Below are 223,225 nucleotides of genomic sequence, written 5' to 3'. Positions count from 1 at the left end.
GCGACAACACGCTCGTGCTCGATGCCCACCCCTCGAGGGCGGTGGCAGCCGTGGCATCCACCGAATACGACTTGCGCCCGCCGACGGCCAGGGCGCGCAGCTGCGGGCTGATGTCGAAGGTGCCGAGCAGCAGTGTGTCGTGATTGCCGTACACCGCATACCAGGGGGCTGGCAGGCCCACCGACTCGACCTTCGCGGCGATCGCCTGCGCGAGCAGGTCGGGCAGTCGGGGAAAGCCGTAGTCGCCGAAAGCGCCGCCGCGCGGATCGCCCGGACGATACGCCCAGGTCGCCTCGCTCCAGGCCTGCACCCCCTGCCATTCCGGTCCGCCGGTGGCGGGGTCGACGGCCAGGCCGTCCATCAGGTCGATGTACCAGCGCAGCTCGAGGTGGGAGTGCATGTCGGCGCTGTCGCCTGTGACGATCGCCGCGCTCATCGGGGCTCCGGTGAGCGGGCTGTACCGCGCGTCCGAGAACCCCTGCACCATCGCCGCGGTCGCGTGCGGACTGAGCGGGTCCTGCGGGTGGAAGGCCGAGCCCCACGCCGAATGGTCCTGCACGATCATGGGTTCGATGCGCGCCGGCGACTGCGCCTCGATCACGTGCAGGTCGGAGAGGTGGCCGAGGTACAGCAGCGACCGCCGGGCTGCGGTGCGGGCGGCCGACGGTGCCCGCCGCAGCACGTCGGTGCGGGGCAGGTACGGCTCGCCCGGTCCGGTCGTCAGCGCGCGGTAGCGCCCTGAGACGAGGCTCCCCTGACGGATGGTCTGCTGCAGGGTGGTGGGGATGCCGGCGGCGAGGGCTCCGGGCGCGGTGGCGGCGCGCGCGGATGCGGCCGCGAGCGTGTCGAGTCCGATCCCCGTCGCGGCGGCGGCGGCAGCGGCGACGTGGAGGAACTGACGACGGGACAGTCCGGTCACGAGGTCTTCCGTTCGGGCGGAGGAGGGACTCGAATCTAGCGCCTCGGCGCCTCGGCCGTCGAGCGTGCCGCTCAGTAGGTCGGGGCCGCCGGAAGGCCGAAGAACTCCTCGAGGGTCGTGTAGCCGCCCTCGTGATACGCGCGCGCCAGTTCGGGACCGATGTAGCGCTGATGCCAGGCCTCGGGTTCGTAGCCGCTGACGCTCTCGCGCCCCTCGGCGTACCGCGTGATGAAGCCGAACTCCCACGCGTGCTCGCGCACCCACGCTCCCTGGGGCGAAGCCGCGACGTCGTCAAGAGTTCCGCAGGAGCCGTCGCAGGGCACGATGTCGACGGCCAGACCCGACTGGTGCTCGCTGAACCCCGGGCGGGCGCTCTCGCGGTCGGCCTCGGCGACTCCACCGACCGCGACGCGGCCGGCGTACGTGGACTGTTGCGTGGTGTAGGAGCGGAACGCACTGAGGTAGCCGATCTCACCCGCCCCCGCGTCGGACGCCGCCTTCACCATCGCGGTCAGAGCGTTCGCCGCCGCCGCGCGCAGGGCCGAGTCTTCGAGAGCGCGGACGTTCTGCGGCATGACCAGGTCGCCCGCACGGTAGTCGAGCGGGTCGAGCGGGCGCTGCTTGTTCACCACGACCCACTCGCGGTTCGGGTCGCTCAACGAGACGCACGGGGCGATTCCGGATGCCACCGCCGCACGGAACGCGCTCCCCCCGCCTGCGGCCGCGAGGGCCGCCGCGTCGTCCCCGGCCGCGAGGGCCGCGGCGAACGCGGGGTCGTCGCACGGGGTCGCGGTGGCGGCGACGGCCGACACCTCGGGCACGGGCAGCCCCGCGTCGGGGACGGCGGGGGGCCCTGCGGCGACGGCGGCGGTCAGGGCGGAATCGTCGACGGTGGCGGATGCCGTGGCATCCGCCCCGGATCCGGCCACCGTGCCGATGACGAGAGCGGAACCGATGAGGATCGCGGTCGCGGACCCGGCGGCGATCGCGAGCCGGCGACGACGACGCGCGGGCAGGGACGCCAGGGTCGCGCCGGCGGCGCGCAGGCGTTCGAGGACGCCGGGGCGAGGGTCACCGGATGCCGGCAGCGGCGCTCGTCCGACGCCGGGCGACACGGCGATCGCGCCCGTCGCGGCTTCGCGCAGCTGTCGGCGCGTCGTGGGTTCGGCGGGTGCCGGCGGTGCGACCGGCAGAGAGAGCGCCGCCGTCGCGAGACGCTCGGCCTCGGCGCGCGCGGCGCGGCGGGGCGAGAGCTCGGGATCGGGGGACGTCACTCGACCCATTCTCTCCCGCGCGCCCGCCCGGGTCGACCCCCGCCGGGTGAATCTGCCCCCGGCGACCGGGTGAACGGCCGGCCTTCGAAGGTGAGGCCAACGCGCTTGCATCCGAGTAGAACATGTGTTCGACTATCGGCATGAGATGGCAGGGACAGCAGTTGGGCGTCGACGACGCGGCGGCGCTGCCCGGCCTGGAACGCATGGACGGCCTGGTGCGGTCAGTGACCACGCCCGAGTTCGCCGACATGACGTTCCACGAGGTGCTGTGCAAGAGCGCGCTGAACCGCGTGCCCGGTGCATCGGCCATGCCGTTCGACTGGACGGTGAATCCATATCGGGGCTGCGGTCATCAATGTGTCTATTGCTTCGCCCGCAAGACCCACGAGTATCTCGATCTCGACTACGGGGCGGACTTCGACTCGCAGATCGTGGTCAAGATCAATGTCGCCGACGTGCTGCGCACCGAACTCCGACGCGGTTCATGGGCACGCGAACCCGTCATGCTCGGCACGAACACCGACCCCTACCAGCGGGCCGAGGGCCGCTACCGGCTCATGCCCGACATCATCGGCGCCCTCACCGAGAACGCGACGCCCTTCTCGATCCTCACCAAAGGGACGCTCCTTCGTCGCGATCTCCCCCTGCTGACCGAAGCGGCCCAGCACGTCAGGGTGTCGCTGGCGATGTCCATCGCGGTTTTCGACGACGCGCTGCAGCACGCCATCGAGCCGGGCACACCGAGCGCCGAGGCACGACTCGAGACGGTGCGCGCCGCGACGGCGGCCGGATTCCGGGTGACGGTGTTCCTCATGCCGATCCTCCCCCACCTCACCGACTCCATCCCCGCGCTGGACGACGCCCTCGCGCGCATCCGCGCCGCGGGTGCCGCACGCGTCGTCTACGGGGCGCTGCACCTGCGGCCGGGGGCGAAGCAGTGGTTCCTGCAGTGGCTCGAACGCGAGCACCCGCACCTGGTGTCGTCGTACCGGGGGCTTTACCCGGGCGTTGCGTCTCAGGCGCCCAAGGCGTACCGCACGTGGCTCGGGCGGCGGATGCAACCACTGCTGCGGATGCACAGACTCGACGGGTGGGACGAGGACGACCACCCCCGGGGCCGCCCGCAACCGGGCCTCGCCGCCCGCTCGGCTGGGCAGGTCGTCGCCCCGCGCGGCCAGGGACCCGTGCGGACCACCGGGGGAACGGCATCCACTCGCCCGCGCGTGGCACCCGCGAGCGAGCCGACGCTCTTCTGACACCGCACGCGCCACCGTTCATCGGCGCCATTTCGCACGACTCAACGCACGCCGCAACACATCAGCGCCACCGACCCGCCGCCACCGCCGCCTCCCTTCTCTCTCCCTCTCCCGCGCTTCATCGGCGCCAAATGGCACCACCCAACGCGTCGCACAACACTTTGACGCCACCGAATGCCCCCTCCCCCGCCGCCGCCTCGCTCGACGCGCCATCCCTTCTCCCTCCCCCCGCGCTTCATCGGCGCCAAATAGCACCACCCAACGCGTCTCACGACACTTTGACGCCGTTGAAAATCACGCGGGGGGCGACGAGCGACGAGCGACGAGCGATGAGTGACCGGCGGAAGCATCGTCGGGAAGCGCGCGAAAGCCCCCGCCCGCGGTGACGCGGACGGGGGCTTTCTCGGGTGGGATTACGCCGTGACGTTCGAGAGCTGTCGACCCGACAGCTCCTCGAGCACGTCGTCGCCCAGCTGGGTCTCTTCGAAAGGTGCCTCGATCTCAGCGCGATCGAGCAGCTCGGTCATGCGACGGCGACGCTGACGCGTGATCAGCGTGACGACGGTGCCCGCGCGACCCGCGCGACCGGTACGGCCCGAGCGGTGCAGGTACGTCTTGTATTCGTCGGGAGCATCGGCCTGGATGACCAGGTCGATGTCGTCGACGTGGATGCCACGGGCGGCGACGTCGGTGGCCACGAGCACGTTCACGCGACCCGAGGTGAGCTTCTCGAGGTTGCGCGTGCGCTTCTGCTGGTTGAGATCACCGTGTAGCGCGACCGCAGCGATGCCCGCGTCGTCGAACTGCTCGGCGAGCATCTCGGCGTACGCGCGGGTGCGGGCGAAGACGAGCGTCTTGCCCTCGCGATCGACCAGCGAATCGAGGATCTGCGCCTTGTCGCGGTGCTCGATCACGAGCACGCGGTGCTCGATGGTGCTCGAGTCCTGATCCTCACCGGCGACCTCGTAGACGGCGGGCTCGACGAGGAACTCGTCGACGAGTGCGGCGACCTCGCGGTCGAGCGTCGCCGAGAACAGCAGCTTCTGGCTGCCCTTCTTGGTCGCGCGCAGGATGCGCTGCACCGGCTCGAGGAAGCCGAGCTCGCACATGTGGTCGGCCTCGTCGAGCACGGCCACCTGCACCTGGGAGAGGTCGAGCTTGCCCTGGTTGAGCAGGTCTTCGATGCGTCCGGGAGTGCCGATGATGATGTCGACGCCCTTCTTCAGCGCGCCCACCTGGCGCGCCTGGGGCACGCCGCCGTAGATCTGCGTGGTGAAGAGGCCGACGCTGCGCGCGATGGCCTGAACCGTCCGGTCGATCTGCAGAGCGAGCTCGCGCGTGGGGGCGAGGATCAGCGCCTTGGGGGCACGGGCGAACTCGCGGCGCTGACCGGCCTGGGAGCGCAGGATGCTCTCGACGAGCGGGGCGCCGAAGGCGATGGTCTTGCCCGAGCCGGTGCGACCGCGGGCGAGGACGTCGCGGCCCTCGAGGATCGGGGCGACGGTGGCCGCCTGGATCGGGAAGGGCTTGTCGGCACCCAGGCCGGCGAGCGCACGGACGATGTTGTCGCCCAGGCCCAGCTCGGCGAAGCCGGCGCCGGTCACGGTCGCGGCATCCACCGCTTCGGCCTGCAGACGCTCGTGCACGACGTCTACGCGCTGCTCGTGCTCGGCGGAGCGCTGGGGGGCGTTCCAGTCACTGCGGTTGGGGGCGTCTGAACGGCGCGGGCGGTCGTCGAACGAGCGCGCGGGGCGCTCACCGGCGTCACGACGGGGACGCTCGTCACGGTCGAACGAACGCGCGGGACGATCGTTGCGGTCGAACGAACGGGCGGGACGGTCACCGGCGTCACGACGGGGACGCTCGTCACGGTCGAACGAACGCGCGGGGCGATCGTTGCGATCGAACGAACGGGCGGGACGCTCGTTGCGATCGAACGAACGGGCGGGGCGATCGTTGCGGTCGAACGAACGCGCGGGACGCTCACCGGCGTCACGACGGGGACGCTCGTCACGATCGAACGAACGCGCGGGACGCTCGCTCCGGTCGAACGAACGAGCGGGGCGATCGTCGCGATCGAACGAACGCGCGGGACGCTCGCTCCGGTCGAACGAACGGGCGGGACGCTCGCTCCGGTCGAACGAACGCGCGGGACGGTCGCTCCGGTCGAACGAACGAGCCGGGCGATCGTTGCGGTCGAACGAACGCGCGGGACGCTCACCGGCGTCACGACGGGGACGCTCGTCACGATCGAACGAACGAGCCGGACGGTCGCTGCGGTCGAACGAACGCGCGGGACGCTGACCAGCGTCACGACGGGGACGCTCGTCACGATCGAACGAACGGGCCGGACGGTCCTCGAAGGAGCGGGCCGGACGGTCGTCGCGGGCCGAGGTGCGGATGGTGCGGGCCTCGTCGCGACCGGCACGCTCCGACGGGCTCCAGCGACGCTTGTCGGGCGCGGCGTCGGCCTCGGGGCGATAGCCGCGGTGGCCGGGGCTCTTGCTGCCGGGCTTGCCGGCGGTGTCCGCGCCGGGGCGACGCTTGCGGTCCTGGAAAGAGGTCTGAGCGCCGTAGCGGGGCTCGAAGTTCTTGGCGGCGCGCCCGCCGGCGGGCTTCTTGTTCTTGGGCATGGGGGACTTCCTGGGTTCTGTTCGCGCGAAACAGCGACACCGCTCGTGGCGGTGAGAACCCGGACATCCGTCGGCCGGGGGCCATTTCAGTGATGGTCGAGGCCGCGATCGCGTCCTGTCCATCGGCCCCTTGGACTCACAAACCCATCCGCGCATCACGCACGGTGTCCAGAGCCGACCGCCCTACGTTACCGGTCACGCCTGGGAATGGCATCCACGCCCCTCCCCCAGTCACGAGAACAGGAGACCACCTCCGGAACAGGCCGATACGCCCTCGAACGGCCTGTTCCCGTGACATCCCCTGTTCTCATCGCCACGACATGCCGGCCCCCACACCGTCCGCACGCTCCACCGTCGACCCGCAGCGCCCCACGCAGCAGTAACCAGAACAGGAAGGTGCGACCAGAACAGGCCGGTACATTCCCGAACGGCCTGTTCTCGTGGCATCCCCTGTTCTCATCCCCCGAGGACGGGATGCCGCCCGACCCGGCACGTCGACGAAAATGGAACCATGGCAGACACCGACGCCCACCCCATCACGGTGGCGATCGAGCGGCGCATCGACCCGACGCGCACCGCCGAAGCGACCTCCTGGATGCAGGCCGGCACCGACCTCGCGACCGCCTTCCCGGGCTTCCTCGGCTCGGGGTGGGTGCGCGCGGGCGAGGACAGCGACCTCTGGTACATGCTGTATCGCTTCCGCGACATCACCACGCTCGAGGAGTGGGAGAGCTCCTCGCAACGCCGCTGGTGGCTGGACTCGGGGCGCCCGTTCGCCCGCGAAGAGCGCAGCGAGCGCCGCACCGGCATCGAGGGATGGTTCGACGCCCCGCACGGGTCGGTTCTGGAGGCGGCGACGACGGATGCCGGGACTCAGCCGATCCAGCAACCCGTGCCCCCCGCACCCCCGCGGTGGAAGCAGGCGGTCACGATCTGGGTGGGCTTCTTCCCGACGAATCTGCTCGCGTCGTGGCTGCTCGGTTTCGTGCCGGGCTTCGCGGAGGTCCCGCTGGTCCTGCGCGTGCTCGCGACGACCCTTCTGCTCACCCCCGTCATGACCTACGCGGTCCTGCCGTGGGTCACCCGCCTGCTGCGGCCGTGGCTGCAGCGCCCGCCCCGCATTCGAAAGGCCCGCTCATGACCGCCGACCCCACCGGCATCCGCTTCACCCTGTCCGGGGCGCACTCGTCCGCCCAGATCGCCCAGGTGGGCGCGGCCCTGCGCGCGCTCACGGTGGGCGGGGTCGATCTGGTGCCGCGCTATCGCGACGACGTGCCCACACCCGCGGCATCCGGTGTCGTTCTGGTCCCGTGGCCCAACCGCATCCGCGACGGGCGGTACTCCTTCGCCGGAGAGGACCTCCAGCTCGCGATCAGCGAGCCGAAGTTCGGCAACGCCAGCCACGGCCTGTTGCGCTTCGGCACCTACCAGCCGGTGGAGCAGTCCGACGAGCACCTCGTGCTCACCGCCGACGTCGTCCCGCAGACCGGGTATCCGTTCCATCTGCGGACGCGCGTGACCTACACCCTCGCGGACGACGGCATCGGGGTGACCCATGAGATCGAGAACGTCGGCGCGCGGACGGCGCCCGTGGCCCTCGGGGTGCACCCCTACGTGCAGATCGGCGGCGTCGACACCGCCGACCTCATCGTGCGTTCGACGGGCACGACGACCCTGACGATGGACGAGCGCAACATCCCCGTCGACGAGGTCCCCGTCGGACCGGGCACCGACCTGCGCGCGGGCGTGCGCCTGGGCGACACCTCGCTCGACAACGGGTATCGGGGCCTGGAACGGGATGCCGCGGGCCGCGCGGTGCACACCCTCACCGCCCCCGATGGCCGGCGTCTGGAGCTGTGGCAGGACGAGGGTTTCCGCTGGGCGCAGGTGTTCACGACGGACCGCTACCCCGGACACCCGCTCGCGGTGGCGATCGAGCCGATGACGGCGCCCGCGAACGCCTTCGCGTCGGGAATCGACCTGGACACGCTGGAATGCGGCGAGATCCTTCGACGGGAATGGGGAATCCGTCTGGTCGAGTGAAGCGGCCTTGTCCCCCAAATGGGGGACAAAGAATTGCGCATATGATCTGGGAAATTGCCGGACAAGCCCTTTCCTTTGAAGGCGGCGCGAACGATACCATGTGGCCTGACGGTTTCCGTCAAGGCCGGGGGCGGCAAAGGACCAACGTTTCCCTCGGTTTTTACCCGAACGAGCCGACGGGGGCCGAGGGTCCCGCGATGAGGGGGGATCCCCGTTCCGTCTGAAGGAAAGATCCCCCATCATGAGCAGCGCGCTCCGCTCCGCCGTCCCCGCCTTCCCCGTGATGCCGAATCTCACCGGAGTCGCGCGTCGACTGCGGACGCTCCCGTCACTGCACGTGGGCGCGGCGGCGCTGATCGTGCTGGTCGGCGGGCTGCTGCTTTCGATCGCGACGACGAGCGACCCGTTGTGGTGGCACCTGCACTTCAGCCAGCTCGGGATCTTCGGTGACCTGTCGAGCGCATTCTTCAACAGCACGCTCAAGGTCAGCGGAATGATCGTCGTGGTCTTCGCCTTCTGCGTGCGCCGGGACGTCGCACGATTGGGCCGCGGTCCGGTCCGCCGCGGCGCGGCGACCGTCGCATGCATCTGCCTGAATGTGGTCGGAGTGAACCTCGCCCTCGTCGGATGCATTCCTCTGAATACCGACAAAGACCTCCACGACCGCGTGGCCGGATCCATGGTCCTCGGATTCCTCGCTCTGCTGATCAGCGCCCCGATCATGTTCAACCGCCTCGGCAAGCGCATGGCCGTCAGCACCGGTATCGCGACCGTGTGGCTGGTCATCTCGATCGTGCTGTTCGTCACGGCGACGATCAACCTCGCTCTGTTCGAGACGATCTCGTGCACCGCGATGTTCGCGTGGTCGGGCATGTTCACGCACGTGCTCGCCTCGAGCGCCGCGAAGGCGACCGTCCGCGATGGGAGCGTGCCCGCCAACCACCTCGCGCCGCGCCGCACTCGTCGCCCCCTGTCGACCCGCCGCCCGCGCACGCCCGTCCGCCCCTCGGCATCCCGTCCCACTGCCGCTCGCCCCTCGGCTGCCCGCCCCGCGGCATCCCGCCCCATCGCCGCTCGCCTCGTGACGTCTCGCCCGAGCGCGGCTCGCCCCACGGGCGCCGGTCTCGCGGCCGCAGGGCGAGGGGTCATCGCACCACGAGTCGCCCCGCATCTCTCCACCGCGGGGACGACGACGTCCGCACGGCCCCGGATCGCCGCCGCTCCGCCCCGCACCGCCATCGCGGGGAGCGTGTCAGCGCGGCCGGCGGCCCCGGCATCCGCTTTCTCGTCCGCGCCGGTGCGAACCCAACCTGCCCGGGACCGGAGCGACCGCGCCGACACCCGCCGGCACATGCCCACCGCGCACGGCCCGCATCGCGCGCCCGTTCGCAGCCTCGCACCTCACCGGAACGCCACCCACCCGCGTCCCGTCACCGGCTCACGCCGCGTCAGTGCTTCTCGCGCAGCTCTCGTCGGCTCAACGGGTGACCGTCCTCGGCGATCGGTTCGACCGGCTCGACGTCCTGCGACGCCCTCCGTTCCCGCCGTCGCTCAGTGGCCCCTTCGATGAGGTTGTAGAGCGTCGGCAGCACCAGCAGCGTCAGGAAGGTCGACGACACCAGGCCGCCGATCACGACGACCGCGAGGGGCTGCGAGATGAAGCCGCCGTGGCCGGTGATCCCCAGCGCCATCGGGACGAGCGCGAAGATGGCCGCGAGAGCCGTCATCAGGATCGGGCGCAGTCGTCGCGCACCACCCACGATGGTCGCGTCGCGGACGCTCAGTCCGCGCGCCCGGTACTGGTTGACCAGGTCGATCAGCACGATGGCGTTGGTCACGACGATGCCGACGAGCATCAGTGCGCCGATCATGCCCGCGACCCCCAGGGGAACACCGGTGATCAGCAGCATCAGGATCGCCCCGGTCGCCGCGAACGGCACCGAGACCAGCAGTTCCAGCGGCTGACGCAACGACTTGAACGTCGCCACCATCACGACGTAGACGATGAGGATCGCCACCAGCAGGGCCAGGCCGAGCTGTCCGAAGGCGTCCTGCTGATCGGTGACGACACCGCCGACCTCCGCCGTGGCACCCTCGGGCAGCTGCACGTCGGTGAGCGCCGCGGCGACCGACGCCGATGAGCTGCCGAGGTCGTCCGAGGTGGGGGTGACGGTGATGGATGCCGTGCGCAGCCCGCGCGACGTGGTGATGGACGGCGGGGTCTGACTCTGCTCGACCGTGGCGATCTCGTCCAGTCGCAGGGTGCCGGCGGCACTGGGGATCTCCAGGGCGCGCAGGTCGTCGATGGTCGCGGGCGGGTTGGCCGATGCCAGGTAGACCGTGACGCCCCGTCCGTCGATCTCGACCGTCCCGGCCTGGCGCGGCTGCTGCGCAGCCGTGACGAGCGCACCCACGGCGCGTTCGGACAGTCCGCGCTCGGCCGCGGCGTCGCGGTCCACCCGGACCGAGACGAACGGCAGCGAGGACGAGAGGCTGCTGGTGACCTGTCCGATGCCCTCGCGTCCGTCGAGGCCGGCGACGACCGCGTCGCTCGCCTGCTGCAGCGCCTGACCGTCGGGCGCGGTGACGTCGACGGTGATGTCGGTGGAGCCGAAGCCGCCGCCGGATGCGGCCACCTCGATCTCTCCGGCATCCGTCAGCGCGTCGAGCGCGGTGCGCACGCGCTCGCGCAGCTCGACCTGGTCGGCTCCCGACTCCGAGGTGATCGAGTAGGTGATGCCCGTTCCGCCGCCCGAGAAGGCATCGCGCAGCGCCGAGCCGCTCGAGCCGATCGAGGTCTGGATGGTCTGCACGCCCTCGGTGTCCAGCAGCACGGCTTCGACCTTCTGGGCGGCGGCGTCCTCGGCATCCAGGCTGGGGGCCGAGCCGATGTTCTGCGTCACGGTGAAGGTGTTCTGACCGGAGTCGCCGAGGAAGTCGGTCTTCAGCAGCGGCACCGCCGCGAGCGTGCCGCCGAGCACGAGCACGGCGAGGCCGAGGGTGACCCACGAGTGCTTCAGCGTCCAACGGAGCACCGGAACGTAGGCCTTCTGCAGGCGCGTGGGGGGCGCGTCGGGCGCTTCGGGGTCGACCGCGTTGCCCTCGGCGTCGCGAACGACCGTGCCGGGCCTGAGGAACCACGACGCGAGCACGGGGACGATCGTCAGCGACACCAGCAGCGACGCGGTCATGGCGATGGTCACCGTGAGCGAGAACGGCCGGAACAGCTCGCCCGTCACGTCGCCGACGAAGGCGATCGGCAGGAACACCGCTACCGAGGTGATCGTGGATGCCGTGATCGCGGCCGCGACCTCGCGCACCGCGCGGATGATCGTCGGGATCTTCTCGGCGTCGCCGACGTAGTGACGCTTGATGTTCTCGATCACGACGATGGAGTCGTCGACGACGCGGCCGATCGCGATCGTGAGGGCGCCGAGGGTCAGGATGTTCAGCGAGTAGCCGAAGGCCTGCAGGCCCACGAAGGTGATGAGCACGCTCGTGGGGATGGAGATGGCCGTGACCAGGGTCGAACGCACCGAGAGCAGGAACACCAGGATGACGATGACCGCGAAGACGAGGCCCAGAAGGCCCTCCTGCGCGAGGGCCTCGATGGACTGCGTCACGAACGGCGCCTGATCGAAGACGACGGTGAAGGTCGCCCCCTCGCCGAGCTGCGACTCGAGGGCGGGGAGGGCGGCCAGCACACCGCGCGACACATCGACCGTGTTGGCCGCGGGCAGCTTGGTGACGGCGATGGTGAGGGCCGGCTGGCCGTCGACCCGCGAGAGGGTCGTGACGGGATCGCTCTGCAGCTGCACCGACGCGACGTCGGCGATCGTGGTGGCCCCCGCCTGCTGCTGCGCGGCGTCGGTGGGCACGAGCGGGAGTGCGGAGATCTCGTCGACGCTGGTGAGTTTCGCACCCGTCTGCACGGTGAGGGTCTGATCGCCCTCGGTGAGCGAGCCACCGGGGAACAGGACGCCGTTGGCGTCGAGGGCGTCGGTGATCGCCTGCTGGCTGAACCCGCGCTCGGCGAGCTGCGCCGTGTCGGGCGTGATAGTCACGCGCTGGCCGGTGCCGCCGACGATCTGGGCGCCGTTGACGCCGTCCACGTCCTCGAGCTCGGGGATGACGCTGTTCTGCAGCACGGACTGGGTGGCCTGGGCATCGCTGAATCCGGTGACGGCGAGCTGGATGACGGGGAAGTCGTCGATGCTGGCCGAGGCGACCGTGGTGTCGGCGGACTCGGGCAGCTGGTCGTCGATGCGCGCGATCGCGGCGAGGATCTTCTGCTGGGCCGCGGCGAGATCCGTGCCGTACGTGAACGACGCCGAGACGATCGAGGAGTTGGTCGTGCTGGTCGCCGTGGTCGACTCGAGGCCTTCCACGCCGCGGATCGCGCTCTCGATCGGGGTCGACACGTCGGCCTCGACGACCTCGGGAGAGGCGCCCGGGTAGGTCGTGATCACGGCGAGCTGGGGGAACTCGATCGACGGGATGAGCTCCTGCTTGAGGCTGGTCAGCGCGAGCCCGCCGAAGATCGCGGCGACGATCGTCACCAGGGCGATCAGGGCGCGGTTCTTCAGACTCAGAACGGCCAGATACGACACGGAGCACCCTTCGGGGATCGAGATTTCGATACAGAGATGTATCGGAGCAAGTATCCCACGCACGTCGGACTCCGGGCCGGGCGCACCGCAACGCCTCCCGGAAATTCCAGTGTCCAGGACCGAGGTCCCTCAGCTTGTCAAAGGGACCGGAACCAGCCTCCTCCGCGCGGACGCCTCAGAACAGAGACCCGAGCCCCAGCCCCGCCGCCGCTGCGACCACCGACCCCGCGAACGAGACCACCGCGTACGCTGTCGCCGCGCGGGTCCGCCCCTCCTCGGCCAGCAACACCGTCGTCACCGCGACCGCGCTGAACGTCGTGTACCCGCCCAGCAGGCCGGTCCCGATGATCCAGCGCCACGCTTCGTCGGCCGGGAGCATGCTCAGGATGCCGAGCACGAGGGCCCCGGTGAGGTTGACGAGGAGGATCCCCCACGGGAATCGCTCGCCTGTCACGCGTCGCACCCCCGTGTCGATCACGTACCGCAGGGCCGCTCCAATACCGCCCGCGACGGCCACGGCCACGAAGACGAGGGGCGTCATCGCTGCCTCCGCCCGCCGCGGCCGAGCAGCAGCCCGCCCCAGGCGGCCCCGGTACCGAGCACCACGGACCCGATGCCCCACCACAACAGGCCCGGTCCCGCCGCCTCGACGGCGAGCGCGCTGTAGGTGGTGAAACCGCCGAGCACGCCGGTGCCGAGGAACAACTGCACGCGCTGCGCGCGCGAGGATCCCGGCATCCGGGATCGCCACCCGAACAGGATGCCGATCAGGAACGCTCCGAGCACGTTGATGAGGGGCACGAGCGCGGGGCCGAGTCCATCGCCGACGCCAAGGGTGAGGCCCGCGCGCACGGCTGTACCGATCGCGCCGCCCACGGCGACAAGGATGACGTCGCGCCACATGCTCACCGCGCCACCCTACGCCGGGTTTTCGCGGTGTGGCGGACGCGTCGAGGTACCCCGGTCGTCATGCGCCGTTCCATGATGATGCGAGCTCTCCGCGGCGAAGTGGCCCTGGGACGTGGTGCGAAAGGGGTGCCCAAACTTGCGACCCCGGCGTTGCTTCGCGAGCGAGTTCTTTACTCGAGACCAGGCGAGGTTGTGGCTCAGACGGTTGTGGCCTGCGTGAGCGGCTGTGCGGTGGGGGTGCTCTTCGCGCTCGGAGGGGCTCGCTTCCCCGTCCTGTGGGCGACGCTGCTGATCGCGATCAGCACCGTCGGCTCCTCCCTCTGGTACGCCGTGCTCTTCCGCCAAATGCGTCGCCGGATGGAGGCGAGCTCGAGGCAGGATTCGCGCCCGGAGATCCTTAGCGGTGTGCGAACCCGGTCGGTTTTGCACACACGATTCCCGCGCGCAGCAAAGGCGGCACCGGCTTGTCGCAGCTAGGTTGACGTGATGGAGCTGAAGGCCGCCACTGTGGGAATACCTGTCCGCGATTTAGACGCTGCCACGTCCTGGTACCGGTCTGCGCTGAGTCTGGGAGATGTCGACCTCGCGCCCTTGGAGGGCCTTGTCGAATTCAACCTCGGACCCATTTGGCTTCAACTGGCCGCCGACTCAGAGCACGCTGGCGGAGAAGGTATCTCGCTCAACTTCAGCGTGCCGGATGCGTCCGCCGAGCACGCGCGCTTCAAAGACCTCGGCCTCGACGTGTCCGCGATGCAGTTCTTCGAGGGCGTCGTGGAGTTCTTCACCCTGACCGATCCCGACGGCAACAAACTGGGGTTCGTCACCGAACTGGCTTAACGCAACCGACGTGCGGCCGCCGCGGGCGGACACCTGCGGACTCCGGTGCAGAACCGGTCGGTTTGGCATCACCTTCCCGCGCCGCCGCGGCTCGGGTGCTGCTGGGCTTGTCCGTGGTGGCGACGGGCGTTCCGTGGACGCAAGGGGGGTTGGAGTGTTCGTGCTTCGTTTGTCTGGTTGACGCTGCGCCCGCGTATCGTCACATGCAAATTGGGAGGTGCGTGGAACCTTGTCAATCGACATGATCACCATGATGATCTTTGGGCCCGGCCTGTTTCTGGTAACCGTTGCGATGGGCCTGATCGCCGCTCGCAGTAACCGTGACTGAGCGACCGCCTCGGCTTTCCACCCGCGGTTTGAGGCGGATGTCGGCGCCCGCCTTCTTCGCCGGGGCGCACACTGAGTGGGTGAGCGTGACGGACCCGGCGGACGAGTATGAGGCGCTCTTCCACGTCCTCGTCCGGGTGTCACATCGGTTTCCGTCTGTACCGGAGGAGACGCTCGTCGAGCTCATCGCGGGTGAGGTCAGCCGGTTCGGCCAGGTGCGGCTCCGTGCGTACGTACCGGTTCTCGTCGAGGGCAATGTCGTCAGGACGTTGCGGGCGACACCGCGCCCGCAGACGTAGGCGCAGAACGCCACCTTCGCTGACGGTTCGGCCGTCGCCTCGCCACGTCGTGCGGCGGAATAGCGAAGGAGGGCCGCCTTTTGGCGGCCCTCCCCGTAGTCCGCGGCGGCGTGTCAGCGGTGCGGATCTTGCCGATCAGGTCGCGGGCGCTGGCTGCTCCGCCGCCGAGGGTGAGATCAGCGCGGGTGTCAAGGATCTGCTCGCTGATGGAGCCGAGTCCGCGGACTCCCCCTCAGCAGACTCCTTTCCCGGCACAGCACGGACAAACATCCCTTACCAGAAGGCTGAACGTCTGGTGCCGCTGCACCACTGTTCCCCCGCGCACCCTCCTGCCTCGGCACAGACGTCGAACGCAACCACCGCAGAACATGATCCCCATCTGCATTCCGCTGCCGATTTCCTCGCCCCCCCACGCGCGCCAATACGATTGCCCGGTGACCACCGAGCCTGCCGATGAAGAGTCCGCAATCAGCGAGATTGTCGAACGTCTCGAGGAACGGTTCCCTCAGAGCTCCCCGGAGACGGTCCGCGCAGCGGTGGAGGACGCGCGTCAACACTTTTCACGCGCCAAGGTCAAGGACTTCGTGCCGCTGTTCATCGAGCGCGAAGCCCGCGCTCGCTTAGAACGGCCTTTGCCTCCCTCATAAGCCCTTGTACCCGTAGTCACAGCCTGCGGCCCATCGTGGGCAAGTAGCGCGACCAACGGCCGCCAGTATCGAACTAGCGCTGAGCGGTCGTCTCTCGTTGCGCGGGATGTAAGGAAGCGGCTCGCGCGTCGCCCGCCGACGACGCAGCATCCGTACGGCTTCCACCGCTCGGTCGCGGTCGGCCACCTCGTCGCCGCGGTCGCCCTGACCGGCATGGGCACGTTCCTCCTGGTCGACTCCTCGATCAACCTCCTGCGCGGCGAGCACCCGACGATCGGCACCGTCAACCTGTTCGGCGTCACGATCTGGCTCGGGTGGCTGATGATCGCGGTCATGGCGGTCACCGGCATCCCTCCCGTGATCCTCGGCCGGATCAAGCTCGGCCTCGCACGCCAACTGCACAACAAGGTGCTTTACACCGACGCCGACATGAACATGGCTGACTGGCAGACCTCGCTCGGCACGATCGTCGGGGTGCTCGGGATCGGCGTGGGCCTGTGGTGGATGGATGCCGCGGCAGCCATCTTCATCTCGGGCAGCATCCTGCACGACGGCGTCAGCAACTTGCGGGCGGCGGTCGTCGACCTGATGGACGCCCGCGCGACCACGTTCGACGACAACCACCCGCACCCTCTCGCGGGCCGGGTCGATCAGTACCTCGCCGACCTTCCCTGGGTCGCCCGCGCCGGCAGCCGGGTGCGTGACGAGGGACACGTCTTCCACATCGAGGCGTTCGTGGTGCCGCGAGGCAAGCGCGTCGCCCTCGCCGACATCGAGCGCGAACGCCAGGACTGCGTCGCGCTCGACTGGAAGGTGCAGGACATCGTCATCGTGCCGGTACCCGAACTGCCCGACGTCGTCGACGCGGTCACTCCCCCAGGATCAGGCGCCTGATCGCGGCATCCTTCGATCCGCCCACGTCCATCGTGCGCCCCTTGCGGTAGAGCGAGAAGACGCGGGGATCGATGTAGCTCGCGCGAGCGACGGCCGGGGTGTTGCCCAGGGCCTCGGCCGCACAGCGGACGGCGGCCAGCTCGGCCTTCTTGCGTTCGTTCTTGCCCCCGACCGCTCCGGCGCGGGCGAGCGACTCGGCCGCCAGGATCGTGCCACGCAGCGTCCGGAAGTCCTTGGCGCTGAACGGACCGCCCGTCAGCGACCGCACGTACGCGTTGACGTCTCCGGGGGTCAGCGGCACGCGCCGGCGTCCTCGCTTGTAGCTGAGCAGCGCGGCCCGCGATCGTCCGAGGGCGAGTTCTTCGACGATGGATGCCAGCTCCGCATCGCGCAGCGACAGCTCGGCCCGCTTTCCGCTCTTCGCCGGGAACGACAGGCGGATCAGGTCCCCCTCGACGACGGCGTCACGTCGCTGCAGGGTGGTCAGACCGCGACTGCCGTTGGTGACGAAGTAGCGGGCGTTGCCCACGCGCGGCGCGACGAGGTCGAGGAAGCGGAACGACACCGCCAGAACGCGCTCGCGGTCGATCTCGGCGCGGCGCAGCGACTGCGTGACCCTCGCCCGGGCGCGCGGGAGCGACCCGGCCAGGTGCAGCGCGCGGGCGAACTTGCCCTTGTCCTGCCGCTTCGACCAGTCGGCGTGATAGGTGTACTGACGCCGACCGGCCTCGTCCGTGCCGACCGCCTGGATGTGCGCGTTGGGCTCCCGGGCGATCCAGACCTCGCGCCAGGCCGGAGGGATGACCAGACCCCGCGCGCGCTCCGCCTCGTGTTCGGGGACAGCGGCGCCGGTGTGGTCGACGAAGCGGAAGCCCGAGCCCGTCCGGACCCGGCGGTACCCCGGATCCTCGTACGGGCGCACCCGGATCAGTCGCGCCATCGCGGTCAGTGCGAACGGAGCATGTCGATGAGCTCCGCTTTCTTCTTGCGCGAGTACCCGGTGAGGCCGAGCTCTTTGGCACGCTTCTTCAACTCGACGACGGTGCGATCCTCGTAGTCCTCGGCGTGGCCGCCCTTCTCACCGACGGCGCTGCGGCCCTGGGCGGCGGCCGCGTTCGAGATCCGCGCGGCTTTCTGCTTCGAGTCGCCCTCCGCCCGGAGCTTCTCGTAGAGCTCGGGGTCCTTGAGGCTGTTCGAGCCGCGTCCGTCGGGCATGGTCGGTCCTTCCGTCGATGCCTCGACCGTAGAACCGCGCCGTCCGCGGCGCCGGGAGGGTTGACACCGCCGCACCCCCGCTCGCCGATCCCCCGCCCGCCGCCATCCGCTCCCCCGCAACAAAACGTCGCCGCGCCCCGCCCCGGCGGCGAATTCGCGCGGGGGAACAGCGACGGCGACGAGGGTGGCGGGAGGGGGTTGACGAAAACGCGATATATCTCGATACTCGACACAACGCGATATATCGCGAGTGAGGAGTGGGAGACATGGAGAAATGGATCGTCCACCCGGGCGAGACGCGCGTCATCGACGTCGACGGACTGCGAGAGCTCAAGATCGGCCTGGTCGGCGGCCAGGTCGACGTCATCGCGCACGATGAACCCGACGCCCGTATCGAGGTGCACGGCGTCACCGTCAAGGACCTGCGCATCGAGATGGTCGACGGCCGGCTCGAGATCGACCATCCGCAGCTGCGGTGGGACAACTTCCTCGAGGTGTTCCGCAACTTCGGCGCCGGCGGCCCCAGAGCCGAGGTGAGCGTCGCCGTTCCGCGCACCGTCGCCCTGACGCTCGGCGTCGTCAGCGCGAGCGCCCTCGTCTCGGGCCTGCGCACCGACGTGCGGCTGAACACCGTCTCGGGCGACATCATGGTCGACGGCCTCGTCGGCGACGTCGACCTCAACGCGGTCTCGGGCGACGTGCAGGTGCGCGAGCTCGACGGGGCCCTCAGCGCCAACAGCGTCTCAGGCGACGTCGCAGCGACCGGACGCATCACGAAGGCCTCGATCGATACAGTCTCGGGCGCCATGCTCGTCGACTCGACGGGACCGACGCAGTCGATCTCGCTCAACTCCGTCAGCGGCACGGCAACCGTGCGGCTCGACCGGTCGCTTCCCGCCAACTACGTCTCGCGCTCGGTGAGCGGTCGCGTGCAGATCGACGGCCAGGTGCGCTCCGGAAAGGGACCGACGAACTACACCGGCTCGAGCGGCACACTCGCGGGACAATTCGTCGACGTACGCGCGAACACCGTCTCGGGCGAGATCACCGTCCTGCGTCGCGGCATCTCGGGCCTTCGCCCCGAGGAGCTCGCCGGAGAGGAGGAGTGGTGATGAGCCCGGTCTTCTCGCACGGCGACCTCCGCCTGTACATCCTGAGCCTGCTCGACGAGGCGCCGCGCCACGGGTACGACCTGATGCAGGCGCTCACCGAACGCACCGGGGGCACCTACTCGCCGTCGGCCGGCACGATCTATCCGCGCCTCGCCAAGCTCGAGGAAGAGGGCCTGGTCACCAAGACCGTCGACGGCCGCAAGACCGTCTATGAGATCACGGATGCCGGTCGCACCGAGGTCGCGGCACGCTCCGGCGACCTGCAGGGTATTCAGGCGGGGTTGGCCGACAGCGTCCGACTGATCGCCGACGAGGTGCGCGGCAGCGTCCGCGACGCGATGCGGAGCCTGCGCGCCGACCTGGCCGCGGCTTCCCGCGAGGAGCGGGAGCAGGCGCAGCCCTCGCTCGTCGACGACGCCCGGTCGCGCAGCCGCGAGCAGCTGTCGCGCGCGGACGCCGCCCTCACCGAGTTCCGCGGTCGCGTGCGCTCGGAGCTGCGCGCGCACGTCGCGCGCGGCGGCGAGCTGCGCGAGGCCGGCGTCGACGAGATCGAGGCGGCGCTGCGTCAGGCGTCCGACGCGGTCGCGCGCGCGATGCGGGTGTGAGGCCTCACTCCCAGGGCAGCTGATCGTCGGCGCCGACCGGGTCTTCCTGCGGGACGACGAGCACCGGTCGGCGCTGGCGGTGGCTCAGGCGCGCGGCGACCGACCCGGTGAGGAACTCGCGCACCGACTCGCCGATGCCGCGCTTGCGGGTTCCCACGACCAGAAGGGACGCGCCGGTCTCGTCGGCCAGACGGATCAGGGCGAGCGCGGGGTCGCCGATCTCCTGCCGCACGCTCCAGTCCAGGCCGTGACCAGCCAGCACCTCCTCGGCGGCCGTCCGCACGTCGTCGAGGGCGGCCTTGGCCGCCGCGCCCGCGATGTCCGCCGTGGTCGAGTGCACGTAGCCGTCGGGGTCTTCGAAGGCCACGAAACGCGTCGTGTCGACGTGGACGACCAGCAGCTCCGCGTGCGCCAGCGCTGCGTAGCGGGCTGCTTCTCGCACCACCCGCGAGGACTGGCCGGGTACGACGCCCGCGATGACGGGCCCGGCGGCCGGGCGGGGCTGATCGCTCATGACGGCTCCTCTCACGGGTCGGCGACGCCCGACGGCTCGGCCGGAATGCGCCGTGATATCCTGAGTGCTACTCTTACCGGCTCGGTCCGGAACCGCAATACGCAGGGCCCGCAGTGCGGCCCTCGACGTCGATCGTGAGGGGGTCTCGCATGGGGCGTGGCCGTCAGAAGGCGAAGAACACCAAGATCGCCCGTGAGCTGAAGTACGACACCTATTCGGTGAACTACTCGGCTCTCGAGCGCGAACTGGGCGCACCCGCAGCGGGTGAAGACGCCTACGTCGACAAGTGGGCCGACCAGTACAGCGACGAGTACGAGGACGAGAAGGCCTGACGCCTTCACCCTGCGTTCCCGCCCGCTGCTGATGCGGTGCGTTCGTCGTACCCGATGAAACACTCACCGAAGGGCGCCGACATTCCGTCGGCGCCCTTCGTGCGTGTCGGCACGCGGGCCGTCCCGGTCGTGCCCCTCGCGCACCAGCCCCCTCGCGTGCCGACATCCGTCGCGTCGACCCGGCAGGCGCCGCGTCACCACACCCGTCCCGTGCGCCTCTCCCACGCGTCCTCGATGCTCTCGCGCCGCGCCATGACCACCGCCGCGGGCGCGGCCGCGCAGATGACCACGCCCAGGATCACCAGCCCCGCCGTCCAGCCGCCGGTCAGCTCACGGGTCAGCCCGAGCGTCAGCGGCATCAGCGCGGCCAGCCCGTAGCCCACGCTCTGCACGAACCCGCTGAGCGCGACCGTCGTCTCGTGCGAGCGCGTCCGCAGACCGAACAGCGTCAACGCCAGGGGGAAGAGCAGAGGTGGGATGCCGATCAACACCACCCACAGCACGGTCGCCGCCGCGGGGGCGACGAGCAGGCCGCCGATCCCGGCCAGTCCGCCGACCACCGCGATGACGTAGAACGGCGTCGTCCGCCCCAGACGCGCGACGAGGACGGGGACCACCAACGACACCGGCAGCCCCATGAACGAGAAGATCGCGAGCAGTCCGCCGGCCTCGGCGGCATCCACCCCGGCGACGTCGATGAGCAGCAGTGGCATCCAGGCGAACATCGAATACGCCACCGACGAATTGACCGCGAACGTGGCGACCAGTGCCCACGTCTGCGGCACGCGCACGACGCGGGACAGCACCGACGCGCGGGGTTCTTCGACGACGTCGGCGCGCGACGCCCGGGCGCGCAGGCTGAGCAGCAGCCACGGCACCACCGCGGCGACGGCCACCCCCGCCCACGTCGTGAACGACCCGCGCCACCCGATGGCGTCGGACAGCGGGACCGCGACGAGCGGGGGGACGAACGTCGCGACGGCCATCGTCGTGGAGTAGACGGTCGTCATCAGTCCGATCCGGGCGGGGAAGTACTTCTTCACCACCGTCGGCAGCAGCACGTTGGCGACCCCCACCGCCGCGAAGATCCCCGCCGTCGCCGCCAGCAGCGACCCGGCGTCGACCGCGGCGGCGCGCAGCGCGAGCATCGCCGCACCGAGGATCGCGGCGATCAGCACCGTGCGCTCCAGGCCCAGGCGCCGCTCGATCGCGGGCGTGACCATGCCCGACACCGCGAACGCGACGGGGGGAGCCATGCCGATCAGTCCGACGATCGCCGCGGGCACGGCGAAATCGCGCTCGATCACGGTGAGCAACGGCGACAGCGAGGCCACGGCGAGCCGCAGCGTCAGCGCGAGCAGGACGACGGCCGCCGCGGCGAGCACGACCCGACCCGCCGGCGCGCGGGTCAAGACTCCTGGCTGCCCTCGACCCAGGCGAGATACTCGTCCGAGACGCTTCCCGTGACGTAACGACCGTCGAAGCAGCTCATGTCGAGGTCGACCAGGTCGGTGCCCTCCATGATCGCCGCCTTGAGATCTTCGACCTCCTGGTACACCAGGTAGTCGCATCCGAGCTCCGCGGCGATCTCGGGGATCGTGCGTCCATGCGCCACCAGCTCGTGACGGGAGGGCATGTTGATGCCGTACACGTGGGGGTAGCGCACGGGTGGGGCGGCCGAGGCGAACGTGACGCTCAGCGCACCGGCATCCCGCGCCATCTGGATGATCTCGCGGCTCGTGGTGCCGCGCACGATCGAGTCGTCGACGAGCAGCACGTTCTTGCCCTGGAACTCGGTCGACATCGCGTTGAGCTTCTGGCGCACGCTCTTCTTGCGTACCGCCTGCCCGGGCATGATGAAGGTGCGGCCGACGTAGCGGTTCTTGTAGAAGCCCTCGCGGTACTCGATCCCGAGCTTGCGGGCGACCTGCATCGCGGCCGGACGCGCCGAGTCGGGGATCGGCATGACCACATCGATGGCGCCGGCGGGCGTGTACTTGGCCACCGTGTCGGCCAGTCGCTCGCCCATGCGCAGGCGCGTCTCGTACACCGAGACGCCGTTCATGACCGAGTCGGGGCGGGCGAGGTAGACGTACTCGAACGAGCACGGCGCGAGCATCGTCTCATCGGCGCACTGCTGTGCGTGCAGGGTGCCGTCGAGCGAGACGAACACCGCCTCGCCGGGTTCGACGTCGCGGACGACTTCGAAACCGGCGTTCTCGAGCACGAGCGACTCGGACGCCACGATGTACTCGTCGCGCGGCTCGCCGCCGGGCACGTGCGCGGCGGGACGCTTGCCCAGGATGAGGGGACGGATGCCGAAGGGGTCGCGGAACGCGAGCAGTCCGTAGCCCGCGATCAGCGCGATCGAGGCGTACGAGCCCTCGACGCGCTCGTGCACGCGCGCGACGGCGCGGAACACCTGGGCGGGGTCCAGGTCGGGACCGGTGATCTCGGACTGCAGCTCGGAGCCGAGGATGTTCACCAGCAGCTCGGTGTCGCTGCTGGTGTTCAGGTGCCGACGGTCCTTCGAGAACAGCTCGCTCGTCAGCTCGCGCGTATTGGTGAGGTTGCCGTTGTGCACGAGCACGATGCCGTAGGGCGCGTTGACGTAGAAGGGCTGGGCCTCTTCTTCGTTGGATGCCGTGCCCTTGGTCGCGTAGCGCACGTGCCCGAGTCCGATGTCGCCGAGCAGCGCCCGCATGTCGCGCGTACGGAACGCCTCGCGGACCTGACCGCGCGCCTTGTGGATGTGGAACACCCCGCTGGACTCGGCCGTCGCCATGCCCGTGGAGTCCTGTCCCCGGTGCTGGAGAAGCAGGAGCGCGTCGTAGATCTCCTGGTTGACCGGACCCTGCCCGGCCATGCCGACGATGCCGCACATGGGGTGTTAGCTCGCTCCGTTCGCCGGGTGTCCGGCATCCGCGTAGGTTCCGACCAGCCGCACGGCTCCGCCGTCGACGCCCTTGGCGCCCTGCTCGTACTCGCCCTCGGGACGCGCATCGTCGCGGACGACGCCGACCTGCCAGGTCGCGATGCCGTCGGCCGTCAGCGCCGCGGTGACCGCATCGGCCACCTCGGGAGCGACCACCGCGAGGAAGCCGATGCCGAGGTTCCACGTGCCCTCGGTGGCGGTGAGGTCGAGTCCGCCCATGTCGGCCAGCACCTGGAAGACCGGCGACGGGCTCCACGTCGAGCGGTCGACGTCGACCCACGTCTGCCGCGGAAGCACGCGGGCCAGGTTGGCGGCGATACCGCCTCCGGTCACGTGGCTGAGGGAGTGGATGCCGCCGCCCACCGCGCCGTCGTCGAGCAGACGAAGCAGCGGCGAGGTGTACAGGCGCGTGGGTTCGAGCAGCGCCTCGCCCCAGGTCGCGCCGAGATCGGCCGACGCGGCACCGTAGGCGATGCCCGCGCCGGTGATGATGTGACGCACGAGCGAGTAGCCGTTGGAATGCAGCCCGCTCGAGGCGAGGGCCAGCACGACGTCGCCCCCGCGGACGCGGTCCGCGCCCCGCACGCGGTCGGCCTCGACCACTCCGGTCGCGGCCCCCGCGACGTCGTAGTCGTCGATGCCCAGAAGGCCGGGGTGCTCGGCGGTCTCGCCGCCGACCAGCGCGGTACCCGTCATGGCGCATCCGCGCGCGATGCCGGCGACGATGTCGGCGATGCGCTGCGGCACGACCTTTCCGCAGGCGATGTAGTCGGTCATGAACAGCGGACGCGCGCCGACCACGACGATGTCGTCGACGACCATGCCGACGAGGTCTTCGCCGATCGTGTCGTGCTTGTCGATCGCCTGCGCGATCGCGACCTTGGTGCCGACGCCGTCGGTACTGGTCGCGAGCAGGGGCTTGGCGTAGTCGCGCAGGGCCGAGGCGTCGAACAGACCGGCGAAGCCGCCCACGCCACCGAGCACTTCGGGCCCGTGCGTGCGGCGCACGGCCGACTTCATCAGTTCGACGGCGAGGTCTCCGGCGGCGGTGTCGACGCCGGCAGCGGAATAGGGGTTCTCGTGGGGAGCGGAAGCCACCGGAACAGACTACCCGTGGCGGACACGCGCGACTGTCGCGCAATCGGGGCAAGACCCGCCCCGCACCCCTGCGGGCGTCCCTACAATGGCGCCATGACGGGCGGTCAGCCGGAGTGGGTGATCCGCGAAGACGCGGCGCAACCGGTGCTCGTCGCGCTGTATCTGCGGCAGCTGATCGGCATCCGCTCCCCCGAGGAGCTGCCGTCGCTCCGGCGCGTGCCGACCCCGCTGACACAGCGGAGATCGGATGCCGCGCACGCGCAGCTCGAGAGGCAGTGGCGCGAGTACTGGGCGATGACCGTCGAGCCGCAGGCGCATCCCTCGCCCGTGCCGCTCGAGCTGCTCGAAGGCTTCGACACCCTCGTGGCCCTGCCCATCGGCGGGGCCGATGCCCTGCGCGAGGCCGCAGCGCCTCACGCCGACGACGCGGTGGACTACGCCCGTCTCGCGCACGACCGGTACGCGCGGGAATCCGCGGCGCGCCCCGGGGTGTCGTATCGCGCCTACGCCAGCGCGATCGCCGCGCACGAGCGCGCGGTGGGCCGCCGCGCCCATTCGTTCGAGCTCAACGTGCAGGTGCTGCCGCTGGCGCAGCGGGGGGTGTGGTGGATCGGCTCTCTCACCGTGGCGGTGACCGACGGGCTCCGGGGGGACGTCGCGGCGTTCGACGCCGCCATCCACCCGATCATCGCCGAGTTGGCGTGAGGCTCAGACCTCGTACTGCTCGTGGTCGACGGTGACCAGGCGCGTACGTGCGCCGAGGACGCGCTCGAAGATGAGCGCGGCGACCGCGGCCAGGGAGATCCCCACCACGACGCAGATCAGTGCCGTGAAGCCGAACACCTGCAGCTGCGAGTACACGACCTGCGTGTAGGGGCTGACGTTGGCTCCGTCGATCGCGACGGTGAGGATGAGGGCGGCGAGGATGCCGAGGAAGGCACCCGCCAGCATGAAGACGCCGTACTTCGGTGCGCGGCGCACCGTGACGGTCTCGATGTCGTCGCGGACGTACACCGGACGCTCGGGGACGGGCTGGTCGGACATACGCATATTGTCCCACCGTCGGGCGTCGAATGGGGCGGGTTCTTCGTCGTCGAGCGACCTGTCACGGCCGCAGCGGCAGCAGGGCGCTGAGGTCGGCGCGGACGCCGGAGGCGACGATGCGGCCGGCGGTGACGGCATCCGCCCACACCTCTCGACCGGTGGCGACGGCGATCCAGGTCGCGGCATCGGTCTCGACCACGTTGGGCGGGGTGCCGCGGGTGTGGCGGGGGCCCTCGATCACCTGCACGGCGCCGAAGGGCGGAACACGCATCTCGACCGAGTTGCCCGGGGCCTTCTCGGCCAGCAGCTGCAGCAGGTAGCGCACGGCCGTGGCCAGCGCCGGGCGGGGGGCGTCACCCGCGGCGACCGCAGCGAGCGCGGCACGACCGTCTGCGGTCTCGATGCGGCGGGGAGGCATGGCCCCCACGCTACTCGCGGCGGGGACGGCCCGGGCGGGTCCGGGCGGGTCGCGGCCGGCGCGCACATCCTCCGCGATGGGCATAAACTCCGGCCCCCCGACGCCCCCGCCGACGGAGGTTGTGCACATCGTGGAGTCTGCGGACGCATCCGGGCCGGGAACGCCGATCCCGCGAACCCGCGCTCGATAGGCTGACCGCGTGAGAATCCTGGTCCTCGGTTCGGGCGCGCGCGAGCACGCCATCATCCTCGCGCTGCGCTCCGAGGAGGCCTCGCACGCCATCTTCGCGGCGCCCGGCAACGCGGGCATCGCGCGCGAGGCGCACCTGATCGACCTCGACCCGCTGGACCCGGTCGCGGTGCTGACCTTCGCCACGGCCGAGGCGATCGACCTCGTCGTCGTCGGACCCGAGGCGCCGCTGGTCGCCGGAGTGGCCGATCCGCTGCGAGCGCACGGCATCCCGGTGTTCGGTCCCGGCAAGGCCGCCGCCCAGCTCGAGGGCTCGAAGACGTACGCGAAGCGGATCATGGATGCCGCGGGCGTCCCCACCGGACGCTCCGTCCGCGCGCACGACTCCGCCACGGTCGCCGCGGCCCTCGACGAGTTCGGCGCCCCCTATGTCGTCAAGGCCGACGGTCTGGCCGCGGGCAAGGGCGTGATCGTCACGAGCGACCGCGACGCCGCCCTGGCCCACGCCGAGAGCTACCTGCCGAGCGGCGCCGTGCTTGTCGAGGAGTTCCTCTCGGGACCCGAGGTCTCGCTGTTCTTCCTCAGCGACGGCGACCATGTCGCCCCTCTCAGCCCCGCCCAGGACTTCAAGCGCCTGCGCGACGGCGACGAGGGCCCCAACACGGGCGGCATGGGCGCCTACTCGCCGCTGCCGTGGCTGAGCGAGCGCTTCGGCGGCGAGGACGAATTCGTCGCGCACGTCACGCGCGAGATCGCCGAGCCCGTCATCCGGCAGATGGATGCCGAGGGCACGCCGTTCATCGGACTGCTCTACGCGGGACTCATCCTCACCGAGCAGGGCGTCAAGGTCATCGAGTTCAACGCCCGGTTCGGAGACCCCGAGACGCAGGTCGTGCTGCCGCGCCTGGTCGATCCGCTGTCGCGTCTGCTGCTCGCCGCGGCATCCGGGACGCTCGAAGACGAGCCGCGACCCGCCTTCGCCGACGCCACCGCCGTCACCGTGGTGCTCGCGAGCGAGGGGTACCCCGAGGCCCCGCTCACCGGGCGTGTGCTCGAGGGTGTCGATGAGGCCGAAGAGGTCGACGGCGTGCACGTCGCGCACGCGGCGACCGCGCTGCGCGACGGCGAACTGGTCGCGACGGGCGGGCGCGTGCTCAGCGTGGTCGCGACCGGAACGACCTTCCGCGAGGCGCGAGAGGCGGCGTACGCGGGGCTGTCGCGCATCGGTCTCGAGGGGGGCCAGTTCCGCACCGACATCGCCGCGAAGGTCGCTCGGGGCTGACGCGGCTGCGGTACTCGTCGGCGACGCCTACGCCCGGACGAGGAGGATCTGAAAGCCGTCCGGATCGAGGAACGCCGATGCGTTCGCTTGCCAGTACGGGTTCGTCGGTACGGTCTCACGCCCCGCCAATCGCGCCGAGATGCGCTGCAGCTCGCGCTCGTCGTCCAGATACAGGACCAGCAGAGACTCCGGGTCCGGCGTCGGAGCGCCCTGACCTCCTCCCGTCGTGAACTCGAGATGCGCGCCGGTTCCGGGCAGATCGAAGAACACCCCGTCGTATCCCGCGTGGTCGCGGAACTCCCCGCGCACCGGCAGCCCCAGGTCATCCCGGTAGAAGCGCACGATCTCGGGCAGGCGGTCCGTGTGGCGCGATACGGATCTTCATGCCCCCATTCTCAGCGCGTACGCTCGTGCGATGACCTCGACGACCTCTGCTTACGAGGCGCGCGCGCAGGAATACATCGACGCGCTCGGGTCGATGGATGCCGTGCACCCCGTCGACCGCGCGATCGTCGACGCGTGGGCGGACGAGGTCAGCGGTCCCGTGCTCGACGCCGGGTGCGGTCCCGGTCACTGGACGGCTCATCTCGCCGGTCGCGGCCTCGACGTCCGCGGGATCGACATCGCGTCGCGATTCCTCGAGCACGCGCGGGCGGCGCATCCCGGCATCCGGTTCGAGCGGGACACCATCGACGACCTCGACGCGGAGGGCGGCGAGTTCGGCGGCATCCTGTCGTGGTTCTCGACGATCCATCACGCGCCCGCTCGCGTCGATGTCCCGCTGCGGGAGTTCGCCCGGACCCTCCGCCCGGGCGGGCGGCTGGTGCTCGGTTTTTTCGTCGGCGTCGAGGTCGAGGCGTTCGACCACGCCGTCATGCGCGCCTATCGCTGGCCCACGGCGGAATGGGAGCGGACAGTGGATGCCGCGGGCTTCGACGTCCTCGAAACGCACACCCGCGAGACCCGGGGTCAGCGGCCGGTCGGGACACTCGTGTGCGAGCGTCGGGCGTGAGCAGCGCCCGCTTCGCGACGGCCCGCGACGAAGGGGCATCCGCCGTCGCGGCCGCCAAGCCCGGGCGTGGCGGCAGAGGTATCGCGGGGTGATCGAGGACGCACTGCTGGACGCACCGGTCGCTGAACGCGTCGATCGCTGGGCGGAGCGGATCCGTACCGGCTCTCGGACCGTGGCGATCGCATCGGTGGGCGTGCGCGCATTCGACGGCTGAACCCGCGCCGATGCGGCGGATGCCGCCGCCCGCGCGGGGCGACGGCATCCGTGCTCGTGCGCTACTCGCCCGCGGTCGCGGGAGCGGCCTGGGCCGCCTGCTGCGCGGCGGCGGGGTCGCGGGGCGCGCCGTGCGGGCGGATCATCGAGGGCCGCTTCATGAAGAGCACCACGATGAGACCCACGCCGATCACGATGATCGGCAGCACGAGCGACTGCCCCATCGCCTCGGAGAACCCGCCGACCACCTGCGGCGGAAGCGCTCCCCCGCCGAAGCTGGCCCCGGCATCCGCGGCGCCCGGGAGGTTCGCCTCGAGGCGGGCCTGCATGAACGCAGCGATGGATGCCGAACCGATCACCGATCCGACGGTGCGCGTCGTGTTGTAGATGCCGGCGCCGGCGCCCGCCTGACGCGGCGGGAGGTTGCGCGTCGCGGTGGTGGCGAGCGGACCCCACATGCCGGCGTTGCCGACGCCCATGAGGGCCGAGGGGATGAGGAACATCCAGATCGGGGCGTCATTCAGGATCAGCGCGACGTAGATGCCGAGCGATCCGCCGACGAGCAGCAGCCCGGGCACCAACAGGAAACGCGGATCGGTGCGGTCGAGCAGTTTGCCGGCGAAGGGGGCGAGGACGCCGGAGAGGATCGCAAGCGGCACGAGCAGCAGCGCCGATTCGGTGGGCGTGAGGCCTCGAGCAAGCTGCAGGTAGAACATCTGCGGCAGGGCCATGCTCGTCACCGTGAAGCCCACGGCGGCGATGGCGAAGTTGGCCACCGAGAAGTTGCGGTCCTTGAACAGATCCAGCGGCACGAGGGGCTCGCCCTTGCTGCGCCCCTGCGTCCAGATGAACACGCCCATGACGGCCACGCCGGCGATGACCATCGCCCAGATCCAGGCCGCCCACGAGTAGTGCTCGCCCTCTTGCAGGCCGAACACGATGAGGAACAGACCGACCGCGCTCAGCACCACCCCGAGGATGTCGAACTTGTGCGCCGTGCGGGGCAACTGCGGCACCAGGATGACGGCGGCGATGAAGCCGATGATGCCGACGGGGATGTTGATGAAGAAGATCCACTCCCACCCGAGGCCGTCGACGAGAAGGCCGCCGGCGAGCGGGCCGACGAGGGTCGCGACGCCGGCCGTGGCACCCCACAGGCCCATGGCCGCGCCGCGGTTCTGCGGCGGGAAGGTGCGGGTGATGACCGCCATGGTCTGCGGGGTCATGAGGGCCGCGCCCAGACCCTGGACGGCGCGGGCGGCGATGAGCATCTCGAGGCTGGGCGCGAGACCGCACGCCAGAGAGGCGATCGTGAAGATGGCGAGGCCCGTGAGGTAGATGTTCTTCGGGCCGAAGCGGTCGCCGAGGCGGCCGGTGATCAGCAGCGGGACGGCGTAAGTCAGCAGGTACGCGCTGGTGACCCACACGACGTTGTCGAGGTTGTTGGTGTCCGGGTCGAGCGCGGCCTTGATGGCGGGGTTCGCCACCGAGACGATGGTCGTGTCGACCAGGATCATGAAGAACCCGATGACCAGGGCCCACAGGGCCGGCCAGGGACTCTTCGCGGGGGTCTTGAAAGACCCCGTCGAGGGGGATGCCGCAGACGCGGCGCGGGAATCGGTCATGGGGTGGTCTCCTTCGAGACGCGTTTCTTGGCGAAATGTTCGGAGATCTCGTCGGGACCCCAGGCGAGGGAGCCGTCGACGAGGCGCGCGCGCAGGGCGTCCTGCCACGCGAGTTCGGCGTCGAGGAGTGCGGCTTGCCGCTGCACCTCGACCATGAACTGATCGGGGACGCCGCGATGGGCGGCCCCGTCCAGACCCGTGCGGTGCTCGTCGGCCGAGGCGACGAGCAGGGCACGGCGTCGGTCGAGCAGGGCGACCACTTCGTCGCGCTCGAGATTGTGGGCTTCGGCGAGCGCCACGCGGAAATCCGTCGCGCGCTCGATCTGCGGCAGTTCTGCGCGTACCCACTCCTCGACCGCACGACGCCCGGCGTCGAGCAGCGTGTAGGTGGTGCGTTCGGGGCGGTTGCCGTGGCGGTCGACGCCGACCTCGGCGAGCAGGCCGTCGCGTTCGAGGCGAGCGACCGTGTGGTACATCGTGCCCTTCTGCAGGGGCACGAGACGGTCGTCCTTGCGCTCTCGCAACAAGCGGACGAGCTCGTAGGTGTGCATATCGCCCTCGCGCAGGGTCGCGAGGATCATGACGGCGACCGGGGTGAGGCGGCTGGGGTCCGGCATCCACCCCTCCTTGTGGTCCGTGCTGACTAGTCCATGTGGACTATACGCTCTCCCGAGCCGCGCGTCGAGTCGGCGGGGCACCCGATGAGCGTCCAGAACACTCCGTCCACCGTGCGCCGACAGCGGCGTGTCGCGGACAGTCAACGAGGGTGGCGGCGCGCCGACGGGGGGGGGGCTTGCGTGCGGCCGACGAGGCGAATCGGCGAGCGAGACCCCGGTGCGGCGCACCTCGGCCCCCGAGCGCACGAGGTGCACGGGGGCCGAGGAGAGAACGGTCAGGGCGCGGTCGGGGGTACCGCCACTTCATCGCCCGCCGGGTCGACGTCTCGCGCCGCGGTGCGAGCCGGCGCTCCCCGCCGCTGGCGCCATCGCGCCGGCAGACCGAAGATGCCGCGCTGGTTCGCCTCTTCGACCTCGAGTCCGTAGTGCTCGCCGATCGCATCGCGCAGCTGCGCGCGCTCGGCCTTGTCGTACGCCTTCATCTCGCGACGGAAAGCGGTGACGGTCGCCCAGCAGATCGCCAGGAGCACGACGCTGAACGGCAACGCGATGCTGATCGCCGCGGTCTGCAGCGCGGTGAGCCCGCCCGCGATGAGCAGGGCGAAGGCGATCACCGCGGTGGCGAGGGCGAAGAAGACGCGCACCCACTTCTTGGGCTCCTCTTCGCCACCGGTCGCGATCATGCTCATCACCAACGCGCCGGAGTCGGCCGAGGTGACGAAGAACACCGAGATCAGGATGAGGAACCCGACGATCAGCACCGCCGACCCCGGGACGCCCTCGAGCATCTGAAACAGCGCCGTAGAGACGTCGACCGACCCGTCGGGCCCCGCCAGAGACGCCGTACCGGTCAGCTCTCCATAGATCGCCGTGCCCCCGAGGACCGTGAACCACAGGATGCCGACGAGCGTGGGCACCAGGATCACACCGACGACGAACTCGCGCACCGTCCGGCCGCGCGAGATGCGCGCGATGAAGATGCCGACGAACGGCGCCCACGAGATCCACCAGCCCCAGTAGAACGCGGTCCACGCGCTCTGCCACGCCACACCGTCGTCGCCGGCGTACGCGCTGACCGTGAACGACAGGCCCACGAAGCTCTGGATGTAGTTGCCGATCGACTGCACGACATCGCGCAGCAGGAATTCGGTCGGACCGGCGAAGAGCAGGAACAGCATCAACAGCCCCGCGAGGACGAGGTTGATGTTCGACAGCCACTTCATGCCCTTGCCCACGCCCGACAGCAGCGAGAACAGGACGAACCCGGTGATGATGCCGATGATGATCGCCTGGCTGATGATCGACGGCGGCACGACACCGAGAAAGTCGAGCCCGGCGCTGATCTGGATGACGCCGAGTCCGAGCGAGGTCGCCACGCCGAACAGCGTGCCCACGAGCGCGGCGACATCGACGGCATTGCCCCACCCGCTCTGCACGAGTCGCGCGCCGAGGATCGGCTCGAGCGCCCAGCGGATCGTGCGCGGACGCTTACGACGGTGGAAGGCGTAGGCGAGGGCGAGGCCCAGCACGACGTAGATCGACCACGCGTGGACGCCCCAGTGCAGGAACGTCTGCGACATCGCCTGCTGCGCGAGCTCGGCCGGGGTTCCCGTCACCCCGGGACGTGGCGAGACGAAGTGGCTGAGCGGCTCGCTGACACCGTAGAAGACCAGGCCGATGCCCATTCCGGCCGCGAACAGGAGCGCGAACCACGACATGGTCGAGAACTCCGGCTCGTCGTCGTCCTGACCGAGCTTGATGTTGCCGAAGCGACTGAAGCCCATCGCGAGCGCGAACACGACGAAGAACGCCGCGATCAGCACGTAGTACCAGTTGAAGGTCGCCACGATCGCGGTCTGCACCGTGTCGAACGCCGCTTCCGCCGCGGCCGGGAAGAACAGCGCGAAGGCGATGAACACCAGCGCAATGATCGCGGCGGGCCAGAAGACCCAGCCGCGGATGGTCGAATGGCGGCTCCCCGCAGGGGAATCGGTGGATGCCGCGGTGTCGGGTGCTGCCTCGGTCATGCTCCCCAGGCTACCCAGGGGCCCCCGCCCGCCCCCGGGGCAGGCGTCGAGCGGGCGTCTATGACACAATCCGCGCTGACGCGGTCTGCCCGCACCCGCGATAATGAGCGGGTGACCTCCGCTCCCCCGCTCGAGCTCTTCGGATGGCGACACGTCTACTCCGGCAAGGTTCGCGACCTCTACGTCCCCGTCGACACCGCGGACGGCGCCGCCCCCGCGCGCCTGCTGGTCGTCGCCAGCGACCGCGTCAGCGCCTTCGACCACGTGCTGACCCCCGGCATCCCGGACAAAGGCGAACTGCTGACCACGCTGAGCCTGTGGTGGTTCGACCAGCTCGCGGGAGCCGACGGCGGCCCGCGCACCGCCAACCACCTCGCGCCCGACCACGTGCTCGCCGATGACGAGGTGGTGGCCGTGATCCCGGATGCCGTGCAGGGCCGCGCCATGCTCGTGCGCTCGCTCGACATGCAGCCCATCGAGTGCGTCGTGCGCGGATACCTCACCGGTTCGGGCTGGGCCGAGTACCGTGCGTCGGGCACGGTGTGCGGCATCCCCCTCCCCGAGGGCCTGAACGACGGAGACCGCCTGCCCGAGCCCCTGTACACGCCGGCGTTCAAGGCGCCGATGGGCGAGCACGACGAGAACATCACCTTCGACCGCTCGGTCGAACTGGTCGGCGCCGAGACCGCCACCGCCCTGCGGGACCTCTCGCTCGCGATCTACCGCCGCGCCGCCGCGACCGCCGAGGCACGCGGGCTGATCCTGGCCGACACCAAATTCGAGTTCGGCTTCGATGACGCGGGCGTGCTGACACTCGCCGACGAGGTGCTGACCTCGGACTCCTCCCGATATTGGGATGCCGAGTCCTGGCGCACCGGCACCACCCCGGCCGAGCGCATGGCGAGCTTCGACAAGCAGATCGTCCGCGACTGGCTCGCCGCCCACTGGGACAAGACGGGCGAGCCGCCGGAGCTCCCCGCTGAGATCATCGAGCGTACGCGCGAGCGTTACGCGACCCTGCTGCAGCGGTTGACCGCCGGCTGAGCCGGGCCCACGGGGGCGTCGACAGGCTCAGCCCCCGCCGCAGCCCCACCGCACGAGGTTCCTCGGCCTGCCGAAGGGACCGCCCCACCGCACGAGGAGACACATGTTCCGCTGGAAGCTGCACGGCGACGGCCGCACCGTCGCACCCGGGGCCGTGGTCGCACCGGGCGAACGACTGAACTGGGGCGCGACGGTCGCCATCGGACTGCAGCACGTCATCGCGATGTTCGGCGCGACGTTCCTGGTACCCGTGCTCACCGGGTTCCCCGTGTCCACGACACTGCTGTTCTCGGGTGTGGGCACGCTGCTGTTCCTGCTGGTGACGAAGAACCGCCTGCCCAGCTACCTGGGGTCGTCGTTCGCGTTCATCGCCCCGATCACGGCGGCCACCGCGACCGCCGGCACGGGTTCGGCGCTCGCGGGCATCGTCGCCGTCGGCGTGCTGCTCATGGCGATCGGGTTCGTCGTGCAGTTCGCCGGTCTCGGCTGGGTCGACAAGGTCATGCCGCCCGTGGTCGCGGGCGCGATCGTGGCGCTGATCGGTTTCAACCTGGCCCCCGTGGCGTGGTCGAACTTCCAGCTCCAGCCACTGCCGGGCACGATCACGCTGGTCGCCGTCATCCTCTTCAGCGTTCTGTTCCGCGGTTTCCTGGGGCGGATCTCGATCTTCCTCGGGGTGATCGTCGGCTACGTCGCGACGGTGCTGATCCAGCTCTCGACGGGTGAGACGCTCATCGACTTCGCGGCGGTCGAGGCCGCGCCCTGGGTCGGTCTGCCGACGTTCGAGATCGCCGACTTCACCCAGCCGCAGACCTGGTCGGTGATCGCGATGTTCCTCCCCGTCGTCCTTGTGCTCGTCGCCGAGAACGTCGGCCACGTGCGCGGTGTCGCGGCGATGACGGATGCCACGGCCAACCGCTCCACCGGACGAGCCCTCATCGCCGACGGCGCCGCCACGACGCTCGCGGGAGCCTTCGGCGGCTCGGGCACGACCACCTACGGCGAGAACATCGGCGTCATGGCGGCGACCCGCGTCTACTCGACGGCGGTGTACTGGGTCGCCGGCCTCACGGCGATCGTGCTGAGCCTGTCGCCCAAGGTCGGCGCGGTGTTCAACACCATCCCTCCCGGCGTCCTGGGCGGGGTGACGACGGCGCTGTACGGCCTGATCGGCATCATCGGCATCAAGATCTGGGTCGACAACCGCGTCGACTTCTCGCGCCCGGTCAACCAGTACACCGGCGCCGTCGCCCTGGTGCTCGCGATCGCCGGGTTCACCATGCAGTGGGGCGACTTCCAGCTCGGCGCGATCGTGCTCGGCTCGGTCGCCGCCCTGGTGATCTACCACCTGGGCAACGCCATCGCCCGCGCCCGCAAGACCGGTGCCGACGACGGCGGCCCGATCCCGGCGGTCGGCCCGCTCGGCGGCGACCCGGCCTGACACCGGCTCAGAGGGTGCCGCCCGATCCCGCTCGGCGGCACCCTACCCTCGGGACTCCCCCAGGTCCCTCCCGGTAGACTGGCGGAGGCGTGTCGGGAAGTCTGGTCGACGATCTGTCGATCGACCCCGGAGGTTCCCTCGTGACCGAGACCCACACACGCGCACCGAGCTGGCCCGGTTATCGCGAAGTCCACCGCGTCACGACGCTGCTGCGGCGCGAGTCCGTCGGAGGCCTGCTGCTGGTGGTCGCCGCGATCGCGGCCATCGCCTGGGCGAACTCCCCCGCGTCGGACGCGTACTTCGCGCTGCGCGACTTCCGCTTCGGCTACGAGCCGTGGCATCTCGACCTGAGCGTCGGTTCCTGGGCCGCGGACGGCCTGCTGGCGATCTTCTTCTTCATGGTCGGCCTTGAGCTCAAGCGCGAGATCGTGGTCGGCAGCCTGCGCCGGTTCCAGACCGCGATCGTGCCCGTCACCGCGGCCATCGCCGGCGTCGTCGTGCCCGCCCTCATCTACGTCGCCATCGTGCACACGCAGCCCAGCCTGCTCGCCGGATGGGCGATCCCCACGGCGACCGACATCGCGTTCGCCGTCGCCGTGCTCGCCCTGGTCGGCTCGCACCTTCCCGGGCCGCTGCGCATCTTCCTGCTCACCCTCGCCGTGGTCGACGACCTGATCGCCATCGCGATCATCGCGGTCTTCTACACCAGCGACATCTCGCTCGTGCCTCTCGCCGTCTTCGCGGTGCTGGTCGTCGTCTACGGCGTCATCGCGCATCGCGGCCGGGCGTGGTTCTCGCGCAACGCGTGGGGCGCGTGGGTCGTGCTGCTGCCGATCGGGTTCGCCGCGTGGGCTTTCCTGCACGCGTCGGGCGTGCACGCCACGATCGCCGGCGTCGCGCTGGCGTTCACGATCCCGGTCGCCGCCTCGCGACGCAAGCCCGAGCACCACGGCATGGATCTCGCCGAGCAGTTCGAGCACCGCTTCCGCCCGCTCTCCAGCGGCATCGCCGTTCCGATCTTCGCGTTCTTCGCGGCGGGTGTCTCGGTCGGCGGCGCCGAGGGCATCATGAGCGCCCTCACCGACCCCGTGACCATCGGCGTGGTCGCCGGCTTGGTGCTCGGCAAGCCGGTCGGCATCCTGCTCGGGGTCCGCCTGCTCACCCTGGTGACCAAGGTGCGCCTCGATCCCGCGCTGAAGTGGGTCGACCTCGCCGGCGTCGGACTGCTCGCCGGAATCGGCTTCACCGTGTCGCTGCTGATCGCCGAGCTCAGCTTCCCCGCGGGCTCTCCCCACACCGACGACGCGAAGATCGCGATCATGGCGGCCTCGCTCCTGGCATCCGTCCTCGCCGCCAGCGTGCTGCTCGTGCGCAACCGTCGCTACAAGCAGCTCGCCCTCGACGAAGAGGTGGATGCCGACGGCGACGACGTCCCGGACGTGTACCAGCAGCCGCTTCCCGACGCCCGCTGACCGGCATGGCAACGCCGGCGGCGTCGTCGGTGCGGTGGTCGTCGTGGTCGACGTGGTCGTCGTGGTCGACGTGGTCGACGTGGTCGACGTGGTCGACGCCGGGAGCAGGCGACGTCACGAGAACAGGCGATGCGTCGGGAACAGGACGATCCGCGCCGCGGCGGCCTGTTCTCGTGACATCCCCTGTTCTCAGGACGGGACCGCGGCCGCGGTGACCGGTCGCGGCCGCGGCGACCTGCCGTGACGGGAAGTGCCGGCGTGGGCCTCACGTGACGGGGCGCGGCGGCGGCCTGCCGTGACGGGAAGTGCCGGCGTGGGCCTCACGGGGCGCGGCGGCGCCAGCCCGACGTGACGGGCCGCGGCAGCGGCCATCGCGGTGCGGTCAGGCGGACGCGCGCTCGATCACCTCGGTCGGCAGGATCGTGGCGTGTGCCGCGGGGCGTCCGGCGAGGATGTCGAGGAGGACGGATGCCATGTGCCGTCCCTGCGTGAGCGAGGGCTGGCGCACGGTGGTGAGCGCCGGGGTCAGAGCGGTGGCGACCGCGGAGTCGTCGAAACCCATCACGGCGATGTCGCGGCCGGGCTCGATGCCGTGCTCGCGCAGCACCGCGTACGCGCCACGGGCCATCAGATCGCTCGCGACGAAGAGGGCGTCCGGCCGCTCGCCGGCGGCGAGCACCCGGGTCATCGCGAGCGCGCCTCCCATCTCGGTGAAGTCGGCGTATTCGACCACGGCGGGTTGGAGTCCCGCATCGGCCATCGCGTCGCGGAAGCCCTGGAGGCGGTCGATGCCCGCGGGCATGTCGGCGGGCCCCGAGATCGTGCCGATGCGGCGGTGCCCGCGAGCCGCCAGGTACGCAGTGGCGAGGCGGCCGCCCTCGACGTTGTCGACGTCGACGTAGTAGTCGTCGGCGCGGACGCGGTTCGGGCGTCCGCCGTAGACGACCGGCACGACGTCGGCGACGCGGTCCAGGAACGTGTCGCTCGTGTGGTGCGAGGCCACGATCGCTCCGTCGACGCTGCCGCCGCGCAGGTAGCCGAGGGCCTTCGCGCTCGCGTCGTCGCTGGCGATCATCATGTTCATGATGTAGTCGGACTCGCTGATCACTTCGCTGATGCCGGCCACGATGGACGCGAAGAACGGATCGCCGAAGAACCGGTCGGTCTGCTCGGGGATCACGAGCGCGATCGCCCTGGTCTGGCGGCTCGCGAGGGAGCGCGCCGCGCGATTGGGGACGTACTGCAGATCGTCGATCGCGCGGCGCACCGCCTCGAGGGCGGACGGGGAGACGGCGGTGGAACCGTTGACCACCCGCGACACCGTCGATCGCGAGACACCGGCTCGCGCGGCGACCTCTTCGATCGTGGCGGCCCCGCGTACGGGTGCGAGTTCCATAGCTGCCTCCCTGAGGCCCGACGTCGAGCGCCTAGACCGCGGGCGCGGTGGCCAGAGCGCGTTCGGCGATGATGCGAGCGTACTGCCGACCCGAGTCCTTTAGGGTCCGCTCCTGGGTGTCGTAGTCGACGTAGACGATGCCGAAGCGCTTGGCGTATCCCCAGGCCCACTCGAAGTTGTCCATGAGCGACCAGTAGAAGTAGCCCCGCACGTCGACGCCGTTGTCGACGGCATCCAGGACCGCACCCAGGTGCGCCTCGACGAAGACCACGCGATCCGCGTCGTGCACGCGGGTCTCGCCGTCCTCGACGCTGACCTCGTCGTCGTACGAGGCACCGTTCTCGGTGACATAGAGGGCCACGCCCGCCTCGGCGGAGTAGTCATCGCTGACGCGCTGGAGCAGGCGGGTGAGTCCCTCGGGCTGGACCTCCCAGCCCATGTTGGTGCGCGAGAGGCCGCGGTCGTGCCAGTAGAGGTTCTCGTGCGCCGGGAAGGGCTTGCCGATCGGACGCGTGGTCGGTGCATCGCCGGCGGGCGGGTCGACCTCGGGTGCCGTGCCCCCGACGAGTTCGCCGTGGTAGTAGTTCACACCCAGCGAGTCGATCGCCGTCGAGATGACGTCGAGGTCGCCCGGACGCACGGCCTGTTCCCAGCGCTCCACGGCCGCGGCGTCGGTGACGCGGAAGTCCTCGACGATGTCGGCCGGGTACGACCCGCGGAACACCGGGTCCAGGAACCAGCGGTTGAACTGGCCGTCGATGCGCCGCGCGGCGTCGAGGTCGGCGGGGTCGGCCGGGTCGACGGCGTCCGCCACCGTGAGGTTCAGCGTCAGTCCGAGGTTGAGCGAGCTGTCGCGGGCGCGGAGCTCGCGCACGGTCTGGCCGTGACCGAGGAGCAGGTGGTGGGCGGCGAGCATGCCCTCGGCCTGCGAGTAGTGGCCGGGGGCGTGAGCACCGGCGGTGTAGCTGAGGAACGACGAGCACCACGGCTCGTTCAGCGTGGTCCACACGTCGACACGGTCGCCGAGGGCGTCGTGCATGTCGAGCGCGTACTCGGTGAACAGGTCGCTCGTCTCGCGCACCGTCCACCCGCCGCGGTCCTGCAGCGCCTGCGGGAGATCCCAGTGGTACAGGGTGAGCCACGGCAGGATGCCGGCATCCAGCAGCTCATCGACGAGGCGCTTGTAGAAGTCCACGCCCTTCGGATTGAGGGCCCCGCCGTCGGGGCGCACGCGCGACCACGACGTCGAGAAGCGGTAGGTCTGCAGGCCCAGGCGCTTCATCAGCTGCACGTCGCCGGCGTACCGGTGGTAGTGATCGCACGCGACATCGCCGTTGTCGGCGTTGATGACGGCGTCGGGGACGCGGCTGAAGGCGTCCCAGATCGAGGCGGTGCGACCGTCTTCGAAGGCCGCGCCCTCGATCTGATACGCGGCGGTTGCCGCACCGAACAGGAAGCCTTCGGGGAACGAACGGGTGGTGGACATGGATCGGGTTCCTTCCGTGGGCGCGAGGGTCATCCCTTGACCGCCCCTTGCATGATGCCACTGACCAGCTGCTTGCCCGCGAAGACGAACAGCAGCAGCAGAGGGATCGTCGACAGCAGCACGCCCGCGAGGACGATGGAGTAGTCGACGAAGTAGTTGGACTGCAGCAACGACAGCGCCACCGGCAGTGTCGGATTCTGGCGGTCGAGCACGATGAACGGCCAGAAGAAGTTGTTCCAGGCACTGACGAAGGTGAACAGCCCGAGCATCGCCGCCGCCGGCCGCGCGGCCGGGACGGCGACGGTCAAGAACGTGCGGAACGAGCTCGCGCCGTCCACGCGCGCGGCCTCGATCAGCTCGTCGGGAACGGACTGGCGCAGGTACTGCGTCATCCAGAAGACCCCGAAGGCGCTCGTCAGAGCGGGGATGATGATCGCGCCGAGCTGTCCGGTCCACCCCAGCTCGCTGAACAGGATGTACAGCGGTACGACGCCCAGCTGCATCGGCACGGCCATCGTCCCGACGACGAAGACGAGCAGCCACGGACCGCCGCGGAACTTCAGCTTCGCGAACGCCCATCCCGCGAGGGTCGAGAAGAAGACGACGGATGCCGCGATCAGGCCGGAGCTGATGATCGAGTTCAACAGCGCGGGCCAGAAGTTGACCGCGGGGTCGCCGATCACGGCGGCGGCGTTGGCGAAGAAGTTGCCGCCGGGGATCCATGAGCGGTTCGCGTCGCGGATGGTCGAGGAGTCGCCCGAGCCGATCAGCAGCGACCAGTAGAAGGGGAAGACGCTGGCCAGCAGCACGGCGCCGAGGCTGGCGTACACGATCCAGCCGGGGCGCGATCCGCGCACGGGACGCGGGCGGCGACGGCGCGCGGGGGCCGGGATGCCGGCATCCGCGATGGGGACGGGTGCGGCGTTGACGGCGGTCATCGCGTCGTCTCCTTTCCGGGTGCGGTGGTCATGGCATCCCGCTCCATGCGCTCCTTCGCGGCGCGGGCCTGCGCCCGACGTTCGCGCCGACTGCGCGGGTCGCGGGTGCCGTCGTCGCGGACGAGCGAACGGGTGACGAACATGTTGATCGCACCGATGGCGAGGATGATGAGGAAGAGGATCCAGGCGAGGGCGGCGGCTCGGCCGAAGTTCCACTCGCCCCATCCGATGTTGTAGAGCCACAGCGTGACGGTGAGCCACTGGTTGTCGGCGCCGCCGGTGCCGTACTGGTCGTACATGCGCGGCTCATCGAAGATCTGCAGACCGCCGATGGTGGCGGTGATGATCACGAAGATCAGCGTCGGCTTCAGGCTCGGCAGCGTTATCGAGAAGAACTGCCGGATCTTGCCGGCGCCGTCGACGGTGGCTGCCTCGTAGTATTCGCGCGGGATGGCCTGCATGGCCGCCAGGAGGATCAGGGTGTTGTAACCCGTCCAGCGGAAGTTGACCATCGTGGCGATCGCGATGTGGCTGGCGAAGGCGTCGGAGTGCCAGGGCACCGCGGGCAGCCCCAGGCTCTGCAGCGTGGTGTTCACGACGCCGTACTGGTCGCCGAACATGTTGCTGAAGATCAGGGCGACGGCGACGGGGGCCATGACGTAGGGGATGAGCACGCTCATGCGCCAGAAGGTCTTGGCGCGGATGTTCTGGTCCAGCATCGCGGCGACGAAGATCGCCAGCAGCAGCTGCGGGACGCTGGAGAGCAGGAAGATGCTGAAGGTGTTGCGCAGGGCGATCCAGAACTTGGGCTGCGAGAGCACCCAGGCGTACTGGTCGAAGCCGATGAACTCCCCCGAGTTGCGGACGAGGTCCCAGTCCATGAACGAGATCACCGCGGTGTACGCGATGGGGAACAGACCCGTGATCGCGAACAGGATGAAGAACGGCGAGATGTAGAGGTACGGCGAGAGCTTGAGATCCCACGCGCTGCGGCGGCTCCGGCCGACGCCGAGGCGGCGCGGTTCGCGGGCGCGGGCCGCCGGCGCCGCTCCCCCCGTGGGTCTTTCGAGTGTGCTGGTCACGGTCTGTGCTCCGTTTCTGACGCGTGAGAGGTCAGGATCTGTCGCCTCCGCCGGGGCAGAGGCGACACTTCTCGACCCCTCATGCGCGAAGGGGAAGGGCGATGGATGCCAGGGGCGCGCGGCCACGACCCCTGGCATCCGTTCTCTGGGTCAGGACAGGGCGTCGACCTCGGTCGCCCACTGCTGCCACGAGTCGGCCGCGCTCTGCGTGCCGTCCTCGACACGGGTCAGCGCCTTCTGCATGGCGTCGTTGATCTGGAAGTAGAACTGGCCCTTGTAGGGCGAGACCTCCACGGCCTGCGCGCGCTCGGACAGCATCTCGCCGACGGGGGCGTCGTTGAAGTACGCGTTCGTGCTGCTGGTGAGCGCCTCGGCGCTGAGAGCGTCGACCTGGCTCGGGAAGGTGCCCGCGTTCTCGAACGCCTTGACCTGGGTCTCGGGGTCGGTCAACCAGTCGGCGAGCTCCTGCGCGGCCTCGACGTTCTCACCGTTGGCGGGGACGGTCAGGTACGAGCCGCCCCAGTTGCCGGCTCCACCGGGGAAGACGTTGGCGATGTCCCAGCCGGTGACCTCGGGGGCGTTGCCCTCGATCACGCCGAGCATCCACCCGGGGCAGAGCATGGTGGCGAAGGCGCCGTTGGACAGTCCCGCGAACCAGTCGTCGGACCACTGTCCGAGGTGGGCGGACTGCGTGGCGCTGGCCTCGAGCACCTCGTCGTAGATGTCCCGGACCTCCGGGTTGCCGGTCGCGGTGATCGAACCGTCGTCGGGGTTCTCGTAGGCGGCCTCGACCTGGTTGATCGCACCCTGGTAGGTGCCACCGGCGGAGTCGAAGAACGCCTTGCCGGTCGCGGCGACGTACTGGTCGCCGACGGCGAAGTAGGTGGACCAGTCGCCCTCGAGCAGCTTCGCGACCTCGGCGCGGTCGGTGGGCAGGCCCGCGGCGGCGAATAGGTCGGACCGGTAGCAGACGCCCTCGGGTCCGATGTCGGTGCCGTAGCCGACGAGCTGTCCCTCGGGGCTGGTCGCGGCCTCGACCTTGTAGTCGAGCCAGCGGCTCTTGAGGTCGTCGGGCACGGGGGCCAGCAGGTCTGCGTACTCCATGACCTCCGGCATCCAGTCGACCTCGATCGCCTCGATGTCGGCGAGGCCGGTCTTGCCGAGCTTCTGGAAGTAGTTCTCGCGGGCCTCGTTGCTGGTCGCGGCCTTGTTGTGCACGATCGTCACGTTCGGGTTCGCGTCCATGTACTCCTGCAGGAGCGCGTCGGTGTAGCCGAAGTCGTTGAAGGTGGCGATGGTGAGGGTGACCTCGCCGTCGCCTGAGGCGGAGCCCCCGGCGCCGGAGCATCCGGCGAGCACGAGGGCGGAGGTGGACGCGACGGCGGCGATGAGCGCGGTCCGGCGCAGGGCACGGGTATTCACAGATCACTCCTTTGTGGTGGGTGCGTGGCTGTGTGATGCGCTCTTTCGACCTGCTCGTGGGAGCGCTCTCACTGCCGACCACGAGGATATGGGATCGCTCCCACAGCGTCAAGAGAGCGCTCCCACATCACTCTCTCCCCCGCGACGGAGCGCGCTCGCGTCCGCCGGGCGCCTCGAGGACGACCGAGAGGTCGAGCGCCTCGAAGCCGAGTACAACGACGGCAAGCCGTTCCCGCCCGTTAAGGCCCGCGAACTGCCCCAGAGGCACCCAATGGGGGCGTGACGTGAGCGCTCGAGCGCGGCGCGGCTGGGCGCTGGCCGGGATCATCCTCGCAAGCGGAGGCATCGGATACGGCTTTCGCAGCGCGTTCCCGCCGTACCCCGCGCTGACCACACCAGTTCTCATCGACGAAGCTCTCTGGCGCGCGATTCTGAGCGGGCCCCCGATGGCCGACGTCTTCGCTGTCATCGTCGCCGTAATTGTGACCCGTCACTCCAGGTCGCGGTCTTCTGTTCAGCGGCATGGCGGGGGTGTCTTCTTATCGACCTGACGGCGGGTTCAGACCCGATGGCGCCACCGGTGGATGGTGAGCCCGGTGAGCGCCGAGCCGACTGACGCTAGAAGAAGGGGCGATTGGAATGTAAGCACCGCGGATGCGCCCGCCAGCGCAGTGAGAAGCAAGCCATCCAGCGCCCAGGTGAGCCGCACGACAGCACCCAGGTCGCCCAAGGGTGTGGGGATTGGTGTGAGGAGTGCGGGCGGGAGTGGTCCCTTCAGTGCGCTTCCGATGCGGGCCGCTATCGCGAGGATTCCGAGTGTCAGAGAACCCAGAACCCCGGGGATGGCGTGTCCGGTCAGGAGTGAGCAAATCACGGTTGTGAGGACGAGCATTGTGATCGTTGTCAGGGCGGGAAAGAGCACGTGGTGGGCGAGGAGCTGTTCGTCGCTGATGCCGTAGAGAGGAAGGTCGGACGCGACGCTTGCGGCGTGTCGAATTCCGTCGGTGAGTGGCCCGAGCCCGGCGAAGAGAATCACACCCGCGACGGCGCCCAGCGCCCAGTTGGGTGACTCCGCGGAAAGGGAGAGCATGAGCAGCGTTGCTGATGCGACGAGGGCGAGAATGGCCGCAACAAGTCTGATCGGTGTGCGCGCGGCGCCCACGGCGTCTCGCAGAAGGAATGTGAATGGTCTACGAAGGGCGGGTCGTACGGCGCACAGGTGGCGACCGACCGTGGGCGCGGACTGATAGACGCTAGTGGCTGCAGCCAACTCCAGGCCGGCCGCGTAGGACGTAGCGGACTCCCAACGCAATGCCTGTGAAGTCAGCTGCGTGAGGGTGATCCTGTTCATGAGAGCTGGTGCGACGGCGACAGCAACAGCGGTCAGCGCAAGGAGGGGTGTCAACGATCCCGTGGCTGAGGCGACCGGGTGTGCCAGGCCGACCCATCCCCACGGGGTGAAGGGCTGTAGCGCTGGGATAGCACTGGCGATGACGCCCAGCGCGAAGACGGTAGGGGCGAGAACGGCCGCGGTGCGAGGCATAGCCTGACCCACCAGCCAAGCGATGGCGGAGATGAATCCGACGCAGATGCTCGCGAGAACGAAGATCAGCGCGTCGCTAGGTGTGCTGCGCGTTGCTGATACAAGGCTTGCGCTGATGAGGCCACCGACCATGGTGGTGAGCGCGACCGCCGTTGCTCCCGAGGTGAGGAGCGGCCCACGGAAGGAGACGGCTCGTGGAAGCTTGCTTGAAGCCAGCGCGTGTGTCAGGAACGGAGGTCTCAGCGCTGGGCCGCGCACTCGGCCCAACAACAATGAAAATGCCCAGAACCCTGCGGTCGCAAGCGTGGTCACGTTCTGGGCCGTCGGCGCCGTGAGGAGCGCGACTGCCTCCGCGCTGGTGATGCCCACTGAAACCGCGCGCACGAGGGGAACGATGGCCACCAGCGCGACCATCAGGGTCATGTAAGCGAGATAGATGCTATCGCCGCGGCTTCGGGCATGGCGTGTGCGCCAAATTCGAACTGGGGCTGAGACGCGACTTGTCATGCCGCCTCACCCAACCAGAGCGTGTGATCCGCGAGTTGCTCCGCCAGTAGCGAGTTGTGGGTCGCTATCACGAGGGTTGCACCCCTGTCACGTCGGGCACGCAGAGCGCTGATCACCACCTCGACGTGTTCCGGGTCCAGCCGCTGCTCCGGCTCGTCGACGATGAGCACCTCGAACGGCCGACTCAGGAGAAGCCCAAGCCCGAACAGTTGCATCTGCCCCGACGACAGCTCGTGAGGGAAGCGATTCGCCAAGGGTGTGAGGCCGAATTCTTCGAGCACTTCGCCGGCAAGTCGTGTCGCCGCCTGCGAATCATCCAGCCAGGTCGACGCGACCAGGAGTGTGTGATCCTCGACGGTGAGATCTGGCGCGATCGGCGGGAGCCCGATCATGGCCGCAACGCGGCGCCGGAAGCGGCGATCGCGTTCGGTCACGATGTTGTCCCCAATACGAACCGTTCCGCTCGTGGGTGCCCGGACGCCCGCCATCGCCCGCAGCAGCGTCGACTTCCCAGTCCCGTTGCGCCCACGGATAACAAGGACCTCGCCTGAGCCGACCGTGGCCGACACCGGTGCAAGCAGCGTCACATGACCCAGGGAGACGCTGACCTCGTCCAGATCGATCATGCGACCAATTCTCCCAGCACTCACCAGCTAGCGAATTGCGGTCCGTCATTCCGCGTCGGACTGCGAATCAGTCTTGAGGAGGGTGAATGTCTTGAAAATTGAAGCTTGGTGAGACACCCGTTCGCACTCCGCGACTGGGGCGACACCGCACGCGCGCTGGCGTAGCGGGAGCTTCATCCCGCGGATGCCCGCCCACGCAGAAGACCTCGACGCGCTGCTGCTGACCGCCACCGCCACCAAACGCGTGCAGCGCGACGGCATCCGATTTGCGTCGACCCGATACGTCTCGCCGGTCCTCGCCGCCTACGTCGGTGAAGACGTCACCGTCCGCTACGACCCCCGTGACCTCGGCGAGGTCCGCTTGTTCCACGACAACGCATTACTGTGCCGCGCGATCGCCCCCGAACGCTCCCCCGAAACGATCACGTTCGCCGACCTGCAGAGCGCAAGGAACAGCCGGCGTCGGGCGCTGAAGCAGCAACTCCGATCCCCCACCAACATTGCTAGCTCTCTGCACTCGCCCACACCGCCGCCCTCGCCGCAATCGTGCGCGCCACGAACGGGAACTCCCGTCTTGCCGATCGCCTCGTCACGCAAATCAGACGGTCCTTGAGATCAACGGCCACACCCACCTCACCCCCGAGGCCGTCGCTGCCGCCCAAGAAGCTCTACTGATCGGACGCTAAACGACGCGACAAGCGCGACATCTATCGCCGCGATTCGCAGCTCAGGGTGAGTTGCCGCTGGAGGCAGCTACCGAGCTGCTCATCCGAACGGGGACGGCGCTGGACGCCCATGGTCGCGGCGCGACGACCCGCACGGCGCCGCGTAGGCCGCTCGCGTAGACTGGCCGCACAACGCCACCCGACATCTGGAGCTGAAGTGCCCACCATCGTCGTCGACGTCATGCCCAAGGCCGAGCTTCTCGACCCGCAGGGAAAGGCCGTGGCCGGCGCCCTGTCGCGGCTCGGTGAGCACCGCTTCTCCGACGTGCGCATCGGCAAGCGCTTCGAGCTGACCGTCGAGGGCGAGGTCGACGAGGCCACTCTCGCCCGGGCCCGCGAGCTCGCCGACGAGATGCTGTCGAACGCGGTCATCGAAGACGTCGTCAACGTCGAGGTCGTGGCGTGACCGCACGCATCGGGGTCATCACCTTCCCCGGGTCGCTCGACGACCGCGACGCGCAGCGCGCCATCCGCCTCGCCGGCGGCGAGCCTGTCGCCCTGTGGCACGGCGAGCACGACCTGCGGGGGGTCGACGCCCTCGTCCTCCCCGGTGGTTTCAGCTACGGCGACTACCTGCGCGCGGGCGCGATCGCGGCGTTCGCGCCGATCATGTCCGAGGTCAAGGACGCCGCGGCCAAGGGCATGCCCGTCCTGGGCATCTGCAACGGTTTCCAGATGCTCGTCGAGGCGCACCTGCTCCCCGGCGGCCTGATCCGCAACGCCCATCAGCAGTTCATCCGCCGCGACCAGCGCCTGCGCGTCGAGAACGCCTCCACCGCGTGGACGAGCGACTTCGCCGAGGGTGAAGAGATCGTCATCCCCCTCAAGAACGCCGACGGCGGATACATCGCGGATGCCGAGACCCTGGCGCGCGTAGAGGGTGAGGGCCTCGTGGCCTTCCGCTACCTCGGGGTAAACCCGAACGGGTCGCTGGGCGACATCGCGGGTCTGACCAACCCGCGCGGAAACGTCGTCGGCCTGATGCCCCACCCCGAGCACGCGGTGGAGGCGGGCTTCGGCCCCGGCACCCCGGCCGCGATGCGTTCGGGTGTCGACGGCCTGTCGTTCTTCACGTCCGCCGTCTCGGCGGTCGTGGGCGCCGCCGCCTGAGGTCGCCCGCGGGTCTTCCACCCGACCGTCCGGGCCACGCGGGCCCCGCTGGCCGCGGGCCGGAGTGAAGGTCGCCCCCCTTTCGGCGGCGACACCCGCGGCACGGAATCGGGAATGATGAGGCTGTGCGCGTTCCGGAGCAGGACCCTGTCATCAACCGCCTCCTCGCCCTGTGGAGCGAGAGCGATCGGGCCCTGCCGTCCGAGCCGCGACTGGCCGAGATGACCGGGGCGAGCCGCGCATCGGTGCGCGAGGCGTTGATCCGCCTCGAGGAGCGCGGGTACGTCCATCGCACGCAGGGAGCGCGCACGACGCCCAACCGGCGCTTGCCCGCCGTCGGCCGGCGCATCGACGAGCAGTTCGACCATTCGCTGTCGATCACGGGGGCGGGCTATACGCCGCATCTCGCGCTGGTCTCGTCGGAACGGATCGTGCTGGCCCCGTCCGCCGCGCGCTTCGACGATCTCGCCGACGGGACGACGGTGCTGCGCACGGTCAAGGTGTGGAGCGTCGACGGCGGGGCCTACGCCCTCGCCGAGGATCTCGTCCCGGTGTCGTCCGACGCCGAGCTGGACCCCCGCTCCCCCGTGTTCGATCTGGCCGAGGCGGCGAACGGCGTCCAGGTGGCGTGGGAGACGCTCTGGGTGGATGCCGTCGCCCTCGACCAGACGCGCGCCGAGGCCTTGGGGGCGTCGTCGGGGACGCCGGTGATCGAGATGACGTACTGCGGCTACGGCGCCGACGACCGTGTGGGCTACTGGTCACGGGAGGTGCAGCTGGACGCGCCCGCCGGGTTGCGCAACGCGCTCATCCGCCGCGTCCATCGCGGGTGACGCGGTCGGGCGTCGGCGCACGTTTCGGCCGCGTAACCTCCGAGTGAACATGTCGGACAAGCAGTACCCCACACTTGTCAGACAAGCATAGGCTCGCCTCGTACCCGACGAGAGCGAGCCCCCATGACCGACACCCTCGACCTCCACCGCCTGTCCGCGCAGACGGTCACACCCCAGAACTTCGCCCCGTTCGGGGTGGTCCTCACACCCATGGAGGACGGCACCCCCTTCACCGCAGAGGAGGCGGTGCTCGACGTGTCGGGCGGCATCCCGCGCTTCTATCTCATGCACCTCGACGACAAGGCGCCCGAGTTCACCCGCGTCACCCGTCACCTCGAGACGACCCAGACGCTCATGGCCGTGGGCGACGTGTCGTGGTCGATCGCCGTGGCCGCCCCCGGCATCGACGCCCCGACGCCCGACGACCTGCACGCGTTCGTCATCCCGCCGCGCACCGCCATCACGATGCGCAAGGGCACGTGGCACGCGGGCCCCTTCTTCGCCGAGCCGGGCATGGACTTCGTCAACCTCGAGCTCGACGACACCAACGTCACCGATCACCACAACCACCGACTCGACGACGCCCACGGCGTCCGCGTCGTCATCGTGGGAGGGTGAGCGTGCTCGAGCCCCTGCCCGACGCCGCGTCGCGCCTTGCGGCACTCGAGCGCGAGGCCGCCCACCAGGGCGCGCTGAGCGCCGGGGACGCCCGCCCGTGGCTCGCCGCGCGCGACGGCGTACGGCCGGTCGTCATCGTGGGCGCGGGGCAGGCCGGGCTCGTCCTCGCCCGGGGCCTGCGCCGACGCGGCATCGACGACGTCGTCGTGGTCGATGCCTCCCCCACCCCTGCGGCGGGCCCGTGGACCACCTATGCCCGGATGCACACGCTGCGCACCCCGAAGGACATCGCCTGGCCCACGTGGGGCACCCCGGCGGTGAGCCCCCGCGCGTGGTTCGAGGCCGTCTACGGCGCACCGGCGTGGGACGGCATCCGCTTCTTCCCGACCGTCGCCTGGCAGGGGTTCCTGCAGTGGTATCGCGCCGTGTCGGGCATCGCGGTGGTGGCCTCGACGCGCGTGCGCGAACTGGTCGCCGCGGGCGACGACGATCCGATCGCGGTGCACCTCGAGGGTCCGGACGGCGAGTGGATGCTGCCCGCCCGGCACGTCGTGCTCGCCACCGGCATCGAGGGGGCGGGCGGACGCCACATCCCGGCGATCCTCGACCCTCTGCCGGCGGAGCGGGTGCACCACACCCACGACGACATCGACTTCTCCGCCTTCGCGGGGCTGCGCATCGGCATCCTGGGCGCCGGCACCGGCGCCTTCGACAACGCCGCCACCGCCCTCGAGCACGGGGCGGCGTCCGTCGACGTGCACATGCGCCGGGCCGCGATGCCGCAGGTCAGCCCCTACCGGTGGATGGAGTTCGCCGGACTGATCGAGAACTACGGGTCCTTCAGCGACGCGCAGAAGTGGGCGTTCAACGTCCACCTCTCGGCCGTCGACCAACCCGCCACGCAGAACGCGCTCTGGCGTGCGCACGCCTTCGACTCCTTCCGCTTCGTCACCTCGTCGCCGTGGGAACGCGTGGAATGGACCGGCCGCGACATCGCCGTGACGACGCCGCACGGCATCCGTCACTATGACGTCGTCCTGGCTGCCACGGGGATCGTCGCCGATCTCGCGCGGCGCCCTGAGCTGTCCGGGGTGGCGGCGGAGGCCACCCTGTGGAGGGACCGCCTGTCGCCCGAAGATGCGGCGCAGAATCCCGGGCTGGCGGCGTTCCCCTACCTCGACGACGACTTCGGACTGGTCTGCCGCCGGCCCGGGCCGTCGGCGCTGTCGCGCATCCACCTGTTCAACCACGGTGCGCGCATCAGCCAGGGCATGCTCAGCCACCAGATCCCCGGGCTGGTCGGAGGGGCCACGAAACTGGCCGTGGCCCTCTCACGCCGGCTCTTCGTCGGGGATTCCGACCGCCTGCTCGCGGAGTACCTGGCGTACGACGTGCCGGTGGGGGTGCACATCGGGCGACGGGCGCAAGCTCCGCGGCCCACGGAGTCCGCGGGGGTAGCGTCGGCTCCATGACGTCCCCCTCCCTCACCGTCTCCGTGCCCACGACTGAGCTGCGCGACGACCTCGGGACCCTCCCCGACGGCGTCGAGGTGGTGGTGTGGGACATGACGGATGCCGCTCCCCGCGACCGCTTCGACCTGGTGGTGCCGCCGTACATGTCGATGGACGGCGTGATCGAGCGGCTGTCCGAGGTCGAGGTCGGCCTCGTCCAGGGCCAGTCGATCGGGTACGACAACGTCCAGGGACGACTGCCCGAGGGTCTCGTCTTCGCCAACGCATCGAGCGTGCACGAGACCGCGACGGCCGAGCTCGCGGTGGCGCTGGCGCTGGCCGCCCAGCGTCGCCTGCCGGACTTCGTGCGAGCGCAGGACCGGGGCGAGTGGCTCGGCGGCACGGCCACGGGACTGGCCGATCAGCGCGTGACCCTGCTGGGCTTCGGCGGCGTCGGGCGGGCGATCGCGGCCCGCCTGAAGCCCTTCGAGGTGCAGCTGCGCGCGGTCGCCTCGCACGGCCGCCTGCAGGACGACGTCGAGGTCTTTCCCCTCGGGAAGCTCGACGAGGTGCTCGCCGACACGGACGTGCTCATCGCCTCGCTGCCCGGCGGCGAGGCGACGCAGCACGTCATCGACGACCACGCGCTGTCGACCCTTCCCGACGGCGCCCTCGTCGTGAACGTCGGCCGCGGCCCGCTCGTCGACACCGACGCTCTGGTCGACCACGTGCGGCGCGGCCGCATCCGTGCGGCGCTCGACGTGACCGACCCCGAGCCGCTGCCCGCCGACCACCCGCTGTGGGCGCTTGAGGGCGTGCTCATCGCCCCGCACGTCGGAGGGGCGACGGATGCCATGCGCCCGCGCATCGCGCGCCTGGTGCGGCGTCAGATCGAGCGCCTCGCCGCCGGCGAGGAACCGCTCAACGTCGTGATCGGCGGCTGAGCCGCGCGGGCGCGGTGCCCTCAGCCCGCGGCGCGCGCCGCGTAGACGTTCGCGGTCGCCGCGACGTCGTCGACGTAGCTGTCGAGGTGGTTGTACGAGAACACCGCGCGACGCCAGCCCGCGGGGCTCGTCATCTCGCCCGCCGCGCACAGGTAGCGCGCGGCGCCCAGAGCGGCGTCGTCGATCTGGTTCGGGTCGGCCTCGCCGTCGCCGTTCGCGTCGGCACGCCACCGCTGCCACGTCGCCGGGATGAACTGCAGCGGACCGACCGCACGGTCCCACACGGCATCCCCGTCTAAGACTCCCCCGTCGGTGTCGGCGATGGCCGCGCTCGCCGAACCGTCCAGGGCGATGCCCCGGATCGGCGGGTCGGGGTACCCGTCGGCGCCCAGGGACCCGCCGGAGTGCGTGCCGTGGGCGGACTCGATCGCGCCGAGCCCGGCGAGCGTGTTCCAGCCGATCCCGCAGCCCGGTTGCTCGCGCTGCACGGTGAGTGCGGCCGTGGCATACGCGCGGAGGGCGCGATCCGGGATGCCGGTGCGCCCCGCGACCGTCGAGGTCCACGTCGGGTCGGCGGCGACGACGTCCGCCGGAGCGACGGCGCGCGACGCCGGGGCGGGAACGGCATTCGCCACAGGGGTCTGATCGGACGCCCGGACGACGTCGCCGGCTGCCGCGGCGACGGACGGCACGTCCCACGTCTCAGCGCGGGCGGCGCCGGACCGATCGGCCGCGCTGCGCTCGCTCTCGCGCGCAGCCGTCTGCGCGACCACGAGCAGGCCGCCCGCGGCCACGATCACGCCCGCGAGCGCGATCACCCACGGCCAGAACGGCCGGCGCGCCGTGTCATCGAGGTCCACGGTCCCTCCCGCCGCGCCCGTCGGGTCGGGCGCACCCGGGCAGGCTAGACGCCGACGGCGACACTCGCGTGAACGGCCGGGATACGACATGCGTCCCGCCCATCGCCCCGCTCGCGCGAAGGTCAGCAACGACCTCTCACGGGGACCGACCACCGTGAACCGCGCGGTGGCGTGCCGGGCTCAGCCGCGGAAGCCCGCCGGGTTCGACAGCAGATCGGCGAACGCCAGCTCGGCCGGGCCAACCAGCATCAGACGCGAGCGCAGGTGCGCGCGCTCGAGGCGGATCGTGCGTCCCTCGGCGCCCAGCGGGTGCACCCGGACCGCGTCGGCCAGGCGCTCGCGGCTCACCGACAGCAGGGCGCCGAGATATCCCGACAGCACGACGGTCTCGGGCGCGAACGCATTGACGAAGTTCGTCAGTGCGAGCGAGAGCATCTCGACCTGGCGGGTGACCTCGGTCATCACGCGCGGGTTGCGGGCCACACCCAGCTCGACGTCGAGCTCGTCCTCGTCGAGCTTGCGGCGTCCCAGCAGCGGCTCGAGGATGTCGAGGCTCACCTCGGCCTCGAGGCAGCCGCGCCGGCCGCACACGCACGCCCGGCCGCGCGGGTCGACGACGGTGTGGCCGAGTTCTCCGGCGTAACCCGAGGTCCCCCGCAGCAGCGTCCCGTCGATGATCAGGCCGCCGCCGATGCTGCGCATCGCCCCGCCCAGGTAGAGCAGGTTGCCCACCCCCACCCCCACGCCGAATCGCGATTCGGCCAGGGCGCCGATGCTGGCGTCGTTGCCGGCGGTCACCGGCATCCCGAGCTCATCGCTCAGTCGCGCCGACACGGGGTCGCGCTTCCACCCGAGGGTCGGCGACACCAGCACCGACCCGTTGGCGTTGACCAGCCCCGGCACGGCCAGACCGGCGCCGACCACGCGGTAGTGGCGGTCGATGTCGGCGCGCATGGCTTCGACCGACGACGCCACGATCTGCACGAAGCGACGGGGCGACGGGGCGCTCGCGGTGTCGTGCCGCAGCCGCGCGTGGACCACGCCGCCCAGGCCCACCAGGGCGACGGTCACCGCGTGCGGCTCGGCGCGCACGCTCAACGCGGAGACGTGGTCCTCGGGTTCGAGATCCAGAGTGGGACGCCCGACCTTGCCGGTGCGTTCGCCGCTCGGGGCCTCGCGGACGAGCCCGAGCTCGGTGAGCTCCATGATCAGGCCCGTGACCGTCGAGCGGTTCAGGCCCGTCGTCGCTCCGAGCTGCGCGCGTGACAGCGCTCCCCGGGAGTGGAGAAGCGACAAGACGGACGCGAGATTCTGCTGACGGATCAGATCGTTCGTCGTCCGGCCGGCCGGCGGCGCGAGCGGGGTTGCGGGCTCGAACACGGCAGGGGTCATGAGGGAGGCACCTCCCCTATCTTCGCATCCTGGCGCGCATGGGCGAACCTCCGCGGGCGCGGATGGGGAGCGGGCCCCGGCGGCGCGCTCCCCATCCGGTCAGACACCGCCGTTGCGCCGCTTGTTGAAGATGTCGAACGCGACGGCCAACAGCAGCACGATGCCCTTGATCGCCATCTGCCACGCGGCGTCGACGCTGAGGATCGACAGACCCATGTTCAGCACGCCCATGACCAGTCCGCCCACGACCGCGCCGACGACCGTGCCGATGCCGCCCTGCACGGCGGCGCCGCCGATGAACACCGCCGCGATGGCATCCAATTCGTAATTCTGACCGGCGGATGCCACGGCGCCGCCGGCGCGGGCGGTGCTGACCACCGCGGCCAGGCCCGCGAGCACGCCCATGTTGACGAAGATGAAGAAGTTGACCCACTTCGTCTTCACACCGCTCATCACGGCGGCGAACAGGTTGCCGCCCATCGCGTAGATGTGCCGGCCGAAGGTCGTGCGGTTCAGCACGAAGGTGTACGCCAGCACGAGCACCGCGAGGATGATCAGCACGATCGGAGTGCCGTTGTAGGCGGCGATCGTGAACGACACCGCCATGATCGCGACCACGGCGACGGCGTTCTTCAGCCAGAACGACCAGGCGAGCTCGCGCGGCAGCTCCAGGCGGCGCAGCGTCGCGCGGGTGCGGAGCTGCTGGACGACCAGCAGCACGCAGGCGATCGCACCGAGGACGAGGGTGAGGGAATCCCAGTTGCCGACGTAGCCGAGGAAGGGCGGCAGCCAGCCCGCGCCGATCGCGGTGAAGCCGTCGGGCAGCCCGCTGATCGTGCCGCCGGTGAGGAGCACGAGGGTCAGTCCACGGAACAGGAGCATCCCCGCGAGGGTCACGATGAACGCCGGGATGCCGACGAAGGCGACCCAGAAGCCCTGCCAGGCGCCCACGACCGCGCCGACGACGAGCGAGAGGAGCACGGCCACGAACCAGGGCAGGCCCCATTGGTTCATGGCGATCGCCGCGATCGCGCCGACCATCGCCACCACCGAGCCGACCGACAGATCGATGTGGCCGGCGATGATGACCATGACCATGCCGATCGCGAGGATCAGCACGTAGGCGTTCTGCTGGATGAGGTTGTTGACGTTTCCCGGCATGAGCAGACGGCCGCCGGTGAGCGCCTGGAACAGCACGATGATGATGACCAGGGCGGCGAGGATGCCGAACTGGCGGAAGTTGATCCGCGCGAGCAGGCCGCGGCGGCGCGGACCCGGCTGTGACGGCGCGTCGACCGTCTGGGTGGATGCGGTGGCCATGTGAGTCAGTTCCTTCCGGCGGTCATGTGCCGCATGAGGGTCTCCTGCGTCGCGTCGTCGCGGCTGACCTCGGCCGTGATGCGTCCCTCGGAGATGGTGTAGATGCGGTCGGAGAGGCCGATGACCTCGGGCAGCTCCGACGAGATGACGATGACGGCCTTGCCCTGGGCCGCGAGTTCGTTGATGATGCCGTAGATCTCGTACTTGGCCCCGACGTCGATGCCGCGCGTGGGCTCGTCGAGGATCAGCACGTCGGGTCCGGTGAACATCCACTTCGACAGGACCACTTTCTGCTGGTTCCCGCCCGAGAGGCGACCGGTGATCGCGGCGACGCTGGGCGCCTTGATGTTCATCTTGTAGCGGTAGGAATCGGCCACCTTGTACTCGCGGTAGCGGTCGACCACGCCGAGGCGGGCGAGACGCGCGAGGGCGGATGCCGAGACGTTGACCTGGATGTCGCCGATGAGGTTGAGGCCGTACTTCTTGCGGTCCTCGGTGGCGTAGGCGATGCCGTGCTTGATCGCGGCGTCGACCGTGCGGACGTCGATCTGCTGACCGTTCTTGTAGACCTCGCCCGAGATGCCCGTGCCGTACATGCGCCCGAAGATGCTCATCGCGAGCTCGGTGCGCCCGGCGCCCATGAGTCCCGCGAATCCGACGATCTCACCCGCGCGCACCATGAAGGACGCGTCCTGGATGACGACGCGTTCGGTGTCGACGGGGTGGTGGACGGTCCAGTTCTCGACCCGGAACAGCTCATCGCCGATGTCGGGTTCGCGCGGAGGGAAGAGGCTGTTCAGGTCGCGACCGACCATGGCGCGGATGATGCGCCCCTCGTCGGTCTCGGGGTCGTCGCGGCGCATCGTCTCGATCGTGCGACCGTCGCGGATGATCGTGATGCGATCCGAGATGCGCAGCACCTCTTTGAGCTTGTGGCTGATGATGATGCAGGTGATCCCCTGCGTGCGCAGCTGGTCGATCAGGTCGAGCAGGTGCGCGGAGTCGTCGTCGTTGAGGGCTGCGGTGGGCTCGTCGAGGATGAGCAGCTTCACCTCTTTGGCGAGGGCCTTGGCGATCTCGACGAGCTGCTGCTTGCCCACGCCGAGCTCGTAGATCTTGGTCGCGGGATTCTCTCGCAGGCCGACGCGCTTGAGCAGGTCGGCTGCGGCGGTGTTCGTCGCGTTCCAGTCGATGACACCGCGCCTGGACTTCTCGTTGCCGAGGAAGATGTTCTCGGCGATCGACAGGTAGGGGCTCAGCGCCAGCTCCTGGTGGATGATGACGATGCCGGCGGCCTCGCTGTCGTTGATCGAGCGGAACGCCATCTGCTCGCCCTCGAGGGTGATGGTGCCCTCGAACGCGCCCGTCGGATAGACGCCGCTGAGCACTTTCATCAGTGTCGACTTGCCGGCGCCGTTCTCGCCGCAGATCGCGTGGACCTCACCGCGGTACACGTCGATCGACACGTCGGCGAGGGCCGGCACGCCGTTGAACGACTTCGAGATCCCCGCCATGCGCAGGATCGGTTCGGTCATGGTTGTACTTCCTCCGTCGGGGTGGCGAGGATCGAGCGGCGAGGCGGGTGGGCCCGCTGCGCCGCGGGAAGAGGCCGGGGCGGGCGCACCCGCCCCGGCCGGTGAGGCTCAGAGCCCGACGTCGGAGGCCTTCAGGAAGCCCGAGTCGATGAGCTTGGACTGCACGTCGTCCTTGACGACGACCTCGGGGGTCAGCAGGTACGAGGGCACGACCTTCTTGCCGTTGTCGTAGGTCTCGGTGTCGTTGACCTCGACCTCCTGGCCGTCCTTGATCTGCTGGATCATCGTGAAGACGCGGTCGCCGAGGGCGCGGGTGTCCTTCCAGACCGTCATGGCCTGCGCGCCGTCGAGGATCGCCTTGACGTTGGCCTTGTCGGCATCCTGTCCCGTGATCAGCGGGTACTCGGCGCCGGGGGTGTATCCGGCCGACTTCAGCGACGCCTCGATACCGATGGCGAGGCTGTCGTTGGGCGAGAGCACGACGTTGACCTTCTTGCCGTCGCCGTAGAACGACGAGAGGCGGTTGTCCATCTCGGCCTGAGCCTTGTCGGACGCCCAGCCCTGGATGCCGATCGACGCCCACGCGTCGTCGTTGGCGGGCGACTTGCCGCTGGGGACGACGAGCTTCCCGCTCTCGACGTAGGGCTGGAGCACGTCCCAGGCACCGGCGAAGAAGAACTTGGCGTTGTTGTCGTCGGGGCTGCCGGCGAAGGGCTCGAGGTTGAAGGGGCCCGCGCCGTCCTTGAGGCCGAGCTGCTCCTCGATGTACTGGCCCTGCAGCGTGCCGACCTTGTAGTTGTCGAAGGTGGCGTAGTAGTCGACGTTCTCGCTGCCGTTGATGAGGCGGTCGTAGGCGATGACCGTGGCGTTCTGCGCCTTGGCCTCCTGCAGCACCGGGCCCAGGGTCGATCCGTCGATCGCGGCGATCACGAGGATCTTCGCGCCGCCCGAGATCTGGTTCTGGATCTGGCTGATCTGCTGGTCGGTCTTGTTGTCGGCGTACTGCAGGTCGACGGTGCAGCCCGCGTCGGTGAGCTTCTGCTGCAGCTGCTCGCCGTCGTTGATCCAGCGCTCGAGGCTGCGGGTGGGCATGGCGATGCCGACGTTGCAGTCCCCGCTCGCCCCTCCGGCGGCACCGCCGTCGGCCGGGCGCGTGGAGCTGCAGGCCCCCAGGCCCACGGCCAGTGCCGCGATGGCCGCACCGGTCAGGATTTTCTTCAGCATGTGATCTGCGTTCCTCTCTGAACTGCAGGGACCCCCGTTGGTCGCACCCGCGCCCTCCCCGGCGTCGGATCGGGTACGTCGTCGTCCCGGCTCTGTGGTCCGTCGAATTATGACGGCTCCGAAAAAATATCCACCGAAGGGGGTTTTGTCTAGAGGCACGACAAAATTGCGCAAGCGCGTGAGGACCGGCGCGCCGCCACGAGTGAGACAAGAGCGGGTGCCATTCAGCGGCGCCATCGGACACCGGTGAGCGCACCACGCAGCCCCTCGGCGCCACCGGAGCTCCCGGTGCGCGGCGAAGCGGGCGGGACGCCGTAGCACCCCGCCCGCTCGCGGGCCTGCGTCACGCGACCTCGACGGGCTCCTTCGCGCGCGCGGCGGCCGCCCGACGGCGGGCAAGGAGGCGGTTGCGTCCTGCGGCCAGCAGCACCACGAGCAGCACCGCGTAGATGGTGAGCACGATCGGGCCCTGCAGCAGCGTCGTCAGATCGCCGTTCGCGCTCATCGCGGCATCCCTCAGGCTCGTCTCGGCCAACGGGCCGAGCACCATGCCGATGATGAGCGGCGCGAGCGGATAGTCGTGCGCCCGCATGACGAAGCCGAGCAGGCCGATGGCCAGCAGCAGCAGCAGGTCGAAGGTCGCCCCCGACGTCGCGTAGATGCCGAGTCCGCAGAACACCGCGATCGCGGCGTACAGGTACGGGCGGGGGATCAGCAGCAGCTTGGCCCACAGCATCGCGAACGGCAGGTTGAGCACCAGAAGCACGATCATGGCGAGGAAGAAGCTCGCGATCAGCGCCCACACCAGGTCGGGCGAACGCTCGAACAGCAGCGGCCCGGGCTGGAGCCCGTACTGGCGGAACGCGGCGAGCATGATCGCCGCGGTCGCCGACACCGGCAGGCCGAGCGCGAGCAGCGATCCCATCGCCATGCCGGTGGTCGAGTTGCCGGCGGCCTCGGGAGCGGCGAGACCGCGGATCGCCCCCGTGCCGAACATCGGCTTCTTGCGACGCCCGTCGAGGCGCTTCTCGAGCCCGTACGCCAGGAACGTCGGGATCTCGGAGCCACCCGCCGGCACGACGCCGAAGGGCAGGCCGATCGCCGCGCCGCGCAGCCAGGCGGGCGCCGCCTCGCGGAACTCGCGGCGCGTCAGCCAGGGCCGCCCCGAGGGCCGGACCATCGCGCCGCCCCGCACGTGGCGCTCCAGCGCCGCGACGTGGATCACTTCGCCCAGGGCCAGGATGCCGACGGTCACCGTCACGAGCGAGATGCCGTCGAACAGGTTCGGCGAGTCCAGCGTGAAGCGCGGGGTCCCGGTGACGCCGTCGACGCCGACCACCGCGATGCCCAGCCCCAGGAACAGCGAGGCCAGCCCCTTGGCGGCGCTGTCGGTCACGACGGACGAGGTCGCGGCGAACGCGAAGATCGCGAGGGCGAAGAACTCCGCGGGGCCGAAGCTGCTGGACAGCCCCGCCAGCAGGGGCGCGAAAAAGACGAGCAGCGATGCCGCGACCATGCCGCCGATGAAGGCGCCGATCGCCGCGGTGGCCAACGCCTGCGCGGCCCGACCGTTCAGGGCCATCTTGTGGCCCTCGAACGTGGACGCGATCGCCGAGGCCTGTCCGGGGGTGTTCATCAGGATGCCGGTCGTGGAATCGCCGAACAGGCCGCCGAAGTACACCCCCGAGAACATGATGAACGCCGCGGTGGGATCGAGCGAGAACGTCACCGGCAGCAGCAGCGCCACCGCCATCGACGACCCGAGTCCCGGCATGACGCCGACCGCCGTGCCGAGCACGCAGCCCACGACGACCCAGATGAGGTTCTGCCACGTCAGCGCCCCGGCGAACCCCTCGCCGAGAAGGATCAGTGCGTCCATGTCAGAAGCTCCAACCGAGGATTCCGGAGGGCAGGGACAAGCCCAGCCCCATGTCGAAGGCGATGTAGCTGAGCGAGCTGATCGTGAGGCCGACCAGCGCCGCGAACAGCAGCCGGCGCTGCCCGAACCCGCGAGCGATCCCGGTGAACAGCAGCGCCGCGGCGATGATCCAGCCCAGGATGCCGAGCAGGAACGCGAACGCCAGGAACGACCCCGCGACCCAGGCGAACGAGCGCCAGTCGACGCGCACCGCCCGTTCCCCGACCTCTTCCTCATCGATCGTGGGGGTGACCAGGGCGGCACGGACCGCGCCCACGGCGAGGACGCCCGCGAGGACGAACAGCCCCGCGGCGATGATGCCGGGGAAGAACTGGGGTCCCGGGAAGGCGGCGTTGGCGGGCACCCGCATCGTGACGATGCCCACGAGCAGGTACACCGCGAAAGCCGCGAGAACCCCCGGCATGATGAGCGCCTTGGCGATCCCGCGCAGGCCGCTGCCGCGTTGGAAACGCAGGCGGTCGCCGACGGTCGCCGACACGGACGTGGGGTTGTTCGACGGCATCACAGGCCCATCTCCTCGTACAGCAGCTCGATGCGCTCACGTTCGTCGACGAGGAAGGCGTCGAGGTCGTCGCCGGTGATCAGGCGCTCGGTCCAGTGGTACCGGGCGCGGGCGTCGGCCCACTCGGGCGTGGCGACCGACTCGAGCACCAGCTCGGTGAGCCCGTCCACCTGCTCGTCGCTGAGCCCGCTGGGCGCGGCGAGCATGCGCCAGTTGGTGAGGCCGACCTGGTAGCCCTGGTCGACGGCGGTGGGGATGTCGATGCCCTCGATCGGCTCGGCCGCCACCAGTGCGAGCGCGCGCAGACGTCCCGATTCGATCTGGTCGATGTTGTCGGGGTATCCCCCCGCGGCGGCCTGGGCGGTGCCGTTCAACAGAGCCTGGATCGCCTCGCCGCCGCCGTCGGACGAGATGTAGGTCATGTCGACGGGCGCGATGTCGGCGGCGAGCGCGAGCTCGGCGACGACCAGCTGATCGAACGACCCTCCCCCGGTCCACGGCAGGGCGCGGGGGTCCTGCCTCCAGGCCGCGACGAGGTCGTCGAGGGTCTGGAACGGCGAATCCGCCGGAACGACGATCACGTCGTACTCCTCGACCATCACGGCCAGCGGGGTGACGTCGTCCAGGGTGGCGGCCGAGCCGAACTGGACGGTGGCGGCCAGAAGTCCGGTGCCGCCGACGAGCAGGTTGCCGGGCTGACCCGAAAGCACCGAGACGTTGCCGAGGGCGATCGTTCCGCCCGCGCCCGGCATGTTGACCACCTGGACGTTGTTGACCAGTCCGTTGGCTTTCTGGGCCTGCTGCAGCTCGCGCGCGACGCCGTCCCATCCGCCGCCCGCCGCGGCGGGGGCGATGATCGTCATCGACGCGTGGATGTCGTCACCGGCGGATGCCGACGTGACCGAGCCGTAGGCGGCGACGGCGATGGCCGTCGCCGCGACCGCTCCGCCCGCGATGCGGCCGATCCATCGGCGGCGCGGCCGGTCGGCCGGTGGGTGGTCAGGGACAGGTGAGAGCGTAGGCTCCGTCATCACAGCTCCTCCTCGCGAACGTCGTCGTCACGCAGAATGCGACGACGTTCTCAGCCGGAGCGGGCGCAGCGCACCCCTCCTGCGCTTTGTGCTCATATTGCGTGCGAAAGAGAGCCCCATGCGCGAGTCCCCGTCCCCGGCCACCGCCCGGGCCGTGCGGCGTGCGCTGGTGGTGCTGCCGAGCCTCATCGTGCTCGCCGCGGTGGGCCTGACGACGGTGATCGCCGCATCGGTGCAGGAGCGCCGTATCCGCGACGACACCGCCGACCGCGTCTTCGACGTGGCGACGGGGCTCGCCGAGCTCGACGACGTGCGGGCCGCCGCGGCATCCGTCTCGGACTCCGGTGCACCCGACGATCTCGCCGACGCGATCGACCTCGCCCCGGCGACCACGGTGCTGCAGCCTCTGGCCGATCTCGTCGAGCAGACGACGGGGGTGTTCTACGTGGTGGTGACCGACGACGAGGGGGTCCGCATCACCCACCCCGACACGGCGCAGCGCGGCCGCCAGGTCGAGACGGCCAACGCCAGTGTGCTCGCGGGGACGCCGTTCCTGGGCACCGAGACCGGACCGTCCGGGAGTTCGCTGCGCGCCAAGGTGCCGATCCGCGACGGGGACGCCGTCGTCGGCATGGTCGCGGTCGGGGTACTCGAGTCGCGGATCCTGTCCGAGCGCGACGAGGCGCTCGGCGCACTGCTGCCGTGGAGTCTGGGGGCGCTCGTGGCCGGGACCCTGGCCTCGTCACTGCTCGCGGCGGCGATCGAGAGGCGCTTCCGCCGCGCCGACGCGCTCGCGGCCGAGCAGGAGCAGACCGCCCGTACCGTGACGGCACTGCGCGAGCAGGCGCACGAGTTCGGTACCCGCCTGCACGTGCTGCACGGTCTGGTGTCGCACGGCGACACCCGCGACGCGCTCGCCTACATCTCGGATGCCGTTCCGACGCTGACCCCCCGCGAGCCGTCGGACACGCGACTGGGTCCCTCGGTCGTGGGGGCGAGCCTCGAAGCGCTGCGCACCGAGGTGTCGGTGCTGGGCGCGCACCTCGAGGTGCAGGTCGATCGCGACCTGCCCGTCGACGAGACCGTCCTGATGGTGCTGGCGAACCTGTGCCGCAACGCCGCCGAGGCGGGCGCCTCCCGCGTGCGCTGCACGCTGTCGCAGGTGGGCGACAACCTGCACGGCGCGGTCGACGACGACGGACCGGGCCTCGACGCCCGCGACATCGACCGGGCGTTCGCGGCGGGGTTCTCGTCGAAGCGGGATGCCCGGGGCACCGGCCGCGGGATCGGCCTGGCGCTCGTGCGTCGCGCGATCGGCGACCGCGGCGGCGAGATCCTGGTGAGCCGCTCGGCGTTCGGCGGCGCCCGTTTCTCGTTCGAGATGGCGGTGCCGCGATGACGGCGCCGGCGATCCGGGTGCTCGTCGTCGACGACGACGCCGCCGCCCGCGCCCTGCACGGACGCTCCATCGACGAGGTGCCGGGGTTTCGCCTGGTCGGGTCGGCCGCGACCGGGGTGGCGGCGGTCGCACGCGCCCGTGAGGGGGTCGACCTGGTGCTGCTCGACATGCGCCTGCCCGACATCAGCGGGGTCGAGGTGCTGCACCGCCTGCGTACCCTCGGCGCGGAGGGACTGGACGTGCTGGTCATCAGCTCGTCGCAGGACCAGGTGACGGTGCGCCAGGCTCTCGCCGCCCACGTCGTGGGCTACCTCGTGAAGCCCTTCACGCAGGACGTGCTGCGACGCCGCCTCGACACGTATCGCGAGGAGCGCCGCGCCCGCACCGCGGCCGATCGCGAACGGGCGCTGTCGCAGAGCGACATCGACCGTCTGATGGGAACGGGCAGCGTGCGCGTGCCCGCGCGGACCTCACCCGCGGCGCTGCCGAAGGGCCTCGCCGAGGTCACCCTCGAGCGGGTGCGCGCGAGCCTCGACCCGGTGTCGTTCGCGTCGGCCTCCGAGGTCGCCACGGCGTGCGGCCTCTCGCGCGCGACCGCCCAGCGCTACCTCGAGCACCTCGTCGCGACGGGAGTGCTGGACCTGGCGCACCGCTACGGGGCACGCGGACGTCCGCGGATCCTCTACCGACTGGCTCCCTCGCCGCCGGGCTGAGCGGTTCCGCCGCGGGTGGTCTCGGCCCGGCCGCCGCGCGCGCGGCCTCGGGGGCCGGCTGCCGCGGGTGCGATGCGACCCGCGGCGCACACCGCGCGCACGCCGGGGCGGTCAGGGACGTTCGTCGTGGTCGGCGCCCGACCACAGGTCGCCGCACTCGATCAGCTCCGCATCCCGCGCGATGAGATACGGGCGCGCGCCGAGATCGCCGCGCACCGCGGCCGACAGCGGCGCCCAGTGCGCGCGCCCGAGCAGCACGGGATGCCCCGGCGCCCCGCCGTACGTCGCCTGCCCGAGGGCGTCGGGCGCGGCCCTGCGGCGCAGCCGCGCGACGGCGGCGGGAACGATGTCGGGGGTGTCGACCGGCAGCACGAGCGCGGCGACCGCGTCGCCCTCGGCGATCGCGCACAGTCCCGCGCGCAGCGACGCCGCGACCCCCGTGGCCCAGTCGTCGGCCCGCACGACCGACGCCCCGACCGGCACGAGCGGCGCGGCCTCGTCGATGCCCGCGCCGAGCACGACGGTGACGTCCCTGCATCCGCCCTGCTGCAGCGCCCGCACGGCCAACGCCAGCCACGGTGTCCCCGCCGCCGTGCGCGCGAGGGCCTTGGGGCCCCCGAAACGCCGACCCGCGCCCGCGGCCAGCACCAGTCCCGCGACGGCGGCAACGGGCTCGGGCGGCATGGTCACGACAGCGTAGCGTGCGCGAAACACGCCCCGACTACCGTCGCGTCCATGCTCGAACTGGCCGCCGATCTGGTGCCGCTGCTGGATGCCGGCGTCCCCGTCGCGGCCGTCACGGTCACCGCGGTGGTGCGCAGTGCTCCGCGCGGCGTCGGCGCGAGTCTCGCCGTGACGCGCGACGCGCGCGTGGTCGGATCGATTTCGGGGGGCTGCGTCGAGAGCGACGCCGTCATGCTGGGCCTGGACGCCCTGCGCACCGGGACCATCCGGCGCGCGCGATTCGGTTTCACCGCCGAGGGGACCGTCACCCCGATCGCCGCGGGGCTCGCGTGCGGCGGTGCGGTCGACGTCGTCGCCTACCCGATCGACGCGGACGCCCGACCCGCCCTCGACGCGGCACGCGCCGGACGAGCAACCACTCTGCGACTCGAGCTCGACGGAGAGCCCCTCGTCCTGCACCGCCCCGCGGCACCGCGCCTGATCATCCTGGGCGCCGGCGAGCACGCGGCCGCCCTCTGCCGCGTCGGCGCGGCCGCCGGATTCGCGGTCACCGTGTGCGACGACTGGGCTCTGCTCGCGACGCCCGCGCGTTTTCCCGAGGCCCGCGAGGTGGTGGTCGCCGCCCCGCACGAGTACCTCGCCACCCTCGACGACCCCGACGAGCGCACCGCCGTATGCGTGCTGACGCACGACGAACGCCTCGACGTCCCCGCGTTGCGGGCGGCCCTGCGCCTGCCGGTGGGATTCGTCGGCGCGATGGGCGCGCGCGCGACCGTGGCCCGCCGCGCCCAGCTGCTGCGGACCGCCGGGGTGACGGATGCCGAGCTCTCGCGCCTGCACTCCCCCCTGGGCCTCGACCTGGGCGGGTCGTCGCCCGAAGAGACGGCGCTGTCGGTGGTCGCCGAGATCGTGGCATCCCGTCACCGCGCCGACGCCCGGCCCCTGCGCGAGGGCGCCGGCCTCCGCCTCCACGGCGGAGAGGCGCTCCCCGGTCACGGAGCGATCGCATGCGGTGCGAGGAGCGCATGAGCGTCCTGGTCGTGCGCGGGGCGGTCGCCGTCGTCGAAGACGCCGGCCGCGTACGCACCGGCGAGGTCGTGATCGCCGACGGGGTCGTGGTCGACAAGGCCGACACGACGGATGCCGAGATCCTCGACGCGAGCGGATGCGTGGTCACCGCCGGCCTGGTCAACGCCCACCACCACCTTCTGCAGACGGCGTTCCGCACGCTCCCGGGCACCCGCGGCATCCCGATGCGGGAATGGCTGCCGGCCATGGCCACCGCGTACACCGCCGCGGGGATCGACCCCGAGCTCACCGGTCTCGCCGCCCGCGCGGGGGTGGCCGAATCCCTGCTCAGCGGGGTGACGACCGTCGCCGACCACCACCTCACCTGGCCGTCCGGCGCCGACACCGTCGGCATGGCGAGGGCGGCGGCGGACGCCGCGACCGCCCTCGGAGCGCGCCTCGTCTTCGTCCGCGGGGCGGCCCGCGACGACCCGCACGAGGCCGCGGCGTCGGCCGAGGCGATCGTCGACGCCCTCGTCGCCGACCGTCCCGGCGGTGTCAGCGCCGACGGCATGCTCCAGGTCGCCGTCGGCCCCGCGGGCGTGCACAGCGACCCGCGCGAGACCTTCGAGCTGCTCGGCGAGGTCGCCCGCCGTCACGGGCTGCGCCGACGCACCCAGGCCAACGAGGTCGTCGACGTCGAGATCGCCCTCGACCGCTACGGACGCCGGCCCCTCGACCTCCTCGAGGACTGGGGCTGGCTCGCCCCCGACGTGACCCTCGCCCACCTGTGCGACGTGACACCCGACGAGATCGAGCGGGTCGCGGCATCCGGGGCATCGGCCACCCACGCCCCGGGGTGCGACGTGCCGATGGGGTGGGGGATCGCCCCGGTGCGGGCGCTACGCGACGCCGGGATCACCGTCGGGCTGGGAACGAGCGGCGGCGGCAGCAACGACGCCGGACATCTGCTCGCCGACGCCCGTCTGGCGATGCAGGTCTCCGCCCTCGTCGGGCCGCAGCTGCCGGCATCCGAAGTGCTGGCGATGGCGACCTCGGGGTCGGCCGACGGGCTCGGGCGGACCGAGCTCGGCCGCCTCACGCCGGGCTCGGCTGGGGACCTGTGCCTGTGGGACGTCTCGGGCGTCGCCGACGCGGGGGTCGCCGACCCGGTCGCGGGACTGCTGTGGGCCTCGCCCGGGCGGCGCCCCCGCACCGTCGTGGTCGGCGGGCGCGTCCTCGTCGACGCGGGGCGACTGACGACCGCCGACGAGGGCGAGATCGTCGCCCGCCTGTTCGAGAGGGTGACACGATGACCTTCATGGCACCACCGGCACCGCTTCCACCGACCCGATCCAGCGATGAACGCCTCGGTGCGCACCTGCGATCCCTGCGCAAGGCGAGGGGCCTCACGCTGACGCAACTCGCCGAGGCGGCCGACCTCTCGCACCCCTTCCTCAGCCAGCTGGAGCGCGGTCTCGCGCGACCCAGCATGGCCAGCCTCGAGCGACTCGCCCGGGCGCTCGGCACCAGCCGCGTCGAGCTGATCGCCGGCTCCGAACCCCCGCGTGCCGGACAGGACTCCCGGCCCTCGTTCGTCGCGGCGGGCGAGGGCGTCGTCGGACCCTACGCCGAAGGGACCGCCCGTCTTCTGGCCGAGGGCCCGCGCCGCTTCGAACCACTCGAGTTCACGGGATCCAACGACGCCCCCGGCGACCACTATGTCCACGCCGAGGACGAGTTCGTCACGGTTCTCGAGGGCAGCGTCGTCATCTCGTTCGGACCGTTCGGAGAGCGCACCCTCACGGTGGGTGACTCGGTGTACTGCCGATCGGGCACGCCGCACCGGTGGCACTCGCCCGACGGCTCGACCTACCGCCTGCTCATCGTGAAAGAAGTGGTCCACGGCGACGGCGCCGACGACCCCGCCGACGTCTGAGCGAGAAGGAGAACGCATGAGCGCAGGAGTGACCTTCGAGGCCGTCGTGACCGGGCGTCACCACGCCGCGGACGGCGTCGTCGTGCTCGATCTCGAGCGTGCGACGGGCACGCTCCCGCACTGGTCGCCGGGGGCGCACATCGACGTCGTGCTGCCGAGCGGCTTGGAGCGGCAGTACTCGCTCTGCGGTTCGCCGGCCGCGCGCGGCACCTGGCGCATCGGCGTCCTGCGCGAGCGCGAAGGCTCGGCATGGCTGCACGACAACGCCCACGTCGGGGCGACGCTGCCGGTGCGGGGGCCGGCGAACCACTTCCTCTTCGCGCCCACCGCCGGGCGATCGTACGTCTTCGTCGCGGGGGGCATCGGGATCACCCCGATCATGCCGATGGTCGAGGCGGCCGAGGCCGCGGGAGCCGACTGGACGCTGCTCTACGCCGGGCGCTCGCGCGCCGCCATGGCCTTCGTCGGCGACCTCGCGTCCCGCTACGGCGAGCGCGTCGAGGTCTTCGCCGCCGATGAGGGGCGCCGCCTCGACCTGTCGGACCGCTTCGCCACCCCGGTCGCCCGCACCGTCGTCTATTCGTGCGGTCCCGCGCGGCTGCTCGAAGGGCTCGAGGATGCCATGGCGGGCTGGCCCCGCGGCAGCCTGCATGTCGAGCGGTTCGAGGCGAAGGTGCTCGGCGACCCCGTGTGGGCGGAGCCCTTCGAGGTCGACCTGATGATGTCGGGCCTGACCCTCACCGTGCCACCCGGGCGCAGCATCCTCGACGTGGCCGAGGAGCACGACGTCGTCGTGCCCTCGAGCTGCCGCGTCGGCACGTGCGGCACGTGCGAGGTGGCCGTCGTCGACGGCGACGTCGAGCACCGCGACTCGGTGCTGTCGCCGGAAGAGCAGGATGCCAATCGCACGATGATGCCGTGCGTCTCGCGGGCCGCCTGCGCGCGCATCATGCTCGAGCTCTGACGCCGACGGGGCGCGATGGGGTCGCTCGCGGCTCCGACGAGCTCAGCCGCCCCGCACGCGGGTCCATAGACCCGTCGGAGGGGCCGGAGCCCCTCCCGCCGCCGGCGCCGGAGCCCTGGGCGGGCGGGACCCCGTCACCAGAACAGGGGATGCCACCGCAACAGGACGATCCGAACGGAATCGGCCTGTTTTCGCGGCATCCCCTGTTCTCGGCGCACGCGCGGGCCGGCCGCTCCAGCCTGTCCGACAACTTTGTCGAGAGGGTCACGCGGGGGAAATACAGCGGAAACGCGCCATTCCTAGCATCGGAACAACGCCGGATGTTGGTCACACCAACACTGACGCAGCCGCCCCGGCGGCTCGCCCCGCTGTGGTGGCTCTCGTCTCGTCACTCGCCCGAACGCTCCCGGAGGCCCTCGTGTCCGCCGCTCCACCCGCTCCCCTCGCCGCTCTGCGCGGCGTGCGCCTCACCTCGGGCGCCGTCGTCGACATCGCCCTCGACGGCGACGAGGTGCTCGCGGTGGTGCCGGCCGGCAGCCCCCTGCCCGACACCGACGGTCTGATCCTCGACCTGCCCGGGTACCTCGTCACCGCCGCGGGGGCAGAACCGCACGCGCACCTCGACAAGGCGCAGTCCTGGGATGCCATCCACCCGCCATTCGGCGACCTGGAGCGTGCGATCGAGAGCTGGCACGCCTTCGCCCTGACCCTCGACGAGGACGACACCGTGCGCCGGGCCCGCTCGACGGCGCTGCGGATGCTGGCATCCGGGATCACCGCCGTCCGCACGCACGTCGACCTGCTCCGCGGCGACGACGCCCTGACCGGGGTGCGTGCTCTCGTGCGACTGCGCGACGAGCTCGCCGGCCTGATGGACATCGAGCTCGTCGCCCTCGGCGGCCCGACCGTGCCCGATGCGGTCTTCGACGCGGCGCTCGATCTCGGTGTCGACCTGGTCGGCGGCGCCCCGCACCTCGCCGACGACCCGATCGCCGACCTGCACCGTCTCGTCGCGATCGCCCGGCGTCGCGGCGTCGGCCTCGACCTGCACACCGACGAGAGCCTCGCCGGCGCCGACACCCTGGCCGCCTACGCCCGTGCGGTCACGGGCTCGCCCCACCCCCGCACGGCCGGCCACTGCGTGCGCCTGAGCATGATGGCCGCCACCGACCTCGCCGCGCTCGCCGATCAGGTGCGCGCGGCCGACATCGGCGTCATCGCCCTGCCGATCACCAACCTGTACCTGCAGGGATGGGATGCCGACCACGCCGTGCCCCGCGCGATCGCGCCGATCGGTCGCCTCAAGGCGGCCGGCGTGCGCGTCGCGGCGGGAGCCGACAACGTGCGCGACCCCTTCAACCCCGTCGGCCGGTGCGACCACCTCGAGACCGCGTCCCTGCTCGTCAGCGCCGGGCACCTCGCCCCCGAGGACGCCCTCGACGCCGTCACCGCCGGTGCGCGCGACGTGATGGGCCTGCCCGCAGCCGGCCCCGTCCCCGGCGCGCGCGCCGATCTGGTGGCCGTGCGTGCGGATTCCCTCGGCGACGCCGTCGCCTTCGCCAGCGCCGACCGTGTCGTGATCCATCGCGGCCGGCTCGTCAGCCGCACCACCGTCTCGACCGAGACCGCGGCATCCGTCCCCACCCGCTCCGCCGCACCCGCGACGGCGTCGTAACCCGCCCCCAACGGAAAGTGAGCGCCCCCGTGACCTTGGCCTCTCCCGCCCCGGCATCCGTCGCGGATCCCACCGCGCCCCTGCTGGACTTCCGCAACGTCGCCATGACGTTCCCCAATGGCACCACCGCGCTCTCGGGCGTCGACCTCACCGTCGGCCGCGGCGAGTTCGTCAGCGTCGTCGGCCCCTCCGGCTGCGGCAAATCGACCCTGCTGCGCATCGCCTCCGGCCTCGAGTCGGCGAGCGAGGGAACGGCGTCGGTCAACACCGACCGCATCGGCTACGTCTTCCAGGACGCGACCCTGCTGCCCTGGCGCGACGTGCGCTCGAATGTCGAACTGCTCGCCGAGCTCAACTGGCAGCCCAAGCGCGTCCGCGCGCCGAAGGCGCAATGGGCGATCGACCTGGTCGGGCTGAGCGGTTTCGAGAAGCACCTGCCCAAGCAGATGTCGGGCGGCATGAAGATGCGCACCTCGCTCGCACGCTCGCTGACCCTCGACCCCGAGCTGTTCCTGTTCGACGAGCCGTTCGGCGCGCTCGACGAGATCACCCGCGAACGCCTGAACGACGAGCTCATCAAGATCTTCGTCGCCCAGCGCTTCGGGGGTCTGTTCATCACCCACTCGGTCTCCGAGGCCGTCTACCTCTCCACCAAGGTCGTCGTGATGTCGGGCCGCCCCGGACACCTCGTCGACACCTTCGAGGTCCCCTTCGACCTGCCGCGCGACCCCGAGATCCGCTACACGGGAGAATTCGCGAAGCTCGTCGGCGAGGTCTCCCACGCCCTCCGGGAAGGACACTCATGAGCACCACCTCCGCAGAGCCGGTCGTCGTCGAGTCGGCCGCGTCCACGGCATCCACCCCTCCGCCGATCGAACCGCCGCGCCCGCGCGGCAGGGCCCGTCGCCGTGGCTTCGGCGCCAACGCCGCCCTCGTCGGGCCGCCGCTCGGGGTGCTCGTCGTCCTCGTCGGCGCCTGGTACGGCGTCTCGATCGCGCTCAGCGCCTCGGGCAAGGGGTTCCTCCTGCCCATGCCGCACGAGATGTTCACCCTCGGGTTCTTCGACCCGCAGGTCGGCGCCGACATCTGGGTCGCCCTGTTCCGCACGACCGGCGTCGCCCTCACCGGGCTCGCGGTCGCGATGGTCATCGGCATCGGCTGGGCCATCGCGATGTCGATGGCCCGCTGGGTCGAGCGCTCCACCTACGCCTACGCGGTGGTGCTGCAGTGCATCCCGATCCTCGCCCTGGTGCCGCTGGTGGGGTTCTGGTTCGGTTACGAGTTCCTCGCCCGCGTGATCGTGTGCGTGCTGATCGCGCTGTTCCCGATGGTGTCCAACACCCTGTTCGGTCTGCAGTCGGTCGACAAGTCGCAGCGCGAACTCTTCCGCCTGCAGAAGGCCGATCGATGGACGGTGCTCACCAAGCTCACCCTGCCCGCGGCCCTGCCCTCGATCTTCGTCGGCATGCGCACGTCCGCCGGGCTCTCGGTCATCGGCGCGATCGTCGGGGACTACTTCTTCCGCCGCGGCGAACCGGGGATCGGCTCGCTGATCGCCAACTACCAGTCGCGCCTGCAAAGCGCCGAGCTCTTCGCCGCGATCCTCGCGGCCTGCCTGCTCGGCGTGGCGATCTTCGCCCTGTTCGGCTGGTTGTCGAAAGCGGCCGTCGGCCGCTGGTACGACAGCACCCTCTGACCCCGATCCCGGATGCCATGCCTGCCCCGCACGCGATGTGCGGGGGGCGGTGTCCGGCGTCCCCGAAAACCCCGTCCCCGACCCACGCACCGTCCTGCACCCGACAGTCCCACCGTCACAGAAAGCGAACCAGCATGCAGCGCTCCACCCTCCTCCGCGGCACCGCCGTCACCGGCGCCGTCGCGATCGCCCTCACCCTGACCTCGTGCGCCGGTAGCGCCGCCGAGAGCGCGCCCGCGCCCGACAGGGAGATCGGCTCCGTCGATCTCTCGGCCGACTGCCCCTCGACCGTCGTCGTCCAGACCGACTGGAACCCCGAGGCCGAGCACGGTCACCTCTACGAGATGATCAAGGACGACTACACGATCGACGCCAACACCAAGGCGGTGACCGGCCCCCTCATGTCGGACGGCGAGTACACCGGCGTCGACCTCGAGATCCGCGCCGGCGGCCCCGCGATCGGGTTCCAGACGGTGTCGGCGCAGATGTACCAGGACGACGCGATCACCCTTGGCTACATCAGCACCGACGAGGCGGTCCAGCTGTCGGACACCACTGCGACCAAGGCCGTGTTCGCCCCCCTGGAGATCAGCCCGACCATGGTGATGTGGGACCCCGCGACCTACCCGGACGTCAAGACGGTGGATGACGTCAAGGACGCCCTCGCGTCCAACGGCGGCGTGTGGCGCTACTTCGACGGATCGGCGTACATCGAGTACCTCAAGAGCGCCGGCCTGGCGGAGGCGGCCATCCTGGACGGGTCGTACGACGGCACGCCCTCGAACTTCGTCGCCGCCGGCGGCAAGGACATGCAGCAGGGCTTCGCCTCGGCCGAGCCGTACGTGTACCAGAACGAGGTCTCGGCGTGGGGCAAGCCCGTCGACTTCGCGCTCATCCACGACGCCGGATGGCAGACCTATCAGTCCGCGGTCTCGGTCAAGGCCGGTGACTTCGACGAGCTGAGCCCCTGCCTCGAGAAGCTGGTCCCCGTGCTGCAGAAGGCGGGTGTGGCCTACTACGAGGACCCGTCCGCGGCGAACGCGCTCATCCTCACGCTCGTCGACCAGTACGCCACCGGTTGGACGTACACGCAGGGCGTCGCCGACTACTCGGTCCAGACGCAGATCGACCTGGGCCTGGTCGGCAACGGCCCCGACTCGACCTACGGCAACTTCGACGAGGCCCGCTTCGACGACTTCTTCACCAAGGCGAGCACGATCTACACCGACCTCGGCACCCCGCCCGCGGCGGGCTACACCTCGGCCGACCTCTACACGAACGAATTCATCGACTCGAGCATCTCGTTCTGATCCCGACCGGCCCGGTCCGCCTCGCGCGGGCCGGGCCGTGCCCCGGGTCGCCTTCCCCGCGAGACTGCATCTCGCTGACGACTCGGTGACAACCTGCCGCAGAGATGTCAGCGAGATGCAGTCTCGACGCCTTCGGCGCCCGATCCCCCACCGCGCGGACGAGCCGTCGCCGACCGGCCCGCGCCACCGCACCGCAAGACCCGCCGCGCCGCGGCCAGTCCCACCCCCGGCCTCCGCCCCACCGTTCCCTACCGGAGACACCCCATGAGCGACACCGCCACCCGCGTCCTCTCCCTCGAGGACGAACTGCTCGACCTGCTCGGGCCCGCCGCCGTCAGCACCGAACCGCGCGTCCGCGAACGCGCCAGCGTCGACGGCTCCCCCATGTCGCCGATCATCGCGGCCCAGCTGCCCCTGGGCCTCGCCGACCTCGTCGTCTTCGCCGCGGATGCCGAACAGATCGCCACGGCCGTGGCCGCGGCATCCCGCCACGGGGTCCCCGTCACCGTCCGCGGCAAGGGCACGGGCAACTACGGCCAGGGCATCCCGATGCGGGGCGGCCTGGTGATCGACACCACCCGCGCCAAGGCCATCGTCGAGGTCGGCGACGGCTACGTCACCGCCGAGGCCGGTGCCCCGATGGTGCTGCTGGAGCAGGCCGCGTGGGCGGCCGGCCAGGCGCTGTGGATGTATCCCTCGACCGCGCAGTCCACCCTGGGCGGCTTCCTCTCGGGCGGCTCGGGCGGCACCGGGTCGATCGAGCACGGCTCGAACGACCGCGGCTTCGTCGCCGCCCTCGACGTCGTGCACGCCGACGGCAGCGCCGACATCATCCACGTCGAGGGCGACGAGGCCCAGAAGTACGTGCACAACTACGGCACCGCGGGCGTGATCGTCCGCGCGACAGTGCGCCTCGAGCCGCTCCGCGAGTGGCGCGGGCTGTGGGCGAGCTTCCCCGATTTCGCCGGGACCCTGTCGGTGCTGCAGACGATCGGAAATCTCGAACCCTCCCCCCGCCTGGTCTCGGGCGACGGCCCCGAGATCTCGGCATCCCTCCCCTCCGACGACGCCATCCCGGCGGGCCGGTCGAGCCTGCGCGTGATCCTGGATGCCGCGCAGATCGACGCCGTGACCGCGATCATCGAGGGCGCGGGCGGGCGCGTCGAGGCGGTGCGCGAGGGGCCGCAGGCGAGCATCCGCCTGTCGATGCTCAGCTACAACCACCCGATCGAGTGGTTCCAGAAGAGCCAGCCGCACGAGGTGTTCCACCTCGAGGTGGCCGGGGCCCCGCTCGCCGAGGACATCGCGGCGGTCGAGGCCGTCTTCGCGGGGTCGCACCTGCACATCGAGTCGACGAGGCAGCACCCCATCGGCATGCTCGCCGCCCCCTACGTCAGTGAGGACGACGTGTACCGCGGTATCGCGGAGCTCAACGCGATCGGCGTGGGCGTGCACAACCCGCACCAGTGGAACGTCGACTTCAACATCGAGCAGACCGTCGAGACCGCGCGCGTGACCGACCCGCACGGCCTGCTCAACCCCGGCAAGCTGAACCCCTCGTACGCCGGCGCCCGCAAGGGGGCCATCCGATGACGCGTCTGCTCGCCGAGCTCAGCGGTCCCGCCGCGGCCGAGGCCCTGACCGAGCGATCCATCGTCGTGCTGCCCACCGGTGCGATCGAGCATCACGGTCCGCATCTGCCCTTGGCGACGGATGCCATCGTCGCCGAGGCCTCCGCCACGGCCGCCGTCGCGCGGGCTGCGGCCCGGGGGCTCGACGTCTGGCAGCTGCCGACGCTGTCGATCACCAAGTCGGACGAGCACTCGTGGGCGCCGGGGACCCTGTGGCTGACGCCCGAGACGATGATGCAGACGGTCGTCGACATCGGTCGTTCGCTGCTGACGACCCGCGCCCGCACGCTCGTGTTCCTCAACGGCCACGGCGGCAACGTGGCGCTGCTGAACGTCGCGAACCGCGAGCTGCGTCGTCGATTCGGGCTGCGCACGTTCTTCATGCCCGCCGCCCGCGTGCCCTCGTTCGACGGCACCGACGGGGGCCCCGACGAGCACGGAACCGGCATCCACGCCGGACACGGCGAGACGAGCATGATCATGCACCTGCGTCCCGAGCTCGTGGATGCCACGAAGTTCGAGGCCACGGTGCCGGCGCACATCGGGGACTTCCGCCACATCGGCTTCAACGGCAAGCCGGTCACGTTCGGGTGGCTGTCGAACGACTTCGGCCCCACCGGTGTCCTGGGCGACCCGACCGGCGCGAGCGCCGCGCACGGCGCCGCACTGTTCGAGGACAGCGTGTCGTTCGTCGTCGAGGCGCTCGAAGAGATCAGCCGATTCGACTACGTCGCGTGAACCGCTCGGAGCGCGCACGACTCCTGCAGATCCGTGGTGTAGGCGCCGCACGCCCGTCCGTCAGCAGTCGTGCGGCCAGCGGCGGCGACAGGATCGCGCACGCCGCCACCTGGACGGTGCCCGCGTGAGCGTCGCCGCCGCCCCGGCCGCCGGCGTCCGCGCGTACGGCGCGGTACTGCGGCTGCCCGGCGCCCGGAGCTTCGTCGCGGCCGGCATTCTCGCGCGATTCCCCCGCGCGACGCTGTCGCTCGGGATCATCCTCCTCGTGTCGGCGGCGACGGGCAGCTTCGCCTCCGCGGGGCTCGTCGTCGCTCCCCTCGTGGGCGGGATGGCGATCGCGGCCCCGCTGTGGTCGTCGCGCATGGACCGGTTCGGTCAGGCGCGCGTCATCCTGGTGTCGCTCGGATGCCTCGTGCTCGCGGCATCCGCGTTCCTCGCCCTGGTGCTGACGGGCGCGCCGCTGTGGACCTGGCTCATCGCGGCGTTCGTGACCGGGGCGGCGACGCCAGACCTGACCTCGGCCGTCCGCGCGCGGTGGACGGTGCTCGCCCCGCCCTCGCAGCGCACCGCCGCTCTCGCCCTCGAGACGATCGCCGACCAGATGGTGTTCATCGCCGGGCCGCCCGCGATCACCGCCGTCGCGGCCGCCCTCGATCCGGCGGTGGCGATGCTCGGTTCGCTGGGGCTCGGGGTGATCGGCGGCGTGTGGCTCGCCGCGCAGCGGGGCACGCAGCCCCCGCCGACCCCGCGAGGCCCCCGACGCCGGGCCATGGTGCTGCCGCCGGCGGGCGTGATCCCGATCGCCCTGGCGTGCGTCGCCCTGGGCGGGGTGTTCGGCGCGTTCGATGTGGGCCTGGTCGGTTGGGCCGAGCTCGGCGAGCGGCCGTGGCTCGCCGGCCCCGCGTTCAGCGCCCTGGCGGTGGCCATCGCGGTCGGTTCGGTCATCACCGGGGCGCGGGCGTGGAAACTCTCGCCCGCCGCGCGCTACATCGGATTCGCCGCGCTCGCGGCGGCCGTCGCGGTCGCCCTGCCGTTCGCGCAGGGGTCGGCTCCGGCGCTGTTCGCGGTGATCCTGCTGCTCGGTCTCGCGGTGTCTCCGGTGATGGTGTCGGGGATCCTCGTGGCATCCGCCCGCGCCCCCGAGGGGCGCGTGACCGAGACCCTCGCGTACCCGACCGCCGCGATGTCGTTGGGCGTTCCGGTCGGCGGCGTGATCGCGGGAGCGGCACTGGATGCCACCGGCCCCGCCACCGCGCTCGCCACCATCGCGGTGGCCCTGGCCCTGGCCGCCGTCGTCGCCGCGGTCGGCGAGGCGCTGCTGCGCGCGGCGGGCCGGGCTGCGCCGGGCGGCGCCGCCCCGGGCCGCGCCGCCCCGGGCCGCGCCGCCCCGGGCCGCGAGACTGCATCCCGCTGACGAGACGGCGTCAGGATGTCGCCGAGTCGTCAGCCGCGTGCAGTCTCGCGGCCGAGAGGCCCCCATCCGTACACTTCGACGTATGGGGGCGACACGCGCGACGACGGTGATCGGGATCGGCGTCCTGACGGTGATGCTGAGCGCGTGCGCGCCGCCGGCGCCGCTGGTCGAGAGGGTCGATCCGCGTCCGAGCAGCACCGCTCCGGCCGCGGTCGCGACCCCGGGGACGTCGGCACCGCGGGTCTCGGACTCGGGGCCGTGCAGCGAGGTCTCCCCCTCCTACCCGGTGCTCGACGCGACGGATCCGGAACAGTTGGGCGGGCGGACGCTCACCATCCCCCATGATCGCGGTCTCTTCGACACGGCCACGGGCGAAGCGACGGTCGACGCGTCAGGAGTGCCGGTGGCGTACGTCGCCGCCCCGGGCGATGTGTTCTCGACCATCGCGGCGCGTTTCTGCCTCAGCGAGGATCTGCTGCAGATCCTCAACCACGCCCGTCGCGACAACAACGCCCTCTACGCCGGCGACACCCTGAACCTCGACCCGCACACGATCTTCACCGTCGGCGACCAGAACGGTGTGGTGTCCGACAACGAGTTCCCCGACTGGTTCACCCTGCCGCCGCAGCGCTGAGCGGATCTCACACCCGCGCCAGCGCCGCCCCCAGGTGGCGCAGCACCGAGACGTGCCCGTCGTCGGGGTGCAGTGCGAGCGTCGCGTGCGGCAGCACGGCGGCGAGCGCCCGCCCGTGGGAGGGCGGGATCACCCGGTCGCGTTCCCCCTGCACGAGCAGAACGGATGCCGTCACCTCCTCCGGCGCGAACCCCCACGGCCGGGTGAAGGCGAGGTCGTCGTCGATGAGACCGTCCGGTCCGTCGGCGCCGGCCGCTCCGGCGTCGGCTCCGAGCGACGCCCATTCGCCCTGCAGCGCGGCGTAGTCGGCATCCACGAACTGCACCGGATCGAACTCGTCGGTCTCGGCGAAGCGCCGCCTCTCGTCCTCGCCGGCCGCGGCGGCGAGGAGTCCGCCGGGCGCCTGCATGCCGCAGAACCACCACGGCTCGTCGACGAAGGGGGCGGGAGACGCGAACATCACCACCGCGCGAACGAGCTGCGGCATGACCGCGGCGCACGCGAGCGCGTGCGGCCCCCCGCCCGAGGCTCCCACCGAGACGACGGATGCCACCCCCAGCCTCTGAAGCACCGGCTGCAGCCCTCGCGCGACGTCGACGACACGGCGCCCGGCCACCCGCGGCGATCCGGCGTACGCGGGTCGCGCCACCGAGACGACCGCGAGCCCGCGCGCCTCGGCCGCCGCACGGACGGGCTCGAGGATGGCCCCGGTCTGCGGCGATCCGTGATGCCACAGCAGCACGTCCCGCCCGGCGACGGCGCCGTGCGAGGTGTGGACGTCGAGGCCGGCGATGGTCGTGCGCATACCGCCAGGCTGACATAGCGGGGGCGGCGGGGCGAGGGCGCTGATCGAGCCGGGGGACGGCTGGCTCGTCGTCCCGAGACCACATGTATGCATTTGTCGGAATCCACGAATCGCGCCGGATCGAACTCGTCGGTCTCGGCGAAGCGCCGCCTCTCGTGCTCGCCGGCCGCGGCGGCGAGGAGCCCTCCGGAAGCCTGCACGCCGGCGAACCACCAGGCACGCGGGCAGGTGGCGCACGAGGAGCGCGAGGGGCGGGCGCGAGAACGCACCACTCACCCCATTGAGATCGAGAGCAACGATTCGCAGCTCGCGCCTGCCGCGCGCGGTCGCAGACTCACCACGCGAGACGGCGACGAATCGCGTCGGCCGCGCGGTCGGGGAACTCGTCCCAGCCGGGTCGCAGGATGCGGACGGCCAGGTCGAAGAGGGAGCGAGCGGCGTCGGCGACCGGTCGATCCAGGGCGTCGGCGATCTCGGCCGCCCATTCCGGATAATCCTGCTCGAACCGTCGCGTCGGATCGATTCGATCGCGCGACCCCGGTTCGGCACCGGGGTGGAGGGCCCGGATCGCGCGCACGAGGTGAGTGACGGCGTGGAACCGGACGAACTGACCGCCGTTCACTACCTCTCCGCGTCGGGTCCTCCCCATGCCGAGGAAGATCTTGACCAGCAGGAGGTTCGTGTCGTTGACGGGGTCGAACGCGTCACGGGCGGCAGCTTCCTGCTGACCGGCGGCGACGAGCCGTGCGGTCACATCCGCGGAGTCGACCACGACGCTGGCGTCTCCGGCCACCGCCCCGGCGAGTTCCGGCGGCTCGGCCAGGGCGAACTCGAAGACGTGGCCGTCGTCGTACATCGCGACGAACCCGATCGCGCCTTCGCGGGCGATGAGCACCACGCGATGCCGATCGGGCAGCCAACCCAGATCCGCCCGCGCCTCTTCGCCTCGCCCCGCGTGCGTCAAGACGAAGAAGTCGTGATCCGACCATTCGTCGCGACGGTACTCACCCGCATCCGAGGCTGAGCCCAAGAGGACGAGCCCGGCCAGGTCGTCGCGCGAGCGCACACCCTCGATCAACCCGGACGTGAGAGCGTCGAATCGCTCATCCGGGGGGAGGACTTCCGCCTCGTCGGCGCGAATGGGGCCGGCGTCAGGGCCGGTGGACTTCGGATGCATGTGTCCACGTTGGCACGGGCGGATGCCCGCGCGACGATCAACGCGCGTCCGTTCCAACGTCGAGTGTCCGAAACACCCGGACGCCGCCGCCCCTCCCCCCGCGTGTTCTGGACACTCGAGAGCCGGGCGGGGCGGGAGCGCCGAGCGCCCTACAGGATGACGCCGAACTCCTCCGCCAGCGCCGGCAACTGCGCGTGCAGCACCGCCGACGCCTCGACGGCGAGCGGGTTGGTCGAGACGCCGCGGTCGTTCACGAGCTCGCCGCCGACGTAGACCTGCTGCAGGTTGCGCAGGCCGCAGGCCAGTACGTAGCTGCGTACGGGGTTCCACAGCGGCCCGACGTCGGGGAACCGCGGGTCGACGACCACGAAGTCGGCGAACTTGCCCACCTCGAGGCTGCCGACGCGGTCGTCGACACCCATGATCTCGGCTCCGCCGAGGGTGTGCAGGCGCAGCACGCGCTCCGGCATCATCGACAACGGGTCGTGGGTGCGGGCGCGCTGCATGAACATCCCCGTGCGCATGTTCTGCCACGGGTCGGCGACGTCGGTGCAGGCCTGGTCGTCCAGACCCATCCCGACCTTCATGCCGAGCTCGAGCATTTCGGGCACGTGGGCGATACCCGACGCGAGTCGCCCATTGGATGCCGGCTGCCACGACATCGCGGCGCCTCCGGCCGCGGCATCCTGAATGATCTGGGGCGTGGTCTGGATGAAGTGGCCGAACATCATGCCGGGGCGCAGGGCGCCGGCGTTCTTGTAGAGCTGGAACTTGGTCTGCTGGTGGTCGATCGCCTCGTACGTCTCGAGGAAGTGCGCCTGGTTCGTGACGCCGAAACGGTCCATCACGGCGACCTCGATCTCCGCGGCATCGGGCCGGGTCGACCACTGCACCTGCCCCATGATCGACGCGCCGAGCGCGATGTCGGGGTCCATCGCGAGCACGTGGTCGAGCGAGGCCTCGAACCTTGCGAAGATCTCGTCGTCGGTACCGACGGTGGCGTCCAGCGCGATGGAGTCGACGAAGCGCAGGCCGGCGTCGTGGCATCCATCGGCCTGTCGCGTGTGCCAGGCGTGGTCGCGCAGCTGTCCGCCGCCGTCGGCGCGCTTGCCCTCGACCATGGGCTCCCACGGCAGCAGCGGGTCGGTGAAGTTGTAGGCCGTGGTCACGCCGTTGGCGAGGAAGTCGAGCGAGCCGTGCAGCGTCGCCCAGTAGATCTGGTCGGGCGAGGCGTTGTTCAGCACGCTGAACATCGACGTGCACCAGCCGTAGAGCGTCTGGTCGACGCCGAGGCCGCGCGAGCCGCTGGTGAAGAGGTGGCTGTGCGACGACACGAACCCGGGGGCGACGAACTTGCCGTCGACGTCGAGGATCTCATCGGCCGTGACACCCGGATCGGGGTCGCCGGCGCCGATCGCGGCGATGCGGCCACCCTGCACGAGCATGTATCCGCGCGCGATGTAGCCGGGGTCGTCGGTGCCCGCGGGGACCGTGATGAGACGTGCGTTGATGACCAGGAGCGACATGTTGATGACGGTAACAATCGCGTGTTTCCGCGGTGTTCCGGGCGGTTTGCGGGTCGGTGGCGAGGCTCGTCCGACTCGGGTCGGCGGGTCGGCGGGTCGGCGGGTCGGCGGGGCGGCGGGCGGCGGGCGGCGGGCGGCGGGTGGCGGGTCGGCGGGTGGCGAGACTGCATCTCGCTGACAACACCGGCGCAGAATGTCGCCGAGATGTCAGCGGCGTGCAGTCTCGCGCGCTGACGGGCGCGCGAGCGCCGCCTCAGGCGAACGCCGCGCGCACGGCCGGCGCGATCCGCGCCAGCACCTCGTCGCGCGCGGGGGTCGACGGGAACACCAGGAACAGGTGCGGCACCCCCTCGCGTCGCACGAACGTGACGGGGACCCCGGATGCCGTGAGCCGACCGGCGTAGTCCCCCGCCTCGTCGGCGAGCGGGTCGACGGCGGCCGCGACGATCACCGCAGGCGCGGAGCCGGTGAGGTCGTGAGCACGCAGCGGCGCGGCCTCGACCGGGACGACGGCCAGGGCGCCACCGCGCGCCGCAGCCGCACCCGCGCCCGCGCCGCCCGCGCCGGTGCCGCCCGCGCCGTCCCCGGCGCGGCCCACGCCATCCACGGCGCCGTCGCCCGCGGCATCCCGCACGTACTGCCCCCAGTACCACCGCATCCCCTTCGCCGTTAGCGGCAAGTTCTCGGCGTGGGCGCGGTAGCTCGGGCGGCTCGGATCGGGCGCATCGAGCACCGGGCACAGCAGCACCTGCACACGGATGCCGGGCACCCGGCCGTCCCGCGCGCGCAACGCCAGCGCGGCGGCCAGGTTGCCGCCCGCGCTGTGCCCCGCCACACCCAGCAGCGTCGGGTCGACGAGCCCGCCCGCGCCCGACGCGGCGAAGCGCAACGCGCGGTCGAGATCGTCGAGCCCGGCGGGGAAGGGATGCTCCGGCGCCAGCCGGTAGTCGACGCTCAGCACCTGCGTCCCGGTCGCCACGGCGAGCGCGCGACACAGCGCGTCGTTGTTGTCGAGGTCGCCCGCGACCCAGCCCCCGCCGTGGGCGAAGACGAGCGTCCCCCGATGCCCCGCTCGCGGCCGATACAGGCGCAGTGCCAGGGCGTCGGCATCCAGGTCGATCGTCTCGAGGGTCTCGTCGTCGGGCATCCGCACCCACGACGGGTTCGAGCGCAGTTCGGCGAGGCGCGTCGCGTCGTCCGCGTCGGCGTCGGTGGCCCCCGAGGGGATCGTCCCCGCCTGCGCGGCCAGTCGAGCGAGGTGCGCGCGCACGGCGGGATCGGTGATGGCGGGGTGGACGGTATCGGTCACGGGCGTCCTTGAGGAGGAGGTGTTGCGGCGCTTCGAGCGTAGGGTCGCGGATGCCGACACCCCACCCCCCGCGCGCACACTTCACGCCGCCGAAACACCCACGTCGCCGAGCGCGGCGACGCCGGGCGTACCGTGACGGCCGAGCGCGCGCCCGATGCCCGCGAAGGGGATGCCATGTCTCAGCGCGTCATCATCACGGGAGGGTCGGGCGGCATCGGCGCCGCGATCGTCGAGAGGTTCGTCGGCGACGGCGCCCGGGTCGCGGTGCTCGATCGCCGTGCACCGGTCGGGGACACGGCATCCCTCTTCTTCGCCGTCGACCTGCGCGACCCCCTCGACACCCGCCGTGCGGTGGGCGAGGCGATCGCCGCCCTGGGCCGCGTCGACGTGCTGGTGAACTGCGCGGGGGTGTTCCAGCACGCCTCGCTGCTCGACATCACGGTCGACGACTGGGACCTCGTGCTCGAGGTCAACGCGCGCGCGACGCTGGTGACGATGCAGGCCGTCGCCCCCGCCATGCTCGAGGCCCGCGGCGGCGCGATCGTCAACATCGCGAGCATGGCTGCCAAGCACGGCGGCGGCGGTGAGGGCCATTACGCCGCCTCGAAGGCCGCGGTCGTCGCCCTGACGCGCGCCGGAGCGCAGGAGTGGGGATGCCACGGCATCACCGTCAACGCGATCTGCCCCGGGTACGTCCTGACCGACATGGGCGCCGACACCCGCTCCGAGGCCGACATCGCCGCGTGGAGCGCGCGCTCGCCCCTGGGAAGACTCGGGATGCCGCAGGACGTGGCCGGCGTGACCCACTTCCTCGCCTCACCCGCCGGCGGGTACCTGACGGGTCAGGCGATCAACGTCACCGGCGGCATGATCATGCACTGACGGTCGCGGCAGGGTGAAGCCCGGAGAGAAGAGCGGGTGAAGTGTCGCCCGCGTACGTGGGGGCACGGCCGCAGCGACATAGCGTGTGGGGAGGGAGGAAGTCGCATGTCTACGTTCTCCGTTCGGCCCGACAGTTTGCGCGAATCAGCCGCCTGGTTGCAGCGCGTCAGCGACGATGCCGGGGTCTTCACCGACACCTGCGCGACCGACGTCGGCCACCCTGGCCTCGCTCTTTCGCTGTCCCTCTTCGCTGCGCAGTCCGCCCGCGACTGGCAAAGCGCCGCAGGGACGGTCGCGCAACTCGCCCAGCGCCTGCGCCAGAGCGCCGATCTCTATGAGAGCGCCGACGAAGGCCTCGCGGCCATCGGCCTGGACGGCGACTGATGGAACTCGGGCAGACCACTGATCCGCTCGATCTCGTTCCCGGCTCCGTCGCCGATCTCGACGGAAGTGTTCGGGCATGGCGAGGACGAGCAGAGACGGCTCAAGAGATCGCCGGCCGCCTGCGAGCGATGGCACCCCCCGACGGATGGGAGGGAGTCAGCGCCGAAGCCTTCGCCGCGAAAGTGCCCGAGGCCGCGGGCCAGTGGGAACAGGTCGCGGCGAATCTGCAGAACGCCGCTGATGCGCTCGACCGGTACGCGACCGTCCTGGGATGGGCGCAGCAGAAAGCGGCCGACGCCATCGCCATGTGGGATGCGGCCCGCGCGCAGACGATGGCCGGGATCGAGAGCTACCGCGCGGCCGAGCGAAAGGCCGCGGGGACCGGCATCGTACCCATGTACGTGGATGCGGGTGCGAGCGAGCGAGCGGACGCGCGCGGCCTCTTGGAGTACGCGCGCGCCGAGGCGCGAGACGCGGGCGACTCCGCGGCCCGCACCACGGAATCCCTCGTTCCCGCGCGAGCAGTGACGTGGAACGAGGTCGGCGCCGTCTTCCTCGCGACCCTCGCGGTTCAGGGGCAGATCCAGTGGGACGCTCTCGCCGACCTCGTCAACGGCGCCGCCTCGGTCGGCAATGCGATCACCCAGAATCCCGATGCCCTATTCGCTCTTCTGGGCGGCGGGGCGCTCGCCCTCGGCGGCGGGGCGGCGGCGGTCGGCGGAGGAGGACTCGCTGCCACAGGGGTGGGGGCGGTCCCCGGAGGGGCGGCAGTCGCGGGCGGCGTCGCCGCAGCGGGGACGGGTGGGGCGCTCGCTGCGCTGGGCGCATCGCGCCTGGCCGGGGAAGCGGCGGGAAGCGCCGGTGCCATGCTGATGGAGAAGCAGCATGGTGTCGATCGGGGTGATAGCCGTGACGACTTCGGCCAATTTGCCCACGGCCAGGAGGTCAAGCCGTGGGTGGACAAGGAATTGAAGGGGCTGGACGAGATCGAGGAGCAACTCGGTACACCAGTTACACGAGATAGTGTCGCCGCCTCGATATTGGGCAGCTCCCAGAAGAGGTTCTTCGACGGCCTTTTCCGGAATCCGGACGGCACGTGGACAGCGGTCGAGGTCAAAAGCGGATCAGCTTTCGCAAGATGCGTGAGAGGCGAAGGGGGACAACGCGCCTTCGACGACAGCATCTCGCTTGACTCTCCCGCGGTAGCCCGATTAAACGGCGAGCGAATTGAAATTGTCAGAGTGATATTGAAGGAGATGCCATGAATCAGCGCCACTACTACACGATGGACGGGAGCTCCACGGAGTTCGGGAGCGGCTTGCGCTCACCGAGAGAAGAATTCGCGCATCTCCTTCGCCTGTTGCGCGAAGGTAAGCGCTCGACGTTCATCGTCGGCCCCATCCCGGACGGCGTGCATTTCGTCGACCACATCCAATATGGCGACCGATCGACCTATCTCCAATGCGCCGGAACCTTTGAGGCGATGACGATCGAGTGGCACCGCGTCGACGACGACGGCCAGGACCGTCACTACATCGTCGGCCGTGGAGGCGACCACTCCGGCGAACCGAGCGTCGACATCCCCTTTTTCGATGGCACGCGGAAAGCCACGGTCTACCCCGACGAGGTCTTCGCACTCGACGAGGCGACCGACATCTTCTTCCACTACTACGAGACCGGATCCGTTCCCCCCTCTTACGTCACCCGGTGGTTCGATCTCACGTGGCCGAAACCGCAACCATGACGATCCGGTTCGACGGCGCGCGGCACACGGAACTCGTGGAACGTCTGCGCGGGGCGGTCCTCGCCATCTCGCAACACCTCGACGATCTCGACAAAGCCGTTTCGGCGGGCCGCACCCAGTGGACCGGCGAGGCGCGCGATGCGTACGACGTGGCGCACGGCGAGTGGTCCAGGTCGCTCGAACGCCTGACGGCCGCGCTCACCTCGGCCACGCACTCCCTCGAACAGACCGGACGAGCGTTCGATGCGGTCGAATCGACGGTCGCGCGACTCTGGGCGTGACGTCGGGGGCAGCGGCATCCCTCCCCCGTGTGTCAGCGTGTGACGCGCGCCGGACGGCACCGGCAGCCCCGCGTGGCAGCGTGGATCGGGTATTGCCCCCCACACACCGCCCGGGAGAGATGATGTTCACCCGGCTCGTCGTCATCGGCGCGGGCCCCCGCGCGGTGATGCTGATCGAGCGACTGCTCGCCCGGCGCACCCGCGCCGATGCTGCGCTGCAGATCACGCTGGTCGATCCGTTCCCGCCCGGCGCGGGGCGCATCTGGCGGCGCGAGCAGTCACCGCTGCTCAAGCTCAATTCGATGGCCCGCGACGTCACCGTCTTCAGGCGGTTGCAGAGCGTGTACCTCGACTGGTTCTGGCGGCGTACGGTCGCGATCGCGCCGCCCGGGGTCGACGACACCCCCGACGGCTGGGAGGTCGCCCTCCGACGACGGCACCCGCCTCGACGCCGACGTACTGGTCTACGCCCTCGGCCACGCGGGTCGCGAGCCGTCCGACGAGGCGCGCTCCCTGCTCGACTCCGCCGAACGCGAAGGTCTGACCTACCTCGAGCCGGCCTTCACCGCGGACGCCGACCTGTCGGTGCTGGGCGCGGGGCAGGACGTGATCGTCCGCGGCATGGGTTTGGCATCCATCGATGCGGTCGTCCTGCTCGCCGAGGGGCGCGGCGGGCGATTCGTCCGAATCGATGGGCGCCTGACGTACGAACCCTCGGGGGCCGAACCGCGCCTTCACCTGGGCTCGCGGCGCGGTGTGCCGTACCGCTCCAAGGTGTCGTCGCCGCTGCGCGGCGAGACGCCGACCCGTGAGGTCCTCACCCCCGCCGCGGTCGCCGAACTGCTCGCGCGCCCCGGGGCGGTCGACTTCGTCGACGACGTGTGGCCGCTGATCGCCCGGGAGCTCGTGTGGGGTCATTACCGCGAGCTGTTCACGGGCCACCCCGACCGCGTCGGCACGACGTGGCAGAGCTTCCGCGAGATCCTCCGGAAGGTGGATGCCGACACCCCCGCCTTGCGCGCCGCCGTCGCCGAGGTGGTCCCCGACCCGCTCGACCGCTTCGACGTGCCGGCCCTCGACCGGCCCCTCGCGGACGAGGAGTTCGCCGACGCGGGCGCCGCGCACGACCGCGTCCGCCGGCACATCCTCGACGACCTGCGGCTGCGCACGACCCCTGAGCGCAGCACGGGGCAGGCGCTGTTCCTGACCATCCTGGGGTCGTTCCTGGCGCTCGCCGACATCCCGAGGGAGCGATGGAGCGCGCGCTCGCGCGCGGTGGACCTCCCGGTCACCTGGCACACGTTCTTCAGCTACGTCGCCTCGGGTCCGCCGCCGCACCGCCTCGAGGAGCTCGTCGCCCTCGCCGACGCGGGGATCGTCCGATTCCTCGGTCCCGACGTGTCGGTGCGCGTGGAGCCCGGTCGCGGATTCGCGGCCTCGTCGCCGCGAATGCCGGGCGAGGTCGTCGCCCATGCTCTCGTCGACGCCTGGCTGCCCGCACCGGGCGCCGCCGCGAGCGATGACCCGGTGCTGCGCGAGCTCGCCACCCGGCACGGCCGCGAGGTGACCGTCGCCGACGAGGGGTTCACCGGATCTCTCGGTCGGATCGACGTGGATGCCGATGGCCGCGTCATCGCACCGACCGGCGGTGCGCACGAGACGGTGTTCGCTCTCGGGCCGTTCACCGCCGGCACCGAGGCCGGGGCTTTCACCCGTCCGAACGCGAACTCCCTGTCGCTGCGGCAGACAGACCGCGTGGCCGGGGCCGTGGCGTCCGCGCTGGCCGCGCGTCGCGTCGCTGTCATCCGCTGACCCGCCGGACCGGCGGCGCGCGTCGCCCCCACCCACGCCGCGCCGGAACGAGGCAGGATAGACCCACGCGCAATCCGAACACGAGCGGGCCTCGAACACTCCTCGTACGGCGATGACGCCACGAAAGGACGACATGCGATTCGCAACGACCCTCCGGCGCTTCGAGCTGGACACCCGGCCGATCCACCCCGAGACCCGCCGCGCCCTCGACCGGCGGTGGGCGGAGCTGCCCGAGCACGCGAAGACGCCCAGCCAGTTGCTCGGCCGCAGCGCCGTCGGCTGCGAGGGGACGCACGGCGTCTTTCCCAAGTGCAACCTCACGTGCTCGCCCTGCTACCACTCGGCCGACGCGAACAAGGTGCGCATCGACGGCGACCACACGGTCGACAACGTCACGCGCCAGATGGACTATCTGCGCGAGGTTCGTGGACCGCGCGCCCACGCCCAGCTCATCGGCGGCGAGGTCAGCCTGCTCAGCGCCGAGGACCACGCCCGCTCGCTCCTGGCGATGCGCGCGGTGGGACGTGAGCCCATGTCGATGACGCACGGCGACTTCGACTACGACTACCTGCTCGACGTCGTCCTTGGCGACGACGGCAAGCCGCGCTTCGACAAGGTGTCGTTCGCCGCGCACTTCGACTCGCTCATGCGCGGTCGTCGCGGAGCCGTGCGCCCCCGCAGCGAGGCCGAGCTGAACCCCTTCCGAGAGACGTTCGCGAAGATGTTCGTCGACCTCAAGCGCGACCACGGTGTCGACAGCTACCTGGCCCACAACATGACGGTCACCCCGTCCAACGTCGCCGAGGTCGAACAGGTCACGCGCGACGTGCTCGAGATGCCGTTCGACATGATGTCGTTCCAGCCCGCCGCCTTCATCGGCGACGACCGCCGCTGGCGCGAGGACTTCGGCGAGGTCACGATCGACGCGGTGTGGGAGCGCATCGAGGCCGGAGCGGGCCAGAAGCTGCCGTGGCAGGCGACGCAGTTCGGCGACCCGCGCTGCAACCGCTCGACCGTGGGTGTGCGGGTCGAGAAGACCTTTGCTCCCGTGCTCGATCCCGACGACCCCAAGGACATCGCCGCGCGCGACCGGTTCCTGTCGCACTTCGGCGGAATGATCTTCGGCGGCATCCCCCGTCACGTCCTGGCCGTCAAGGTGGTGCGCGCGCTCGCGTCGCACCCCGGCGACATCCCCCCGCTCATCGGACTCATGTCGCGCGTGCTCCGCCGCGCGGGTGGTCTGCGCAAGGTCGTGTCGGCCGCCCGCCGCGGCAAGGTGTCGTTCAAGACGTTCGTCATCCACAACTTCATGGATGCCGAGCAGGTGGCGCCCGCGTGGAAGCTCATGCAAGAGGGAGTCGTGGCCGACGACCCGCTGCTGCGCGAGACGCAGGAGCGCCTGGGCGCGTGCATGTACGCGATGGCCCACCCCGAAGACGGCCGTCTGGTGCCCGCGTGCGTCCAGCACTCGGTGCTGGACCCGAAAGAGAACGAGGAACTGCGCCGCATCCTGCCGCTGCCGACCGTCCGCCCCGGTGCGACCGTGACGGCGCGTCCCTCGGGCCTGACCGCGGTGCGCGAAACGGGTACCCGGACGGCTTGAGTGGGGATCCGCGAACGCATCATCCTCGTGGACGCCGGAATCCTGGCTCGCGAGAAATGCGGCACGTGGGCGCACTTTTCCCGCTTCCGCGGCGTGCCCGACTCCCTCGCCGGGATACGCACCCGCGTCTGACGTTGGTCACCCCCGCGAAGCACCTACCGGGTGAGAGTGCCTTCCCCTTTGGCTGCCTCCTGCTGGGCGTAGCTGGCGAGGCCGTTCGCTGCAAGGAAGTGCTCGGCGTCAGCGGCGGCTGCGCAGCCGGTGCCGGCGGCGGTGATCGCTTGGCGGTAGCGGTGGTCCACGAGGTCGCCGGCGGCGAAGACGCCGGGGAGATTCGTCCGAGTGGTGGGTGAGTCGACGCGGACGTAGTTGTCGACGTCGACGTCGACCTGGCCGAGGACGAGTTCGGAGCGGGGGTCGTGACCGATCGCGATGAACAGGCCCGTCGCGGCCAGCTCCGACTCCTCGCCGATGACCGTGTTCCGTAGGCGCAGTCCGGTGAGGCGGTCGGTGCCGACCGCTTCGGTGACCTCGGTGTCCCAGAGCACGCGGATCTTGGGGTTGGCGAGGGCTCGGTCCTGCATGATCTTGGACGCGCGGAGGAAGTCGCGGCGGTGGATGAGGGTGACGCTGTCCGCGAAGCGGGTGAGGAACATGGCCTCTTCGAGCGCGGAGTCGCCGCCGCCGACGACGGCGATGTCCTGGCCCTTGAAGAAGAAGCCGTCGCACGTCGCGCACCAGGACACTCCGTGGCCGGTGAGGTGCTGTTCGCCGGGGATGCCGAGCTTGCGGTAGGCGGAGCCCATCGCGAGGACGACGGTGTGCGCCTGGTAGGTGTCGCCGTAGCCGGTGGTGATGGTCTTGACCGGTCCGGTGAGTTCGAGGGCAGTGGCGTCGTCGTAGACGATGCGAGCGCCGAAGCGCTCGGCCTGGGCGCGCATGTTCTCCATCAGGTCCGGGCCCATGATCCCGGTGGGGAAGCCGGGGAAGTTCTCGACCTCGGTGGTGTTCACGAGGGCGCCGCCTGCTTCGACGGCGCTGGTGAGCACGATCGGGTCAAGGCCGGCGCGGGCGAGGTAGATGGCGGCAGTGTAGCCGGCGGGACCGGAGCCGACGACGACAACGTTCTCGATGCTGCTCATGAGGGGACTCCTGTGGGGGTGACGCCGAGGGTCGCGAGCATGGCTTCGACCTTGGTGGTGATCTGGTCGCGGATCGTGCGGACGTCCTCGAGCGGGAGGCCGGCCGGGTCGGTGAGGTCCCAGTCCTGGTAGGTCTTGCCGGGGTAGATCGGGCACGCGTCGCCGCAGCCCATCGTGACGACGATGTCGGCGGCCTGCACCACGTCGTCGGTGAGGGGCTTGGGGAACGCCTCGGCGATATCGAGACCCAGCTCGGTGATCGCCTCGATCACCGACGGGTTCAGTTCCGCGGCAGGCATGGACCCCGCCGAGCGTACGTGCACACGGCCGCCCGAGAGTGCGCTGGTGATCACAGCGGCCATCTGCGAGCGACCGGCGTTCTGTTCGCAGATGAACAGCACTTCCGGCACATCGTTCACGATTGCGCCCTTCGCCTGAGCGAGAGCGGTCAGACGGTCGGTCGCGAACCGGACGGTCTGGCTCGCCAGGTGCGCCTTCACTTTTGATGTGCGCAGCAGGCCGGTGTACGACTCGAGCACATACCGCTCGACCGTCTCGGGCGCGAAGATCCCGGTGAACTTCTGACTCAGCTCGTCCGCGAGCCGGGCGAGGTACGCCTCCGGGTAGACCAGCCCCGGCAGGGGGCGGCGGGCGCTGAAATCGACCATCGTCAGACCTCTGCGGGCAGCAGCTCGGCGAGCAGGGCCTCGACGCGGGCCTTGATGTCGTCGCGGATCGGGCGCACCTCCTCGAGTGACTTACCCTTGGGGTCGGTGAGCGCCCAGTCTTCGTAGCGCTTCCCGGGGAATATCGGACAGACGTCCCCGCAGCCCATCGTGATCACGGCATCCGACTCGCGCACCTGCTCGGTGGTCATCAAGGTCGGGACGGCCTGGGAGATGTCGATGCCCTCCTCCGCCATCGCAGCGATCGCCATCGGGTTGATCTGGTCGCCGGGCTCGGAGCCGCCGGACAGCACCTCCACGGCGCCGCCGGAAAGGACGCGCATGTAGCCGGCGGCCATCTGCGAGCGACCCGCGTTGTGGATGCAGACGAACAGGACGGTGGGCTTATCGGTCATGAGTGTTCCTCCCTCGAACACCCCAAAGCATAGACGCTTATCTATGGTTTTGTGAACGGCCACCGAGGGTTGTTCATGCCGCGTTCACCTTCAGGGTGGCGAGGAGAGCGCGCACGCGCGCGTCGATGTCGTCGCGGATCTCCCGCACCCGAGACAACGGCAGGCCCACCGGGTCTTCGAGGTCCCAGTCGAGGTAGCTACGGCCTGGGTAGATGGGGCAGGCGTCACCGCACCCCATCGTGATCACGACATCGGAGGCTCGGACCACCTCATCGGTCAGCGGCTTGGGGTACTCCCCGGCAACCGGCACCCCGATCTCATCCAGAGCCGTGACGATGACCGCGCGCACCGCGTCCGCGGGCTCCGAGCCCGCGGTGCGCACACGCACCCGGTCCCCCGCAAGATGGCGCAAGATGGCAGCGGCGAGCTGAGAGCGGCCGGCGTTCTGCACGCACACGAAGAGCACATCGGGAATGCCGCCCTCCCGAGTGGGGTCCGTGCTGGCGCGCAGCGCGTCGAGGCGGTCGGCGGCGAAACGCGATGTCATCGAGGGCAAGAGCCGGGTCAGGTGCGCACGTCGGGCCAAGAGGTCGCGGCTCTCGCGCACGTATCGCTCGACGGTCTCCCGAGAAAAGGTGCCCGCGAACCGAGTCGAGAGGTCCATGACGATCCGTTCGAGGACGTCACCGTCCACCGGAGGGGACTCGGGCGGCAGTCGGAGATAGTCGCTCACCCGGTCGAGCTGATCCGGGGCGACCGAATACCAGACGATCCGGCCCTCCGGTTGGCGCGCCAGAATGCCTTCCGCCACGAGGGCGCGCACGTGGTGGCTCACGGTGGGCTGACGCAGTTCGAGCGCGTCGGCCATCTTGCCGACGAGCTGGCGCCCATCCGGGCTGTCGAGGATCATCGAGGCAATCCGCGCCCGGGTGGGATCCGCGAGCAACCGTAGGGCTGTGGTCGAACCGACGGAATCCATAGATGAAAGTCTATGCGAAGCTGGGCGCATGACTCCTGCTCCCGCTGCCCTCCTTCGCCGTGTCGCCGCCGAATTCGCGGGCTCCGCTGCCCTGACCGCGATGGTCGTCGGCTCCGGGATTGCCGCGACCAGCCTCTCTGACGACATCGGCGTGCAGCTGCTCATCAACGCGATCGCGACTGCGTTCGGCCTGTTTGTGCTCATCACCGTGCTGGGCTCCATCAGCGGGGCCCACTTCAACCCCGTCGTCTCACTCGTGGACCTTGCCTTCGGCTACCGCGGCGCTCGGGACGTCGTCCCCTACATCGGTGCGCAGATCCTCGGCTGCATCACCGGCAGCATCCTCGCGAACATGATGTTCGACCTCCCACCCGTCGCATTCAGCACCACGGATCGGATCACCCCGGGACACCTGGTCGCGGAAGTCGTCGCAACGGCCGGACTGGTCGCCGTGATCTTCATCCTCGCCCGCAGCGGCCGCTCCGCCTGGGCCGCCGGCGCCGTCGCCGCCTACATCGGCTCCGCCTACTTCTTCACGAGCTCTACCAGCTTCGCGAACCCCGCAATCACCATCGGCCGCATCTTCTCGGACACCTTCGCCGGCATCGCACCAGCATCTGCGCCGCTGTTCGTCATCGCGCAGCTGCTCGGGGCCACCCTCGGCTGGGCAGGCGTCCGACTGCTTACCCCGCGCCACACCCCACCGCCTGAGCAGCACGGTTCACGGCGCGTTCACCGCCGCTGATCAAGATCCTCCCTACCCCGACCAACACCCATCCGAAGGCGCCCACATGAGCACCCCCACCGTCCTCTTCCTCTGCAAGCACAACGCCGGCCGCTCCCAACTCGGCGCCGGGCTCCTCGAGATCCTCGCCGGAGACCGCTTCACCCCCACCTCCGCCGGCATCACCCCCGCCGAAAACGTGAACCCGGCGATCGCCGCGACCGTCGCAGAGCTCGGCCTGGACATCAGCCACCGCACGCCGCGCGCGGTCACCGCCGAAGACATCGAGACGGCCGACATCGTGGTCGCCATGAAGCCCGGACTGCCGCTTCCCGCGACCCCCACCGGCCGTTACCTCGAATGGTCCTTCCCCGACCCGACCGACTGGAGCGCAGAGAACGTCCGACCTCTCCGCGAAGCCGTCACCGCTCGCATCCAAGCCGAGCTGCTGTAGGCACGCCACGTAGCGACAACAGAACGCCGCCACGGAGCGTTGTTATCCACAGCTGCAGAGAGTGAATTGACGGGTGGTGCAAAACCGATCGGTTTCTCACCACTACCATCTACCTCCGCAGGTGGGGTTGGACCACAGTCAGACTGTTCCCATCGGGGTCGAGGATTTCCGCGACGCTGACAGCTTCGACCGCCTCTGCCTGAATAGGAAGCACTCGCACCTCGAAGTCGAGCCCGAGCTGCGCCGCTGCATCCGAGGCCGCCTTCATATCACCGACGTTGATGGTTGCCAGTCCGCCACCGGCGCGCTCGCTATCTTCGCGGATCTGCAACGTTCCCTTTTCGGGTAGGTCGGGGTCAACGAGGTACCACTCCACGATCCCGGTACTGGGCTTCCCGTCCGGCGCGCGTCCGAACAACTGCGCATAGAACCCTTCTGCCGCCCCAACATCTCGAACGGGAAGAGCCGCAAAAACGGTCAGCGCGGGCCACGTCGTCATGCGCGGCAGAATACGCCGGCTGCCCCTCTAGGACGAGTGTCAGCTCCGTAGTGCCTTCCCGCTGCCACCGTGAGCCCTCGCGACTGTCGTCGAGCTCGGTGTCGACATCAGCGATCCCGGATGGTGCGAAACCGATCGGTTTTGCACCACCCGCGGCCGACGCGAGGCACTACAGGGCTTCGGCTTCACGAACTGATTGCAGGAGCAGGCGGAGCATCTCGATAACGTTCCTGCGCTGGTCCTGATCAAGGCCCGCCAGCAAGCGGTCTTCGTTATGGAGGTGCTCGCCGATGAGTCGATCGACGAGCTGGACTCCTGACGTCGTGAGGCGGACGCGGACTACGCGGCGATCGTCGCCTGATCGCAGGCGCTCGACGAGGTTTTTCCCCTCAAGTCGATCGATGCGACCGGTTATAGCGCCCGACGTGACCATGGACGATGCCAGCAGGTCACCAGCCGACAGATCGGCATCCGCCCGCCGCAGGGTCATCAGCACGTCCAACTCAGATTGTTCAAGCCCGTTGGCGCGGGCGAACTTTTGAATGGCCGTATTCACCAGGACCGCCAGCCGTTGTACGCGTCCGAACACCTCGAAAGGCGAGATATCCAGCTCTGGTCGCTGGGACCGCCACTGCGCGGCTGCAAGATCGACTTCGTCCATGCTTATATTCTGTCATAAACCTTGACGCTAAGAATCTTAGCGTTAAGATGTTAGCATGACGGACAACCCAGGTGTATGCAAGGTCGCTGTTGCAATGTCAGTGTCGGTAGACGGCGTAGCCGGAGGGGAGCGGGAGGCGGACCTCATGTCGGTGCACTCCGCGCTTCTCGACTGGCAGTTCTCCCTGGCCTCCTGGCGCGCCTCGCAGGGAATGCAAGGCGGGCAGGCGGATCGAGAGTCAGACCTCTGGCAGCAGCAGTTCGAACGGTTTGGAGCTCAGGTAATCGGGCGCACCATGTTCGACTTTGGTTTCGAGCCATGGGGCGATGAACCGCCCTTTCACGCGCCGGTCTTCGTCCTCACCTCGACCCCTGGCGCACCCATTGCGAAGGACGGTGGCACCACCTACTTCTTCGAAACAGGCGGGATCGGTGCCGCCGTCAACGCAGCCGTTGCCGCCGCTGACGGACGCGATGTGCTCGTCGCCGGCGGAGTCAAGACCGCGCGAGCAGCATTGGAAGCTGATCTAGTCGACGAAATTATCCTGCACGTCGTCCCTGTGATGCTCGGGCGCGGGGTATCACTGCTCGGCGCCCTGGGCCGCGATCTCACCCTGCAATGCATCCAAACAATCCAGGGCGAACGAGCGCTCCATCTGCGCTACGCCGTCGAACGATGACGCCGCGGGTTGAGCCCTCACGGTGCGGTGGGGCGGGACGCGGGCCAACCAGACCCCGATGCCACTTTGCAGCCTGATCCCCGCAGTGAGGAGCCGTGCATCCGCCTTAGCACAGGAGTTGGTCGAAGCGGAACGCGGCGAAGTCTCGCACCGGCAGGACTCGGACATCGCGGAAGCCGGCTTCAGTGGCGTACTGATGGAGCAGCGCGGGTCGCATCACCGTCCCGGTGGCGGCGGTGGGTTGCGTGGACATCCCATCGGGGAGGCAGATGATAATCGCCCACCCGAACGCGAGGCCAGCGAAGGAGGACAACGCTATCCAGCCACTTGAGGCATTGAACGTGGCATCGGGGTCGCTCAGGAGGACCAAAGTGATGACCGCCGCGACGGCTGACACAGCGGTCGAAAAAAGAATGTGCGGAGCGGCGCGGCGCTTGTCGAGAGCGCGGGCAGTGACAATGCAGGCGTAGATGGCCACACCGCGGGACCGCGACTACCGCTCTTGCTGGCGCCGGATGGTGGCTCGCGGGAATTGCTGCTGGCGTGGCCGCCGCCGCTCTCCTCTTCTGGGCTCGCCGCGCTGTTGCGGAGCGCGGGATGCAAGGTGACCAGGAACCCGAGGCCTGAATCGCGCCGCGCCGGGGCAGCAGCGCTGCGTATCGGATCGGTTCTGCACAGTCTTCGAGCATGACTTGTCGGCCCTGCGACGGCGGACGGTCCCCGCCGACAATGCTGGCAGGGACCGCGTGGTGGTGTCTTCAGGTAGCTCAGCCGTTCGTTGTGCCCTGTTCGAAGCATCCCTGGCATCGAGGCCACTCTTGTCGACCTGAACCGTTTGCGAACCCGTAAAAGCAAGCGGACGACGGGCATCCGCGCCGTCGAGGTGTGCGGGCCGGAGCAGGTTTCTGATGGATCGGACGCCCGGTCAGCCCACGACGACGTGTGCGAGCGCTTCTGGCACCGACAGCGCGACATCGTCCCCCGGGCGCAGCGCCGACACCGAACCGACCTCGGCGTGCAGCTCGAGCGCACCCGCATTGACGGTGACCTCGATGCGCGCGCCCACCAACCGGCGCGACCGGACCGTGCCGACGATGCGGAGGGGGTCGGCATCCGTCTCCTCCGCCACCCGCACGTCCTCCTGCCGGAAGACGAGGGTGGCGGGCCCATCGGCGACACCGGGCGCGGCCACGGCGCCGAGGGCACTGCGATGGATGCCGCCCACCACCTCGCCCGGGACGGCGTTGCGGCCGCCCATCAGCTCGGCGGCGCGCAGGCTCCCGGGCCGGCGGTACGCGTCGGCGACGGTGCCCTCGTGCAGCAGCCGGCCGTGCTCGACGAGGGCGATGCGATCGGCGACGCGGGCGGCCTCGTCGCGGTCGTGGGTGACGAGCAGGATGGTGGGCGAGAGGTCGGCGCGCACCGCCTCGAGCAGGTCGTGCATGTCGGCGCGCAGCGCCGGGTCGAGGGCGCTGAACGGTTCGTCGAGCAGCAGCACAGCGGGCTCGGCCGCGAGCGCGCGGGCGATGGCGACGCGTTGCTCCTGTCCGCCCGACAGCTCGCCGACGCGGCGGGAGCCGTAGCCGCCTAGGCGCACGGTGTCGAGGTACCGCTCGGCGCGCTCGCGGGCGCGGGCGCGCGGCATCCCCGCGACGCGGTCCGAGAATGCGACGTTGTCGAGCACCGACAGGTGCGGGAACAGCAGCGAGCGCTGGAAGACCATGCCGACGCCGCGGCGCTCGGCGGCGACCGCGGCCACATCGCGACCGGCGATCGAGACGGTGCCGCGGTCGGGGGTCTCGAGCCCGGCGATGACGCGCAGCAGCGTCGACTTTCCCGACCCGCTGGGTCCGAGCACCGCCGTGCAGGTGCCGACGCCGACGGTGAGCGAGAGGTCGTCGAGGGCGGGCGACGGCGAGGCCGTGTACGTCTTGGTCAGGCCCGACAGGACCAGGTCGGCGCTCACGCGACCACCTCTTTCATGGGCAGAGTACGGCGGCGGCGGCCGAAGGCCAGCACACCGAGCAGGAGCAGCACGGGCGGCACGACCGCCGACAGCGACATGAGGGCGACGGCCGCGTCGTTGCCGAGTCCCGCGGCGGCCGAGGCGACCACGAGGGGCAGGGTGACGACCTCTCCCCCGCCGACGATCAGGGTGACGATGTAGTCGCTCCACGCCACGAGGAACGCCAGGAACGCGGCCCGAGCGAGGGCGGGCGCGATCATCGGCAGCTGCACGCGGCGCAGCACCTGCAACCGCCCCGCGCCGAGGAGCCGCGCCTCTTCTTCGTACGAGGGGTCGTAGGCGCCGTACGCCGTGCGCATGATGAACGCCGTGTACGGCAACGCCATGACGGTCAGCACCATCGCGACGCCGACGACCGAGGGCACGTGCGCGCGCAGCAGCACCACGTTGACCCCCAGCACGGCCGCGAAGGGCGGGAGGGCGATCGGGGCGAGCAGCAGTACCGAGACCAGGCGGGCGCCGGGGACGACGCCGAAGGTCAGCGCGCGGGCAGCGAGGGCGCCGACCAGCGTCGCCACCACGGCGACGACCACGCCCAGCACCAGCGAGCGCCCCAGCGCGGGCACCGCTCCGAACGCGATCGCCTGGTCCAGTGAGCGCAGGCCGAAGGCCGTGGGGAGCGCCGACGGAAAACTCCACCGGTCGGCGAACGACCACAGCGCGAGCGGCAGCAGCGGGAGCGCGAACCACACCATCAGCCCGACGGCGAGGGTGCGGCGCAGCACCTTGCCGGCGCCGCGCGAATGCGTGAGAGGGCTGTCGAAGGCGGTCATCGCCAGGCCGCCGTCCGTCGCAGCGCGGCGAAGGTGAGCGCCACCGCGCCGAGCGCGAGCACGCAGGTCACCAGCGCCACCGCGGCGGCCTCGGGACGGGAATCGAGCGAAACACCCTGGAACAATCGGACCGCGAGGACGGGCAGCGGTTCGGGAGACGTACGCCCGAGCAGCCACAGCACCTCGTACGAGCCGAGCGCGTAGACGAAGCTGATGGCCGCGCCGATGAGGATCGTCGGTGCCGTCAGCGGCAGCAGCACGTGGCGGAAGCGCTGCGCGCGACCCGCTCCCAGCAGCGCGGCGGTCTCGTCGTAGGTCTGGATGCGGGTGGCCAAGGTCCCCGTGACGATGAGCGCGACGAACGCCGACTCCTTCCACGCCAGCTCCACGATCGCCGCGCCCCACAGGGGCCCGCCGACCCACGGCAACCACGCGTCGGGCGCGATACCGAGCAGGCGCGGGAGCACCCCGGCATCCGTGAGCAGCAGACCCACCGTGGCCGCGGCGATGAGGTGAGGGATCGTGACCGTGAGGGTGCCGAGCGCCGCGACCGCGCGGCTGGTGCGGGTGCGCGACACGATGACGACCGCGGCGGCGGTGCCGATGACCACCGCCAGCGCCGTCGCGACGACCGCGACGCTGACCGAGACCGCGATCGCCGCGAACAGCTCCCCGGGTCGCGCCGTGAACGCCTGCACCCCGGGCCGGGGCTGCCCCACCACCGGCAGCAGACCGAAAGCCTGCAGCACCGTCGCCCCGACGCCGCCGCCCAGCACGACGAGGGCGAGGACGACGGCGGGCAGCACCAGCGCCGCCCCCCGCAACCTCGCACGCCGCGAGCCGGTGCGCCGGGCGACGGGCGCCCAGGTCACTGCGACAGCACGTTCTGCCGCCAGCCGTCGTCGAGGGCGGGGACCCATTCGGCGGCGAGTTCCGCGTGCGCGTTGCGCGAGAGCTCGTCGTACGGCGGCACCACCGGAGAGGCCGGCAGCGCGTCGAAGAGGGCGCGGTCCTCGGCGGACAGGGCGTCCAGATCGAGCACGGGGAACTGTCCCCACACGTCGGGTTCGGCCTTCTTCGCCTGCTGCTCGGCCGAGAGGGCGACGTTCGCCACGACCATCGCTCCCGCCGCGGCGTCGGAGTTGACGGGCAGACCGAGGAAGCTGGCGTTGCCCACCGTTCCGTCCTCGAGCGTCAGCACCTTCGTCTGGGCGGGATAGGTGCCGTCGGCCACGAGGCCCGTGAGGGTCGCCGGGCCGTAGGTCATGGTCATGTCGACCTGACGGTCGGCGAACAGCTGACCCAGCTCGGTCTCGTTCGCCGGATACGTGTCGCCTCCGCGCCACAGACTCGGCGCGAGCGCGTCGAGACGGTCCCAGAGGGCGGGCGCGAGCTCGTCGAAGGCGTCCTGCGAGAAGGCGGTCGGCACCTGGTCGGCGCCGCCCGAGACGCTCGCGAGCGCCTCGCGCACGAACACCGACCCGGTGAAGTCCGGCGGCGCCGGGTAGGTGAAGCGGCCGGGGTTGGCCTCGGCCCAGTCCAGCACTCCCGCCAGCGTCGTGGGCGGGTCGGCGATCGTCTCGGCGTTGTAGGCGAGGGTGAACTGCGCCTTGTGCCAGGGCGCCTCGCAGCCGTCGACGGGCGTGCCGAAGTCGGACTGCAGCAGCGGGTCGTCGGCGCCCGTGTTCGCCATCGACGGGAGCATCCCCGTCCACCCGCAGCGCCAGGCCCCGGCCTCTTTACCCGTGCGGAAGTTGTCGCCGTTGACCCACAGCAGGTCGACGCTGCCGTCTTCGCGTCCCGCCTGCAGTTCGGTGAACACGCGGTTCAGCGCGTCCCGCGTGTCGGTGACGGGCACGCGCTCCAGTGTCACGCCGAACTCCGCGACCGCGGGGGCCAGCACGTCGTCGATGTAGGCGTTGCCCTGATCGTCGCCGCCGTACATCCACAGCTGGACGGTCTGGCCCTGAGCGGCCGAGAGCACGGCATCCCAGTCCGAGAATTCCGCCGCGTCGGGGGTTGCGGGGGCGGCGCATCCCGTGAGGGCGAGAAGAGTGGATGCCGCGGCCACCGTCAGGGCGGTGAGGCGACGTCGGCGTCGAAGGGGGGTCATGGGGCTCCTCGGTCGGTACCGGCGACCGCTGGTCGCGCGCGGACTTAGGGTAAGGGAAGCGGAGGGGAATCGATGGAACCGGACCGAACCGACGCGCCTGCGCGCCGTGCGATACGTCGACCCCTTCTGCGACTCGTCCTTCTCGGAGTCTTCGTCGCCGTCGTCGCAACGGTTGGCTTCGTCTTCGTCCCGCACGACGTCGAGCAGATCCGCGCCTGGTCCGGCCAGGTCGGGTGGGCGGGGGCGGTGCTGTTCACGCTGCTGTACGCCGCGCTCACCCTCAGCCCGGCGCCGAAGAACGTGCTGGGCATCGCGGCCGGCCTGGTCTGGGGTTTCCCGGTGGCGTTCGCGATGGTCTACGTGGGCGCGCTGCTGGGGGCCGCGGCATCCTTCCTCATCGGTCGCGCGCTCGGCCGCGAGGCCGTCGAACGCTTCACGGGGGCGCGGGTGGCCCGCCTCGATGCCGCGATCGGCCGCCGCGGACTGATCGCCGTGCTGAGCGCCCGGCTGATCCCCGTCATCCCGTTCACGCTCATCAACTACGGCGCGGGGCTGACGTCGGTGCGCCGACGCGACTACGCCATCGGCACCGCGATCGGGATCCTCCCGGGCTCGGCGGCGTACGTCGCGCTCGGGGCCTTCGGGTGGGAACTCGGCCCGGGCTTCTGGGTCGCGCTGGCCGCTGTGGGCGTGTTGCTGGCAGCCGGGCTGATCGCCGGTGCGGTCGTCCGCCGACGCCGCACCGCGGGGGCCGCCGATGCTTGACCGCTCGATGCGCGCGGTGCTCTCGGGTCCTCTGGATGCCGCGGCCGCCGTCCTCGATCGCCCGGGCGTCACACCCGATCGCCTCACGATCGCGGGTCTCGTCCTCGCGCTGGCTTCGGCCGGCGCGGCCGCGGCGCAGTGGTGGGCCGTGGCCGTCGTGCTGTGGCTCGTGTCGCGGGTGGCCGACGGGCTCGACGGAACGCTCGCCCGGCGCCGCCGCGCGCAGGGCCGGGGCGGCGAGAGCGAGGCGGGCGGCTTCCTCGACATCACGGCCGACTTCATCGCCTATGGCGCGGGGGTCTTCGGCGTCGCGTGGGGCGCCACGACCGCGTTCGACACGCCGTGGTGGCCGTTCCTGCTCGTCCTGGTCGTCTATTACGTCAACGGCACGGCGTTCCTGGCGTTCTCGTCGATCGCCGAGCGCACCGGGCGCCGCATCGACGACGGCCGCTCGCTGTCGTTCCTCGGGCGCATCGCCGAGGGGACCGAGACGATCGTCGTTCACGCGCTCTGGCTGATCCTGCCGTTCTGGGCGGGAGGGATCGCGGTGGTGTGGAGCGTTTTCGTGGGCGTCAGCGCCGTGCAGCGGATCGTCGTGGGGTACCGCCTGCTGCGGTGAGATCGCGCGGCTGCCCGGCTCGCCCGTACAGCTCGTCGCCGATGCGCGCAACCGCGCCCCGCCGTCAACGCCGACGCCGACGCACCCGGCGCAGCAGCCGGATGACCGCGGCCACCGCACCCCGCCGCAGGGCCCCCTGCGCGTCGCGGACGGCGGCGTTCCACCCCGCGTCCGAGTACGTCGGGTACGCGTGCAGCACCCCGGCGAGCGCGCGCACCGTGAGCTTGAGCGACACCGCCGTCGACAGCTCGCCCAGCGACTCCCCCGCGCGCGGCCCGACGATCGTCGCGCCGACCACCCGACCCCGGCGGTCGACCACCAGACGCGTGAAGCCCCCGGTGCGCCCCTCGGCGATCGCGCGGTCGAGGTCGGCGTGCACCGTCTCGACGACGCGCAGGCCCGCGGCCTCGGCATCCGTCGTCGACACCCCCACCGCCGCGACCTCGGGCGCGGTGAAGGTCACGCGCGGCACGTCGTCCAGGCGCACCCGACGCGACAGACCGAGCACGGCGTTGGTCGCGGCGACACTGCCGAACATCCCGGCGGTGTGCGTGAATCGCGGCAGGGGGGTCGCGTCTCCCGCGGCGCGGATGCGCGCGTTGCTCGTGGCGAGGGTCCGGTCCACCGCGATGGCGCCTGCGTCGTCCAGGTCGACGCCCGCGGCATCCAGCCCCAGCCCCGTCGTGTCGACGCGTCGGCCGAGGGCGGCGAGCACGTGTTCGACGACGACCGTGGAGCCGTCGCTCAGTCGCGCGGTGGTGCGTCCGTCCGCACGGTCGGCGTCTGCGAGCGTCGTGGTCAGACGCACGTCGACGCCGTCGGCGCGCAGGGCGCGGAGCACGAGGGCGCTGGCGTCGGGGTCCTCCTTCGGCAGCAGCCGGTCCCCGCGGTGCACGAGCGTGACACGGCTGCCCAGGCGCGCGAAGGCCTGCGCCATCTCGCATCCGATCGCTCCGCCGCCCAGGACGAGCAGCGTATCGGGCAGCGCCTCGAGGCCCCAGAGCGTTTCGTTCGTGAGCGCCTGGACACCCTCGGGCACCACCGGCGAACTGCCGGTCGCCAGGATCGCGTCGCGAAAACGGATGCCGACGCCCTCGACGACCAGCGAACGCGGCCCGTCGAAGCGCGCCCGACCCCGCAGCGTGAACACGCCCGTCGTCGCGAGCGTCTCGGGCGAATCGACGGGTTCGATCTCGGCGATCGCGCCCTTCACGTGCGCCATGACGGCCGCGAAGTCGACCCGCACCTCACCCACATGGATGCCGAGCCGCCCGGCCCCCCGCGCATCCTGCGCCGCGTCGGCCGCCGCGATGAGCGCCTTCGACGGCACGCACCCCGTGTAGAGGCATTCCCCTCCGAACCCGCGCTCCTCGATCAGCAGCACCCGCGCACCCAGCACCGCCGCGGTGCGCGCGGCCACGAGACCCGCGCTGCCCGCCCCCACCACGACGAGGTCCCACGCGATGCGGCCGGCCTCGGCGGATGTGAGCGGGCGGGCGCGTCGGCGCGGAGCGGAGGTCATGTGCGAAGCCTAGGCTGGGATCGGAGGGGGTGGCGCGATGGCGGCACTGCTGCGCCGGTACGGCGTCGGCGCACGGTGGTACGACGTGCTCTCGGGTGAGCGGTGGGTGTACGCGGCGGGCCGCGAGGCCGGCATCCGCCTTCTCGATCCACGTCCCGGCGACACCGTGATCGACCTCGGCTGCGGCACCGGGCTGAACTTCGCCGGTCTCATCGCGGCCGTCGGCCCCACCGGGCACGTGATCGGCGTGGACCGCAGCACGGACATGCTCGCCGTCGCCCGTCACCGGGTGGCCGACGCCGGGTGGGACGACGTCGTGACGCTGGTCGAAGCGGACGCCGCGACCCTCGACCCCGGGACCCTCCGCGCCGCGAACGGCGGACGAGCGGCGGATGCCGTGTTCTCGACCTACGCGCTCAGCGTCATCCCCGAACGCGACGAGGCGTGGCGGCGCGTGTGCGCCGCGGTGCGCCCGGGCGGACGCGCGGGCATCGTCGACATGCAGCGACCGCGGGGGCGGTGGCGGCTGCTCGAGCCCCTGGCGCTGCTGGCCTGCGCGACGGGAGGCGCCGACATCGACGCGCACCCGTGGCGCCTGCTGGAGCGCGACGCGGCCGGCCCCCGCGGCGTCGCCCGCGCGGAGCGCAAGGGCGGGCATCTGGTGGCCGTGGCGGCCGGCCTCTCGCCCGCCGTCACCGCCTGACCTAGCACGCCCGCGCGGCCCGGCCGGCTCGCCCGGTCGCCCCCCTCCTCCGCGACCGTCCGCGCCCGCCCCGCCCCGCCCCGGCACACCCCCGCTCAACCGTCGAGTGTCCAAGACGCACCGCAACCTCCCCACACCGCGCGGCGTTTCCTGGACACTCGACAGATCCAGCGCGCGACCGCGCCCGCCCCACGCGCCCCACCGCCCGGCCCGACCGCCCCGCCCCGCCCCAACCCTCCGCCGACCCGCCCCGTGTGTTTCGGCGAATGTTCGTGACGGCAACATCGCCGAAACGCGCCGTGCCTAGGCTCGCGTCCATCCGCAGCACCCCGGAGGATGCCATGATCACGGCCGGCACCACGTTCGGTTCCGACGTCGACGACGTCGACGCCCTCGTCGACGATCCGCTCGCCCTGCTCGTGCGCTGGCTCCCCGCGCACGACAGCGAGCTGCGTCCGCTCGCCGCCCTGTCGACCATCGGCCGGGACGGACTGCCGTCGCTGCGGCACGTGCTGATCAGCGATCGGGATGCCACGGGCCTGTACTTCCACACCGATTCGGCGAGCACGAAGGTCGCCGAGATCGCCGCGAACCCGGTCGCCGCGATGGCGGTGGCGTGGCCCGAGACGGGGCGCCAGCTCGTGGCGCGCGGGGTCGTGGAGCGGGTGAACGCGTCCGAGGCCGCCGCCGTGTACCGGCAGCGTTCGCGCTACCTGCAGCTGCTGGCCTGGGTCAACACGCACGAGAACGCGCAGCTGCCCGCCGCGGCGCGGCGTCACCTGTGGAGCGAGTTCGACGACGCCCACCCCGTGCTCGACCCGCCCGAGCGATGGGTGGGATTCCGCCTGCGACCCGTGACCCTGACGTTCTGGCGCGGCGACGCGCAGGGGCAGAGCACCCGCCAGCACTACACGTTGACCGAGGGCCGCTGGTCGGGCCGGGTCTTGGCGGGCTGAGCCGTGGACATCACCACCGTCACCTCGTTCCGCTCTGCGCGCTCGCGCGCCGACCTCGCCCTCGCCCCCGGCGAGGTGGTGATCGCGGGCGGCACGTGGCTGATGAGCGAACCGCAACCTCGCACCACCGGCTTCGTGGACCTGACGACCCTGGACTGGCCCGACCTCGAGGTCACCGACGAGGGCCTTCGCATCGGTGCGACGTGCACGATCGCGCGCCTGATCGACTGGGCAGAGCGCGAGGCGCCGCCCGCCTGGACCTCGCTCGCGCTCGTGCGCCCCGCCTCGGACGCCCTGCTGGCATCCTTCAAGATCTGGAACACCGCCACGGTCGGCGGCAACGTCTGCCAGGCGTTCGCGGCGGGGGCGATGATCGCGCTGCTGTCGACGCTCGATGCCACCGCCCTGGTGTGGACCCCCGACGGCGGCGAGCGGCGCATCGCCGTGGCGGACCTCGTCGTCGACGACGCCGCGACCTCCCTCGCCCCGGGCGAGGTGGTGCGTGCTCTCGACGTTCCCGCGCACGCCCTGCGGGCGCGGGTGGGCCTGCAGAAGATCGCCCTCGCCGAGCTGGGGCGCTCGGGCGCCGTCGTCACCGCGCGGGTCGACCCCGACGGCGCCGCGGTGTTCGTGATCACCGCCGCGGTGCGTCGGCCGCGCGTCCTGCGCTTCGCCCGGGTGCCGGGTGCCGGAGAGCTGCGGGATGCCGTGGCCTCCGCGACCGACTTCTACACCGACCCGCTGGGCAGCGCCGACTGGCGGCGCGGGGTGAGCGTGGTGCTCGCCGAACGGCTGCGTCAGGGCTTCGCCCTGGACCGCCGGGAGGGCGCCGCATGAGGTTCCTCGTCGACGGCTCGCCGGTCGAGGCGCAGCCGCGACCGGGACAGTGCGCCCGGACGCTGCTGCGCGAGACGGGCCATGTCACGGTGAAGAAGGGCTGCGACGCGGGTGACTGCGGCGCGTGCTCGGTGCTGCTCGACGGCACGCCGACGCACTCGTGCATCGTCCCGGCGATGCGCCTCGAGGGGCGGATGATCACGACGGCCGCGGGACTCGCCCCGGGCGACGAGCTGCATCCGGTGCAGCAGGCCCTCGCCACCGGCTTCGGCTTCCAGTGCGGCTTCTGCACCCCCGGCATGAGCGTGACGGCATCCACCCTGACCGCCGACGACGTCGACGACCTCGACCGCCGCATGAAGGGCAACCTCTGCCGATGCACCGGTTACCGTCCGATCCGAGAGGCCATCCGTGCGTCGGTCCTGGGGCCGGTGCGCGAGACGGGTCCCGGATGCCGCGCCGACGACGGGTGCACGGACGGGTGCGGCCGGGCCCCGGCAACCGTCCCGATCGAGACCGTGGGCACCTCGGCGGTCCCCGAGGCCGCGCGCCGCATCGTGCAGGGACGGGAGCCGTTCACCCTCGACGCCCCTGTGCCCGGTGGGCCGCCCCTGGTGCTGCGGGTGGTCGTCTCGCCGCACCCGCACGCGCGCATCCGCGCGATCGACACGGCCGCGGCCCTGGCGATCCCCGGGGTGGTCGCCGTCTTCACCCACGACGACGTGCCCGATGTGCGGTACTCGACCGGGCGGCACGAGCACCGCACCGACGATCCCGACGACACGCGCATGCTCGACGACGTCGTTCGTCACGTCGGCCAGCGCGTGGCCGCGGTCGTGGCGGAATCGGCCGAGGCCGCCGACGCTGGCTGCCGCGCCGTCCGAGTGGACTACGAGCTCCTCCCCCCGGTGTTCGATCCCGAGGAGGCCCGCGGGCCCGGCGCCCCGCTCCTGCATCCCGATCGCACCCCCGAAGAACGGGTGATGGATGCCGCCCGCAACGTCGTGGCCGGTTTCCACACGGGGCACGGCGGCGACATCGACGAGGCGCTGGCGGCCAGTCACGTCACCGTGACGGGCGAGTGGCGTTCGTCCCGGGTGACGCACGCGGCACTCGAGACCCACGCGGCGGTCGGCTGGCTCGACGACGACGGACGGCTCGTCATCCGGTCCTCGACGCAGGTGCCCTTCCTCACCCGCGACGAGATCGCGCACGTGTTCGACCTCGAGCGCGACCGCGTGCGGGTCTTCGCCGCGCGGGTCGGGGGCGGTTTCGGGGGCAAGCAGGAGCTGTTCACCGAGGACCTCACGGCTCTCGCCGTGCTCAAGCTGGGGCGACCGGTCGCATACGAGTTCTCGCGTACCGACCAGTTCGTCCGCGCCTCGCTGCGCCACCCCATGCGTGTGCGCACCACCTTGGGGGCGGATGCCACGGGCCGGCTGACCGCGATGAAGCTCGACGTGCTGAGCGACACCGGCGCCTACGGCAACCATGCCATCGGCGTCCTGTTCCACTCGTGCGCCGAGTCGACGACGCTGTACCGCGTCCCGACGAAGTGGATCGCCGCCGAGGCGGTTTACACGAACAACCCGCCGTCGGGGGCGTTCCGCGGATACGGGCTCGGGCAGGTGGTGTTCGCGGTCGAGTCGGCGATGGACGCGCTCGCGCAGGAGCTCGATGTCGATCCCTTCGACCTGCGCCGCCTGAACGCGGTGCGCGAGGGCGACCCCCTGCACCCCGACGACGACGAGAAGTACGAAGAAGACCTGATCTGGGGCAGCTACGGCCTCGACCAGTGCCTCGACCTGGCGCAGGACGCCCTGCGCCGCGGAAACGGGGTCGATGCCCCCGCGGGCTGGCTGGTGGGCGAGGGCATGGCGGCCGCCATGATCGCGACGATGGCTCCCCGCGGGCACATCGCCCACACCACCGCGACCCTGCGCTCGGACGGCACGTTCCTCTTGCGGGTGGGCACGGCCGAGTTCGGCAACGGCACGTCGACGGTGCACCGTCAGATCGCGGCGACGGTGCTGGATGCCGCTCCCGACCGTCTCGAGCTGTGGGCCGCCGACACCGACGCGGTCCGCCACGACACGGGTGCCTTCGCATCGGCGGGGACGGTCGTGGCCGGCAAGGCGCTCCACGCCGCGTGCGTCGCGCTGCGGCGACGCATCACCGAGATCGCCGCCGACCTTGCGGGAGGGGATGCCGCGACCGCCGAGCTGTCGGCATCCGGTGTCTCCGTCGGCGACGAGGTCGTCACCTGGGACCGCATCGTGGCGGCGGCGCCCGCCTCGCTGCTCGACGAGAACGGCCTGACGGCCGACGGAGCGGAGTTCGGGGACCTGCGGTCGCTCGCGTTCAACGTCCACGCGGTGCGGGTGGCGGTGGATGCCGAGACGGGGACGGTGAGGGTGCTGCAGTCGGTGCAGAGCGCGGACGCGGGCGTGGTGATCAACCCCGCGCAGTGTCGCGGCCAGATCGAGGGCGGTGCCGCGCAGGCCCTCGGCGGCGCGCTGTACGAAGAGGTGCTGCTCGAGGATGGCGTGGTGAAGAACCCGGTCTTCCGCACCTACCGCGTGCCGCAGTTCGCCGACGTACCCGACACCGAGGTGTACTTCGCCGAGACCGACGACGCCCTGGGCCCGTTCGGGGCGAAATCGATGAGCGAATCGCCGTACAACCCCGTGGGCGCGGCGATCGGCAATGCGGTGTCGCGAGCCCTGGGGCGGCGCGGTTACGAGCTGCCGTTCTCGCGCGACCGGGTGTGGCGGCTGGCTCAGGACTGACGCCCGAGACGACGGGCGCGCGGGGTCCCGTTGTTCACTCGACCCCTTCGACCCGGCGGCGCAGCTCGCGACGGGCGTGCGCGAGGGCGCGCGCCGAGGGGAAGCCCGAGCGCGCGACCGCGTCGGCCGTGTGGTACCCCGCGGCGAGCAACCCCTCTGCGACTTCCCACCGGCGGGCGCGCACCGCGTCACGAGGCGTCCGGCCATGACGGGCGAACACCCGGGTCAGATACTGGCGCGAGATTCCGAGCAGCGCGGCGAGTTCTTCGACCGAGAAGTCGGGGCGCACTGATTGCTCGTGGATGATCGTCATCGCGGCGGCGTAGGTGGCCCCCGAACCGCCGGTCTCGTCGCCACCGCGGCGTCGACTCGCGATCAGGGCGATGCACAGCTTCTCGATCGCGTCACGCAGCGGATCGCTCGCGGCGGGGGTGACCCTGGTCTCGGAGTTGAAGATGGCGTTGACCGTCGAGGCGAGGGCCTTCCAGACGGGTCCGTCGTCCGTCCCCGGTAGAGCAGAGGCTCCCTCGACCGGCAGGTGCGCCGACTCGACCTCGATCCGACCGGACGGTGCCCGGCAGACCGCGCCGCCGAGAGCATCCGCCGGGAACATCACCGCTCCTCCCTCTTCGCACAGGATGCCGATCTCGCCACTCGACCACGACCATTCCGTCTGCCCTTCGGCCTGAAGGACCAGAGCGCTCTGCGGGGTGGGCGCGTCGACAGCTGTCGAGCGGATCGACATCGGGGTATGCCATACGCGCCGCACCGTCATCTCGGCCAGAGTGATCTGGTCGACGAAGACGACGGGTGTGGCCGGGGTGAGCGCGTGGGCGTCGAGCGCACGGTCGGCGAACCACCGAAGGGCCTCGTCTCCTTCCAGGCGCAGCATGCGTGATGATCCCCCTTCGTCGCCGCGTCGCGCGTCGCCTCCTGCGGTCCGAACGCGCTCGTCCGATCCTGGGGGCTCGGCCGCGGCGGCGCGGCCGCGCCTCCGACGCGCGCCTCGGGATGACGCGCCTCAGCCGCCCATCCGCTTTCGCGCGTCGACCCGCGCCGATGTCCGGACCGTCGTGGGTCGAGGACGGCCGCCCCGGGCACGCAACCGCAGCCTCTTCACCCGGTCCCTCAAGAGTCATCTAGGACGCCATCACCCTGTGTCGCGATGCGATGGCTCACGGGCGGCGACTCGAGGCTGCCGTCCGGAGCCGCTCGCATCGGTCGCCTCGACACATGCCCGGTCCGCCCAGAGCCCCGCCCCTCCGGACCCCCGCTTACGCCTTTGGCGTCACCCGCCTCGCGTGCGCAACCCCAGATGCCTCGTCACGAGCACACCCCGGGATCCTGCTCTCGTCAGCTCCTAGAAAGGACCACCCCATGTCCGAAACCCTCGACAGTCCCTCCGATCCGGCGCGCGGGCTCTCGCGCCGCTCGCTTCTCACCGCTGCTGCGCTGAGCCTCCCCGCCGCGGTGGCCTTCGCCGGCGCCGCCGGCCCCGCCTCGCCGGCGTCGGCGGCCAGCGGCTCTGCGCAGTTCCTGACCTTCACCAACGGCGGCCTCACCGGCGCTCTCACCTTTCCGAACGTACCGACGACGGCGCGGCCCATCGGCGGCTACGGCCTGTTCCTCGACGGCACCACGCTCTGGTACGGCAACTCCGTCTACGCGAAGGGTGTGACCGCGGCGCGCGGCAACCGCAACGACGTCTGGGACTTCTTCAGCTACGTGCAGAACGGCGTGGCGACCAGCGTGCGAGGCTCGAACGGCAACATCTACGACGTCCGCACCTGGCCGCAGGTGCCCGCGACGGCGACCCCGGTCGGTGCTTTCGGAGCATTCCTCGACGGCGGCGACCTCTGGTACTTCGGTTCCATCGTCGCCACGGGGGTGAAGCAGGCCACCGGCCTGAGCGGAGGGGTCGGCAAGACGCCGTCGGGCGCATGGACCGACTGGGTCGGCTTCTTCACCAACGCCGCTCGCGCGTTCAAGGGCGTGGGCGGGGTCACCGGCGAGTGGCAGGCGTGGTTCAACATCCCGGCGAGTGCGCAGATCACCCGTCTGCCCGGCCTGTGGCTGAACGGCAACGGCGACCTCTGGTACGGCGACCTGCGCCGGGCCTACGACGTGCTCAGCGCGTCCGGCACGATGACGAACGACCCGACGCTCGCCATCGGCAGCTACGTGGCGAACGGGCGGTCCTACCGATACGCGACGTCGGTCATGGTCAACCGGGGTGTCGTGAACAACCCCGCGGAGTTCCCGAGCGTCCCCCGCTCCGCGCGTCCCGTGGGCGCCCTGGGCGTCTTCCTCGACGGCACCGACCTGTGGGCGCGGCGTGCCGTCGTCGCGCGCAACGTCGTCGCGGCCGTCGGCGACAGCATCCTCTCGACCGACCACGTCTCGCTCATCACGAGCGCGTGACGATCGCGTGCGCGTGCCCTCCGGGGCACGCGCACGTGCGCCCCGTACACCCGCGTCTTCACCCGGTGACGGATTCGACAACACCATAGAACGCCCCGCCAACGTGGCGATCATTGTGCGCCGCTTCGACTGAGATCCTGTGGCGGCCAGCACAGAAAGGGCCCTCCCATGTCGGAAGACTCCGAATACAACGACTCGACCCCCCGCCTTCCCTCGAGGCGCACGATCATCGCCGGCGCGGCCTGGTCGGTACCCGCGATCGCCGCACTCAGCGCGTCCCCCGCCGCGGCGGCCTCGAACGACACGGTGCTCACCTTCGACCAGGCTTCGTACTCCGGTCAGGTGTGCACCACCATCAGCGGCGCCTACGTCACCGCCACGACGGGGGGTGCCGCCGCTGCGGGCAAGGTCGTGACGGTCTCTCTCGCCGGCGGCTTCACCTTCTCGGGAGGCAGCACCAGTGCCACCGGGACGACCGGGGGTGACGGCCGCTTCACCCTGCCGACGATCACGGTGCCCAACCAGCCGAACAGCGGCACGGCGACGGCGACGGCGACGGGAGCCGCTGCAACGTCCGTGCCTCTTCAGGCGAAGGGCACCTTCGCACGGTTCATGACCATCCACAACATCGAGGTCGTCAGCGACACCGTCTTCGACCTCATCCCCAGCACCGCGGTCCCGATCGGCGGCTACGGCCTCTTTCTCGACGGCTCGACGCTCTGGTACGGCAACTCGGTCTTCTCGAGCAACATCAGCAAGGCTCGGGGCAACCGCAGCGACACGACCGACTTCTTCAGCTACATCGAGAACGGCGTCGCGAAGAGCGCGTACGGTTCCAACGGCTCGGTGACCGCGATCCGGACGTGGGCGAACGTGCCGGGCACCGCCACCCCGGTGGGCGCCTACGGGACCTTCTTGGACAACGGCAACCTGTGGTACTTCGATGCCATCGTCGCCAGCGGTGTCGACCGCGCCGCCGGGCTGAGCGGCGGGATGAACGGGCCCGCCCAGGGCCAGTGGCAGGACTACGTGGGGTACTTCAACAACGCCGCGCGATCGTTCAAGGGCGTCAACGGGACGCCGCAGGATTTTCAGGCCTTCTTCAACGTCCCCTCGACCGTGTCCGCGACCCGCATGCCGAACCTGTGGCTGAACAACAACGGCGACCTGTGGTTCGCAAACCTCCGCCGCGAAAGCGGGGTCTCGAACGCGTCGGGCGCGCTGCGGACCAACGCGGACGACGGCACCATCGTCTGGACCTCGAACACGCCCGGTGCGCAGGACGTCTCGGGCTACCGGACGGGCAATCGACGCACGTTCAACTCCACACCCACGAACGCGACGGCGGCCGGCGGCGAAGGCGTGTACGTCGCGGGTTCCGATCTATGGGCCAACAACCAGAAGAGGACGACCAACGTCGCCAAAGCCGTCTCGGACGGGGCGCCGAACGGCTACATCCACATCTCCTACGTGACCAACGGCTGCTGAGCCCTCACCTCCGCCACGCGCGCGTCCCCCGTCGGGGGCGCGCGCGTCGTGTTTTCCGGACGCCCGTCCTCACCCGCGCTCTCAGCTCGCGCCGCGAATGCCTCCGCCCGGGCGCCGAGGTCAACCGTATGTAGGCATACGCAATCGTCTCGGAGAAGCTACCGACGTCTCTAAGGAAAGGTTCCGCATGTCCTCTACTCCTCCCCTGAACGGCGCCTCGCGGCCGCCGTCGCGCCGTACCGTCCTCGCCGGCGCCGCCTGGTCCGTTCCGGCGATCGTCGCCGTGACCGCCTCTCCCGCTGCTGCGGCGTCCCACCAACTCGTGCTGACCTTCGAGCGGACGTCGTACGCCGGCCCCATCTGCGAGACGATCGACGAGGTCGTCGCCACGGCGACGATGGACGGTACGCCCCAGGCAGGCGTGGCCGTCACGGTGACCCTGTCGGACGGATACACCTTCGCGGGGGGTGCGACGACCGCCACGGGGACCTCCGACGGCAATGGGCGGTTCGCCGTCCCCACCATCGACGTCCCGAACTCGGGAAAGAGCGGCACGGCCGCGGCCACTGCCTCGGGAGCGACCGCGGGAACGACGACACTGCGAAGCGCATACGCCCTCTTCCTCTCGACGGCGAACGGTGCCCTCAGCATGCCCGCCGTCTTTCCCGACATTCCCTCGACCGCGACGCCCGTCGGCGGGTACGGGCTCTTCGTCGACGGCACGGACCTCTGGTACGTCGACCGGATCATCGCCTCGGGTGTCAGCGGCGTCCGCGCGAACCGCAGCGACACGAGGGAGTACTGGAGCTACTTCGCGAACGGAGTCGCAACGAGCAGCGTCGGCTCCAACGGCACGGTGATCGCCACCGAGACCTTCTCCCGGGTGCCCGCGACCGCCGAGGTCGGCGGCTCCTACGGGGTCTTCCTCGATAGGAACGCCCGACAGCTCTGGTACCGCAACACGGTCTGGGAGAACTCGGTGTCCGCGGTGACGGCGTACACGTGCTTCTCGAACGGCGCCCGATTCGACTACGCCTGCTACGCGGTCCAACCCCCCGGCGGGAACACGGTCTTCACCCTCCAGCGCTGGAAGAACGGGACCGGAACCGGCACCTTCGACAACACCACCGCACCGCGCGACTCCGTGTTCGAGCGTGTTCCGAATCTGTTGTCGAGCGGCAATGGTGCGCGCCTGGACTGGAGCGACTCCACCATCGCCCACAACGTGACCGGGGTGTCGGGATCCCTGATCGTCGACTGGACCGAGGCCATCAGCTCCTACATCGAGTCCGGGGTGGCCACGAGCCGTCACTCCGCCGACACCGTCTGGACCTTCCCAGCCGTGCCCGCCTCGGCGAAAGCCGTCGGATCGTGGGCCACGTTCCTCGACGGCAACGACCTCTGGTTCAACAACGCTGTCGCCAAGACCAACGTCGTCTCCGCCGTCGGCGACTCCTTCACCAGTTCGGGCGACTCCCACATCTCGGTCATCAAGAAGGGATGCTGATCGACGGTCCGGCGCGCCGCTCAGCCGCGCCGGACCGGTTCCCCACCGCGACCGCCCCTGTTCGTGGACGGCTCTCAGAGCGGAGTCGCGGTGCCCCTGACCGCGATACCGCCCACGGCGGGCACCTCGACGGCGAGCACGCTGGGACGCCCGATATGGCGGCCCTGACGCACCGTGAAGCCGAAGGGGGCCGGCATCCCGAGCCGATCCCGCAGATACGCCCCGAGCGAGGCGGCGGCTGAGCCGGTGGCCGGGTCCTCGGTGATCTCGCCGACGGGGAAGAGGTTGCGCGCCTCGACCACCACCCCGTCGGCGACTTCGCCGCCGACGTGCACCACCGTGACCGTGCCCTTCCAACCCTGCTCGTCCATCAGTTCGCGCACCAGAGCCGGATCGAAGGTGAAACGGTCGAACTCCTCACGAAGGGCGACCGCGATCACGGGGTGCACGTTGCCCGCGAAAGACTGGGCGAGCGGCATCCGCTCGTCGAGGGCGGCGCGGTCCAAGCCCAGCAGGCCGAGCAGGCGGCCGGCGACCTCGGGCTCGAGATCACCGGTGGCGGGCTCAACGCTGGTGAAACTCGCGGACAGGCGGCCGGTCGCGTCGCGCGACGTGTCGACCTCGACCGCGCCCGCCGCGGTGTCGAAGACGAACGGGCCCTCGCCCTCGGCTTCGGCGAGCGCCACGGCGGTCGCGATCGTCGCGTGTCCGCAGAACGGAACCTCCGCCCCGGGCGAGAAGAACCGTACGCCGACCCGGCGACCCGCGCGCTCCCCCACGAACGCCGACTCCGGATGCCCCAGCTCGGTCGCGATGCGCTGCATGTCCGCCTCGGTGAGCGAGGTGGCATCCAAGACGACACCGGCCGGATTGCCACCGCCCGGCGCCGCCGCGAACGCCGCGAACTGCAGGATGTCGGGAAGGTCGGGGGAATCGGTCATGCGGCCATTCTCGCGCGGACGCTCAGCGGGACTCGGCCGCCAGGTGCAAGACCGACTCGGCCAGGGCGCGGATGCCGGCCGCGACGTCCGCACCCCGGACCGACTCGGCGGGATGATGGCTGATTCCCTCGGCGTTGCGCAGGAACAACATGCCGACGCCAGTGATGGCCCCGATCGCCATCGCGTCGTGCCCCGCCCGACTGAACAGGGTCGGGGCCTCGGCGCCGATGCCGGCACGCACGACGTCCTGCAGCAGGGGCGCGCAGAAGACGGCGGGAGCGGTGTGCACCTCACGGGAACGCCACCGCAGTCCGCGGCGGCCCATGATGGCATCCAACTCCGCCGCGATCGACGTCCAGGTGTGATCGCGAGTGTCGTCGAACTCCCCCCGCAGGTCGAGCGAGAAATGCGCCTCGCCCGGCACGACGTTCACCGCACCGGGGAACGCCTCGAGCTGACCCACCGTGCCGATGATGTGATGCTCGCCGCGGCAGATCCGCTCCACCGCGAGCGCCGCCTCGCTCGCGCCCAGCAACGCATCGCGCCGCATGTCGTACGGCGTCCCGCCCGCGTGCCGGGCCTCTCCCTCGACGATCAGCTGAAAACGCCGTGCCGACGCGATCGACGACACCGCGGCGAGCGCCTGGTCGGCGCGATCGAGCTCCGGGCCCTGCTCGATGTGCGCTTCAAGATAGGCCACGAGCTCGTCGGGGCGGCGCGCGGCCTCACCCACTCGACCGGGGTCGAGTCCGAACTCGCGGAAAGCCTGGCGCAGGGTGGAGCCGTCGGCATCCGTCAGCTCCCACCAGGACTCGTCCCATTGACCCGCCACCGCCGATGACCCGAGCAACGCTTTGCCGAAACGCGTGCCCTCCTCGTCGCTGAACGCGATCACCTCGAGGGCGAACGGGAACGGACTCGTCGCCACGCCGTCGGCGTCGACGTGGCGCACCAGACGCACGACCTCGAGCGCCATCAGCACACCGACGATGCCGTCGTACCGACCCGCATCGGGGACCGTGTCCAGGTGCGAGCCCATCAGCAGGGCGGGAGCGTCGGGGACGCCGGCGGGAGCCAAGCGGCCCACCTGATTGCCCGCCGCGTCCTGCCGCGTCGTCATGCCCAGCTCGCGCATCCACTCCGCGGCCAGGCGGTTGACCCGCGCGTGCTCCGGCGAGAGATACACGCGCTCGATCCCGCCCGTCATCGACGAGACGCGAGCCAGTTCCTCGCACCGACCCATCACGCGTCGCGCCGCCGACGCGATGCGCTCGGGGGATGCCGACAACCGGGTCGCGACCGTCATCGCGCTGCCGCCGCGTAGACCGCCTGCGCCGCCTCGACGCCCCCGCCGGCCGGCACCGCAGCGCCGTGGCGACGCAGCACCGCCTCGAGGGCGGCAAGCGTCGTGAGCACCGCGTCGGTGCGGGCGTTGTACCCCATGGTGCCGATGCGCCACACCCGGCCGTGCAACGGCCCGAACGACGTGCCGATCTCGATCCCGAAGTCGCTCAACAGCTCCGACCGGACCGCGTCGCCGACGACCCCGTCCGGGATCTCGACGGCGACGACGTTGGTCATCTTGTGCGCGACGTCGCCGAACACCGTCAGGCCCAGACCCTCGACACCGGCGAGCATCGCATCGCCGTGCAGGCGGTGGCGGTGGATGGTGGCATCCCGGCCCTCGAGAAGCAGCACGCGGGCGCACTCCCGCGCCCCGTAGAGCATGGTCGTCGCCTCGGTGTGGTGGTTCAGGCGGCGCGGTCCCCAGTAGTCGAGGATCATCGCGAGGTCGAAGTAGTTGGAGCGGATGAAGTCGGATGCCGAGGCGTCGCCCTCTTCGCGGATCCCGGCCTCGACGCGGGCGCGCGAACGCACCACCTCGACGGCCCGGTCCGACAGGCTGATCGGTGCCGACCCCGACGGCCCGCCCAGGCACTTCTGCAGGCCGGCGGTGGCAGCATCCAGTCCCCACGCGTCCATCTCGAAGGGGTTCCCGCCCAGCGACGCGGTGGCATCGGTGTAGAAGAGGGCGCCGTGCGCGCGGCAGATCTCGCCGATCTCGTCGAGCGGCTGCAGCATCGTCGTCGAGGTGTCGCCCTGGACGCAGGCCACCAGATGCGGTTTCACCCGCTCGATCGCCTCGCGGATCGTCGACACCGGGAAGACCTCGCCCCAGGGCACCGCGATCGTGTGCACCTCGGCGAGGGCGCGCTCGGCGATCTCGGCGAGCAGGTGACCGAAGCGGCCGAAGACCGGTACGAGAACGCGGTCGCCGGGGCGGATCAGCGACACCATCGCCGCCTCGATCCCCGCGCGGCTCGTGCCGTCGATCAGCAGCGTCGCGTCGTTGGCGGTGCCCCAGACCTCGCGGTACAGGGCCTGCGTCTCGGTCATCGTCGCCGTCATGAACGGGTCGTACTGGCCGACCAGCGGGGCCCCCATCGCGCGCAGCACGCTCGGGTACGCCGAGATGGGACCGGGGCCCATGAGCAGACGGGCGGGCGGGTCGATCGGGCCGGGGAGGTGGGACATCAGGACTCCGTAGTGCAGGGGTGGGATGCGGGGGTACGCGGGATGGCGTGCCGGGGCGCCGGTCGACGCGGGGCGGCGTGCCGGGGCGCGGGGGTACGCGGGGCGGCGGGCCGCGGCGCAGGGGTACGCGGGATGGCGTGCCGGGCTCCGGAGATACGGGCAGCTCGTGCCCGTCGGTCGGCGGGGATCCGCTGCTCGTGGCGTTCGATCCGGAGCGCGGCACACACTGCGCGGGTCATCGGCCGCCCCCCGCCGCGACAAGGGCCTCGAGGCGGCGGGCGAGACGGACCAGCGCGATGTCGGTGCCCGCGCGAGACACCAGGCACACGCCCACGGGCGCACCCTCCACCGTCAGCAGGGGCACCGAGACCGCGGGCAGCCCCGCCGCCGCGGCGGGGGCGGTCATGCGCAGGGTCGCGGAGCGGACGGCATCCACATCAGCGGTCCGAAGCGGTGCCGGACCGGGAACCGTCGGAAACATCAGCACCGCGTCGAGGACGAGGTCGGCGAGGTGCGCGGCGATCGGCTCGAGGTCGCGGCGGGCGGCGGCCTCGTCGGCGGCGGTGATGCGCGCTGCGGCGGCGAAGCGCTCCGCGACCGCGGCACCCACAGCCCCGGGGTGCGCACGCAGCCACTCGCCGTCGTTGCGCCAGGCCTCGGCGCCCTGCACCGTCCGGAACGCGGTGAACGCGGCATCCACGTCGACCGCGTCGACGGCGCGCAGGGACGGAGGATCCTCGGATGCCGCGAGCGCGGCGAGGAGTCGAGAGAACACCGCGCGGGTGTCGGGATCAACGCAGTCGAGGATCCCCTCGGGCACGAGAAGGCGCCATGGCAGGTCGTCGCCGGAGGCGCCGTAGACGTTCTCGGTCGTCGCGGAACCGTCGTAGCTGAGGCACCACTCGGCCACGCGCTGCAGCGTCTCGCCGTCGCGCGTGAGCCAGCCGATCGTGTCGAACGACTGCGCGAGCGGCAGCATCCCCTGACGCGGGACGAGGTCGTGGGTCGTGCGCAGGCCCCACAGGCCCTGGTACGACGCGGGTACGCGGATGGAGCCCGCGGTGTCGGTCGCGAGACCGACGTCGGCGTGGCCGAGGGCGACGGCCGCGGCCGGTCCGCTCGAGGATCCCCCGGGCAGCGCACCGACGACCGCGCCGTTGGGCGGGGTGCCGTAGTGCACGTTGTCACCCGCGATCGAGTACGCGAACTCGTCGGTGCGGGCGATCCCCCGCAGCGACGCCCCGGCGCGCAGCAGGTCGGCGACCGCGGGAGCGGTGACCTTCTCGGGACGCGCCTGCTCGAGGTACGTCGGATTGCCGGCGCCGATGCGGAATCCCGCGATCGCGAAGAGGTCCTTCACCGCGACGGTGAGTCCGGCGAGCGGTCCCTCCCGCGCGCCCTGCAGGAACGGGTCGCCGACGCTGCGCCAGATCGACCGGTCGAACGCCGGCGTGCGCGGGGTGACGTGCGCGGCGGTGATGACCCACCGGCCGTCGACGTGCTCCCACACCTGCGTCTGCAGACCGCGGCCTCCGCCGGTGAAGCGCGACACCGACGCGAGCAGCGCGACGTCACCGTCGATGCTCGCGGCGTCGTCGTCGGCGTGCGGACGGGGGCCCCGGGCCAGCGGGCGGTAGTGCACGTCGGCGATCTCGCGCGGGGGGACGCCGCCGCGCAACGACCGGAATCCGCTGATCGCGTCGTGTCCGACGAGCAGGCCGCCGGAATCCCCGCGCAGGGTCTCGGGTCCGGGTGCGAAGAACGCGTCGAGAGCGTCGAGATCGTTCGCCACGATCGCCCGCTCGTACGCCTCGAAGGCAGCCCGCAGGTCGGCGGGGATCGTGGCATCCGTCACTGTCGTCCCTTTCTCGGCGCGTCGTCGGACGTCGAGTGTCCACGACATGCGGATGCTCGCGCGACCCATCCGCGTGTCGTGGACACTGAACCATCGTCCGCAGCGCGACGCAGGATGATGCCGAGGGATGCGCCGGGGGCCTCGGCACGGGCCAGGGCGGCGGCGAGCGCGGCGCTCACGCGGCACCCCCGTCGCGGTCCAGCGGCACCGGCTCCACGGCCGGAACTCCCGCGAAGTCGGCCTCGCGGATGCGCGCGTGCACGCCCGAGACGATGTCGACGACCTGCGAGATGTCGAAGTCGGTCGCCGCACTCAGGTAGGCGTAGGCGAGGTGCTCGTCCATCCCCCACCGCCCGTTCATCAACGTGAGCGCGGCGCGCACGCACGCGCGCATCGCGGCGTCGAGGTCGGGGTCCATGCCGGTGGGCACGAGAAATTCGGGGGTGCGCACGAGCGGGCCGGTGACGTCTCCGAACGCGGCGCGGGCGGCATCCGCGGGGATCACCTCGAAGCGCAGCGTCGCCCGGAGCGAGGCCTCGAGCGCCGTGAGCGCCACCTCGCCATCACCCTGGGCGAAGTGCGGATCGCCGACGTAGGCCATCGCCCCCTCGACCTGCACCGGGAGGAAGAGGGTCGTCCCCTCGACGAGCAGGTTGATGTCGATGTTTCCGCCGTGGGCGCCGGGCGGAACGGAGTGCGGTCGCTCGTCGGCGGCGACGGCGACGCCCATGGTCCCCAGGAACGGCGCGAGGGGGAACGCCACGACCGGCGGTCCGCCCTCGACCACCGGAAGCGTGCCGAAGAGCGCACCCGCGCGCTCCTCGACCGACGCGAAGACGCTGACGTTGTGCTCGGTACGGGGCAGTTCGCCCGGCAGCGCCCCCTTGCCGTGACGGTTCGAGATGACCCCGTAGGGCACGCGCGGCACGAGGGTGTCGACGGTGATCTTGAGCAGGTCGCCGGGGCGCGCGCCCGCCACGCGGACGGGTCCGACGACGACGTGCGGTCCGTCGGCGAAGGGATCCCGCGAGACGGATGCCGCGATCTCGACCGCGTCATCGAGCACCTCGTCGACGGGCACGCCGTGCGCGCCGAAGAACGCTCGCGGGTCCTTGCCCTGGTCGTCGAGCACGCCCTCGTGGCTGACCGTGTCGAACGTCACGCTCTCACCCGACGCGATCTCGAGGACCGCCGCGTCGCTCGCGCACGGAAGGCGCCCCCACAGCACGGTCGCCGGGGTGGCGGGGAGGTAGTGGTCGCCGGGGATGGGGCCCGTGTGCCGCTGGAGGATCGGGAAGGAGGAACGGGCGCTGGGGGTCCCGGTCCCGTCGACGGGCTCGGCGACCTCGGCGGCGGTCATGCGGGCACCACCGTGGGGGCGGGGAGGATCTCGCGACCCTCGCGCTCGGTCACGGGCGCACCGCGACGATAGGCGGACACCCCGCGCAACCAGGTCTCGCGGACAACGCCGAGGAGCGTCTCGCCGTGCCACGGCGACACCGGATTGCGGTACTCGAGGCGGGCGGCATCCACGACGAATGGCTCGTCGGGGGCGAAGGCGACGAGGTGCGCCGGGGCGCCGGGCGCGATCACGCCCAGTCCGGCGAGTCCCGCGATGCGGGCGGGTCCGGTCGTCAGCAGCGGCAGCAGCGACTCGAAGGCGAGGCCGCGCTCGCGGGCCGTCGTGTGCACGGCCGACAGCCCCGTCTGCAGGCCCGAGATGCCGCCCCACGCGAGACCGAAGTCGGGGTGGCCCTTGAGCTCCACGGTCGCGGGCGAGTGGTCGCTGACGATCGCGTCGATCGTGCCGTCGATCACCCCGGCCCACAGCTGGTCGCGGTTGTCGCCGCCACGGATGGGCGGGCAGCACTTGAACGCACCGGCACCGTCGGGCACCGCCTCGGCGTCGAGCGTGAGGTAGTGCGGGCAGGTCTCGACCGTGAGACGGACGCCCTCGGCCTTCGCCTCGCGGACGGCGGCGAGCGCGCCCCCGTCGGAGACGTGCACGATGTGCGCCCGCGCCCCGGTGCGTCGTGCGGCGGCGATGACGCGTTCGATCGCGGCGCGCTCGCTCATCGGGGGCCGGCTGCGCTCGAAGTCGCGGTAGTGCGGACCCAGTGCGCCGTCCGCGTGCAGGTGGGCGGGGTCTTCGGCGTGCACGATCAGCACCCCGTCGAAGACGGCGATCTCGGCGAGGCACCGCTCGAGCTGGTCGGCGTCGAGGTGGCCGAACTCGTCGATCCCGCTCGGCGAGAGGAAGCACTTGAACCCCACCACGCCGGCGTCGGCGAGCGCGCGCAGCGAGCCGAGGTTCTCGGGCACGGCCCCTCCCCAGTACGCCACGTCGACGGCGAGCTTTCCCCGGGCGGCGGCGCGCTTGGCATCCAGCGCCTCGACCGTGGTGGTGACGGGCAGGCTGTTCAGCGGCATGTCGACCACCGTCGTGACGCCGCCCGCGGCCGCCGCGGCGGTGCCCGTCGCGAAGCCCTCCCACTCGGTGCGCCCGGGTTCGTCCAGGTGCACGTGCGAGTCGACCAGACCCGGCAGCAGCACGGCGTCGGCGGGCAGCACCGTCTCGGCCGAGGCGTCGAAGGGGTCGATGCACGTGATGAGGCCGTCGTCGATCACGACGGTGGCGGGCGCGAACGCGCCGTCGAGGTAGACGCGTCGGGCGGCGATCCGGGTGCTCATGTCGCTCACGTTAGGCACCTCGCGTTTCGCCGATGTAACCGTCATCAACATTCACGCGAACACCTCGACGGGTCGGCGCACGGGCGGGCTCGCGTACTCGTCGCGCTTGCTCGTGCCGAGCCCCATCCGCACCATCCCGGATGCCACGCCCACCGCCGCGGCCACTCCGTCGACCACCGGGACCCCGACGCGAGCGGTCAACTCGGCGCAGAGGTCGGCCATGCCCGCGCACCCGAGCACCACCACATCGGCCCCGCCCTCCGCCGCCTCGGCACTCAGCCCGGCGATGGTCGCCACCGCCGCGGACGTGGTGTCCTCGAGGTCGAGCACGGGGATGCCGGTCGCCGCGAGCGAGACGCACGAGCGTTCCATGCCGTAACGCGCGACGAGGTCGCGGGCCCGGCCCAGGGTGCGGCTCAGGGTCGTCACGACACCGAAGTGCCGCCCCGACACGGCGGCGAGGTGCATCGCCGCCTCGGCGATCCCGACGACGGGGACGGTGACCAGCTCGCGCGCCGCATCCAGCCCCGGGTCGCCGAAGCAGGCGATCACGTAGGCGTCGGCGGGCGATCCGCCGTCACGGTCCGCGGCGACGAGCTCCGCCACCGCCGCGGCGGCCTCGATCTCGTCGAGGTGGGTCTCGATCGCCGCGGCGCCGGTCGCGGGGCACACCGCGTCGATCTCGATGCCCGGTCCCGCCACCCCCCGGGCGGCGTCCGCGATCTTCGCGGTCATCGCCCGGGAGGTGTTGGGGTTGATGAGCAGGATCCTCACGCGAGTGCCTCGCGCGGGCCGTCGGCGCCCCGGCGGGACGTCTGCGTCGTGCCGCGCTCCGGATTCGCGGGGTCCTTCGCCGCGTCCGCGGCCGCTGCGGCTGTGATGGGCGCCGAGACTCCGGAGCCCTGCACGGCTCGGGCCGCGTGCGCGACCGTCTGCGCCTGCACGGGCACCTCGGCCGAGACGGCCGGGGGCTCCGAGGCCGTCGTCGCGGCCGCGCCATCGACCGTGCCGTCCGAGATGCCCTCGGTCTGGCCCTCGAAGGTCGGGATGCGCGGGTCGAGCCGCTCGAAGAACAGGAAGAGTCCCAGACCCAGCGCGCAGCCGATGAACCAGCTGTAGTCGCTCACGGCCGACACGTCGAACAGGCCCAGGTCGGCGAACAGCTTCGGGAAGATCGCGACGGCGACCGTGGGGACACCCGCGGCGATGACGGCCTTGACCGCGTTCGGGTTGAAGCCGTTGCGGTACCAGTAGGGGCCCGCGGCATCCATCGTGAACATCGCATCGACGTTCACGCGCTGGCGTGCGGCGAAGTAGTAACCCGCGATCAGGATGCCGAAGAGCGGGCCGATCAGCGCACCCAGCACGCCGAGGGAGTAGTGGATCGCGTCGGCGTTGGAGTACCAGTTCCACGGCATGAGGAACGTCGAGCCGACCGCGGCGATCATGCCGCCCGCGCGCCACGAGATCTTCTTGGGCGCGACGTTCGAGAAGTCGAACGCCGGCGAGATGAAGTTGGCGACGATGTTGATGCCGACCGTGGCGGTGACGAAGGTGAGTCCGCCCAGCAGGATCGCGAACGGGGTGTCGATGCGCTCGACGGTGGCGATGGGGTCGGTGAGCAGTTCGCCGAACACCGGGACCGTCGCGGATGCCGTGATGACGGTGAGCAGCGAGAAGAACAGGAAGTTGATGGGCAGGCCCCAGAAGTTGCCCTTCTTCACCGCCGCGAAGCTCTTGCCGTAGCGGGCGAAGTCACCGAAGTTGAGCATCGGGCCCGAGAAGTACGACACGACCAGCGCGATGGCCGCGAACATCACGGGGATCGACGCCCAGAAATCGAGCTGCGTGGTCGACAGGGTGAACGAGATGTTCTCGATGCCCGCCTGCGAGACGAGGTACACCGCGAGCACGATCATCACGAGGTAGACCGCGGGGCCCGCCCAGTCGATGAAGCGGCGGATGACCTCCATGCCGTTCCAGAACAGCAGGAACTGCGCGGTCCACAGGATCGCGTACGAGATCCAGCCGAGGGCAGACAGCCCCGCGAACGACACGTCGAGCAGGGCGGCCGAGCCCGGGACGAACTTCAGGAAGACGATGTTCAGCGACTCGGCCGCGAGGAAGGTCTGCACGCCGTACCAGGCGATGGCGATGAGACCGCGGATGATCGCGGGGATGTTCGCACCCCGGATGCCGAAGACCACGCGGTTGATGACGGGGTAGGGCACGCCCGTCTTCTGGCTGGGCTTGGCGACGAGGTTGGCGAAGACCTGAACGATGACGATGCCCGCGATCAGGGCGACGAGCACCTGCCAGGACTGCAGGCCGAGGGCGAACAGCGAGCCGGCGGTGACGTAGCCGCCGACGGAGTGCACGTCGCTCATCCAGAACGCGAAGATGTTGTAGCTCGACCACTTCTGCTTGCGCAGCGGAGCGAGGTCCTCATTCGCCAGACGCTCGTCGTAGTGGGGCTTCATGTTGCCGCCCCCGTGGGGGTGGCCGGCGGCCTCCACGAGGTCGTGGGGGCCGGTGAGGGGTGTGGAAGTCATGTCATTCCTCTCAGGACGATGGATGCCACGACGTGGAGTCCGCGGCCGGAGTGGAGCTCTGATGTGAAGTTATGGGTTCACGCGACGCGAGCGGTTTCGCTCGTGTAACGAGCTTGTGAAGTCGCTCCTTCACACCCCGGGCATCCCTAGACTCGGGGCATGACGCAGCCGCCCCTCGCCGAAGCCGTCGACCAGGGCGCGGTCGCAGCGAGCCCGGCCGAGGAGCGTCCCGCGGCGGGAGCGGCATCCGCCGGCAGCGCCTCCCGCGCGCAGGCGCGTCCCGCCGACGGCGGCGCCACGGCGACCGAGCCCTCGACATCCGTCGGCGCCCGCATCCGCGATCTCCGTCAGGCCCGGGGCATCTCCGCTCGCTCCCTGGCGAAGTCCCTCGGCATCTCGCCCAGCGCCGTGTCGCAGATCGAGCGCGGGGTGCTGCAGCCGAGCGTCTCGCGGCTCATCGCCATCACCGACGCCCTCGGCGTCCCGCTCGTGGCGGCATTCGACCCGGCATCCGACCGCCCCGTCGACCCCGTCGGCCCCTCGGGATTCACCCTGCAGCGCGCCGGGCAGTCGCCCGACATCGTGCTCGACAGCGGGGTGTCGTTCCGCCGCCTCACCCCCGGCTCCTCCCCCGGCGTCGACTACTTCGAGTCGGTGTACCCGCCCGGGGCCTCGGCCCACGGCGCCGACGAACTGTTCCACCACGAGGGGTACGAGGTCGGCACCCTCGTCGCGGGTGAATTGACCATCGACTTCGAGGCCGAGCGGGTGATCCTGCGGGCGGGGGATGCCATCAGCTACCCCTGCTCGGTCCCCCACCGGCTGCACAACACCGGCGCCGTCGACGCGGTCGCGCACTGGCTGATCGTGCACGCCTGACGCGCGCGGCACGGTCGCGGCCAGCGCCGCCGACGCACCGGGGCGCCGGACGTGCACCGGGGCGGTCCCCCGACGCCCCGCTGCACCGACCGCGCCCCACCCACGCCAACCCCCCCCCTTGCCAGGAGCCCCGCGCGATGCGACGCCTCGCGCAGAATGTTGCCCATGGCAACATCGCCGACACATCCCGCCACGGCCCTGTAACGCAGCGCGCCTAGCCTGACCGGCATGCACCTGCACGACTTCCATGCCCTCGACGACGCGGATGCCACGGCTGTCGCGCGCGTGTGGGCCGACGTTCCGGGCTGGGTTGACGCCGTCGTCGCGGGTCGACCCTACGCGAGCGTCGACGCCCTCGCCGGCTACGCGGGAGACCTCGCCTCGGCCTGGTCGCCGGATGACCTCGAGGCCGCGCTGCACGCGCATCCCCGCATCGGCGCGAGAGTCGCGGGCGACGGGACCGCAGCGGCGGCATCGCGTCGCGAGCAGGGGTCGATGGCCTCCGCCGCCGACGACGACGTCGCGGCCATCGCCGCGGGCAACGTCGCCTACGAGGAGCGGTTCGGACGCGTCTTCCTCATCCGCGCGGCGGGGCGCACGCCCGGCGAGATGCGCGCCGAGCTGGAACGACGCCTGACGAACGACCCCGAGGCCGAGACGATCGAGGCCACCCGCCAGCTCGCCGAGATCGCACTGCTGCGTCTGCGCACGACCTTCGCCGACGACGCTCCCGCCGAACCGGAGGCCGCGGAATGACGCACGTCACCACCCACGTCTTGGATTCCACCGCCGGCACCCCCGCGGTCGGGGTCACCGTGACACTGGCCCATCTCGACGGCGCGGCCATCGATTCCGCCACCACCGACGTCGACGGACGCCTCTCGCTCGGCCCCGATCTGCTCGACGACGGCGACTACGCCCTGACGTTCGGCACCGGGGCGTACTTCCGCGAGCGGGGGGTCTCGTCGTTCCACCCGGTCGCGACGATCGCGTTCACCGTCTCGGGCGAAGCGCACCTGCATGTGCCGCTGCTGCTGAGCCCCTTCGCCTATTCGACCTACCGCGGCAGCTGAGGAGCGACATGAAGGTCATCGTCATCGGAGCCGGGGTCGGCGGAACCTCGGCGGCCCTCGCCCTGCAGAAGCTCGGGCACGAGGTGGTCGTGTACGACCGCATGCGCGAGAACCGGCCGGTCGGGGCCGCCTTGTCGCTGTGGTCGAACGGTGTGAAGGTGCTCAACTGGCTCGGTCTGGGGCCGCAGGTCGCCGCCCTCGGAGGCCGGATGGACGACATGGCCTACTACGACGGGCACACCGGCGACGAGCTCTGCCGCTTCAGCCTCGCCCCCGTCACGGAGCAGACCGGCCAGCGCCCCTACCCCGTCGCCCGGGCGGATCTGCAGAAGCTGATGATGGATGCCGTCGGCCCCACCCGCATCCACCTCGGCGCGCAGCTGACCGACGTGTCCGAAGCCGACGGCGTCGTCACCGCCACCTTCGCCGACGGCTCCACCGACACCGCCGACCTGCTGATCGGTGCCGACGGGGCCCGATCGCTCGTGCGGGATTACGTCACCGAGCCCCGCGGCATCCGTCCCGAACGCCGCTATTCGGGATACGTGAACTACAACGGCCTGGTGGCGGCCGACGAGCGGATCGGACCGCTCGATCAATGGACCACCTATGTCGGCGACGGCAAGCGGTGCGCCGTCATGCCCGTCGCGGGCGACCGCTTCTACTTCTTCGTCGACGTGCCCGGACCCTCGGGTGTGGTCGAAGACCGCATGGCGGCGCTCGAGCACGCGTTCGGGTCGTGGGGCGCCCCGGGCGTGCGGGCCCTGCTCGACGGGATCGACCCCGACGAGTCGCTGAACCGCGTGGAGATCTGGGACATCGACCCCTTCGACACCTGGGTGCGGGGGCGCGTGGCGATCCTGGGAGACGCGGCGCACAACACCGCTCCCGACATCGGGCAGGGCGCGTGCTCCGCGCTCGAGGACAGCTTCGCCCTCGGCATCGTCTTCGCCACCTCGACCCTCGGCGTCGAGGACTCGCTGAAGCGCTACGAGCGCATCCGCACCGAACGGGCGGGCGACCTGGTGCTGCGCGCCCGCAAGCGCGCCCACGAGACGCACGCCTTCGATGTCGCAGCGACCCAGGCCTGGTACGACGGCCTGCGCCGCGAGGACGGCACGGGCGTGATCCGCGGGATCGTCGGCAACATCGACGGCAGCCCCGTCGAACTCGGCGCCAGCGTGATGCGGTGACGACCGCGGGCGCCGCGCTCACGTCTCGAGCGGCGGGCCTCGGGTGCGACGCCCGGGCGGGTGCGGGAGGCCCGTTCCACCCGGGCGGATCCCCCTCGGAGAAGTCGGAGCGAACCACCCTCACCCCGCCGAAGAATCGCAACGGTATGTCACCGTGTGACGCACGCCCGCCGGTGCCGGCGACCCCGCGTGGCACCGTGGATGCGACGTATCCGCACCGCTCACGCCGCCGGGAGGCCCCATGTCCGAGTACTTCGATCGCACCGCCGACAAGACGTACACCAAGGTCTATAAGGCCGAGACACCCGACATCCTCGCCGCGTTCGCCGCGTTCAATCAGGCCGTCTTCGCGCCCGAGGGCCGCGCGATCCCGCTGAAGTACCGCGAGCTCATCGCACTGGCCGTCGGCATCACGACCCAGTGCGTCTACTGCATCGACGCTCACTCGCAGAACGCGGTGAAGGCAGGCGCCACCGAGGCCGAACTCGCCGAGGCCGCCTGGGTCGCGACCGCCATTCGCGCGGGCGGCGGGTACGCACACGGACGCCTGGCGTTCAAGCTCGCCGACGACGCCCGCCCCCACCAGCACTGACCCCGTGACCGACGCACCCTCGCCCTCGCCCCTACCCGACGGGCACAACGTACCAGAGCCGGGCCCGCTCGAGACCGAGGCGCTCGAGCACATCCGCGCGCTCATCCGCATCGACAGCATCAACACGGGCGATGCGGCCACGATCGGCGACGGCGAGACGCGCGCCGCGCTCTACGTCAAGGAGCACCTCGACGAGGTCGGCTACGAGACGGTCCTGGTCGAGCCCCGCCCGGGGCGCGCGAGCGTGATCGCCCGGCTGGCCGGTTCGGATCAGGATGCCGGAGCCCTCGTCGCCCACGCGCACCTCGACGTCGTGCCGGTCGATGCCGACGACTGGACGCACCCGCCCTTCGGCGCCGAGATCCACGACGGCCTGCTCTACGGTCGCGGAGCCGTCGACATGAAGGACTTCGCCGGCATGCTGCTGGCCATCGCCAGGGCGTTCCGCCGCGACGGGACTGTGCCGCGGCGCGACCTCATCTTCGCGTTCTTCGCCGACGAAGAAGCCGGGGGCGTCTGGGGCGCCCGGTGGATCGTCGAGAACCGCCCCGAACTCTTCGCCGGAGCCACAGAGGCGCTCAGCGAGGTCGGCGGCTTCTCGATCCCCCTGCCCGACGACCGCCGCGCGTACCTCGTCGCCACCGCCGAGAAGGGCGTGACGGTCGCCACGCTGACCGCCCGTGGAGCCGCCGCGCACGGCTCCCGCCCCACCACCGACAACGCGGTCGTGCGCCTCGCGCGGGCCGTGGCCGCGGTCGGCGCGCATCGCTTCCCGGTCGTCCGGACCGCGACGCTCGAGCGCTTCCTCGAGGTCTACGGACGCGCCGGCGGCGAGCCCCTCGACGGTGACGACCTGTCTCGCCTGGGGTTCTCGGCATCCGTCATCGATGCGGGAGCGCGCAACACGGTCTCGCCGACCGTGCTGACGGCCGGGGGCAAGATCAACGTCATCCCCGCCTCGGCGAGCGCGACGCTCGACGTGCGCGTGGTGCCCGGGCAGGCGGACGTGCTGCGGGACGAGCTCGCGGCCGTCGTCGGCGACGACATCGAGATCGCATGGTCGCGGTACATCCCGGCGATCGAGGCTCCGGCCGAGGGGCGGCTGATGGACGTGCTGCAGGATGCGGTGACCGCCGAAGACCCCGACGGCACCGTCGTGCCGTACCTGCTGCCCGCCAGCACCGACAACAAGCACCTGAGCCGTCTCGGCATCCGGGGCTACGGCTTCGTACCGCTGCGCGTGCCCGCCGACTTCGACGTGTTCGGGCAGTTCCATACCGCCGACGAGTGCGTACCGGTGCAGGCCCTGTTCTTCGGGACCCGGGTGACGGCGCGGATCCTGCGGGACGCGTAGGGCTCGCGCGGAGTCTCGCACCGCCCGACGCCCGCCGAGCCCCCCGCCGTCCCCGCGGCTCGCGCCACCACCGGGGCGCTCCTCGCCCACGGAATGCGCGGCGCCCGGCGCTGTTGTCTTAGGTGCGCCCCGACGCACCTCGCTCAGAACGGATGCCCATGACCACCACCTCCACCCTCCCCGTTCCGCACGCCGACGCCACCGTGCTCGACAATGCGGCCTGGCACTCGCTCGCGGGTCCGCACGCGCACTTCGCGATCGGCGGCGACCTGGTCAAGCGCTATCCCGACGACGTCGCCCCCTTCGTGGCCGTGCGCACCTGGGACGACCCGGACGTGTGGGAGGCGCTGCGCGACCTGGTCGGGCCGGGAGCCGACGTGGGCCTCTCGGGCCTCGAGGGCGAGATCCCGACCGGCTGGGAGTGGGTGGGCGGGGGCGAGGGCGTGCAGCTCGTCGAGACGGACGCGCTGCGCACCCGTCCCGACGACGAGGCCATGGAGCTCGGCGCCGACGACGCCGCGGAGATGATCGCGATCGTCGAGCGGAATCAGCCCGGCCCCTTCCGACCCCGCACGTACGAGCTCGGCCGGTACATCGGCATCCGTCGCGAGGGCCGACTCGTCGCCATGGCGGGCGAGCGCCTGCATCCCACCGGCTGGACCGAGATCAGCGCGGTGGCGGTGGATGCCGACCACCGCCGCCAGGGCCTCGCCTCACGCCTGGTGCTCGACGTCGCCTTCCACATCCAGCAGCGCGGCGATCGTGCGATGATGCACGCCGCCGCGTCGAACGTCAACGCGATCGCCGCCTACGAGCGCCTGGGGTTCGCCCTGCGCCGGCGCAACCGATTCGCGGCGGTGCGCACACCCGCGTGAGTCGGCATCGGCGCGCGATCGCCGGTTCGCGGCGCGGCGCACGGGGTCAGCGCGCGAGCGGCGTCGCCGTCCCGCTGACGCGCACCCCGCCGCTCACCGGGACGTTCACGCGCAGTTCGCTCGGCCGCCCGATGTGCCGCCCCTGTCGGACCGTGAAGCCGAAGGGCGCGACGCGCCCCACGCGGTCGCGGAGGTACGCACCCAGCGCGGCCGCGGCCGACCCCGTCGCGGGGTCTTCGGTGATGTCGACGACGGGGAACAGGTTGCGGGCCTCGAACACCTCGGCATCCGGGCCCTCCGCGTGCACGACCGTCACAGTGCCCGCCCATCCGCACTCGTCCATCAGCGAGCGCAGGGCCGCCGGGTCGAAGCCGACGGCGTCGAAGAGCTCGCGCGAGGCCACCGCGACGATCGGATGCGTGTTGCCCGCGAACGACTGCGCGAGCGGCAGACGCTCGTCGAGGTCGCTCTCGGACAGATCCAGGATGCCGAGCAACCGCCGCGCCACGTCGGGGTCGAGGGTGCTCTGGGCGGGGTCGACGCTGGTGAAGCCCGCGGTCACGCGCCCCTCGGCGTCCCGCGCGGTCTCGAGGGCGATCTCACCGGCGGCCGTATCGAAGACGAAATCCCCCGGGCCCTCCGCGTCGGCCAGGGCAACGGCGGTCGCGATCGTCGCGTGGCCGCAGAACGGCACCTCGGCGCCCGGCGAGAAGTACCGCACGCGCGCGCGGCGGCCCTCCCGCCCGGTCACGAACGCGGTCTCGGGGTAGCCGAGGTCGGTCGCGATGGCCTGCATCCGCGGCTCGTCGAGGCCCGTGGCATCCAGCACGACTCCCGCCGGATTGCCGCCGCCGGGCTCTGCGGCGAACGCGAGCAGATGCCGGATGCCGGGACTCGGGGTCATGCGTCGATTCTGGCCGACGCGGGCTCGGCCGAGACGCGGGGGCCGCGCAGAACTCCTTGAGAAGTCGTGCGGGGACCGAGCCGAACTCCTGAGGAATCGGGCGGCGGGGCCCGATACAGCCGTCACGGGCTCGCCCTCGACCGCGAGCTCAGGAGTTTCGCACGCTGCGCGGGCACGGCTCTCGCGCACGCGCTGCGCGGGCATGGCTCTCGCGGACGCCGCGTCAGATGTGGAAGACGGAGTGCAGGTCGCCGCCGAGCGCCTCGCGGCCGCCCAGCCCGTCGATCTCGAGCAGCGTCGCGATGCCGATGACCTCGCTGCCGACCGCCTGCAGCAGGTCGCGCCCCGCCCCGAGAGTGCCGCCGGTGGCGAGGACGTCGTCGAGCAACAGCACGCGCGCGCCCGCGGCGTTGTCGTCGTGCATCTCGATCCGGGCCGAGCCGTACTCGAGGTCGTACGACATGCTCGCCGCCGGGCGCGGCAGTTTGCCGGCCTTGCGGATCGGCATGAGCCCCACGTTCGCAGCGATCGCCGCGGCGCCGGCGAGCAGGAACCCGCGCGCCTCCACTCCCGCGACGGCGTCGAAACGTCCGGCGAAGGGCTCGATGAGGGCGTCGACGACGGTGCGCAGGGCCGTGGCATCCGTCAGCAGCGGGGTGATGTCGCGGAACACGATCCCGGGCTTCGGATAGTCCGGGATGCTCGTGATGAGCGATTCGGCGCGGGCGAGGGCGGAGGCATCGGGCACCGACCCAGCCTAATCGCGCAGACTCCGGCGTCCGGGGGCGGCGCCGAAACCCGCGCGGTTCGGCACGGGATCGCCGGGGCGGGCACAGCGGCGGGGCATCGCGCCGACACCCGCGCGGTTCGGCACGGGATCGCCGGGGCGGGCACAGCGGCGGGGCATCGCGCCGAAACCCGCGCGGTTCGGCACGGGATCGCCGGGGCGGGCACAGCGGCGGGGCATTGCGCCGACACGCCGCAGCCGCCCCGGCACGACGGGCGTGTCGGCGGAAGCCCCCGCCGCTGTGCCCGCGTCCGACGCCGCCACACCCGTCGACCCTGCTGCAAGCGCTTGCAGTATCGTGGACCCATGACTTTCACGCAGGAAGACGCGCGCACCGAGCTGGCCTCGGCACCGGGCTCGGAGTGGTGGCGCACCGCCGTCATCTACCAGATCTACCCCCGCTCGTTCGCCGACGCCTCGGGCGACGGCCTGGGCGACCTCCCCGGCGTCACGGCGCACCTCGACGACCTGCGCGAGCTGGGGGTGGATGCCATCTGGCTCAGCCCCTTCCAGACCTCGCCGCAGAAGGACGCCGGCTACGACGTCGCCGACTACCGCGACGTCGACCCGATCTTCGGCACCCTGGCCGACTTCGACGCGATGCTCAGCGGTGCGCACGAGCGCGGCATCCGGGTCATCGTCGACCTCGTCCCTAACCACTCCAGCGACCAGCACGTGTGGTTCCAGCAGGCGCTCAAGGCCGCCCCCGGCAGCCCCGAGCGCGCGCGGTACATCTTCCGCGACGGCACGGGCGAGAACGGCGAACTGCCCCCCAACAACTGGGAGAGCGTCTTCGGCGGCGGCATGTGGAAACGCGTGACCGAGGCCGACGGCACGCCCGGGCAGTGGTACCTGCACATCTTCGACGAGACCCAGCCCGACTTCGACTGGACCAACGAAGAGGTGCGCGCCGAGTTCCGTGACGTGCTGCGCTTCTGGCTCGATCGCGGGGTCGACGGCTTCCGCGTCGACGTCGCCCACGGCCTGATCAAGGCCGAGGGCCTGCCCGACTTCACGCCCGACCCCGACGGCGGCTCGATGGGCGGCGACGCCGACTCCGTGCCCTACTGGGGTCAGCCGGGCGTGCACGACGTGTGGCGCGAGTGGCACGGGGTGCTCGCGGAGTACGACGGCGACCGCGCGCTGTGCGCCGAGGCGTGGCTGCCGACGGTCGCCGAGACGGCGCTGTGGGTGCGCCCCGACGAGATGCACCAGGCGTTCAACTTCCACTACCTGGAGACGAAGTGGGATGCCGCCGCCCTGCGCGACGTGATCTCGGAATCGCTGCAGGAGTACGGCGCCGTCGGCGCGCCCAGCACCTGGGTGCTGTCGAACCACGACGTCGTGCGCCACGCGTCCCGCCTGGCGTTGACGGCCGAGAACCCGCAGGGTGCCGGCATCGGGCCGAAGTCGCCCGGAAAGCCCGACCCGGTGAAGGGGCTGCGCCGCGCGCGCGCCGCCACCGCGCTGATGCTGGCGCTGCCCGGCTCGTCGTACCTGTACCAGGGCGAGGAGCTCGGTCTGCCCGAGGTCATCGACCTGCCCGACGACGCGCGCCAGGACCCCACGTGGTTCCGCACGAACGGCGAGCGCTATGGTCGCGACGGCTGCCGCGTGCCGCTGCCCTGGACCGCGGCGGCCCCCGCGTACGGCTTCAACGACACCGGCGCCTCGTGGCTGCCGCAGCCCGGCGAGTGGGCCGGCCTGGCCCACGACGTGCAGATCGACGACCCGTCCTCGACGCTGTCGATGTACCGGGCGCTGCTGGCCGAGCGTCGCGCGCGCGACCTGGGCGCGGGAGCGCTGGAGTGGCTCGACGGATACGGCGACGACGTCGTGGCGGTGCGCAACGGCTCGCTGCTGGTGATCGCCAACCTCGGCGACGCCGCGGTCGACCTGCCCGCGGGCGAGGTGCTCGTGGCCAGCGGCCCGCTCGACGACGACCGCCTGCCCACCGACACGACCGTCTGGATCGCGGCGGCCTGAGCCGCGGCATCCGGGAATCGACGAGGCCGTGGCCGGTATCGACGACGTCGCCCGCCGGGCGGGCGTGTCGACGGCCACGGTCTCGCGTGCGTTGAGCGGGCGCGGTCCCGTCTCGTCCGCGACGCGGGATCGCGTGCGCGCCGCCGCCGACGCGCTCGGATACGTCGTGTCGGCGTCGGCGTCGAGTCTGGCGACCGGACGCACGCGGGCGGTGGGCGTGGTCGTTCCGTTCCTGGACCGCTGGTTCTTCAGCACGGTGCTCGCGGGGATCTCGGACGGACTCGTGCGCCGCGGTTACGACATCACCCTCTACAGCGTCAGCGCCGATCCCGCCGAGCGCCGCCGCGTCTTCGACGACCACCTGCGACGCCAGCGCATCGACGCGGTGATCACCATCGCCCTCGAATTGGATGCCGACGAGTCGGCGCAGCTGAGGGGCCTGGGCGTGCCGATCGTGGCGATCGCCGGACCGAACCCCCTGCTGACCACCCTCACCGTCGACGATCTCGCGGTCGGCCGCCTGGCGACCTCGCACCTGCTCGAACTCGGCCACCGGCGGATCACGCACATCGGCGACGACGGGGCCGGTTCCGCCGATGCCGGATCGTCGGTGCCGGCGCTGCGCCGCCGCGGCTTCGTGCAGAGCCTCGCGGCCGCGGGCATCGACGGTGCCCGGATCGAATCCGCCGACTTCACCATCGAGGGCGGATCGGCCGCCGCCACGCGCGCCCTGAACGCCGACGACGCGCCCACCGCCCTGTTCGCCGCCTCGGACGAGATGGCGATCGGCGCGATCCTCGCGGCGCGGACGCTCGGACTGCGCGTGCCCGAGGACGTCTCGGTCATCGGCGTCGACGGGCACGAGCTCGGCCGGTGGTTCGGCCTGACGACGGTGGACCAGTTCGCCCGCGGCCAGGGCGAGCGCGCCGCCGCCGAAGTGCTCGACGAACTCGACGGCGCCGAACCGGCCCGGGGGCGCGGGACGCTGCCGTTCGAGTTGGTGGACCGCGGGTCGACGGCGCCGCCGCGGGGGTGAGGCACCGCTCGCGACGAGCGCTCCGCTGCGGCCCGCCGCCCCGTGCGCGCAGGCCCGCGGACCCTCAGCGGCCGGAGCCGGCCAGCGAGCCCGTCGTGAGCTCGGTCGCCGGGTCGAACAGCAGGCACGAGATCTCGCGGTCGCCCGACGCCCACGTCTGCTCCGTGGGTCCGACGAAGTAGTAGTTGAGCGTCGAATCGTTGTAGGACGCCCCGACGTACCCCGGGTACGCGGCCTCGCAGCCCGCGAAGGCGGCCTCTTCGATCGCGGGGTCGCCGGGGAACGCGGCGGCGTCGGGCACGTCGAAGCCGGCGAAGATCTCGAAGGCGTGGGGCGCGGCGCAGTCGACCACGTTGCCGGCAGCGATGACCCCGCCGGGCAGCGAGTCCAGGCACGCCCCGACCGTGAGCACCGACGGGTCGACCGCGGCCTGCTCGTCGGGCGCGATCGTCACCTCGCCGTCCTGCGACAGACCGAAGGGGTCGGACCCCGAGGCCCCGGCGCCGAACACCGCGAAGACGACGAACGCCAACGCGGCGACGAAGCCCACGACGGTGAGCACCGCGCCCGCGACGATCCCGGTCAGGGCGAAGCCACGGCCTTTCTCTCCGGTGCGCTTGATCTGCGCCAGCGACAGGGTCCCCGCGACGACACCGCCGATCGGGAAGAGGAACCCCAGGACGATCGCGACGATCGAGAGGGTGTTGGTCCGGCCCGGTGCGGGCTGCGGCGAGGCGTAGATTGGAGGCTCGGCGACGGCGGTGGAGGCGTATCCCGGATAACCGTTCGCCGCGAAGCCCATCGCCGCCGACGACGGCTGAGCGACGACGCCGACGGGCGCCGCGACGGTGAGCAGGCCCTGCTGGGCGAGTCGCGCGCCGGACAGCCGTGCCGTCTCGGTGATGACGTCACCCGTCTCGGCCGCGTCCCTCCGGACCCCTCCGACGGTCGACTGCTCGAAGACGGCCAGCGAGCCCTCGTCGACCGCCGTGACGTGGACGGCGAAGCGGACGGCCACGTCCTGCCCCGCGAACGCCCCGGCCCCGAGCGCGGCGCCGTGGCTGCCCCGCTCGACCTCGAGCGATCCCGACGCCGTCGGCCGCACGTCGAATCCCTGATCGGTCAGCACCGTTGTGAGGGCATCGCGCGCCGCCTCGACGGGGAGGGACAGTCGCAGTTCAGCCGACGTCATGGGGGCTCCTGTGCTCGCGAGCCACGGGGATCGCGGCGTCGGTCCAGGGTACCCGCCGCCCGCCGCGCGGCCCAGGCCCGGAATCGCGTCCGGGCCCGGGCCGCGCGGGACTCAACGGATGCGCCCGACGAGGTCGTCGCGGGTGAGGGTGTCGGCCTCGGCGAGCACCGCCCGCGCGGCGTCGCGGGCGTCCTCGACGTTCCACAGCAGGACGCCGACCACCCGGTCGTCGTCGAGGTAGTACACGACGCCGTGGTCGGCATCCGTCCAGTCCTCCACCGTCTCGAGCGAGGAGTCGAGCGTGCCGACGGCTTCGTAGCGGATGCCGAACACCGCCGAGTAGTAGTAGGGCGTGTGCGTGTACGCCTCGGCGGCGCCCGCGAGGTTGCGCCCCGCCGTCTTGCCCTGCTCGTTGGCGTTGTCGACGTGCTCGACCCGGCGGCGGCCGAGCAGGCGGTCCGGGTAGCTCGCCACGTCTCCCGCGGCGTACACGTCGTCCACCGACGCGCGCAGCTGCGCATCGACCACGACGCCGTCGTCCACCGTGAGTCCCGCGCGCTCGGCGAGGTCGCTCGCCACCTCGATGCCCAGACCGCTGACGACGGCATCGGCGCGCACCTCGTCGTCGTTCTCGAGCTGCAGCTGCACGCCCGAGGCATCCGCTCGTCCGCCGGCGACCTTCGAGCCCGCGACGATCTCGACGCCCGCGTCGCGGAAGAGCTTCTCGAACCGCTCGGCCAGCGCCGCGGGGAACACCGCGTCGCCCAGCACGCTGCCCGTGTGGATGAGGACCGTGTCGACACCGTTCTGCACGAGGGCGGCGGCGAGCTCGGATCCGATGTAGCCGCCGCCGACGACCGCGATGCGATCGACCTCGTCGGTCAGTGCGCGCAGGGCGCGGTAGTCCTCGGCGGTGCGGAACGACAGCGCGCGCGCCCCGCCCGAGTGGTCGTCGATCGGCAGCGGCACGGGCGTGCCGCCGGTGGCGATGAGCAGCTTGCCGTACGAGAAGGCCTGGCCGCCGGCATCCACTTCTTTCGCCTCGGGGCGGATCGCGGTGGCGCGCGTGCGCAGGCGCACGTCGGCGCCCGTGTCGGCGGCGGTACCAAGCGGCACCTTGTCCCACGTGAATTCGTCGTCGGTCCAGAGCTTCTTGCTCAGGGCGGGGCGCGTGTACGGCTCGTCGACGTCGTCGCTCAGGATGCCGATGGACCCGTCGGCGTCGATCTCGCGGATGCCGCGCGCGGCGGTGTCGGCGACCATCCCGCCGCCGACAATGAGGTAGTCGAAGTGTGTGGTGGTCATGCGCTCAGCCTCCCCGCCGCGACCGACCGGACCCGACGGGTTGCGGGGGTGCGCGGGTTGCGGTACCGCCGCCGCTCCTCCGCCGTCCCCGCTGCCCCGCCGCCGCCGCTCCTCCGCCGTCTCCGCTCCCCCGCCGCCGCCGCTCCTCCGCCGTCCCCGCTGCCCCGCCGCCGCCGCTCCTCCGCCGTCCCCGCTCCCCCGCCGCCGCCGCTCCTCCGCCGTCCCCGCTCCCCCGCAACAAAACGCCGCACCCCTCACCCCACGCGACGAAAACTCGCGGGGGAACCGCAACGACCCCGGCGCCGCAACCGCCGCCGCTCCCCCGTGGAAACTCGCCGCACCAGCTACCCCACACGACAAAAACGCGCGGGGGAACCGCGGCAGCGCCGGGACCGACCGCGGCAGCGCCGGGACCGACCGCGGCGGCCCCGGGACCGCGCGGGGCGGCGCTGACTAGGCTCGGACGCATGAGCGTCGACCTCGAGAGCCTGTACACCGACCTGCACGCCCACCCCGAGCTGTCGTTCCAGGAGACGCGGACCGCGGGGGTCATCGCACGCCACCTCGCCGAGCTGGGCCTCGAGGTCGAAGAGGGCGTCGGACGCACGGGGCTGGTGACGACCGTCCGCAACGGTGACGGTCCGGTCGTCTGGCTGCGCGCCGACATGGACGGCCTGCCCGTCGAGGAGCAGACCGGACTCGCCTACGCCAGCACCGCGCGCGGCACCGACCCGGCCGGCAACGCCGTGCCCGTCATGCACGCGTGCGGCCACGACATGCACGTCACCGCTCTGATCGGCGCGCTCGAACGACTGGTCGCCACGACCGACGAGTGGTCGGGCACGATCGTCGCCGTGTTCCAGCCGGCCGAGGAATACGGTGCCGGGTCGCAGGCGATGATCGCCGACGGCGTGCTGGAGCGCTACCCGAAGCCCGACATCGTGCTCGGTCAGCACGTCACCCCCCTGCCGGCCGGGGTCATCGGCGTGCGCCCGGGCACGCAGATGGCGGCCTCGGACGGCCTCACCGTCGTGCTGCACGGCCGCGGTGGACACGGCTCGCGCCCCCACTCCACGATCGACCCCGTCGTCATGGCGGCCGCGACCGTCATGCGTCTGCAGACCGTCGTCTCGCGCGAGGTCGACCCGCGCGACGTCGCCGTCGTCACGGTCGGCTCCATCCACGCCGGGCTGAAGAACAACATCATCCCCGCCGAGGCCAGACTCGAGTTGAGCCTGCGCTACCCCGACGACGCCGCGCGCGAGCGCGTGATGAGCAAGGTCGAACGCATCGTCCGGGCCGAGGCCACGGCATCCGGAGCCGAGAAGGAACCCACGATCACCACCGACCACTCCCTGCCGCCGACCATCAACGACGTCGACGCCACCGCGCGGCTCAGCGACGCGTTCCGGCGCGCGTTCGGCGAGGGCGCGGTCGTCGACCCGGGCATGTTCACCGGCAGCGAGGACGTGTCGTGGTTCGCTCGCGGGTCGGGCGCACCGCTGGTGTTCTGGTTCTGGGGCGGAGTCGACCCGCAGAAATTCGCGGATGCCGCGGCCGGCGGCACCATCGAACGCGACATCCCCACGAACCACTCGCCGTTCTTCGCCCCGGTGCTGCAGCCCACGCTGGATCGCGGGGTCGAGAACCTGGTCGTGGCGGCGCGGGAGTTCCTCGCCTGACGCCCCCCCCCCGGCATCCGTCCCCTTCGCGCACCTCAGGGGCAGACACCTCCGTTGAGCGTCCACGACACGCCGCTCGATGCTCGCGTGACGCGGCGTTTCTTGGACACTCAACCGCGTCACTTGATGCCGCTGCGGGCGAATCCCGCCACGAAGTACCGCTGGAACACCAGGAACACGATCGCGATCGGTACGACGTTCAGCAACGCGTACGCCATCGTCGCGCCGTAGTCGCTGCCGAACTGTCCCTGAAGGTAGAGCAGTCCGATCGGCAGGGTGAACAGCCGGTTCTCGCGCAGGGCGATCAGGGGCCAGGCGAAGTCGTTCCACGACGACAGCAGGCTCATGAACACCAGTACCGCGATCAGCGGCTTCGACAGGGGCAGCACCACGCGCAGGAACGTCTGCACGTGGCCCGCGCCGTCGAGGCGTGCGGCCTCGATCAGTTCACGGGGGATGCCGAGCATGAACTGCCGCGCGAGGAAGAGCCCGAACGCCGAGGCCGACACCGGCAGGATCACCGCCCAGTACGTGCCGTAGAGCCCGGTCGCGGTGACGATGCGGAACAGCGACACCATGATCACCTGCACCGGCAGCACGAGGGTGGCGAGCGCGATGAAGAACAGCGCGGTCGATCCCCGGAAACGCAGCTGTGCGAACGCGTAGCCGGCGAGCAGGCTCGTGCTGACCGAGATGAGGGTGACCACCACGGCGATCGCCACCGAGTTGCCGAACCAGGTCGCCACGGGGAACGAGGCGAACACGCGCTCGAAGTTCTCGACGGTGACCTCGCGCGGCCAGAGGCGCAGGTCGCGACCGCCGAGCAGCTCGGCGCGCGACGAGAAGGCGACCGCGAGCATCCAGTACAGCGGCGAGACCGCGGCCAGACCGACGATCGCGACGATGATCGTGCGCACGACGATCCCCCCGCGTCGCGACCGATTCGCGGCACGGCGACCCGGGGTCACTGCCGGCGGGGAGAGCGGGGACGCGGATGCCGTGGCATCCAGGCGCTCATCGATGCTCACTCGACCACGTCCTTCGTGCGGGAGGCGCGGTACTGCGCCGCGGCGAACACCAGAGCGAAGACGAAGAGCACCATGCCGATCGCGGCCGCATACCCCTGATCCCGCGTGACGAAGCCGGTCTCGTAGGCATACGTCACGAGCACCGAGGTCGCCCCCGCCGGCCCGCCGCCGGTGAGCACGAACACGATGTCGAACACCTGGAACGAGAAGATGACGTTCAGCACCACCAGGAAGAACGACGTGGGTCCGAGCAGCGGGATCGTGACGTTGCGGAAGCGCTGCCACCGGTTCGCCCCATCCAGGGTCGCGGCCTCGTAGAGGTCGGGGCCGATCCCCTGCAGTCCCGCCAGATAGATCAGCATGTTGAACCCGGTGCGCCACCAGACCGTCGCGAGCACGATCGTCGCGAACGCCGGCACCGGGTCGGACTGCCAGGTGACCGGTGAGAGCCCGACGGCGCTCAACAGGCGGTTCAGGATGCCGGAGTTCTGGTCGAACACCAGCACACCGATCAGTGCGGTGGCCACGCCGGACACCGCCATCGGCAGGATCAGCAGCGACCTCCAGAGGGGCCGAGCCGGAAGCGCGGTGTTCAGCAGCGTCGCCGCGATCAGCCCGAGCAGCATCGACAGGGGCGTCACCAGCAGCGTGAACAGCACGGTGTTGCCGAGCGCCCGCCAGAACAGCGGGTCGCCCACGAGGCGCGCGTAGTTGTCGAGACCGGTGAAGGTGCCGTCGCCGAACCCGTCGGTGCGCTGCAGACTGACGACGAACGCCCCCACCAGCGGCACGAGCACGAACACCAGCAGCAGCAGATAGTTCGGAGCGATGAACCCGTAGGCCGCGAGCGCCTCGCGGCGCGCGCCCGGGCGGCGGGGGCGCATCCGCTCCCCCGAGCGCCCCGGTCGCGCCCGACTGCCGGACTGATCGACCCCGGGTCGCACGACCGCGGTGTCAGCCACCGGTGGCCGCTCCGATACCGGACTGCATGTTGGTCACCGTGGTCGCGGCATCCTGGGCGCCCGTGAAGGCGAGATCGAGCTGCTCCTTCAAGACCGGGATGATCGCCGACATCGACGGGCTCGCGACCTGGGCGACGTCCTGCGGCTGCACGAGCGCCGCCTGTCCAGCGAAGACCGGGGCGAGCTCGGGGCGCACGTCGAATTCGAGCTGGTCGTTCAGCAGGTCACCGCGCGTGGGAAGAAGGGATGCCGCACGGCAGAAGTCGCGCATGGGCCCGGCATCGGTGACGAACTCCAGGAACGCCGCGGCCAGCTCGGGCTGCTGCGTGTTCGCGGTGGCCACGAGCGCGTTGCCACCGAAGTCGCTGCCCGCGCGGACGTTTCGCGGAGCGTAGGTCGCCGTCCATTCGAAGTCGGCCGTGGTGTCGGCATCCGGGATCTGGAAAGCCCCCGACCAGACCATCGCGACCGACTGCGAGAACCACGACTCCGCCGCGTAACTGGATGAGGCGATCGTGTTGTTGGCGGGGACGTAGTTCTTGGTGAAGAACGAGCTCGAGAACTCCACGGCCTCACGCGCCGCATCGGAATCGATCGCCGGGGTCTTCTGATCGGACTCCAGGAATGCTCCGTCGGACTGGAAGAGCAGGCTGAGCCAGCGGGTGACGCCGTTGCCCTGCCAGTTGTACGCCCACGGCCAGCGGTCGGCGGGGAGCCCGGCGCGCAGGCGCTCGCCGAGCGCGTCGAGCTGGTCCCAGGTCCAGGCGTCATCGGGCGAGGTGGGGATCTCGGACGCATCGATCCCGGCCTGGCGGAACAGGTCGAGGTTGACCAGGATCGCCGACGTGTCGGTGTGGTGCGGCAGGCCGAACGTGCCGTCGCCGTTCTGCACCGCGGCCCACGCCTGCGGGGTGAACTGGCCCTGGCGGTCGGCCGACAGCAGGGGCTTGAGGTCGAGCAGCTGGCCCCGTCCGGCGTACGCCCCGAACGTGTAATACGGCACGCGGAAGACGTCGGGCGGATTGCCCGCCTGCAGCTGCGCGTCGATGTTGGTGAACATCTGCTCGTAGGGCACGGCGTTGAGCTCGATGGTCGAGCCCTCGTTCGCAGCCTCGAACGCGGCGATGGCCGCACGGAAGCCGGCGAGTTCGGCATCCGTCCCCCAGGTGGTGAACGTCAGGGTGCCCTGGCGTCTCTCGGCGGGGGCGGACTGCACGAAACCGCAGCCGGCGAGCAGCAGCGGGAGGGCGAGGGCCCCGGACCCGGCGAGGAACGTACGGCGTGTCACTGTCATGGCAATTCTCCGTTGGTCGACTCGAAAGGCGGACGCCGGGGCCGCGCTGCCCTTCGCGGGAGACGGTACGCCCGCGCGTGGGCGATACCCGGGGGTTGCGCAGCGCGCGTCCGTCTGCCGCACAGCCCGCACGCCCGACGTCCAGCCCCCTGCGCTCGCTCATCCGCGGGGGTACGTTCGCGTCTGTGACCTTCAACGACAACGCCCGCGTGGGCGGCAACACCGCCCGCCGACGAGGAGGCACCGTGGCCGCCGTGGGCGGCGGTGCGGTGGGCATCGGCGGCATCGTCGTTCTGCTCATCTCGCTCTTCACGGGCACCGACCTGGGCGGCCTGCTCGGCGCCGGCGGTGCCCCGGCCGCTCCGCAGAGCGGGGGCGAACGCGTCGCCAGCTGCGAGACCGGGGCGGATGCCAACACCGACGACGACTGCCGGCTGGCCGCCGCCTCGCTGAACATCGACCAGTTCTGGCAGGAACGGCTCGAGGGGTACCGGCCGCCGCAACTGATCATCGTGGACGGATCGACCTCGACGACGTGCGGCACCGCCTCGAACGCCACCGGACCGTTCTACTGCCCGCCCGACGAGACGGTGTACGTGGACCCGACGTTCTTCGCCATCCTGCGCGAGCAGTACGACACGACCGCGGGTCCCCTCGCGCAGCTGTACGTGCTCGCCCACGAATACGGCCACCACGTGCAGAACCTCATCGGTGTGATGCAGCAGTACCCGAACGACGGGACCGGGCCGGACAGCAACGGCGTGCGCACCGAACTGCAGGCCGACTGCTTCGCGGGCGCCTGGGTCGCCGCGGCGGGCGAGGCCGTCGACGGGAACGGCACGCCCTACCTCGAACCCCCCACCGACCAGCAGATCACCGACGCACTGTCGGCCGCCGCCGCCGTCGGCGACGACCACATCCAGGCCGAGTCCGGGGGAACGATCAACCCCGAGAGCTGGACCCACGGCTCGAGCGAACAACGCCAACGCTGGTTCGACACGGGCCGGCAGGGCGGCGTCGATGCCTGCGACACGTTCGCGGTCGACGGCGCGACCCTCTAGCCCGCGGCATCCGTCCGGCCGAGGGGACGACGACCTCGGGCTGCGCGATCGCCGTCGCTCTCGGGCTGAGCCGGTGGAGCCGGCCCTCACCGACGCGGTCGTTGCGAGCAACCCGATGCGGCCCGGAGCACGGCGACCGGACCGTTCGCCGGGGACACCGGGATCCGCTCCGTCGCCTGGGCGGATTTGGGCGACCGGGGAGCGCTGCGGTCGTGCGAGCGGGAACGGCTTCGCACCGGTCTCCGCCTCACGAGGGAGGTCCGACGCTCCGTGCGCTCATAGCGTGGAGGCATGGCCGCGAAAGAGAACCCGCCCGCGTCGGCGACGGTCTGGTATTTCATCGCGGCGGTGTTCCTGTTGACGCTCCCGGGGATGCTCTTCCCCGACCTGTCGTGGTGGGCGCGCGTCGCCGCGATCGCGGTCGGCGGGGCGCTCATCGCCATCGGCATCGGCCGCCTGCGGAACGAGGCGTCCGACCCGGACGATCGCAGCGTGGACGAGTGAGGGGCCGCCCCAACGGCCTCCACGACCGCTCGAACGCGTGAGCTCGCTCTCTACGTGGGAACGACGGGCGACATCGAGTCGGACATCCCGGCACGCCGACCGACGAGCGCCGACCGTGGATAGGGCGGGCCCGGGATGGGCGATCGGCCCCTCACCCGACCGGGGTCACTCCTCGCGGGGACGCGACCGCACGATGAGGACGACGAGCACCCCGAGCAGGACGATCACCGCGCCGCCCGCGAGCAGGCCGATCGTCACGCCGGAGGGCCCGCCGCCGTCCGCCGCGGCCGACGTCGTCTCGGGCGCGGCGGTCGCTCCTGCCGCGCTGGCGCACACCGAGGCATCCGTGCCACCGGATCTGCTCTCCCCCGTGTAGGTGAAGGGGATGGCCCCCGAGACCGGGTGACCGTCGGACGAGACCGCGCGCCACTCGACGGTGTAGTCGCCGGGCTCGCCGAGAGCGACCGGCAGGGTGAGTGTCGGACCGGCGAGGCCGACGCAGTCGCTCTCGTAGTGGCGTCCGTCGGGGCCGAGCACGATGACGATGTTGCCGCCGTCGTAGCCGAGCAGGTTGGCGCTGAAGTCGAGCGTGACCTCGTCGAGCACCGCGACGCTGTCGCCCGACGCGGGGTTCGACGACACGAGGCTGTCGTGGGCGGATGCCGCCACCGCCCCGCCCAGGGCGGCGGCCGTCGCCGACGCGACGACCACCACCCCGGCCAGAACCCGACGCAGCGTGTTCCGGGAACGCACGCTCAGCCGCGCTTCGGGCGACGCGCGAACGCGAGGGCGCCGAGCACCGCGCCACCGGCCGCGACGACGAGCGCCGCGATGCTCAGACCCAGGGCCACGCCCGAGGAGTCGTCACCGGCGGAAGACGTCGCAGCGGCGTCGTCCATCGCGGGAGCAGCCGACGCGGTGCCGTGCGCGCCGTGGCTGTGCTCCGCGCTCGGCGGGGTGTCGTTGATGTAGAGCACCGGTGCGGGCTCCAGGGTGTCGTCGGCGGCGACCTCGTCGGGCGTCGCCGCCCAGTCCACGACCTCGCCGTCCGAGTACGTCTGGGCGGCGGGGAGCACGAGGTGGCCCGTGTCGGGGATGGGGCCGAGGACGGCCGAGAACATCTGGAACTGATCCTGACCGATACCCACCCCGGGGTCGGCCTGCCACACGATCTTGAGCGCGGCATCCGTGATGGTGTTGCCCTCGACCTCGACCGGCGCGGGCAGCGCGCCCTTCTCGACGGTGGCGGTCCAGCCCGGGACGGGCTCGACCAGCACCGCGCTCAGCGGGGTGTCGGTGGGCAGGTCGACCTCGAGCTTGACGGTGGAGGCCGTCTCGGACTCGGTCGGCACCCGGAAATCGACGGTGGCGTAGCTGCCGGGAGTGGCGGTGGTGGGGTTGACGGTGACGTGCGCCGACGCCGCGAGGGGCGCGGCGATCGCGAGGGCCGCACCGGCGGTGAGGCCGACGAGGGCACGACGAAGGGTGGTCTTGCGGGACATGGTGCTGCTTTCTGGAAGGGCGCACGCCGGAGAGGCGCTTCACGCGCGGAGGAGGGGTCGAGGTGTCACGCCGCGCGCGGCGGACCCCGATGCCTCATCGGCGACAACACCGTCATCGCCCTCGTCAGCAGCAGCGGCTCCGGCGCCGGGCGCACGGCGTCCGTCTGCACACCGAGACCACGGAAGGGTCGCAGCACGGCCAGAACGGCGACGACGAAGCCCGCGATCGCTCGCAGGGCCCGTTCGCCTCGGCCCAGTGCCGCGATGGTCACGGCCGCCGCGAACGCGTGCGCCACCCACATCCACGGCGAGTGCGCGACGTGCGCGGGGGCGACGGCATCCCACGCGATCACGGTCGGCCCGTGATGGGACGCGGCCGCGGCGCCGCTCGCCGTCAGGTCGAGGGCCAGGATGCCGTGGAACAGCGCCTGGCTCAGCACCACCGCGGTCGACAGTCGCCACCACGACATCGTGCGGCCGGCCAGCAGCACGCACACGGGCGTGGCGAGGCAGAGTGCCACGGCGATGTTGACCGCGGAGGGGAGGTGGGAGTCCACCGCCCCGTGCGAGACGGTGGCCAGGAACGTCGCGACGGCGGCCGCGGCGATACCCCGGCCCGCGCGCTGAGCGCGTCCTGCTCTCGACGACATGCGACTCCTTCCCCTTCAGCCTATGCGGCGTCCGGGCGGGGCTCGCCGGCGGTGCTCCGCCGTCGAGACGAGTCGGGGCGGCGCGGGCCGTTTCGGGCGGCGCGCGGCGGGGGCGCGGGGCGGTGGGGGCGTGCGGCGCGGCGGGGGCGTGCGGCGGGGGCGTGCGGCGCGGCGGGGGCGTGCGGCGGGGGCGTGCGGCGCGGCGGGGGCGTGCGGCGCGGCGGGGGCGTGCGGGCGGTGGGGGCGTGCGGCGCGGCGGGGGCGCGCGGGCGGCGGGGGCCGCGGCGCGGCGGGGGCGTGCGGCAGGGGCGTGCGGCGGGCCCGGGCGTGCACAACGGCAGGGGACATCCCCGACACGCCGGCACCCGGCATCCGGCGACGGCGTGTCGAACACCATCCCCGCCGTTGTGCACGCGGGTCACGGCCACCCTGCACCGCCGCTCGCCCCCCACCCCGCCCGTGGTCGAGCACGCGACACGGCCGAGGTCAGACCACCCCGCGACCCCGCCGAGTCAGGCCACCCCCGCGACCCCGCCGGGGTCAGGCCACCCCGCGACGCGGCACCTCAGCGACGCGGCACCCCAACGACGCAGCACCCGCGCGACACGGCCGAGGTCGGGCCGCCCGCGCGACGCGGCCGGGCTCAGGCCGATGCGGCCCGCAGCGCCTCCCAGGCGTCGTGGGCGGCGTCGGCCAGCAGCTCGACGTCGGGGACCGCGACCGGGTCGACGCAGAAACCCACGCCGAGCCAGCGGTCGTTCGAGATCGCCGCGACTCGCAGGGCGTGGCGCGGGGCGGGTTCCGACGACGTGTAGACGTGCGCGACGCGCCGTCCGGCGACGGCGACGGCGACGCGGGGTCCGGGCACGTTCGAGATCGCGAGGGCGAACTCGCGCGGGTCGTCGGCGAGCGCCCGCGCGGCGACCCCGACGGGTCCGGCCGCGGCGAGCGCGTGGAAGAGCTCGTCGAGGGAGCGGGCGTCGTGCCCCGTCTTACGTCGGCGGGACTGCGCGCTGAGCAGGTCGAGACGCCGCAGGTCGTCGGGCTCGCGCAGGTGGAGGTCGAGGTCGACGAACGAGTCGCGGTTTCCGGATGCCGCGGCGTCCTCGCCCCGCTCGTGCAGGCTCACCGGCACCTGGGCGTTGAGCCGCGGAGTGTGCCCGTGATGGAGGAGGCGACGGCGCAGCGCGCCCCCGACGACGGCGAGGAGCACGTCGTTCACGGTCGCGTGCTGCGCGCGTGAGGCGCCGACGGCGTGGGCCTCGGCGAGCGGCACGTCGACGAAGGCGAGGGCGCGGCGTGCCGTGATCGGCCGGTCGAACGGCGACCGGGAACCGGGGTGTCCGAGCTCGCGGGCCAGGGTCTGCGGCATCCGCTCCCATTCGCTCCAGCGGGTCGGTCGCGTCTGCGGGTCCCGCACGCCGACGTCGTGCGCGGGCGCGTCGTGCGGTTCGAACACGACGCTCTCGAGGAAGCGCACAGCCGTCAGCCCGTCGGCGAGCGCGTGGTGCAGGCGCACGGCGAGGGCCTCTCGTCCGTCGTCGAGCGGGCCGATCAGATCGATGCTCCACAGGGGGCGCGAGCGGTCGAGCGGCTCGGACATCAGCTCACCGACCACCGCGCGCAGCTCGGCCGCATCCGCCGCCGCGCGGCGCCTGACGTGGTGCGCGAGGTCGGGGGCACCGGCATCCGCCCACGACGGGACGCCCTGCTCGTCGACGACGACCTGGCGCCCGCGGGGGAACGCGGCCAGCCTGTCGGCGACGCTCGCGCGCAGCGCGTCGAGGTCGAGCGCCGCCCCCGGCTCGAGCACGAGGAGCTTGAGGGCGTGCCCGCGCACGACGGCCGACTCCAGCGCGAGGATGCGGGCGTCCGCGGCCGACAGCGGCTCGTTCATGCCGCAACGGTAGCGGTCGGCGGGGTGCCCGGTCACGTCGTTTCGCCGACCGCCCGGCCATGCGTTCGGCACCGCACGCGCGCAGGTCGCCGGGGCAGATGCCGCTCACCGTCACGGCCGGTTCTGAGACGCGCGTCAGCGGAGCGGGTCGTGACCGTCCACGGACGGGCTCACCACCCCCGCGCGATCATCGACCAGACGACGCCGGCCGATCCAACCGGTGAGGCCGCGACCGTCGCGCCAGACGAAGAACAGCGCGGCGGTGGCGAGGGCGAGCATGAGCGACGTGAGCGACCACGGGTTCGGAAGGGCGGCGAGCAGCACGTACGCCCCCGCACCGGTGGCGAAACGCAGGGGCCGCGCGATCCAGCGGGGAAGGACGCCGTCGGTGAACCTCACGCGGGTGGCGAGGTCGCCGACCGAACGCCCGGTGACCAGCACCACGACCGCCCACAGCGTCACCGAGACGACCGTCCCGGTGACGGATGCCGGCCCCGAGGCCGCGGACGAGATCGCGTCACCGGCCAGCACCGCGAGCACCGCCTGCACCATCGTCGCGACCGCGAATCCGACCAGCCAAATGCCCACCACGTCGCAGACGATGCCGAGAAGACGGCGTCGACGGGTCACGGGACGGGGGTCTTCGGCATCCGGAGCCACCGCCGCTCCCCGGTGCCGCGCCGGCACCGTGAAGGCGATGAGCGAGCCCAGGAGCGCTCCGCCGGTGTTGGCTATCAGGTCGTCGACGTCGAAGACGCGGTAGGCGCACGGGAACAGGCCCCAGGCGCCGGTGAGCTGCGTTGTCTCGATCAGGCTCGACGCGAGGAACCCCGCCAGGCCGGCGACGACGATGCCCCGTCCGCCGAGCACCCGCAGGAAGAAGCCGAGCGGAACGAACAGGATCACGTTCAGGGCCACCTGCAGCACGACCGGGTCGGTCAGGTACCGCCCCGACACCGCGACGGCAGCACGGACGTCGTCGACGAAGGCGAAGGGCTGCAGGTTGGTGCCCGCGCAGGTGTAGACCTGCGAATCGGGCAGGGGAATGAGCGTGTACGTCCAGATCGCCCAGAAGTACACCGCCGCTCCCGCCCACAGCAGCGAACGCCAGAGCGTCAGTCCGCCGCGACGGCGATAGCTGATCGCGACGAACGGCACGAAGGCCAGCACCGCCACCAGGGCCCCCGCGAAGACGGCCAGCAGGCCCGAGCGCACGATGGAGTCCACTCGGCGAGCCTATTGAGGCATGAGCGGCGCGCCGGTCGATTGCCCACCGCGCCGTAGCCTGACAGCATGACCCTCGCCGACGCCCTGCGGGACGAGCTCGTGGCCCGCATCGACGAGACCGGCTTCGATGCCCACGGTCTGCACGTCCGCGCGGGCGCGAGCGAGGCGACGCACCGCTGGACGCCCGACGTCCGCGAAGAGATCCACTCCGTCGCCAAGGCCGTCGCCGTTCTGGCCGCGGGCATGGCCGCCGACGAAGGACTCGCGGATCTCGACGAGCCCGTGGCCCGTTTCGTTCCCGCGGTCTCGGACGCGACGCTGAGGGACCTGCTCTCGATGTCGAGCGGCGTCGACTTCCCGTACTCCGAGACGATGATGAGCGACTGGCCCGACCTGGCCGAGGAGTTCCTGTCGCGACCCTCGCGGGGTCGCGTGTTCCAGTACTCCAACGCGAGCACGTACACCGCGATGCACGTGCTGTCGCAGCGCATCGGCGACGTCGAGGAGTTCCTGCGCCCGCGCCTGTTCGCGCCGCTCGGTCTCGACGAGGTGTCGTGGCGGCGCTGTCCCCTCGGGCGGGTGCTCGGCGGAGAAGGGCTCGCGCTGCGGACGGACGAGATGGCGCGCCTCGGTCTGCTCATCCGCGATCGGGGCGTCTGGGACGGCCACCGCCTCGTGTCATCCGGGACGGTGGATGCCATGCACTCGGGCTGGATCGACACCGGGAGCACCACCGACGGGTACCGTCGATACGCTCTGGCCGGGTGGGACGGGCCGGGGGCCGTGTGGCGCCTGCACGGGGCCTACGGCCAGCTCGTCGTCTTCGCCGCCGACGCGGTCGTGACGGTCTCCGCCGACGATCACGCGGGCGCTGATGCGGTGACCGCTTTCATCGCCCGGACCACCGCTCGGTGAAGGCTGCTCGGGATGCCGGCAAGACGGCATCCGGTGCATCCGTTCGGCACGGGCGGAGGACCGGACGATGAACGTCGCGCACCTCGGATTGCGCCCCGCGTCCAGGGGGCGTAATGTCGCGCGCCGTGACTGACGAAAGTCGCGTTGACGGCGAAGAGACGCCGATCGCGAAACGCATCCTGATCGGCGAGCCCCTCACCTCCGAAAAACTCGACGAGCAGCTCCTGCCCAAGAAGATGGCGCTGCCCATCTTCGCCTCAGACGCCCTGTCCTCGGTGGCCTACGCCCCGCAGGAGCTGCTGATGATCCTGCTGATCGGCGGGACGGCACTACTGACCCTCAGCCCCTGGGTCGCGGTGGCCGTGGTGACCCTGCTGGTCGTGGTGGTGCTCAGCTACCGTCAGCTCATCAAGGCCTACCCCTCGGGCGGTGGCGACTACGAGGTCGCCAGCAAGAACCTGGGCGAGGTGCCGGGCGTGGTGGTGGCCGCCGCCCTGCTCGTGGACTACGTGCTCACGGTCGCCGTGTCGGTGGCATCCGGAGTCGACAACATCATCTCGGCGCTGCCCGCCCTCAACCCGTTCCGCGTCGAGATCGCCGTCGGCTTCGTCATCCTCATCGTGATCGTGAACCTGCGCGGCGTGCGCGAAGCGTCCAGCGTCTTCGCCGTCCCGACCTACATCTTCATCGGCTCCGTGGCCCTGATGATCGTGGTGGGCCTCGGCCGGGCCGTCGCCGGCGACGCCCCCCACGCCTCGAGCGCCGACTATGGCGTCCAGGCCGAGTCGCTCACCCAGGCCGCGTTGATCCTGCTGATCCTGCGCGCCTTCTCGAGCGGCTGCTCCGCCCTCACGGGCGTGGAGGCGGTGTCCAACGGCGTCCCCGCGTTCCGGATGCCGAAGATCCGCAACGCCCAGACCACGCTCACCATGATGGGCGGCATCGCCATCATGCTGTTCGCCGGCCTCACCGCGCTCGCGCTGATCGCGGGGGTGCGGTACGCCGAGAACCCCTGCAACCTCATCGGATTCGACTGCGTCAACAACCCCCAGCCGAGCCTCATGGCCCAGGTCGCCGCGGCCACGTTCGGCATGGGCAGCATCCCGTTCTTCATCATCCAGGCCGCCACCGCGTGCGTGCTGCTGCTGGCCGCCAACACGGCGTTCAACGGCTTCCCGCTGCTGGGCTCGGTGCTCGCGCGCGACGGCTACGCGCCCAAGGCGCTCAACACCCGCGGAGACCGCCTGGTCTACTCCAACGGCATGATCATCCTGGGCATCGTCGCCATCGGCGTGCTGATCGTGTACCAGGCCAACCTCACGACGCTGATCCAGCTCTACATCATCGGCGTGTTCGTGTCGTTCTCGCTCGGTCAGATCGGCATGGTCCGGCACTGGCGCCGCGTGCTGCGGGGGTTGAAGGACCTGCCCCCCGAGGCGGCGAAGCAGCAGTCGGCGGCGATCGAACGCCGCTCGGCGATCTCGGGCCTGTGGATCAACTCCGTCGGCGCCGGGATGACCGTGCTCGTGCTGCTGATCGTGACGGTCACCAAGTTCACGCACGGGGCCTGGTTGGTGTTCATCGCCATCCCCATCCTCGCCGTGCTGATGATCGGAGTGAACCGCTACTACCGCGACGTCGAGCACGAGATCCGCATGGACGACGACGTGCACTTCGGCTCGTCCGGCGACGTGGCGATCGTGCTGGTGAACCGGCTGCAGAAGCCCGTGATGAAGGCGATCGACTACGCCCTGGCCGCCAACCACGACAAGACCCTCGCGGTGCACGTCGCCATCACCGACGAGGACGCCGCCCGGCTGCAGAGGGAGTGGGCCGAGCACGACATGCCCCTGCCCCTGGTGATCATCGACTCGCCGTACCGCACCTACAGCTCGCCGGTGTCGACGTTCATCAAGAAGTACCGCGAGAACAACGGCTCGGCCGTCGTCACGGTCTATCTGCCGCAGTTCATCGTGGGCCACTGGTGGGAGTCGATCCTGCACAATCGCCGCTCGCGCCGTCTCGCCCAGCAGCTGATGCTGGTGCACGGTGTGTCCATCACCCTCGTGCCGTGGTTGTTGGATTCGTCGGAGCTCATCTACGGCCGCCGCTCGCGCCCCCTCCCCGGTCAGTCGCGCAGCGGTCGGCCGGTCGCCGAGGTCCCGGCACAGCGGGTGAAGAAGACCCCGCCTGGCCCGGCATCCTGAGCCGACCCGGGGACACGCCCGCCCGGCCCGCGAGACTGCATCGCGCTGACAACTCGGCGACATCCTGCAACCGAGATGTCAGCGGCGTGCAGTCTCGCGCGAAAAGCGCCGGCGCCCGACTCAGTCCGTCGGGCGCCGGCGCATGCGTTTCACGTCGGTGCGGCGCTGCTTGGATCGCAGCCGACGCTCGTGCGAGCCGCGCGTCGGCTTGGTGGGGCGGCGCGGCGGCGCCGGGGGGCGCACGGCCTCGGCCACGAGCACGGCGAGCCGCGCCCGCGCGGCGTCGCGGTTGCGCAACTGATTCCGGTGCTCCGACGCCACGATGGTCAGCACGCCGTCGACGAGCCGAGCGCCGAGACGGCCGACGACCCGCTCGCGCTGGACGGGGGAAAGGACGGCGGATGCCACGACATCCCACATCAACTCCGCCCGTGAGTCGGCGGTGTTCACACCCTGACCGCCCGGGCCGGACGAGCGGGAGAACCGCCACGACAGCTCGGCCACGGGGATCACGAGTTGCGCGCTCACGCGCACATCACCATCGGCCATGACTCCATCATGCGCGCTCGTCGCCGCCGCTGTCGCGCGGCTCGGCGCCGAGCCAGCATCCGCCTGAGGAGGACGGCAGCCGGCACCCGAGGTGTCAGCGGGTCACCGTCTCACGACCAGAGGACCCACTCGGGCACCGTACCCGGCTGGCGCGAGACTCCACACGGCGGGCCGCACAGCCGACGCGTAAGCGATGCGTATGCGTCCGTAAGCGACCCGTAGGGAAAACGTGAGGGACCGCGGATGCCGCCGCCCGGCGGAGTTGTATCGACCCACGTGCCGCCCCGCGGCGCCCGCGGTTCCGCCGCGGACACACCCGAATCTGGAGTCGTCGTGCTCGATGCCGTCTTCCTCGCCGTGACCGTCGCGTTGTTCGCGCTGGTCGCCCTCGTCGCCAAGGGGGTCGAGAAGCTCGCACCCGAGGGCCGCACCTCGCCCGCTCGCGCCACCAGCCCTTCCGCCCCCGCGGCCCGACGCGACGGGGGCGAGCGCTGATGATCTTCTTCTCGATCCTCGCCGCCGTGCTGGCCGTCGCCGCCGTGGTGTACCTCGTGGTCGCCCTTGTCCGACCGGAGAAGTTCTGACCATGGATGCCGGAATGATCTGGTCCATCGTCCTGACCAGCCTCACCCTCATCGTCGCGCTGGGCCTGACCTACCGCCCCCTCGGCGACTACATCGCCCGCGTCTACACCGGCGAGCGCGACCTGGCCGTCGAACGCGGCACCTACCGCGTGATCGGCGTCGACCCCCGCAGCGCCCAGACCTGGCAGGCCTACCTGCGCTCGGTGCTGCTGTTCTCGTTCGTCAGCGTCGTGTTCGTGTACGCGATCATGCGTCTGCAGGGCGTGCTGCCGTTCTCGCTCGGTCTCGACGCCCCCGGCGAGGCCCTGTCGTTCAACACGGCCGTCTCGTTCGTCACCAACACGAACTGGCAGGCCTACTCCGGTGAAGCCACCCTCGGCTACACCGTGCAGTTCGCCGCCCTCACCGTGCAGAACTTCGTCAGCGCCGCGGTCGGCATCGCCGTCGCCGTCGCCCTCGTGCGCGGCTTCGCGTATCGACGCAGCGGCGTGATCGGCAACTTCTGGGTCGACCTGGTGCGCGGCACCTACCGCCTGCTGCTGCCGTTCTCGATCGTCGCCGCCGTCGTGCTGCTCGCGGGCGGCGTCATCCAGAACCTGTCCGGGTTCACCGACGCAACGACCATCGCGGGGGCGGCGCAGTCGATCCCCGGCGGACCGGTCGCCTCGCAGGAGGCCATCAAGCTGCTCGGCACGAACGGCGGCGGCATCTTCAACACCAACGCCGCGCACCCGTTCGAGAACCCGACGCCGTGGACGAACCTGTTCGAGATCTTCCTGCTCCTCGTCATCCCGTTCGCGATGCCGCGCGCCTTCGGCCGCATCGTCGGCGACGACCGTCAGGGCTACACGATCCTGGGAGTCATGGCCGCGATCTTCGTGGCGTCCAACGCCCTGGTCGCCTGGGCGGAGCTCGCCGGAAACGGCACCGCCCCGATGCTCGCCGGCGGCGCGATGGAGGGCAAGGAAGTGCGCTTCGGCATCTTCGGCTCGACGCTGTACGCCGCGTCGACCACCCTCACCTCGACCGGGTCGGTGAACTCGATGCACGACAGCTACACGGCACTGGGCGGCATGGTGCCGATGGTCAACATGATGCTCGGCGAGGTCGCCCCCGGCGGCGTCGGCGCGGGTCTGTACGGCATGCTGATCCTCGCCGTGATCGCGGTGTTCGTCGGCGGACTGCTCATCGGTCGAACGCCCGAGTACCTCGGCAAGAAGATCGGGCCCACCGAGATCAAGCTCGCGAGCCTGTACATCCTCGTCACGCCCACCCTGGTGCTGGCCGGAACGGCCCTGAGCTTCGCGGTCCCCGGCATCCGCTCGGATGTCGAGAGCACGTCGATCTGGAACCCGGGTGTGCACGGACTGAGCGAGGTGCTCTACGCCTTCACCTCGGCGGCCAACAACAACGGCTCGGCTTTCGCGGGCCTGACGGCCAACACCCCGTGGTTCAACACCGCCCTGGGCGTGGCCATGCTGCTGGGTCGATTCCTGCCGATCCTCTTCGTCCTGGCTCTCGCGGGTTCTCTCGCAGCCCAGGATGCCGTGCCCTCCACCGCCGGCACCCTGCCGACGCATCGCCCGCAGTTCGCGGGTCTGCTCGCCGGCGTCGCCGTCATCGTCACGGCTCTCACCTACTTCCCGGTCCTGACCCTGGGACCCCTCGCTGAAGGACTCTCCTGATCATGTCCGCCACATTGACCCACGAACCGGCTCCCGCCGAGGCGGCCCCGGCCCCGCGCCGCGCGTTCAGCGCCGCGCAGATCGCCGCCGCCCTCCCGGGGGCTGCGAAGAAGCTCAACCCCGCCGCCCAGTGGCGCAACCCCGTCATGTTCCTGGTCTGGGTGGGCGCGGCACTCACCACCCTCATCGCGATCGCCGAGCCGTTCATCGGCGGCGCCGACGGATCTCTGCCGTTCGGCTTCACCTGGGGCATCGCGATCTGGCTGTGGCTCACGGTGTTCTTCGCGAACATCGCCGAGTCGGTCGCCGAAGGCCGCGGCAAGGCGCAGGCCGCGACTCTGCGCAAGACCCGCACGACGACCTCGGCCCGCCGCGTCGTGTCGTACGACGAGAAGGCCGATGCGTCGGCATCCCGTGCCGCCACCGAGGACGTCCCCTCGGGCGACCTGCGCATCGGCGACATCGTCCTGGTCGAGACGGGTGAGCTCATCCCCGGCGACGGCGACATCGTCTCGGGCATCGCGACGGTCGACGAGTCGGCGATCACCGGCGAATCGGCCCCCGTCGTGCGCGAGTCCGGGGGCGACCGCAGTGCCGTCACCGGAGGAACGCGCGTGCTGAGCGACCGGATCGTGGTGAAGATCACGTCCAAGCCCGGCGAGACGTTCGTGGACCGCATGATCGCGCTCGTCGAGGGCGCCTCGCGTCAGCGCACCCCCAACGAGATCGCGCTGAACATCCTGCTCGCGAGCCTGTCGATCGTCTTCGTCGTGGTCGTCCTCGTCCTGAACCCGATCGCCTCGTACGCGGCATCCCCCGTGTCGATCCCCGTTCTCGTGGCGCTGCTGGTGTGCCTCATCCCGACCACGATCGGCGCCCTGCTGAGCGCCATCGGCATCGCGGGCATGGACCGCCTCGTCCAGCGCAACGTCCTGGCGATGTCGGGCCGCGCCGTCGAGGCCGCGGGAGATGTCACGACCCTGCTGCTGGACAAGACCGGCACGATCACCTACGGAAACCGCCGCGCCTCGGCTTTCGTGCCCATGAGGGGCGTCGGCACCCCCGAACTCGCCGAGTTCGCCTCGCTGTCGTCGCAGGCCGATCCGACCCCCGAGGGCGTCTCGGTGGTCGAACTCGCCGCGGCGCAGGGGATCGTCGCCGACATGCCCCGCGGAGCGGAGTCGGTGCCCTTCACGGCCCAGACGCGCATGAGCGGTCTCGACCTGGCCGACGGCACGCAGGTGCGCAAGGGCGCGAGCTCGGCCGTGCTCGCGTGGCTCGAATCCTCGGGCAGCCCGATCGCTCCGGCACTGCGGGCGCAGCTGATGAGCGAGACGGATGCAATCGCCCAGTCCGGCGGCACTCCGCTCGTGGTCGCGACGTGGACCGCGGCGGGCGCGAACGGCGCGGGCACGGGCCGCATCCTCGGCGTCATCCACCTCAAGGATGTCGTCAAGGACGGTCTGCGCGAGCGCTTCGGCGAGTTGCGCGCGATGGGGATCCGCACCGTGATGATCACGGGCGACAACCCCCTGACCGCCAAGGCGATCGCCGCCGAGGCCGGTGTCGACGACTTCCTCGCCGAGGCCACCCCCGAGGACAAGCTCGCCCTCATCCAGCGCGAGCAGGAGGGCGGCAACCTCGTCGCCATGACCGGTGACGGCACCAACGACGCCCCCGCCCTGGCGCAGGCCGACGTGGGTGTCGCGATGAACACCGGCACGTCGGCCGCGAAAGAGGCCGGCAACATGGTCGACCTCGACTCCGACCCCACCAAGCTGATCGACATCGTGCGCATCGGCAAGCAGCTGCTCATCACCCGCGGCGCGCTGACCACCTTCTCGCTGGCCAACGACATCGCGAAGTACTTCGCGATCATCCCGGCGATGTTCATGGGGGCGTTCCCCGGGCTCGCGGTGCTCAACATCATGCAGTTGTCGTCCCCGGCATCCGCGGTGCTCAGCGCGATCATCTTCAACGCGATCGTCATCATCGTGCTGATCCCCCTCGCCCTGCGCGGCGTGAAATACCGCGCGGCGAGTGCGTCGAGCATCCTCAGCCGCAACCTGCTCGTGTACGGGCTCGGCGGCGTCCTCGTCCCCTTCATCGGCATCAAGCTCATCGACCTCGTCGTGAGCCTGCTCCCCGGCTTCTGAAAGGCCCCGTCATGCGCACCACCTTGCGTACCACCGGCGTCGCCGTCCGCGCGATGGCCGTCTTCACCCTGCTGCTCGGCGCGGGCTACATGCTGCTGATCACCGCGATCGGTCAGATCGCGCTGCCGTTCCAGGCGAACGGGTCGCTGGTCCGTTCCGCCGACGGGGCCGTCACCGGCTCGCAGCTGATCGGGCAGTCCTTCGCGGATGCCGACGGCAACGCGCTGCCGGAATACTTCCAGTCCCGTCCCTCGGCGGCGGGCGACGGGTACGATTCCACCGTCTCGAGCGGATCCAACTGGGGGCCCGAGAACGAGGACCTGATCGCCGCGATCGAGGAGCGCACGGCCGCCTCGGTCGAACTCGACGGCTCGGGGTCGATCCCCGCCGACGCCCTCACCGCATCGGCGTCGGGCCTCGACCCCGACATCTCGGTGGCCAACGCCGAGCGTCAGGTGGCCCGTGTCGCCCAGGCCCGCGGAATCGCGGCCTCGGAGGTGCAGGCCCTCGTCGCCGAGCACACGATCGGCCGCGACCTGGGGTACCTCGGCGATCCGCGCGTCAACGTCCTGGAGCTCAATCGCGCGCTCGACGCCCGCTGAGCGAGGAGAATCAGGGACATGCGTATGCCCTCCGCCGCCGTCGCGCCGCCCGCGCGGCGGCGGCGCCGTGCGCCGCGGGGCTTCCGCCGCGCCGTCGTGCTCGCGCGCGCCGCCGTCGCCCCCGGCCGCCGCCTCTGCTCCCCCGCAACTTTCGGTCACCGCACCCCCCACCACACGACGAAAACCCACGGGGGAACAGCGACGCCCCCCAATCCCCGCCGCGCAACACCGGCGACGCCCACCCCCCGGAGCCTCGCGTGAAGCGCGGGCGGCTGCGCGTGCTGCTGGGAATGGCACCCGGCGTGGGAAAGACGTACGAGATGCTCGAAGAGGGGCGTCGCCTGCGCGACGAGGGGCGTGACGTCGTCATCGCGATCGTCGAGACCCACGGACGCGCCGCCACGGCGGCCCAGGCCGAGGGTCTCGAGGTCATCGCGCGCCGGCCCCTGGATCATCGCGGCGTCGCGCTCGACGAGATGGACCTGGATGCCGTCCTCGAGCGGCATCCGCAGATCGCGCTGGTCGATGAACTGGCGCACACCAACGTCCCCGGCTCGCGCAACGACAAGCGCTGGCTCGACGTCGAGGAGCTGCTGGACGCCGGCATCGACGTCATCACGACGGTCAACGTCCAGCACATCGACTCGCTCAACGACGTCGTCGAGAAGATCACCGGGGTGTCGCAGCGCGAAACGGTCCCGGATGCCGTGGTGCGCTCCGCCGAGCAGATCGAGGTCGTCGACCTGGCACCGCAGTCGCTGCGCGACCGCCTCGCGGCAGGTTCGGTGTACCCGGCGGAGCGGATCGATGCGGCCCTGTCGAACTATTTCCGCCTGGGCAACCTGACCGCCCTGCGCGAACTCGCCCTGCTGTGGCTCGCCGACGAGGTCGATTCGGCCCTGCAGCGGTATCGCTCCGAGCACGGTATCGAGGGGTCGTGGCAGGCGCGCGAGCGCGTGGTCGTCGCCCTGACCGGTGGTCCCGAGGGCGAGACGCTGCTGCGCCGCGGGGCGCGCATCGCCGCTCGCTCGGCGGGTGGCGAGCTGGTCGCCGTGCACGTGTCGACGCAGGACGGCCTGCGCGCGAGCGCCCCGGGCGCCCTCGCCGAGCAGCGCGCGCTGGTCGAGACGCTGGGCGGCTCGTACCACCAGGTGGTCGGCGGGGATCCCGCGACCGCCCTGGTCGACTTCGCTCGGTCGGTCAACGCGTCGCAGCTGGTCATCGGCGTGAGTCGTCGTGGCCGCGTCGCCGCGGCTCTCACCGGCCCGGGCATCGGCGCGACCGTCATCCGCCTGTCGGGTGACATCGACGTGCACATCGTCAATCACGCGCGCGCCGGCGGTCGTTTCGCCCTCCCCCGCCTGACCGGCACCGCGCTCAGTGCGAAGCGTCGCATCCTGGGCTTCGTCACCGCGATCCTCGGCGGGCCGCTCATCTCGCTGCTGCTGCTGTCGACGGGTTCCGACGACTCCATCGCCGCCGACGTGCTGGTGTACCAGCTGCTCGTCGTGGTCGTGGCACTGATTGGCGGCATCTGGCCGGCGGTGTTCGCCGCGGTGCTCTCGGGCTTCACGCTGAACTTCCTGTTCATCGAACCGCTCTACACCGTCACGATCAGCAGCGCCGCGAACACGATCGCCCTGGTGCTGTACGTGATCATCGCGACTCTGGTGAGCATCGTCGTCGACCAGGCCGCCCGCCGAGCCCGCGCCGCCCGCCGTGCCGCGGCCGAGGCCGAGCTGCTGGCCACGGTCGCCGGCAGCGTCCTGCGCGGCGAGAGCGCCGTGCCGGCACTGGTCAGTCGCGCGCGCGAGGCCTTCGGGCTCGCGGGTGTGCGGCTGGTCCAAACGGATGGCCGGGTCCTGGCGACCGACGGCGAGCCCGTGCGCGACGGGCGTCAGGTCACCCTTCCCATCGGCAACGGGCGGGCCACGCTCGAACTGCACGGCGGCGATCTGGACGCGAGCGAGCGCCGCCTGCTCGACGTCATCGTCGCGCAGTTGTCCGCCGCTCTGGAGCGCACCGACCTGGCCGAGACCGCCGCCGAAGCGGGAGCCCTCGCCGAGACCGATCAGGTGCGCACCGCCCTGCTCTCCGCGGTCAGCCACGATCTTCGACGCCCCCTCGCCGCCGCCGTCGCCTCACTCGGCGGTCTGCGCGCCGCGGGCGAGAGCCTGTCGGCCGACGACCGGCGCGAACTGCTCGAGACCGCCGACGAGAGTCTCGCGACCCTGTCCGTCCTCGTCACCGACCTGCTCGACGTCAGTCGCGTGCAGGCGGGCGTGCTGGCGGTGTCGCTCGCCCCGACCGACGCCGCCGGCGTGGTGCTCATGGCCCTCGACGAGCTCGATCTGGGGCCCGACGACGTCGAACTCGCGCTCGACCCCGACCTGCCCTCGCTGCGCGCCGACCCCGTTCTGCTGCAGCGCGTGCTGGTCAACGTGCTCACGAACGCCCAGCGCTACACACCCGACGGCGAGCGCGTCCGCATCGCGACGAGCCGACTGGGCGGGACCGCCGAGATCCGCGTCATCGACCACGGTCCCGGTATCGCCGCGGACCGTCGGGAAGACATGTTCTCGCCGTTCCAACGTCTGGGCGACACCGACAACACCGCCGGTCTCGGCCTCGGCCTGGCCCTCTCGCGCGGATTCGCCGAGGGCATGGGCGGCACCCTCACCCCCGAAGACACCCCCGGCGGCGGCCTCACCATGGTGATCGCACTGCCGATCCAGAGTGCGGATGCCGCGGCATCCATCACCCCCAGGAGCATCGCGTGAAGATCCTCATCGCCGACGACGACCCCCAGCTGGTGCGAGCCCTGCGCATCACCCTGGCCGCGCACGGCTACGACGTCGTCGCCGCGGCCGACGGGGCCGCAGCGATCACCCTCGCCGCGCAGTCCCACCCCGACATCGTGCTGCTGGACCTCGGGATGCCGCACCTGGACGGCGTGCAGGTGATCCAGGCGCTGCGCGGCTGGACGACCGCACCGATCGTCGTGGTCTCGGGCCGCACCGGGTCGGCCGACAAGGTCGAGGCGCTGGATGCCGGAGCCGACGACTACGTCACCAAGCCGTTCCAGATCGACGAGCTGCTCGCCCGCCTGCGGGTGCACGGGCGTCGGACCGTGCCCACGAGCGGGGAGTCCACCGTGCGCTTCGGCGACGTCGAGGTCGATCTGGCCGCCAAGGCCGTGCTGCGCGGGGGGACGCGGGTGCACCTCACCCCGACGGAGTGGCGGATGCTGGAGTTCCTGGCCCGCAACCCCGGGTCGCTGGTCACGCGTCAGACGCTGCTCAAAGAGATCTGGGCGAGCGAGCAGGTCGCGGACTCGGGATACCTGCGGCTGTACATGTCGCAGCTGCGCAAGAAGCTCGAGGCCGACCCGTCGGCGCCGGTGCACCTGCTGACAGAGCAGGGGATGGGGTACCGGCTGGTGGTCTGAGGCGCGGCCGGGGACGCGGCGCGGGGAGCGGGACCGAAGTCCCGAGAAAGCTGAACGCCGACCGGGCCGGGCGACGACGCGCACACCCGGGACGGGGTCCCGAGACGGCGGGTCGGCGGGCCCCAGGGCCGGGACGCCCCAGGGTCGGGCCGCACTCCGGCGACGCCGGGTCGGCGGGCCCCCGGGCCGGGACGCCCCAGGGCCGGGACGCACTCCGGCGACGCCGGGTCGGCGGGCCCCCGGGCCGGGACGCCCCAGGGCCGGGACGCCCCGGGGCCGGGCGGGACTCCCGAGAAACCGGGTCGCCGGCCCGTGGACGCGTCGGTTCTGCCGTCGCCGACCCGAAAAGTCAGGAGTTTCGCTCGGCCTCGGCCCCGTCGTCGGTCGCGCACGCCTCGAACTCGGCTTGCACGCGGGCGCAACGGCAGGCGTAGACGATCGAGTGCAGCAGCATCAGCGGACCTCGCCGACCGTGTGGCATCCGGGGCAGGGGACGGCGATCCGGTCGCCTACGCGCACGTCGCCGGGGAGCATCACGGTGCCGCACGGCTCCTCCCCATGGGCGTCGAGCACCGCGAACGGCTCGTCGTACGCGTGCGACACCCGTCCGAGCAGTCGCGCCTCGCGCCACACCACGTCGAGCCCTAGGACGCACGCGTCCAGCCGCACGGTGTCCGGCGCGGCATCCACCACCGTCGCCACGATCACGGTCGTCGACAGAACGGGGGATGCCGCCCCTCCCGACGCCGGGATCACCGCCGGCCCCGTGCACACGCACGGCGTGCCGCAGATGTCGGCGTAGCGGACGACCGACATCGCACGCACGGTGACGTCGTCGAGGGTGGGCGCCGAACCGGCGGGCCAGGCCGCGGCGTCGAACGGCGCCGGGATGCTGGCGCGGAGGGTCGGAAGGAGGGCCGTGAGGGTCATGGCATCCGGTCTACGCGCCGCGTGCGCGCGGATCGATCGTCCTCACGCTTCGCGAACGGCCCCCGCGCCGTTCCTCACCCTTCCCTCGCGCCCCCGCCCCCGCCCCCGCCCCGGGCCCCCCGCCCGCCCGCCCCCGCCCCGCACCCCGCGCCCCCTGAGACGCCGAGACTGCATCCGGCTGACATCTCGGTTGCAGGATGTCGCCGAGTTGTCAGCCCGGTGCAGTCTCAGCGCCCCGCGGGGGGCGATAGCCGACCGCGCCCGCCCAGCCGCCGCCGCGTAGCCTAGAGCGGTGACACTCCCCTTCGACGTGGCCGCCGTGCGCGCCGACTTCCCGATCCTCGAGACCGAGGTCGACGGCCACCCGCTGGTCTACCTCGACTCCGGCGCGACGAGCCAGAAGCCGCGTGCCGTGCTCGACGCCGAGCGCGACTTCCTCGAGCGAGCGAACGCCGCCGTCCACCGCGGGGCCCACACGCTCGCCGCCGAAGCGACCGAGCTGTTCGAAGACGCCCGCGTGACGGTAGCGAACTTCGTCGGCGCCGAGCCCGAGCAGCTCGTGTGGACGAGCGGCGCCACGGCCGGCCTCAACCTGGTCGCCGGCTCGCTCGGCTACGCCGGGCGCCTACGCGAAGGCGACGAGATCGTCGTGACCGAGGCCGAGCATCACGCGAACCTCATCCCGTGGCAGGAGCTCGCCGCCCGCACCGGCGCGCGCCTGCGCCACATCCCCGTGCGCGACGACGGCATGCTCGACCTGCACGCCGCCGCCGACCTCATCGGCGCGCGCACGAAGGTCGTCGCGTTCCCGCACGTCTCGAACGTGCTCGGCATCGTGAACCCGGTCGCCAAGCTCGTCACCCTGGCCCGTGGAGTCGGAGCCCTGACCGTGCTCGACGCGTGCCAGTCGGCGCCGCATCTGCGCCTGGACCTTCCGGCATCCGGGGTCGACCTCGCCGTGTTCTCGGGGCACAAGATCCACGGGCCGTACGGCATCGGGGCGCTCTGGGGCCGCGACGAGGTGCTCGAGGCGCTGCCGCCGTTCACCACCGGCGGGTCGATGATCACCACCGTCACCCTCGACCGTGCCGAATACCTCCCGCCGCCGCAGCGCTTCGAGGCCGGCACGCAGCCGGTGTCGCAGGCCGTGGCCCTCGCCGCCGCCGTCCGCTGGCTCGGCGCGCACGACCTCGACGCCGCGCGCGCGCACGAGGCCGCTCTCGAGACGCGCATGCGCGAGGGGCTGCGATCGATCGACGGCGTCCGCCTTCTCGGCGACACGGATGCCGCGGACCGCATCGCCCTGCAGGCGTTCGAGGTCGAGGGGGTGCACGCGCACGACGTGGGGCAGTTCCTCGACGCGCGCGGCGTCGCGGTGCGCGTCGGGCACCACTGCGCCCAGCCGCTGCATCGCCGTTTCGGCATGACGGCGTCGGTCCGCGCGAGCGCGGCGATCCACACGTCCGCGGCCGAGGTCGACACGTTCCTCGACGCCGTGTCGGGTGTCCGCGGGTTCTTCGGGGTGGGCGCGTGAGCGGGCTCGAGTCGCTGTACCAGGAGCTCATCCTCGACCACGCGAAGAACCGGCGGGGCTTCGGTCTCGCCGAGCCCGGCGCGCACAGCGCGACCGTCCACCAGCGCAATCCCGTCTGCGGCGACGAGATCACCCTGCGCGTCGACGTCGAGGGCGGCCGTGTGGCCTCCGTCACCTGGGAGGGCGCGGGCTGCTCGATCTCGCAATCCTCGGCATCCATGCTGGTCGCTCTTCTGCAGGAGGACGGCGGAGAAGAAGGGATGCCGATCGCCGACGCCCAGGCGCTGATCGCGCGATTCCGTGAGGCGCTCCGCTCGCGCGGCACGATCCCTCTCGACGAGGAGACGTTCGCAGACGCCGCGGCCCTGTCCGGGGTGTCGAAGTACACCGCCCGGGTGAAGTGCGCGATGCTCGCGTGGGTCGCGCTCGAAGAGGGGCTGCGCCAGGCCTGACGCCGCGGCATCCCCGCGTCGCAGAAGTGCACCATTGCCGGAGCGATCCGCGCAGATCCTCCGAGGATGGCGCCTTTCTCCGTGTGGAGGTCGGCGCGGAGGCGACGAAGAGAGGGCGGATGCCATGACCACCGGCGCTGGAGGATTCAGCGCCGCGCGGCACCCGCCGACGAGGGCGACCGCCGAGCCGCGGCACCCGCGGCACCCGGGCCCGTGCGCCACCCCGCGAAGTCGCCGCCGCCGGGACGCGCCCCACGCGCTCCCCACTCGACGAGAACGCTTCTCAACTGCGCGCTCACACGCCGCATCCATTGACGCCGCCGGGGCCGCGGGGCTTGGCTGTGGGCATCCCTCACGATGTGTCGATCCGAGGTCGCATGTCGTGACCGGACGGGTCTGCGGGCCCTGCCCCGCAGGACACGATCAGGTCGGCACGACCGGCCGGAGAGGACGAAGATGTCCAGCAACAAGGCAGTGGCCTACAAGGAGCCGGGTGTCGTCGAGGTCATCGACACCCCGTACCCCGAGTTCGAGCTCAAGGACGGCCCCGGGGTCAACCCGGCGAACATCGGCCGCAAGGTCCCCCACGGCGCGATCCTGCGCACCGTCTCCACCAACATCTGCGGCTCCGACCAGCACATGGTGCGCGGGCGCACCACCGCCCCGGCGGGCCTGGTGCTCGGGCACGAGATCACCGGCGAGGTGATCGAGGTCGGCCCCGACGTCGAGTTCGTCAAGGTCGGCGACATCGTCTCGGTGCCGTTCAACATCGCGTGCGGGCGGTGCCGCAACTGCAAGGAGGGCAAGACCGGCATCTGCCTGAACGTGAACCCCGACCGCCCCGGCAGCGCCTACGGCTATGTCGACATGGGCGGCTGGGTCGGTGGTCAGGCCGAGTACGTGCTCGTGCCCTACGCCGACTGGAACCTGCTGGTCTTCCCCGACCGCGAGCAGGCGCTCGAGAAGATCCTCGACCTCACGATGCTGTCCGACATCTTCCCCACCGGTTTCCACGGCGCCTACACCGCCGGCGTGCGCCCGGGCTCGACGGTGTACATCGCCGGAGCGGGTCCCGTCGGCATCGCCGCGGCGGTCGGCGCGCAGCTGCTGGGGGCCGCGGCGGTACTCGTCGGCGACCTGAACGCGGAGCGTCTCGAGCAGGTGCGTTCGATGGGCTTCGAGAGCGTCGACGTGTCCAAGGGCGACCCGCGTGATCAGATCGAGCAGATCCTCGGGACTCCCGAAGTGGATGCCGCGGTCGATGCGGTCGGCTTCGAGGCCCGCGGCCACGGGTCGGATTCGTCGCACGAAGCGCCGGCGACGGTGCTCAACTCGCTGTTCGACGTGACCGCGGCGGGTGGGGCGCTCGGCATCCCGGGTCTGTATGTGACGGGCGACCCGGGCGGCGTCGACGAGGCGGCGAAGGTCGGGTCGCTGTCGCTGCGCCTCGGACTCGGGTGGGCGAAATCGCTGTCGTTCACGACGGGACAGTGCCCGGTCATGAAGTACAACCGGCAGCTGATGATGGCGATCCTGCACGACAAGGTGCAGATCGCGAAGGCCGTGAACGCCACGCCGATCTCGCTCGATGAGGCTCCGCAGGGCTACGCGGACTTCGACAAGGGTGCTCCGCGCAAGTACGTGCTGAACCCGAACGGGTACATCAAGGGCTGACGCGGATCTGGGAGAATCGCGCCGAACTCGGACTCATCGACCGCTGTCGTCCGAGAATGGCGCGATCCTCCGCACTTCGTGCCGGACGGATGCCGCGGCCCCGCCGCCGCGGCATCCACCTCACCCCACGACCACGCGTTCCATCCGCTGGTAGCTCCGCTCCATCCCGTCGACCATGCCGGTGGCCAGCACCGCGTCGCGGGTCGCGGCATCGGGGTACTCGATCACCAGGGTGAGCAGGGTGGCGCCGTCCTCTTCGTAGAGCGACAGGTCGTTGACGGTGCTCGGCAGGTCGGTGCCGGTCATGTGCTCGGTCTGGACCATGCGGCGCGGTTCGTCGAGCAGCAGGATCTCACCGTCGAAGCCGAACCCCTCGCCCTCCGTGCCGGGCTCGGGCTCCCAGGCGATGCGGTAGCGGCCGCCCTCGACGCGGTCGATCTCGCTGACCGACATGCGCCAGCCGTCGGGTCCCAGCATCCATCGCCGCATCAGATCGGGGTCGAGGTGCGCACGCCAGACGACCTCGCGCGGCCCCTCGATCAGTCGGGTGATGCGCACGTGCTGATCGCTGAGCATCTCGAGTTGCGTGCCCTGGCCCTGCGCGAAGGCCCTCAGCCCCTGCAGCACGGCATCCAACTGGTTCATCGCGAGCGTGGATCCCTCGACGGCGCCCATCGCGACGACCTGTTCGAGGGCCTCAGCCGAGGCGAAGCGACTGACGTTCGTCATACGCGAGCCCTCGGGCGTGGCCTCGAACGTGAAGACCATGCGCATCGAGGGCATCCCCTCGATCGGCTCGCCCGCCTCGTCCGCGAAGGAGTCGACCACCTCGAAGCCGCGCGGCTCGTCGATGGCGGTGAACTCCCACGCGCCGCCGGCTCGCTCTCCCCGGGGCGACGTCATGTGATAGGTCGCGCGCCCACCGACGCGGAAGTCGAACGTGTCGAACGTCGCCGGCCATCCCGGGGGTCCCCAGAATCGCTCCAGCTGGCGCGGGTCGGTGAACACCTCCCAGAGCCGCTCGGGTCCGACGGTGAAGTCGGCGATGAGGGTCATGGTGAGCGTTTCGGTGTCGGTGTCGACGGATGTGACGGGCATGACGGTCTCCTTCGTCGGTCAGTTCTGGGAGGTGGATGCCGGGGCATCCGGCTCTGCGGACAGCACGGCGTCGAGGCGGTCGATGCGGCCGCGCCACAGCTCTTCGTACGAGCGCAGCAGCCACTGAGCCCGTTCGAGGGCGTCCGGATCGGCACGCACGAGTCGAACCCTTCCCTTCGCGCGCTTGGTGATGAGCCGCGCCTCGGCGAGCACGGCGATGTGCTTGGACACCGCCGCGAACGACATCGCGTATGCCGACGCGAGCTGCGTCACGGACTGCTCCGAGACCAGGGTGCGCCGCACGATGTCGCGCCGCGTGGCATCGGCAAGGGCGTGGAACACCCGGTCGATGTCGGCGTCGCTCTGTTGTTCAACCATTTGGTTGCACGTTAGCGCGCCCAGAGGAAAGGCACAAGAGCCGTGCTGTCGGGAACGCGTTCTCGTTGCACTTGCGGGCTTTACGTCGCACTAGTCCCGTTCGTCGTTGCACTCGATGCAGCGAACCGCCGATGCGGCTGCGCCCGCTCCGTTTCCCCAGCGGGAGCATCAGCACCAGGCACGTAGCGTCGCGAGCCCCGAGGGAGGCATCCAGGTGCGACCGGTCGACATCGCGAAACAGATCACGACCAGGCGCCGCTCTGCGGGCACCGAAGTGCACTGGGTGCCGCGCGCACATGAGAACGGCGCCGGCCTCGAGCAGCAGCACGCCGTTACCACCAGAGCTCGGCGAACGGGACTGGGCTGCGATCGATCCTGTGCAGGTGCGCACCTCGAAAGGCGTCCGTCACTACTTCACCGGCGCGCTCTACTTCTGAGAGCGCGCACGCAGTCATGTGTGGTGCGAGTCTCAAGCAGAGCGCTGGGAAGTCCTGTGGCTGGACTACGGCGGGCAGGTTGGCCCTATCGGATCCGTAGGAGGGCGATGGCCTGCGAGGGCGGGTCCTGGCTCATGATTCTCGTCTTTCCCACGCGCGTCTCGGCCGTGGGCGGGCACGGCGCTGCGCCCTGATTGTTGGATCGCTCACTCGGGGATCTCGATAGTGACGTCGCCGCCTTCGAGGAGGGCGAGCTGCTCTTCGGTGGCGGTGTAGGTACCGAGATGGAGCGTGGAGTCGGAGTATCCGATTTCGTCGGTGTTGTAGGAGAACCCGAGGTTGCCCCATGGCGTGTAGTAGATCAAGTCGCCGTCTTCGGGATCCGATCCGCCGGTGCCGGACCAGTCGAGCTCTCGAGGCAGGTAGGCGATCTTCTCGCGGCCGTTGAACTCCTCGAAGGACACCTCCAGGGGCAGCATGGCGAGGAAGTCCCGCACGGCTGGCGTCTCTTCACCGATGGTCACATCGATGCTCCCGCGGTCGGACGTGAACCGCACGTGCGCTGCTGGGTGGCCGGAGGCGGAGAGTCTCCGGCCACCCGAGGTGGTCAGACGGTCAGCAGCACCTTGGTGGCGCGACGTTCGTCCATGGCCCTGTATCCCTCTGGGGCCTCTTCGAGCGGCAGGGTGAGGTCGAAGACGAGGCCGGGGTCGATCTTGCGGTCCCAGATCAGCTGGATCAGCTCCGGCAGGAACCGGCGTACGGGGGCGGGGCCTCCGTGCAGGTGCACGCCGGAGAAGAACAGCTCGTCGCCGGGGATGGTGACATCGTGGGAGACGCCGACGAAACCGACGTGCCCGCCGGGGCGAGTCGAGCGGATCGCCTGTTGCAGAGCCTCCTGCGTGCCGACCGCTTCGATGACGGAGTGGGCTCCGAGGCCGTCGGTGAGTTCCTTGATCTTCTCCACGCCCGCGTCTCCGCGCTCTTCGACGATGTCGGTCGCGCCGAACCGCCGGGCAAGCTCCTGCCGGTCTGCGTGACGGGACATGGCGATGATGCGGTCCGCGCCGAGCTGCTTCGCAGCCAGGATGCCGAGAAGACCCACCGCCCCGTCACCGACAACGGCGACCGTCTTTCCCGGTCCGGCTTGGGCGGCCACGGCAGCGAACCAACCGGTACCGAGCACGTCAGAGGCGGCGAGGAGCGAGGGAATGAGGTCGGGGTCCGGCTGACCCGGTGTGGCGACGAGTGACCCGTCCGCCTGCGGGATGCGGGCGTATTCGGCCTGGGTGCCGATGGTGCCCATCAGGGTGCGGTGCACGCAGTGGGACTGGTAGCCGGCCTGGCAGATCTCGCACGTGTTGTCGGAGGTGAAGAACGATCCGACGACGAAGTCGCCGACCTTCACGTTGCGCACATGGGCGCCGATCTCGGTGACCACTCCGGCGTACTCGTGTCCCATCGGGGCGTGATCGACCGGTTCCGCGCCGCGGTACGGCCACAGGTCCGACCCGCAGATGCAGGTCGCGGCGAGCTTGATGATGGCGTCGGTCGGCTCGACGATCGTCGGGTACTCCCGGTCTTCAACCCGGACGTCACCGGGCGCGTACATGATGACTCCACGCATCGTGGTGTCCTTTCTTTGTTCCTTGGTCGAGGTTTATGAGACTTGAACGGCGTCTTGCCGCGCGGCCGCGGTGCGCGATGTCGATACGCGGCGGCCTGGAAGGAAGAGGAGGCACGCGGCAGCGGAGAAGATCACTGCTGTGGTGGTGACGACGCCGAGGGGCAGGATGCTCGTGGCCCCGGCGACACCGACGAGGGGTGCGGCGAGTCCACCGAACCCGAACCGGATCATGCCGAGCACCGACGATGCGGTACCGGCCATCTGCGGGTACTCCGCTAGAGCGAGGGTGGTTGCCGGTGGGCTGCTCGTGGCGACGCCGCTGGTCAGGGGGAACAGGGAGGCGAGGACGACGGTGACCGGCGTGGAGACGATTCCCGAGAGCAGGAGCCCGGTTGCGCCGATGGCGGCCAAGGAGATGCCGATGAGGAGGGTTCCGTGCAGGCTCCACCGGGCGGCTGCGCGGCCGGCGAGGAACCCGAACACCATGAATCCGGCGGAGTTGGCTCCGAATGCGAGGGCATACTCCTGTGGCGAAAGCCCGTAGATGCCCTGCAGCACGAAGGTGGCCCCGGACAGGTAGGCGAACAGCGCCGCGTACATGAAGCCTTGGTTGAGGATCGCGCCGAGGAATCGGCGATCGCTGAACAGCACCCGGTAGTCGTGTCGCAGCGCGGCGAAACCGCCCGACGTTCGGTTCTCCGGTAGCAGCGTCTCGGTGAACACGAACAGTGTGATCGTGAGGATCAGCACTCCGATCGCAGCCAGGACGACGAACAGGCCCCGCCAGTCGGTGAACTGTGCGAGCTGCCCGCCCAGCAGGGGGCCGATGACCGCGGCGAGTCCGCCCATGACGGTTACACGACCGTAGAAGCGGATCAGCTTGCCGCCGGTGTAGATGTCTCGTCCTGCCGCTTGGGCGATGACGACTCCCACCCCGCCGGCAAGGCCTTGGACGAAGCGGGCGGCGATGAGCAGTTCAATGGTGCCGCTGGCGGCGCACAGCAGCGAGGTGAGGACGTAGGCGATCACCCCGATCAGCAGGATGCGGCGGCGACCGTACCGGTCGGACAGAGGACCGGCGATCAGCTGCCCCAGGGCGAGCCCGATGAGACAGGCGGTGATCGTGAGCTGCGCGGCGGAGGTCACCGCGCCGAGCTCCTTCGTCAGCGCGGGGAGCACCGGGAGGTACAGATCCATCGAGATCGGCCCGAACGCGGTCAAGACCAGCAGGAGGGCCGGAAGCCAACGATGTGCGTGTCGGCCGTTCGGCGGGGTGATGGGTCTCACAGCTTCCATAAGATCTCTCTTCGCGCGCCTCCGGGAGTCTCTGATGAGAGGTGTATCGACAGGGCACCCCACGTCTCCGTCGCGGCTCGAGGCGTTGCCCGTTACGGTCGCGGGCAACACCGATGGGCAGGGGCGAACGGTGCGAGATGTCCGGGCGCGCACCCCTGCGCCGCACACGCGGATGTTTGTGTGAGCACTTTCGGGATGTGGGCGCTGCCGGGGTGGTGGAGTCAGCGCCCGACGTAACCCATGTGCATCGCGTTGTAGCGATCGCCGTGCACACCGATGCGCTTGGCGAGCGTGTCGAGGTCGGCGAGGTCGTCCGCGGACAGCGCCACGGAGGTGGATGCGGCGTTCTCTTCGATCCGGGAAACGCGTCGGGTGCCCGGAATGGGGACGATCCACGGCTGTTGGGCGAGCAGCCACGCCAGCGCGACCTGCCCGGGCGTTGCGCCCCGCGCTTCGGCAAGGGTGGCGACGTGCGCCACGAGCGCCTGGTTGGCTTCCCGGTTCTCCTCACTGAACCGTGGAATAGTCGCTCGCACGTCACCGTCGGTGAACGAGGTCGTCTGGTCGACAGTGCCGGTGAGGAAGCCCTTGCCGAGTGGGCTGAACGGCACGAGCCCGATGCCGAGCTCGGCGAGCACGGGCAACACCTCTGCCTCGGGGTCGCGAGTCCACAGCGAGTACTCGCTCTGCAAGGCCGCCACGGGGAAGACGGAGTGCGCGCGTCGGATGGTCGCGGCGGATGCTTCCGAGAGCCCCAAGTGACGCACCTTTCCCTCGGCGACCAGGTCACGAACGGTGCCGGCGACGTCCTCGATGGGCACGTCGGGGTCGACACGATGTTGGTAGAACAGGTCGATCACGTCGGTGCGCAGGCGTGTCAGGGAGGCTTCCGCGACGGCGCGGATCTGTTCGGGTCGGCTGTTGAGACCGACGCTCTTCCCGTCCCGGATGTCCCAGCCGAACTTGGTCGCGATCACCACCTGATCACGGACGGGTTCGAGCGCCTCGCCGACGAGCTCCTCGTTGACGTACGGCCCGTAGACCTCCGCGGTGTCGAAGAAGGTGACGCCGAGGTCGACCGCGGAGCGGAGGACACTGATCATGTCGTCACGGCTGCCGGGGTTCGGTCCGTAGCTCTGCGACATTCCCATGCAGCCGAGTCCGACCGCGGAGACGTCGAGTCCTTGTCCGAGTGTGCGGGTGTGCATGATCAGTCCTTCCGGGTTGACGGTTCGGGGTTGTCCATCGCTGTGGCGGAGGCTTCGACGTCGTGTGCTGCCTGCCAGCTCGCGAGCAGCCGCAATCTCTCTTCGCTCTCGGAACCGACCTGGGGAACGTAGATGAGGAAGGTGAGGCCGGGGTGCTGGACGAACTGCATGTCCTCGTAGCTGAGCTCGAGTGCCCCCACGATCGGGTGGACGAAGTTCTTCACCCCGGCGCCGTGCTGTCGCACGTTGTGCGCTCCCCACCGGACGCGGAATTCGTTGCTGCGGGTGGAGAGTTCACCGACGAGGTCTTGCAGTCCACGGTCGTACGGGTCACGCCCGGCTTCGGTGCGGAGGATGCCGACCGTGATGGCGGCCGCCTTCTCCCAGTTCGGGTGGAAGTCGTGGGCGCGCGGGTCGAGGAATGCGTATCGGGCGAGGTTACCGTCGCCGGGCGATTCGAACACCTCGGCCTGGAGGGCGCGACCGAGGGCGTTGGCGGCGAGGATGTCCATCCGGCCGTTGCGGACCACCGCGGCACCGCCGGTGACAGCGTCGAGCATCAGTTCGATGCCGGAGCGGACCGATGCGGGTGTGCCGCGTTTGCGGCGTGACCGGGTGGGGGCGGGGCCGGCGGCGCGGGCCAGGTCGAAAAGGTGCTCACGTTCGGCGTCGTCGAGCTGGAGCGCCTGGGCGAGCGCGTGCAGCACGGACTCGGATGCGCCGGCGATGTGACCGCGTTCGATCTTCGCGTAGTACTCGATGCTCACTCCGGCGAGAGTCGCGACCTCGTTGCGGCGCAGCCCGGGAACCCGGCGGTTGCTGCCGCCCGGGATCCCCACGTCGTCGGGGGTGAGCTTCGCGCGACGAGAGGTGAGGAACTCGCGCACCTCGGCCTTGTTATCCATGCCGTTGACGTTACGCGTGAGCATCACAGCGGTGGGATGCCCTGCGAGTACACGTCTTGCCAGGGTCTCCCTCAACGCTCCCGAGGGGGGTTGAGTAGTGGTGTCTGACGAAGGAGGACACCATGACTGATGGGACGACCGGATGGACCGGCGGGCAGCGCGCGTTCGGAGATTTCGCGCCTGGACTGGTGCACTACACCGACAAGGTGCTGTTCGATGAGGTGTGGGAGCGCGGCGATCTGTCCAAGCGCGACCGGAGCCTCGTCGCCGTCGCGGCATTGACCGCGATGGGAAAGACCGACCAGCTGCGGTTCCACCTGAACTTCGCACGCCAGAACGGCGTCACCGAGGCGGAGTTGAAGGAAGCGATCCTGCACCTCGCGTTCTACACCGGCTGGCCGAACGGGATGGCAGCGATGACCGTTCTGAAAGAGATCATCGAGAACTCCGGGGACTGAGATGACCTTCGACAGCCTGTTCCCCCGGGGCGAGAAGAACGATGCGTTCGCGGAGTACTTCATCGGGCAGAGCTACCTGGCCCCGCTCGCGAGTCTGGGGATGAGCATCGCCAACGTCACCTTCGAACCCGGATGCCGCAACAACTGGCACCAGCACAACGCCACGTCCGGGGGCGGGCAGATCCTCCTCGCCGTCGCCGGCAGCGGCTGGTATCAAGCTGAGGGGGAAGAGCCGGTCGGCCTCGAACCCGGCACGGTGGTCGAGATCCCCGCCGGCCGCAAGCACTGGCACGGCGCGAAGGCGGACTCTTGGTTCAGCCACATTGCCATCGCCGTACCCGGCGAGAACACATCCAACGAGTGGCTCGAACCCGTCACGGACGAGTACTACGCCGCTGTGAACAACACCGCGAGCACGCACAACCCGTGAGCTGCCCCTGCGCGCGGCGGAGCCGGTTGGCGACCTTCTTGACGGCCTGGGGGTCGTGCAGACTGCGGTCGTGCGAGGGGCCCACCTCGATGCCGGCGAGGGCCGCGAGCCCGCGGTCGGGGCGTACCCCGCTCGCCTCGACGACGAGGACGGCCCCGATCGTCGATCCGTCGGCGAGTCGGACCGAACCGGGCTCCGCCCCGACGATAGTCGCACCGAGCCTCACGTCGACGCCAGCGTCCGCGAGCACCCGCAGCACGGGCGCCGCCATCTCGGGGTCCAGCGACGACATCACCTGCCGCCCGCGACTCACCAGCGTCATTTGCTGCCCGCGAAGCCGGTGCCGACCACTGCGTCCGCGGCCTCCGCTCCGTACATCAGCACGGTGGCCGCCGGCTCGGCGATCAGTCGGCTCGCGTCCGTCGGCATCCTGAGCCGAAGCGGCGGAGCAATCCGCACCCGCACCTGGCTGTCATCCGAGATCCCGACGCGCTGGACGCGTTCGCCGCCCGCGCTCGTCGCGGCCGCGCTGAGGTCGAGCGCCTTCGTCGGGAGCCCACTGGACCCGCCACGCTGTCACGTGCCCGAGAGCAGATCCTCCAGCGGCCCGTCCGGCAGCACGACCCACCCCTCGCGGCGGGCCACGGGGAGCATCTCGGATGCCGGGGGCGCGAACGACCCGAGCGCTCCCGCGCGGGTCGCGAGAGCGGCGACCACCGCGTCGAACGCGTCGGCCTTGCGGATCGCCAGCGCCTCGAAACCGCCCGCGTCGAACCAGGGCGCGCGCTCGCGCAGCGCGTCGAGCAGGATCGACCGGCGATCTGCATCCACGCGATATCCCGTCGTGTCGAAGCCCCACAGGCGCAACGCCCCGCCGGGGTAGACCTCGAACAGCCGCCCCTCGGCGGCACGGTCCACACCCACACCGGCCGCGGCCAGGCGGTGCAGCAGACCCGCGCCCCGCAGGGCGGTCACCCCGAGCCGATCGGTCGAGACGCTGAGCGGCCAGCGTCCGATGCGCTCGCGTACGACGTGGTCGGTGTGACGGTAGACGAGCGGACGGCGCCACGCCGCGTCGCCTTGCACCGGACCGAGGGCCGGCAGTTCGGCGACGTGGTGCGCGGAGACGAAGTCGACGAACGCGTCGGGCCAGCCGAGCGGGCAGTCCACGCCCAGCCACGCGTCGCCCGGGGTGACGGATGCCACGATGTCGGCATCCCGGATCCCGATCTCGAGCCGCGTCAGGCGGGCCGCGCCGCCGGTCCAGACGATCTCGGCGAGCGCCGTGCCGGGTGCTTCGGCGGCGAGGTCGACTCCGATGGTTCTCACCGACAGGAGCCTAGGCCGCTTCGTCCGCTCGCAGGCCCGGCCAGGCACCCCCGCCGCCGGGTGCACAGCTCGACGCCGCTGACAACACGTCCCGAATCCGCGTCCGACCTGGGAGGATCGACCCATGGCAGACGAGGACCTCCCCGATTCGCTGGAACCGGCGACCGACGTCCCGCCGCGCGACGAGCCGCCCGCGCCACCGACCCCCAAGGGCGACCTGCGCGCCGTGTCGATCATCGCGATCGTGACCGGGGCGATCGTCATTGCCTGGTACCTGTTCGTCGTCACCGTCAGCACCGTGTCCGAGCTCGAGCAGCTCGCGTGGATACAGATCGGCATGTGGGGGCTCGCCGTGGTCTCGGCGGCCTGCGGCATCCTGAGCCTGAATGCGCGCATGGCGCGAGAACTCGCCGCGGCGGGCTTCATCGCGGGGGTCGCCGCGGGGCTGCTGTCGATCTCGATCGGGTTCTTCAGCGGGCTCGAGCTCCTGAGCTGACGAGCGGCGCAGGCCCCACGTACCGTGCCGACGGGCGGATGATCTTGGCGTCCCGCGCCTGCTCGAGCACGTGCGCGCTCCAGCCGATCGTGCGGGCCAGGGCGAACGTCGCCGTGAACATCGTGCGCGGAATGCCGCACTGCTCCATCACCACCGCGGCGAAGAACTCCACGTTGGCGTGCAGGGGCCGCTCGGGTCGTCGGGCGGCGAGCTGCCGCTCGGCTTCGCGCTGGAATGCCTGGGCCCGGGCGACCCGTTCGCCGCCGAAGCCCTCGGCGATGCCGCGCAGCAGCTCGGACCGCGGATCGGCCGTGCGGTACACGGCGTGCCCGAAGCCCATGAGGCGCCGCCCGGCGTCGAGCTCCGCCGCGATCCACGCCGCCGGGTCGTCGCCCGCGCGGTCGAGACTGTCCAGAGCGCGGGCGGGGGCCCCGCCGTGCAGGGGACCGGCGAGCGCACCGAGCGCACCGCAGAGGCAGGATGCCATGTCGGCTCCCGTCGAGGCGATGACCCGAGCGGTGAAGGTCGAGCCGTTGAAGCCGTGGTCCATCGTCGCGACCAGGTAGGCGGTGAGCGCGCGCACGTGCGCTTCGTCGGGGCGGCGGCCGGTGACGCGCTCGAGGTAGTCGGAGGCCAGCCCGCGGCCGGTGGGCGTGAACCTGGGGGCGAGGGCGAGCGGGGCGAGGGCGGCGAAGGCGATTGCTTCGTCGATCCGAGTGGCGTCGTCCAGGTCGTACAGCGCGGCGGACCGGCGGACGGATGCCGCGAGAGTCCACATCGCGCGCAGCACGGCGAGGGGTTCGTCGGCGCGCGCCGTGACGCCGGCGACGAGTTCCGGCATCCGCTCATCCCGCTGCGTGCGGGCGATGCGCTCCGCGAACGCGGCGCTCTGGGCCGCGTCGGGGAGGTGGCCCAGGACGAGCAGGTGCCACACCTCCTCGACCGTGCGGGTGCGCGCGAGCTCGACGGCGGAGTGGCCGCGGTAGTGGAAGAACCCGGCGTCGCCGTCGACGTCGCCGATGGAGGTTTCGGCCGCGACGACGCCGTTGAGGCCGCGGGGGACATCGATCAGGTCGCTCATGCGCCCAGTGTGCGAACATGACCGCGACAGCGTCAACGTTGATCGGATCAAGATGAGCGCACCCCTCCCCCGCCTCTCGGCCGCGCAGACCGCCGCCCGACTCGGCGTGAAACCCGAGACGGTCTACGCGTACGTCTCGCGCGGACTGCTGCACCGCGAGCGCGACGCGTACGGCTCGACGTTCGACGCGCTCGAGGTCGAGGCCTTCGCGTCGGGCCGGCGACGCTCAGCCGCTCGGACGCCGGCGCACCCCACCGTCGGCATGCCCCTCGGCGTCGTGCAGACCGATGTCGCCGACATCGAGGATGACGAGCTGCTCTACCGCGGGCGCCGCGCGCGCGACCTGATCGACCGCCCGTTCGCCGAGGTCGTCGCGTGGTTGTGGGATGCCGAGCGCCTCGACGCCCCCGACACCGCGATCGGCAGCGCCCGCGCCGTGGTCGACGCCCTGCCGGTGCACGCCGGGGCCATGGACCGCCTGCGCGCCGCGCTCACCGGCTTCGCCGCCGACGACCCGCTGCGCCACGACACGAGCGCCGCGACACTGCATCGCATCGGGTGGACGCTGCTGACCGGGCTGCCGGTCGCCCTCGGCGGCGATCCGCACCCCGACGTCGCTCACTCGCTCGTGAGTGCCTGGGGAGGAGCCGCGAGCAACACGGTGGTCCATGCCGTCAACGCCGCGCTCGTGCTGTTGATCGACCACGACCTGGCCGTGTCGACCTTCGCCGCGCGGGTCGCCGCTTCGGCTCGCGCCGACGCCTACGCCGCCGTCGGCGCCGCCCTCGGCGCGGCCGACTCGCCGCTGCACATCTCGGCCGCCACCCGCACCGCACGACTGCTCACGCGGGTGCGTCGCGGCATGGACCCCGAACGGGCGTTGACCGAGGCGCTGCAGGACGGAAACGGCATCCCGGGCTTCGGTCACCCCCTCTACCGCGACATCGACGACCGCGCCGACGCGCTGTTCCCCCTGCTCGGGGCGCTTCCGGACGGGGAGGGGACGATGGATGCCGTGGCCCGACTGCGCGCGATCGTTGTGGATCGCGCCCGCCTGCAGCCCAACATCGACCTCGCCCTCGCCGCACTGGTGTCGGGCGCGCGTCTGCCCGACGACGCCGCGAGCACGATCTTCGTGCTGGGCCGCATCGCCGGATGGATCGCCCACATCGGGGCGGAGTACGCGGAGCCCGCGATGCGGCTGCGCCCGCGCGGGGAGTACGTGGGGCCGTGATGTTGCGTCGATATTTCGGCATCGTTTTTCTTGTGGTCGCAATCGCGAGCGCAGCGGGCTGCGCGCCCACGCCACACGAACCCAGGGGGAACGAGATGACGAATGGACGAGCCGAGAAGCAGGGCGACGGCACACTTCGCACCGACCTCGCGCCCATCGCCGAGCGCTACCCCCAGCTCGCGTCGGCCGAGTCGATCACCTGGATGGGGGGCACGACCGGGACGTCCGACATCGGGCCGACGACGTACTGGGTGGACGTCGTGGCGGTCATCCCGCAATCCGAGGTCGAGACATTGCGAGCAACGGGGGAGCTCGACTCGGTGAAGATCCCCGAGATGGTGTCGGGGATGCAAGACGAATTGCCGGCCGGACCCTTCGAGGGCAGTCCCGCGCTGGACGAGCTCTTCTCAACGGACGGACACAGCGCGACCGTCGCCCTGGACCCCCGCGCACGCACGATCGTGCTGTCCGGGCTCTTCGAATAGCGCGGCCGGGTGGGTCCCGTCGGCGCTGCAGGCGGACCGGGCGAACAGGCTGCACCCGAGGGGCGAACAAGTAGGAGGATGCCGCGGATTTAGCCAGGCGCCTGGCTAGGTTCCCGCCATGATGTACAACGTCTTGGAGGCCCGGAACAACCTCTCGCGGCTGATCGCCGACGCCGAGTCGGGGACGGAGGTCACCCTCGCGAGACGGGGAGTTCCCGTGGCACGAATCGTTCCTTTCGCCGCGACTGAACCTTCTCGGAACGCCTTCGCGGCGTGGCTGCGCGAGAATCCGCTGACGCCCGAATCGGCCCGCCCCATCGAAGAAATCGATCGCATCATCGCCGAGAACCGGATCGCGGGAGGGTGATCTATGTCGACAGCCGCTTGGTGATCTACGCGGTCGAGCGCGACGACGACCTCGGTGACCGGGCGCGCCGGGTGCTCGCCGAGACGGACTCACCGCTGGCCGCGAGCCCTCTCGTCATGCTCGAAGCCATGGTCGGACCGATGCGCGGAAGACACGCAGAAGCGCAAATGCGCATGTGGAGCACCTTCCGCCGATTCGAGATGCTTCCGGTCGAGCCCGACGCGTACCTCGGGGCGGCGCGCCTGCGAGCGAGAAACCCGACCTTGCGGACATCGGACGCCCTTCACCTCGCCGTCGCGCAGCTTGCGGGGTGCTCGCGCCTCTGGACCAACGACTCGCGCCTAGCCGCCATCGCACCAGAGTTCGCCGAGCCACCACCGCGTCGCGCGGGTTACCGAAGGGTCGGCGACCAGGCGACGGACGAGCCGCACGACGTCGGCGCGAGTCGCAGCACGGCACGCCGGTCGACGGAGCCACCGGACCGCCGCTGCGGCACCCACCGCACGACGACGAGGGCGAGCCACAGCACGACCAGCCCGGCGACGAGCCCGAGCACGACGATCAGCCACTCAGGCACGGGGCGTCAGCGGTTCTCCCAGTCGCGGGCCATCTCGACGACCGCGGCGACGGCCTTCTCGGTGTCGGCGGGCGACCCGCCGGCGCGGCCCGCCACCAGACCCGCGACGAACGCGCTGAGGGGCGCCGCGGGACGGGCGACGCCGTTGGCGACGTCGCGGGCGAGGTCGAGGATCAGCGACACCGGGATGTCTCCGCGGGTCAGGCCGAAGCGCTCGGCGAGCGCCGCGCTCCAGTCGTCGAGCGCCTCGGGGGGCAGGGTACGGGATTCGGTCATGGCTCCTCCTCGGGCCTCTCGCAGATCGTCCCACGTATCGACGTCGCGGGTCAGGTCGGCATCCACGGCGATCGAGGCGATCGCGAGCCCGCCCAGCAGCGCGCGCATCGACGCGTCGCGCCCCGCGGCCGGAAGCGCGGATGCCACCTCCCGCACCGCCGCGGCCCGGTACCGGCCCATGAGCCATTGCCGGCGCCCGTCGTCGAGGCACACCCCGTCGACGCCGGGGGCCAGCGGCGCGGCGAGCCGCGACATCACATCGGCGGGCGCGACGGTGTCGCACGCCAGGACGTAGAGGTCGTCGGCATCCACTTCTCGGAGGGCGGCGACGATGGCCGCGACCGGTCCGCCGTAGGGAGGGTCCTCGCGCACCCACGTCACGTCGAGCGCCTCGTCGAGCACCGGGGCCACGACGACGACGCGTCGCGCTCCCGCCCGGCGGACCGCGGTGACGGCGGCGGACAGCAGCGTCGCCCCGCCCACCTCGAACAGGGGTTTGGCGGCCCCGCCGACGCGGCTGCCGCGTCCGCCGGCGAGCAGGATCGCGTCGACGGTCACCACAGGGCGACCGTCACGAGGGCATCGGGTGGCAGGTCGTCCTCGCGCGAGGGGATGACGGCGAGACCCTCGGCCTCGCCGAAACCTCTCGTTCCCCGCGGGGTCGGCGTCGCCCGCCACCTCTCGGGGTCGGACCGGTCCAGCGACACGGGCACGTATTGCGTCCGGCCCGGTCGCGCGCGCCAGCCCCCGGCGAGCGCGACGCGCACCTGGGAGCGCGCGAGTTCGACGTCTCCCTCGAGGGCGCGCAGGGCGGGACGGACAAACAGTTCGAACGACACCGCGGCGCTGACGGGATTGCCCGGCAGGCCGAACAGCAGCGTCCCCGCCGCCGTGCGTCCGAAGCCCTGCGGCTTGCCCGGCTGCATGCGCACGCGCTCGAAACGCATGAGGTCACCGAGGGTGTTCTTGACCACCTCGTACGCGCCCGCGCTGACACCGCCCGAGAACACGACCACGTCGGCTCCGGCGGCCTCGGCCTCCGCGATCGCCGCGCGCGGGCCCTCGCCCTCGTCGCCGACGCTCGTGCGCAGCACCACGTCGGCCCCGGCCTCTTCGGCCAGCCCGGCGAGCAGCACGCTGTTGGACTCCGGGATCTGCCCTCGCCGCATCGGCGCGCCCGGGCGGACCAGCTCAGACCCGGTCGAGACGACCGCGACACGGACCGCCCGCGACACCTCGACGGTGCTGACTCCGGATGCCGCGATCGCGCCGATCCGCGCCGCGTTCAAGCGCACGCCGGCGTCGACGACCAGGTCGCCCGCGCGGACGTCGGATCCTCGGCGACGGATGTGCGCCCCCGGCCCGCGCGGGGCGACGACGACGTCGACCGGATCGAGGCCGCCGGCGAGGCCGCGGGCGGTGTCTTCGAACGGCACGACGGCCGTGGCGTCGGTCGGCACCGGCGCCCCCGTCATGATGCGGGCGGCCACGGCGGCATCCATCCGCGGATCCCGTTCGGTTCCGGCGGGCAGGTCCGCGATCACCCGCAGAGTGGCCGGCGCCCGAAGGTCGCGCACGGCGAAGCCGTCCATCGCCGAGGAGTCGAACGCCGGCACGTCCACGGCGGCATGCACGGGATGCCGCAGCACCCGCCCGCGGGCCGCGGCCACGTCGCGCGACTCGGCATCCAACGGACGCACCGCGTCGAGGACGGCGGCGAGGTGCGCGGCGACGTCGATCACGCGCGCGATCCGTCGGGGAAAGGGGGCATGGTCTCAGCGTAGGCGTGGGCGCAAGCCGTGCGGTCGGCGGCGGGGCGCTCACTACGGTGGCGGCATGGACGGCTTGACCTACACCGAGGTCGGCGCGACGGCCGGCGAGATGCCCCGGGGCTACCACCACGTGCGCGCGGGCCGCGTCGTGGGTCACGGCCGCGCGGATTTCGAGCGCGCGGCCGACGCCCTGCTCGCCGGTGAGGCCCAACGCCGTGCCGGGGCGCGCGTGACGCTGAGCGAGACGCCGATGCGCACCGGCACGCGCGTGACGATGCGGCTGGGGGTCTTCCGCATCCCGTGTCTGGTCGTCTGGGCCGAGCGCACCGACACCGTCGCGGGCTTCGCCTACGGCACGCTTCCCGGTCACCCCGAGCGCGGCGAGGAACGCTTCACCCTGACGCTGCAGCCGACCGGCGAGGTGGTGTTCGACATCGCCGCGTTCTCGGCCCCGGGCCGCTGGTTCACGCGCGTCGGCGCTCCGCTGGGCCGGCTCGTGCAGGCGTGGATGACGCGGCGGTATTTGCGCGCGCTGGACGCCTGACCGGTCGGTTTGGCGCCGCGGGCGCGGCGGAGGGAGACCGCGGCCGGCTCGCGCCCGGTGCAATCCCGCCCCGCGTGAACGACGAAGGGCGCCCCGGCCGAAGCCGGAGCGCCCTTTCGCCTCGCGAGGTCAGGAGCGGGGACGATCGTCCTCGACGACGGCCTGCACCTCGTCGGTGGCCGGGGTCTTGTCGTCGTCTCGCACGTCGTCGGCGGCGATCGCGATGTCCACCGCGGCGTCCTCGAGGGCGGCGGCGACGACGTCGCGCACGTCCTCGTCGTCGCGGGCGGCGTCCGTCGACGCCACCGGAGCATCGGCCGCGACCGGGGCGTCCGCCCGCGCCGTGCCGGCACGCACCGTGTCGGCGGCCTCGGCCACGGCGGCCGCCGCGGAGGCGGCGCCCGCGGCCATGGCATCCTGGGCCTCGGCGAAAGCCTTGGCCGCGTCATCCGCCTTCTCGCGGATCACCGCACCCGCCGCATCACGCTTCTCGCGAACGACGCCGCCGGCGGCCTCAGTCTTCTCGCGGATCGCGGTACCGGCCTGATCGGCCCTGGCACGGACGGCGGCCTTCGCCTCGGCCGCCTTCTCGCCGACGGCCGCGGTCGCGGCATCCACCTTCTCCTCCGCCTCGTCGACCGGGTCGCGGTCGAACGGGCCGAACACGCCCGTGACCACGACGTCGACGTCCACGCGGCCGCGGCCGAGGGGCTGCAGGGCGTCGCGCACGGCGCGGCGCACCGCGTCGGACACCTCGTGCAGCTTGTGCGGGTAGTCGACGACCAGGGAGATGGTCGCGGTGACCGAGTCGGCGCGATCGGTGTCGATCTTGACGCCCGGAACGGTGCTGGCCAACCCGACGCGCTCACGGACGGCGTCGGAGGCGCGGCCGAGAAGGCTCCCCAGTGCGTGCACTCCCGCAACCGAGCTCGCGGCGGTCGCCGCGAGGCCCGCGGCGGCGTCGAGGTCGGGCGGATCGATGGTCGGATCGATGGTGGTCATGAGGTCTCCTCGTCAGATGTCACTGCACGCGGGTGTTGTCGCGTGCGAGCTTGGCGCGCAGGCCCGAGTGGATCGAGATGTAGGCGCGCACGTTCTGACCCGTGAGCGCGGCCAGGTTGGTCACGAGAGTGTCGACGTGTTCGGCCACCTGTCGGGGCGAGGTGTTCTGCCGCGGGGTGACCGCGACGTGCAGCACCGACTCGTTCTTGATCTCACCGGCGCTGATGCGCGAAGACAGGATCTCGTCACGCTCGCCCAGGGCGTTCTTCAGCGCCTCCGACGCGAAATCGTCGGTCACGGTGATGCGCCCGGCGTCGTTCGCGCTGCCGGTGGACTGCAGCGGCGCCTGACGGCGACCGCGGACGGCGGATGCCGCGATGACGACGAGGACGATCGCGAGGACCACGAAGGCGGCGACGGCACCCCACCCGGCCGAGTCACGGCCCAGACCCTCGAGCCACCCCTGGAATCCACCCATGACCGAGGTCCAGGTGTCGGTTCCGCCGGGCAGCAGCCCGACGGCGAGCGCGAGCGCGCCCATACCCAGCAGCACCACGGCGACCAGGAAGAGCAGGAAGCGGTTCAGACCGCGACGCGTCGCATTCATCGGGACTCCTTGGTGTCGGGTCGCTGCACCCGCAGGCGGGTGCGCACGGCGGGCGTGAGCTTGTAGGCCGAGACCTCTTCGTCGACGATGCGGCGCAGCTGCGCCTCGTCGACCGGGATGCCGACCGGGGGCCGCACGGTGACGTCGGCCGAACGGTGGGCGACGCCCACGACGATGTCGTCACGCGAGATGCCGGACTCGTTGCTGAGGTGCTGCGCCAGAGCCGAGGCGATCACGCCGTTGTCGACGACGACGGCACGCTCACCCCATGCCATCTCGTGGCGCGAGAGGCGGCCGGGCTTGAGCGCGAGCACGAGCACGATGAGACCGAGCAGGGCCAGCACGACGCCGCCGACGATGAAGGCGACCGGCATGAGCGCGGTCGGCGCGGCCACGACCGCGTTCAATGCCGCACCGGGCGCGACCAGCAGGGGCTGGGCTCCGGTGAGGTTGAGGATGATCTCGACCGCGGCGTACGCGAGCGCGAGCAGCAGCAGCACGACCACGACGAGCATGGCGGCGGTGCGCGGGGAGTGCGTCTCGCGACGCACGACGGTGCGGAGCACGGTGTCCGTCATCACAGCACTCGCTTTCGTTGGGGAACGGTGGCGCCCGAGATGGTCAGGTCGACGCGCGAGATCTCGCGGCCGAACAGGTGCGTCAGGCGCGAGCGCAGCTCGCCCTGGGCGGCGGTGGCCGCCTCGAGCACGGGGGTGGCGGCGCGCACGGCCTCGGTGTCATCGAGGCGCGGCACCGGGAACGGCGTCGACACGCGCACGGCGGCGGTGTCGCGGGCCGAGACGATCTCGACGTGGACGCCCTTGGCATCCACCCCGATGATCTCGGCGGCGGCCCGCTCGGCCGTCTTCTGCAGCACGCGGTTGGCGATGTTCACGTGGCCGGCGGGCAAGCCGGGGTCGGCAACCGCGGTGCGGTTGCCGACCCCGGGCGAAGCGGTGACGGTGGTCACGATGTGCTCCGCCCCGAGAAGGCGTTGATGATGTTGCGGAAGTCGAGCTCACCCGAGGTGATGCGCGCGACGACCACACCGATCGCCATGAACAAGGCGACCAGGATGAAGCCCCAGAAACCGAAGATCAGGGCGCTGAGGGCCAGGACGAGCCCGACCAGGGCGCCCTTCGTCGTGGCGCTCAACGGACGCGCTTCTCGTCGTCGCCGGTGTTGTTGTCGTCGTCGCCGGGGATGTGCACGTCGTTGACGTCCACGTTCACCTCGACGACCTCGAGACCCACGAGGCGGCTGATCGCACCGGCGACGCGGCCACGGACCTGGTCGGCGACCTCCTGGATCGGAGCGCCGTACTCGACGACGATGGTGATGTCGGCAGCGGCCTGGCTCTCGCCGACCTCGACCTTGACGCCCTGCGTCAGGTCGGTGGCGTTGATGGCGTCGCGGATGGCGCCGAGGGCACGGGCTCCGCCGCCACCGAGCGCGTAGACGCCGTTGACCTCGCGGGCCGCGATACCGGCGACCTTGGCGACGACGCCGTCGGCGATCGTGGTCTTGCCCTCGGTGTGGGCCTCCTGGCCGCGGGCGCCGAGGGGACGGTTCACGCGCGACGCCGCCTGGGGGACGTTCTGCGCAGCGGGAGTGGTGGGGGCGTTCTCAGCCATGTCGGTGCCTTTCGAGTGTCGGGGACCCGGTTGCTCCGGGGTGGGCGCTTCGGCCTACATGACTAAGACGTACCGGTCTCGGCAATCGTCACGCCGGGATTAAAAATGTTTGGCGGATGTGTTTCCACACGCATTTTGATCAGGGTCTTATCCGCAGGATGCCGCGGCGGTCAAGGCCCGCACCGCACCATCCCGATCCGTCACGATCGAGGCGTTGCAGCCGCGTCGGGTCGGATCCGGTGTGACACTCGCCCTGCTCGCGACGTCATCCCCTCGACACCCCCGTGGGAACAGACAGGACGGAGCATCATGGGCAAGAAGGACAAGAAACGCAAAGAGCCGGTCGCCATCGCGGACTCCACCTCGGAGCAGCAGCGGCAGAAGGCGACAGCCTGGTCATCACCGGCCCGGTACGCCGCGGAACTGTTCGGGACGTTCCTGCTGGTGCTGGGTGGCGTGGGCACAGCGCTGTTCGCGGCCAGTTTCCCCAGCGGCGACGACAACCAGGCGGGCGTCGGCTTCCTCGGCGTCTCGCTGGCGTTCGGCCTGACGCTGGTCGCGGGCATCGCCGCGGTCGGCCACATCAGCGGCGGCCACTTCAACCCGGCCGTCACGCTCGGCCTGCTCTCCGCGGGCCGCACCGACGCCCGTCACGTGCCCGGCTACATCCTGGCGCAGCTGGTCGGCGGCATCCTGGCCACGAGCGTGATCGCCCTCGTCCTGGCCGGACGCCCCGACGGCTTCTCCACCGCGCAGCAGGCGGGCTTCGCCTCGAACGGCTTCGGCGCGGGCAGCCCCGGCGGCTACGGCCTGGCCGCCGTCTTCGTGACCGAGGCCGTGCTGACCGGCATCTTCATCGCCGTGATCCTGTCGGTCACCGCCAAGGCCGAGTACCAGGCGTTCGCGCCGATCGGCATCGGCCTGACCCTGACGCTGATCCACCTCGTCAGCATCCCGATCAGCAATACCAGCGTGAACCCGGCCCGCTCCATCGCGACCGCCGTCTACGGCGGAGCCCTGCCGCTGAGCCAGCTGTGGGTGTTCATCCTCGCCCCGCTCGCCGGTGCGGTCGTGGCGGGTCTGGTCGTGCGCGCGCTCGGTCGCCGCACGGTCACGGCCTGATCGCCACGCCACGCGATCGGCCCGGGGTCGTCGGCCCCGGGCCGATCCGATACGCGCGGGCCGGGCGTACGCTCGACCCATGTCCCCCCTCTCTTCGACGACGCGGGCCTGACGTGGGCCGCCTCACCGCCTCGCGTCGGGTCACCCGGATCACCCTCGAGGGCGCGAACAGGCAGAGACCGGATGCCGTGGCCGTGGAAGAACCGCTCGAGATCCGCGTCGCGGGGTCTCCGCTCGCCGTCACCATGCGCACCCCCGGGCACGACGTCGAGCTCGCCGCCGGCTTCCTGGTGTCCGAGGGCGTGATCAGCCGCGGCGAGCAGTTCGCGCGCGCCATCCACTGCGGAGGCCCGGGCACGGGCGGCGCGGACGGCAACACCTACAACGTGCTCGACCTCACCCTGGCGCCGGGGGTGGCGCTACCCTCTCCCGACATCGCGCGTTCGTTCTACACGACCAGTTCGTGCGGCGTGTGCGGGACCGCCTCGATCGAGGCGGTCGAGAAGGTGTCGTCGTACGACGTCGCCGCCGACCCCCTCTCGGTGTCGGCGCACGACGTCGCCGCGTTCCCCGGTCGCCTGCGCGAACAGCAGAAGACGTTCGACAAGACCGGGGGCCTGCACGGTGCGGCGCTCTTCGACGTCGCCTCGGGCGAGCTGCTCGTCGCGCGAGAGGACGTCGGCCGCCACAACGCGGTCGACAAGGTCGTCGGGTGGGCCGTGCTGAACGACCGCCTGCCGCTGCGGGGGACCGTGCTGCAGGTGTCGGGGCGCGTGAGCTTCGAGCTGGTCCAGAAGGCGGTGATGGCCGGCATCCCCATGCTCTCGGCCGTCTCGGCCCCGTCATCGCTCGCGATCGAGCTGGCCGAACGCGCGGGGCTCACCCTCGCGGCCTTCGTCCGGGGCTCGAGCATGAACCTCTACACTCGCGCGGATCGCATCGTCGCCCCGTCCACAACCCCCGTGACGGACGAGATGGCGAGCGTACGCTGACGTCAGCGCTCACGGTGTGCGGATGCCACCGACTCGGCGCCGCATTCCACGGAGGGCAACATGGGTGAATCGTTCGGGCTGATGACCGAGAAGCCTCGGCAGGGCGGCCTCGGGCCGACCTCGACCGGAGAGTGGTCGAGCACGGGTGCATACGAACACCCCGCCGCCGGCTGGGGCGCGGCGGCGACGGTCGGCAAGGTGCTGCTCGAGCAGCGGCAGCCGGTGGCCGGCACGAAGGCCATGTTCACGATGAACCAGCCCAAGAGCGGCTTCGACTGCCCCGGCTGCGCGTGGCCCGACGACAAGGGCGTGACGCTCGACATCTGCGAGAACGGCATCAAGCACGTCACGTGGGAGATGACGCACAAGCGGGTGGGCAAGGAGTTCTTCGCCGCGCACTCGGTGACCGAGCTGTCGCAGTGGAACGATTTCGACCTCGAAGACGCCGGACGCCTGGTGGGGCCGATGGCCTACGACGCCGCGACCGACCATTACGTGCCGATCTCGTGGAACGACGCCTTCCGCACGATCGCCCGGCACCTCACCGCGCTCGACTCGCCCGATCAGGCCGCGTTCTACACCTCCGGTCGACTGAGCAACGAGGCGTCCTTCCTCTACCAGCTGTTCGCCCGTGAACTGGGCACGAACAACCTGCCGGACTGCTCGAACATGTGCCACGAGGGCTCGGGTCGCGGGCTCACGGCATCCCTCGCCACCGGCAAGGGCACGGCCGACCTCGAGGACTGGCAGGAGTGCGACGCGCTTTTCGTACTCGGCGTCAACGCGGCCAGCAATGCGCCCCGCATGCTCACCAGCCTCGCCGAGGCGATCGACCGCGGCGCGCAGGTCGTGCACGTCAATCCGCTGCGCGAGGTCGCGGGCACCCGCACGATCGTGCCGCACGAGATCCTCGACATGGCGACGTTCAACTCCACACCGACCAGCACCATGAACCTGCAGGTGCGTCCGGGCGGCGACCTCGCGCTCGTCCGCGGCATGGCGAAGGTCGTGTTCGAGGCATCCGAGACCGACCCGACGGCCCTCGATCAGGACTTCCTCGACCGGTACACGACGGGACTCGACGAGTACCGCGCCATGGTCGAGGCGACGCCCTGGTCGGAGCTCGTCGAGCAGGCCGGGCTCACCGAGGCCGAGATCCGCGGCGCCGCCGACGTCTACCTCGGCGCGGAGCGCACCGTCATCAGCTGGTGTCTCGGCGTGAGCCAGCACCAGCACGGCGTCGACACCGTTCGCGAGATCGTCAACCTGCTGCTTCTGCGCGGAAACGTCGGACGCAAGGGCACCGGCCCCTCGCCCGTCCGCGGGCACAGCAACGTGCAGGGCAACCGCACCTGCGGCATCAACCACAAGCCCACCGAGGAATGGCTCGCCAAGCTCGACGAGGTGTGCGGCATCACGTCGCCGCGCGAGCCCGGCCTCGACACCGTGCACACGGTCGCGGCCCTTCACCGCGGCGACCTCAAGGTGTTCCTCGGCATGGGAGGCAACTTCGTGCGGGCGGCTCCCGACACCAAGCTGACGGCCGAGGGAATGGGCCGCTGCGAGCTGACGGTCCACGTCAGCACCAAGTTGAACCGCAGCCACCTCACACACGGCAAAGAGGCGCTGATCCTGCCGTGCCTGGGGCGTACCGAGCGTGACGAGCAAGAGAGCGGCCCCCAGTCCATCTCGACCGAGGATGCCATGAGCTCCGTCATGCTCTCGCTCGGCTCCCGCAAGCCCGCGTCGCCCCACCTTCTCAGCGAGCCCGAGATCATCGCCCGTCTCGCGCGCGCCGTGATGCCCGAGTCGGCGACCCCGTGGGAGTGGTACGTCGGCGACTACGACCGCATCCGCGACGTGATGGCCAAGGCCCTCGTCGGGTTCGAGGGGTTCAACGAGCTCGTACGCCAGAAGTACGGCTTCCGCATCCCGCAGCCCGCGCGCGAGCGCGACTTCCGCACGCCCTCGGGCAAGGCGGAGTTCTCGCACGCCGATCTGCCGAACGTCATCCCCGAAGAAGCCGACGTGCTGGTGCTGCAGACCATGCGCTCGCACGACCAGTGGAACACCACGATCTACTCGGCCGACGACCGCTACCGGGGCGTGCGCAACATCCGCGAGCTCGTCTTCATGAACCGGCGCGACATGAAGGAGCGCGGCATCGCCGAGGGCGACCTGGTCGACATCGTCGCGACCTCGCGCGACGGGTCGGTGCGCAGCATCACGGCGTTCCGCGCTCTCGAGTACGACACCCCGCGCGGCAGCGCTGCGGGATACTTCCCCGAGATGAACGTGCTGCTCGGCCCCGACGACTACAGCCGGCAGAGCGACCAGCCGCTGATGAAAGACATCCGCGTACGGATCGCGAAGACGGCCTGAGGTCGGGGCGCGCACCGGATTCGGAGAATCGCATCAGAATCGGATGAGCTCTGCGGTGGCATCCGATTCGGGTGCGATTGTCCGATTCTGTTGACCCGCGAGCGCACGCCGGGCCTGCCCCGCCGGGTCGGGGCCCGCCGGTTCGTCTCCCGGGACGTCCGTCACCGCTCAGAGGTCGAGCTGCCAGAGGGCCTGGGTCGTCGTGACGCGCAGCGCGTCGGCGGCGTCGGTGAGCGCGCGCTCGGCCCCGACGACCTCGCTCATCGAGAAGACGCGCGACCCGACGGCATCGGCGGCGACGACCCCGGCGATGACGACCGACGGCACCCGGTGGCGCGCGGCGACCGTGAGCACGTGCCCCGGACCCTTGCCCGCGAGGCTCGTCGCATCGAACGCGCCCTCGCCGGTGAGGACCAGATCGGACTCGGTGAGCGCCTCGCCCAGCTCGAGCGCCTGTGCGATGTAGGCGGCGCCGTCCACGACCTCGGCACCGGCGGCGAGAAGCGCCCCCGAGAGCCCGCCTGCGGCCCCCGACCGGGGGACTTCGCCGACGTCCCGACCGAAACGCGCGGTCCAGTCGGCGGCATCCGCCCGCAATCGTCGGGTCAACCGTGCAACGAGGTCCACGTCGGCGCCCTTCTGCGGGCCGAACACCTCCGCGGCACGGACGAACGTGGTGGTCGTGTCGGTGAGCACCGTCACCTGCCCGGCCGAGAAGGGCACGTGATCGCCCAGCGCGTCGATCGCGCCGCGACCCCCGTCGGTGGCCGCGACGCCACCCGTGCCGACGATGACGCGCACCGACCCTGCGTCGAGGGCCAGCCCGATGAGCTCGCCGACGCCGCGGGTGGTCGCGGCCCAGGGGTCGTTCGCGGTCGCTCCCCCCGCGAGGACGAGCCCGGATGCCGCGGCCGACTCGATCACGGCGGCTCGGCCGTCGAGTCTCCAGGCGGCCCGCACGGGTGCGCCGAGCGGACCGGTCACCTCGTCGTGCACGTTCGCGCCGCCGAGGGCGTCGAGCGTGCCGTCTCCGCCGTCGGCCATCGGCACGATGGCGATCTCAGCCCCCGGCCACCGGTCGCGGACGGCGAGGGCCATGGCATCCGCCGCCTGCCGCGCGGTCAACGTGCCCTTGAACTTGTCGGGAGCGATCACGATGCGCATGGGCGTCCTCTCGGCGGACCCCGTCGCGGCGCCCGTGACCATCATGTCGTGCGGCGTGCCGCCGCACGGTGGCGGCGGACGCGGCGAGACGTCGTCTCGGATCGCGGACGCGTCCCGCGCGACGGCCGCCCCACCGGGCATGTCGGCGCGCCCAACTAGACTGACACTCGTCCGGCCCCTGCGATCTTGGAGCTCAGCCGCGTGACCACCTCGAACCCCGCCGCCCGTACCGCTCCGGCGGACACCGTCGACAACGCGATCGCCACGCCCGAGAAAGAGCAGCCGTACGGCGCGCTCGGACTCAAGAGCGACGAATACGCCCAGATCCGCGAGATTCTGGGCCGCCGGCCCACGAGCGGCGAGCTGGCGATGTACTCGGTCATGTGGAGCGAGCACTGCTCCTACAAGTCGAGCAAGATCTACCTGCGCCAGTTCGGCCAGAAGGTCAGCGACGAGATGAAGACCCGCCTCATGGTGGGCATGGGCCAGAACGCCGGCGTCGTCGACGTGGGCGACGGCTGGGCCGTCACGTTCAAGGTCGAGTCGCACAACCACCCGAGCTACATCGAGCCCTTCCAGGGTGCGGCCACCGGTGTCGGCGGCATCGTCCGCGACATCATCTCGATGGGCGCGCGGCCCGTGGCCGTCATGGATCAGCTGCGTTTCGGCGCGATCGACCACCCCGACACCCCGCGCGTCGTGCACGGCGTCACCAGCGGCATCTCCTTCTACGGCAATTGCCTGGGCCTGCCGAACATCGGCGGCGAGACGGTGTTCGACGCCGTCTACCAGGGCAATCCGCTGGTCAACGCGCTCGCGGTCGGCGTCATGCGCCACGAGGACATCAAGCTCGCCAACGCCACGGGCGCGGGCAACAAGGTCGTGCTCTTCGGCGCCCGCACGGGCGGCGACGGCATCGGCGGGGCCAGCATCCTGGCATCCGACACCTTCGCCGACGGCGGACCCACCAAGCGTCCCGCAGTCCAGGTGGGCGACCCCTTCGCCGAGAAGGTGCTCATCGAGTGCTGCCTCGAGCTCTACCGGGACGACCTCGTCGAAGCCATCCAAGACCTCGGGGCCGCGGGGATCTCGTGCGCGACGAGCGAGCTCGCCGCCAACGGCGACAGCGGCATGAAGGTCGAGTTGTCGAAGGTCCTGCTGCGCGACCCGTCGCTCACGCCCGAAGAGATCCTCATGAGCGAGAGCCAGGAGCGCATGATGGCCATCGTCGCGCCCGAGAAGCTCGACGCGTTCCTCGCGGTGGTCGGTAAGTGGGACGTCGAGACCAGCGTGCTCGGAGAGGTCACCGGCGACGGCCGCCTCGTCATCGACTGGTACGGCGAGCGCATCGTCGACGTCGACCCCTCGACCGTCGCGGTCGACGGCCCGGTCTACGAGCGCCCGGTCGCCTACCCGACCTGGATCGACGCGCTGAACGACGATAGCGCTGCGACGCTGGCACGGGCGACGGATGCCGACTCCCTCCGCGAGCAGTTCACCACCCTCGTCGCCAGCCCCAATCTCGCCGACACCTCGTGGATCACCAACCAGTACGACTACTACGTGCTGGGCAACACCGCACTGAGCTTCCCCGACGACGCCGGCATGATCCGCGTCGACGAAGAGACCGGTCTCGGCTTCGCGATCGCGACCGACTGCAACGGCCGCTACAACCAGCTCGACCCCTACAACGGCGCCAAGCTCGCCCTCGCCGAGGCCTATCGCAACGTGGCTGTCACCGGGGCCGTGCCCACGGCGGTCACCGACTGCCTCAACTTCGGCAGCCCCGAGAACCCCGAGGTCATGTGGCAGTTCAGCCAGGCCGTCGAGGGTTTGAGCGACGGCTGCCTCGAGCTCGGCATCCCGGTCACGGGCGGCAACGTCTCGTTCTACAACCAGACCGGCGACCAGCCCATCCACCCGACCCCCGTGGTGGGCGTGCTGGGCATCATCGACGACGTGGCCGCGCGCATCCCGAGCGGTTGGCAGGATGCCGGTGAGAACCTCTACCTGCTGGGCACCACCGCCGACGAGCTCGACGGTTCGCAGTGGGCCGGGACCATCCACGACCACCTCGGCGGACGCCCGCCGAAGGTCGATCTGGCGCAGGAGCGCAAGCTCGCCGAGCTGCTGCAGGCCGCGGGGTCGCAGTCGCTCGTCTCGAGCGCGCACGACCTGTCGTCGGGCGGGCTGGCCCAGACCCTCGCCGAGGGCGTCCTGCGCTTCGGCGTCGGCGCGCGCGTCTGGCTCACCGAGCTCATGGAGCGCGACGGAGTGGATGCCACCGCCGCCCTGTTCAGTGAATCCACGGGCCGCGTGCTGGTCAGCGTGCCCCGCGAAGAAGACGTCAAGTTCCGCGGGCTCTGCGACGGCCGCGGCTACCCGGTGCTGCGCATCGGCGTGACCGACGTCGAGCCGGGCGCCGAGGCGACGCTCGAGATCCAGGACGTGTTCACCGTGCCGCTGTCGGAGCTGCGTCGCCTGTCGACCGAAACGCTGCCGGCCGTCTTCGGTCCGACGATCTCCGAACCCACCGCCTGAGGCCCCCGGGCCCTCACGCCCCGCACCCCGAGAGGAGACGCGCGATGACCGACGACGACGACATGACCGTGTTCAGCGACAAGCGTCAGAAGCGCGTCAAGATCACCGCGTGGATCGTGATCGGCGCGCTCGTGCTGACCGGCGGCGGCGCCACGGTGATCTCGTTGATCCTGGGCTGAGGCCCGTGTCCCCGCGTGAGGGATCGAGTTCCGTCGCCTGATCATCGAGTCGGCGACAGCAGCTGACCTGTCGGCACGCGCCGCGCAACCGGTCGCCGCCGACGTCGTCCGGCCGGCGGGACGCCGCGAGCGCCCTCGCCACGTCGCGACGTCGCCGGCCGAGGTGCGGCGACGCCAGGGCGGTCGTGCACTCGCCCCGGCGCGGCCTCGCGTACCGGGTCAGTACTCGAGGAGCGGGCGCAGCTCGACCGTGCCGTACAGCGGAGCCTGACGCGCGTACTCCGTCGCCGCGTCGAGGTCGCCGACCTCGAGCAGGTAATACCCCGACAGGGTCCGCGACGGCCGGGGCTCGGCATCCGGAATCCGTGAGATCGAGGTCACCACCGCGCGGGAGTGCTCGACCTCGGCGAACCGGCCCGACTCGACAATCACTCCGTCGACGCGCAGGGATTGTTCGTACCGCATCCAGGCGGCGAAGTCCTCGTCGGCGTCGCCGCCCTCGTACGTCTCGTCGGACCACATGACGAGCATCACCTTCATGACGGACCTCCCCGTTCGCTCGCGCCCAGCCTGGTCGCGCGCGAGCGCGCACGCAAGGCCCGTCAGACGAGCGCGGCGAAACGTTCGGTGTTCTCCACCGGGCCGATCACGATGAGCAGATCGCCCTCGCGGATGACGGATGCCGCGCCCGCGGCGTGCCATTGGCCGTCGCCCCCGCGGATCTTGACGATGGTCACTCCGTGTCGTCGACGGACGGCCGACTGCTCGAGGGTCTGGCCGACCAGCTCGTGCGGGGCCACGGTCTTGGCCACGACGAGGTCGCGGTCGAACTCCACGTAGTCGAGCATGGAGCCGCGCACGAGGTGCGCCACCCGCCGGCCCATGTCGGCCTCGGGATAGACCACGTGCTCGATGCCGAGCTGCTCGAGGATCAGGCCGTGCTGCTCGCTGATCGCCTTGGCCCAGATGGAGCGCGCTCCCATGCGCTTGAGCAGCGAGGTCGTGAGGATGCTGGCCTGGATGTCGGATCCGATCCCGACGACGACACGGTCGAACTCGGCGACACCCAGCTGTTCGAGAGCCGCCTGCTTGGTGGAATCGGCGCGGACGACGTGGGTCAGGACGCCGTTGAGGGACTGGACGATGTCTTCGTCGGTGTCGATGCCGAGGACCTCGCTGCCGCTGCGCACGAGCTCGGTGGCGAGGGCGCCGCCGAACCGTCCGAGTCCGATGACGGCGATCGAGGTGGCGGCATTGCCGCGGACCTTGCGTCGGCTGAAGAACGTGTTGTTATCCAATGATCGGACGCTCCTTCGGGAGTTCGTACATGCGTTTCTCCCGCGTCAGCGCCAGAGCGGCTCCGAGCAGGACGGGGCCGAGCCGGCCGATGAACATGAGGGCGATGAGGATGACCTGCGCCATCGGCGGGAGGTCCGCGGTGATGCCGGTCGACAGACCGACCGTGGCGAACGCCGACACGACCTCGAAGAAGACCCGTTCGAAGCTGAAGGGGCTGATCAGCATGATGGCGAGGGTCGAGCCGACCACGAGCGCGACCGACAGCAGGGCGACGGTGAGCGCCTCGCGATGCGTGGACCGCGGCAACCGCTTGCCGAACATGTTGACGGCGGTGTCGCCACGCAGTTCGGCGAGCACGATGAAGAGCAGGACGGCGAAGGTGGTGATCTTCAGACCGCCGGCGGTCCCGGCCGGTCCACCGCCGATGAACATGAGGATGTCGGTGACGAACCAGCTCTCGGGCAGCATCTGCGAGACGTCGATCGAGTTGAAGCCGGCCGTTCGCGGCATGACCGACATCGTGAACCCGGCGAGCAGTCGTCCCGCCGGGTCCAGCGCGCCGAGTGTCGCGGGGTTCGACCACTCGAGGGCGGTGAGCACCACCGTCCCGACGACGAGCAGCAATGCCGAGCCCACGAGGACGGTCACGGTGTTGAGGGTCCAGCGGCGGGGGAACCGGAAACGTCGCCAGAGCTCCATGATGACGGGGAATCCCAGTCCGCCGAGGATGATGGCCGCGCAGATCGGCAGGCAGATGAAGGGGTCGGTCGCGAACGAGATGAGGCTGTCGCTGAAGAGAGCGAAACCGGCGTTGTTGAACGACGAGACGGCGTGGAAGACGCCCAGCCACAGCGCCCGCGCGAACGGCTCGTCGTACGCCAACCAGAACCTCGCCGCCAGCAGGATCGCCACCACCGCCTCGGTGGTCAGGGCGATGATCGCCACGCCCGACAGCACGCGACGGACGTCACCGACGGCCACCGTGTGGGTCTCGCTCACGGCGGTCAGCCGGGTGCGCAGTCCCAGGCGGCGGGCGACGAGCAGCCCGAGAAGGGTCGCGAGGGACATCACGCCGAACCCGCCCACCTGGATGAGGACCATGATGACGGCCTGACCGAACGGCGACCAGAAGTTGGGCGTGTCCACCACGATGTGGCCGGTGACGCACAGAGCGCTGGTCGCCGTGAAGAGCGCCTCGAGGAAGGTCGCGGACCGCTCCTGCGTCGCGTTCGGCAGACTCAACAGCGCCGTGCCGACGGCGAGGACGCCACCGAAGGCCAGGGCGATGACCCGGCCCGGGGTGAGCAGGGCAGCGCGCCGTCGGGCGGGCCGTCGCTGCGCACGTGCTTCTTGTCTCACCGGGATACGATCTCACACCCCTCCCGCCCACCCGCACGCGGCAGGGCCCTCTCCCACGCGGCGCCCCGCCCCCTCTGCCCGCGGCCCGCAGATTTCGGGCCGGCACCCCGCACCGTGTCGAAAGCCGGACGTAGCATGGGGACGTGGAACCGCTCCTGGCCCTGTTCGTCGAGTGGTGGTGGATCGGCCCGGCAGCGGCCGGTGCGGGCACCGTCGGCTGGGTCGGCGTGCGCCGCTCCCGCCGCCGCGCGCTCGCCGCCGGGGTGACGAGCACGGGCGATCGCGCCGTCCGCGCGTGGGCTTCGCGTCCGATGGGCAAGAGCGCCGCTCGTCGTCTCGAGGTGGATGCCGCCGTCCTCGACCTGCAGATGGCGCGCAACGCGGTCACCCGGGGGCGGGCGGACGTCAAGGTCGCCGATGCCGAGGTCGTTCGCGCTCAGGCCGAGCGAGCGGCATCCCGTGTCTCGTCCGACGCGGTGTCCGCCGCCCGCGCGCGCCTGGTAGACGCCCAGCGCGACCTGCGCGCCGCCGTCGCCGAGGTGCGCGCGCGCCGCGCGGGACTCAAGGCCGCCAAGGCCATGCTGCCGGCGATCCGCACGGGCAGCGCGCCGCTGCCGGTCGCCCGCCTGCTCGCGGAGCACGACGCGATCCTGGCGCGCTGGATGGCCTACGAGACCGATCCCGCCCTCGCCATCGACTACCCCGCGATGAGCGACCCGCGCTCTCCTCTGCTCGCGGACTTCCTCCGGGCGCACGAGCGCGCGCAGTGGGTGCGTCCCGCATCGGTGCAGACGCGTCTCGCCCCCGCCGATTACCTCGCGTACCGCGACGCGGTGCGTCGGACGGCCCATGCCTTCGACGACGCCGAGCGCGCGGCCCGCGGCGGCACCCCGACGAGCGGCGAGAACGGCGACGCGTGGAGCCGTGTGGCATCCGATCTCGCCGAAACGGCCCAGCGAGCGCTTACCCGCTCCGTGGAGTCGATGGGTCGCGCCGCGGCCCGCGGGTGGGCGGAGCGGGGCGCCAAGCGCGCGGCGAGGACACCGTCGCGCACCGACGCGCCGTCGTCCCGCACCGAGGGGCCGCCGCCTCCCGCGTCGGACGGCACCCCGTGGCCTCCGCCCGCGCGCGACCGGCCGCACCCGCCGCGACCGTGAACGGCGGCTGCGTGAGCGCGTAGCATGGCGCCGTGCAGGACTTCTGGAGCTTCGCCGGTGATTACTGGTGGCTCGTCTTCCCCCTCTTCGGGATGACGATGGGCGCCATCAACGCCCGCGTGAAGCACCGCGAGATCAGCGCGCGACGACGCCACAAAGAACAGCTGGAGTTGTTGAGGGCCCAGGGCGGCGCGATGGCGGTCTCCTCCGCCGGGGGCGCCGGCGGGGCAGCGCAGATCGCCGCACCCGGCGACGACACGCAGAGGCGCATCGTCGCCGCACACGACGAGGTGACGCACCGCTGGCTCGAGTACGAGCTCGACGCCGCCAAGCTCATCAGCTACCCCGCGATGAGCGATGGACGGCAACCGCTCACGGCCGCGTTCCTGCGCGCGAAGAAGGTCGCCGACAACCTCCGTCCGGACGACGGCGAGACCCTCTCGGCCGAGCGGATGAAGGAGTACCGCGACGCCGTCACCGACTACGAGGTCGCGTTCGATCTGGCCGAGCGCGACGCGCGCCGCGTGAAGGACGCCGCCTTCACCGCCGACGAGCGCAAGCGCCTCGACACCGCGAAGAAACTGCTGACGGTGGCCACCGACCAGGCCGCGACCCCGAACGAACGGCAGCTGGCCTACCGCCGTGTACGCGAAGAGCTGGACGGACTGATCCTGCTGTCCGACGACGCCGTGGAGGAGCTCGAGAAGAAGGTCGCGCTGGAGCTTCCGCGCGAGCGCACGAACCCCCCGGCATCCGCACCCCCATCCGAGGCGGCGCCGGGCTCCACCGCCCCCTAGCGCGGGGGGCGCTGCCCGACCGCCCGGCATCCGACCGGCCGTCGCCGCGGCGCATCACCGCTCAGAGGGGCGCACCACCATCGGACGGATCAGCGCCTGGCCCCCGAGTTCGGTGCGAGCGCCCAGTCTTGCGGCACTCCCATGCCGGCCCGCGCCCAGGCGACTCCCGTCGCGAGGCGTGGGCCGGGGCGGAGGCCACCGCGGTCAGTGCGCCCGGCGGATGCGCACCGGTCCGGAGGCCGTCCTCACGTCGACCACCTCGCCCCCCTGCGTGACCTCGACCTCGCCCGAGACCACCAGCTCGTGCGCGGCGTCGCGCGCGGGCTGCATGAGGTCGCGCCACTCGTCGCCGCCGACCGCGCGCGCCGCCTCGGACGGGCAGATCGTCTTGCCGGCATCCCGCGCGGCGAGCAGATCGCGAATGGATGCCACGAGCCGGGGATCCGCACCAGACGACGTGGTCATCTGTCCAGTCTCCCTCCGCTCCAGGGCGCCGGGGTCAGAATGAGCCGGTGATCACCGAGCGCCACGCCCCCGACCTGCCCGGCAGGGCCGTCATCGCGCAGCGGTGGAACCGCGCCGTGTTCGTGCACTGGCGGGTCGACCCGACCGAGGTCGCGCCGTTCCTACCGCCGGGGACGCGGCCCGATGTGCACGACGGGTCGGCGTGGGTCGGCCTCGTGCCCTTCGTGCTGAGCGAGTTCCGCTTCCTGCCGCTTCCGCCGGTTCCGCTGGTGGGCACCTTCACCGAGATCAACGTGCGCACCTACGCGGTCGACGAGGAGGGCCGTCGCGGCGTGGTGTTCCGGACGCTCGAGGCCGAGCATCTCGCGCCGGTCCTCGCGGCTCGGGCGCTGTTCGGGCTGCCGTACCGGTGGGCGCGAGCGGGGGTGCGCACGGACGAGGCGCGCATCGAGTACCGTTCGCGGCGCCACGGCCGCGGCCCGGGCACGCGAGTGCGGGCCACCTTGGGCACCGAGACCGTCGACACCCCCCTGTCGCGCTTCCTCACGGCGAGGTGGGGCTTTCATGAACGCCACCTGGGCCGCACGATCTGGGCCGCGAACAGTCACGAGCCGTGGCCCCTGGTCACCGCGGAGCTCGACGCCCTCGACGACCAGCTCGTCGCCGACTCCGGCTTCCCGCAGCTCGCCGGCCGCACTCCCGACTCGGTCCTGGCGATGCCGACCGGGCACCCCGGCTTCATCACGCGCTTCACCGCGGCCCACGCGATCCGCTGAAGCGCGCACGGCCCCCTCCACCGCTGGGTGAAGGGGGCCGTCGGTCGTGCCGAAATCAGCTGCGCTGCGTCGAGAACGCCTCGGGGTTCTGCTCGAGCCACGCGTCGACCGCTTCGGCCTCGCGTCCTTCGCCGAACTCGTTGACCACCAGGTCCTCGAGCGAACCGTACTGCTCGTCGTCGAGCTGGATCCCGGCGATGAGCTCGGCGGCATCCGGGTAGGTCGAGGCGAAGCCGGCGGTACCGAGGAAGTGCAGGGCCTCGGGGTCGCCCATGAGACCCTGCGGGTCTTCGAGGTCCTTCACGTCGTAGGCGTCGTTCGCCCAGAACGGACGCCACAGGGTCACGGCGATGTCCTCCTGCGCCGCGATCGCGTTGTCGAGCTCGGTGAGCATCGCCGCGGTCGACGAGGTGACGAGTTCGAAGTCCCCGTCGAGGCCGTAGCCGGGCAGCATGGTCTCCTGCGTCTGCTTCGTCAGCCCCGCTCCGGGCTCGATGCCGTAGATGCGTCCGTCGAAGCGCGCGGCGTTCTCCCGCAGCTGCTCGATCGAGTCGATGTCGACGTAGCTGGGCACCGCGATGGTGAGCTTGGCGTTGTCGTAGTACGCGCCGAGGTCGTCGATGTCCTCGCCGTAGCGGTCCATGTACGACTTGTGGGTCAGCTCGGGCCACGCCGAGGGGTAGATGTCGATGTCGCCCTGGGCGAGGCCCGTGTAGAGCGGGCCCGCCTCGGTGAGCGTCTGCATCTCGACGGAGTAGCCGAGCTTTTCGAGCTGGTCCTCCAGCAGGTAGGCGGTGCTGAGGCCGTCGGTCCACGACGGCAGGAAGCCGAGCGTGATCGTGCCCTTGTCTCCGCCGTCGCCCGAGCCGCCTTCGGCCTGGTTGCCACTGGCGCAGCCGGCCAGTGCGAGGACGCCGACGGTGCCGAGGGCGAGAGCCGAGGTGAGGTGTCGCGTGTTCATTGCTGTGTTCTCTTCCTTTTCGTATGTGATTTCCGTGGTTTCCCGCGCCCGCGGCGCCATGGGTTGTCGCTTCCGCAGGAGACGAGCGACAATCCTCGGCGACTCGCGCCCGGGACGTGCGGGGCCGGGACTCAGCGCCCCGAGGGCACCGGCGCGCCGCGCGGTGCGGCGGGGGCGTCCTCGGCCGGGGTGTCGGCATTCCCCGTGTCGGCGGTGCGGGCGGCCGCCGTGGAGTGCGCGGCGCGCCGACGGGCGAGGACACCGAGCAGCGACGAGGTGTTGTCGATGCGGTTGCCGAGTGCCGCGGTGAGACGATCGAGATAGACCGCCAGGATGACCACGCTCAGGCCCGCCTCGACACCCTTGGGGAGGTTGACGGTCGAGATCGACTGCACGACCTCTTTGCCCAGGCCGTCGGCGCCCACGATCCCGGCCACGACCGCCATGGACAGCGCGAGCATGATGACCTGGTTGACGCCGGCCATGATGGTCGGCATCGCGAGCGGCAGTTGGATGCCGCGCAGGATCTGCCAGGGAGTGGCCCCGAAGGCGTGCCCGGCCTCCACCGTCTCGGAGTCGACGCCGCGGATGCCGAGCTCGGTCAGACGCACGCCCGGGGGCAGCGCGAAGATGACGGTCGAGACGACACCGGGCACGACGCCGATGCTGAAGAAGGTGATCGCGGGGATGAGGTAGACGAAGGCGGGCATCGTCTGCATGAAGTCGAGGACCGGCTTGAGCACCGCGCGCACCGTGCTGTTGCGCGCCGACCAGATGCCCAGCGGCACCGAGATCGCGACGGCGACGACGGTCGCCACGAGTACGAGCGCGAGCGTCTGCATGGCGGTGACCCACTGCCCCATCGCGAGGATGAGGGCGAAGCCCACCACGGTGCCCACCGCCAGCTTCCACGAGCGCAGCAGCCAGGCCAGCGATGCGGCGATCACGATCACCACGACGATGGGCGCCGACAGCAGCACGTCGCTCAAGCCGCCCACGAGGAAGCGCACAGTCACGGCGATGACGTCGAAGACCCCGGAGAGGTTGTCGCGCAGCCAATCGACGGCGGAGTCGACCCAGGACCCGACGGGAATGCGGAAGCCGTCCATCAGCGCACCCCCTCGGTTCCGGATGCCGGTGCACCGACGGGCGCGTCGAGCACCGCATCGATCTCGGCGGAGGGCAGGGGTTGGGGCAGCACGGTGAGCTCCTCGGTCGAGGTGGGGCCGGGGCCGAGGGCGGCGAGGAGGGTGACGCGCGGGATGACACCGCTGAGACGTCCGTCCGCATCGAGGACGGCGAGCGGCAGCGGCGACTCGACCGAGGGCACGAAGAGGTTCATGAGAACCTCGTCCTCGCGCACGCTCTGCGGCACGGGCTGCAGTCGGCTGAGCAGCGAACCCTCCCCCGCTCGCACGAGCTTCATGGCGTCGCGGTCGGTGATGATGCCGAGCGGTTTGCGATCGCGGTCGGTGACGTAGACGGCCGACATGTAGGCGTCGCGCATCTGCCGCAGGGCGGTGCGGGGACCGGCCGACGCGTCGACGCGGGGACGCGGGCGCTCCATGACGTTGCCGGCGGTGAGCACCCGAGCGCGATCGACGTCCTGGACGAACTGCTCGACGTAGTCGTTGGCCGGGTCGGTGAGGATGTCCTCGGGGGTGCCGATCTGCACGATCCGCCCGTCGCGCATGACCGCGATCCGGTCGCCGAGCAACATCGCCTCGTTGAGGTCGTGGGTGATGAACACGATCGTCTTCTTCAGCGTCCGCTGCAGTTCGAGCAGCTGCTCCTGCATCTCGCGGCGGATGAGCGGGTCGAGGGCACTGAAGGCCTCGTCCATCAGCAGGATGTCGGTGTCGGCGGCGAGCGCTCGTGCGATGCCGACGCGCTGCTGCATCCCGCCCGACAGGGCCGAGGGGAGCTTGTCGCCCCACCCCTCGAGGCCCACCAGCGCGAGGATCTCCTCGGCCTTGGACAGGCGTTCGGCCTTGCCGACGCCGCGGAGCTCGAGGGGGTAGGCGACGTTCGCCGCCACCGTGCGGTGGGGCAGGAGCGCGAAGTGCTGGAACACCATGGCGAGACGCTCGCGCCGGAGTCCGCGCAGACGAGCGGGACCGACGCCGGTGAGAGCGTCGCCCTGGACCTCGACGGTTCCCGCGGTGGCCTCGTGCAGGCCGTTCAGCATGCGGATGATCGTGGACTTGCCGGAGCCCGACAGGCCCATGATGACGAAGATCTCGCCCGGCCGGACGTCGAAGCTCGCGTCGATGACGGCGGCGGTTCCGAGGTCGGAGATCTCGTCGCGACCGGCGCCGGAACGGAGCGTGTCGACGGCGGCCTGAGGGGCGCGGCCGAAGACTTTGAAAAGATTGCGGGCCGCGATGGCCGGTGCCTGGATGGCAGGCGGATGTGTCACTATGTGCACCTCGACGGCCTTCGGGTGGCCGCAGCGGTCACGCCCGGGTGGCAGCCCTCGGCGCCCGGGTGGGGTGGAGCGCGTCGGCGTCGGACATCGGGTCCGGCGCCCAGGCCGCCGACCGTACGCTCGCGACGCGCACTCCCCCGAGTCCGCACCGACGACCGCGGACTGGTCGGGTGGGCGGCCCTCAACGGGCCTCCACCAACGTTTCACGCTGATGGATCGCCTGGCAAATTACCGGTCGCCTTGAAATTCCGGATGCCGTGTGGCACGCGCGCCCGTGTGCTCGCGCCGAGGCGCTGCCGACCGGGCGCCGCCGCGCGTCGTCAGCTCGGGCGTGTCGCTGCGTCGTCGGAAGGGGGATCGGACGCCGCGGAACGATGGTGGCGGATGACCTCGGCGACGACGAAGTTGAACCACTTCTCGGCGAACACCGGATCGAGGTCGGCCTGCTCGGCGAGCTGGACGAGCCGCGCGATCTGCTGCTCTTCGCGGGTGGGATCGGACGCCGGCATCCCGTGTTTCGCCTTGAGGACGCCGACCTGCTTGGTGCAGCGGAAGCGCTCCGCGAGCAGGAAGATCAGCGCGGCGTCGATGTTGTCGATGCTGCCGCGCAGCCCCTGCAGGATGGTCGAGGGATCGGCGTCGGTCATTGGTCCTCCCAATCGCTCCGACCCTACCGCGCCGCGTGGGGCCGCTCGTGCGGTTCCCCGCGAGTCCTACAGTGTGAGCATGAGCCGATCGACGCGTCCCGACCCCACCGCGCAAGGCGCCGACGCCGGGGCCGCCACCACGCGCGACCGGCCGGTCTGGTCGGCGCTCGCGCGCCCGTATGCCGCGGGCTTCTTCCTCACCCTGGGCGGGTTGACCGCCTTCGTCCTGTCCCTGGCGCTGGGCCAGCTCTCGACGGTGCTCATCTACATCGCGATCGCTCTGTTCGTCGCCCTCGCCCTCGACCCGATCGTGCGGTTCCTCGTGCGGCGCGGACTGTCGCGCGCCTGGTCCATCGTGATCGTGTTCGGCGGCCTCGCCGTCATCCTCGCCGGAGCGCTGTGGCTGCTCATCCCGCCGGTCGTGCGACAGGTGGAGCAGTTCATCGGCGACATCCCCGCCTTCGTCAACGACCTCATCGATAGCGACGCCGTGCGGTGGGTCGAGCAGAACTTCGGCGACAGCCTGGGCGACGTCCTGCAAGAGGTGCAGAGCTTCGTCACCAACCCCGCGAACATCGCCGCGATCGGCGGCGGGCTGCTGCAGGTGGGCATCGGCATCGGCGAGTTCGTCTCGGGCGCGATCGTCGTGCTGGTGCTGAGCCTGTACTTCCTGGCATCCCTGCCCCGGATGAAGAACAGCCTGGTGCGCCTGACGCCCGCGCGCAGCCGCGAGACGGTCGCCGACATGACGGGCCAGATCACGGAGTCGGTGGGTGGCTACCTGGCCGGCATGGTCGTGCTGGCGCTGTGCAACGCCGTGTTCGGCTTCATCGTGCTGACCATCCTCCAGCAGCCGTTCGCGGCGTTGCTGGCGGCCCTCGCGTTCGGCATCACGCTGATCCCCCTGGTGGGGTCGGTGCTGTTCTGGGCCACGGCCACGGTGTTCACGCTCATCGTCGACCCCACCGCGGGCCTCGTCTTCGCCGTCGTCTACCTCGTTTACATGCAGATCGAGGCATATATTCTGACGCCGCGGGTCATGAACCGCACCATCTCGATCCCGGGGGCGCTCGTCGTGATCGGCGCCCTGGTCGGCGGCACCCTGCTCGGACTCCTGGGCGCGCTGGTGGCGATCCCCGTGACGGCCTCGGTCCTGCTCATCATCAAGCAGATCGTCATCCCGCGGCAGGACGCCAAGAAGTAGTCCCCCGTCCCCGTCGGCTCGCCCCGCGCCGTGCCGCGCCGCGGCCCAGTCCGGCCCGGTTAGGCCGGTCTCCCGCGCCGATAAACGCTCTTCGCGACGATAAACGCGTCGCCGCGGCGTTTCTGCGCATCGATCCCGTTTATCGGCGAGACGGGCGGCGCGGAGCGGGCGCCACGGGGTGCGCGGCGCGGAGCGGGCGCCACGGGCTGCGCGGTGCGGGGCGGGCGGCACCGGGTGAGCGGCGCGGACGCACGGAGCGGCCCGGTACGGGCGGCGTCAGCGGATCGGCAGCAGGCGCGTCGGCGACGGCGACGGCGTGCGATGACGCACCCGTCCGGGAACGCCGGTGCGCGCGTCGAGCGGGAGCGAGACGACCTCGTGCGCGAGCTGCCCCGCGACCAGGAGCGTGTCGTCGAGCACCACGTGATGACGGGGCCAGTGGGTGCCGGTCTCGGCGAGCGCGAGCAGCTGCAGACCTTCGCCCGCGCCGCGCACCGACAGCACACCCACCGTGTCGCTGCCCCGCACACCCGCGTACAGCGTGGAGGCGTCGCGGCTCAGGCACAACTCGGCAGCGGTGTCGGTGTCGAGTGTGCCGAGCAGGGGCTCACCCGACCGCACGTGCCAGCGCCCCTCGCGGTCGGGGGCCAGCACGAACACCTCGCAGCTGAGCTCGGTCACGACATAGAGATGACCGGAGGGATGCCAGACCCCGTGCCGCGGACCGCTGCCCTTCGGCAGCACGACCTCCTGCACGAGGCGCAGGTCCCCGGCGCCGTGGCGCCAGATGCGGACGAGGTCCAGGCCCATGTCGGTCGTGGCCACGAGACCTCGCGGCAGGAAAACGGCGTGATGCGCGCGCGACACGCGGGTTCCCGCCTTGGCCTCCTCGGACTCGGCGTCGGTCTCGGGCCCGTCGTCATAGGCCGGGACGAGGTGCGAGAACTCGTCTCCCGCGGCCTCGCGCAGGGCGCGGGCGGCGGCGGCGAGATCCGGCACCACGGCTCCCGAGACGCGCGCACCCGTCGAGACGGTGCCCTCGTCGGGCGACGACCCGTACGGATCGGCGGCGTCGGCGGCGGCGACCGGGTTCGAGGGGCGACCCGCGGCATCCAGGTCGATGCGCACCACCCGCCCGTCGCCCCAGCAGCTGGCCACGAGGAAGGACGCATCGGGGGCGACGGCGACGTGACAGACGGCGGCGCCCGCGGTGACCGGCGCCCCGACGGGGGCCAGACGCGTGTCTCCGGTGCGGCGGTAGGCCTGGACCGTGCCGTCGGACTCGAGCGCGGCGTACAGCAGGTCGTGCGCGGGGTGGGCGGCGATCCACGACGGCGACCCGGGCGCCGCCACCGCGGTCCCGACCATGCCGAGGGGCCCCCCGGCGCCGGGTGCGTCGGCTTCGCCTGCCTGCAGGATGCCGATGCCCTCGGCCGCGCCGTCGTCGGGAGCGTAGGCGCCGACCCAGAACCGCATCAGTCGATGAGGTCGTGGCGCACGATCACCTGATCGCGGGCCGGACCCACGCCGATGACCGAGATGCGGGTACCGCTCATCTTCTCGAGGGCGAGCACGTAGTCCTGCGCGGTCTGCGGCAGGTCGTCGAACGTGCGTGCGGTGGAGATGTCCTCGCTCCAGCCGGGGTAGTACTCGAGGATCGGCTTGGCGTGGTGGAAGTCGGTCTGGTTGACCGGCAGGTCGTCGTACCGCTCCCCGTCGACGTCGTACGCGACGCAGACGGGGATCTGCTCGAGACCGCCGAGGATGTCGAGTTTGGTGAGCACGAGGTCGGTGATGCCGTTGATGCGCGTGGCGTAGCGGGTGATGGGGGCGTCGTACCAGCCGACGCGGCGAGGACGCCCGGTGGTGGTGCCGAACTCGAACCCGCGCGAACGGAGCCAGTCGCCCTGCTCGTCGAACAGCTCGGTCGGGAACGGACCGGAACCCACGCGCGTCGTGTACGCCTTGACGATGCCCACGATGCGGTCCAGGCGATTGGGTCCGACACCCGCACCGGTCGCGGCGCCTCCGGCGGTCGCCGACGACGAGGTCACGAACGGGTAGGTGCCGTGGTCGACGTCGAGCATGGTGGCCTGACCGCCCTCGAAGACGACGACGTCACCGGCCTCGAGCGCGTCGTTGAGCAGCAGGGATGTGTCGGCCACCATGGGCCGCACCCGCTCGGCGTACGACAGCAGGTCGTCGACGACCTCGTCGACCGTGACCGAGCGGCGGTTGAACACCTTGACCAGCAGGTGATTCTTCTGATCGAGGGCACCCTCGACCTTCTGGCGCAGGATGTTCTCGTCGAAGAGGTCCTGCACGCGGATGCCGACGCGGTTGATCTTGTCGGCGTAGGCCGGACCGATGCCGCGGCCGGTGGTGCCGATCTGCCGCTTGCCGAGGAAGCGCTCGGTGACCTTGTCGAGCGTGCGGTGGTACTGCGTGATGATGTGCGCGTTCGCGCTGATCTTGAGGCGGCTCGTGTCGAGGCCGCGGGCGTTCAGCGCCTCGAGCTCGGCGAAGAGCACCTCGAGGTCGACGACGACGCCGTTGCCGATCACCGGGGTCACCCCCGGAGACAGGATGCCGCTGGGCAGCAGGTGCAGTGCGTACTTCTCGTCGCCGATGACCACGGTGTGGCCGGCGTTGTTTCCGCCGTTGAACTTCACCACCCAGTCGGTGCGCTCACCGAGCAGGTCGGTGGCCTTGCCCTTGCCTTCGTCGCCCCACTGGACGCCGACGATCACGATTCCGGGCATGTGCGCTCCTCGCGTCTGAATCCGGCGGTACACCCCATCCTATCGAGCGGGTCGGACACGCCCCGGCGGCCTGCCCTCGCGGGCGTCGGCTCACTACCCTGGAGCGATGACGAGAACGACGGGCCGGGCCCTCGGCTGGAACATCGCCCGCGCGGTGGCGGCGATCGCGATCGTGGTGGCCGTGGTGGCGCAGTTCGTGTCCTCGGCGTCCGGCGCCGCGGCCGCGGGGCGCGACGTGACGACGACCGTGGCCAACTTCTTCAGCTTCTTCACGATCCTCTCCAACGTCTCGGCGGCGATCGTGCTGGTGCTGCTCGCGCTGAGCTTCGTGCGGCGACGGGCGGCGGGCCCCGAGGTCGACCCGCCCGCGCTCGCGACCGCGCTCGCGTACGTGTCGACGTACATGATCGTCACCGGCGTGGTCTACAACCTGCTGCTGCGCGGGCTGCCCCTGCAGCCCGAGACGGTGGGCTGGTCGAACGAGATCCTGCACGTGTGGGGACCCCTGTTCCTCCTGCTCGACGTGCTGTTCGGCTCCGGCCGGCGCCGCCTCCCCTGGACCGCGGCGCTGGGGGCTGCGGTCTTCCCGATCGCCTGGATCGTCTACACGCTGCTGCGCGCGCCGCTGATCACCAACCCCACGACGGGGGCGCCGTACTGGTACCCCTACCCGTTCCTCGACCCGAACACGGGCGGGTGGGGCAGCGTCGTGGCGTACATCGTCGTCATCGCGGTCACCATCGTGGCCCTGGCGTTCGGGATCGTCGCGATCGGGCGGGCACGCGGCATCCGGATGCCGCAGACCTCCCCCGCCTGAACAGACCTGGCCCTACCCTGGTGAGCGTGCGAACGCGACTGATCTCTGCGGCCCTGGCCGCCTCCGCCCTGCTTTTGCTCGCCGGATGCGCGGGAACGACCGCGACCGACACCGCGCCGTCGTCCACCGCCGCCGCGCCGACAGCCGCGTCCGGCGAGTGCTCCTTCGAGGCGTCGGGCCAGCCCGCGGTCGACGTGACCCCGCCCGCCGCGGGCACCGAGCGCCCGAGCGGTCAGGTGCAGGCCGTGCTGCAGACCTCGGCCGGCGACATCCCCCTGACCCTCACCGGCGAGCGCACCCCGTGCACGGTAGAGAGCTTCGTCTCGCTCGCGCAGCAGCAGTACTTCTCGAACACCGAGTGCCATCGCCTGACCACGCAGGGCATCTTCGTGCTGCAGTGCGGTGACCCCACGAGCACCGGCCGCGGCGGCCCGGGCTACCGCTTCGCCGACGAGCTCGACGGCAGCGAGACCTACCCCGCCGGCACGGTCGCGATGGCCAACGCCGGCCCCGACACCAACGGGTCGCAGTTCTTCCTCGTCTACCGGGACACCCCCCTGCCGCCCGACTACACGGTGTTCGGGCAGATGTCCCCCGAGGGCCTCGCGGTGGTGCAGTCCATCGCCGAAGCCGGCACCTCCGGCGGCTCGGCGGACGGCGCCCCGGCCACCCCCGTCACGATCACCGACGTCACGATCGGCTGAGCCCTCCTCCCCCGTCCCCCCGAGGCGACCGGGGATGCCCTCGCGTCGGGCCACGGCATCCCTCCGCCCTAGAATCGAGGGCATGTCCAAGGTCTTGCAGTCCCTTCCCGTCGGCGAGCGCGTCGGCATCGCCTTCTCGGGGGGTCTCGACACCTCCGTGGCCGTCGCGTGGATGCGCGACAAGGGTGCGGTGCCCTGCACGTACACGGGTGACCTCGGCCAGTACGACGAAGACGACATCGCCTCGATCCCGGGGCGGGCGACCCAGTACGGTGCCGAGATCTCGCGACTGGTCGACTGCAAGACGGCACTGGTCGAAGAGGGCCTCGTCGCCCTCGCCTGCGGCGCGTTCCACATCCGCTCGGGCGGGCGCACGTACTTCAACACCACGCCGCTCGGTCGCGCGGTCACCGGCACGCTGCTGGTGCGTGCCATGAAAGAGGACGGCGTCGACATCTGGGGCGACGGCTCCACCTACAAGGGCAACGACATCGAGCGGTTCTACCGCTACGGCCTGCTGGCCAACCCCGCCCTGCGCATCTACAAGCCCTGGCTCGATGCCGACTTCGTCACCGAGCTGGGCGGGCGCAAAGAGATGAGCGAATGGCTCGTCGCGCACGACTTCCCCTACCGCGACAGCGCCGAGAAGGCCTACTCGACGGACGCCAACATCTGGGGCGCCACCCACGAGGCCAAGACCCTCGAGCACCTCGACGTCCCCCTCGAGACGGTCGAACCCATCATGGGCGTGCGTTTCTGGGACCCCTCGGTCGAGATCGAGACCGAGGACGTCACGGTCGCGTTCGAGGCCGGTCGCCCCGTCTCGATCAACGGCGAGCGCTTCGACGATCCGGTCGCCCTGGTGCGCGAGGCCAACGCCATCGGCGGCCGCCACGGACTGGGCATGAGCGACCAGATCGAGAACCGCATCATCGAGGCCAAGTCGCGCGGCATCTACGAGGCTCCCGGCATGGCGTTGCTGTTCATCACGTACGAGCGCCTGGTCAACAGCATCCTGAACGAGGACACCCTCGCCACCTACCACGAGCAGGGCCGGCGCCTCGGGCGCCTCATGTACGAGGGACGCTGGCTCGAGCCGCAGTCGCTCATGCTGCGCGAGTCGATCCAGAAGTGGGTCGGTTCGACGATCACGGGCTCGGTCACGCTGCGTCTGCGCCGCGGTGAGGACTACACGATCCTCGACACCGTGGCATCCGGCATGTCGTATTCGCCCGAGAAGCTGTCGATGGAGCGCGTCGGCGACGCCGCGTTCGGTCCGGTCGACCGCATCGGCCAGCTCACCATGCGCAACCTCGACATCGCCGACTCGCGCGCACGCCTGGAGCAGTACGCCGGTCTGGGCCTGATCGGCGGCCCGACGGGCGAGCTCGTCGGCGAGATCGCCGTCGGCGGCGCCCGCGAGATCGTCGAGCCGGCCGCGCCCCTGAGCGCCGACGGCGAGCGCCTGGCCGAGGCGACGGATGCCGCGGGCGAGGGCGCCGCGTTCGACTCCGGCACCGACTGACCCCGACCTCGACGAGAGCCCGCGCTGCCACCCCGGCACCGCGGGCTCTCTCGCGTGCACTCCGCCCCGTGAGGTCGACGGTCGCGCCGGGTTCCCGACCCCGCCACGGGGATAAGGGCCGAGGCCGCCTCCGCCTTAAGTTGCACACACGCGTGCACTTTCGGCGTACACTGATCGCTCGTGAGTACTCCCGCCCGCCGCCGCGACGCCGTCGAGAACCGCGCCGGCATCCTCGACGCGGCCACCGCCGCCATCGGCCACGACCCCCGCGCCTCGATCGACACGATCGCCCGCCGCGCCGGCCTCTCGCGCCGCGCGCTCTACGGCCACTTCGACGACCGCAATGCCATCGTCCGTGAGGTCATCGCCGCCGGCGCCGCCCGCTTCAACGCCATCGCCGACGCCGTCGACGACGCCGACTCCCGGGTCGCGCTCGCCCGCCTGGCCTCGGAGTTGTGGGCCGAGGCCGCCCACGTGCAGGCCGCCGCGGCGCTCGCCCTCGACGACGCGCACCTGCCCGAGACATCCGCCGCCCTCGCCCCGCTGCGCCGCCGTATCGACGCGATCGTCCGCCGCGGTCAAGAGCAGGCGCAGCTGCGCACCGACCTCCCCGCCCCCACGCTTTCGCGCCTGCTCGAAGAGACGGGTCGCATGGTCGTCTCACGCGTGGATGCCGAGTCCTCCACCGCCCGCTCGATCGCGGTCTGCGCGGTCCTGGGCATGGCCGGCCTGTCGTGGACCGAAGCCCGCGCACTGCTCGCGGCGCACCCCGACCTGGAGACGCGATGAAGATCGTCCTGCACGAGGTGGGCAAGGGCCGCGCCCTGCCCCCGACCTCGACGGCTTTCGAGACGGGGACGGCGACCCTGGTCATCGCCGAGACCGAGCAGCGTCCCACAGTGCTCGGGCTCGTGGCATCCGGTCGCATGAGGATCGACGGCGGCTCCGTCCTGATCGACGGTCGCGCCGACCGCGGATCGATCCGACGCCGCGTCGCCCTGGTGGACGCGCCGCTCGTGTCCGAGCCCGAGTCCAACGTGACCGTCACCGGCGTCGTCGCCGAGGAGCTCATGTTCGCCGGACACGCACCCACGCCCTTCGCCGCGGCGCGCTGGCTCGAGGGCCTGGGGCTCGACGGGCTCGCGGCGACGGCGATCGGTGACGTCGCGCCCGCCGCGCGCATCCGCCTGCTGCTCGAGCTGGCCGCCCTGCGCTCCGGCGTCGACGGCCTCGTCCTCGTCGCTCCCGACCGTCACGGCGGCGAACCCGCCGCGTGGTGGCGCCTCGCGCGCGAGTTCGCCGAACGCGGCTACGCCGTGCTCGTCGTCGCGGGCCGGGCTTCGCACACCGCCCTCGCCACCGCGGATGACGCCGCCGCACTCGGCGCCGCCGCACTCGACGCCGCCTCTCGCGACGCCGCCAGACTCGACGCCGCCGAGGAGGTCGCGCGGTGAAGATCCCCCAGATGATCGCGGCCGAACTGCGTCGGCTCACCTCGACGCGGATGTCGGTGCTGGCCCTCATCGCCCTGCTCGCCGTGCCGATCCTCTACGGCGGGCTCTACCTATGGGCCAACCAGGACCCGTACGGCAACCTCTCCAGCGTTCCCGTCGCCCTCGTCGTCGACGATCGGGGCGCCGAGGTGAACGGCCAGCAGCGCAACCTCGGCGACGAGGCCGCCGAGGAGCTGCTCGACGGTGACGCGTTCGAGTGGCATCGCGTCTCGGGCGAACAAGCCGACGCGGGCCTCGCGGCGGGCGACTTCGACTTCGTGGTGACCCTGCCCGCCGACTTCACCGACGCCGTGGCCTCGCTCTCGAGCGACAACCCGCGCCAGGCCGACATCGAGCTGCGCACCAACGACGCCAACAACTACCTCGCCTCCACCATCGGAACGCAGGCGGTCGCGCGCATCCAGGCCTCGGTCGCGCAGAAGGTCGTCGGCGAGGCCGGTCTGACCCTGCTCGACGCCCTGCACACGATCCGCGTGAGCCTGGTGGATGCCACGACCGGGGCGACCCAGCTGGTCGACGGCCTGACCACGGCCAAGGACGGCTCCGCGCAGCTCACGAGCGGGTCGACGACCCTCGCCGACGGTGCCGCGACGCTCGCCGACGGCAACGCCCGACTCTCGACCGGCGCGGACCGGTTGCGCTCGGGAACCGCGCAGCTGCGAGACGGCGCCGCGAAGGTGGCCGACGGCGCGCAGCAGGTCGCCGGCGGGGTCGACCGGATCGACACCGCCGCCCGGCAGGTCGGCTCCGTCGCCGGCGACGCCGCCGCACAGCTGCCCCAGGCTCGGGCCGACATCGCCGCGGCCCTCGCGAACGCCGGTCTCGACCAGGCCCGCATCGACGAGATCCTCTCGCGGCTCGACCCGGTCGGTCAGCGCCTCGAGGCGGCCAACGGCCGCGTGCAGGACACGGTGAACCAGATCGACCAGCTCGACGACGGTGCCCGCCAGGTCGCCGCCGGCAGTGCCACGGTCGCCTCGGGCGCGGCGACGGCCGCCGACGGGGCGTCGGCCCTGGCGGACGGTGCGGCGGCAGCGGCATCCGGAGCCTCCGCCCTGCGCGACGGATCGGTCCAGGTGCGCGACGGCGCGACCCGGCTCGACGACGGTATCGACCAGCTCCAGGGCGGGGCGTCGCGCCTGCGCGACGGACTCGCCTCGGGCGTGGAGCAGATCCCCGACACCGACGACGCCACGCGTCAGGCCCAGGCCGACGCGATCGGCGACCCCGTGGCGGTGGGCACGACCTCGGTGACCAAGGCCCAGAACTACGGCGCGGGCCTCGCCCCGTTCTTCGCGGCCCTGGCCGGCTGGATCGGCATCTACGCACTGTTCCTCATCGTCAAGCCCGTGTCCAAGCGTGCGGTCACCGCGCTGCGCTCCCCCGTCCGCGTGACGCTCGCGGGGTGGCTGACACCCGCGGGACTCGGCGCCCTGCAGATGGTGGGCCTGTTCACGGTGCTCGCCGTCGCGCTGCGGTTCTCGTTCGCGAACCCGTGGGCGGCGCTCGGCATCCTGCTCCTCGCCTCGGCGACGTACGCCGCGATCGTGCTCGCCCTGAACGTGTGGCTCGGGTCGGTGGGGCAGTTCCTGGGGCTCGTGCTGATGGTGCTGCAACTGGTCACGGCCGGGGGCACCTTCCCGTGGCAGACCCTGCCCGCCCCGCTGGCCGCTCTGCACCACGTGCTGCCGATGGGGTACGTCGTGGATGCCCTGCGCCAGGTCATGTACGGCGGCGACGTATCGCGGGTCGGGCCCGACCTGCTGGTGCTGGGCGCGTGGATGATCGGCGGCGTGCTCGTCGCGGCCATCGGAGTCACACGCATGACCCATCACCGCACCCTGCGCGACCTGCAGCCGAGCCTGATCGGCTGAGACCCGCTCCGCGCCCGACGGCGGTCCCCGGGGGCGTCGAGGGGACCGCCGCGGGCCGGCGACGCCCTCCGCCCGGGCGGCGCGACGGACGGCATCGGCGCGCGGGCGTCAAGGGTCGCCGCGCCCGCGGGCCCGAGCCCGTAGGGTCGAGGAATCCGACCGGAGGGATGCCATGCCCGCCCGCAACACCCGCCTCATGCGCTGCACCCCCGACGACCTGTTCGCCGTCCTGTCGGACGGCTGGCTCTATCCCGTATGGGTGGTGGGCGCGGCCCGCATGCGCGATGTCGACGCCGGCTGGCCCCGCGAGGGGGCCCAGCTGCACCACTCGCTCGGCGTCTGGCCCGTGATGATCCACGACCAGAGCGAGATCGTCGAGTGGGATCCCCCGCGCCGCATGCGCCTGCGGCCCGAGGCCGGCATTCTCGGGCGCGGAGTGCTCCGCATCGACGCCCGCCCTCACCCCGTGGGCATCGCGGTGACGATCGCCGAGGAGCCCGTGTCCGGTGCGGCGGCGATCCTGCCCACGGTGCTGTGGAAACCGCTGCTGAGGCTGCGCAACCGCGAGTGCCTCAACCGCTTGGCGTTCCTGGCCGAGGGGCGCCGGCAGGAGCGTGAGGCACAGGAGCTGAACCACCGTCGACGCACCCCCGAACCGGACGAGGGCACACCCTCGCCGCAGGCGCAGCAGGACGCGCGAGAATCCCAGGTCTGAGACCGGGTCAGCTCTCGGGACGCGTTTCGGCACCCGTCGAGCCCGACTGCTCCGTGCGGTGCTCCAGTTCGTCGACGTAGAGGTTCTTCTCGTCGGTCGTGCGGTTGCGATACGCGGCGCGACCGACCATGTGGGCGGCCAGCGGCGCGGTCGCGAACTGGATGAGCACGATCGGGATGCCGAAGGCCACGACGCTCCACTCCCGCGCGGCCAGGGCGACGGCGATCACGATGACCAGCACCCCGAGCACCTGCGGCTTGGTCGCCGCGTGCAGGCGCGTCGGGACGTCGCGCCAGCGCATCAACCCGATGGTCGCGGTCAGGCACAACACGGCGCCGATCAGCACGAGGACGAGGGCGACGGTGTCGAGAACGGCGTCGAGGGTCATCTCGGGTTCTCCTTGCGCGCGACGAAGCGGGCGACCGCGATCGATCCGAAAACCCCGACCGCGGCGATGATCAGCATCGCGGGCAGCGAGCGCGTGTGGTGGTTGATGACCATGTCGGCGCCGAGGATGCACAGCACCTCGGTGAGCAGCACGTCGGCGGCCACGGCGCGGTCGAGGATCGACGGACCGATCACGAGGCGGATCAGCGCGAGCACGGCGGCCACGGCGAACACCACCAGGATCACGGCGACGAGGGCGTTCACAGCAGGGTCCTCCCGTCGCGCGGGGTCTCGACGGCGTGGTGGGTGGAGCTGTCGGCGATGCGGGCGCGCAGTTCCTGCAGCTCCTCCTTCGACCCCACGGCGCGCGTGATGCGCGCCTCCCAGCCGAGCACGACGCGACGCTGGTGCTCGGCATCCGCCTCACTGCGGACGCCGATCGTGTGCAGGAACAGCGTGCGGTTCTCGCGGTCCACGTCCACGATGAGCGAACCCGGGATGAGGGATGCCGTGATTGCGGTGTGCGCCATGATGACGTCGTCGTCCACGCGCAGGGGCACCGCGATGATCGCCGCCCCGGGCTGCCGGCGGAAGTCGAGAACCTGCCACGCCACGATCAGCGAGCCCTTGACGACCGCGCCGAGGAACGTCACGACGAAGACCAGGCCGTACCAGAGGTTGATGCGCCCCGACAGCTCGACCGGGGGCAGCCGGAAGACGCGGGTGACGAAGACCGCCATGACCAGACCGGTGATCAGGGCGAGCCAGGTGAACTGCCCCCACAGCAGCATCCACAACGCCACCAGCCACACCAGCAGCGGCAGCTGATGCAGGAAGAGCGAGACCTGGGCCCGACGCGTGGGACTCATCCGTCACCCGCCTGTTCCTGCAGCTGCACCAGGGTGACGCCGCCGGCGATGCGTTCTCCGGCACGCAGGCACGCGTCCAGCAACGGACCGGCGAACACGGTCAGTGCGATCGTGACGGCCACCATTCCGGCCGTCGCCATGGTCATGATGCGGGGGGTGGTGCGGCGCTCGGTCGAGATGGCCGCGGCGGGTGCGTTGCCGAGGTACGCGATGCGCTCCATCGCCTCGGGAGAGTCTTCTTCTTCGCGCCAGAACGACAGGTTCCACGCGCGCATGAGGGCGTACAGCGTCAGGATCGACGTGACGATACCGCCCACGATCAGCACCATCATCACCGGCGTGCCCACCTGAGCCGCAGCGTCGAAGAGGGCGTACTTGCCGATGAAGCCCGAGAACGGCGGCAGGCCTCCGAGGTTGATCGCCGGGATGAAATACAGCACCGCGAGCAGAGGCGCCGCGCGCATGAGCCCCTTGACCTTCAGGATCGACGTGCTGCCCGCGCTGCGTTCGATGAGGCCCACCGCCAGGAACAGCGTGGTCTGCACGATGATGTGGTGGACGATGTAGTAGATCGTCGCGCCGATGGCGAGCGGCGTGTTGATCGCCAGCCCGAAGATCATGTACCCGATGTGGCTGACGAGGGTGAACGAGAGGATGCGCTTGAGCTCGGCCTGCGCCACGGCGCCCAGGATGCCGACGATCATCGTGGCGAGCGCGACCATCATCAACACGAAGTTGAAGTCGTTGTCGACGAAGAGCTGCGTCTCGGTGCGGATGATCGCGTAGACGCCGACCTTGGTCAGCAGACCCGCGAACACCGCGGTGACGGGTGCCGGAGCCGTGGGGTAGGAGTCGGGCAGCCAGAACGACAGGGGGAACACGGCCGCCTTGATGGCGAACGCGAGCAGCAGCATGACGTGCAGGACCGTCTGGATGTCCTGCGGCAGCTGTGACATCCGCTCGCTGATCTGCACCATGTTGACCGTGCCGAGCGCGCCGTACACCATCGCGATCGCGGCCAGGAAGAGGATCGACGACACCAGCGAGACGACGATGTACACCACCCCGGTGCGGATGCGCGACTCAGTACCGCCCAGGGTGATCAGCACGTAGGAGGCGACCAACAGGATCTCGAACCCGACGTAGAGGTTGAACAGATCGCCCGCGATGAAGGCGTTGAAGATGCCCGCACCGAGGATCAGGTACGCGGGATAGAAGATCGACACCGGGGTGTCCTCGTCGTTGTCGGCGGCGCCCTGACCGATCGAGAACAGCAGGACCGCGAGCAGCACGATGCTCGTGACCACCACCAGCAGTGCCGCCAGCACGTCGACGTACAGGACGATGCCGAGCGGGATGTCCCACCCCGCGATCGCCACGGCGATCGGCCCGTTCGTGTCGACCTCGACCAGCAGCACGGAGCCGAGGATCAGCACCGTCACCAGGGCTGCGACCGACACGATGATCTGCACACGCTTACGGCGCCCGAAGACGAGGTTGACGGCGGCGCCGATGAGCGGGACGCCGACGAGCAGGGGCACGAGAGCGCTCACGAGCGGTCACCGTCCTTCGGGTCGTCTGCGCCGGCCTCGGCCGGGGAATCGTCCCGTTCCCGGGCCGGGGGGTCGCGACGCACCGCCACCCGGTCCACGGGGGCGTCGTCGACGAGCGTGGACAGGTCTCCCTGGTGCAGGACGCGGATGGGCGAGGCCACGTCGCCGACGAAGTCGGTGGTGACGTCGTCGTCGTCGGAGCGCGCCTCGTCGTCCATCGCGTCGTCCGGCATCTGCGGGGTGCGTGCGCGCAGGGCCACGTCGTCCGCGTCGTCGACGACGGTGTCGGCCTGACCCAGCTGCCACGAGCGGTAGATCAACGCCAGCAGGAACGCCGAGATGCTGAAGGTGATGACGATGGCGGTGAGCATGAGGGCCTGCGGGAGCGCGTCGGACATGTCGGCGGCATCCGTCTCTCCGCCGTCGTAGAACGGCGCACGGCCCGGGGCGCCCATGACGACGAGCAGCAGCAGGTTGGCGGCATTGCCCAGCAGCAGGAATCCGATGAGCACGCGGGTGAGGCTGCGCTCGAGCATCGCGTAGACCCCGCACGCGAACAGCACTGCCATGACGATGACCAGGACGAGGGAGATGCTCACGAGCTGACCACCTCGGCGTCCTCGGGCCGTTGCGACTGCCGGTCGACCTCGGCCCCGAGACTGCGCAGGACGTCGAGCACCAGCCCGATGACGACCAGGTAGACGCCGATGTCGAAGATCGTGCTGGTGACGAACTCCCAGTGACCGATGAGCGGCAGATCACCCTCGAAGGTGAAGCTCTGCAGGGGCGCGAAGCCGAAGACCATGGGCACGAGGGCGCACAGCACCGCGATCGCCATCCCGGCGCCGAGAAGTCGTCCCGCGTCGGTCGGAGCGGCGGCGCCGAGCTCCCACCGCCCGCCGGCGATGTAGCGCATGACCAGACCGAGACCCGCGACCAGGCCGCCGGCGAACCCGCCACCGGGCAGGTTGTGACCGGCGAACAGCAGATACAGCGACGCGATCATGACCGAGTGGAAGAGCACGCGGATGACGATCTCGAGCAGGATGGACCGGTTCTCGGGCTGCACCTTCGCGCCCGACACCAGCCATGCGCGTGGCGCCCCGGCCTCGCCGACGCGCTGGGCGCGCACACCCGCGTCGGTCTCGACGAGCGGACGGCGCCGACCGAGGCCGACGACGCTGCGGGCCGTCCCCGAGCGGCGGTTGAGGTTGTCGCTGCGATCCGTGATGAAGACGAGGGATGCCACGCCCGTGGCGGCGAGGATGAGCACCGACAGCTCGCCCATCGTGTCCCACCCGCGCAGATCGACGAGGGCGACGTTGACGACGTTGCGCCCGTGACCGATCTCGTACGCCAGGGGCGGCCACTCGAGCGAGATCGGAAGCTCCTGGCGGGCGCCGGTGGCGACGATCGCGACCAGGGCCATGATCAGACCGACGCCGGCACCGAGTACCGCGCGGGCCAACGGCGCGACCGACTCGTTGTGCTCGCCCATGCGGGCCGGGAGCCGGCGCAGCACCAGGGCGAACACGACGAGGGTCACCGTCTCGACGAGGACCTGGGTGAGCGCGAGGTCGGGGGCGCCGCTGGTGGCGAAGAGGACGACCAGACCGAGACCGGTGACCGAGACGAGGGCGACGCCGGTGTAGCGCTTTCGCGCCCGGACGGCCAGGATCCCCGCGGCGATCATGAGCGGGGCTGCGATCAGCTGCGACGGCGACTGCCAGGCATCGAGCTGGGCGCGCCACTCCTGCGACGACAGCAGGGCGACGCCCTCGGCGACGACGAGGACGATGAAGATCGTGCCGACGTAGAACGGCAGCGAACCTCGCTGGAACCGGGCGGTCACCCATTCGGAGGTGTAGTCGACGCCGCGCAGCGCACCGTTGTAGGCATCGTTCGCCGTGAACGGCAGCAGACGCGGGCGCGTGTGCAGCTGCGTCTTGCGCACCGCCCAGAAGACCGCAGCGCCCAGCGCGAGCGTGCCGAGCGAGATGAACAGGGCGGGTTCCAGGCCGTGCCAGAGCGCCAGGTGGTACGGGTATGCGGGAGCTTCGAGACCGGGCGTGGCCGGGGCGAGGCCGTCGGCGTAGGGCGTGAGCCATGCGTCGACGACGGGGGCGATGAGTCCCAGGACGAGCGACCCGCCGGCCAGCAGCACGGGAGCGGCGAGGAACCCGATCGGGGGGTCGGGCCAGTCGGTGGTCTCGACATCGCGCTTGGTCCAGTACGCACCCCAGAGGAAGCGGATGCCGTATCCGGCCGTGAGCGCCGACCCGAGCACGATGCCGATCAGCGCGACGACGCCCCACACCGCGCCCTGCTCGGCCTCGTGCAGCAGGGCGGTGAGGGCGGTCTCCTTCGCCACGAAGCCGAGGGTGGGGATGACGCCCGCCATCGACGCGATGGCGACGAACGACGCCGTGGCCATGACCGGCGCTTGGCGGCCGAGCCCCGAGAGGTGACCGATGTCACGGGTGTTGAGCTGCCGGTCGATCACGCCGACGACGAGGAACAGACAGGACTTGAACAGCGCGTGGCTGAGCAGCAGGGCGACGCCGGCGAGCGCGGCGTCGCGCGTGCCGTACCCGAGCATGACCGTCAGGAAGCCGAGCTGACTCACGGTGCCGAAGGCGAGGATGCGCTTGAGGTCGCGTTCGCGCAGCGCCTGGAAGCCGCCGAGCAGCATGGTGAACACGCCGAGGGTGATCAGCGTCGGACGCCAGAAGGGTGTCTCGGCGAAGCCCGGCGCGAGGCGCGCGATGAGGTAGATGCCGGCCTTGACCATGGCCGCGGCGTGCAGGTAGGCGCTGACCGGGGTGGGGGCGGCCATGGCGCCGGGGAGCCAGAAGTGGAAGGGGAAGATCGCCGATTTGCTGAGGGCGCCGACGAGCAGCAGCAGGACGGCGATGTCGACCACGGTGCCGGTGGGAGGGTCGGCCAGGATCGCCGCGAGGCTGGAGGTGCCGGCCTGCACGACCAGCAGCACGATGCCGATCAGCATCACGAGGCCGCCGAGAGTCGTCACCAGCAGCGCCTGCAGGGCCGCGCGACGACTGGCGGCGCGGGCGTGATAGTGCCCGATCAACAGGTACGAGAGGACGCTCGTGGCCTCCCACAACATGATGAGCACGACGATGTCGTCGGTGAGCACCAGGCCGTACATGGCGCCGGCGAAGGCCAGCAGCACCGCCGAGAACTGCCCGACGCCCTGCGTCTTTCCGCGGAAGTACCACCGGCAGTAAAGCATGACGAGTGCCCCGACGCCGGTGACGACGAGGGTCAACAGCCAGCCGAGCACGTCCATGCGCATCGAGAGCGAGACCTCGATCGCGGGGATCCACCGGTATTCCTCGAACGGAATGTCCCCGCCGAGGACGGCGGGGGCGAGCAGCACGGCGTGCGCGAAGGCGAGAACCGGCAGAACCGCCGCGACGTAAAACGCGCGGGCCCCAATCCGCGAGACCACGTACGGGAGCAGGAGGGGAAGGACCGCGAAGGCGCCCAGGAACATCAGCATGCGCGGGCCTCCTCGGGGTCGACGAGCGGGATGCTAGGGCTCTCGGGGTCGGCCTTATTCTATGCGGCGCATAAGAGTTTCCGCGCAGCGGGTTCTCATGTGGTACGCGGCGGAGCCGTCGTGGTGCCCTCGCGGAACACGCAGGAGAGATCGAGGCCCGAGGGCACGGCATCCTCGAGCATCGCCGCGACGGCCTCGCCGGCCGCTCGCCCCTTGGCCGTCGCCGGCTGGACAAGGGTGGTGAGGACGTGCGGGGCGAGACCGTCCACGACGACGCCGTCGAACCCGGTGACACTCACGTCCTGCGGAACGCGCAGCCCCGCTTCTTCCGCGGCGCGGATGACCCCGGCGGCCAGCAGATCGCTCTGCGCGATCACCGCCGTCGGGCGGCGCGCCGGTTCGGCGAAGATCACCCGGCCCGCGATCGCACCCTCGTCGATCGAGCTCGTCGCCGCGGCCAGTGCCGGCGCATCGGGGAAGACGTCGCGTGCCCCCGCGAGGCGATCGGCCGTCACGTCGACGCCGATGACGGCGTCGTCGGCGATCCACCCGCGGCGGCGGGAGGGGTCGACGGGCAGTGTCACGAGCACGACATCGCGGTGCCCCAGGTCGGCGACGTGCCGCGCGGCCGTGCGCTGCGCCTCGACGTTGTCGAGCAGTACCCGCGGCACGCCTTCGCCCGCGTCGCCCTCGACGACCACGACCGGGATGCCGCGACCCCGCACGATCTCGAGCGACTCCCGCAAGCGCGGGCTGCAGCCGATCAGCACGGCCGCGTCGATGGGGGCGGTGTGCAGCGAGGGTTCGCTGACCGTCTCGCCGTTGTCGCGCAGCAGGAGCAACGCGGCCCCGAGGCGTGAGACCCCGTCGGCCAGGCCGTCCATCATGTGCGTGGTCACCGGATCGAGGAAGGCGGTGCCCAGGTGCTGGTCGAAGACCACACCGACGATGCCCGAGCGCCCGCGGCGCAGCGAGGCGGCGCGCGGGTCGGGGCCGGTGTATCCGAGCGACTGCGCGGCGGCGAGCACGCGCGCGCGCACGGCGTCCGAGGTCGGCGTCTTCCCGCTGAAGACCACGGAGGCGGTCGAGGGCGATACGCCCGCCTCACGGGCGACGTCGCTGATGGTGGCGCGGCGGGTGCTCACCGGCTGATCGTAACCCGGGCGACACGTGTTTCCGAATCGATTCGATACAGTGTGGACATGTACTCCACGCTGACCCGGTCCCAGCTCGTCCGCTGGCACATCGCGATCTGCGCCATCTTCCTCGCGAGCGGGCTCAGCATCTCGACCTGGGCCTCGCGCGTGCCGCAGATCAGAGAATCCCTCGGCATCGAGAATTCCGGGGTCGGCCTGCTGCTGCTCGGCATGGGGGTGGCATCCATCATCGGCCTGTCCCTCGCGCCGACCGTGATGGCGCGCATCGGAGCGCGATCGGGCATGCTCGCCGCCCTCGTGCTGGTCGGCGTGGGCCTGACGATTATCGGATTCGGCGCCGACACCCTGCAGATGTTCGGCGTCGCGCTGGTGGGTCTGGCGCTGTTCGGCTTCGGCAACGGCGCTGTCGACGTGATGATGAACGTCGAGGGCGCGGCCCTCGAGAAGGCCACGGGCCGCACCATCATGCCCTTGCTGCACGCCTTCTTCAGCTTCGGCACCGTCATCGGCGCCGGTCTGGGCTTCGTCGCCGTCAGCCTGGGCATCCCGGTCGTGGCGCACTGCGTCGCGATGGGCATGGTCATCCTCGTCGTCGCGTTCGTGGCGGTCGCCAACGTGCCCCGCGTCGAACTCGCTTCGGACGCCGCCGTGGCAGAGGTGCGCCGCCCGTGGCGCGAGCGCGTCGCCGTATCGCTGCAGGCCTGGCGCGAACCCCGCACCTACACGCTCGGCGTGATCATGCTGGGCATGGCCTTCGCCGAGGGCAGCGCGAACGACTGGCTCCCCTCCGCCGTCGTCTACGGCCACGGTGCCCCCGAAGAGGCGGGACCGGCGGTGCTCGCGGTCTTCTCGATCGCCATGACCGTGGGACGTATCGCCGGAGGCCCGGTGGTGGACCGTCTGGGTCGCGTCCTCGTCCTGCGCGTGTTGGCCGGCACCGCGGCCGCCGGACTGCTGCTGTTCATCCTCGCGCCCTTCGGACCGCTGGTGTTCGTCGGCGCCGCGCTGTGGGGCCTGGGCGCCTCACTCGGCTTCCCCATCGGCATGTCGGCGGCCGCCGACGATCCGGCCAAGGCGGCCTCGCGCGTCGCCGCCGCCGCGACCATCGGCTACGTCGCGTTCCTGTGCGGCCCGCCGATCCTCGGCTGGATCGGCGACCACATCGGTCTGCTCAACACGCTGCTCATCGTGGTCGCGCTGATCGTGGCATCCGGTCTCTTCTCGGGCGCGGCCAAACCGCTCGTCGTCGAACCCGCGCGCGCCGCCGAGCCGGCGCGCCGCGATTAGGCTCGTCGGGTGCGTCTCGTCATCGCCCGTTGCTCCGTCGATTACACCGGCCGCCTCAACGCGCATCTTCCCCTCGCCACCCGCCTGCTCGTCCACAAGAACGACGGCAGTCTGCTGGTGCACTCGGACGGCGGCTCG

Annotated in this window: 214 protein-coding genes and 5 pseudogenes (2 of these 219 running past the window's edge); 109 read left to right on the top strand and 110 right to left on the bottom strand. The window is 71.1% G+C overall.

Going from position 1 to position 223,225, the window contains the following annotated elements; genetic code table 11:
- Together ACIPVB_RS03755 and ACIPVB_RS03750 are read right to left on the bottom strand one after the other, a co-directional pair.
- Positions 1–919: the 5' portion of a TIGR03767 family metallophosphoesterase gene (locus ACIPVB_RS03755; protein WP_400367100.1), read on the bottom strand. It extends 875 nt beyond the left edge of the window; only the first 919 of its 1,794 coding nucleotides appear in the window; the start codon lies at positions 917–919; its stop codon lies off the left edge, out of view.
- Positions 920–990: 71 nt separating this feature from the next.
- Positions 991–2,193 (bottom strand): M15 family metallopeptidase, encoded by a 1,203-nt coding sequence (locus ACIPVB_RS03750; protein ID WP_400367098.1) that lies wholly within the window; start codon positions 2,191–2,193, stop codon positions 991–993.
- A 140-nt stretch (positions 2,194–2,333) separates the two neighbouring features.
- Here ACIPVB_RS03750 and ACIPVB_RS03745 point away from each other — a divergent pair, with 140 nt between their 5' ends.
- The gene (locus tag ACIPVB_RS03745; protein ID WP_400367096.1) at positions 2,334–3,449 is read left to right on the top strand and encodes an Rv2578c family radical SAM protein; all 1,116 of its coding nucleotides are present in this window, start codon (positions 2,334–2,336) and stop codon (positions 3,447–3,449) included.
- 413 nt (positions 3,450–3,862) lie between these two features.
- Here ACIPVB_RS03745 and ACIPVB_RS03740 read toward each other — a convergent pair whose 3' ends face one another.
- Positions 3,863–6,082: a DEAD/DEAH box helicase gene (locus tag ACIPVB_RS03740; RefSeq protein ID WP_400367094.1), complete on the bottom strand. Its 2,220-nt coding sequence runs from the start codon at positions 6,080–6,082 to the stop codon at positions 3,863–3,865.
- 511 nt (positions 6,083–6,593) lie between these two features.
- On the opposite strand from ACIPVB_RS03740, the gene ACIPVB_RS03735 reads away from it, so the two are divergent.
- The 3 genes and pseudogenes from ACIPVB_RS03735 to ACIPVB_RS03725 all read left to right on the top strand — a co-directional run.
- The gene (locus tag ACIPVB_RS03735; protein WP_400367093.1) at positions 6,594–7,223 is read left to right on the top strand and encodes an antibiotic biosynthesis monooxygenase; all 630 of its coding nucleotides are present in this window, start codon (positions 6,594–6,596) and stop codon (positions 7,221–7,223) included.
- Positions 7,220–8,125, top strand: coding sequence for an aldose 1-epimerase family protein (locus ACIPVB_RS03730; RefSeq protein WP_400367091.1), 906 nt, complete (start codon positions 7,220–7,222; stop codon positions 8,123–8,125). Before ACIPVB_RS03735 ends, ACIPVB_RS03730 begins: the two co-directional genes overlap by 4 nt.
- Before the next feature lie 241 nt (positions 8,126–8,366).
- Positions 8,367–8,993: pseudogene (locus ACIPVB_RS03725) on the top strand (DUF998 domain-containing protein); the annotation flags it as partial.
- A 580-nt stretch (positions 8,994–9,573) separates the two neighbouring features.
- Here ACIPVB_RS03725 and ACIPVB_RS03720 read toward each other — a convergent pair.
- From ACIPVB_RS03720 to ACIPVB_RS03710, 3 genes are all read right to left on the bottom strand, one after another.
- A complete protein-coding gene (locus ACIPVB_RS03720) occupies positions 9,574–12,735 on the bottom strand; it encodes an efflux RND transporter permease subunit (protein ID WP_400367089.1) in 3,162 nt (1,053 codons plus the stop codon).
- A 175-nt stretch (positions 12,736–12,910) separates the two neighbouring features.
- Positions 12,911–13,276 (bottom strand): fluoride efflux transporter FluC, encoded by a 366-nt coding sequence (locus ACIPVB_RS03715; RefSeq protein WP_400367087.1) that lies wholly within the window; start codon positions 13,274–13,276, stop codon positions 12,911–12,913.
- Positions 13,273–13,638 carry a fluoride efflux transporter FluC gene (locus ACIPVB_RS03710; protein WP_400368179.1) on the bottom strand — a complete coding sequence of 122 codons (366 nt, stop codon included), beginning with the start codon at positions 13,636–13,638 and terminating at the stop codon, positions 13,273–13,275. The genes ACIPVB_RS03715 and ACIPVB_RS03710 overlap by 4 nt, the downstream gene beginning before the upstream one ends.
- A gap of 492 nt (positions 13,639–14,130) precedes the next feature.
- Between ACIPVB_RS03710 and ACIPVB_RS03705 the strand changes: the two genes are divergently transcribed.
- The 4 genes and pseudogenes from ACIPVB_RS03705 to ACIPVB_RS03690 form a co-directional block, all read left to right on the top strand.
- Positions 14,131–14,481: a VOC family protein gene (locus ACIPVB_RS03705; protein WP_400367085.1), complete on the top strand. Its 351-nt coding sequence runs from the start codon at positions 14,131–14,133 to the stop codon at positions 14,479–14,481.
- 407 nt (positions 14,482–14,888) lie between these two features.
- Positions 14,889–15,107 carry a three-helix bundle dimerization domain-containing protein gene (locus tag ACIPVB_RS03700; RefSeq protein ID WP_400367084.1) on the top strand — a complete coding sequence of 73 codons (219 nt, stop codon included), beginning with the start codon at positions 14,889–14,891 and terminating at the stop codon, positions 15,105–15,107.
- 434 nt (positions 15,108–15,541) lie between these two features.
- Positions 15,542–15,754, top strand: coding sequence for a three-helix bundle dimerization domain-containing protein (locus ACIPVB_RS03695; RefSeq protein WP_400367082.1), 213 nt, complete (start codon positions 15,542–15,544; stop codon positions 15,752–15,754).
- Between the two features lie 129 nt (positions 15,755–15,883).
- Positions 15,884–16,648: pseudogene (locus tag ACIPVB_RS03690) on the top strand (cation diffusion facilitator family transporter); the annotation flags it as partial.
- Here ACIPVB_RS03690 and ACIPVB_RS03685 read toward each other — a convergent pair.
- On the bottom strand, positions 16,623–17,588 hold the full coding sequence (locus ACIPVB_RS03685) for a DNA topoisomerase IB (protein ID WP_400367080.1): 966 nt from the start codon (positions 17,586–17,588) through the stop codon (positions 16,623–16,625). The pseudogene ACIPVB_RS03690 and the gene ACIPVB_RS03685 overlap by 26 nt on opposite strands.
- Before the next feature lie 5 nt (positions 17,589–17,593).
- The gene (locus tag ACIPVB_RS03680; RefSeq protein ID WP_400367078.1) at positions 17,594–17,863 is read right to left on the bottom strand and encodes a Rho termination factor N-terminal domain-containing protein; all 270 of its coding nucleotides are present in this window, start codon (positions 17,861–17,863) and stop codon (positions 17,594–17,596) included.
- A gap of 266 nt (positions 17,864–18,129) precedes the next feature.
- Between ACIPVB_RS03680 and ACIPVB_RS03675 the strand changes: the two genes are divergently transcribed.
- Together ACIPVB_RS03675 and ACIPVB_RS03670 are read left to right on the top strand one after the other, a co-directional pair.
- The gene (locus ACIPVB_RS03675) at positions 18,130–18,975 is read left to right on the top strand and encodes a DUF4097 family beta strand repeat-containing protein (protein WP_400367076.1); all 846 of its coding nucleotides are present in this window, start codon (positions 18,130–18,132) and stop codon (positions 18,973–18,975) included.
- The gene (locus tag ACIPVB_RS03670) at positions 18,975–19,580 is read left to right on the top strand and encodes a PadR family transcriptional regulator (protein ID WP_108318305.1); all 606 of its coding nucleotides are present in this window, start codon (positions 18,975–18,977) and stop codon (positions 19,578–19,580) included. The genes ACIPVB_RS03675 and ACIPVB_RS03670 overlap by 1 nt, the downstream gene beginning before the upstream one ends.
- A gap of 4 nt (positions 19,581–19,584) precedes the next feature.
- On the opposite strand, the gene ACIPVB_RS03665 is transcribed toward ACIPVB_RS03670, so the two are convergent.
- On the bottom strand, positions 19,585–20,094 hold the full coding sequence (locus ACIPVB_RS03665; protein ID WP_400367074.1) for a universal stress protein: 510 nt from the start codon (positions 20,092–20,094) through the stop codon (positions 19,585–19,587).
- A gap of 149 nt (positions 20,095–20,243) precedes the next feature.
- Here ACIPVB_RS03665 and ACIPVB_RS03660 point away from each other — a divergent pair, with 149 nt between their 5' ends.
- Positions 20,244–20,426: a DUF3073 family protein gene (locus ACIPVB_RS03660; protein WP_116537293.1), complete on the top strand. Its 183-nt coding sequence runs from the start codon at positions 20,244–20,246 to the stop codon at positions 20,424–20,426.
- Positions 20,427–20,620: 194 nt separating this feature from the next.
- Here ACIPVB_RS03660 and ACIPVB_RS03655 read toward each other — a convergent pair whose 3' ends face one another.
- Genes ACIPVB_RS03655 through purM form a run of 3 tightly spaced genes read right to left on the bottom strand, consistent with a single transcriptional unit; the run spans position 20,621 to position 24,459 of the window.
- On the bottom strand, positions 20,621–21,838 hold the full coding sequence (locus ACIPVB_RS03655; protein WP_400367071.1) for a CynX/NimT family MFS transporter: 1,218 nt from the start codon (positions 21,836–21,838) through the stop codon (positions 20,621–20,623).
- On the bottom strand, positions 21,835–23,310 hold the full coding sequence (gene purF, locus ACIPVB_RS03650) for an amidophosphoribosyltransferase (protein ID WP_400367069.1): 1,476 nt from the start codon (positions 23,308–23,310) through the stop codon (positions 21,835–21,837). Before purF ends, ACIPVB_RS03655 begins: the two co-directional genes overlap by 4 nt.
- A 6-nt stretch (positions 23,311–23,316) precedes the next feature.
- Entirely contained in the window at positions 23,317–24,459 is a 1,143-nt protein-coding gene (gene purM, locus ACIPVB_RS03645; protein WP_400367068.1) for a phosphoribosylformylglycinamidine cyclo-ligase, read from the bottom strand.
- A gap of 93 nt (positions 24,460–24,552) precedes the next feature.
- On the opposite strand from purM, the gene ACIPVB_RS03640 reads away from it, so the two are divergent.
- Entirely contained in the window at positions 24,553–25,164 is a 612-nt protein-coding gene (locus tag ACIPVB_RS03640) for a zinc-binding alcohol dehydrogenase (protein WP_400367067.1), read from the top strand.
- A 3-nt stretch (positions 25,165–25,167) separates the two neighbouring features.
- Here the strand turns inward: ACIPVB_RS03640 and ACIPVB_RS03635 are convergent, their stop codons facing one another.
- Both ACIPVB_RS03635 and ACIPVB_RS03630 read right to left on the bottom strand, forming a co-directional pair.
- Complete coding sequence (locus tag ACIPVB_RS03635) at positions 25,168–25,503, bottom strand: potassium transporter Trk (protein WP_400367065.1); 336 nt, start codon at positions 25,501–25,503, stop codon at positions 25,168–25,170.
- Between the two features lie 61 nt (positions 25,504–25,564).
- Positions 25,565–25,921, bottom strand: coding sequence for a sterol carrier family protein (locus tag ACIPVB_RS03630; protein ID WP_400367063.1), 357 nt, complete (start codon positions 25,919–25,921; stop codon positions 25,565–25,567).
- 199 nt (positions 25,922–26,120) lie between these two features.
- Between ACIPVB_RS03630 and purD the strand changes: the two genes are divergently transcribed.
- A complete protein-coding gene (gene purD, locus ACIPVB_RS03625) occupies positions 26,121–27,392 on the top strand; it encodes a phosphoribosylamine--glycine ligase (RefSeq protein ID WP_400367061.1) in 1,272 nt (423 codons plus the stop codon).
- 27 nt (positions 27,393–27,419) lie between these two features.
- Here the strand turns inward: purD and ACIPVB_RS03620 are convergent.
- Positions 27,420–27,755 (bottom strand): annotated as a pseudogene (locus tag ACIPVB_RS03620) (VOC family protein); the annotation flags it as partial.
- A 52-nt stretch (positions 27,756–27,807) separates the two neighbouring features.
- Here ACIPVB_RS03620 and ACIPVB_RS03615 point away from each other — a divergent pair.
- Entirely contained in the window at positions 27,808–28,404 is a 597-nt protein-coding gene (locus ACIPVB_RS03615; protein WP_400367060.1) for a class I SAM-dependent methyltransferase, read from the top strand.
- An 88-nt stretch (positions 28,405–28,492) separates the two neighbouring features.
- Complete coding sequence (locus ACIPVB_RS03610; RefSeq protein WP_400367058.1) at positions 28,493–28,618, top strand: hypothetical protein; 126 nt, start codon at positions 28,493–28,495, stop codon at positions 28,616–28,618.
- 61 nt (positions 28,619–28,679) lie between these two features.
- Here the strand turns inward: ACIPVB_RS03610 and ACIPVB_RS03605 are convergent, their stop codons facing one another.
- The 3 genes from ACIPVB_RS03605 to ACIPVB_RS03595 form a co-directional block, all read right to left on the bottom strand.
- Positions 28,680–30,242 carry a DHA2 family efflux MFS transporter permease subunit gene (locus tag ACIPVB_RS03605; protein ID WP_400367056.1) on the bottom strand — a complete coding sequence of 521 codons (1,563 nt, stop codon included), beginning with the start codon at positions 30,240–30,242 and terminating at the stop codon, positions 28,680–28,682.
- Positions 30,239–30,859: a PadR family transcriptional regulator gene (locus ACIPVB_RS03600; RefSeq protein ID WP_400367054.1), complete on the bottom strand. Its 621-nt coding sequence runs from the start codon at positions 30,857–30,859 to the stop codon at positions 30,239–30,241. Before ACIPVB_RS03600 ends, ACIPVB_RS03605 begins: the two co-directional genes overlap by 4 nt.
- A 275-nt stretch (positions 30,860–31,134) precedes the next feature.
- Positions 31,135–32,886 (bottom strand): BCCT family transporter, encoded by a 1,752-nt coding sequence (locus tag ACIPVB_RS03595; protein ID WP_400367052.1) that lies wholly within the window; start codon positions 32,884–32,886, stop codon positions 31,135–31,137.
- A gap of 60 nt (positions 32,887–32,946) precedes the next feature.
- On the opposite strand from ACIPVB_RS03595, the gene ACIPVB_RS03590 reads away from it, so the two are divergent.
- From ACIPVB_RS03590 to nhaA, 3 genes are all read left to right on the top strand, one after another.
- Positions 32,947–33,930, top strand: a complete 984-nt coding sequence (locus ACIPVB_RS03590; protein WP_400367050.1) for a phosphoribosylaminoimidazolesuccinocarboxamide synthase — start codon at positions 32,947–32,949, stop codon at positions 33,928–33,930.
- Positions 33,931–34,033: 103 nt separating this feature from the next.
- A complete protein-coding gene (locus tag ACIPVB_RS03585; RefSeq protein ID WP_400367049.1) occupies positions 34,034–35,371 on the top strand; it encodes a uracil-xanthine permease family protein in 1,338 nt (445 codons plus the stop codon).
- 140 nt (positions 35,372–35,511) lie between these two features.
- On the top strand, positions 35,512–36,843 hold the full coding sequence (gene nhaA / locus ACIPVB_RS03580) for a Na+/H+ antiporter NhaA (RefSeq protein WP_400368178.1): 1,332 nt from the start codon (positions 35,512–35,514) through the stop codon (positions 36,841–36,843).
- 382 nt (positions 36,844–37,225) lie between these two features.
- Here nhaA and ACIPVB_RS03575 read toward each other — a convergent pair whose 3' ends face one another.
- From ACIPVB_RS03575 to ACIPVB_RS03545, 7 genes are all read right to left on the bottom strand, one after another.
- Positions 37,226–38,239, bottom strand: coding sequence for a LacI family DNA-binding transcriptional regulator (locus tag ACIPVB_RS03575; protein ID WP_400367047.1), 1,014 nt, complete (start codon positions 38,237–38,239; stop codon positions 37,226–37,228).
- Between the two features lie 31 nt (positions 38,240–38,270).
- Entirely contained in the window at positions 38,271–39,725 is a 1,455-nt protein-coding gene (locus ACIPVB_RS03570; protein ID WP_400367045.1) for a glycoside hydrolase family 1 protein, read from the bottom strand.
- A gap of 29 nt (positions 39,726–39,754) precedes the next feature.
- Entirely contained in the window at positions 39,755–40,663 is a 909-nt protein-coding gene (locus ACIPVB_RS03565) for a carbohydrate ABC transporter permease (RefSeq protein WP_400367043.1), read from the bottom strand.
- Positions 40,660–41,745: a carbohydrate ABC transporter permease gene (locus ACIPVB_RS03560; protein ID WP_400367042.1), complete on the bottom strand. Its 1,086-nt coding sequence runs from the start codon at positions 41,743–41,745 to the stop codon at positions 40,660–40,662. Before ACIPVB_RS03560 ends, ACIPVB_RS03565 begins: the two co-directional genes overlap by 4 nt.
- Before the next feature lie 150 nt (positions 41,746–41,895).
- A complete protein-coding gene (locus ACIPVB_RS03555; RefSeq protein ID WP_400367040.1) occupies positions 41,896–43,167 on the bottom strand; it encodes an ABC transporter substrate-binding protein in 1,272 nt (423 codons plus the stop codon).
- A gap of 559 nt (positions 43,168–43,726) precedes the next feature.
- Entirely contained in the window at positions 43,727–45,133 is a 1,407-nt protein-coding gene (locus ACIPVB_RS03550) for a hypothetical protein (RefSeq protein ID WP_400367038.1), read from the bottom strand.
- An 80-nt stretch (positions 45,134–45,213) separates the two neighbouring features.
- Positions 45,214–45,843, bottom strand: a complete 630-nt coding sequence (locus ACIPVB_RS03545; protein ID WP_400367036.1) for an ATP-binding cassette domain-containing protein — start codon at positions 45,841–45,843, stop codon at positions 45,214–45,216.
- 184 nt (positions 45,844–46,027) lie between these two features.
- On the opposite strand from ACIPVB_RS03545, the gene ACIPVB_RS03540 reads away from it, so the two are divergent.
- The 7 genes from ACIPVB_RS03540 (at position 46,028) to ACIPVB_RS03510 (ending at position 51,524) form a co-directional block, all read left to right on the top strand.
- On the top strand, positions 46,028–46,456 hold the full coding sequence (locus ACIPVB_RS03540) for a Mu transposase C-terminal domain-containing protein (protein WP_400367035.1): 429 nt from the start codon (positions 46,028–46,030) through the stop codon (positions 46,454–46,456).
- 269 nt (positions 46,457–46,725) lie between these two features.
- Positions 46,726–46,974 carry a phosphoribosylformylglycinamidine synthase subunit PurS gene (purS, locus tag ACIPVB_RS03535; protein WP_400367034.1) on the top strand — a complete coding sequence of 83 codons (249 nt, stop codon included), beginning with the start codon at positions 46,726–46,728 and terminating at the stop codon, positions 46,972–46,974.
- A complete protein-coding gene (purQ, locus tag ACIPVB_RS03530; protein ID WP_400367032.1) occupies positions 46,971–47,678 on the top strand; it encodes a phosphoribosylformylglycinamidine synthase subunit PurQ in 708 nt (235 codons plus the stop codon). The genes purS and purQ overlap by 4 nt, the downstream gene beginning before the upstream one ends.
- 125 nt (positions 47,679–47,803) lie before the next feature.
- The gene (locus ACIPVB_RS03525) at positions 47,804–48,511 is read left to right on the top strand and encodes a GntR family transcriptional regulator (RefSeq protein ID WP_400367030.1); all 708 of its coding nucleotides are present in this window, start codon (positions 47,804–47,806) and stop codon (positions 48,509–48,511) included.
- A gap of 123 nt (positions 48,512–48,634) precedes the next feature.
- On the top strand, positions 48,635–49,129 hold the full coding sequence (locus ACIPVB_RS03520; RefSeq protein WP_400367028.1) for an ureidoglycolate lyase: 495 nt from the start codon (positions 48,635–48,637) through the stop codon (positions 49,127–49,129).
- On the top strand, positions 49,126–50,601 hold the full coding sequence (locus tag ACIPVB_RS03515; protein WP_400367026.1) for an FAD-dependent oxidoreductase: 1,476 nt from the start codon (positions 49,126–49,128) through the stop codon (positions 50,599–50,601). The genes ACIPVB_RS03520 and ACIPVB_RS03515 overlap by 4 nt, the downstream gene beginning before the upstream one ends.
- On the top strand, positions 50,598–51,524 hold the full coding sequence (locus tag ACIPVB_RS03510; RefSeq protein ID WP_400367024.1) for an NAD(P)-dependent oxidoreductase: 927 nt from the start codon (positions 50,598–50,600) through the stop codon (positions 51,522–51,524). The genes ACIPVB_RS03515 and ACIPVB_RS03510 overlap by 4 nt, the downstream gene beginning before the upstream one ends.
- Before the next feature lie 20 nt (positions 51,525–51,544).
- On the opposite strand, the gene ACIPVB_RS03505 is transcribed toward ACIPVB_RS03510, so the two are convergent.
- The 8 genes from ACIPVB_RS03505 to ACIPVB_RS03470 all read right to left on the bottom strand — a co-directional run bounded on the left by ACIPVB_RS03505 (position 51,545) and on the right by ACIPVB_RS03470 (position 61,327).
- Entirely contained in the window at positions 51,545–52,384 is an 840-nt protein-coding gene (locus ACIPVB_RS03505) for a lytic transglycosylase domain-containing protein (RefSeq protein ID WP_400367022.1), read from the bottom strand.
- A 180-nt stretch (positions 52,385–52,564) separates the two neighbouring features.
- A complete protein-coding gene (locus ACIPVB_RS03500; protein ID WP_400367020.1) occupies positions 52,565–53,776 on the bottom strand; it encodes an ROK family protein in 1,212 nt (403 codons plus the stop codon).
- A gap of 99 nt (positions 53,777–53,875) precedes the next feature.
- A complete protein-coding gene (mmsB, locus tag ACIPVB_RS03495; protein ID WP_400367019.1) occupies positions 53,876–55,096 on the bottom strand; it encodes a multiple monosaccharide ABC transporter permease in 1,221 nt (406 codons plus the stop codon).
- 5 nt (positions 55,097–55,101) lie between these two features.
- Positions 55,102–56,631, bottom strand: coding sequence for a multiple monosaccharide ABC transporter ATP-binding protein (gene mmsA, locus ACIPVB_RS03490; RefSeq protein ID WP_400367017.1), 1,530 nt, complete (start codon positions 56,629–56,631; stop codon positions 55,102–55,104).
- Between the two features lie 108 nt (positions 56,632–56,739).
- Positions 56,740–57,855 carry a multiple monosaccharide ABC transporter substrate-binding protein gene (gene chvE / locus ACIPVB_RS03485; RefSeq protein ID WP_400367015.1) on the bottom strand — a complete coding sequence of 372 codons (1,116 nt, stop codon included), beginning with the start codon at positions 57,853–57,855 and terminating at the stop codon, positions 56,740–56,742.
- 343 nt (positions 57,856–58,198) lie between these two features.
- Positions 58,199–59,734 carry a tripartite tricarboxylate transporter permease gene (locus tag ACIPVB_RS03480; protein WP_400367013.1) on the bottom strand — a complete coding sequence of 512 codons (1,536 nt, stop codon included), beginning with the start codon at positions 59,732–59,734 and terminating at the stop codon, positions 58,199–58,201.
- Between the two features lies 1 nt (position 59,735).
- Entirely contained in the window at positions 59,736–60,296 is a 561-nt protein-coding gene (locus ACIPVB_RS03475) for a tripartite tricarboxylate transporter TctB family protein (RefSeq protein WP_400367011.1), read from the bottom strand.
- Positions 60,296–61,327, bottom strand: a complete 1,032-nt coding sequence (locus tag ACIPVB_RS03470; protein ID WP_400367009.1) for a tripartite tricarboxylate transporter substrate binding protein — start codon at positions 61,325–61,327, stop codon at positions 60,296–60,298. Before ACIPVB_RS03470 ends, ACIPVB_RS03475 begins: the two co-directional genes overlap by 1 nt.
- Positions 61,328–61,445: 118 nt before the next feature.
- Between ACIPVB_RS03470 and ACIPVB_RS03465 the strand changes: the two genes are divergently transcribed.
- Both ACIPVB_RS03465 and ACIPVB_RS03460 read left to right on the top strand, forming a co-directional pair.
- A complete protein-coding gene (locus ACIPVB_RS03465; RefSeq protein WP_400367007.1) occupies positions 61,446–62,726 on the top strand; it encodes an ATP-binding protein in 1,281 nt (426 codons plus the stop codon).
- Positions 62,723–63,439 (top strand): response regulator, encoded by a 717-nt coding sequence (locus ACIPVB_RS03460; RefSeq protein WP_400367005.1) that lies wholly within the window; start codon positions 62,723–62,725, stop codon positions 63,437–63,439. The genes ACIPVB_RS03465 and ACIPVB_RS03460 overlap by 4 nt, the downstream gene beginning before the upstream one ends.
- A 111-nt stretch (positions 63,440–63,550) precedes the next feature.
- Here ACIPVB_RS03460 and ACIPVB_RS03455 read toward each other — a convergent pair whose 3' ends face one another.
- Positions 63,551–64,123 carry an NTP transferase domain-containing protein gene (locus ACIPVB_RS03455; RefSeq protein ID WP_400368177.1) on the bottom strand — a complete coding sequence of 191 codons (573 nt, stop codon included), beginning with the start codon at positions 64,121–64,123 and terminating at the stop codon, positions 63,551–63,553.
- Between the two features lie 51 nt (positions 64,124–64,174).
- Here ACIPVB_RS03455 and ACIPVB_RS03450 point away from each other — a divergent pair, with 51 nt between their 5' ends.
- The 12 genes from ACIPVB_RS03450 to ACIPVB_RS03395 all read left to right on the top strand — a co-directional run bounded on the left by ACIPVB_RS03450 (position 64,175) and on the right by ACIPVB_RS03395 (position 77,132).
- On the top strand, positions 64,175–65,152 hold the full coding sequence (locus tag ACIPVB_RS03450) for an XdhC family protein (protein ID WP_400367003.1): 978 nt from the start codon (positions 64,175–64,177) through the stop codon (positions 65,150–65,152).
- Positions 65,149–66,447 (top strand): amidohydrolase family protein, encoded by a 1,299-nt coding sequence (locus ACIPVB_RS03445; RefSeq protein ID WP_400367001.1) that lies wholly within the window; start codon positions 65,149–65,151, stop codon positions 66,445–66,447. Before ACIPVB_RS03450 ends, ACIPVB_RS03445 begins: the two co-directional genes overlap by 4 nt.
- Positions 66,444–67,070, top strand: a complete 627-nt coding sequence (locus ACIPVB_RS03440; RefSeq protein ID WP_400367000.1) for a helix-turn-helix domain-containing protein — start codon at positions 66,444–66,446, stop codon at positions 67,068–67,070. Before ACIPVB_RS03445 ends, ACIPVB_RS03440 begins: the two co-directional genes overlap by 4 nt.
- 16 nt (positions 67,071–67,086) lie before the next feature.
- The gene (locus ACIPVB_RS03435; RefSeq protein WP_400366998.1) at positions 67,087–68,034 is read left to right on the top strand and encodes a PDR/VanB family oxidoreductase; all 948 of its coding nucleotides are present in this window, start codon (positions 67,087–67,089) and stop codon (positions 68,032–68,034) included.
- A gap of 418 nt (positions 68,035–68,452) precedes the next feature.
- Positions 68,453–69,709, top strand: coding sequence for an amidohydrolase family protein (locus tag ACIPVB_RS03430; protein WP_400366996.1), 1,257 nt, complete (start codon positions 68,453–68,455; stop codon positions 69,707–69,709).
- A gap of 29 nt (positions 69,710–69,738) precedes the next feature.
- A complete protein-coding gene (locus tag ACIPVB_RS03425) occupies positions 69,739–70,515 on the top strand; it encodes an ABC transporter ATP-binding protein (RefSeq protein ID WP_400366994.1) in 777 nt (258 codons plus the stop codon).
- Complete coding sequence (locus ACIPVB_RS03420) at positions 70,512–71,405, top strand: ABC transporter permease (RefSeq protein WP_400366992.1); 894 nt, start codon at positions 70,512–70,514, stop codon at positions 71,403–71,405. The genes ACIPVB_RS03425 and ACIPVB_RS03420 overlap by 4 nt, the downstream gene beginning before the upstream one ends.
- Positions 71,406–71,539: 134 nt before the next feature.
- Positions 71,540–72,715 carry an ABC transporter substrate-binding protein gene (locus ACIPVB_RS03415; protein WP_400366991.1) on the top strand — a complete coding sequence of 392 codons (1,176 nt, stop codon included), beginning with the start codon at positions 71,540–71,542 and terminating at the stop codon, positions 72,713–72,715.
- A 264-nt stretch (positions 72,716–72,979) separates the two neighbouring features.
- Positions 72,980–74,308 (top strand): FAD-binding oxidoreductase, encoded by a 1,329-nt coding sequence (locus ACIPVB_RS03410; RefSeq protein WP_400366989.1) that lies wholly within the window; start codon positions 72,980–72,982, stop codon positions 74,306–74,308.
- Entirely contained in the window at positions 74,305–75,084 is a 780-nt protein-coding gene (locus ACIPVB_RS03405) for a creatininase family protein (protein WP_400366987.1), read from the top strand. The genes ACIPVB_RS03410 and ACIPVB_RS03405 overlap by 4 nt, the downstream gene beginning before the upstream one ends.
- 124 nt (positions 75,085–75,208) lie before the next feature.
- Complete coding sequence (locus tag ACIPVB_RS03400) at positions 75,209–76,498, top strand: MFS transporter (protein WP_400366985.1); 1,290 nt, start codon at positions 75,209–75,211, stop codon at positions 76,496–76,498.
- A gap of 82 nt (positions 76,499–76,580) precedes the next feature.
- Positions 76,581–77,132, top strand: coding sequence for a LysM peptidoglycan-binding domain-containing protein (locus ACIPVB_RS03395; protein WP_400366983.1), 552 nt, complete (start codon positions 76,581–76,583; stop codon positions 77,130–77,132).
- Positions 77,133–77,139: 7 nt separating this feature from the next.
- Here the strand turns inward: ACIPVB_RS03395 and ACIPVB_RS03390 are convergent, their stop codons facing one another.
- The 4 genes from ACIPVB_RS03390 to ACIPVB_RS03375 form a co-directional block, all read right to left on the bottom strand.
- Positions 77,140–77,937: an alpha/beta fold hydrolase gene (locus ACIPVB_RS03390; protein ID WP_400366981.1), complete on the bottom strand. Its 798-nt coding sequence runs from the start codon at positions 77,935–77,937 to the stop codon at positions 77,140–77,142.
- 334 nt (positions 77,938–78,271) lie between these two features.
- The gene (locus ACIPVB_RS03385; RefSeq protein WP_400366979.1) at positions 78,272–79,114 is read right to left on the bottom strand and encodes a hypothetical protein; all 843 of its coding nucleotides are present in this window, start codon (positions 79,112–79,114) and stop codon (positions 78,272–78,274) included.
- Between the two features lie 149 nt (positions 79,115–79,263).
- On the bottom strand, positions 79,264–80,640 hold the full coding sequence (locus ACIPVB_RS03380) for an amidohydrolase family protein (protein WP_400366977.1): 1,377 nt from the start codon (positions 80,638–80,640) through the stop codon (positions 79,264–79,266).
- 253 nt (positions 80,641–80,893) lie between these two features.
- Positions 80,894–81,949, bottom strand: coding sequence for an alpha/beta hydrolase (locus tag ACIPVB_RS03375; protein ID WP_400366975.1), 1,056 nt, complete (start codon positions 81,947–81,949; stop codon positions 80,894–80,896).
- 174 nt (positions 81,950–82,123) lie between these two features.
- Between ACIPVB_RS03375 and ACIPVB_RS03370 the strand changes: the two genes are divergently transcribed.
- The 8 genes and pseudogenes from ACIPVB_RS03370 (at position 82,124) to ACIPVB_RS03335 (ending at position 88,655) form a co-directional block, all read left to right on the top strand.
- Positions 82,124–82,831, top strand: coding sequence for an SDR family NAD(P)-dependent oxidoreductase (locus ACIPVB_RS03370; RefSeq protein WP_400366973.1), 708 nt, complete (start codon positions 82,124–82,126; stop codon positions 82,829–82,831).
- 105 nt (positions 82,832–82,936) lie between these two features.
- The gene (locus ACIPVB_RS03365; protein WP_400366971.1) at positions 82,937–83,215 is read left to right on the top strand and encodes a type VII secretion target; all 279 of its coding nucleotides are present in this window, start codon (positions 82,937–82,939) and stop codon (positions 83,213–83,215) included.
- Positions 83,215–84,480 (top strand): WXG100 family type VII secretion target, encoded by a 1,266-nt coding sequence (locus tag ACIPVB_RS03360; RefSeq protein WP_400366969.1) that lies wholly within the window; start codon positions 83,215–83,217, stop codon positions 84,478–84,480. Before ACIPVB_RS03365 ends, ACIPVB_RS03360 begins: the two co-directional genes overlap by 1 nt.
- Entirely contained in the window at positions 84,477–84,959 is a 483-nt protein-coding gene (locus ACIPVB_RS03355) for a hypothetical protein (RefSeq protein WP_400366968.1), read from the top strand. Before ACIPVB_RS03360 ends, ACIPVB_RS03355 begins: the two co-directional genes overlap by 4 nt.
- Positions 84,956–85,240, top strand: a complete 285-nt coding sequence (locus tag ACIPVB_RS03350) for a WXG100 family type VII secretion target (protein ID WP_400366966.1) — start codon at positions 84,956–84,958, stop codon at positions 85,238–85,240. Before ACIPVB_RS03355 ends, ACIPVB_RS03350 begins: the two co-directional genes overlap by 4 nt.
- A gap of 119 nt (positions 85,241–85,359) precedes the next feature.
- Positions 85,360–85,602: pseudogene (locus tag ACIPVB_RS03345) on the top strand (FAD/NAD(P)-binding protein); the annotation flags it as partial.
- 259 nt (positions 85,603–85,861) lie between these two features.
- Positions 85,862–87,052: a hypothetical protein gene (locus ACIPVB_RS03340; RefSeq protein WP_400368219.1), complete on the top strand. Its 1,191-nt coding sequence runs from the start codon at positions 85,862–85,864 to the stop codon at positions 87,050–87,052.
- Between the two features lie 133 nt (positions 87,053–87,185).
- Positions 87,186–88,655 (top strand): hypothetical protein, encoded by a 1,470-nt coding sequence (locus ACIPVB_RS03335; RefSeq protein WP_400366964.1) that lies wholly within the window; start codon positions 87,186–87,188, stop codon positions 88,653–88,655.
- 155 nt (positions 88,656–88,810) lie between these two features.
- Here ACIPVB_RS03335 and trxB read toward each other — a convergent pair whose 3' ends face one another.
- From trxB to ACIPVB_RS03315, 4 genes are all read right to left on the bottom strand, one after another.
- A complete protein-coding gene (trxB, locus tag ACIPVB_RS03330) occupies positions 88,811–89,797 on the bottom strand; it encodes a thioredoxin-disulfide reductase (RefSeq protein ID WP_400366962.1) in 987 nt (328 codons plus the stop codon).
- On the bottom strand, positions 89,794–90,465 hold the full coding sequence (locus tag ACIPVB_RS03325; RefSeq protein WP_400366960.1) for an arsenate reductase ArsC: 672 nt from the start codon (positions 90,463–90,465) through the stop codon (positions 89,794–89,796). Before ACIPVB_RS03325 ends, trxB begins: the two co-directional genes overlap by 4 nt.
- Positions 90,466–90,467: 2 nt before the next feature.
- On the bottom strand, positions 90,468–90,878 hold the full coding sequence (locus tag ACIPVB_RS03320) for an arsenate reductase ArsC (RefSeq protein WP_400366959.1): 411 nt from the start codon (positions 90,876–90,878) through the stop codon (positions 90,468–90,470).
- 73 nt (positions 90,879–90,951) lie between these two features.
- Entirely contained in the window at positions 90,952–91,857 is a 906-nt protein-coding gene (locus tag ACIPVB_RS03315) for a metalloregulator ArsR/SmtB family transcription factor (RefSeq protein WP_400366957.1), read from the bottom strand.
- A 28-nt stretch (positions 91,858–91,885) separates the two neighbouring features.
- Between ACIPVB_RS03315 and ACIPVB_RS03310 the strand changes: the two genes are divergently transcribed.
- Together ACIPVB_RS03310 and ACIPVB_RS03305 are read left to right on the top strand one after the other, a co-directional pair.
- Positions 91,886–92,602 carry an aquaporin gene (locus tag ACIPVB_RS03310; protein WP_400366956.1) on the top strand — a complete coding sequence of 239 codons (717 nt, stop codon included), beginning with the start codon at positions 91,886–91,888 and terminating at the stop codon, positions 92,600–92,602.
- A 46-nt stretch (positions 92,603–92,648) separates the two neighbouring features.
- Positions 92,649–93,035: a low molecular weight phosphatase family protein gene (locus ACIPVB_RS03305; protein ID WP_400366954.1), complete on the top strand. Its 387-nt coding sequence runs from the start codon at positions 92,649–92,651 to the stop codon at positions 93,033–93,035.
- A 109-nt stretch (positions 93,036–93,144) separates the two neighbouring features.
- On the opposite strand, the gene ACIPVB_RS03300 is transcribed toward ACIPVB_RS03305, so the two are convergent.
- Entirely contained in the window at positions 93,145–93,534 is a 390-nt protein-coding gene (locus tag ACIPVB_RS03300; protein WP_400366952.1) for a VOC family protein, read from the bottom strand.
- A 169-nt stretch (positions 93,535–93,703) separates the two neighbouring features.
- On the bottom strand, positions 93,704–94,195 hold the full coding sequence (locus ACIPVB_RS03295; RefSeq protein WP_400366951.1) for a MarR family winged helix-turn-helix transcriptional regulator: 492 nt from the start codon (positions 94,193–94,195) through the stop codon (positions 93,704–93,706).
- Positions 94,196–94,250: 55 nt separating this feature from the next.
- Here ACIPVB_RS03295 and ACIPVB_RS03290 point away from each other — a divergent pair, with 55 nt between their 5' ends.
- A complete protein-coding gene (locus ACIPVB_RS03290) occupies positions 94,251–94,874 on the top strand; it encodes a dihydrofolate reductase family protein (RefSeq protein ID WP_400366949.1) in 624 nt (207 codons plus the stop codon).
- Positions 94,875–94,980: 106 nt separating this feature from the next.
- On the opposite strand, the gene ACIPVB_RS03285 is transcribed toward ACIPVB_RS03290, so the two are convergent.
- The 5 genes from ACIPVB_RS03285 to ACIPVB_RS03265 form a co-directional block, all read right to left on the bottom strand.
- On the bottom strand, positions 94,981–95,352 hold the full coding sequence (locus tag ACIPVB_RS03285; protein ID WP_400366947.1) for a hypothetical protein: 372 nt from the start codon (positions 95,350–95,352) through the stop codon (positions 94,981–94,983).
- A 447-nt stretch (positions 95,353–95,799) separates the two neighbouring features.
- Entirely contained in the window at positions 95,800–96,840 is a 1,041-nt protein-coding gene (locus ACIPVB_RS03280) for an ABC transporter ATP-binding protein (RefSeq protein WP_400366945.1), read from the bottom strand.
- Complete coding sequence (locus ACIPVB_RS03275; RefSeq protein ID WP_400366943.1) at positions 96,837–97,673, bottom strand: ABC transporter permease; 837 nt, start codon at positions 97,671–97,673, stop codon at positions 96,837–96,839. The genes ACIPVB_RS03280 and ACIPVB_RS03275 overlap by 4 nt, the downstream gene beginning before the upstream one ends.
- Positions 97,670–98,545: an ABC transporter permease gene (locus ACIPVB_RS03270; RefSeq protein ID WP_400366941.1), complete on the bottom strand. Its 876-nt coding sequence runs from the start codon at positions 98,543–98,545 to the stop codon at positions 97,670–97,672. Before ACIPVB_RS03270 ends, ACIPVB_RS03275 begins: the two co-directional genes overlap by 4 nt.
- Positions 98,542–99,786, bottom strand: a complete 1,245-nt coding sequence (locus ACIPVB_RS03265; protein WP_400366939.1) for an ABC transporter substrate-binding protein — start codon at positions 99,784–99,786, stop codon at positions 98,542–98,544. The genes ACIPVB_RS03270 and ACIPVB_RS03265 overlap by 4 nt, the downstream gene beginning before the upstream one ends.
- A gap of 72 nt (positions 99,787–99,858) precedes the next feature.
- Between ACIPVB_RS03265 and ACIPVB_RS03260 the strand changes: the two genes are divergently transcribed.
- Together ACIPVB_RS03260 and ACIPVB_RS03255 are read left to right on the top strand one after the other, a co-directional pair.
- Positions 99,859–100,551: a TVP38/TMEM64 family protein gene (locus ACIPVB_RS03260; protein WP_400366937.1), complete on the top strand. Its 693-nt coding sequence runs from the start codon at positions 99,859–99,861 to the stop codon at positions 100,549–100,551.
- Complete coding sequence (locus ACIPVB_RS03255; protein ID WP_400366935.1) at positions 100,544–101,170, top strand: CDP-alcohol phosphatidyltransferase family protein; 627 nt, start codon at positions 100,544–100,546, stop codon at positions 101,168–101,170. Before ACIPVB_RS03260 ends, ACIPVB_RS03255 begins: the two co-directional genes overlap by 8 nt.
- Before the next feature lie 64 nt (positions 101,171–101,234).
- Here ACIPVB_RS03255 and ACIPVB_RS03250 read toward each other — a convergent pair whose 3' ends face one another.
- Positions 101,235–102,692: a dihydrolipoyl dehydrogenase family protein gene (locus ACIPVB_RS03250; protein ID WP_400366933.1), complete on the bottom strand. Its 1,458-nt coding sequence runs from the start codon at positions 102,690–102,692 to the stop codon at positions 101,235–101,237.
- 37 nt (positions 102,693–102,729) lie between these two features.
- Between ACIPVB_RS03250 and ACIPVB_RS03245 the strand changes: the two genes are divergently transcribed.
- From ACIPVB_RS03245 to ACIPVB_RS03230, 4 genes are all read left to right on the top strand, one after another.
- The gene (locus ACIPVB_RS03245; RefSeq protein WP_400366931.1) at positions 102,730–103,395 is read left to right on the top strand and encodes a methyltransferase domain-containing protein; all 666 of its coding nucleotides are present in this window, start codon (positions 102,730–102,732) and stop codon (positions 103,393–103,395) included.
- 341 nt (positions 103,396–103,736) lie between these two features.
- On the top strand, positions 103,737–104,351 hold the full coding sequence (locus ACIPVB_RS03240; RefSeq protein ID WP_400366929.1) for a pyridoxal 5'-phosphate synthase: 615 nt from the start codon (positions 103,737–103,739) through the stop codon (positions 104,349–104,351).
- Between the two features lie 3 nt (positions 104,352–104,354).
- Complete coding sequence (locus ACIPVB_RS03235; RefSeq protein WP_400366927.1) at positions 104,355–105,188, top strand: FAD binding domain-containing protein; 834 nt, start codon at positions 104,355–104,357, stop codon at positions 105,186–105,188.
- Positions 105,185–107,977 (top strand): molybdopterin-dependent oxidoreductase, encoded by a 2,793-nt coding sequence (locus ACIPVB_RS03230; RefSeq protein WP_400366926.1) that lies wholly within the window; start codon positions 105,185–105,187, stop codon positions 107,975–107,977. Before ACIPVB_RS03235 ends, ACIPVB_RS03230 begins: the two co-directional genes overlap by 4 nt.
- A gap of 34 nt (positions 107,978–108,011) precedes the next feature.
- Here the strand turns inward: ACIPVB_RS03230 and ACIPVB_RS03225 are convergent, their stop codons facing one another.
- Positions 108,012–108,869: a helix-turn-helix domain-containing protein gene (locus ACIPVB_RS03225; RefSeq protein WP_400366924.1), complete on the bottom strand. Its 858-nt coding sequence runs from the start codon at positions 108,867–108,869 to the stop codon at positions 108,012–108,014.
- Between the two features lie 485 nt (positions 108,870–109,354).
- On the opposite strand from ACIPVB_RS03225, the gene ACIPVB_RS03220 reads away from it, so the two are divergent.
- From ACIPVB_RS03220 to ACIPVB_RS03210, 3 genes are all read left to right on the top strand, one after another.
- Positions 109,355–110,398, top strand: coding sequence for a hypothetical protein (locus tag ACIPVB_RS03220; RefSeq protein ID WP_400366922.1), 1,044 nt, complete (start codon positions 109,355–109,357; stop codon positions 110,396–110,398).
- A gap of 168 nt (positions 110,399–110,566) precedes the next feature.
- Positions 110,567–111,886, top strand: coding sequence for a hypothetical protein (locus ACIPVB_RS03215; protein ID WP_400366920.1), 1,320 nt, complete (start codon positions 110,567–110,569; stop codon positions 111,884–111,886).
- Positions 111,887–112,073: 187 nt separating this feature from the next.
- On the top strand, positions 112,074–113,393 hold the full coding sequence (locus ACIPVB_RS03210; RefSeq protein WP_400366918.1) for a hypothetical protein: 1,320 nt from the start codon (positions 112,074–112,076) through the stop codon (positions 113,391–113,393).
- 74 nt (positions 113,394–113,467) lie between these two features.
- Here ACIPVB_RS03210 and ACIPVB_RS03205 read toward each other — a convergent pair whose 3' ends face one another.
- The 8 genes from ACIPVB_RS03205 to ACIPVB_RS03170 form a co-directional block, all read right to left on the bottom strand.
- Complete coding sequence (locus ACIPVB_RS03205; protein WP_400366916.1) at positions 113,468–114,334, bottom strand: PhzF family phenazine biosynthesis protein; 867 nt, start codon at positions 114,332–114,334, stop codon at positions 113,468–113,470.
- Between the two features lie 22 nt (positions 114,335–114,356).
- Positions 114,357–115,640, bottom strand: a complete 1,284-nt coding sequence (locus tag ACIPVB_RS03200) for an allantoate amidohydrolase (protein ID WP_400366914.1) — start codon at positions 115,638–115,640, stop codon at positions 114,357–114,359.
- A complete protein-coding gene (locus tag ACIPVB_RS03195) occupies positions 115,637–116,869 on the bottom strand; it encodes a pyridoxal-phosphate-dependent aminotransferase family protein (protein ID WP_400366912.1) in 1,233 nt (410 codons plus the stop codon). The genes ACIPVB_RS03200 and ACIPVB_RS03195 overlap by 4 nt, the downstream gene beginning before the upstream one ends.
- A gap of 235 nt (positions 116,870–117,104) precedes the next feature.
- On the bottom strand, positions 117,105–118,772 hold the full coding sequence (locus ACIPVB_RS03190; protein WP_400366910.1) for an AtzH-like domain-containing protein: 1,668 nt from the start codon (positions 118,770–118,772) through the stop codon (positions 117,105–117,107).
- Between the two features lie 127 nt (positions 118,773–118,899).
- A complete protein-coding gene (locus tag ACIPVB_RS03185) occupies positions 118,900–120,084 on the bottom strand; it encodes an acetamidase/formamidase family protein (protein ID WP_400366908.1) in 1,185 nt (394 codons plus the stop codon).
- A complete protein-coding gene (gene allB / locus ACIPVB_RS03180) occupies positions 120,081–121,415 on the bottom strand; it encodes an allantoinase AllB (RefSeq protein ID WP_400366906.1) in 1,335 nt (444 codons plus the stop codon). The genes ACIPVB_RS03185 and allB overlap by 4 nt, the downstream gene beginning before the upstream one ends.
- A 51-nt stretch (positions 121,416–121,466) precedes the next feature.
- The gene (locus ACIPVB_RS03175; protein WP_400366904.1) at positions 121,467–122,189 is read right to left on the bottom strand and encodes an aspartate/glutamate racemase family protein; all 723 of its coding nucleotides are present in this window, start codon (positions 122,187–122,189) and stop codon (positions 121,467–121,469) included.
- The gene (locus ACIPVB_RS03170) at positions 122,186–123,967 is read right to left on the bottom strand and encodes an NCS1 family nucleobase:cation symporter-1 (protein ID WP_400366902.1); all 1,782 of its coding nucleotides are present in this window, start codon (positions 123,965–123,967) and stop codon (positions 122,186–122,188) included. Before ACIPVB_RS03170 ends, ACIPVB_RS03175 begins: the two co-directional genes overlap by 4 nt.
- Positions 123,968–124,126: 159 nt before the next feature.
- Between ACIPVB_RS03170 and ACIPVB_RS03165 the strand changes: the two genes are divergently transcribed.
- The 7 genes from ACIPVB_RS03165 to ACIPVB_RS03135 all read left to right on the top strand — a co-directional run bounded on the left by ACIPVB_RS03165 (position 124,127) and on the right by ACIPVB_RS03135 (position 129,933).
- A complete protein-coding gene (locus ACIPVB_RS03165) occupies positions 124,127–124,846 on the top strand; it encodes a helix-turn-helix domain-containing protein (protein ID WP_400366900.1) in 720 nt (239 codons plus the stop codon).
- A 228-nt stretch (positions 124,847–125,074) separates the two neighbouring features.
- Positions 125,075–125,602 (top strand): 2-oxo-4-hydroxy-4-carboxy-5-ureidoimidazoline decarboxylase, encoded by a 528-nt coding sequence (gene uraD / locus ACIPVB_RS03160; RefSeq protein ID WP_400366898.1) that lies wholly within the window; start codon positions 125,075–125,077, stop codon positions 125,600–125,602.
- Entirely contained in the window at positions 125,599–125,919 is a 321-nt protein-coding gene (gene uraH, locus ACIPVB_RS03155; protein ID WP_400366896.1) for a hydroxyisourate hydrolase, read from the top strand. Before uraD ends, uraH begins: the two co-directional genes overlap by 4 nt.
- Positions 125,920–125,927: 8 nt before the next feature.
- A complete protein-coding gene (gene hpxO, locus ACIPVB_RS03150) occupies positions 125,928–127,112 on the top strand; it encodes an FAD-dependent urate hydroxylase HpxO (RefSeq protein WP_400366894.1) in 1,185 nt (394 codons plus the stop codon).
- A gap of 241 nt (positions 127,113–127,353) precedes the next feature.
- Positions 127,354–127,704 carry a carboxymuconolactone decarboxylase family protein gene (locus ACIPVB_RS03145; RefSeq protein WP_400366892.1) on the top strand — a complete coding sequence of 117 codons (351 nt, stop codon included), beginning with the start codon at positions 127,354–127,356 and terminating at the stop codon, positions 127,702–127,704.
- A gap of 4 nt (positions 127,705–127,708) precedes the next feature.
- Positions 127,709–129,058 carry a M20/M25/M40 family metallo-hydrolase gene (locus ACIPVB_RS03140; RefSeq protein ID WP_400366890.1) on the top strand — a complete coding sequence of 450 codons (1,350 nt, stop codon included), beginning with the start codon at positions 127,709–127,711 and terminating at the stop codon, positions 129,056–129,058.
- A gap of 158 nt (positions 129,059–129,216) precedes the next feature.
- A complete protein-coding gene (locus tag ACIPVB_RS03135) occupies positions 129,217–129,933 on the top strand; it encodes a GNAT family N-acetyltransferase (RefSeq protein WP_400366888.1) in 717 nt (238 codons plus the stop codon).
- A 46-nt stretch (positions 129,934–129,979) separates the two neighbouring features.
- Here ACIPVB_RS03135 and ACIPVB_RS03130 read toward each other — a convergent pair whose 3' ends face one another.
- Both ACIPVB_RS03130 and ACIPVB_RS03125 read right to left on the bottom strand, forming a co-directional pair.
- Positions 129,980–130,837, bottom strand: coding sequence for a PhzF family phenazine biosynthesis protein (locus tag ACIPVB_RS03130; RefSeq protein WP_400366886.1), 858 nt, complete (start codon positions 130,835–130,837; stop codon positions 129,980–129,982).
- A 223-nt stretch (positions 130,838–131,060) separates the two neighbouring features.
- Positions 131,061–131,585 (bottom strand): adenine phosphoribosyltransferase, encoded by a 525-nt coding sequence (locus tag ACIPVB_RS03125; protein WP_400366884.1) that lies wholly within the window; start codon positions 131,583–131,585, stop codon positions 131,061–131,063.
- Positions 131,586–131,930: 345 nt separating this feature from the next.
- Here ACIPVB_RS03125 and ACIPVB_RS03120 point away from each other — a divergent pair, with 345 nt between their 5' ends.
- Together ACIPVB_RS03120 and ACIPVB_RS03115 are read left to right on the top strand one after the other, a co-directional pair.
- Positions 131,931–133,610 (top strand): glycoside hydrolase family 13 protein, encoded by a 1,680-nt coding sequence (locus ACIPVB_RS03120; protein ID WP_400366882.1) that lies wholly within the window; start codon positions 131,931–131,933, stop codon positions 133,608–133,610.
- Between the two features lie 28 nt (positions 133,611–133,638).
- The gene (locus tag ACIPVB_RS03115; protein WP_400366880.1) at positions 133,639–134,646 is read left to right on the top strand and encodes a LacI family DNA-binding transcriptional regulator; all 1,008 of its coding nucleotides are present in this window, start codon (positions 133,639–133,641) and stop codon (positions 134,644–134,646) included.
- Between the two features lie 64 nt (positions 134,647–134,710).
- On the opposite strand, the gene ACIPVB_RS03110 is transcribed toward ACIPVB_RS03115, so the two are convergent.
- Positions 134,711–135,838: a septum formation family protein gene (locus tag ACIPVB_RS03110; RefSeq protein WP_400366878.1), complete on the bottom strand. Its 1,128-nt coding sequence runs from the start codon at positions 135,836–135,838 to the stop codon at positions 134,711–134,713.
- 111 nt (positions 135,839–135,949) lie between these two features.
- Positions 135,950–137,143, bottom strand: a complete 1,194-nt coding sequence (locus ACIPVB_RS03105) for an NAD(P)/FAD-dependent oxidoreductase (RefSeq protein WP_400366876.1) — start codon at positions 137,141–137,143, stop codon at positions 135,950–135,952.
- Positions 137,144–137,610: 467 nt separating this feature from the next.
- Here ACIPVB_RS03105 and ACIPVB_RS03100 point away from each other — a divergent pair, with 467 nt between their 5' ends.
- Positions 137,611–138,825: an amidohydrolase gene (locus ACIPVB_RS03100; protein ID WP_400366874.1), complete on the top strand. Its 1,215-nt coding sequence runs from the start codon at positions 137,611–137,613 to the stop codon at positions 138,823–138,825.
- A 119-nt stretch (positions 138,826–138,944) separates the two neighbouring features.
- Here the strand turns inward: ACIPVB_RS03100 and ACIPVB_RS03095 are convergent, their stop codons facing one another.
- The 3 genes from ACIPVB_RS03095 to ACIPVB_RS03085 are packed head-to-tail and all read right to left on the bottom strand — an operon-like array spanning position 138,945 to position 142,109.
- Positions 138,945–139,853: a carbohydrate ABC transporter permease gene (locus ACIPVB_RS03095; protein WP_400366872.1), complete on the bottom strand. Its 909-nt coding sequence runs from the start codon at positions 139,851–139,853 to the stop codon at positions 138,945–138,947.
- Positions 139,850–140,815, bottom strand: a complete 966-nt coding sequence (locus ACIPVB_RS03090) for a carbohydrate ABC transporter permease (protein ID WP_400366871.1) — start codon at positions 140,813–140,815, stop codon at positions 139,850–139,852. Before ACIPVB_RS03090 ends, ACIPVB_RS03095 begins: the two co-directional genes overlap by 4 nt.
- A complete protein-coding gene (locus tag ACIPVB_RS03085) occupies positions 140,808–142,109 on the bottom strand; it encodes an ABC transporter substrate-binding protein (protein ID WP_400366869.1) in 1,302 nt (433 codons plus the stop codon). The genes ACIPVB_RS03090 and ACIPVB_RS03085 overlap by 8 nt, the downstream gene beginning before the upstream one ends.
- 185 nt (positions 142,110–142,294) lie before the next feature.
- Here ACIPVB_RS03085 and ACIPVB_RS03080 point away from each other — a divergent pair, with 185 nt between their 5' ends.
- Positions 142,295–143,170 (top strand): neutral zinc metallopeptidase, encoded by an 876-nt coding sequence (locus ACIPVB_RS03080; protein ID WP_400366867.1) that lies wholly within the window; start codon positions 142,295–142,297, stop codon positions 143,168–143,170.
- A gap of 291 nt (positions 143,171–143,461) precedes the next feature.
- Positions 143,462–143,674, top strand: coding sequence for a hypothetical protein (locus ACIPVB_RS03075; RefSeq protein ID WP_400366865.1), 213 nt, complete (start codon positions 143,462–143,464; stop codon positions 143,672–143,674).
- Between the two features lie 165 nt (positions 143,675–143,839).
- Here the strand turns inward: ACIPVB_RS03075 and ACIPVB_RS03070 are convergent, their stop codons facing one another.
- From ACIPVB_RS03070 to ACIPVB_RS03050, 5 genes are all read right to left on the bottom strand, one after another.
- Entirely contained in the window at positions 143,840–144,427 is a 588-nt protein-coding gene (locus tag ACIPVB_RS03070; protein WP_400366863.1) for a copper resistance protein CopC, read from the bottom strand.
- Between the two features lie 2 nt (positions 144,428–144,429).
- Complete coding sequence (locus ACIPVB_RS03065) at positions 144,430–145,176, bottom strand: YcnI family protein (protein ID WP_400366861.1); 747 nt, start codon at positions 145,174–145,176, stop codon at positions 144,430–144,432.
- Between the two features lie 65 nt (positions 145,177–145,241).
- Positions 145,242–145,826, bottom strand: a complete 585-nt coding sequence (locus ACIPVB_RS03060; protein WP_400366859.1) for a hypothetical protein — start codon at positions 145,824–145,826, stop codon at positions 145,242–145,244.
- A gap of 643 nt (positions 145,827–146,469) precedes the next feature.
- Positions 146,470–147,723 carry a wax ester/triacylglycerol synthase domain-containing protein gene (locus ACIPVB_RS03055; RefSeq protein ID WP_400366857.1) on the bottom strand — a complete coding sequence of 418 codons (1,254 nt, stop codon included), beginning with the start codon at positions 147,721–147,723 and terminating at the stop codon, positions 146,470–146,472.
- Between the two features lie 135 nt (positions 147,724–147,858).
- Positions 147,859–148,950, bottom strand: coding sequence for a VanZ family protein (locus ACIPVB_RS03050; protein ID WP_400366856.1), 1,092 nt, complete (start codon positions 148,948–148,950; stop codon positions 147,859–147,861).
- A 66-nt stretch (positions 148,951–149,016) separates the two neighbouring features.
- On the opposite strand from ACIPVB_RS03050, the gene ACIPVB_RS03045 reads away from it, so the two are divergent.
- Together ACIPVB_RS03045 and ACIPVB_RS03040 are read left to right on the top strand one after the other, a co-directional pair.
- Positions 149,017–149,865: a serine hydrolase domain-containing protein gene (locus ACIPVB_RS03045; protein ID WP_400366854.1), complete on the top strand. Its 849-nt coding sequence runs from the start codon at positions 149,017–149,019 to the stop codon at positions 149,863–149,865.
- A 113-nt stretch (positions 149,866–149,978) separates the two neighbouring features.
- Positions 149,979–152,072, top strand: coding sequence for an APC family permease (locus ACIPVB_RS03040; RefSeq protein ID WP_400366852.1), 2,094 nt, complete (start codon positions 149,979–149,981; stop codon positions 152,070–152,072).
- Between the two features lie 120 nt (positions 152,073–152,192).
- Here ACIPVB_RS03040 and arfB read toward each other — a convergent pair whose 3' ends face one another.
- Positions 152,193–152,621 (bottom strand): alternative ribosome rescue aminoacyl-tRNA hydrolase ArfB, encoded by a 429-nt coding sequence (gene arfB, locus ACIPVB_RS03035; RefSeq protein WP_400366850.1) that lies wholly within the window; start codon positions 152,619–152,621, stop codon positions 152,193–152,195.
- A 333-nt stretch (positions 152,622–152,954) separates the two neighbouring features.
- Here arfB and ACIPVB_RS03030 point away from each other — a divergent pair, with 333 nt between their 5' ends.
- The 7 genes from ACIPVB_RS03030 (at position 152,955) to ACIPVB_RS03000 (ending at position 161,096) form a co-directional block, all read left to right on the top strand.
- Complete coding sequence (locus ACIPVB_RS03030) at positions 152,955–153,116, top strand: hypothetical protein (RefSeq protein WP_400366849.1); 162 nt, start codon at positions 152,955–152,957, stop codon at positions 153,114–153,116.
- Positions 153,116–153,205 (top strand): K(+)-transporting ATPase subunit F, encoded by a 90-nt coding sequence (kdpF, locus tag ACIPVB_RS03025; protein WP_074696280.1) that lies wholly within the window; start codon positions 153,116–153,118, stop codon positions 153,203–153,205. Before ACIPVB_RS03030 ends, kdpF begins: the two co-directional genes overlap by 1 nt.
- 14 nt (positions 153,206–153,219) lie before the next feature.
- The gene (kdpA, locus tag ACIPVB_RS03020; RefSeq protein WP_400366847.1) at positions 153,220–154,890 is read left to right on the top strand and encodes a potassium-transporting ATPase subunit KdpA; all 1,671 of its coding nucleotides are present in this window, start codon (positions 153,220–153,222) and stop codon (positions 154,888–154,890) included.
- Between the two features lie 2 nt (positions 154,891–154,892).
- On the top strand, positions 154,893–157,046 hold the full coding sequence (gene kdpB / locus ACIPVB_RS03015; RefSeq protein WP_400366845.1) for a potassium-transporting ATPase subunit KdpB: 2,154 nt from the start codon (positions 154,893–154,895) through the stop codon (positions 157,044–157,046).
- Positions 157,047–157,057: 11 nt separating this feature from the next.
- Positions 157,058–157,648, top strand: a complete 591-nt coding sequence (gene kdpC / locus ACIPVB_RS03010; RefSeq protein ID WP_400366844.1) for a K(+)-transporting ATPase subunit C — start codon at positions 157,058–157,060, stop codon at positions 157,646–157,648.
- Between the two features lie 257 nt (positions 157,649–157,905).
- The gene (locus ACIPVB_RS03005) at positions 157,906–160,428 is read left to right on the top strand and encodes an ATP-binding protein (RefSeq protein ID WP_400366842.1); all 2,523 of its coding nucleotides are present in this window, start codon (positions 157,906–157,908) and stop codon (positions 160,426–160,428) included.
- Positions 160,425–161,096, top strand: a complete 672-nt coding sequence (locus ACIPVB_RS03000) for a response regulator (protein WP_400366840.1) — start codon at positions 160,425–160,427, stop codon at positions 161,094–161,096. Before ACIPVB_RS03005 ends, ACIPVB_RS03000 begins: the two co-directional genes overlap by 4 nt.
- Before the next feature lie 453 nt (positions 161,097–161,549).
- On the opposite strand, the gene ACIPVB_RS02995 is transcribed toward ACIPVB_RS03000, so the two are convergent.
- Positions 161,550–162,026, bottom strand: a complete 477-nt coding sequence (locus tag ACIPVB_RS02995) for a hypothetical protein (protein WP_400366838.1) — start codon at positions 162,024–162,026, stop codon at positions 161,550–161,552.
- Between the two features lie 292 nt (positions 162,027–162,318).
- Here ACIPVB_RS02995 and ACIPVB_RS02990 point away from each other — a divergent pair, with 292 nt between their 5' ends.
- The 3 genes from ACIPVB_RS02990 (at position 162,319) to fdhA (ending at position 165,686) form a co-directional block, all read left to right on the top strand.
- Positions 162,319–163,560 carry an aminotransferase class V-fold PLP-dependent enzyme gene (locus ACIPVB_RS02990; protein WP_400366837.1) on the top strand — a complete coding sequence of 414 codons (1,242 nt, stop codon included), beginning with the start codon at positions 162,319–162,321 and terminating at the stop codon, positions 163,558–163,560.
- Positions 163,557–164,012, top strand: coding sequence for a Fe-S cluster assembly sulfur transfer protein SufU (sufU, locus tag ACIPVB_RS02985; protein ID WP_400366835.1), 456 nt, complete (start codon positions 163,557–163,559; stop codon positions 164,010–164,012). Before ACIPVB_RS02990 ends, sufU begins: the two co-directional genes overlap by 4 nt.
- A gap of 456 nt (positions 164,013–164,468) precedes the next feature.
- Positions 164,469–165,686: a formaldehyde dehydrogenase, glutathione-independent gene (fdhA, locus tag ACIPVB_RS02980; protein WP_400366834.1), complete on the top strand. Its 1,218-nt coding sequence runs from the start codon at positions 164,469–164,471 to the stop codon at positions 165,684–165,686.
- Between the two features lie 120 nt (positions 165,687–165,806).
- On the opposite strand, the gene ACIPVB_RS02975 is transcribed toward fdhA, so the two are convergent.
- The 7 genes from ACIPVB_RS02975 to ACIPVB_RS02945 all read right to left on the bottom strand — a co-directional run bounded on the left by ACIPVB_RS02975 (position 165,807) and on the right by ACIPVB_RS02945 (position 172,635).
- The gene (locus tag ACIPVB_RS02975; protein ID WP_400366832.1) at positions 165,807–166,784 is read right to left on the bottom strand and encodes an SRPBCC domain-containing protein; all 978 of its coding nucleotides are present in this window, start codon (positions 166,782–166,784) and stop codon (positions 165,807–165,809) included.
- 18 nt (positions 166,785–166,802) lie between these two features.
- A complete protein-coding gene (locus tag ACIPVB_RS02970; protein ID WP_400366831.1) occupies positions 166,803–167,162 on the bottom strand; it encodes an ArsR/SmtB family transcription factor in 360 nt (119 codons plus the stop codon).
- A gap of 643 nt (positions 167,163–167,805) precedes the next feature.
- Positions 167,806–168,156 carry a cyclophilin-like fold protein gene (locus tag ACIPVB_RS02965; protein WP_400366829.1) on the bottom strand — a complete coding sequence of 117 codons (351 nt, stop codon included), beginning with the start codon at positions 168,154–168,156 and terminating at the stop codon, positions 167,806–167,808.
- A gap of 50 nt (positions 168,157–168,206) precedes the next feature.
- Positions 168,207–169,226: a zinc-dependent alcohol dehydrogenase family protein gene (locus ACIPVB_RS02960; protein ID WP_400366827.1), complete on the bottom strand. Its 1,020-nt coding sequence runs from the start codon at positions 169,224–169,226 to the stop codon at positions 168,207–168,209.
- Positions 169,227–169,259: 33 nt separating this feature from the next.
- Complete coding sequence (locus ACIPVB_RS02955; RefSeq protein ID WP_400366825.1) at positions 169,260–170,423, bottom strand: multidrug effflux MFS transporter; 1,164 nt, start codon at positions 170,421–170,423, stop codon at positions 169,260–169,262.
- A 320-nt stretch (positions 170,424–170,743) separates the two neighbouring features.
- On the bottom strand, positions 170,744–171,730 hold the full coding sequence (locus tag ACIPVB_RS02950) for an aldo/keto reductase (RefSeq protein WP_400366823.1): 987 nt from the start codon (positions 171,728–171,730) through the stop codon (positions 170,744–170,746).
- A gap of 2 nt (positions 171,731–171,732) precedes the next feature.
- Complete coding sequence (locus ACIPVB_RS02945; RefSeq protein WP_400366822.1) at positions 171,733–172,635, bottom strand: helix-turn-helix transcriptional regulator; 903 nt, start codon at positions 172,633–172,635, stop codon at positions 171,733–171,735.
- 122 nt (positions 172,636–172,757) lie between these two features.
- Here ACIPVB_RS02945 and ACIPVB_RS02940 point away from each other — a divergent pair, with 122 nt between their 5' ends.
- The gene (locus tag ACIPVB_RS02940; protein ID WP_400366820.1) at positions 172,758–173,093 is read left to right on the top strand and encodes a carboxymuconolactone decarboxylase family protein; all 336 of its coding nucleotides are present in this window, start codon (positions 172,758–172,760) and stop codon (positions 173,091–173,093) included.
- 1 nt (position 173,094) lies between these two features.
- Positions 173,095–173,523 (top strand): cupin domain-containing protein, encoded by a 429-nt coding sequence (locus ACIPVB_RS02935; protein WP_400366818.1) that lies wholly within the window; start codon positions 173,095–173,097, stop codon positions 173,521–173,523.
- On the opposite strand, the gene ACIPVB_RS02930 is transcribed toward ACIPVB_RS02935, so the two are convergent.
- Both ACIPVB_RS02930 and ACIPVB_RS02925 read right to left on the bottom strand, forming a co-directional pair.
- Positions 173,468–173,845, bottom strand: a complete 378-nt coding sequence (locus ACIPVB_RS02930) for an FAD-dependent oxidoreductase (protein WP_400366817.1) — start codon at positions 173,843–173,845, stop codon at positions 173,468–173,470. The two genes, ACIPVB_RS02935 and ACIPVB_RS02930, sit on opposite strands and share 56 nt — an antisense overlap.
- A gap of 254 nt (positions 173,846–174,099) precedes the next feature.
- Positions 174,100–174,852, bottom strand: a complete 753-nt coding sequence (locus ACIPVB_RS02925) for a DUF429 domain-containing protein (RefSeq protein ID WP_400366815.1) — start codon at positions 174,850–174,852, stop codon at positions 174,100–174,102.
- 124 nt (positions 174,853–174,976) lie between these two features.
- Here ACIPVB_RS02925 and ACIPVB_RS02920 point away from each other — a divergent pair, with 124 nt between their 5' ends.
- A complete protein-coding gene (locus ACIPVB_RS02920) occupies positions 174,977–175,348 on the top strand; it encodes a hypothetical protein (protein ID WP_400366813.1) in 372 nt (123 codons plus the stop codon).
- On the opposite strand, the gene ACIPVB_RS02915 is transcribed toward ACIPVB_RS02920, so the two are convergent.
- On the bottom strand, positions 175,323–176,429 hold the full coding sequence (locus tag ACIPVB_RS02915; protein WP_400366811.1) for a citrate/2-methylcitrate synthase: 1,107 nt from the start codon (positions 176,427–176,429) through the stop codon (positions 175,323–175,325). The genes ACIPVB_RS02920 and ACIPVB_RS02915 overlap by 26 nt on opposite strands.
- Positions 176,430–176,481: 52 nt before the next feature.
- Here ACIPVB_RS02915 and ACIPVB_RS02910 point away from each other — a divergent pair, with 52 nt between their 5' ends.
- From ACIPVB_RS02910 to ACIPVB_RS02895, 4 genes and pseudogenes are all read left to right on the top strand, one after another.
- Positions 176,482–177,663: a citrate/2-methylcitrate synthase gene (locus ACIPVB_RS02910; protein ID WP_400366809.1), complete on the top strand. Its 1,182-nt coding sequence runs from the start codon at positions 176,482–176,484 to the stop codon at positions 177,661–177,663.
- A 95-nt stretch (positions 177,664–177,758) separates the two neighbouring features.
- Entirely contained in the window at positions 177,759–178,148 is a 390-nt protein-coding gene (locus ACIPVB_RS02905) for a hypothetical protein (RefSeq protein WP_400366807.1), read from the top strand.
- 118 nt (positions 178,149–178,266) lie between these two features.
- Positions 178,267–178,515, top strand: a complete 249-nt coding sequence (locus ACIPVB_RS02900; RefSeq protein WP_108320821.1) for a type II toxin-antitoxin system Phd/YefM family antitoxin — start codon at positions 178,267–178,269, stop codon at positions 178,513–178,515.
- Positions 178,422–178,859: pseudogene (locus ACIPVB_RS02895) on the top strand (type II toxin-antitoxin system VapC family toxin); the annotation flags it as partial. The gene ACIPVB_RS02900 and the pseudogene ACIPVB_RS02895, both read left to right, overlap by 94 nt.
- 47 nt (positions 178,860–178,906) lie before the next feature.
- Here ACIPVB_RS02895 and ACIPVB_RS02890 read toward each other — a convergent pair.
- From ACIPVB_RS02890 to glp, 3 genes are read right to left on the bottom strand one after another with little or no spacing between them, the layout of a single operon-like run.
- Entirely contained in the window at positions 178,907–179,092 is a 186-nt protein-coding gene (locus ACIPVB_RS02890; RefSeq protein WP_400366806.1) for a hypothetical protein, read from the bottom strand.
- A 6-nt stretch (positions 179,093–179,098) separates the two neighbouring features.
- Complete coding sequence (locus ACIPVB_RS02885; RefSeq protein WP_400366804.1) at positions 179,099–179,929, bottom strand: NTP transferase domain-containing protein; 831 nt, start codon at positions 179,927–179,929, stop codon at positions 179,099–179,101.
- Positions 179,923–181,110 carry a gephyrin-like molybdotransferase Glp gene (gene glp, locus ACIPVB_RS02880; RefSeq protein WP_400366802.1) on the bottom strand — a complete coding sequence of 396 codons (1,188 nt, stop codon included), beginning with the start codon at positions 181,108–181,110 and terminating at the stop codon, positions 179,923–179,925. The genes ACIPVB_RS02885 and glp overlap by 7 nt, the downstream gene beginning before the upstream one ends.
- A 94-nt stretch (positions 181,111–181,204) precedes the next feature.
- On the opposite strand from glp, the gene ACIPVB_RS02875 reads away from it, so the two are divergent.
- Positions 181,205–181,684: a DUF1990 family protein gene (locus tag ACIPVB_RS02875; protein ID WP_400366800.1), complete on the top strand. Its 480-nt coding sequence runs from the start codon at positions 181,205–181,207 to the stop codon at positions 181,682–181,684.
- Between the two features lie 129 nt (positions 181,685–181,813).
- Here the strand turns inward: ACIPVB_RS02875 and ACIPVB_RS02870 are convergent, their stop codons facing one another.
- Genes ACIPVB_RS02870 through ACIPVB_RS02845 form a run of 6 tightly spaced genes read right to left on the bottom strand, consistent with a single transcriptional unit; the run spans position 181,814 to position 184,927 of the window.
- Positions 181,814–182,686 carry an Asp23/Gls24 family envelope stress response protein gene (locus ACIPVB_RS02870; protein WP_400366799.1) on the bottom strand — a complete coding sequence of 291 codons (873 nt, stop codon included), beginning with the start codon at positions 182,684–182,686 and terminating at the stop codon, positions 181,814–181,816.
- A 19-nt stretch (positions 182,687–182,705) separates the two neighbouring features.
- Positions 182,706–183,293 (bottom strand): hypothetical protein, encoded by a 588-nt coding sequence (locus ACIPVB_RS02865; protein WP_400366797.1) that lies wholly within the window; start codon positions 183,291–183,293, stop codon positions 182,706–182,708.
- Complete coding sequence (locus ACIPVB_RS02860) at positions 183,290–183,871, bottom strand: DNA/RNA endonuclease G (RefSeq protein WP_400366795.1); 582 nt, start codon at positions 183,869–183,871, stop codon at positions 183,290–183,292. The genes ACIPVB_RS02865 and ACIPVB_RS02860 overlap by 4 nt, the downstream gene beginning before the upstream one ends.
- Positions 183,871–184,263: a hypothetical protein gene (locus tag ACIPVB_RS02855; RefSeq protein WP_400366793.1), complete on the bottom strand. Its 393-nt coding sequence runs from the start codon at positions 184,261–184,263 to the stop codon at positions 183,871–183,873. The genes ACIPVB_RS02860 and ACIPVB_RS02855 overlap by 1 nt, the downstream gene beginning before the upstream one ends.
- Positions 184,260–184,448 (bottom strand): DUF2273 domain-containing protein, encoded by a 189-nt coding sequence (locus ACIPVB_RS02850; protein WP_400366792.1) that lies wholly within the window; start codon positions 184,446–184,448, stop codon positions 184,260–184,262. Before ACIPVB_RS02850 ends, ACIPVB_RS02855 begins: the two co-directional genes overlap by 4 nt.
- A complete protein-coding gene (locus ACIPVB_RS02845; RefSeq protein ID WP_400366790.1) occupies positions 184,445–184,927 on the bottom strand; it encodes an Asp23/Gls24 family envelope stress response protein in 483 nt (160 codons plus the stop codon). Before ACIPVB_RS02845 ends, ACIPVB_RS02850 begins: the two co-directional genes overlap by 4 nt.
- Before the next feature lie 309 nt (positions 184,928–185,236).
- Between ACIPVB_RS02845 and aqpZ the strand changes: the two genes are divergently transcribed.
- The 3 genes from aqpZ to ACIPVB_RS02830 all read left to right on the top strand — a co-directional run bounded on the left by aqpZ (position 185,237) and on the right by ACIPVB_RS02830 (position 189,423).
- Positions 185,237–186,049, top strand: coding sequence for an aquaporin Z (aqpZ, locus tag ACIPVB_RS02840; protein WP_400366788.1), 813 nt, complete (start codon positions 185,237–185,239; stop codon positions 186,047–186,049).
- Positions 186,050–186,162: 113 nt separating this feature from the next.
- Complete coding sequence (fdhD, locus tag ACIPVB_RS02835; protein WP_400366786.1) at positions 186,163–187,041, top strand: formate dehydrogenase accessory sulfurtransferase FdhD; 879 nt, start codon at positions 186,163–186,165, stop codon at positions 187,039–187,041.
- 60 nt (positions 187,042–187,101) lie between these two features.
- Positions 187,102–189,423, top strand: a complete 2,322-nt coding sequence (locus ACIPVB_RS02830; RefSeq protein WP_400366784.1) for an FdhF/YdeP family oxidoreductase — start codon at positions 187,102–187,104, stop codon at positions 189,421–189,423.
- Positions 189,424–189,591: 168 nt separating this feature from the next.
- Here the strand turns inward: ACIPVB_RS02830 and ACIPVB_RS02825 are convergent, their stop codons facing one another.
- Complete coding sequence (locus ACIPVB_RS02825) at positions 189,592–190,587, bottom strand: glycerate kinase (protein WP_400366782.1); 996 nt, start codon at positions 190,585–190,587, stop codon at positions 189,592–189,594.
- 201 nt (positions 190,588–190,788) lie between these two features.
- Between ACIPVB_RS02825 and purL the strand changes: the two genes are divergently transcribed.
- Together purL and ACIPVB_RS02815 are read left to right on the top strand one after the other, a co-directional pair.
- Entirely contained in the window at positions 190,789–193,128 is a 2,340-nt protein-coding gene (gene purL / locus ACIPVB_RS02820; protein ID WP_400366780.1) for a phosphoribosylformylglycinamidine synthase subunit PurL, read from the top strand.
- Positions 193,129–193,172: 44 nt separating this feature from the next.
- Positions 193,173–193,307 carry a hypothetical protein gene (locus ACIPVB_RS02815; RefSeq protein WP_276606268.1) on the top strand — a complete coding sequence of 45 codons (135 nt, stop codon included), beginning with the start codon at positions 193,173–193,175 and terminating at the stop codon, positions 193,305–193,307.
- 219 nt (positions 193,308–193,526) lie between these two features.
- Here the strand turns inward: ACIPVB_RS02815 and ACIPVB_RS02810 are convergent, their stop codons facing one another.
- The 3 genes from ACIPVB_RS02810 to ACIPVB_RS02800 form a co-directional block, all read right to left on the bottom strand.
- Positions 193,527–193,847, bottom strand: a complete 321-nt coding sequence (locus tag ACIPVB_RS02810; protein ID WP_400366778.1) for a YciI family protein — start codon at positions 193,845–193,847, stop codon at positions 193,527–193,529.
- Between the two features lie 62 nt (positions 193,848–193,909).
- Positions 193,910–194,605: a potassium channel family protein gene (locus ACIPVB_RS02805; RefSeq protein WP_400366776.1), complete on the bottom strand. Its 696-nt coding sequence runs from the start codon at positions 194,603–194,605 to the stop codon at positions 193,910–193,912.
- Entirely contained in the window at positions 194,598–195,965 is a 1,368-nt protein-coding gene (locus tag ACIPVB_RS02800) for a TrkH family potassium uptake protein (RefSeq protein ID WP_400366775.1), read from the bottom strand. The genes ACIPVB_RS02805 and ACIPVB_RS02800 overlap by 8 nt, the downstream gene beginning before the upstream one ends.
- Before the next feature lie 143 nt (positions 195,966–196,108).
- On the opposite strand from ACIPVB_RS02800, the gene ACIPVB_RS02795 reads away from it, so the two are divergent.
- Together ACIPVB_RS02795 and ACIPVB_RS02790 are read left to right on the top strand one after the other, a co-directional pair.
- On the top strand, positions 196,109–197,122 hold the full coding sequence (locus tag ACIPVB_RS02795) for a hypothetical protein (RefSeq protein ID WP_400366773.1): 1,014 nt from the start codon (positions 196,109–196,111) through the stop codon (positions 197,120–197,122).
- Between the two features lie 32 nt (positions 197,123–197,154).
- Positions 197,155–197,919 (top strand): hypothetical protein, encoded by a 765-nt coding sequence (locus ACIPVB_RS02790; protein ID WP_400366771.1) that lies wholly within the window; start codon positions 197,155–197,157, stop codon positions 197,917–197,919.
- Positions 197,920–198,123: 204 nt separating this feature from the next.
- On the opposite strand, the gene ACIPVB_RS02785 is transcribed toward ACIPVB_RS02790, so the two are convergent.
- On the bottom strand, positions 198,124–198,384 hold the full coding sequence (locus tag ACIPVB_RS02785; protein WP_400366769.1) for a DUF3253 domain-containing protein: 261 nt from the start codon (positions 198,382–198,384) through the stop codon (positions 198,124–198,126).
- A gap of 47 nt (positions 198,385–198,431) precedes the next feature.
- On the opposite strand from ACIPVB_RS02785, the gene ACIPVB_RS02780 reads away from it, so the two are divergent.
- Positions 198,432–199,160, top strand: coding sequence for a YqjF family protein (locus tag ACIPVB_RS02780; protein WP_400366767.1), 729 nt, complete (start codon positions 198,432–198,434; stop codon positions 199,158–199,160).
- Between the two features lie 55 nt (positions 199,161–199,215).
- Here ACIPVB_RS02780 and ACIPVB_RS02775 read toward each other — a convergent pair whose 3' ends face one another.
- From ACIPVB_RS02775 to ACIPVB_RS02760, 4 genes are all read right to left on the bottom strand, one after another.
- The gene (locus ACIPVB_RS02775) at positions 199,216–200,121 is read right to left on the bottom strand and encodes a glycine betaine ABC transporter substrate-binding protein (protein WP_400366765.1); all 906 of its coding nucleotides are present in this window, start codon (positions 200,119–200,121) and stop codon (positions 199,216–199,218) included.
- A gap of 131 nt (positions 200,122–200,252) precedes the next feature.
- Complete coding sequence (locus ACIPVB_RS02770; RefSeq protein ID WP_400366763.1) at positions 200,253–201,230, bottom strand: ABC transporter permease; 978 nt, start codon at positions 201,228–201,230, stop codon at positions 200,253–200,255.
- Positions 201,230–202,540, bottom strand: a complete 1,311-nt coding sequence (locus tag ACIPVB_RS02765; RefSeq protein ID WP_400366761.1) for a glycine betaine/L-proline ABC transporter ATP-binding protein — start codon at positions 202,538–202,540, stop codon at positions 201,230–201,232. The genes ACIPVB_RS02770 and ACIPVB_RS02765 overlap by 1 nt, the downstream gene beginning before the upstream one ends.
- A gap of 329 nt (positions 202,541–202,869) precedes the next feature.
- On the bottom strand, positions 202,870–203,196 hold the full coding sequence (locus tag ACIPVB_RS02760) for a chorismate mutase (RefSeq protein WP_400366759.1): 327 nt from the start codon (positions 203,194–203,196) through the stop codon (positions 202,870–202,872).
- A gap of 79 nt (positions 203,197–203,275) precedes the next feature.
- Between ACIPVB_RS02760 and ACIPVB_RS02755 the strand changes: the two genes are divergently transcribed.
- The gene (locus tag ACIPVB_RS02755; protein WP_400366757.1) at positions 203,276–204,400 is read left to right on the top strand and encodes an AI-2E family transporter; all 1,125 of its coding nucleotides are present in this window, start codon (positions 203,276–203,278) and stop codon (positions 204,398–204,400) included.
- A 276-nt stretch (positions 204,401–204,676) separates the two neighbouring features.
- Here ACIPVB_RS02755 and ACIPVB_RS02750 read toward each other — a convergent pair whose 3' ends face one another.
- Entirely contained in the window at positions 204,677–205,876 is a 1,200-nt protein-coding gene (locus tag ACIPVB_RS02750; RefSeq protein WP_400366755.1) for a lactonase family protein, read from the bottom strand.
- Positions 205,876–207,162 carry an adenylosuccinate synthase gene (locus ACIPVB_RS02745; RefSeq protein WP_400366753.1) on the bottom strand — a complete coding sequence of 429 codons (1,287 nt, stop codon included), beginning with the start codon at positions 207,160–207,162 and terminating at the stop codon, positions 205,876–205,878. The genes ACIPVB_RS02750 and ACIPVB_RS02745 overlap by 1 nt, the downstream gene beginning before the upstream one ends.
- A gap of 106 nt (positions 207,163–207,268) precedes the next feature.
- Between ACIPVB_RS02745 and ACIPVB_RS02740 the strand changes: the two genes are divergently transcribed.
- The 7 genes from ACIPVB_RS02740 to ACIPVB_RS02710 all read left to right on the top strand — a co-directional run bounded on the left by ACIPVB_RS02740 (position 207,269) and on the right by ACIPVB_RS02710 (position 214,311).
- Positions 207,269–207,979 carry a Pr6Pr family membrane protein gene (locus ACIPVB_RS02740; RefSeq protein ID WP_400366751.1) on the top strand — a complete coding sequence of 237 codons (711 nt, stop codon included), beginning with the start codon at positions 207,269–207,271 and terminating at the stop codon, positions 207,977–207,979.
- A gap of 26 nt (positions 207,980–208,005) precedes the next feature.
- Positions 208,006–208,683 (top strand): peptidylprolyl isomerase, encoded by a 678-nt coding sequence (locus ACIPVB_RS02735; protein WP_400366750.1) that lies wholly within the window; start codon positions 208,006–208,008, stop codon positions 208,681–208,683.
- A gap of 82 nt (positions 208,684–208,765) precedes the next feature.
- Positions 208,766–210,208: an argininosuccinate synthase gene (gene argG / locus ACIPVB_RS02730; protein WP_400366748.1), complete on the top strand. Its 1,443-nt coding sequence runs from the start codon at positions 208,766–208,768 to the stop codon at positions 210,206–210,208.
- Positions 210,209–210,388: 180 nt separating this feature from the next.
- Entirely contained in the window at positions 210,389–210,997 is a 609-nt protein-coding gene (locus ACIPVB_RS02725; RefSeq protein WP_400366746.1) for a TetR/AcrR family transcriptional regulator, read from the top strand.
- The gene (locus ACIPVB_RS02720) at positions 210,994–211,662 is read left to right on the top strand and encodes a hypothetical protein (RefSeq protein WP_400366745.1); all 669 of its coding nucleotides are present in this window, start codon (positions 210,994–210,996) and stop codon (positions 211,660–211,662) included. The genes ACIPVB_RS02725 and ACIPVB_RS02720 overlap by 4 nt, the downstream gene beginning before the upstream one ends.
- Positions 211,659–213,596 carry a YhgE/Pip family protein gene (locus ACIPVB_RS02715; protein WP_400366743.1) on the top strand — a complete coding sequence of 646 codons (1,938 nt, stop codon included), beginning with the start codon at positions 211,659–211,661 and terminating at the stop codon, positions 213,594–213,596. Before ACIPVB_RS02720 ends, ACIPVB_RS02715 begins: the two co-directional genes overlap by 4 nt.
- A 172-nt stretch (positions 213,597–213,768) precedes the next feature.
- The gene (locus ACIPVB_RS02710; protein WP_400366741.1) at positions 213,769–214,311 is read left to right on the top strand and encodes an SRPBCC family protein; all 543 of its coding nucleotides are present in this window, start codon (positions 213,769–213,771) and stop codon (positions 214,309–214,311) included.
- Between the two features lie 7 nt (positions 214,312–214,318).
- On the opposite strand, the gene mnhG is transcribed toward ACIPVB_RS02710, so the two are convergent.
- The 7 genes from mnhG to ACIPVB_RS02675 all read right to left on the bottom strand — a co-directional run bounded on the left by mnhG (position 214,319) and on the right by ACIPVB_RS02675 (position 221,788).
- Positions 214,319–214,699 carry a monovalent cation/H(+) antiporter subunit G gene (gene mnhG, locus ACIPVB_RS02705; protein WP_400366739.1) on the bottom strand — a complete coding sequence of 127 codons (381 nt, stop codon included), beginning with the start codon at positions 214,697–214,699 and terminating at the stop codon, positions 214,319–214,321.
- Positions 214,696–214,962, bottom strand: a complete 267-nt coding sequence (locus ACIPVB_RS02700) for a monovalent cation/H+ antiporter complex subunit F (protein ID WP_400366737.1) — start codon at positions 214,960–214,962, stop codon at positions 214,696–214,698. Before ACIPVB_RS02700 ends, mnhG begins: the two co-directional genes overlap by 4 nt.
- Positions 214,959–215,567: a Na+/H+ antiporter subunit E gene (locus ACIPVB_RS02695; protein ID WP_400366735.1), complete on the bottom strand. Its 609-nt coding sequence runs from the start codon at positions 215,565–215,567 to the stop codon at positions 214,959–214,961. The genes ACIPVB_RS02700 and ACIPVB_RS02695 overlap by 4 nt, the downstream gene beginning before the upstream one ends.
- On the bottom strand, positions 215,564–217,120 hold the full coding sequence (locus ACIPVB_RS02690; RefSeq protein ID WP_400366733.1) for a Na+/H+ antiporter subunit D: 1,557 nt from the start codon (positions 217,118–217,120) through the stop codon (positions 215,564–215,566). The genes ACIPVB_RS02695 and ACIPVB_RS02690 overlap by 4 nt, the downstream gene beginning before the upstream one ends.
- Positions 217,117–217,719: a Na(+)/H(+) antiporter subunit C gene (locus ACIPVB_RS02685; RefSeq protein ID WP_400366731.1), complete on the bottom strand. Its 603-nt coding sequence runs from the start codon at positions 217,717–217,719 to the stop codon at positions 217,117–217,119. The genes ACIPVB_RS02690 and ACIPVB_RS02685 overlap by 4 nt, the downstream gene beginning before the upstream one ends.
- The gene (locus ACIPVB_RS02680) at positions 217,716–220,643 is read right to left on the bottom strand and encodes a Na+/H+ antiporter subunit A (protein WP_400366729.1); all 2,928 of its coding nucleotides are present in this window, start codon (positions 220,641–220,643) and stop codon (positions 217,716–217,718) included. The genes ACIPVB_RS02685 and ACIPVB_RS02680 overlap by 4 nt, the downstream gene beginning before the upstream one ends.
- Positions 220,644–220,738: 95 nt before the next feature.
- Positions 220,739–221,788, bottom strand: coding sequence for a LacI family DNA-binding transcriptional regulator (locus tag ACIPVB_RS02675; RefSeq protein ID WP_400366727.1), 1,050 nt, complete (start codon positions 221,786–221,788; stop codon positions 220,739–220,741).
- 57 nt (positions 221,789–221,845) lie between these two features.
- On the opposite strand from ACIPVB_RS02675, the gene ACIPVB_RS02670 reads away from it, so the two are divergent.
- Positions 221,846–223,087, top strand: a complete 1,242-nt coding sequence (locus tag ACIPVB_RS02670; protein ID WP_400366725.1) for an MFS transporter — start codon at positions 221,846–221,848, stop codon at positions 223,085–223,087.
- A gap of 9 nt (positions 223,088–223,096) precedes the next feature.
- Positions 223,097–223,225, top strand: the 5' portion of a protein-coding gene (nucS, locus tag ACIPVB_RS02665) for an endonuclease NucS (protein WP_400366724.1). 570 nt of this gene lie beyond the right edge of the window; 129 of the gene's 699 nt are visible here — the first part of the coding sequence; it begins with the start codon at positions 223,097–223,099; its stop codon lies beyond the right edge, outside the window.

The organism is Microbacterium sp. NPDC090007, from assembly GCF_044748345.1.
Lineage (GTDB): Bacteria > Actinomycetota > Actinomycetes > Actinomycetales > Microbacteriaceae > Microbacterium.
This window is presented reverse-complemented; position numbering and strand designations above follow the sequence as displayed.

Excerpts from the sequence above, each read along its gene's own strand:
- ACIPVB_RS02860 (WP_400366795.1), bottom strand. The coding sequence starts at position 183,871 with ATGACGGACACCGTGCTCCGCACCGTCGTGCGTCGCGAGACGCACTCC.
- ACIPVB_RS03415 (WP_400366991.1), top strand. The coding sequence starts at position 71,540 with ATGCAGCGCTCCACCCTCCTCCGCGGCACCGCCGTCACCGGCGCCGTC.
- ACIPVB_RS03315 (WP_400366957.1), bottom strand. The coding sequence starts at position 91,857 with ATGGATTCCGTCGGTTCGACCACAGCCCTACGGTTGCTCGCGGATCCC.
- ACIPVB_RS03360 (WP_400366969.1), top strand. The coding sequence starts at position 83,215 with ATGGAACTCGGGCAGACCACTGATCCGCTCGATCTCGTTCCCGGCTCC.
- kdpC (WP_400366844.1), top strand. The coding sequence starts at position 157,058 with ATGCGCACCACCTTGCGTACCACCGGCGTCGCCGTCCGCGCGATGGCC.
- ACIPVB_RS02770 (WP_400366763.1), bottom strand. The coding sequence starts at position 201,230 with ATGGACGGCTTCCGCATTCCCGTCGGGTCCTGGGTCGACTCCGCCGTC.
- ACIPVB_RS02930 (WP_400366817.1), bottom strand. The coding sequence starts at position 173,845 with ATGACGCTGGTGAGTCGCGGGCGGCAGGTGATGTCGTCGCTGGACCCC.
- ACIPVB_RS02915 (WP_400366811.1), bottom strand. The coding sequence starts at position 176,429 with ATGAGCGACCTGATCGATGTCCCCCGCGGCCTCAACGGCGTCGTCGCG.
- aqpZ (WP_400366788.1), top strand. The coding sequence starts at position 185,237 with ATGGGCAAGAAGGACAAGAAACGCAAAGAGCCGGTCGCCATCGCGGAC.
- ACIPVB_RS02955 (WP_400366825.1), bottom strand. The coding sequence starts at position 170,423 with ATGGATCTGTACCTCCCGGTGCTCCCCGCGCTGACGAAGGAGCTCGGC.
- mmsA (WP_400367017.1), bottom strand. The coding sequence starts at position 56,631 with ATGACCGAACCGATCCTGCGCATGGCGGGGATCTCGAAGTCGTTCAAC.
- ACIPVB_RS03205 (WP_400366916.1), bottom strand. The coding sequence starts at position 114,334 with ATGACCGATTCCCCCGACCTTCCCGACATCCTGCAGTTCGCGGCGTTC.
- ACIPVB_RS03290 (WP_400366949.1), top strand. The coding sequence starts at position 94,251 with ATGACGGACAACCCAGGTGTATGCAAGGTCGCTGTTGCAATGTCAGTG.
- ACIPVB_RS03540 (WP_400367035.1), top strand. The coding sequence starts at position 46,028 with ATGCCCGCCCACGCAGAAGACCTCGACGCGCTGCTGCTGACCGCCACC.
- ACIPVB_RS03045 (WP_400366854.1), top strand. The coding sequence starts at position 149,017 with ATGACCCTCGCCGACGCCCTGCGGGACGAGCTCGTGGCCCGCATCGAC.
- ACIPVB_RS02900 (WP_108320821.1), top strand. The coding sequence starts at position 178,267 with ATGATGTACAACGTCTTGGAGGCCCGGAACAACCTCTCGCGGCTGATC.
- ACIPVB_RS02680 (WP_400366729.1), bottom strand. The coding sequence starts at position 220,643 with ATGCTGATGTTCCTGGGCGCCTTCGCGGTCCTTCCCCTCCTGCTCCCG.
- ACIPVB_RS03705 (WP_400367085.1), top strand. The coding sequence starts at position 14,131 with ATGGAGCTGAAGGCCGCCACTGTGGGAATACCTGTCCGCGATTTAGAC.
- trxB (WP_400366962.1), bottom strand. The coding sequence starts at position 89,797 with ATGAGCAGCATCGAGAACGTTGTCGTCGTCGGCTCCGGTCCCGCCGGC.
- ACIPVB_RS03310 (WP_400366956.1), top strand. The coding sequence starts at position 91,886 with ATGACTCCTGCTCCCGCTGCCCTCCTTCGCCGTGTCGCCGCCGAATTC.
- ACIPVB_RS03040 (WP_400366852.1), top strand. The coding sequence starts at position 149,979 with ATGTCGCGCGCCGTGACTGACGAAAGTCGCGTTGACGGCGAAGAGACG.
- ACIPVB_RS03200 (WP_400366914.1), bottom strand. The coding sequence starts at position 115,640 with ATGACGGTCGCGACCCGGTTGTCGGCATCCCCCGAGCGCATCGCGTCG.
- chvE (WP_400367015.1), bottom strand. The coding sequence starts at position 57,855 with ATGCTGAAGAAAATCCTGACCGGTGCGGCCATCGCGGCACTGGCCGTG.
- ACIPVB_RS03135 (WP_400366888.1), top strand. The coding sequence starts at position 129,217 with ATGACCACCACCTCCACCCTCCCCGTTCCGCACGCCGACGCCACCGTG.
- ACIPVB_RS03195 (WP_400366912.1), bottom strand. The coding sequence starts at position 116,869 with ATGTCCCACCTCCCCGGCCCGATCGACCCGCCCGCCCGTCTGCTCATG.
- uraD (WP_400366898.1), top strand. The coding sequence starts at position 125,075 with ATGCACCTGCACGACTTCCATGCCCTCGACGACGCGGATGCCACGGCT.
- ACIPVB_RS03510 (WP_400367024.1), top strand. The coding sequence starts at position 50,598 with ATGACGTCCCCCTCCCTCACCGTCTCCGTGCCCACGACTGAGCTGCGC.
- ACIPVB_RS02710 (WP_400366741.1), top strand. The coding sequence starts at position 213,769 with ATGCCCGCCCGCAACACCCGCCTCATGCGCTGCACCCCCGACGACCTG.
- ACIPVB_RS03745 (WP_400367096.1), top strand. The coding sequence starts at position 2,334 with ATGAGATGGCAGGGACAGCAGTTGGGCGTCGACGACGCGGCGGCGCTG.
- ACIPVB_RS03055 (WP_400366857.1), bottom strand. The coding sequence starts at position 147,723 with ATGAACGAGCCGCTGTCGGCCGCGGACGCCCGCATCCTCGCGCTGGAG.
- ACIPVB_RS03240 (WP_400366929.1), top strand. The coding sequence starts at position 103,737 with ATGATCACGGCCGGCACCACGTTCGGTTCCGACGTCGACGACGTCGAC.
- ACIPVB_RS03075 (WP_400366865.1), top strand. The coding sequence starts at position 143,462 with ATGGCCGCGAAAGAGAACCCGCCCGCGTCGGCGACGGTCTGGTATTTC.
- ACIPVB_RS03165 (WP_400366900.1), top strand. The coding sequence starts at position 124,127 with ATGACGCAGCCGCCCCTCGCCGAAGCCGTCGACCAGGGCGCGGTCGCA.
- ACIPVB_RS03120 (WP_400366882.1), top strand. The coding sequence starts at position 131,931 with ATGACTTTCACGCAGGAAGACGCGCGCACCGAGCTGGCCTCGGCACCG.
- purF (WP_400367069.1), bottom strand. The coding sequence starts at position 23,310 with ATGTGCGGCATCGTCGGCATGGCCGGGCAGGGTCCGGTCAACCAGGAG.
- uraH (WP_400366896.1), top strand. The coding sequence starts at position 125,599 with ATGACGCACGTCACCACCCACGTCTTGGATTCCACCGCCGGCACCCCC.
- ACIPVB_RS02940 (WP_400366820.1), top strand. The coding sequence starts at position 172,758 with ATGACTGATGGGACGACCGGATGGACCGGCGGGCAGCGCGCGTTCGGA.
- ACIPVB_RS03685 (WP_400367080.1), bottom strand. The coding sequence starts at position 17,588 with ATGGCGCGACTGATCCGGGTGCGCCCGTACGAGGATCCGGGGTACCGC.
- hpxO (WP_400366894.1), top strand. The coding sequence starts at position 125,928 with ATGAAGGTCATCGTCATCGGAGCCGGGGTCGGCGGAACCTCGGCGGCC.
- ACIPVB_RS03465 (WP_400367007.1), top strand. The coding sequence starts at position 61,446 with ATGCGCGAGTCCCCGTCCCCGGCCACCGCCCGGGCCGTGCGGCGTGCG.
- ACIPVB_RS03250 (WP_400366933.1), bottom strand. The coding sequence starts at position 102,692 with ATGACCTCCGCTCCGCGCCGACGCGCCCGCCCGCTCACATCCGCCGAG.
- ACIPVB_RS03550 (WP_400367038.1), bottom strand. The coding sequence starts at position 45,133 with ATGACCCTGATGGTCGCGCTGGTGGCCATCGTTCCCCTCGTGCGCGCG.
- ACIPVB_RS03635 (WP_400367065.1), bottom strand. The coding sequence starts at position 25,503 with ATGTCCGACCAGCCCGTCCCCGAGCGTCCGGTGTACGTCCGCGACGAC.
- ACIPVB_RS02670 (WP_400366725.1), top strand. The coding sequence starts at position 221,846 with ATGTACTCCACGCTGACCCGGTCCCAGCTCGTCCGCTGGCACATCGCG.
- ACIPVB_RS03365 (WP_400366971.1), top strand. The coding sequence starts at position 82,937 with ATGTCTACGTTCTCCGTTCGGCCCGACAGTTTGCGCGAATCAGCCGCC.
- ACIPVB_RS02740 (WP_400366751.1), top strand. The coding sequence starts at position 207,269 with ATGACGAGAACGACGGGCCGGGCCCTCGGCTGGAACATCGCCCGCGCG.
- ACIPVB_RS03440 (WP_400367000.1), top strand. The coding sequence starts at position 66,444 with ATGACCTTCATGGCACCACCGGCACCGCTTCCACCGACCCGATCCAGC.
- ACIPVB_RS03255 (WP_400366935.1), top strand. The coding sequence starts at position 100,544 with ATGCTTGACCGCTCGATGCGCGCGGTGCTCTCGGGTCCTCTGGATGCC.
- ACIPVB_RS02975 (WP_400366832.1), bottom strand. The coding sequence starts at position 166,784 with ATGCCCGTCACATCCGTCGACACCGACACCGAAACGCTCACCATGACC.
- ACIPVB_RS03305 (WP_400366954.1), top strand. The coding sequence starts at position 92,649 with ATGAGCACCCCCACCGTCCTCTTCCTCTGCAAGCACAACGCCGGCCGC.
- ACIPVB_RS02750 (WP_400366755.1), bottom strand. The coding sequence starts at position 205,876 with ATGCGGTTCTGGGTCGGCGCCTACGCTCCCGACGACGGCGCGGCCGAG.
- ACIPVB_RS03110 (WP_400366878.1), bottom strand. The coding sequence starts at position 135,838 with ATGACGTCGGCTGAACTGCGACTGTCCCTCCCCGTCGAGGCGGCGCGC.
- ACIPVB_RS03215 (WP_400366920.1), top strand. The coding sequence starts at position 110,567 with ATGTCGGAAGACTCCGAATACAACGACTCGACCCCCCGCCTTCCCTCG.
- ACIPVB_RS02875 (WP_400366800.1), top strand. The coding sequence starts at position 181,205 with ATGGACGGCTTGACCTACACCGAGGTCGGCGCGACGGCCGGCGAGATG.
- ACIPVB_RS03220 (WP_400366922.1), top strand. The coding sequence starts at position 109,355 with ATGTCCGAAACCCTCGACAGTCCCTCCGATCCGGCGCGCGGGCTCTCG.
- ACIPVB_RS02950 (WP_400366823.1), bottom strand. The coding sequence starts at position 171,730 with ATGCACACCCGCACACTCGGACAAGGACTCGACGTCTCCGCGGTCGGA.
- ACIPVB_RS02945 (WP_400366822.1), bottom strand. The coding sequence starts at position 172,635 with ATGGATAACAAGGCCGAGGTGCGCGAGTTCCTCACCTCTCGTCGCGCG.
- ACIPVB_RS02935 (WP_400366818.1), top strand. The coding sequence starts at position 173,095 with ATGACCTTCGACAGCCTGTTCCCCCGGGGCGAGAAGAACGATGCGTTC.
- ACIPVB_RS03455 (WP_400368177.1), bottom strand. The coding sequence starts at position 64,123 with ATGCCGCCCGAGCCCGTTGCCGCCGTCGCGGGACTGGTGCTGGCCGCG.
- ACIPVB_RS03295 (WP_400366951.1), bottom strand. The coding sequence starts at position 94,195 with ATGGACGAAGTCGATCTTGCAGCCGCGCAGTGGCGGTCCCAGCGACCA.
- ACIPVB_RS03445 (WP_400367001.1), top strand. The coding sequence starts at position 65,149 with ATGAGCGTCCTGGTCGTGCGCGGGGCGGTCGCCGTCGTCGAAGACGCC.
- kdpA (WP_400366847.1), top strand. The coding sequence starts at position 153,220 with ATGATCTGGTCCATCGTCCTGACCAGCCTCACCCTCATCGTCGCGCTG.
- ACIPVB_RS03420 (WP_400366992.1), top strand. The coding sequence starts at position 70,512 with ATGAGCACCACCTCCGCAGAGCCGGTCGTCGTCGAGTCGGCCGCGTCC.
- ACIPVB_RS03325 (WP_400366960.1), bottom strand. The coding sequence starts at position 90,465 with ATGGTCGATTTCAGCGCCCGCCGCCCCCTGCCGGGGCTGGTCTACCCG.
- ACIPVB_RS03320 (WP_400366959.1), bottom strand. The coding sequence starts at position 90,878 with ATGACCGATAAGCCCACCGTCCTGTTCGTCTGCATCCACAACGCGGGT.
- ACIPVB_RS03225 (WP_400366924.1), bottom strand. The coding sequence starts at position 108,869 with ATGCTGCGCCTGGAAGGAGACGAGGCCCTTCGGTGGTTCGCCGACCGT.
- ACIPVB_RS03605 (WP_400367056.1), bottom strand. The coding sequence starts at position 30,242 with ATGACCGATTCCCGCGCCGCGTCTGCGGCATCCCCCTCGACGGGGTCT.
- ACIPVB_RS02865 (WP_400366797.1), bottom strand. The coding sequence starts at position 183,293 with ATGAATGCGACGCGTCGCGGTCTGAACCGCTTCCTGCTCTTCCTGGTC.
- arfB (WP_400366850.1), bottom strand. The coding sequence starts at position 152,621 with ATGGCCGATGGTGATGTGCGCGTGAGCGCGCAACTCGTGATCCCCGTG.
- ACIPVB_RS02970 (WP_400366831.1), bottom strand. The coding sequence starts at position 167,162 with ATGGTTGAACAACAGAGCGACGCCGACATCGACCGGGTGTTCCACGCC.
- ACIPVB_RS03470 (WP_400367009.1), bottom strand. The coding sequence starts at position 61,327 with ATGACGGAGCCTACGCTCTCACCTGTCCCTGACCACCCACCGGCCGAC.
- mnhG (WP_400366739.1), bottom strand. The coding sequence starts at position 214,699 with ATGACCCTCGACGCCGTTCTCGACACCGTCGCCCTCGTCCTCGTGCTG.
- ACIPVB_RS03230 (WP_400366926.1), top strand. The coding sequence starts at position 105,185 with ATGAGGTTCCTCGTCGACGGCTCGCCGGTCGAGGCGCAGCCGCGACCG.
- ACIPVB_RS03710 (WP_400368179.1), bottom strand. The coding sequence starts at position 13,638 with ATGTGGCGCGACGTCATCCTTGTCGCCGTGGGCGGCGCGATCGGTACA.
- mmsB (WP_400367019.1), bottom strand. The coding sequence starts at position 55,096 with ATGGCCACCGCATCCACCCAGACGGTCGACGCGCCGTCACAGCCGGGT.
- ACIPVB_RS03275 (WP_400366943.1), bottom strand. The coding sequence starts at position 97,673 with ATGACCGCCTTCGACAGCCCTCTCACGCATTCGCGCGGCGCCGGCAAG.
- ACIPVB_RS02995 (WP_400366838.1), bottom strand. The coding sequence starts at position 162,026 with ATGACCCTCACGGCCCTCCTTCCGACCCTCCGCGCCAGCATCCCGGCG.
- ACIPVB_RS02815 (WP_276606268.1), top strand. The coding sequence starts at position 193,173 with ATGACCGACGACGACGACATGACCGTGTTCAGCGACAAGCGTCAGAAG.
- ACIPVB_RS03130 (WP_400366886.1), bottom strand. The coding sequence starts at position 130,837 with ATGACCCCGAGTCCCGGCATCCGGCATCTGCTCGCGTTCGCCGCAGAG.
- ACIPVB_RS03640 (WP_400367067.1), top strand. The coding sequence starts at position 24,553 with ATGACGGGCGGTCAGCCGGAGTGGGTGATCCGCGAAGACGCGGCGCAA.
- ACIPVB_RS02825 (WP_400366782.1), bottom strand. The coding sequence starts at position 190,587 with ATGCGCATCGTGATCGCTCCCGACAAGTTCAAGGGCACGTTGACCGCG.
- ACIPVB_RS03185 (WP_400366908.1), bottom strand. The coding sequence starts at position 120,084 with ATGACCGCCGCCGAGGTCGCCGAGCCCGTCGACGGGACCGGGACCCCC.
- ACIPVB_RS03675 (WP_400367076.1), top strand. The coding sequence starts at position 18,130 with ATGGAGAAATGGATCGTCCACCCGGGCGAGACGCGCGTCATCGACGTC.
- ACIPVB_RS03730 (WP_400367091.1), top strand. The coding sequence starts at position 7,220 with ATGACCGCCGACCCCACCGGCATCCGCTTCACCCTGTCCGGGGCGCAC.
- ACIPVB_RS02845 (WP_400366790.1), bottom strand. The coding sequence starts at position 184,927 with ATGGCTGAGAACGCCCCCACCACTCCCGCTGCGCAGAACGTCCCCCAG.
- ACIPVB_RS02870 (WP_400366799.1), bottom strand. The coding sequence starts at position 182,686 with ATGACCACCATCGATCCGACCATCGATCCGCCCGACCTCGACGCCGCC.
- ACIPVB_RS03170 (WP_400366902.1), bottom strand. The coding sequence starts at position 123,967 with ATGACTTCCACACCCCTCACCGGCCCCCACGACCTCGTGGAGGCCGCC.
- ACIPVB_RS03385 (WP_400366979.1), bottom strand. The coding sequence starts at position 79,114 with ATGCATCCGAAGTCCACCGGCCCTGACGCCGGCCCCATTCGCGCCGAC.
- ACIPVB_RS03100 (WP_400366874.1), top strand. The coding sequence starts at position 137,611 with ATGAGCGTCGACCTCGAGAGCCTGTACACCGACCTGCACGCCCACCCC.
- ACIPVB_RS02785 (WP_400366769.1), bottom strand. The coding sequence starts at position 198,384 with ATGACCACGTCGTCTGGTGCGGATCCCCGGCTCGTGGCATCCATTCGC.
- ACIPVB_RS03190 (WP_400366910.1), bottom strand. The coding sequence starts at position 118,772 with ATGTCGTGGACACTCGACGTCCGACGACGCGCCGAGAAAGGGACGACA.
- ACIPVB_RS03680 (WP_400367078.1), bottom strand. The coding sequence starts at position 17,863 with ATGCCCGACGGACGCGGCTCGAACAGCCTCAAGGACCCCGAGCTCTAC.
- ACIPVB_RS02775 (WP_400366765.1), bottom strand. The coding sequence starts at position 200,121 with ATGAACACGCGACACCTCACCTCGGCTCTCGCCCTCGGCACCGTCGGC.
- ACIPVB_RS03210 (WP_400366918.1), top strand. The coding sequence starts at position 112,074 with ATGTCCTCTACTCCTCCCCTGAACGGCGCCTCGCGGCCGCCGTCGCGC.
- ACIPVB_RS03145 (WP_400366892.1), top strand. The coding sequence starts at position 127,354 with ATGTCCGAGTACTTCGATCGCACCGCCGACAAGACGTACACCAAGGTC.
- ACIPVB_RS03475 (WP_400367011.1), bottom strand. The coding sequence starts at position 60,296 with ATGCCGTCGAACAACCCCACGTCCGTGTCGGCGACCGTCGGCGACCGC.
- ACIPVB_RS03395 (WP_400366983.1), top strand. The coding sequence starts at position 76,581 with ATGGGGGCGACACGCGCGACGACGGTGATCGGGATCGGCGTCCTGACG.
- ACIPVB_RS03545 (WP_400367036.1), bottom strand. The coding sequence starts at position 45,843 with ATGATCGATCTGGACGAGGTCAGCGTCTCCCTGGGTCATGTGACGCTG.
- ACIPVB_RS02760 (WP_400366759.1), bottom strand. The coding sequence starts at position 203,196 with ATGACCGACGCCGATCCCTCGACCATCCTGCAGGGGCTGCGCGGCAGC.
- ACIPVB_RS02745 (WP_400366753.1), bottom strand. The coding sequence starts at position 207,162 with ATGCCCGGAATCGTGATCGTCGGCGTCCAGTGGGGCGACGAAGGCAAG.
- ACIPVB_RS03630 (WP_400367063.1), bottom strand. The coding sequence starts at position 25,921 with ATGCCTCCCCGCCGCATCGAGACCGCAGACGGTCGTGCCGCGCTCGCT.
- ACIPVB_RS02910 (WP_400366809.1), top strand. The coding sequence starts at position 176,482 with ATGAGCGCACCCCTCCCCCGCCTCTCGGCCGCGCAGACCGCCGCCCGA.
- ACIPVB_RS02755 (WP_400366757.1), top strand. The coding sequence starts at position 203,276 with ATGAGCCGATCGACGCGTCCCGACCCCACCGCGCAAGGCGCCGACGCC.
- ACIPVB_RS03105 (WP_400366876.1), bottom strand. The coding sequence starts at position 137,143 with ATGACCACCACACACTTCGACTACCTCATTGTCGGCGGCGGGATGGTC.
- ACIPVB_RS03390 (WP_400366981.1), bottom strand. The coding sequence starts at position 77,937 with ATGCGCACGACCATCGCCGGCCTCGACGTCCACACCTCGCACGGCGCC.
- fdhA (WP_400366834.1), top strand. The coding sequence starts at position 164,469 with ATGTCCAGCAACAAGGCAGTGGCCTACAAGGAGCCGGGTGTCGTCGAG.
- ACIPVB_RS03450 (WP_400367003.1), top strand. The coding sequence starts at position 64,175 with ATGCTCGAACTGGCCGCCGATCTGGTGCCGCTGCTGGATGCCGGCGTC.
- ACIPVB_RS03735 (WP_400367093.1), top strand. The coding sequence starts at position 6,594 with ATGGCAGACACCGACGCCCACCCCATCACGGTGGCGATCGAGCGGCGC.
- ACIPVB_RS03520 (WP_400367028.1), top strand. The coding sequence starts at position 48,635 with ATGACCGACACCCTCGACCTCCACCGCCTGTCCGCGCAGACGGTCACA.
- ACIPVB_RS03665 (WP_400367074.1), bottom strand. The coding sequence starts at position 20,094 with ATGAGCGATCAGCCCCGCCCGGCCGCCGGGCCCGTCATCGCGGGCGTC.
- ACIPVB_RS03265 (WP_400366939.1), bottom strand. The coding sequence starts at position 99,786 with ATGACCCCCCTTCGACGCCGACGTCGCCTCACCGCCCTGACGGTGGCC.
- ACIPVB_RS03480 (WP_400367013.1), bottom strand. The coding sequence starts at position 59,734 with ATGGACGCACTGATCCTTCTCGGCGAGGGGTTCGCCGGGGCGCTGACG.
- ACIPVB_RS02960 (WP_400366827.1), bottom strand. The coding sequence starts at position 169,226 with ATGCGTGGAGTCATCATGTACGCGCCCGGTGACGTCCGGGTTGAAGAC.
- ACIPVB_RS03460 (WP_400367005.1), top strand. The coding sequence starts at position 62,723 with ATGACGGCGCCGGCGATCCGGGTGCTCGTCGTCGACGACGACGCCGCC.
- ACIPVB_RS03355 (WP_400366968.1), top strand. The coding sequence starts at position 84,477 with ATGAATCAGCGCCACTACTACACGATGGACGGGAGCTCCACGGAGTTC.
- ACIPVB_RS03670 (WP_108318305.1), top strand. The coding sequence starts at position 18,975 with ATGAGCCCGGTCTTCTCGCACGGCGACCTCCGCCTGTACATCCTGAGC.
- ACIPVB_RS03585 (WP_400367049.1), top strand. The coding sequence starts at position 34,034 with ATGTTCCGCTGGAAGCTGCACGGCGACGGCCGCACCGTCGCACCCGGG.
- allB (WP_400366906.1), bottom strand. The coding sequence starts at position 121,415 with ATGAGCACCCGGATCGCCGCCCGACGCGTCTACCTCGACGGCGCGTTC.
- ACIPVB_RS03370 (WP_400366973.1), top strand. The coding sequence starts at position 82,124 with ATGTCTCAGCGCGTCATCATCACGGGAGGGTCGGGCGGCATCGGCGCC.
- ACIPVB_RS03590 (WP_400367050.1), top strand. The coding sequence starts at position 32,947 with ATGACACAATCCGCGCTGACGCGGTCTGCCCGCACCCGCGATAATGAG.
- ACIPVB_RS03260 (WP_400366937.1), top strand. The coding sequence starts at position 99,859 with ATGGAACCGGACCGAACCGACGCGCCTGCGCGCCGTGCGATACGTCGA.
- ACIPVB_RS03570 (WP_400367045.1), bottom strand. The coding sequence starts at position 39,725 with ATGTCCACCACCCGTTCGTTCCCCGAAGGCTTCCTGTTCGGTGCGGCA.
- ACIPVB_RS03435 (WP_400366998.1), top strand. The coding sequence starts at position 67,087 with ATGAGCGCAGGAGTGACCTTCGAGGCCGTCGTGACCGGGCGTCACCAC.
- ACIPVB_RS03335 (WP_400366964.1), top strand. The coding sequence starts at position 87,186 with ATGCGATTCGCAACGACCCTCCGGCGCTTCGAGCTGGACACCCGGCCG.
- ACIPVB_RS03085 (WP_400366869.1), bottom strand. The coding sequence starts at position 142,109 with ATGACAGTGACACGCCGTACGTTCCTCGCCGGGTCCGGGGCCCTCGCC.
- ACIPVB_RS03575 (WP_400367047.1), bottom strand. The coding sequence starts at position 38,239 with ATGGAACTCGCACCCGTACGCGGGGCCGCCACGATCGAAGAGGTCGCC.
- ACIPVB_RS03740 (WP_400367094.1), bottom strand. The coding sequence starts at position 6,082 with ATGCCCAAGAACAAGAAGCCCGCCGGCGGGCGCGCCGCCAAGAACTTC.
- ACIPVB_RS02810 (WP_400366778.1), bottom strand. The coding sequence starts at position 193,847 with ATGAAGGTGATGCTCGTCATGTGGTCCGACGAGACGTACGAGGGCGGC.
- ACIPVB_RS03565 (WP_400367043.1), bottom strand. The coding sequence starts at position 40,663 with ATGACCGCCGTCAACGCCGCACCCGTCCCCATCGCGGATGCCGGCATC.
- ACIPVB_RS03405 (WP_400366987.1), top strand. The coding sequence starts at position 74,305 with ATGACGCGTCTGCTCGCCGAGCTCAGCGGTCCCGCCGCGGCCGAGGCC.
- ACIPVB_RS03380 (WP_400366977.1), bottom strand. The coding sequence starts at position 80,640 with ATGTCGCTCCTGGTCATCAACGCACGTCTCATCACGGTCCCCGCGGGC.
- ACIPVB_RS02920 (WP_400366813.1), top strand. The coding sequence starts at position 174,977 with ATGGCAGACGAGGACCTCCCCGATTCGCTGGAACCGGCGACCGACGTC.
- ACIPVB_RS02830 (WP_400366784.1), top strand. The coding sequence starts at position 187,102 with ATGGGTGAATCGTTCGGGCTGATGACCGAGAAGCCTCGGCAGGGCGGC.
- argG (WP_400366748.1), top strand. The coding sequence starts at position 208,766 with ATGTCCAAGGTCTTGCAGTCCCTTCCCGTCGGCGAGCGCGTCGGCATC.
- ACIPVB_RS03350 (WP_400366966.1), top strand. The coding sequence starts at position 84,956 with ATGACGATCCGGTTCGACGGCGCGCGGCACACGGAACTCGTGGAACGT.
- ACIPVB_RS02720 (WP_400366745.1), top strand. The coding sequence starts at position 210,994 with ATGAAGATCGTCCTGCACGAGGTGGGCAAGGGCCGCGCCCTGCCCCCG.
- ACIPVB_RS03660 (WP_116537293.1), top strand. The coding sequence starts at position 20,244 with ATGGGGCGTGGCCGTCAGAAGGCGAAGAACACCAAGATCGCCCGTGAG.
- ACIPVB_RS03245 (WP_400366931.1), top strand. The coding sequence starts at position 102,730 with ATGGCGGCACTGCTGCGCCGGTACGGCGTCGGCGCACGGTGGTACGAC.
- ACIPVB_RS03615 (WP_400367060.1), top strand. The coding sequence starts at position 27,808 with ATGACCTCGACGACCTCTGCTTACGAGGCGCGCGCGCAGGAATACATC.
- ACIPVB_RS03300 (WP_400366952.1), bottom strand. The coding sequence starts at position 93,534 with ATGACGACGTGGCCCGCGCTGACCGTTTTTGCGGCTCTTCCCGTTCGA.
- kdpB (WP_400366845.1), top strand. The coding sequence starts at position 154,893 with ATGTCCGCCACATTGACCCACGAACCGGCTCCCGCCGAGGCGGCCCCG.
- ACIPVB_RS03600 (WP_400367054.1), bottom strand. The coding sequence starts at position 30,859 with ATGCCGGACCCCAGCCGCCTCACCCCGGTCGCCGTCATGATCCTCGCG.
- ACIPVB_RS03410 (WP_400366989.1), top strand. The coding sequence starts at position 72,980 with ATGAGCGACACCGCCACCCGCGTCCTCTCCCTCGAGGACGAACTGCTC.
- ACIPVB_RS03595 (WP_400367052.1), bottom strand. The coding sequence starts at position 32,886 with ATGACCGAGGCAGCACCCGACACCGCGGCATCCACCGATTCCCCTGCG.
- ACIPVB_RS02905 (WP_400366807.1), top strand. The coding sequence starts at position 177,759 with ATGACGAATGGACGAGCCGAGAAGCAGGGCGACGGCACACTTCGCACC.
- ACIPVB_RS03715 (WP_400367087.1), bottom strand. The coding sequence starts at position 13,276 with ATGACGCCCCTCGTCTTCGTGGCCGTGGCCGTCGCGGGCGGTATTGGA.
- ACIPVB_RS03065 (WP_400366861.1), bottom strand. The coding sequence starts at position 145,176 with ATGTCCCGCAAGACCACCCTTCGTCGTGCCCTCGTCGGCCTCACCGCC.
- ACIPVB_RS03340 (WP_400368219.1), top strand. The coding sequence starts at position 85,862 with ATGGGTTTGGCATCCATCGATGCGGTCGTCCTGCTCGCCGAGGGGCGC.
- ACIPVB_RS03060 (WP_400366859.1), bottom strand. The coding sequence starts at position 145,826 with ATGTCGTCGAGAGCAGGACGCGCTCAGCGCGCGGGCCGGGGTATCGCC.
- ACIPVB_RS02695 (WP_400366735.1), bottom strand. The coding sequence starts at position 215,567 with ATGAGTCCCACGCGTCGGGCCCAGGTCTCGCTCTTCCTGCATCAGCTG.
- ACIPVB_RS03500 (WP_400367020.1), bottom strand. The coding sequence starts at position 53,776 with ATGACCCCTGCCGTGTTCGAGCCCGCAACCCCGCTCGCGCCGCCGGCC.
- kdpF (WP_074696280.1), top strand. The coding sequence starts at position 153,116 with ATGATCTTCTTCTCGATCCTCGCCGCCGTGCTGGCCGTCGCCGCCGTG.